The organism is Enterobacter sp. T2, assembly GCF_010692925.1.
Classification (GTDB): Bacteria; Pseudomonadota; Gammaproteobacteria; order Enterobacterales; family Enterobacteriaceae; genus Enterobacter; species Enterobacter kobei.
Window position 1 is genome coordinate 920,142 of the sequence record NZ_CP048736.1, and the last position, 230,686, is coordinate 1,150,827.

Below are 230,686 nucleotides of genomic sequence, written 5' to 3' on the forward strand. Positions count from 1 at the left end.
GATACCGAAACCACCGGTATGAACCAGATCGGCGCGCACTACGAAGGGCACAAGATCATTGAGATCGGTGCCGTTGAAGTGGTGAACCGTCGTCTTACGGGGAACAACTTCCACGTCTACCTCAAACCCGATCGGCTGGTGGATCCAGAAGCGTTTGGCGTTCACGGTATTGCCGATGAGTTCTTGCTGGATAAACCGACCTTCGCCGAGGTGGCAGACGAGTTTCTCGACTACATAAAAGGGGCTGAGTTAATCATCCATAACGCGTCGTTCGATATCGGCTTTATGGACTATGAGTTTAGTAAGCTCCATCGCGATATTCCGAAAACCAATACCTTCTGCAAAGTGACCGATAGCCTGGCGCTGGCGAGGAAGATGTTTCCCGGCAAGCGTAACAGCCTCGATGCACTCTGTTCACGTTATGAAATAGACAACACCAAGCGAACGCTGCACGGGGCACTTCTCGATGCCCAGATTCTGGCTGATGTCTATCTGGCGATGACCGGCGGTCAGACGTCGATGAAATTCAGCATGGAAAATGAGTCGCAGCAGGCGCAGGGCGAAGCGGGCATCCAGCGCGTGGTTCGTCAGGCAAGTCGTTTACGGGTTGTTTTAGCCAGTGATGAAGAGTTACTTAACCATGAATCCCGTCTCGATCTGGTACAGAAGAAGGGCGGCAGCTGTATGTGGCGCGCCTGAAAAAACGCCATAATGTCTGTAAAATCATCGGTTGGGCGATTTTTGCAGCAAACGATTCAAAACGTGAGAAAAAGCGTTGACGAGATCGGAGGCACACCGTAATATGCGCCTCGTTCCCCAAACGGGAACAGTGGAGCGGTAGTTCAGTCGGTTAGAATACCTGCCTGTCACGCAGGGGGTCGCGGGTTCGAGTCCCGTCCGTTCCGCCACTATTCAGAAGGCCTGAATCAGAAATGATTCAGGCCTTCGTCGTTTCAACAGCCTGTGTCTTTTATCCCCCCTTTCTTTTCATTAACAAAATGTTAATTTATGTGGTGCAATTAATTAACATTTGCACAACATTAGTGCGTGATTTGCACTGTGTTTGTGCATTCTTTCGCCCTGCCACTTTCCTGGCCTTCATCAGACTGTGTCGCTTTGTAAAAATAATTTTCATGAAATCATTCGCTTACAGTGGATATCGTGAAAGTTTTTGAACCAATAAATAATTGGTTCGGTTATTGCTTAATCATTAGCACGATAAGGTTCATTCCATATCAATAACTTATCGTTAATAAAAAGAAAATAATGATGATAGCGAGCGAACCAATATGGAAAAACCGTCACGGTTTCTGGCCAATTCCAGTACCGCGCTTGAGCAATTGCGCGGGCTTATCAACCAGCATGAGTCAACACCAGGCACTCCGCTGCCCACGGAACGTGAGCTGTCGGAAACTCTCGGCGTAGGACGACGCGAAGTGCGTCGCGCGCTGGATGTGCTGGAAGAGGAAGGACGGATCTGGCGTAAACAGGGTAAAGGCACCTTTATTGGTCCCGCAGCCCCTGTTGAACCGCTGGCGCTTCAGGGATTGGTTCAGCAAACCAACCTGCTGGAAGTCATGGAAGCTCGTCTACAGCTCGAACCCGGCTTAGCCCGGCTTGCGGCACTGCGTGCCACCAGGGAAAACCTCGCGCTCATGCAGCGCATGCTGGAACGCATCGACAAGGTCAGCCCGGATGACCGCGATCTCAACGAACTGTGGGATAGCGCCTTTCACCGCGCTATTGCCGAGGCTGCGGGCAACCGCCTGATGCTCGGCCTGTTTGACGCGATTGATGCCGTGCGGCGCGAACCGGGCTGGCAGCATCTGCGCGAATTAGCCCGCACGCCCGAACGTGTCGATAGTTATAACGACCACCATCACAAGATCATGTCTGCGATTATCCATCGCCAGCCTAATGAAGCAGCTGCCGCCATGCGCGAACACCTGCTTAGCCTGCAAACCGCCCTGATTCAGGCGATCCACCTTGAGGACGACTTCACGCTATGACGACGATCCCGTTTAAGGACACCACGCCTGTACTTCGGCTGAATAATCTCAACGTTAAATTTTCCGGCTCGCCGGTTAGCGTACTGGACGGCATTTCCCTGACGGTCAAAGCAGGCGAGACGCTGGCGCTGGTGGGAGAGTCCGGCTGCGGGAAAAGTATCACCTCACTGGCGCTGATGGGATTACTGCCCGCCAGCGCGCAGATTGTCAGCGGAGAAATGCAGTTTCGCCGTCACGATCTGCGAAAGCTCTCGCCGCGGGACTATGCCGATTTGCGCGGCAGCGAGCTGGCGATGATTTTCCAGGAGCCAATGACCTCGCTCAATCCCGCTTTCACATTAGGCGATCAGCTCAGTGAAGCGGTCATGCGTCACCAGAGCGTTTCCCGCACAGAGGCGATGAAGGTCGCGCTGCAGATCCTGGAGAAGGTGCAGATCCCCGCGGCGGAGATGCGCCTCAAGGCTTACCCGCATCAGCTTTCCGGCGGTATGCGCCAGCGTGTGATGATTGCCATGGCGCTGATCAACCATCCTAAATTACTGATTGCCGATGAACCGACTACCGCGCTCGACGTCACCATCCAGGCGCAAATCCTCACCTTGCTCAACACCCTCAAAGAAGAAACCGGCACGGCGGTCCTGATGATCACCCACGATTTAGGCGTGGTGGCCGAAGTCGCCCAGCAGGTGGCGGTAATGTATGCCGGGCAGGTGGTGGAGCAGGGGAGCGTCGAGGCCATCTTTGCCGACCCGCAGCACCCGTACACCATCGGCCTGATGGGCTCAATCCCTTCGCTGGGTGCACGTAAAGGCCAGCTCTCCACCATTCCCGGGTCGGTCCCGCTCCCGGAATCCATGCCTAAAGGCTGTCGTTTTGCGACGCGCTGCCCGTTTGCGCAGTCTCGCTGCCATGATGAAAAACCGCCGCTCAACACGCTCGGCGCGGGTCATCAGGTCGCCTGCTTCCGCGTGCCGCTCGAACACCACATTGCCCTGGGAGAGACCGCATGACTACGCCAATTCTTGAAGCCCGCGACCTCAGCAAGCGCTTCCCTGGTCCGAAAAAACTCTTTTCACCGGCCCGGTTTGTCACGGCGGTCGATCGCGTTTCGCTTGCAGTGATGCCGGGTGAAACGCTGGCAATTGTCGGCGAGTCTGGCTCCGGCAAATCTACCCTTGGGCGTCTGCTGCTGCGCCTGCTCGCCGCCAGTGAAGGGCGCGTGTTTTACCAGGGTGAGGAGATTACCGACGCCTCGGGCGCCCGTCTGAACCAGCTCCGGCGTGAGCTGCAAATTATTTTCCAGGATCCGTTTGCCTCGCTGAACCCGCGCATGACGGTGGAGCAGATCGTCGGTGAGCCGCTGTGGCTGCACCAGAATATGAAGAAAGCCGACCGACAGTATCGCGTCGCCGAACTCCTCAAAACCGTTGGCCTGCCTGCCGCCTGGTCCGGGCGCTATCCGCACGAATTTTCCGGCGGCCAGCGCCAGCGTATCGGCATTGCGCGCGCGCTGGCCTCGGGACCAAAGCTGTTGCTTGGCGATGAACCCGTCTCTGCGCTGGATGTTTCCGTCCAGGCCCAGGTCGTCAATTTGCTGGAAAGCCTGAAGCACCAGCTGGGGCTGACGATGGTGATCGTTGCCCACGGCCTGGCGGTGATTCGCCATATGAGCGACCGCGTGGCGGTCATGTATCTCGGGCAAATCGTTGAACTTGCGACCGTCGACGAGATCTTTGACGCCCCGCTGCACCCTTATACCCAGGCACTGATCGCCTCGGCACCACAGATGCAGCCGGGCATTGAACGCGACGCACCGCTGCTGCAGGGGGATCTGCCGAACCCGGCGAGCCCTCCATCCGGCTGCCGTTTCCATACCCGCTGCCCGTATGTTACCGATGAATGCCGTCAGGTTGAGCCAATTAATCAGGTGCTGGACGGTGGACGTCAGGTTGCCTGTCACCGCTGGCAGGACATCAATCGCGATCGCAGTGTTATTCAGATAGCACCGCCATCCGCAGCTTTTCTGCGCCGCCGCGCGCTGTTTGAACACGCGGCCACTCACTCCTCCCTTCCTTCAAGGAACTCATGATAATGACAATGCGTAATTCTCTTTTGACCGTACTGGGAAGTGTTATGTTGCTTGGCGCGGCGCTGCCCGCCCATTCTGAAAGCGTGCTGCGAATTGGTCTGGGAGCTGACCCGGACATGCTCGACCCGCATCTGGCGCGCACCTACTATGGCCGCTTTGTCTTTGCTTCCCTGTGCGACAGGCTGGTGGATGTCGACGAACATCTGAAAGTGGTGCCAGGTCTGGCGAAGTCGTGGGCCTGGAGCGATGACGGCAAAACGCTGACCATGGATCTCCGTGAGGGGGTGACCTTCCATGACGGCGAGAAATTCGACGCCGCTGCTGCGAAATACAACCTCGACCGTGCGTTGACCCTAAAAGGCTCCCTGCGCAAAAGCGAGATCTCCTCGGTGGAATCGGTAGAGGTCACCGGTCCGATGCAGATTGCGCTGCACCTGAAAACCCCTGACGCCGCGCTGCTGACGCAGCTGACTGACCGCGCGGGCGCGATGATGGCACCCGACGCGGCGAAAAAGCCTGACTTTGCCGCCCATCCGGTCTGTTCCGGTCCTTATAAGTTTGACAGCCGCGTGTCCCAGGACCGCATTGTTCTGACTCGCTTCGACAATTACTGGAATAAAGACGCCTACCACTTCGACAAAATTATTTATCTGCCGATCCCGGACGCCTCCGTGCGCCTCGCGAACCTGCGGGCAGGCGATCTCGACCTGACCGAAGGCATTGCGGCCAGCGACGTTAAAACCGTTGAAGCCGACAGCAAGCTGGCGCTGGCGAAGGTAACGGGTCTGGGTTACCAGGGTATTACCTTCAACATCAATAACGGCAAGGTCCCGGCGAACGATCCGTTCAGAGATGCCCGCGTACGCGAGGCATTTTCGCAGGCCATCGACCGTGATGCGCTAAATCAGGTGGTCTTTGAAGGGCTATACACGCCGGCAAACCAGGCGTTTTCCACGGTGAGCCCATATCACGTCAATTTGCCGGTTCCGCCCCGTGACGTCGATAAAGCCAAAGCGCTGCTCAAAGCGGCAGGCGTCACCACGCCGCTGACCGTCAACCTGCTGGTGCCGAACAACCCGACCTCGCAGCAGGTGGGTCAGGTTCTGCAGGCAATGGTTGCCGAGGCCGGCTTCACGCTCAACCTGCAGATGACCGAATTCGCGACGCTGCTGGATCGTCAGCAGAGTGGTGATTATCAGCTCAGTTTCTCCGGCTGGTCGGGCCGCCCGGACCCGGACGGCAGCATCTACGGCTTTGTCCATAGCAAAGGCACTCTGAATGACGGACGCTACAGCAACGCGCAGGTCGACGAATGGCTGACTCAGGCGCGCCAGAGCACCGACCAGGCCGCACGCCAGCCGCTGTATGACAAGGTGGTGAAACAGCTGCAAACCGACATGCCGATTGCCTACCTCTACTTCGAGCCGCGCATTTTTGGTCTGAACAAGCGCGTGCAGGGCTTTAAGCCTTACCCGGACGGCATCGTGCGTCTGGCGGGTTTGACGCTGGCGAAATAAACGTCCTGAGGAGAACCCATGCTGGAACTGATTTGCAAACGTCTGCTGCTGGCCATCCCGACCCTGCTGCTGGTGAGCATGATGGTGTTTGGCCTGCAAAAACTGCTGCCCGGCGACCCGCTGATCGCCATGGCCGGGGAGGAGCGCGATCCGGCGGTTATCGCCCAGTTGCGTGCTGAGCTCAATCTGGATGCGCCCATTCCTGTGCAGTATTTCAACTGGTTATCGCGCGCATTGCAGGGCGACCTGGGGGTCTCCTTACGCACGCACGAACCGGTGACGCAGCTGATTGCCAGTAAGCTGCCGGTGACGCTGGAGCTGTCGCTGCTGGCGATGATTATCGCGCTGGTATTTGGCATTAGCATGGGGATCCTCGCGGCAGTGAACAAAAACAGCTGGGTCGATCACGGGGCGAACTTTGTGGCGATCTCGGGGATCTCGATCCCCCATTTCTGGCTGGGGATCCTGCTGATTCTGGTCTTCTCGGTGAACCTGCAGTGGCTTCCCGCGTCCGGTTATGTACCGTTCAGTGAGGATCCGGTGCAAAACCTGCGCACGCTGCTGCTGCCCGCAGCCGTTCTCGGAACAGGGCTGGCGGCGACGCTGATGCGCCATACCCGAGCATCGATGATTGCGGTCCTGAAAGCGGATTACATCCGCACCGCGCGCGCGAAAGGATTACTGCCGAAAGCGGTGATCTTAAAGCACGCGTTTCGCAATGCGCTGGTGCCGGTGATCACCCTTACGACGCTGCTGTTTGGTGAGCTGCTGGGCGGTGCGGTGCTGACCGAGCAGGTCTTCACCATTCCCGGCTTCGGCAAGATGATCGTCGATTCGGTATTTAACCGAGACTACGCGGTGGTGCAGGGCGTGGTGCTGATCGTGGCGATCGGCTTCCTGCTGCTCAACCTGCTGGCTGACGTGCTCTACGTTCTTATCAACCCGAAAATGCGAGGTTAACCATGGCGGAACTGACGACGCAAACCGCTGTGCCCGCGCTGCCGCGCGCGCAAAACCGGGTGCTAAAGAAATTCCTCGCCAATAAAAGTGCGGTGATTGGCGCGGTGGTGGTGGGCTTCTTTGTGCTGGTGGCGCTTCTGGCGCCGTGGATTGCACCGTTCGACCCGGTCAAAGCCAACTTCCTCGCGGTGCGTAAAGCGCCGTCGGCAATGTACTGGTTCGGCACCGACGAGCTTGGGCGCGACATTTTATCCCGCATTATCTGGGGGGCGCGAACTTCGCTGATGGCGGGCTGTATGTCGGTCGTTATCGCGGTAGCGATCGGCGTGCCGCTGGGGCTGGTAGCGGGGTATTTCCAGAAGATGTGGGATGGGGTGATCTCGCGCTTCATTGAAGCGCTGCTGGCCTGCCCGTTTCTGATCATGGCGATCGCGCTGGGGGCATTTTTAGGCCCAAGCCTGACCAACGCGATGATCGCCATTGGCCTTTCCGCGATGCCGATCTTCGCCCGTCTGACGCGTGGGCAGGTGATCGCCATCCGCAACGAAGAGTACATCGACGGCGCGCGGGCGATTGGCCTGCCGGATCGCTGGATCATCATCAAATACGTGCTGCCCAACGTGATGTCACCGATCCTGGTACAGTCCACGCTGGCGATTGCCTCGGCGATTATCGCCGAAGCCAGCCTGTCGTTTTTAGGGTTGGGGCAGCAGCCGCCCAATCCGTCCTGGGGGTCAATGCTCAACACCGCGAAAGGTTTTCTTGAGCAGGCGCCGTGGATGTCCGTTTTCCCCGGCGTGGCAATTTTCCTTGCCGTGCAGGGCTTTAATTTACTTGGCGACGGGCTGCGCGATGCGCTCGATCCGCGCCACGACTAAGGAGTCATGATGACTAAAGCGCTTGATTTTACGTCCGGTTACGAATCACGACGCCCTCCGATGATGGGCCATAACGCCGTTGCCACTTCGCAACCGCTGGCGGCGCAGGCAGGAATGAAAATGCTGCAGCTGGGCGGTAATGCTGTTGATGCGGCGATTGCCACCGCGATGGCGCTGACGGTAGTCGAGCCGACCGGTAACGGGATCGGCAGTGATGCCTTTGCCATCGTCTGGGACGGTGAAAAACTTCACGGTCTGAACGCGTCGGGGCGCTCACCGGCCAGCTGGCATGCGGATCTCTTTGCCGGAAAAACGGCGGTACCCGAAATCGGCTGGGACGCCGTGACCGTGCCCGGTGCGGTATCCGGCTGGGTTGCACTGGCAGAGCGTTTCGGCACGCTGCCGCTGACCACGCTGGCGCAGCCAGCCATTGACTATGCGCGAAACGGTTTCCCGGTTTCGCCGCTGATTGGCCATCTCTGGCAGCGCGGCTACAACAAGCTGAAAGACCAGCCTGGCTTCAGCGCCTGCTTCGCGCCGGAAGGTCGCGCGCCGCGAGTGGGGGAGATCTTCCGTAACCCGGCGCAGGCGAATTCGCTGGAACTGATAGCGAAAACCAACGGCGATGCGTTTTACCGCGGCGAGCTGGCGCAGAAAATTGCCGCCTTCGCCAAAGAACACGGCGCGCATTTGACGGCTGAAGATCTCGCCAGCCACCGCGTGGACTGGGTAGACCTGCTGTCACGCGACTTCGCGGGTGGTTCGGTGCAGGAGCTGCCGCCAAACGGCCAGGGGATCGCCACGCTGATTGCGCTGGGTATTCTGGAGCAGTGCGGCATCGAGCAGCATCATCCGGACTCCGTGCAGTCTCTGCATTTGTCCATTGAAGCGATGAAGCTGGCGCTGGCGGATCTCGACCGCTACGTGGCGGATGAAGATCATATGGCGTTCGCGGCCAAAGAGCTGCTGAGCGATCATTACCTGAAATCGCGTGCGGCGCTTATCAACCACGAAAGCGCCTCTGATTTTGTCTACGGTTCACCCACCCAGAGCGGTACGGTCTACATCAGCACTGCGGATGCCAGCGGGATGATGGTCTCCTTTATTCAGTCCAACTATATGGGGTTTGGTTCAGGGATCGTGGTGCCAGACACCGGGATTAGCCTGCAAAACCGGGGCTGTGGTTTTTCGCTGGATCCTAATCATCCAAACGCGCTGGCGGGCAGCAAGCGTCCGTTCCACACCATCATTCCGGGCTTTGCAATGGACGGCAGCGGCAAGCCGTTGATGTCCTTCGGCGTGATGGGCGGCCCGATGCAGGCGCAAGGACACATGCAGATGGCGCTGCGCATTATGCTGCACGGGCAAAACCCGCAGGCGGCGATTGACGCTCCGCGCTGGCGCGTGGTGCAGGGCAGGGAAGTGATCGTCGAATCAACGTTCGATCGCAATACTATCGCCGCGCTGCGCGAACGCGGACACCAGATCGTGGTGGAAGATCCGCTGCAGGATTATAACTTCGGCGGTGCGCAGGTGATTTATCGCCTTCCGGAAGGGCATTACGTGGCGGCAACGGAGAGCCGTAAAGACGGACAGGCGTTGGTGAGTTAAACGCTCGAGCAGCATTTGTAGGCCGGGTAAAGCGTAGCCGCCACCCGGCTTTTTTTACCCGATGCTAAACGGATCCGCATCCTGCCAGGCCGGAAACTTCTCCCGATACTCCTTCAGCGCGGTCAACGATAGCTCCGCATCAATTCGCGTTGCCTGATGCGGCTCGGCAGTCGCAATAATCTCGCCCTGCGGATTTACCACCCGGCTGTCGCCGCGGTAGTGATGCCCGTTGCCATCCGTCCCCACACGGTTACAGCCCACCACATACGCCTGGTTCTCAATGGCGCGCGCCACCAGCAGCGACTGCCAGTGCAGCGAGCGCGGTGCTGGCCAGTTGGCGACATACAGCGCCAGGTCATAATCGTTGCGGTTGCGCGACCACACCGGGAAGCGCAGGTCGTAGCAGACCAGCGGCAGAATGCGCCAGCCGCGCCACTCGAATACCACGCGCTCATTACCCGCTTCATAGTGATGATGCTCATCCGCCATGCGGAACAGGTGGCGTTTATCGTAAAAATGCACTTTCCCTTCCGGCTCAACCAGCAGAAAACGGTTCACTGGCCCGCGCTCGGTTTGCAGGGCGGCACTACCCGCGATCAGCGCGTTTGTTTGCTGCGCTTTGGTATGCATCCAGGCGACCACGTCATCCTGAGGCATTGATTGCTTAGCTGCTTCCATGGCGAAGCCGGTGGTGAACATCTCCGGCAGGACAATCACATCTCGTCCGGTAATCTCTTCCAGTTGACGATCAAAGTGGCGCAGGTTGGCAGGGCCATCCATCCACACTAAAGGTTGCTGCAAAATCGAAATCTTCAAACCCGGCACGATACAGACTCCTCAAACGACCCCTTTTTGACACTGTAGCACGTCATTACGAGAAAATGTGGCAATAAAAAACCCCGCGCGCGGCGGGGTTTGTCAGAACGAAACGGGTTATGCCGCTTCAGGTTTACGGTGCTTCTCTGGCAGCTTTACCGGCTGTGTTGCCAGCTCGTCCGGTTCGAAATCATCGACGTTAATACTGCGCAGACGGCTCTCTTCGGCTTTTACCAGAATTGCTGCTTCAGCATTATCGATAATGCCACCTGACAGCGCCTGTTTCGCCAGTTCATCCAGACGGGTGAACGGCAGGTTTTTGCCCAGTTGTTTGCAGATCTTCTGATGAATTGGGTCGGCGGCCATTACATCAAGCAGCGCCTCTTCCAGCAGACCCACCGGGTTATGTGGCGTAGGGGCCAGGTACTGACCACGGCCGATACGGGAGCGTGTCGCGCTCGGTACCTGCAGGATTTTCGCCACTTTGTGGTCCAGCTTGTCGGACGGTGCCAGGTGGTGACGACCGGTCGGGAAGATCACCACGCGCAGGGCGCCCGCAACAAAGCGGTTCGGGAAGTTCGCCAGCAGATCGTCAATCGCCTGTTCTGCCTGATACATCGCATCCTGAACGCCCCAGTGTACCAGCGGCAGATCCGCTTCCTGACGCCCTTCGTCGTCGTAACGCTTCAGGACCGCAGACGCCAGGAAGATCTGGCTCAGCACATCCCCCAGACGGGCAGATATACGCTCGCGACGCTTCAGGCTACCGCCGAGAACGGCCATGGAAACATCCGACAGCAGAGCCAGGTTGGCGCTCAGACGGTTCAGATGCTGGTAATAGCGTTTGGTCGCATCACCGGTTGGCGTCGCGCTGGTAAGACCGCGCGTCAGGCCGAGCCAGAAACTACGCACCTTGTTGCTACCCACATGACCGATATGTTTGAACAGCAGCTTATCGAAGGCATCCACGTCATTATTCTGCGCAGCGGCCATCTCTTCCAGCACGTACGGATGGCAGCGAATCGCCCCCTGACCGAAGATCATCATGCTGCGGGTCAGGATGTTGGCACCTTCAACGGTGATGGCAATCGGTGCGCCCTGATAGCCGCGCGCCAGGAAGTTGCCTTCGCCGAGCATAATGCCTTTACCGCCTGCGATATCCATCGCGTCAATGATCGACTGCTGCGCGCGGTGGGTACAGTGGTATTTCACAATCGCGGACAGCACGGCCGGTTTTTCGCCCAGCATAATGCCGTAGGTAATCAAAGATGCGGCGGCATCCATCACGTAGGCATTACCTGCGATACGCGCCAGCGGCTCTTCGATACCTTCCATCTTGCCGATGGAGATTTTGAACTGACGGCGGATGTGGGCGTATGCACCAATCCCCATCGCCACAGATTTCAGGCCACCAGTAGAGTTCGACGGCAGGGTAATGCCGCGGCCAACCGACAGACATTCCACCAGCATACGCCAGCCCTGACCGGCCATTTTCGGACCACCGATAATGTAATCAATCGGCACAAAGATGTCCTGACCGCGGGTCGGACCGTTCTGGAACGGCACGTTCAGCGGGAAGTGACGGCGACCAATTTCAACGCCCGGGGTAGAGGTTGGGATCAGCGCACAGGTAATGCCCAGATCTTCTTCGCCGCCCAGCAGTTTTTCCGGGTCAGAGAGCTTAAAGGCCAGACCCAGCACGGTGGCGATTGGCGCCAGGGTGATATAACGCTTGTTCCAGGTCAGGCGCATGCCCAGCACCTGCTCGCCCTGCCACTCGCCCATGCAGACCACGCCGGTATCCGGGATCGCGCCTGCATCGGAACCCGCTTCCGGGCTGGTCAGCGCGAAGCAAGGGATTTCCTGACCACGCGCAAGACGCGGCAGGTAGTGATCTTTCTGCTCTTCCGTACCGTAATGCTGCAGCAGTTCACCCGGGCCTAAGGAGTTAGGCACGCCAACGGTAATCGCCAGGATCCCGGAGACGCCCGCCAGCTTTTGCAGGACGCGAGCCTGAGCGTAAGCGGAGAATTCCAGACCGCCATACTCTTTCTTGATGATCATCGCGAAGAAGCGATGTTCTTTCAGATACGCCCACAGTTCTGGCGGCAGGTCCGCCATTTCATGGGTAATCGCGAAGTCATTTGCCATGCGGCACGCTTCTTCCACCGGGCCGTCAATAAAAGCCTGTTCTTCAGCGGTCAGACGCGGCTGCGGATAGTTATGCAGCTTTTTCCAGTCCGGGTTGCCCTGGAACAGGTCGCCTTCCCACCAGGTGGTACCGGCATCAATCGCTTCTTTCTCAGTCCGCGACATTGGCGGCATCACTTTGCGGAAGCCTTTGAACACCGGCGCGGAGATCATCGACTTACGCATCGGGGTAAAGTTAAACGGCAGAAGAATGATGGCCAGCGGAACTAAAAGCCAGATATTCCACAGACCAGCGACGCCAAGTGCAGCCGTCCAGGCCAGCAGAATCACACTACTCAGGAATAAACTGACGCGGTGATAGAACAACACACCGAGCAGTACAACAGTTGCGAGAATGCTCAAAATCATCATAAAGAAAAGCTCCCTTGCTTGTAGGAGGTCTGACCACTTGTGATGATATGGTTGTAGTTGATGTTATTTCCTTTAGCAATGTGTTTACAAAATAATTACAACCGGGCTCACATTGTTCGTGTTTTCGCCGGCACGAAAAAGCAAAACGCCGGAGGATTCGCATGGCTTTAGCTTCTCGCTTTTCCCGCTATCCGGTACACTCCACTGTGTTATTTCATCAATACTGAAGGATTATCCTCATGTACCAGGATCTTATTCGTAACGAACTGAACGAAGCGGCGGAAACGCTGGCTAACTTTCTGAAAGATGATGCCAACATTCACGCTATTCAGCGCGCGGCGGTCCTGCTGGCCGACAGCTTTAAAGCGGGCGGCAAAGTGCTCTCCTGCGGTAACGGTGGTTCCCACTGTGATGCCATGCACTTTGCAGAAGAGCTGACCGGACGCTATCGCGAAAACCGTCCGGGCTACCCGGCGATTGCGATTTCCGACGTCAGCCACATCTCCTGCGTAGGCAACGACTTCGGTTACGACCACATCTTCTCCCGCTACGTTGAAGCGGTAGGCCGTGAAGGCGACGTGCTGCTGGGGATCTCTACCTCTGGCAACTCCGGCAACGTGATCAAAGCGATCGCCGCCGCGCGTGAAAAAGGGATGAAAGTCATCACCCTGACCGGTAAAGATGGCGGTAAGATGGACGGTACGGCGGATGTCGAAATTCGCGTTCCGCACTTCGGTTATGCTGACCGTATTCAGGAAATTCACATCAAAGTGATCCACATCCTGATTCAACTGATCGAAAAAGAGATGGTTAAGTAAGACTTCGCTGGGGGCACTCTTGCCCCCGCTGTTGTGGAGGTGATGTATGTGCGAACTGCTCGGGATGAGCGCCAATGTGCCAACCGATATCTGCTTTAGTTTCACCGGGCTGGTGCAGCGCGGTGGAGGAACCGGGCCGCATAAAGACGGCTGGGGCATTACCTTCTACGAAGGCAAAGGGTGTCGCACGTTCAAAGATCCACAGCCCAGCTATAACTCACCGATTGCCAAACTGGTGCAGGACTATCCCATCAAGTCCCGCTCGGTGATCGCGCACATCCGTCAGGCAAACCGCGGCGAAGTGGCGCTGGAAAATACCCATCCGTTTACCCGTGAACTGTGGGGGCGAAACTGGACCTATGCGCACAACGGGCAACTGACGGGCTATAAGTCGCTGGAGACGGGGAATTTCCGCCCGGTCGGCGAAACGGATAGCGAAAAAGCCTTCTGCTGGCTACTGCACAAGCTGACGGAACGTTATCCTCGTACGCCCGGCAACATGACCGCCGTGTTTAAATACATCGCGACGCTGGCATCCGAGCTACGTGAAAAAGGCGTGTTTAACATGCTGCTGTCAGACGGACGCTATGTCATGGCGTTCTGTTCGACGAACCTGTTCTGGATCACGCGCCGTGCGCCGTTTGGCGTTGCAAAGCTGCTCGATCAGGATGTGGAGATAGACTTTCAGAAAGAGACCACACCGAACGATGTGGTCACAGTCATTGCGACGCAGCCGCTGACGGGCAACGAAGCCTGGCAAAAGATCATGCCAGGCGAGTGGGTGCTATTTTGTCTCGGGGACCGTGTAATTTGACGCCAGCTGTGGATGGACGACTTCGTGGCTCAGCGGTTTGCTGACCACGTAACGGCCATCTACGATTGAAACCACAGGCGGCTTGTGGGTCTGGTCAAAGTAGTCGTAACCCGGCTTCAGCTGTTTCCAGAAATCGGCGTAATAGGAGTACTTATGGCGGGCCATGTTGGCATCTGTCATACGGAACGGATAAATGCTGACCTGAACGTTAGGCTGCCCGAACACCAGCGCGCCTGTTACGAACTGGAAAATTTCATCAATGCCGGCATCGGTCATCGCATAACAGCCGATAGACACGCAGGCACCGTGGATCATCAGGTATTTCCCTTCATAACCGTGAGCACGGTCATAGGCATTGGGGAAACCGATGTTAATGGCTTTATAGAAGCGGCTGTCCGGTTTGAGCTGGCTACGCTGAACGTTATAAAACCCTTCCGGACTTTTAAAATCACCCTGGCGCTGTTTTGGCCCCAGCCCGCCGGAGTAATTACAAATTTTGTAGCTATCAAGCAGCTGATATGTCTCGCCCATTTTCACAAATAGATCGAGCGTGCGTTCTTCCTTGAAGATTTGAATATAAACCGGCGATCCCATTAACTGCTGTTTATATTCTTTGCTGATCGGCGTCGTGGAGCTGTTGCTGCTGAGCAGCCCGGCAAACGACATGCACGGAATCAGAAGCATCGCAATGAACAATGCGATTTTACGCATACTACAAGTTCCTTGATAAAACGTAGACCAACTTGCCAGGGCGGCAAAAGAGACCCGAAATCAGATTATTCTGTTAGGAGCGCTCACATTAGCACCGCTATAGATTTTCGCAAGAGTCGGGCGATGAGTTTACAAATTAGTTTTACTTTATAAACCATCAAAATCACGCTGGCTCCAGGAACTTTGCGTATTAGCTCGCAATTTGGCGCACCCGCAGGCGGATCCCCTGCCCGTGAGAAGGGGAAAATGGTACACTTCGCGCCCACTGGATTGTTGTTTATGGAAACCTGCTAACCACATGTTTAAAATAAAAAAAGGACTTAATCTGCCGATTGCAGGCGTGCCCGAGCAGCACGTTTCGCCCGGTGCAAGTGTCCGTCATGTCGCCATCGTAGGCGACGATTATCTGGGAATGCGTCCCTCGATGCTGGTTCAGGAGGGCGATCGCGTTATCAAAGGGCAGGCGCTCTTTGAGGATAAAAAAAATCCCGGCGTGCTGTTCACTGCTCCCGCCAGCGGCACCGTTGTGGCGATCAATCGTGGCGAGCGCCGTGTCCTTCAGTCGGTGGTGATCCGCATTGAAGGCGATGAACAGCGTGAGTTTGCCCATTACGACGCCGCAGAACTCGCGTCGCTTAGTCGGGAAACTGTGCAGGCTCAACTGCTGGCATCCGGTTTGTGGACGGCACTTCGCACGCGTCCTTTCAGCAAATCCCCCGCTCCTGATACGGCCCCGGCTGCCATATTCGTGACGGCCATCGACACCAACCCGCTCAGCGCAGACCCGCAGCCCGTTATTCTGGCGCAGCGTAAAGCCTTCGATGCCGGGTTGACGGTTTTAACGCGCCTGACGCCCGGAAAAGTTCACGTCTGCCAGGCCGGCGGTGGCAAGCTTGGCGGCCATCCGCAGGGGCAGGTCACGTTTAATGAATTTTCGGGTCCACATCCGGCTGGGCTGGTCGGCACCCATATTCACTTCCTTGAGCCGGTGAGTCTGAAAAAACAGGTCTGGCATCTTAATTATCAGGACGTCATTGCCATTGGTAAGCTCTTTACCACTGGCGTTCTCTGCGCTGAACGGGTCATCGCTATCGGCGGTCCGCAGGCTGCAAACCCGCGCCTGGTAAAAACGCTTCTGGGAGCCGATCTTAATGACCTGCTTTCCGGGGAAACGAAAGAGGGTGAAAACCGCCTGATTTCCGGTTCAGTACTCAGTGGGCGCCGTGCAGTTGATGCGCATGCGTACCTGGGCCGTTTCCATCTTCAGGTGAGCGTTGTGCAGGAAGGGCGTGAGAAAGAGCTGTTCGGCTGGGTGCTGCCGGGTGCAGAGAAATACTCCGTGACCCGCACTACGCTGGGTCACTTCCTGCGTCATAAGCTCTTTAATTTCTCCACCAGCACGAACGGCGGGGAGCGCGCAATGGTCCCGATTGGCAACTACGAACGCGTGATGCCGCTGGACATTCTGCCCACCGTGCTGCTGCGCGATCTCCTTGCCGGTGATACCGACGGCGCGCAGGCGCTGGGCTGTCTCGAGCTGGATGAAGAAGATTTGGCGCTGTGTACCTATGTGTGTCCAGGTAAATACGAATATGGACCCGTATTGCGCGAGGTGTTAACCCGCATTGAGCAGGAAGGATAACGATGGGCTTAAAACACCTCTTTGAAAAAATAGAGCCGCATTTTACCGAGGGTAAACTGAAGAAGTACTACCCGCTGTACGAAGCGACGACGACCATTTTCTACACGCCGGGTCTGGTGACGAAAGGGGCGGCGCACGTTCGCGATGCCATCGACCTGAAACGCATGATGATCCTGGTGTGGTTTGCGGTCTTCCCGGCCATGTTCTGGGGTATGTACAACGTGGGTCTGCAAACCATTCCGGCGCTGCATCATCTCTATGATGCGCAGCAGCTGGCGCAGGTCATTCAGTCTGACTGGCACTACCGCCTGGCACAGTCGTTAGGCGTGAGCTTCGCGGCGGACGCGGGCTGGCTCAGCATGATGACGCTGGGGGCGGTATTCTTCCTGCCGATTTATATGACTGTCTTTATCGTGGGCGGTTTCTGGGAAGTGCTGTTCGCCATCATCCGCAAACACGAGATTAACGAGGGCTTCTTTGTTACCTCTATCCTGTTTGCGCTGATTGTGCCACCAACGCTGCCACTCTGGCAGGCGGCGTTGGGGATAAGCTTTGGCGTCGTGATTGCCAAAGAGATCTTCGGCGGGACCGGGCGTAACTTCCTGAACCCGGCGCTGGCGGGGCGTGCGTTACTGTTCTTTGCCTACCCGGCGCAGATCTCAGGTGACCTGGTGTGGACGGCTGCTGACGGTTTCTCCGGTGCGACACCCCTTTCCCAGTGGGCGGCAGGCGGCGGTGAAACGCTGGTCAATAATGCGACCGGCCAGCCGGTGACCTGGTTTGATGCGTTTATTGGCAACATCCCGGGCTCCATCGGGGAAGTGTCTACCCTGATGATTTTGCTCGGTGGGGCGATCATTCTCTTTGGTCGCGTGGCCTCCTGGCGCATCGTCGCAGGCGTGATGCTCGGGATGGTGCTTACTGCCACCCTGTTCAATCTCATTGGTTCAAACACGAACCCGATGTTCTCTATGCCGTGGTACTGGCACCTTGTGCTGGGCGGTTTTGCGTTTGGCATGATGTTCATGGCCACCGATCCCGTCTCGGCCTCGTTTACCGACAGAGGTAAATGGTGTTACGGCGCGCTCATTGGGGTGATGTGTGTATTGATTCGCGTGGTCAACCCGGCCTATCCGGAAGGGATGATGTTGGCCATTCTGTTTGCCAATCTGTTTGCGCCGCTGTTCGACTATCTGGTCGTGCGCGCCAACATTAAGCGGAGGAAGGCGCGTGGCTGAAGTCAAAAATAACGACAGCATCAGCAAAACATTGCTGGTGGTTCTGGTGCTTTGCCTGGTCTGTTCCATTGTCGTCGCCGGTTCTGCCGTCGGGTTAAAACCGCTGCAGCAGGAGCAACGGGCGCTGGATAAACAGCGTAACATCCTGGCCGTGGCCGGGCTGATGCAGGAAGGCATGACGAAGGACGACGTCTCAGCCGTGTTTGCTGAACGCATTACCGCACGGCTGGTGAATTTAAAAACCGGTGAACTGATGGATAAAGACCCGGCGAAATATAACCAGGCGCTGGCGCTGAAAGATCCGCAGATGAGCACTTCGCTTGATGCCTCTCAGGATCCGGCAGGGATTAAGCGCCGCAGCAATATTGCGGAGATTTATCTCGTTCGTGACGAGCAAAAACGCGTGCAGGAAGTGGTTTTGCCCATCTATGGTAACGGCTTGTGGTCAATGATGTACGCCTTTGTGGCGCTGGACACCGATGGCCGCACGGTCAAAGGCATTACTTATTATGATCAGGGCGAAACGCCGGGGCTGGGTGGCGAAGTTGAGAACCCTAACTGGCGTGCGCAGTTTGTCGGTAAAAAAGTACTCGACGATAACGGTCAGCCTGCGCTTAAGGTGGTGAAAGGGGGCGCGCGTCCCGGTGATGACTTCGCCGTTGACGGCCTTTCCGGGGCCACGCTCACCTCTAACGGGGTGCAGCACAGTTTTGATTTCTGGATGGGTGAACTGGGCTTTGGTCCCTTCCTGAAAAACGTACGTGAAGGAGCGCTAAACAATGGCTGATACGGGTGAACTGAAAGAAGTTAAAAAGGTGCTGATTGGCCCACTTTTAGCCAATAACCCGATAACGCTGCAGGTGCTGGGCGTCTGCTCTGCCCTGGCGGTGACGACCAAACTGGAAACGGCGGTAGTGATGACGCTGGCAGTTACGCTGGTGACAGCGTTCTCCAGCATGTTTATCTCAATGATCCGCCACCACATACCCAACAGCGTAAGGATCATCGTCCAGATGGCGATCATCGCTTCGCTGGTGATCGTCGTTGATCAGCTGCTGCGCGCGTTTGCTTATGAAACCTCGAAGCAGCTTTCGGTGTTTGTCGGCCTGATTATCACCAACTGTATCGTGATGGGACGCGCTGAAGCCTACGCCATGAAAATGCCGCCGCTGGCGAGCTTTATGGATGGGATCGGCAACGGTCTGGGCTACGGCGTGATCCTGCTGACGGTCGGTTTCCTGCGCGAGCTTATTGGCAGCGGCAAGCTGTTTGGCATCACGGTGCTGGACACGGTACAGAACGGCGGCTGGTATCTGCCAAACGGACTGTTCCTGCTGGCCCCAAGCGCATTTTTCATTATCGGTTTGCTGATCTGGCTGATTCGTACGTTGAAGCCCGAACAGCAGGAAAAGGAGTAACCGACAATGGCTCATTACCTGAGTTTATTTGTGCGCGCGGTGTTTGTTGAAAACATGGCGCTCGCCTTCTTCCTGGGCATGTGTACGTTCCTTGCCGTTTCCAAAAAGGTCTCGACGGCATTTGGTCTGGGCGTGGCGGTCACCGTGGTGTTGGGGCTTTCCGTTCCGATTAACAACCTGGTGTTCAACTTTGTGCTGCGGGACAGTGCGCTGGTGGAGGGGATTGATCTCAGCTTCCTGAACTTCATCACCTTTATCGGGGTAATTGCGGCGCTGGTGCAAATCCTGGAGATGATCCTCGATAAGTATTTCCCGTCGCTGTACAACGCGCTGGGGATCTTCCTGCCGCTCATCGCCGTAAACTGTGCCATCTTTGGTGGCGTCTCATTCATGGTTCAGCGTGATTACAACTTCAGTGAATCCGTGGTGTATGGCTTTGGATCCGGTATCGGCTGGATGCTGGCGATTGTTACCATGGCGGGGATCCGCGAAAAAATGAAATATGCCAACGTCCCTGCCGGACTGCGTGGCTTAGGGATCACCTTTATCACCACCGGCCTGATGGCGTTGGGCTTTATGTCCTTCTCCGGTGTGCAGCTATAAGGGCTAAAAGATGGAAATTATTCTTGGCGTGGTGATGTTCACGCTGATAGTACTGGTGCTCTCAGGGCTGATTCTGGCGGCGCGCGCGAAGCTGGTCAATTCCGGTGATGTGGTCATTGATATCAATGACGATCCCCAGAATCAGATCCGTACCCCGGCAGGGGATAAACTGCTTAATACGCTCTCCGGCAACGGGATCTTTGTCTCGTCAGCCTGCGGTGGCGGCGGCTCATGCGGGCAATGCCGTGTGACGGTGAAAGAGGGTGGCGGTGATATTCTGCCCACAGAACTGTCGCATATTACGAAACGTGAAGCGAAAGAGGGTTGTCGTCTGGCATGCCAGGTCGCGGTGCGTCAGAACATGAAGATTGAGCTGCCGGAAGAGATCTTCGGCGTGAAAAAATGGGAGTGCGAGGTTATCTCTAACGATAACAAAGCCACCTTCATTAAAGAGCTTAAGCTGCGTGTGCCTGAAGGGGAGAGCGTCCCGTTCCGTGCGGGGGGCTATATCCAGATTGATTGTCCGGCACACACCGTGGCGTATGCCGACTTCGACGTGCCTGAAGAGTACCGTGCCGACTGGGATAAATTTAATCTCTTCCGCTTTGTTTCCGAGGTCAAAGAGTCCGCGCTTCGCGCCTATTCCATGGCTAACTACCCGGAAGAGAAGGGCATCATTATGCTCAACGTGCGTATCGCCACCCCGCCGCCAAACGTGCCACATGCCCCGCCGGGCGTGATGTCGTCGTACATCTGGTCCCTCAAGCCTGGCGACAAAGTCACCATCTCCGGTCCGTTCGGGGAGTTCTTTGCCAAAGATACCGACGCAGAAATGGTCTTTATCGGCGGGGGCGCGGGTATGGCGCCGATGCGCTCACACATCTTTGACCAGCTCAAGCGTCTTGGGAGCACGCGTAAGATCAGCTTCTGGTATGGGGCGCGTTCCCTGCGCGAAATGTTCTATGACGATGAGTTCGAACAGCTGGCGCGTGAGAACCCTAACTTTACCTTCCACGTGGCGCTTTCCGACCCGCAGCCGGAAGATAACTGGACAGGCTATACGGGCTTCATCCACAACGTGCTCTATGAAAATTACCTCAAACAGCACCCGGCACCAGAAGACTGCGAGTTCTACATGTGTGGTCCGCCAATGATGAACGCCGCTGTGATCAAGATGCTGAAAGATCTCGGCGTGGAAGATGAGAACATCCTCCTTGATGATTTCGGAGGCTGATCATGTTGACCTTTCTGGCGACCTTTGCGGTGTTTGTGCTGGTGGTATTCGGCATGTCATTAGGCTGGATCATCAAGCGTAAAAGCATTCAGGGCAGCTGCGGCGGGATCTCTTCTCTCGGAATGGAAAAGGTCTGCGACTGCCCGGAACCGTGCGATGCGCGGAAAAAAAGAATGGCCCGCGAACAGCAGCGCATTATTTAGTCTTGTTAGTCGGGTAAGGCGAAGCTGCCACCCGACAATTCCCACGTACACTTCTCAACCCTCATTTGTTTACTGTATACTTATCCAGTGATGAGTGAGGGCTTACTATGCGCAAAATAATCCATGTCGATATGGACTGCTTTTTTGCCGCAGTGGAGATGCGTGACAACCCGGCGCTGCGGGATATCCCCATCGCCATTGGCGGCAGCCGCGTACAGCGTGGGGTGATCAGCACCGCCAACTACCCTGCGCGCAAATTTGGCGTGCGCAGCGCCATGCCGACGGCGATGGCGTTAAAACTCTGCCCGCACCTCACCCTTTTGCCTGGGCGCTTTGAAGCCTATAAAGAAGCGTCGAACCATATACGGGAAATCTTCTCACGCTATACCTCACTGATTGAGCCGCTATCCCTGGACGAAGCCTATCTTGACGTCACCGACAGCCTTCACTGTCACGGCTCCGCCACCCTGATGGCGCAGGAGATCCGCCAGACTATTTCCAGCGAGCTGAATCTCACCGCATCGGCAGGGGTCGCGCCGGTAAAATTTCTCGCTAAAATCGCCTCCGATTTAAATAAACCCAACGGTCAGTACGTCATTACCCCCGAAGAGGTGCCTGCGTTTTTGAAAACGCTTCCGCTTGGCAAAATCCCCGGCGTAGGCAAAGTCTCCGCCGCGAAGCTGGAAAGTATGGGATTACGCACCTGCGAAGATGTGCAGCGAAGCGATCTGGCTATGCTACTCAAGCGTTTCGGAAAGTTTGGTCGCGTGCTGTGGGAACGCAGTCAGGGCATTGATGAACGCAGCGTAAGCAGCGAGCGGTTGCGTAAATCGGTTGGTGTTGAACGCACGCTGATGGAAGATATTCACGACTGGTCCGAATGTGAATTCATCATCACTGAACAGCTTTATCCTGAGCTGGAAAGGCGCTTAGCGAAGGTTAAGCCCGATCTGCTCATCGCCCGGCAGGGCGTGAAGCTCAAGTTTAACGACTTCCAGCAGACTACGCAGGAGCACGTCTGGCCGCGTCTGAACAGAGACGATCTTATCGCGACGGCAAAAAAAGTATGGGAAGAACGGCGGGCAGGGCGCGGAGTACGACTGGTGGGGCTGCACGTCACACTGTTGGATCCACAGTTAGAGCGTCAGTTGGTTTTGGGATTGTAGATTACGCCAATCGTAGGCCCGGTAAGCGTAGCGCCACCGGGCAACAGACGACGAATTACTTAGCAGGAATCGCCTTTAGCAACTCGGTCAGCAGGGTCCAGTAATGGCCCACGCTTTCGATATGAACTTGCTCATCCGGCGAGTGCGGCCCGGTAATGGTTGGCCCGATAGAGACCATGTCCATGTTCGGATACGGTTTCTTGAACAGACCACACTCCAGACCCGCGTGGATCACCTGAATGTTCGGCGTGCTGTTGAACAGACGCTGATAGGTTTCGCGCACCAGCGCCATCACCGGAGAACTGGCATCCGGCTGCCAGCCCGGGTAGCTGCCTTTAGCGGAGGTTTTGGCACCCGCCAGCGTCCCCAAAGATTCCAGCATGCTCACCACGTACTCTTTACCGCTGTCGATCAGGGAACGGATCAGGCAGATAATTTCTGCACTGTCGTCGCTCATGGTGACCACGCCCACGTTCAGTGAGGTTTCTACCACGCCTTTCGCCACGTCAGAGTTGCGGATCACGCCGTTTGGCGTCGCGTTCAGCAACTGGACAAAGGTGTCACGAGACTGCACGGTCAGCGCGGCTTTGTCGGTAGTAACAGACTCCAGCACCACGGTCAGGTTTTTCTCTTTCGCTGACAGTTCGTTTTTCAGGATATCCAGGTAGACGCTGGAGAGTTTTTTCAGCTCGTCCGCTTTTGCTGCTGGTACTGCAACGGTGGCGAAGGCTTCGCGTGGGATCGCGTTGCGCAGGGTACCGCCGTTGAAGTCTACCAGGCGCAGATCCAGCTCAGCCGCGTGGCCCGCCAGGAAGCGTGCCAGCAGTTTGTTGGCGTTGCCCAGGCCCAGGTGAATATCGCCGCCGGAGTGGCCGCCTTTCAGCCCTTTCAGCGTCAGCTTGAAGGTCTGGTAACCCGCAGGCACCGCTTCGCGTGACAGTGGCAGGGTAGAGATGAAATCAATCCCGCCCGCGCAGCCCATGTAGATCTCACCTTCTTCTTCGGAGTCGGTGTTGATCAGGATATCAGCCTGCAGCCAGTTCGCCTGCAGACCGAATGCGCCGTCCATGCCCGCTTCTTCGGTCATGGTCAGCAGCACTTCCAGCGGACCGTGCTCAACGCTGTCATCCGCCAGCACGGCCAGCGCAGAGGCCATGCCGATGCCGTTATCTGCACCCAGGGTGGTGCCGCGCGCTTTCACCCAGTCGCCGTCGATGTAGGGCTGGATCGGGTCTTTAGTGAAATCGTGAACGGTGTCGTTGTTTTTCTGTGGCACCATGTCCAGGTGCGCCTGCAGGACAACCGGTTTGCGGTTTTCCATGCCGGCGGTGGCCGGTTTACGGATAAGAATGTTACCAACCTGGTCGCGCTCAGCGTGCAGACCTTTTTCCTTCGCCCAACCCATAATATGTTCGGCAAGCTGTTCTTCATGGTAGGAAGGGTGTGGAATGGAACAGATTTTGGCAAAAATATCCCACAGCGGCTGCGGAGATAATTGAGACAGTTCAGACACGATAAGTCTCCTTGTCGATGCTCTGCAAACAAGGTTGCAGGTCACAGGGTTAGCAGGTTAATAGTTACCACAAGACAGGCTTGCGAGATGCAACTGAGAATACCACTTTCTCTGCGGGCTGGTAGCATAAAGCATGTAAAAACTCAGGCAGAGGGCGCTAAACACTGGTTTTTAGTGCGTCAGATCTCTATAATCTCGCGCAACCTATTTCCCCCTCGAACACTTTTTAAGCCGTATAAAAACAGGCTGGGACACTTCACATGAGCGAAAAATACGTCGTCACCTGGGACATGTTGCAGATTCACGCCCGCAAACTGGCTGCGCGTCTGATGCCTTCCGAACAGTGGAAAGGCATTATTGCCGTCAGCCGTGGCGGTCTGGTACCGGGGGCGCTGCTGGCACGTGAGCTGGGTATTCGTCATGTCGATACCGTTTGCATCTCCAGCTATGACCACGACAACCAGCGTGAGCTGAAAGTGCTGAAACGCGCTGAAGGCGACGGTGAAGGCTTTATCGTCATCGACGATCTGGTGGACACCGGTGGTACCGCGGTGGCTATCCGCGAAATGTATCCAAAAGCGCATTTCGTCACTATCTTCGCGAAACCGGCGGGTCGCCCACTGGTTGACGATTACGTGATTGATATCCCTCAGGATACCTGGATTGAACAGCCATGGGATATGGGCGTGGTCTTTGTACCGCCTATTTCAGGCCGTTAATTTCCGCACGTAACTTTACACGCCCGGCTATGTCGGGCGTTGTTCTTTTTATCCTGCCACGCGTTACAATGGACGTTATATGACGTATCCATGGAGGCAACGCAATGACGCAGGCGAATCTCACCGAGACACTCTTCAAACCCCGTTTCAAACACCCTGAAACGTCGACGCTGGTCCGTCGGTTCAATCCGGGTATCCAGCCTGCCGTCCAGTCTGCCTTAGACGGCAAAAACGTCCCCCACTGGTATCGCATGATTAACCGCCTGATGTGGATCTGGCGCGGTATTGATCCGCGTGAAATCCTGGATGTGCAGGCGCGTATCGTCATGAGCGAGTCGGAGCGCACAGACAGCGAACTCTACGACACGGTGGTCGGCTATCGCGGCGGCAACTGGATCTATGAATGGTCTAAACAGGCGATGCTCTGGCAGCAAAAAGCCAGCCAGGAGGAAGATGCTACGCGGAGCGGCAAGCACTGGCTCCATGCGGCCAATCTCTACGCCATTGCCGCCTACCCGCATTTAAAAGGTGATGAGCTGGCTGAGCAGGCTCAGGCGCTGGCGAACCGAGCCTATGAAGAAGCGGCTCAGCGCCTTCCGGGCCAGATGCGCGAACTGGAGTTCACCATTCCCGGCGGTGCGCCCGTCACCGGCTTCCTTCATATGCCTGAAGGAGACGGCCCGTTCCCGACCGTCCTGATGTGCGGCGGGCTGGATTCGCTGCAAATCGACTATTACAGCCTGTATGAGCGTTACTTCGCACCAAAAGGGATCGCGATGTTGACGCTTGATATGCCCTCAATTGGTTTCTCATCCAAATGGAAGCTGACTCAGGATTCCAGTCTGCTGCACCAGCATGCGCTAAAAGCGCTGGAAAACATTCCTTGGGTTGACCACACCCGCGTGGCGGCATTCGGCTTCCGCTTTGGGGCGAACGTCGCAGTGCGTCTGGCTTATCTTGAATCATCGCGCCTGAAGGCCGTCGCGTGCCTGGGCCCGGTAGTCCACGCCCTGCTTAGCGATCCTGCCCGTCAGGGCAGCGTGCCGGAAATGTACCTTGACGTGCTGGCCAGCCGCCTTGGCATGCATGATGCATCAGATGAAGCGCTGCGCGTTGAGCTCAATCGTTACTCGTTAAAAACGCAAGGTTTGCTGGGACGCCGTTGCCCGACGCCGATGTTGTCCGGCTTCTGGAAAAACGATCCGTTCAGCCCGGAGGAAGAGTCACGCTTAATCACTTCGTCATCTGCGGATGGCAAATTGCTTGAGGTGCCGTTCAGCCCGGTATATCAGAATTTCGACAAAGCACTGAAAGAGATTACGCGCTGGATCGCTCAGAGATTGTGTTAATAGATTGCTAAATTTTGCTGGTTTGGTAAAACAGTGGCTTCACAAAAGGAGATCGCAATGACGTTACCGAGTGGACACCCGAAAAGTAGGCTGATTAAGAAATTTATGGCTCTCGGCCCGTATATTCGAGAAGAGCAGTGTGAAGAGAATCGCTTTTTTTTCGACTGCCTGGCTGTTTGCGTCAACGTGAAGCCTGCACCCGAAAAACGTGAATTCTGGGGCTGGTGGATGGAAATGGAAGCTGAGGAGAAACGTTTTACCTATAGCTACCAGTTTGGCCTGTTTAATAAAGACGGCAACTGGCAGGCCACCACCATCAACGATCAGGAAGTGATTGATCGCCTGGAATATACCCTCAAAGAGTTCCATGACAAAGCGAGCGCACTGCTGGCCTCTCTGGAGCTGAAGTTCGAACCCGCGGATAACTTTTCCAGCGAAGCGGTGAAGCTGACCGCGTAATGCTTTTCTCCCTCTCCCTGTGGGAGAGGGCCGGGGTGAGGGCATCAGACCGCATTCATTTCGGGCAAAAAAAATCCCGGCACATCTGCCGGGATTTTCTTATTCGGATAATCTTAGAACTGGTACGTCATACCCAGCGCAACAATATCATCGCTGCTTACGCCCAGTTTATTATCGTCGTCAATCTGGTTGATTTTATAATCAACAAATGCGGACATATTTTTGTTGAAGTAATAGGTCGCGCCGACATCGATATATTTCACCAGGTCTTCGTCACCAATCCCTTCGATATCCTTGCCTTTAGACTGGACATAGCCCAGAGACGGGCGCAGGCCGAAATCGAACTGATATTGTGCAACAACTTCAAAGTTCTGCGCTTTATTAGCAAAGCCGCCGGAAATTGGCGTCATATTGCGGGTTTCGGAATACATGGCTGCCAGATAAATATCGTTCGCGTCGTATTTCAGACCGGTAGCCCAGGCTTCCGCTTTCTGGCCCTGACCACGCGCCAGCAGGTTTTGCTCGTTGGTGCGGTCAGAGTTGGTGTACGCGCCGCTGACGGCGAAATCGCTACCGCCGAAGTCATAGGTCAGAGAGGTACCGAAACCGTCACCGTTCTGTTTTTTGGCGTCACGGTTTTCGTTTTTGCCCTGGTACTGCAGCGTCATGTCCAGGCCATCAATCGCACCGAAGAAATCGGTGTTACGGTAGGTTGCAAGACCGCTGGCACGCTTGGTCATAAAGTTGTCGGTCTGTGCGGAAGAGTCGCCGCCGAACTCAGGGAACATATCGGTCCACGCTTCGACGTCGTACAGGGCACCCAGGTTACGACCATAATCCAGGGAACCAAAGTCTTTCAGTTTCAGACCCGCAAACGCCAGGCGTGTTTTCTGAGAAGAGTCGCTTTCGGCTTTGTTACCGGCAAATTCGGCTTCCCAACGGCCATAGCCCGTCAGTTGATCGTTAATCTGGGTTTCACCTTTAAAACCGAAGCGAACGTACGTCTGGTCACCATCTTTGGTGTCATCATCGCTGATATAGTGCATCGCTTTAACTTTGCCGTACACGTCCAGTTTATTACCGTTTTTATTATAAACTTCAGCTGCGTGAACGGATGCAGAAGCCACCACGCCCATAACCACTAATGCCAGAGTGCTCTTTTTCATTTTCGATCCTGTCTTATAAACGCGCTAAAAAAATTCGCTGGACGATAAGCTCATGCTTAAGTCCCGTGAAAAAACAGGAAGGGTTTTATCGTTCTGGAATGAAACTTTTATGACAAACTAAGAATAATTTTAAAAAACTGTGATTTATTATTTCGGTAATAAATCCGTCAAATTTTGCCGCTACGCTTCCTGATCCCGCGCAACAAAGTGCTTTGTGATGTACTAAGGCAGTTGGCAACCGGGCTGACTCCTGTTAAAACGTTCGTTCGACATTACTTTCCCTTATCGTTGAACGGCAGAGAATCATGAGTGACAGCCAGACACTGGTGGTAAAACTCGGTACCAGTGTGTTAACAGGCGGATCGCGCCGCCTAAATCGCGCCCACATTGTTGAGCTTGTACGTCAGTGCGCTCAACTGCATGCCGCAGGGCATCGTATTGTGATTGTGACTTCCGGGGCGATTGCCGCCGGGCGTGAACATCTGGGTTACCCCGAACTCCCCGCGACGATCGCCTCTAAACAGCTGCTGGCCGCCGTGGGACAAAGCCGACTCATTCAACTCTGGGAACAGCTGTTCTCTATCTATGGTATTCACGTCGGGCAGATGCTGCTGACGCGCGCGGATATGGAAGACAGAGAGCGCTTCCTGAACGCGCGCGATACCCTGCGCGCGCTGCTGGACAACAACATTGTTCCCGTCATCAACGAAAACGATGCCGTTGCCACCGCTGAAATCAAAGTGGGGGATAACGATAATCTCTCTGCGCTGGCCGCCATTCTGGCCGGTGCTGATAAACTCCTGCTTCTGACCGATCAGCAAGGGCTGTTTACCGCCGATCCGCGCTCCAACCCGGAAGCCGAACTGATCACCGACGTTCATGGCATCGACGATGCGCTGCGTGCCATCGCCGGTGACAGCGTTTCAGGGTTAGGAACCGGTGGCATGGGAACCAAGCTGCAGGCTGCTGACGTGGCGTGCCGTGCCGGTATCGACACCATTATTGCGGCGGGCAGCCGCCCGGGCGTGATTGGTGACGTGATGGAAGGCATCTCTGTCGGCACCCGCTTCCACGCGCAGGAATCCCCGCTGGAAAACCGCAAGCGCTGGATATTTGGCGCGCCTCCTGCCGGTGAGCTCACCGTTGATGAAGGCGCGACGGCGGCGATTCTGGAACGAGGGAGTTCATTGCTTCCTAAAGGAATTAAAAGCGTGACAGGCAACTTCTCCCGTGGTGAAGTGATCCGCATCCGTAACCTTGAAGGTCGCGATATCGCCCATGGCGTAAGCCGCTATAACAGCGACGCGCTGCGCCGCATTGCGGGCCACCATTCGCAGCAGATCGACGCCATTCTGGGCTATGAATATGGCCCGGTTGCCGTTCACCGCGATGACATGATTATTCGTTAAGGAGCCAGAACATGCTGGAACAAATGGGCGCAGCCGCGAAGGCCGCCTCTTACAAACTGGCGCTCCTTTCCAGCCGTGAGAAAAACCGCGTGCTGGAAAAAATCGCTGATTATCTGGAATCGCAATCCGCTGAGATCCTGCGAGCCAACGAACAAGATTTAGCTGAGGCGCGTGAAAACGGCCTGAGCGAAGCGATGCTCGACCGCCTGGCGCTGACGCCGGCGCGCCTGAAAGGCATCGCTGATGATGTCCGTCAGGTTTGTAATCTGGCTGACCCGGTAGGGCAGGTGATTGACGGTGGGCTGCTTGACAGCGGTTTGCGTCTGGAGCGTCGCCGCGTGCCGCTCGGCGTCATTGGTGTGATTTATGAAGCCCGTCCAAACGTGACGGTTGACGTCGCCTCTCTGTGCCTGAAAACCGGTAACGCTGCCATTCTGCGCGGCGGAAAAGAGACCTGGCGCACCAACGCCGCAACGGTAAACGTCATTCAGAAGGCGCTGGAAGAGTGTGGCTTACCGGCGGGAGCCGTGCAGGCAATCGAGAGCCCAGACCGTGCGCTGGTCAACGAAATGCTGCGCATGGATAAATACATCGACATGCTAATCCCACGCGGTGGCGCAGGTCTGCACAAGCTGTGCCGTGAACAGTCCACTATTCCGGTCATTACAGGCGGTATCGGCGTATGCCATATCGTTGTCGATGACAGCGCAGAGATTGCCCCGGCGCTGAAGATTATCGTTAACGCCAAAACTCAGCGTCCAAGTACCTGTAACACCGTGGAAACGCTGCTGGTGCATCAGGGTATTGCAAATACCTTCCTCCCGGCGCTGAGCAAACAGATGGCGGAGAGCGGCGTAACGCTGCACGCGGATGCCAATGCGCTCACACTGCTCCAGGATGGCCCGGCTAAGGTAGTGCCAGTCAAAGCTGAGCAGTACGATGACGAGTTCCTGTCGCTGGATCTGAACGTGAAGATTGTTAGCGATCTCGATGACGCGATTGCCCACATCCGTGAGCATGGTACCCAGCATTCTGACGCGATCCTGACGCGTACGCTGCGCAATGCCGATCGCTTCGTGAACGAAGTGGACTCCTCTGCGGTGTATGTCAACGCCTCAACGCGCTTCACCGACGGCGGCCAGTTTGGACTTGGCGCAGAAGTGGCGGTCAGCACGCAGAAACTGCACGCGCGCGGCCCTATGGGCCTCGAAGCACTGACCACCTACAAGTGGATCGGCTTCGGTGACGATACAATTCGTGCGTAAATAATCACGGGTGATGCAAAAATAGCCGTTTGATTCAAAAGGGCATTGACGCATCACCCGGTTAGATCTAACCTTTTGCCCCGTGGTTACACTCGTAACCGGACTCTCAGGGCCGATATAGCTCAGTTGGTAGAGCAGCGCATTCGTAATGCGAAGGTCGTAGGTTCGACTCCTATTATCGGCACCATCCATATCAAGTAGTTACGCTTCATTTGTACCTTCTTTATTTTCACTGTGGGACAAATCTGGGACAGCTCACCCGAAAATTAAATCAATTTGTCGCGTATTTTCGGTCAGGTGAGTATCGACGCTAAGGCGCCGATGTACCAATTCCTCGCTATGAAGCCAGTGCGATAACGCCACCTCTTATGGAGGTGGTCAGCAACAACTTTTGGAAGTGATATGGATGGAAACATCTTTTTGTTGTTTGAAAAATGAGTGCTTAAGACCCTTTTAAAATGTTCTCAAAATCAGCACTGCTTAAATCTGGTGCAGAGCACAACATATCCCTCGCCAATGCCCGGCGACGCTGAAGGAGTTCATCTAGCGTTTCTTCAAACGTCGTGATTTCAGAGTCCGTTACCGTGGGATAATACACATACACATCCTTTGTCTGGCCGATACGGTAAGCGCGGTCAGTTGCTTGATCTTCTTTTGCCGGATTCCAACAGCGGGTGAAATGAATAACGTGGTTTGCTTTCTGTACGTTAACCCCAAAACCAACCGCGACGGTGGAGAGAATGATCACGCCAAAGCCGGGTTGGGCCTGGAAATCATCAATCAGTCGCTGGCGGTTATTCTGACTATGACTTTTAGTGCTGGTGTCGCCGTTGATGATCACTGGACGGAAACCAAATCGCTGTTGAATAGCGTGTTGTATCTCGCGCTGAAGATCGCGCAGCTCAGTAAAGATGATTACTTTGTCTTTGCTGGTGTGCTTAATTTCATCCAATGTTTTCAACATCCAATTAAGCTTGGGTGAGGCTTCCCGATAGCGAGGTTCTGGGTTAACGACTGCCGGGTGTGCACAAATGAGTTTAAGACGATGCAATAACCCTAACATACCCGCGCCTGCTTGCTGCATTCCTTCACTAAGCGCCTGCTGTTGTTGCCAGTTCGCTATCGAAGAAAGATACAGTTGCCTTTGAGGGGCAGAAAGCGGCAGTTGCTTACAGCTGACGACTTCGATTTTTTGTGGCAAGTCACGCGCAACCTCTTCTTTAGTTCGGCGTAATGTTTGTGGTTCAATCAACGCTCGTAAACTTTCAAGCTGTCCTGTATCACGACCCGCTTCGTTCTCGATAGGGCGAACGTAGGATTTGCCAAATTCATTGAGCGCTCCTAAGAGACCCGGCTGAGCGAAATCAAAAAGGCTCCAGAGATCTACAAGCGTGTTTTCAACTGGCGTGCCGGTGCATGCCACTTTAAATCGTGCTTGTATCGCATTGGCTGCATGAGTAATTAATGCTGCCGGGTTCTTTATTTTTTGTGCCTCGTCACACACCATAATGGACCAGGGCTGGCGCCCCAGTGAAAATTCCTGATCGCGAAGTGTTTCGTAGGTTGTCAGAATAATTTTCGCGTCACCCTGCCAGCCGGGTTTAAGCAGATTTTTGATCCCCTGAGACTGCAGATGAGCAGGAATAGCCTGTTTCGGGTACTTCACCGCTTTGATGGTGTCGCCATACAATTTCATTACTGGAATGCCAGATGTATAGAAGAAATTGTCCAGTTCACGCTCCCAGTTATCCAGAAGAGAGACAGGGGCAACGATGAGGCTGGGTGGCTCGTCAGGGAATTTTTCAATGAACCAAACCAAAAAGCTCAGGATCTGCAGCGTTTTCCCCAGCCCCATATCATCCGCGAGCAGGCAACCTGTAGTTTCCTGAGGCGAACGAAGGAAAAGCTGTTGGAGCCAGGCCACGCCTTCACGCTGATGGTCTTTGAGCCGGATGTGTTCTTTAAGGCTCAGTGGAATTTCAGGCTCGGCATGACGCGCATTGAGGAGTGAATCTCGGCGCAGTTTAATGTAAACAGCTTCTTCAATATTCTGTTCAATTTTGAGCACTGCCCGGGCTGCTTTTTCAACAACGTTACTCTTTAAATCATGTGCTATATTTTGCTGCTTTTCCCAGTTCTTACTGAAGGTTTTCGCCGCATCCAATGGCAGTTCAGTCTCATTCCAGGGGAAGATGATATGCGTTTCGCCAGTCGCTTCTGCCTGAGTGATTCTTTCCTGCAGTTCATCGAAATGTTGCAGGTTATCTGGTTGCCAGCCATCCAGGGCTTCAACCGAAAATGCGGAGAAGTCGACCCCATCAGGGAGCCAGTTTTCACTTTGCGCCTTGGTCAGCCATGGCGAGGATATTTTTTCAAATTCACCAATGCCGATAACGCGATCGCCATATTTACCGAGATCAAGGACATCGTTAAATTCTTTACCTTCAACTTCCTGTTGCCAGCGCGACAACAGCGATTGGCAATCATGCCATTGCTGTTCAGTGAATTGACTTAGTTCCAGTTCGTAACCCTGCCAGGAACCTGCTGGCATTTGCGCAGCAACACTGATACCTAAGCTCTGAACAAATTTATCCAGTTCCCATGGTGCGGAGAAAAGAAATGTCACTTCCGGTTGTGGTATGGGAGAGATAGGCTCAAGTACCAGTTTAATATCGTCTATCTTGTTCTCATCATTTACACGGGGCTGAAGTCTGAAATGATGGAAGAAAATGTGGGCATCAAAAAGTGCTTGCTCATGTTCTTCAGGGGAAATAACACTGGCGGCATCTTCACCCAGGAAAGTATAGGGGTTGCGAACAAAGGAAAGCGCTTCACTACCGGCCACTCTACGCCCTGGGATTGCATGTATTGAATTCAGAACTTCTTTCACTTCAGGTGGGATGATGACATGGCTGAGTTCGCCATTCTCTCCGGGTATGCGATAGCTATCGTGAACCTGTGAGTTCTTGTCAAAACTGTCGAGCCAGTTAGCGGGCTGGTCTTGAAAGTGAGGTTCAATCTCGATAACCGCGGTATCAGCAACCGTAGCCTTACGAAGGCGTAATGACAACGACGTTGGTTTGATAACGTGCGTTTTTTCTAAATAGTCATCAAATTTTGCAGAGGCCTGTTTCGCACATTTGCGAATTGCGGCCCACCCCAACTGGTTAGTGGTTTCGCCTGGGGTCTGAATTTGCTGGGTACTAAGCTGCTCTATTGTCTGCAAAAGAGCCCAGTTTTCCCGTGATAACAAATGCTGTTGATTTTCATAATTAAAAATTGCGCCGGTACGATTGAAACGAATCGACTTACGGGTTGGAACCAAAGTCCATTCCGCAATCCAGACACGAAAATCACTATCGTTTAATGCCCCACGCGAACTCAGTCTTGCACGTAATGGTAATATCTCTGGAACGCCAATTAGAGGCAGACTGCTGGAGTGTTCCTCGTCCTCCAGTAGGCGATACAAATTATCCCAGCTCAATAACCAGCGGTCTGTTAGTGAAATCAGATAGTCTTCTTCGGCCAGTTGCTCAAGCCAGGATGCCAGAGCCCAAAGATCTGGGTCATCAACTAAAGATTGCGGAAAACTGAGTCCGTTTTCCTCAACCTGATACTGATTTCTCAGATGGTGTTCTATCTGCTGACGGTTTCCCGTCAGTTTACTTAGCAGACGTTTCAGCATTATTTGATCCAGTAGCGATGCGGCTCTTTGAGCACAGGGGCGAAACCCAGTCGAAGTAACTCTCTTTCCGTCGTGTCGTCGGGTGCTTTGAGCTGTACAGAGAGCACGCCACCTTTTTGTCGGTTATCGCTGACGATGCATGAGGTGTTTTCAACCAGGCGCTGTATTGCTGTATCCCGCAATGGATTGATGATTTTGATGTCAGATACCGAGGCGGGAGAGGGCGCTTTTTTATCTACAAATTTGACGGGCTCTTCAGCCATCCAGCGGATACCTAACTTACGCAATTCATCTTCGTATTTAAGCATCCAGCCGGTGATGCGGGTCTTGTTGTACCCTTCTGCTCTTGGGGTATGTGGAAGACGAAGAACATTACGATATTTATCTTTCAACTGGATATTAATATCTAATGAATGTGACTCAGGGTTAAAGGGAGCCTGACCCACTCGGTAGGCATACATCGCGTTCCCCGTCCCGGAAAACTCAACGAAAATGTAATCGTTTATCTGCATAATCATAGCATTATCGAAACTACGCCCACCACGCAGATGGCTCAGCCTTCCACGATTCTCCTCGCGGAATTTCACAAAGTCACTGCTACCATCGTGCCAGGCATCGGGTCCCATCACGATACGGGTAAATCCCATCTGGTTTGCGAAGCGCAGCCAGTAGTGGAGTCGTGCCTGATCGACATCGCCGTTGCCGCGTAGTAGCTCAAAGAAATGCATCAGGTCTTGTTTTGCTAACCAGCCCCGCACCATTGCAGCGACAGGTTCAGAAACATACTGATGCCACTTATTCTGCTGACTCTTGAGCTGCGGGTTATCCCAGTATTCAAGAGCTGCCTGTTTCAGGGCGGAATGAGCTTGATCGCGATAGGTTGAATGGTAATAGCGAGTCAGCGTTGCCGTAATAATGTCATCACGAAAACGTACCCACTGCGCGGCCAGGCTCAATAGCCAGCTGATTTTGTCCAGGTATTGAGGATCATCCAGAGTATCAAGCTGCGCCAGCAGCACCGTGAAAATACGTTTCCACAACCAGCTACTGTCGGGAATTTGCGCTATTTTCTCTAAAGATGATAGGGAGTTGCTCTCACCGGAAAGTAGTTGTTGTGATATCACACCGCCAGCCTGAGGCGTAAAAATGTCGTGATAAAACTCAATGGTTTTCATCCACGGTTTTTCTCTGCGGATAGCGGCTTTTACTACTGAGTATCCATGGGCGATATGACCACGCAGTACACACCAGTGTGGATTGATTTCTGGCGATTCGTGTTTGTAGGCAAAATAACTTGAACAAAGTGCCGCCCAGTCCTTCCGTTTCAGTGTCCTGGATTGAATCTGTTTTTGAATAGCGCTGTCGACGCGGGGGAAGAGTGTATCATCCTCCAGTAATACTGGCCTGTCAGGGTAGAGCGGATCGGTATCGGCGAGGCCATAAAACACCATTCGCCACTCACGTTCGGTCAGTTCTTCTGCAAGACGAAAACGACGCAGTGCCGCCAGCCGCATTTCATGTGGCGGGGGGGGGATTTTCTCTGCTTTATCAAATCGCTTTTCCATCTCGCGGCCAGCAGAGGCCAGCGCGTGGAAATCATTGCGCAGAAAATGCTCCTCCTGCTGGCTGGAAGAGAGCTTAGCTGCAATGCGCTGCGCTAGAGAACTCAATGCGGGCGTCATTGCGGCATTACCAGCTGGCAAACTTCTTTATTCACAACAGGCGGGAAATCCACCTCGTCTGCAGCATGCTTATCTTTCAGCCCGAAGAACTGCATACGCAACTCGACGCGACGGCTGGCTTCTTTGCTCTCTTTCGCGTTGTTAAACGAAACGCCCCCCGCCAGGAAAAGCTTACGAATTTGGATCTGCTGTTCTGCAGAAATGTTTTTTTGTAGAGGACTGCGGCTATCGAGCAAACTACACATGACCCATTCAGAACGCTGTAGGGAAAGATGCAGGTTATAAAGGTACGAACCGTCGGTGTCGGTAAATCCTTCAATGACGATTTGCTTAAACCACTTTTTGCCTTCTTCACTGTCGGAGGCTTCAAGTACAAGAGGAACCACATCCTGTAGAGCTTTTTGTCCTTCTACGTTCAGGAAAAATCGATTGTGATCGAAACGACCAGCTTCACCAAAGCTGATGCGGTTATCGTGGCAATCCACCACGATGGTTTTGTATACACTGCGGGCATGCAGCTCCAGGCGCTCACATAATCTGGCGATGTCCTGTCCCCTGACTTTTTCTCCTTGCTCCGCGCGTTGAATGCGTTGTGTAACGGAGCTTAGCGACGCGACCATCACCACCAGAAATAGCACCATCATGGCGGTCATCAGATCGGCGTAAGAAATCCAGAAGGGCTTCTCAGCTTCATCACTGCGGCGCTTTTTAACGCCAAATGCATTCCCAAACATCAGCTGTCACCTCCTCAGGCACGCACGCGAGACAGAACATCATCAAGCTCGCTGACGCTTTCACCGATCTGTTCGACAGAGCCTGCAAGCAGATTAGAGGCTTTCGCCATTTCGACGTCCAGTTTGCCCAGCGTTTTATCCAGGCTGCGCGAAACGCCCTCTGAGAAGTCTTCAAAGCCTTTCCCGAGCACATCGCTGACATTTTCCATAAAGGTCTGTGCTTCACGGTTATAGCTCTGCAAGCGTTCACCGTGCTGTTTGAGATCGGTGATAAATTGGCTGCGGGTAGTCTGTTCAGACTGAGTGTTGGCTGCAAGCAGCTCCAGCATGGCAATGGATTTGCTGACGGCTTCACGATTGTTCCGATAATCGGCCACTACTGAACTGAGTTCGCTGGTTGCAAGGGAGAGCGAGGATCCCGCCGACTGCACTTTATTCAATACGTCAGCCGTGAGGTGATTCGCCTCCGACACCTTATCGCCTGCGTGTTCAAAACGCTCGGCGGCAACACGCATTTTATCCGCGCCGTTTTGCATATCCTGAATCTGTCGGTTGGTCTGTTCTGCAAGTTTGTTCAGCGTTTCGGTGGTTCCCTGATGCTGACTAGCAACGGTTTCAATCAACTGTTTGATCTGATCGTCTACTTCACTCATCACACGCTGCGTCTGTTCGTGCAGAGACTGCTGGTTAGCCTGCTGGTTCGCTGATATCTGTTGCTGACCCTTATCTATCTGGCCAAACAGACTGCCCAACTGTTCCCCGAGTGCTTCGACTGAGGCCGCTATTTTTTCCATGGTTGCGCTTTGTCCCTGCTGCACTGAATTCTGAATGGCTTCAATAAAGGCGGACATATGTTCTGCCTGCGCTTTTTCTCGCGCTTCGCTGTCGGCAAACATTTTCTCAAGCTGCCGTGCCATCCGTTCACCGGCGCCTTCACCCTCAGCGCCAATTTTCGCGACAGAGGCTTGTAAGCTGGTCAGCATGTCATTCATACCAGCCTGCATCGCCTGTTGTCCGGATTTCATTTCAGAGAGAAGCTGTTCAATCAGCTGTGCACTTCCCTGACGGGAATCGTCGCTAACCTGACGCATATCCTGTAGCAGGGCGGAGAATCCACTTTGCATCGTCTGGATAGCCCCGACGGTTTGCCCCATCATTTCGTTGAGATTCGTAAACTGCTGGCCAAAGGTGGTATCGAGCTTCGCCATAAATGCGGTCAGCACATCCTGCAGCATGTTCTGTACCATGCCGCTTTGATCGCCGCTGGCGGTCTGTACCGCACCCGCAATTTTATCCAGCGGAGACTTCAGGCTATTTTCGATTGCTCCGCTCACCTGGTCGGCAAACTGCGCGCCTGATTCGCGATAGGTATTACTCAATGTATTCGCGAGGCGTTCATTTTCAACTTTCTGGCTTTCGGCGAGATGCAGCAGCATATCGCGAAGATCGGTGACCAGGCTCTCTTTCAGATGGCGTGCCTGGGTAGCGCTTTCGTTACTGGATTTCACCAGCGAGGCGAGGTATTCCTCGCCCACACCGCTAACGTAGAGCTTGTCGATAGCGGCGGTAAATTTTTCGAGATACTTATAGCACTTGGCTATGGACAGTTTTTCCAGCCATGTGACGAAAATTGAGGCGGCAATAGCCACGGCAGAGCCAAGGAATGCGTACAATACATCGTGCAGCAAATTATTGACGCTGCTGGTAACCTGCTCTGGAGTGCTGGGGTCGAAGTGGTTGAGGCCAATCATCAGACCGTAAAACGTACCGATAATCCCAACACCGGTCAGAATACCGGGCAGGTGTTTGAAGAATTCGGTATTAAGTGGAATATCGACTAACTGTTGCTCAGAGAAGTAGCTCGAACTTGGCGCAGTGGCACGTATGCGGACGATTTTTTCCTCCCCATCTTCCAACTCACTCTGCGGGTGTAACGACTCTTCAAACTCATTCCATGCATGTTTGAGTTCTGGACGTTTAAAGAGATTTTGCAGATGTGCAAGCTGTTCCCTTGGGGAGTTGCTTTCAATGCTATTAATTGATTGGGTGTATTTTTTCAGACTGTTAACAATTTTAATGGCCCGAAGTAAATAAAAGAAAATAAAGCAGGCAACGGCCAGGCATACGATGCTGATTACAGTGAAGGGCACATTATGCGGCTCCACAGATGTAAGCGTCACTAAAAAGGAATTAAGCCAGGACATATTTTTTACCCGTTGAATATATTAATCAGCATTCAAATTATCATCGACAACATTTTGATTACCTTTAATCAAAATTTATACGTTGTGATAGTCATCGCCGCGCCATGATCCGCAAACAATCCCGACCGTTCAGGGGATGAACGGTGCAAGCAAGGAGCGCTAATGGAATGGCGGTTTAGTTTCCTATTATTTAGCGATCAAAAGCAAATTTCTTTACGTTGTTTCGTTTGTAATCATTAACGTTCTGGGTATCTTTTTGCGAACTGTATTCCAAAAATGAATTTGCGATAAGACATTTTTGCGCTTTCGCTGCGATCGACTTCGCAGATTTTCATGAACAACGCCGAGCAATAGTTCCTGAATGAGCTGGAAGTGGAAGATTACTACACTAAAAAGAACATCTTCTGGGTGCCAAAAGCCGCATGCTGGTACACCCTGAAAAACAAAGCCATGCTGCCGACCTGCATCGTGCTGTGGGTAGATGAAACCACGGGGAATTATGTCAAGCTGGGCTCTGTTACCTGGCTGGTAGACAATCCGCTGGATGGAATTGAAAAAAACACCCCGAAGATGAACCTCATCAGCCAGTTTTTGCCAGGCACGAGGTTTTAACCACTCTGATTAATACCTTCGCGGATGCTAACTTCAGTTACCGTGCGATTAAAATCGCACAGGTGGTTGAAGTGTTGATCCTGATGGCGAAAGCGTTCCTGGAGGCGATGACGCGCGATGATACGTTGGGCTTAAACCCATATGAAATTACCTTCTACGATGCATTGGCAGAAAACGAAAGTGCGGTGCATGAATTCGGCGATGAAACGCTCAGAAGAGCGGCTGTCGAGGTCACTCGACAGCTGAGAAAGTCAACCATCGTCGACTGGCTGGTGCGTGAAAGCATACGTGCACGGCTCCGTATTGGTGTTCGTCAGACTCTGCGTAATTACAAATTTCCGCCAGATTAAACTACGGGGCGGTAGAGCTGATTCTGAAACATGCCGAAGTGGGGTCGAACAGCTGGACGGTGAAGAGCTTTGCCAAACTAAAGACCAGCTACACTTGGTCTTTTTACTTCTGTTGCGATCAACTAATCTCAACCCTGTTTTTCCCCACCCGTATAAATATCAGGCCGCGTAATCGTCCAGGCATAGTTTTCCCTGTTAACGGGCTCGTAGCCAAATTTCTCATAAAGCCAGGGCGCGGTGGTAGTAAATAACATGATCCTGCGAAGCGGCTCAAACACGGGGTGACTGTGAATGCATTCCATAACCCATCTTCCAAGCCCCTCACCCTGATAGTCTTCAAGTATATAAACATCGCAAAGGTAGGCGAAGGTTGCATAATCCGTTATCAGACGAGCGAAACCAATCTGGTTTCCATTATGGTAAACGCCAAAGTTAAGACTGTTTTCTATTGAGGAAGAGACTATGTCCAGGCGAATACCTTTTGCCCAGGTTGATCTCGTCAGATATTGATGGATGGCCTGCACGTCCAGCTTTTCTCTGTCTGTACTCACCAGGTAGTCATTCTTATACCATTCATAGTTGTCTGAAATACTCACGTTGGCTTCATCCCGGTAGAGAGAGGGAAATCTACCTTATCATTCGACTACCAACTTGTAATGCCTCATTCGTTCAGAACTGGGAACCAGGGGTTGACCAGTCAGGGCGTTTCACAAGGCAAAAAAGCCTTACCGCCCCGGAGGGGGCGGTAAGGGCAGGCGAAAGTGAGGCAATATCCTGGACAACGAAAATTGGTCATCCACTGTTTCTTCAGGCTTCTGCATAAGCACGCCATCAGACTATTACCCCACGGGTTTCGACAACGATTTATACTCAGTGTGATCCGGTTTCCCCTTTAGGCGGCACCGCAAACGTCCTCCTGTCGTGCCATTAACGCAAACACGCCCCAGCCGAGGTATTCCCGCGTGTAGGTCACATGGCGTTCAGGCGCGCTTTTCAGCTCCGCTCGCACCTCCTGCGCAAAGTTATCGTCAGGGTGTTGCTCCAGCCAGCGACGCAGCGTCATCCATTTCGCGGCTTCGTATCGGTCCCAGCCTTCCTGGTCGGCCAGCACCATTTCCACCAGGTCATAGCCTTGCTGATCGAAAGAGGCGACGAGGTCGGGCAGGGTGAGAAAGTCTGCGATGGACGAGGCGCCACAGGCCAGAGCGACCTCATTCGTTGCGGGAAGCCGCCGCCAGTAAGGTTCGCCGATGAGCATGATTCCCCCGCGCTTAAGGCTTTGTGCCAGCAGGCTCATCGTTCCGGCGACGCCACCTGCAATCCATGTGGCGCCAATACACGCCGCCACGTCACATTTTTCATCCGCAACGTAACCTGCCGCGTCGTTATGAATAAATTGAACGCGTTCGGCAACGCCCAGTTCCTCTGCGCGCAGTTTGGCCTGCGTAGTAAAGAGCGGGCTCATGTCGATGCCGGTGCCGGTAATCCTGTGGTCACGTGCCCAGGTGCAAAGCATCTCTCCCGAGCCGCTGCCGAGATCGAGAATGCGCGTGTCTGGCTTCATGCGTAACACGCGGCCCAGCGTGGCGTACTTTTCTGGCGTAAAGGGGTTATGAATGCGGTGCTCGCTTTCGCTGACGGTAAAAATACGTGGGATATCCATATTCCTCTCCTTAACGATTGTCAGGCTGAGCACGAACGTTGTTCAGCCCGGTGGTATTGATGCGGTAGGGCTGACCCTTAACGGATTTGATCAGCTTTTTAGTTTTGAGTTTTTTAAAGACGGCGAGCGTGCAATCAGACAGCAGCAGCCCTTCGCGGCTGTAGCATTCCACGGCGGTGACGCGGCCGGACGTATCGCGGACGTGCACAATACGGCCACCTTTGGCGAGAACGTGTAAGGTACGTTGTTCCTGACGGGATAAATTCATACTGGAAAACCTGTTTAATCATCATGTGCAAAACGTGCAAACACACAGCGGTGCCCGCATTCGATTTCGGCGCATTGATAATCAGTCCGGCCTGAAAGGTCGGGGAGCTGATTATCGGATGATTACATTCTCCAGCATCAAAGCCTCGGGTTGAGTTGAAAGGTATTTACGGGGTGAATGGTAACAGCTGGTGAGGGGATGTGAATACCCACGGCTGAAAAGTGTGATCCCGGTGGGATCACGCTGCACCGCTTTTTATTTTTTTGTCGACTTCAGCCTGCGGTTTTCCGAACAGATAGCCCTGCACGAGGTCGCAGCCAAGCGCCTGAAGACGTTCAAGCTGAGCTTCGGTTTCGACACCTTCTGCAATGACCCTCATATTAAGACTCTTCGCCATACCGGCGATCAGCTTAACGATATTCAGCGCATCATCTTGCGTGGAGATGGGATTCACAAAGGATTTATCTATTTTGATTTTATCAAAGTTGAGTTCACTGAGCCGTGAGAGCGATGAATACCCGGTACCGAAATCATCGATCGAAATTCTTACCCCCAGCGATCTGAGCTTTTTGAGAATAGTGACTGGCGTGTTGCTGTCACTGAAGAGTGAAGACTCGGTGACTTCTAACTCAAGGCGATTGGCCGGTAGCCCAGTCTCTTTCAGAATAGACTGCACCATCGCCGTAAAGGATTTCGTGCCTAACTGAACAGGCGAGACGTTCACCGAGATCCGTGCCGGAACCGTCCAGGAAACGGCCTCCCGGCAGGCAAGCTCAAGCACATTTTTACCGATCTCATTGATCATCCCTGTTTTTTCAGCGACAGAGATAAAGTAATCCGGCGACAGTATTCCCTTCTGCGGGTGTATCCAGCGAATAAGCGCTTCATAGCCGTAAATATCATTGCTGAATGCATCGACAATAGGCTGGTAATACACAACAAATTCATGGTGATCGAGCGCCAGCGCCATATCATGTTCAAGGGTTCTGCTTTCCTGCAGTTTTTGCAGCATCCACTGACGGAAGACTTTTATCTGCTGCGAGCCCTCTTTTTTGGCTTCGTAGAGGGCGAGATCGGCAAACTTGTAAAGATAATCAGAGCGTCGTTCGTTATCCGATAAAACAATACCCACGCAGGTGGCAATTTTTATCAGCTGGTTATTAATCGTATAGGGCTGGCTGATATGATCGCTGATCTCTTTGGCGCGCGAAACCGCAGCGCTTTCCGTCAGGCCGCTGGAGAGAAGGGCAAACTCGTCGCCACCCAAACGGTAAAACGTATCCGTCGCACTGCTCATTGAGGTAAGGCGGCGGGAGACCTGGTTCAGCAGTAAATCTCCGGCATCATGACCATAGGTATCGTTGACCTCTTTAAACCGGTCTAAATCAAATAACATCACCGTGACGGGGATATGGTTTTTATCCGCCTGAAGATTAATTTTGTTGAGATCGTCCCAGAAGAAAAGGCGGTTTTTCATACCGGTCAGGGAATCATGATAAACATCATACTCCAGCTTCGCGTTCTGAATCTGCAGCGTTTCTTTTGATATCTGTAGTTCGTCAGCCAGGCTTTTAACCTGCATGTGGGCTTTGAGAATGTTTTTATTCTGGTAGATCATTAAAAAGCCCAGAATAAAGCTCAAAATCACCAGAAGTAATGAAAGTGCGGAGTAAATATAATAGAGGATTTGGATTTTTCTGTTTGATTCATTAACTGTATTAATATCTTTTGTTAATGCCGTGGCCGAAAGTTGGCTGAGCGGCGCATCAAGCATATGCATATTTTTCAGGTATGCCTGTAACTCCGAATGGCTCATTTTTTCGAGATTGCCATCCAGATACGCCAGTATTTTCTCTAAACGCGAAGCGAGTTCCTGGTGCATTTTATCGCTGTCAATATAGCGACCTAAATCCCCGCCGTTCATTAAATCGCTCTGGCTTAGCATAATTTCAAGACGCATGCGGACCTGGTCTATCGTAACGTCATCGGTATCGGTTGCGTATAGACCAAGCCATGATTCAAATCGGTAATACTCTGATACCAGTTGAGCCACGGACCAGGACTCGGTGTATTGAGTCAGTTTTTGCAACTCCTGCTGTCGATCGTAAACAAGGAATGCAATATATCCTGTCGTGATAAAAAGAGAAAAAATGATACCAACCAGTATCCTGTTCATTATGTTCTCCTGAACTGCTACTCAATCTTCATTTTGCTAACCTGCCATGCTGAACGCGAATAATAAATTTGATTATTCAACTCAGGAAGACTGTCATAAGGGTAAACAATGAACGACGGGCCTTTGTCGCGGATGCGCATATATTCGCCATTGACCTTTAAGGCAAGTATGGCGTTGTATTTTTTGAAGTCGCTAAGAGGGATGACGGTAGAGTAATCATTGAGCGCAATGACGTTAACGTTAGTACCCTTTGCCCCCACATAATCCATGAGTTTTCTCATAGGGACACCCTCAAACTTTGTACGTCCGTTATACCAGGGCGATGTCGTCTCGAAACTCACCATCCCTAGTTTTTCAAGGCTGGCGAGATCAAACACTGCTTTTCCCTCTTCGTTGGTATTTTCTATATTACCGTAAATCGTCAAAATAGGTTTTCCAACAGGTTTTGGCAGTTCACCTGCCCAGGCTAAAGTTGGCACCAGACAGCACAACAGCATTAAGGTTAATCTCATTTTGACCCCCACTTTTTTAACGAAGTATATGAATTATAATTTAGTTATCACAGTAGTTTACATATTTTGTTGAGTAGCGGTTGTTACTGCACGTTTAGTTTAGTAAAAACCATTAAAAACAATGGGTTGGGTGGTTTTGGGGTAGGGTGTTTGATTTGTGGATGGTGCTACTGAAATTTTGAGACAAACTAACGTTACTTGAATAAGCTCTTTTGCGTTTAAAAAATAATCGTTTTAAATGAGCATTATTTTCTCACGACACAGATTTTACCTGCCCATCACAGCTAAAAAAGCGCCACCCATGGGGTGGCGCAGCCATATTAGCGAGTGTTCATCGGCGGGTTCGTGTCCTGTCGCAAGCGCCACAGATCGTACCGTTCATGGCCTGGTTTGACCATTCCAGCGAAGTGGTCATTAAGGCTACTTGATGTGAAGATCAGGTCACCGTCCGGGTGAATAGCCGGTGTGTCTGGCCACTTTATGGCTTCATTTGCAGCAATAAGTAACATTTTACGGGTCTTCGGATCATATCTGACAATGCCGTTATGGGTGACATCTGTAATATAGAGGTAGCCTTTTGCATCGGTCACCAAACCGTCAGTATTACCTCCCACCGTGCCCAGATTCTGAATTTGAGCGGCAATCTGCGCATCAGTTGAATCATGTTGCTTCAGCACGGCAGTGGGCACCGCGTATGCATGTGTTCCCGTCGTCACCGTCCAGTACAATGTTTCTGCATCGGGAGACAGCGCAATGCCGTTGATACCAATCAATAGCGGTTTACCTGGCCATACCTCCGCGCCATGGGAAATGACGTTTACCCCCGGTTCAATCTGCAGGGCAGGGTGACTATTCAGCACGCGTCGGGCTGTGCCGGTGGCGAAATCCACGACGATCAGGCCGACACGGTTTTCAGGCGCACTGCGCGACCCGCTGTCGGAAATGTATGCGATACGATGATTCTCATCGACAACGACATCATTAAGGAAACTTGCCTTACGGTCGGCCACGCCGTCCAGGGGGATACGTTTAACCGTTCGGCCCGAGTCGAGATCCAGTACGACCAATTTCTGCGAGCCTGAAGGGGATTCCGTTTCTCCCGCGATGAACCCCATATCCAGCGCCCATAACCAGCCGTTTTTACGATCAACATAAAAGCCGAGCACGTTGCGCAGGTTCTGATCGGGAGCGGAATCAACCGCATTACGCTCGCGGGACGGAAATGCTGTCAGGCGCGCGGGTCCGGACTGAGGATCGGTGTCGAGAATATTCAACGTGGCGGGGGCGCTGGCTGAAATCAGTCGGGGCGTACTGACAAAGGCCCGGCCCTTTGCATCAAAGTGAATGCCTGCTAAGGGGGCATTCACCGACCCGGAAAACACGGCTGGCATTTGCACGTTTTCAGGTTTATCCCAGCTTACGCCTGAGTAGCTGCGCCAGCGCTCAAGAGGCATCTGATCCGCCGCGCTGGCGCAGCTTGCGAAAGAGAACAATGCCGCCATTGCAATGGCGGGGAAAGTACCGATACGGTAGGACATACATGCTCCGGTGATGTGAGTAAGACGCGGTTTCTTAATGCGGTATCAAAGAATGGAGCGGAACGTTCCGCCTTCGACGCGTACCGCAGCCCCGTTTGATGCCGCGCCGAGTGGGCTTGCCAGTAGCGCGACCATAGCGGCTATCTCGTCAGCCTCGATCATTCGCGCGATCAGGGAACTGGGGCGGTAGGTCTGGAAGAAATGCGCTTCAATCTGCTGGTCTGTCATGCCAGGTTCAGGCGCTGTCTGGCGCAGGTAATCAATGATTCCGTCAGAGCGGGTTGCCGATGGCAGTACGCTGTTGACCGTTACGCCGGTACCCTTCGTCAGCTCTGCCATTCCTCGCGATACGGCGAGTTGAGCTGATTTGCTGACGCCGTAATGCACCATGTCTGGCGGAGTGAAAGCGCCAACTTCGCTGGACATAAAAATCACCCGGCCCCAGTTGCGTGCTAGCATGCGTGGGAAGTAATGCCGTGAAAGACGAACGCCTGACATCACGTTAATGTTGAACATGCGTAGCCATTCCTCGTCGGTGATATCAGCGAAAGGGGTGGCTTCATAAAAACCCAGGTTATTGATAAGAATATCGGTATCCGTACAGGCCTTAATCAGCGCTTCTGCACCTTCAGCGTTCGCCAGATCGGCGACAATGGCTGATACCCGGGCCTGGGGAGCTGCCTGAGCAATTTTCGCTACCGCATTGTGCAGTTTTTCCCGATCGCGTCCGGTAATCGTGACGGCAACACCTTCGCGCGCAAGAGTACTGGCGATAGCCAGCCCAATGCCTGCGGTGGCCCCTGTAACAAGTGCTGTCTTACCGTTGAGTTGAAGATCCATCGTTTTTGCCTTTTGGTAACATGTGCGGCTACTTTACTCATCGCTCAAACGGAGATAAATTAGCTAAAATGAAAAACATTTTTTCCTGAAAGAGCAAAATGAGCAGAAAATTCGATTATCTCGGCGATGTTGAGGTCTTCATTACTGTTGTTGAACATGGCTCCTTTACCGCTGCAGCGGTCGCCCTTTCAACCACGCCCTCAGTGTTGAGTCGTGCGGTCTCCCGTCTTGAAGTGCGTCTTGGACGACAGCTATTGCAACGCACCACACGTCGTGTGGGGCTAACGGAAGCCGGACGGATTTATCTTGAGCAGGCGCGTTCTGCTTTTTCCCTGCTTGATGACGCCGAACGCGATGGCCGGGGGCAGGAGGGGGATCTGACTGGCCGGGTACGGATCAGCGTCCCGACCACCTATGGGCATTATTGTCTGCCGCCCTTGCTGGCCCGCTTTTCCCAACAGTTTCCGCGCGTTCAGGTGGAGCTGAACATTACCAATCGCAATGTCGACCTGATCGCTGAGGGATTCGACCTGGCTATTCGCCTGGGTCAAATGCCTGACAGTGGATTCGTCGCGCGTAAATTGCAGGATGCGGCACTGCTGTTGGTTGCTTCACCCGCTTACCTTCATCGCATGGGAATGCCGCAGACGCTCGATGAACTGCGGCAGCATATGTGCCTGCCTTTTATTATGCCGCGTACCGGCCGTATTGCGCCCTGGGTATTTCGCGTGGATGAGCGGGATGTTGACTGGCAGCCAGATTCAACCATCGAGATTTCAGATGATGTCCTTGGCGTGGTTTCGCTGGCTGAACATGGAATAGGGGTCTGTCAGAGCTACGAATTCATTGTCCGCGAGAAGATACAGCGCGGCCAGTTAGTTGAGATACTTCCGCAACTTCGTGGACGATCGCGACCTTTCTCGCTCATCTACGCGCCCCATCGACGCCAGTCAGCAGCCACACGGGCCATGATTGATCTTCTGGCGTCAGAACAATGACATGAACATCATGCGTCATGAATAAGAGTCTAACCTTAACCCGCTTCCAGCATCCCAAAACTCACAATCCGCGCCCGGCCCAGCTCTTTCGCCCGGTATAAGGCGACATCCGCGGCGCGCAGCAGGTTGTCGCTCTGGGCATGCTCTGGATAGCTGGCAATACCAATCGAGACATCCACCGGCCCAATCTCTGAGAGGCCATAACGAAGCGACAGCTCACGCACACCGTCATAAATCTTCTGCGCACAGGCATGCGCTTCTGCTTCTCCGGCGCCGGGAAGCAGTACCAGAAACTCTTCCCCCCCGAAGCGAAAGGCCAGCCCGCTGTCATGCCCGGCCCGCTGAACAATCAGCGCCACGCTTTTAATGACCAGGTCTCCGGCCTCATGGCCGAAACGGTCATTAATGCTCTTGAAGTGATCGATGTCGATCATCAGGCAGCTAACCGGTTCATCGTTACGCATGGCTTGTGCCATCTGGGTGTGCAGGGTGTCTTCCAGATGATGGCGATTACGCAGGCCGGTGAGCGGGTCAAACAGGGCTTTTTCCAGTAACGCGTCGCGCAGACGTTGGTTCGCCAGCGCCAGTCCGAGCGCCTCAGCCATCAGTTCAAGATACGGGCGGGAAGGGGCATTGTCCGCGTTGATGTTCTGGAAAGAGAGCAAGCCAATGGCCTCCCCCTGGGCGATAAGCGGCACGCACAGCGCGCTGTTCGCCGTCTCTTCCTGCAGGTGATAGCAGGCGATATCCGGCTCACCGTTGACCGGCGGATGGCTCTGACCACGACGCACGGCCCAGCACTCGTCAGGGTGGAACGTTGTCTCGTCACCCACCGGCGCAAGCCATTGCGCGACGCAGCGCATCTGCCACGGATCCCGGTCGAGAACGTAGAGTCGGCCAGGGATCCCCGGTGCAATATTGGGCGCAAACAACTCCGCCACGTTAATCACATCGTTAACGTTCTCACATCCCTGCAGCCTCTGGGTCATGCGCGCCAGCAGCTCGCGGATGGCCCAGTCGGCATCGCGCTCTTTTTCCAGACGCTGGCGCGCAAGGCCGTTTTCACGGAAGATGCGGATGGCCTGCGCCATATCGCCGATCTCATCAATCTGGTTGAAGTTGGGCGTTTCCACCGCGTAGTCCTGTGATGCCAGGCGGTGCACCACGTCGCTCAGGCGCACGACCGGACGCAGCACGCGGCGTTTTAATATAAAGCCAAGCACAAACAGGAACAGCAGGGCGGTGAGGCCAACCATCAACTCAGAGGCCGTTCGCAGCGCTTTCGATTTTTTTGTCGCCTCCCGTACGGACGTGATTACACGTTTGTCGAGTATCTGGCGAAAGTGATCGATCTGGTTCTGGGCGCGCTCAAGCTCTTGCTCATAAGAGGCACCATAGAGCAGGGCGATGGCCTGAGCGTCTTCACCCCGCGCCGTGTTCGCCAGGGCCATTTGCTGTTCGTCCTGCAGCTCATCAACGATCTTTAAGCCTTCATGCAGCAGGGCAAGCTCGTCATCCGATGCGCCAGCGTCCTGCAGTTTTTCCAGCTTCAGCTCGATGTGCTTCAGGCTATTCTCTGACTGGTTATACTCTTTGAGAATTTGAGGATCTTTTTTGACGACGTACAGGCGCGCTAAATCGGACTGTACCCAGGCATCAGTTTCAATATTTTCCGTCAGCTCATCAAAACGTTGACGCTGTTCAATGGCCTGACGCTCGGCGGTGTCGGCGCCGGAAGCCAGCAGCATGATAATGCCGGACGCAATGGTCAGGCAGACCGTGGCACCATAGGCCCAGTTAGTAATTGTCGCGATTCGCACCTGGTGATCCTTTTACAACTTGAAGAGGATGGCGTTCTTCAGATTATAGAAAACGGCTGATTTAAGGCGAAAAAAAGGCGGCACAGTGCCGCCTGGTGGGGTCTATATCGTCACATCCTTACAAATCTGGAGGGTTTTTTCCCTCTTCAATGAAATCAGCATCCAGCTCTTCAGCATTTCCTTCGTGGTCGCGGCCGGAGAAGAGGTTCCAGCAGGCGATAAACAGCGCGGCAATCAGCGGCCCAATGACAAAGCCATTAATGCCGTACAGCTCCATGCCGCCGAGGGTGGAGATCAGTATCAGATAGTCCGGCATTTTGGTGTCTTTACCCACCAGCAGCGGTCGCAGGATGTTGTCCACCAGTCCGACGACAATCACAAAGAAGCCGACAATGAACAGCCCCTGCCAGATCTGGTGCGTGGCGAACAGGAAGATGGCGGCAGGGACCCAGACAATCGCCGAACCGATGGCAGGTACCAGCGAGAGGAAAGCCATCAGCGCGCCCCAGAGGACGCTGCCGTCGAGGCCCACAATGGCAAACGCAATTCCGCCGAGTACGCCCTGGACCACCGCCACCGCCGCCGTGCCTTTTACCGTGGCACGCGATACGCCGACAAATTTAGCGAACAGGTGTTGTTTGGCGAAATCAGACAGGGGCAGGGAGTCGAGGATCTGGCGCACCAGATACGGTCCGTCTTTCAGCAGGAAGAACAGCAGATAAAGCATGATGCCGAAGCTAATCGCAAAGCCAAACGTACCTTTGCCGATCAGAAACGCGCTACCCGCCAGATACTGCCCGCCCTGCAGCGCAACATCGGAGAGTTTTTTCTGGATCTGCGCCGCGTTGTTCAGGTTGTGATCCGCGAGGAAGCCGCTGGCCCAGTCCGGCAGGTGGTTAAAGATGCTCGCCACCACTTCCGGAAACTGCGTGTTGTTCTCCTGAAGCTTCGTGTACACCACGTTCAGCTCAATGGCGAGTGAGGAGAGGATCACCATCAGCGGAATAAAGACGATCAGGCAGATAATGCCGATGGTCAGCAGCGAGGCCAGCCCGTTGCGATCCCCCAGCGCGGTGCGCAGCTTGTTTTTTACCGGGTTAAAAATCACGGTCAGAATAGCGGCCCACAGTATTGCGGAGAAGTAGGGCGACAGCACGTCGAAGAAGGCCCAGGTCACAAGGGCGAGGATGAAAATAAAGAAACCTTTGGTCAGTCCGTTAAAGCGCATCAGTCATTCCTGGTTACTAAGAAACTGTTCGACTATAGAACTGATTGTGAGAATTACCAACCTTTGCGCCTTACCTGTTCTGTGGACAGTGTTGCGGTATGAATCCACTCTTCACGGATCCCACTTTCGACTGACCGAAGATCGTCTCTTCCCGCACCATGATATACATATCAGCTTGCGGAGGTGCTTATGGCCTGGCGTCCTTTTCTCTATGTCATCCTGACATCCCACCCCAGACTCAGTGCGCGGCGCGCTCGTTTGCGTCTGGTCATCTAGCTTTTTATTAACAATCGCGGTATAACACCTTCTTTGGATGTTTAGATGTCCATACGTATAGAAGGTAATATGCAAACACAACAAGAAAATGGGCAGCTGAAGCGCACCATGAAAACACGCCACCTGATTATGCTCTCGCTGGGCGGCGTGATTGGGACTGGGTTATTTTTTAATACGGGCTATATCATTTCCACGACCGGGGCGGCGGGCACGCTGCTGGCATACCTGATTGGCGCGCTGGTGGTCTGGCTGGTGATGCAGTGTCTTGGTGAGCTTTCCGTGGCGATGCCGGAAACCGGCGCGTTCCACGTCTATGCCGCCCGTTATCTTGGCCCGGCGACGGGCTACACCGTGGCGTGGCTCTACTGGCTCACCTGGACGGTGGCGCTCGGGTCGAGCTTTACCGCCGCCGGGTTCTGCATGCAGTACTGGTTCCCGCAGGTGCCCGTCTGGACGTGGTGCGTGGTCTTCTGCGTGGTGATTTTTGCCCTTAACGTCATCTCCACGCGCTTCTTTGCTGAAGGCGAATTCTGGTTCTCGCTGGTGAAAGTTATCACCATCATCGCCTTTATTATCCTCGGCGGGGCGGCGGTCTTTGGCTTTATCCCGATGCAGGACGGTTCTCCTGCGCCGGGGTTAAGCAACATTACCGCTGAGGGCTGGTTCCCGCACGGCGGCCTGCCGATCCTGATGACCATGGTGGCGGTGAACTTTGCCTTCTCCGGCACCGAACTTATTGGTATCGCGGCGGGCGAAACCCAAAACCCGCACAAGGTCATTCCGGTCGCAATCCGCACCACCATCGCGCGGCTGATTATCTTCTTTATCGGCACCGTGTTTGTACTGGCGGCGCTGATCCCGATGCAGCAGGCGGGCGTGGAAAAGAGTCCGTTCGTGCTGGTGTTTGAGAAGGTCGGTATTCCTTACGCGGCAGATATCTTTAACTTCGTGATCCTGACGGCGATCCTCTCGGCGGCCAACTCCGGGCTGTACGCCTCCGGGCGCATGCTGTGGTCGCTCTCCAACGAGAAAACGCTGCCGCGCTGCTTTGCCCGGGTGAACAAAAATGGCGTGCCGTTGACGGCGCTTTCGGTTTCCATGCTCGGTGGCGTGCTGGCGCTGTTCTCAAGCGTTATCGCCCCGGACACGGTGTTTGTCGCGCTCTCGGCCATTTCCGGCTTTGCGGTGGTGGCGGTCTGGATCAGCATCTGCGCGTCGCACTTCGTTTTCCGTCGCCGACATCTGCAGTCCGGCCAGCCGCTCTCTGCGTTGCAGTATCGCGCACCGTGGTATCCGCTGGTGCCGGTACTCGGTTTTATTCTCTGCGTGGTTGCCTGTGTCGGCCTGTGGTTTGACCCGAGCCAGCGTATTGCCCTTTATTGCGGGCTTCCGTTTGTCGCCCTGTGTTATGGTGCGTACTACCTGACCCGAAATATGACATCGCAGGAGCCTGAACATGTCGCAGAATAATCCGCTTACCGCCCTTCTCGAAAAACAGCCGTTTGTGGTGCTGGATGGGGCGATGGCAACGGAGCTGGAAGCGCGCGGGTGTAACCTTGCAGACAGCCTCTGGTCTGCCAAAGTGCTGGTAGAAAACCCGGAACTTATCCGCGAAGTGCATCTTGATTATTACCGAGCAGGGGCGCAGGTGGCGATCACTGCCAGCTACCAGGCCACGCCCGCGGGCTTCGCGGCACGCGGGCTGGACGAGGCACAGTCCCGGGCGTTGATTGGCAAAAGCGTGGAACTGGCGCGTAAGGCGCGCGAAGCGTATCTGGCTGAAAACCCGCACGCAGGTACGCTGCTGGTGGCAGGCTCCGTGGGGCCGTACGGCGCGTATCTGGCGGATGGTTCGGAATATCGCGGCGACTACGTGCGCAGCGCCGAGGCGTTTACCGCCTTCCACCGCCCGCGCGTGGAAGCGCTGCTGGATGCGGGGGCAGACCTGCTGGCCTGCGAAACGCTGCCTTCGTTTGGGGAAATTAAGGCGCTGGCGGCGCTTCTGGCGGAGTATCCTCGCGCCCGGGCGTGGTTCTCGTTTACCCTGCGTGATAGCGAGCACCTGAGCGACGGCACGCCGCTGCGTGAGGTGGTCGACGTGCTGGCAAACTCCCCGCACATTGTCGCGCTGGGTATCAACTGCATCGCCCTGGAAAACACCACCGCGGCGTTGAAACATCTGCAAAGCCTGACGGCGCTGCCGCTGGTGGTCTACCCGAACTCGGGCGAGCACTATGATGCGGTGACCAAAACCTGGCACCACCACGGCGAAGCGTGCGAGACGCTGGCGGGCTATTTGCCACAGTGGCTGGCGGCTGGAGCGAAATTAATCGGTGGATGCTGTCGCACCACACCGAAGGATATTGCTGAGCTAAACGCAAAGCGCTGACTTCTCTGCCGGGTGGCGGCTACGCCTTACCCGACCTACGGATCGCACAATTTGTAGGCCGGGTAAGCGTAGCGCCACCCGGCACAAACCAACCGCACAATACTGACTATCCTTTCCCACTTTTTATCTAAAAACGAATCGTTATGAGCGATGCGTTTTAATTCCTTTATCAAAATTCCCGCGCCGGAAATACTGCCCTCATAACAACAAGGGGAGCAGATACTATGGCAATTTCATCGCGAATCACACTTCTCGGCGCGCTGGCGCTGTGGGCCTTTCAGGCGCAGGCGGTAGACGTCACCGTCGCGTATCAAACCTCTGCGGAACCGGCGAAAGTTGCGCAGGCGGATAACACCTTCGCCAAAGCGAGCGGCGCGAACGTCGACTGGCGCAAGTTCGACAGTGGGGCGTCCGTCGTGCGTGCGTTAGCCTCCGGCGACGTGCAGATCGGCAATATCGGATCCAGCCCGCTGGCGGTCGCGGCCAGCCAGCAGGTGCCGATTGAGGTGTTCCTGCTCGCCTCGCAGCTCGGTAACTCTGAAGCGCTGGTGGTGAAGAAAAACATCACCAAACCGGAAGACCTGATCGGCAAGCGCATCGCCGTGCCGTTTATCTCTACCACCCACTACAGCCTGCTGGCGGCGCTCAAACACTGGGGCATCAAGCCGGGGCAGGTTCAGATTCTTAATCTCCAGCCACCCGCGATAATTGCGGCCTGGCAGCGTGGGGATATTGACGGAGCCTATGTCTGGGCCCCAGCCGTGAACGAGCTGGAAAAAGATGGCTCCGTGCTGACCGACTCCGAAAAGGTGGGCCAGTGGGGCGCGCCGACGCTCGACGTGTGGGTCGTGCGCAAAGACTTTGCTGAGAAACATCCCGAGGTGGTGAAAGCCTTTGCCAAAAGCGCCCTCGACGCCCAACAGCCTTATATCAGTAATCCCGATGAATGGCTGAAGCAGACCGCCAATCTGGAAAAACTCGCCCGACTGAGCGGCGTGCCGGAAGCGGACGTGCCGGGGCTGGTGAAAGGCAATACCTACCTGACCCCTGCGCAGCAGGTGCAGCAGCTGACCGGGCCGGTGAACAAAGCGATTGTCGATACCGCCACCTTCCTGAAAGCGCAGGGCAAAGTGCCCGCGGTAGCGGCGGATTACAGCCAGTACGTCACCGACCGCTTTGTGAAATAAGGAGTCCGCCATGCTGAGCATAACGAACCTGTATGCCGATTACGGCGGCAAACCTGCGCTGGAGGAGATCAACCTGACGCTGGCCAGCGGTGAACTGCTGGTGGTGCTGGGCCCCTCCGGGTGTGGGAAAACTACGCTACTGAATCTGATTGCCGGTTTTGTCCCTTATCAGCGTGGCACCATCCAACTGGAAGGCAAAAAGGTGGAAGGCCCCGGCGCCGAGCGCGGCGTGGTTTTCCAGAATGAAGGTTTGCTCCCCTGGCGCAACGTGCAGGAAAACGTGGCATTTGGGCTACAGCTTGCGGGGGTGAACCGCGAACAGCGGCTGGAAACGGCACGGCAGATGCTGAAAAAAGTGGGTCTCGAAGGGGCGGAAAAACGCTTTATCTGGCAGCTTTCCGGCGGTCAGCGCCAGCGTGTCGGCATTGCCCGTGCGCTGGCGGCAAACCCGCAGCTGTTGCTGCTGGACGAGCCGTTCGGCGCGCTGGACGCCTTCACCCGCGAGCAGATGCAAACCCTGCTGTTGCGTCTCTGGCATGAGACGGGCAAGCAGGTCCTGTTGATCACCCACGACATCGAAGAAGCGGTGTTTATGGCGACCGAGCTGGTGCTGTTATCGCCGGGGCCGGGGCGCGTGGTGGAACGCTTGCCGCTCGAGTTCGCGCGCCGTTATGTCGCCGGAGAACCCGTGCGCAGCATCAAATCCGATCCGCAGTTTATCGACCAGCGTGAGTACATCCTAAGCCGCGTGTTTGACCAACGGGAGGCTTTCTCATGAGCATCGTCTTCAGTGAAAAAACGCGCCGCACGCGTCAGGCGCTGCGCTGGCCGTTCTCCCGCCAGCTCACGTTGAGCGTCGGGACGCTGCTGGTGTTACTGGCGGTGTGGTGGCTGGTGGCGGCACTGCAGTGGATCAGCCCGCTGTTTCTGCCGCCGCCGGGACAGGTGCTGGCCAAACTTATTGCCATCGCCGGGCCGCAGGGGTTTATGGATGCCACGCTCTGGCAGCATCTGGGCGCAAGCCTGACGCGCATTCTGGTGGCGCTGCTGGCTGCGGTGATGATCGGCATTCCGGTTGGCATCGCGATGGGCTTAAGCCCGACGGTGCGCGGCATCCTCGATCCGCTGATTGAGCTTTACCGCCCGGTGCCGCCGCTGGCCTATCTGCCGCTGATGGTAATTTGGTTTGGCATCGGTGAAACGTCAAAAATCCTGCTGATCTATCTGGCGATTTTCGCCCCGGTTGCGATGTCGGCGCTGGCGGGCGTCAAAAGTGCCCAGCAGGTGCGGATCCGCGCGGCGCAGTCGCTGGGCGCCAGCCGGACACAGGTGCTGCTGTTCGTGATTTTACCGGGCGCGCTGCCGGAGATCTTAACCGGGCTGCGCATCGGCCTCGGCGTGGGGTGGTCCACGCTGGTGGCGGCAGAGCTGATCGCCGCCACGCGGGGATTAGGGTTTATGGTGCAGTCGGCGGGAGAGTTCCTGGCGACTGACGTGGTGCTGGCTGGGATCGCGGTCATTGCCGCGATCGCCTTCGGATTAGAGCTGGGGCTGCGCGCTCTACAGCGTCGTCTGACGCCCTGGCATGGAGAAATACAATGAGTGAACGTCTGACCATTATCCCGCTGGGGCCGTATATTGGCGCGCAGGTGTCGGGCCTGGATGTAACCCGTCCGCTGAGCGATAACCAGTTCGAGCAGCTGTATCACGCGGTGCTGCGCCATCAGGTGGTGTTCTTGCGCGAGCAGGCGATCACCCCGCAGCAGCAGCGCGCGCTGGCGCTACGCTTTGGCGATCTGCATATCCATCCGGTCTATCCGCATGCGGAAGGGGTGGAGGAGATTATCGTCCTGGATACCCATAACGATAATCCGCCGGATAATGACAACTGGCACACCGATGTGACCTTTATCGAGACGCCGCCCGCAGGGGCGATCCTCGCGGCAAAATTGCTGCCGGAGACCGGAGGCGATACGCTGTGGGCGAGCGGCATTGCGGCTTTCGAGGCGCTGTCCGCACCGTTCCGGACGCTGCTGAGTGGTCTGCGGGCGGAGCACGATTTCAAAAAATCGTTCCAGGAATACAAGTACCGTAAAAGCGAAGAGGAGCATCAGCGCTGGCTGGATGCGGTTGCAAAACATCCTCCGCTGCTGCACCCGGTGGTGCGTACCCATCCGGTCACGGGCAAGCAGGCGTTATTCGTGAACGAAGGGTTTACCACGCGCATTGTGGACGTGACGGAAAAAGAGAGCGAGGCGCTGCTACGCTTCCTGTTTGCGCATATCACCAAACCGGAGTTTCAGGTGCGCTGGCGCTGGCAGGAGAACGATCTCGCGATCTGGGATAACCGCGTGACGCAGCACTATGCCAATGCGGATTATCTGCCGCAGCGTCGGATTATGCAGCGGGCGACGATTTTGGGGGATAAGCCGTTTTATCGCCCTTGATCCTGTAGTACCTGTAGGTCGGGTAAGGCGTAGCCGCCACCCGGCAATTTTGCACCGTTTTTGCCGGGTGGCGCTGCGCTTACCCGGCCTACAAAGAGTGTACCCCTATATACCGCTGATAGCGGTTCGTCTTCAGGTAGCACAAATCCACCAGCACCAGCCCGTCGACGCAGTTGTTGAACGCCGGGTCGCTGCCAAAATCAATAAACTGCACGCCGCCCGGTTCGCACAGCTCGGAATACTGCTTGTAGAGTGGCGGAATGCCGCAGCCCAGATTGCCGAGCAGGGATTTCAGCTTCGTCAGATCGTCCACGTAATCCACGCCGCCAAACTGTGCCAGCACGTCCGGTAACGATGCAGGATAAGGCTGGCGCGACGCGGCCAGCGGATGGCTTGCCGGGAACCACAGACGGTAAAATGCCACCAGCAGATCCCGCGCCGCTGGCGGTAAGCCTCCGGAGATCGAGACCGGGCCAAACAGATAACGGTAGTGCGGATAACGTGCCAGATAAGCCCCAATCCCGGACCAGAGATAATCCAGGCCGCGGCGTCCCCAGTAGCGCGGCTGAATAAAGCTGCGACCCAGTTCAATGCCGTGCTCCAGCACGTCCTGCATTTTATCGTCGTAGTGGAACAGGCTGTAGCTGTACAACCCTTCCAGACCCCGATGCGCAACCTGCTTTGCGGTGGGCATAAAGCGATACGCCCCCACGATCTCCAGATCCTCATCATCCCACAGGATCAGGTGCAGATAATCGTCATCGTAACGGTCGGTGTCCCGGCGCTTGCCGCTCCCTTCCTCCACCGCACGAAACGCAATTTCGCGCAGGCGGCCCAGCTCGCGCAGCAGCGGAGCCTCTTCCTGGCCGTTGCGCTGCCACAGATAGATGAGCTTACCGTCGCCGGTTTTGCCCAGACACTCGGCCTGCGCCAGCTCGCGTTTCAGAGTCGCCCGGTCCTCTGGACGAGCAATGGCGCACTGGGTTTTAAAGACGCCAGGCATTCCCTTGCCAAGACGCATCACGTGCTGACGGCACTGCTCGGCCATCTCACGCGACGAAAGGGTGGCGCTGTGCCAGTGATGCCAGGCGATCTGCTGGCCGATTTTAATCGGCAGCTGGCTATGGCGGCGGCGGAACATCTGCTGCATTAACAGCAGCATCGACAATGTCGGCGACACCAGCGTGCTGGCATAAAAGAGGAGACTATTGTGCGCCTGAATATGCACCGGCAGCAGCGGCGCGCGCAGCTTGCTGGCGAGCTTGATAAAGCCCGGGTGCCATTTTTTATCGTGAATGCCTTTGCGCGTCGGACGTGAAACTTCTCCCGCCGGGAAGAAGATCAGTACGCCCGCATTTTGCAGATGTTGTTCCATCTGCACCAGGGAGGATTTCGCCGTCCTGCCCCCCATATTGTCCACCGGAATAAAGAGTGAACTGAGAGGCTCAAGGTGGGTCAGCATCCGGTTGGTCACGACTTTTACGTCACGGCGTACGCGGGAGACGGCGTACAACAGCGCCAGCCCGTCCAGTGTACCCGTCGGGTGGTTGGCAATAATGACCAGCGGGCCATGTTCGGGGATTTGTTCGAGATCGCGGGCGGAAACGGTGCAGAGAATATCAAGGTGCTCCAGAACTTGCTCCACCATGTCCAGTCCTTTGAGGTGGCGGTGCGTGGCGGCAAACTGCTGGAATTCATCTTCGTAAAACAGTCTTTTTAACAGACTTTTTTGCCAGGGTGCAGGCCTCGCCTGAGGCCAAAGATCGTCGAGAACGCTATCGAGGCTAAACATGGTTACTCCTCCTGCCGTCTTGCGAAGACAGTAGAAGGAGCAGATGTCGGTTGTATTGCAGTTTGGTGAAGATTAGCGGAGGATTTTTTTCTCAGCCAGATCCAGCGCGAAGTAGCTGAAGATCAGGTCCGCGCCCGCACGTTTGATCGCACCCAGGCTTTCGAGGATCACTTTCTCTTCGTCAATCGCTCCCGCCTGCGCGGCGAATTTGATCATCGCGTACTCGCCGCTCACCTGGTAAGCGCCCAGCGGCAGTTCAGTGCGTTCGCGGATGTCGCGCAGAATATCAAGATACGCGCCAGCCGGTTTGACCATCAGGCAGTCTGCGCCCTGAGCTTCATCCAGCAGGGATTCGCGAATCGCTTCCCGGCGGTTCAGCGGGTTCATCTGATAGGTTTTACGGTCGCCCTTCAGCGCCGTGCCAGCCGCTTCACGGAACGGGCCGTAGAAGGAGGAGGCAAATTTGGTGGAGTAGGACATGATGGCGGTGTCGGTGAAGCCTGCCGCATCCAGCGCCTGACGAATCGCCTGAACCTGTCCATCCATCGCGGCAGAGGGGGCGATGAAATCTGCACCCGCAGCGGCCGCGACCACGGCCTGCTTGCCGAGATTCAGCAGGGTGGCATCGTTATCCACGCCATGATCGCACAGCACGCCGCAGTGGCCGTGAGAGGTGTATTCGCAGAAGCAGGTGTCTGACATGACGACCATTTCCGGCACGGTCTCTTTGCAGATGCGGGACATACGGGCGACAAGGCCATCTTCTTTCCACGCATCGCTGCCGGTGGCGTCGGTATGATGGGAGATGCCAAAGGTCATCACCGAGCGGATCCCCGCGTTGGCGATGCGTTCGATCTCGCGCGCCAGATATTTTTCCGGAATGCGCATTACGCCCGGCATGGCTTCGATGGCTTTGTAGTCATCGATCTCTTCTTCAACAAAAATCGGCAACACCAGATCGTTTAAGGTCAGGGTTGTCTCTTCAAACATAGCGCGCAGTGCAGGTGACTTGCGCAGACGGCGGGGACGTGCAATTAAATCGGTCATGGGATGCCTGATGTTTGTGGAACAAAGAGGCCTAGTGTACCTCAAAGTGAAGGCCGTTGTTTTACGAAAGTAGGCTTTTTTCTTTTCTCAAATTGACGGCTGAAGAACCTTTTTTCACTCTACACTCGCGCGGTCTGTTTTTTCAGGAAAAGGGGAATGATTAGTATGATTTCTATATCAGATGGAATATATAAAAAATAATGATCTATTTATTTTAATAATATTAATGTGAGTTATGAAATTAATTTTCAACTTTCTGTTTTTATAATATTTATAATGATTGTCTGCTGTGTGGTTGACCTTTTTTCTGTTTTTTTGTCTGTATGCGGACTTAATGGAATCATTCATTGAACCTTTTCTAAATGCAACTGCATAATTCTCTCCGCAATTGAATATTGCACAATGATTTGACGGACAAACTTGCTTACGTCCCTGAGGAGGGATGACCCAATGCAAACATGGAAAAAGAAACTGGTTGTATCTCAACTTGCATTAGCCTGTACCCTGGCTATCGCTTCTCAGGCCAATGCGAAAGATATTTCCGGTACGACGTATAATACATTTGGATATGATAACGCCGCCTCAACCCCGTGGTATTATGGTTATGCTGACTGGGATTACACTGATGCCAGCCATGACGGTGATATTTATCCGGTGATCAATAAATCAACGGTGAATGGCGTTATTTCGACGTATTATCTGGATGACGGCATCAATGGTCATTCTAATGCGCTCAGCATTTCTAACAGCACCATCAACGGTATGATTACCTCTGAGTGTATGACCGCAAACTGTGCCGACGGCGTAGACGCCGACGGTACCGCGCATAGTCAGTTCGATCGTTTTAGCCTGACTGTCGATAACAGCACGATCAACGACGCTTACGAGCATTACGCTAACGCAGGGCTATCAGGAGCTCGATAATACTCCGTATGACGGCGTTGAAGGCGTGGCGAACAGCGCAAACGTGTTCACCGATACGCTGGTGGTTAAAGACTCCGTGCTGACGTCAGGCGCCTACAGCGATCTGGGTACCAGCGGATTCTACGGTCAAACGGCTAAGCCGAGCGACTACGGTGAAACCCACGCCACGGGTGCGGATGACGCGGCGCTGATCGTTGCGGCCAGCGCATCTGACAACGCCATGCAGACCACCGCCACGTTCGACCATTCTACCGTCACCGGCGACATCCTGTTCGCCAGCACCTTCGATAACAACTTCTACGAAAATGGCGATCCGGCAACCGATACCACCGATGATGGCGTCTATAACCCAACCACTAATGCCTGGGATGGCACCGACAGGCTGGACGTGACGCTGACCAACGGCAGCAAGTGGGTCGGTGCGGCGCAGTCCAGCGTTGAAGCCATTGGCACTTCGCAGATGTACGGTCTGGGTTACAGCAACGTTGACTGGCATGCGCTGGCGCCTAATAGCATCTGGCCTGACTCCACCTTTGACAGCAACGGCCACGTAGCGGGCGAAGCGGTTTACCAGAGCGGCCTGTTCAACGTAACGCTGGACAACGGTTCCGAGTGGGATACCCGTAAGATCTCTAACATCGACGCGCTGGCGGTGAATAACCGCTCTCAGGTCAACGTTGAAAACGCTGGCCTGCTGGCGGACTCCATTACCCTAACCAATGCTTCATCGCTGAATATTGGCGACAGCGGCGGCGTAGCGACCGACAGCCTCTATCTGGACAGCGATAGCCGTGCAGCTCTGACCGAAGAGACGGCCGCGCTGTATGCGAATACGATCACCGTCGATAACGGTGCCGAGCTGGCGCTGGGTCTGGGTCAGGTCGACACGCACAATATGGTGCTGACCGACGGTGGCGTACTGAACGTAGCCAGCCGTGATTATGTGCTGAACAGCGATCTGAATAACGCGCGTTATATCACTAACGATCGTTACAGCGCGGACTACGACTATGGTGTCGTCGCACTGAACTCAGACGGCCATCTGGCGGTGAACGGTGACGTTGCCGGTAACTATAAAGTGCGCATTGATGATGCGACCGGCGCAGGCTCCGTCGCTGATTACAAAAACAAAGAGATCGTCCGTGTTTATGATAACAATCCGGATACCGCAGCCCACTTAACTGCCGCAAACAAAGCGGATTTAGGGGCTTACACCTATCAGGCACAGCAGCAGGGTGATACCGTTGTCCTTGAGCAGAAAGCGCTGAGCGACTACGCCAACATGGCGCTGAGCATTCCTTCTGCCAATACCAATATCTGGAATCTGCAGCAGGATACCGTCGGTTCGCGTCTGACCAACAGCCGTCATGGCCTGGCGGACAATGGCGGAGCCTGGGTGAGCTACTTCGGTGGCAACTACGACGGTGACAATGGCGTTATCAGCTACGATCAGGACGTGAGCGGCATTATGGTCGGTCTGGACACCCAGATTGACGGTAACAATGCGAAGTGGATCGTCGGCGGTGCAGCAGGCTTCGCGAAGGGGGATATCAGCGATCGTACCGGTCAGGTCGATCAGGACAGCCAGACGGCAATGATCTATGCCTCTGCGAAGTTTGCGAACGATATGTTCCTCGACAGCTCCCTGAGCTACACCCGCTTTAACAACGACCTTTCAGCTACCATGAGCAACGGTCAATACGTTGACGGTGACACGACCACCGATGCGGTTGGCTTTGGCATGAAGCTGGGCTATGACTGGAAACCAAACCTGTCTGGCTACGTAACCCCTTACGCGGCGGTATCCGGTCTGTTCCAGTCCGGGGATGATTATCGCCTGAGTAATGACATGCGCGTTGATGGGCAATCTTACGATAGCCTGCGCTATGAACTCGGCCTGGATGCGGGTTATACCTTCAACTACGGTGGCGAGCAGGCGCTGACGCCTTACTTCAAGCTGGCCTATGTCTATGATGATGCTGATAACACTGCGGATATCAACGACGACAGTATCGACAACGGCGTTAAAGGCTCTGCGGTGCGTGTAGGGCTGGGTACGCAGTTCAGCTTCACGAAGAACTTCAGCGCGTACACGGATGCCACGTATCTTGGCGGCGGTGACGTTGACCAGAACTGGGGCGCCAATTTGGGTGTGAAATATACCTGGTAATACCTGAAAGCGGGGGAGAATATCCCCCGCTTTTTTACGATAAAAACAAAAAACAATATTGAACCGACCAATACGGATGTCTTGAGGTCTGCATGAACGTTAATGCGAAACCGCTTTCTGAATTAAGCCGGCTCGAACAGTGTCTGATAGCAGCCAGTAGTACGTTTCAATGTGCTCCACAACAAATCATTACTTCTCACGAGTGCAATGAGTCACGCACGGTCGTATTACAGACCGGTATAATCGAAATCTATCGTTATCCAGATGAATTGCTGTTGGGGATCGCGAAAGCGCCATTTATTTTTGGGCTATCCACCGTGATGATTAAACACTGTCACGAATACAAAGTTATCGCCAAAACACCCTGTACGGGTTTTTATTTGTCCACGGAAACCACCCGTCAGCTCATACAACAGAATGCGCTCTGGAAAGAGGCCTTCACCTGGTTATCATGGATAAATTACATTCTTGCGAAACGCGATATGCAGCTGGTGGGAAATAATTCTTATCACCAGATCCGCGCCATGTTGCTGAATATGGCGGAGTGGGATGAAACGTTGCGCTCGAAAATTGGTGTGATGAATCATATTCAACAAAGCACCCGTATTTCGCGCTCGGTTGTTGCAGAGGTTCTCGCTGCGCTGCGGCAGGGAAACTACATTAATATGAGCCGGGGCAAGCTGGTCAGCATCAACCGCTTGCCCACGGAATATTAAGATCAGTTAGACGCGGTCAGCACCTGGGCTTTATTGGCGCTCAGTTCAGCCACCAGGTTATTAATGCCATCACTCATATTAACGAAACGCGTATGCGGGGAGCGGGTGACCACCACAAATGCGCCCACGTTGGACTGCGGGATCATCGCCATATAGGTAATGAACCCGCCGCCGCCGCCGGTTTTCTGAATAATACCCGGACGGCCATTTTTTGGTGCCATATAGACCCAGCCCAGGCCGAGCGCATCGGCTTTACCCGGTACGTCCATTCCGACCACACGGTGCAGCTGAGTTCGCTGATAAATCAGGGTCTGCATACGGTCGGCCTGGCTGCTGCGCGAGTAGAAATCCGATGAGAGGAACTGCTGCATCCAGCGCATCATGTCGCCTGGGGTGGAATAGACCCCGCCGCTCCCCACTGCCGCCAGCGTGTTGTTACACGGGCTTGCACCTTTCTCTGCCACCATCAGGCGACGGCACTGGTCCGGAGAAGGGGTAAAGGTGGTGTCTTTCATCCCCAGCGGACGGGTTATCTGCTCTTCAAACAGCTGCGTGTAGGGTTTGCCCGCAGCCGCTGAGAGGGCATCCGCCAGCAGGTCGAACGCCAGATTGGAGTAAGAGGCCTGCGAACCCGGGGCCGCCTTCAGCGTGGCGGTGCTCAGGTAGTTCCAGCGCTGCTCGCGGGTGGGCCAGACAAACACGTCGCGGTGCGCCGCCCCGCCAGGCTGCTCACGCGGTAGCGCGCTGGTGTGCGTCGCGAGGTTCACAAGGCGAATGGGCGTTCCCTGATACGTCGGCACTCGTGCACCCGGTGGGGCGTATTTGCTGAGCGGATCGTCGAGCTTCACCACGCCCTGGTCGAGCAGTTTCACCAGCATTTCGCTGGTCATTAGCTTGGTTAAGGACGCGATGCGAACGACGGAATCCAGCTGCGGGTGAATGTTATTGCCTGGGCGCGTTTCACCGAAGCTGCGGAATACGCGCTGGTTGCCATCAATAACCACCATTGCCATCCCGGTTGCGCCGCTGCCGTAATAGATCAGGTTCGCGTAGCGATCGGCAATGTCTGAAGCCAAAACGGGCGCCGTCAGCGGTTGGGCCGCCTGGACGGTGGAGAAGCTCACCGCACACAGCGCGGCAAAAGAGAGCAGACAACGTTTCAACGAAAAGCATCCATGAAGTGAATGAAGAAAGTAATGGGTATTTATACTACTAATCTCTACCGTGCAATGCCCGGAATAGCATAACGATAGCCAGAAAAACGTAACCATGGGTAAATATGAATAATTTACTTGCGAGCGCTCTCCCATTTTCTGGCATCGGGCTTATGATAGGCACCAGTATTACTCAATCTTACGGAGAACGGTATGTCTGAAAAGCGTGTGGTCATGGTGGTTGATATGCAAAACGGGGTATTTGAAACCCCTCGTCATCAGCGCGAAAAGTGTGTCTCTCTGATCAACCAGCTTACGCAGGCGGCCGACACCGTCATTTTTATTCAGCATACCGAGGCCGGGGGGCTGGAAGAAGGAAGTGAAGGGTTTGCGCTGCTGCCTGAACTCCATCAACCGGCTGATGCGCTTTACGTTACCAAGACCGCCTGTGATTCTTTTTACAACACATCGCTTGAAGCGCTGTTACGTGAACACGGAATTCGTGAGTTTGTCATCTGCGGCTGCGCCACGGATTACTGCGTGGACGCGACAATTAAAAACGGCGTCAGTCGGGGCTACCACATTACCGTGGCTGAGGATGCCCATACCACCGCGAATCGCCCGGCGGCTGAAGCACAGATTCTGATTAACCACCATAATGACGTCTGGCGTAACTTCATTGCACCGATGAACCCTCCCGCGGTGAAACGCACCGAAACAATTCTCGAAAACTGGAAAGCGAACTAATAATCAACCCTCGGGTCTGACCTTTTTGCCCGAGCCGGTCTTCCGGCCCGGGCAGGGTATTCGTTTGGTCATGTGTTGAGCACAGCAACAACCATAACAACAAGAAGGAAGCATCATGTTTAAGTCTTTTTTCCCAAAGCCGGGGCCATTTTTCCTGTCGGCATTTATTTGGGCTCTTATCGCGGTCGTTTTCTGGCAGGCGGGCGGCGGTGCATGGCTGGCACGCATAGCCGGGGCGACAGGCGACGTGCCGATTAGCGCAGCGCGCTTCTGGTCACTGAGCTATCTGCTGTTTTACGCCTACTACATGCTGTGCGTAGGGCTGTTTGCGCTGTTCTGGTTTGTCTATTCTCCGCACCGCTGGCAGTACTGGTCGATTCTCGGTACCTCGCTGATCATCTTTGTGACGTGGTTCCTGGTGGAAGTGGGGGTGGCGGTAAACGCCTGGTATGCACCGTTCTACGATCTGATTCAGACCGCACTGAGTTCGCCGCACAAGGTCACCATTAACCAGTTCTACCATGAAGTCGGCGTCTTCCTCGGTATCGCGCTTATTGCGGTGATCATTGGTGTTATGAACAATTTCTTCGTCAGCCACTATGTTTTCCGCTGGCGTACCGCGATGAACGAACATTACATGGCGCACTGGCAGCATCTGCGTCATATCGAAGGTGCCGCGCAGCGTGTGCAGGAAGACACCATGCGTTTTGCCTCCACCCTTGAAGATATGGGCGTCAGTTTCATCAACGCCATCATGACGCTGATTGCTTTCCTGCCGGTACTGGTGACGCTCTCTGCGCATGTGCCGGATCTGCCGATTGTCGGCCATCTGCCGTATGGTCTGGTGATTGCCGCGATTGTCTGGTCGCTGATGGGCACGGGCCTGCTGGCGGTGGTGGGGATCAAGCTGCCGGGTCTGGAGTTTAAAAATCAGCGCGTCGAAGCGGCGTATCGTAAAGAGCTGGTTTACGGGGAAGATGATGCCAGCCGCGCGTCGCCGCCGACCGTCCGTGAGCTGTTTGGTGCCGTGCGTCGTAACTACTTCCGCCTTTACTTCCACTATATGTATTTCAACATTGCGCGCATTTTGTATCTGCAGGTGGATAACGTTTTCGGCTTGTTCCTGCTGTTTCCGTCGATTGTTGCGGGTACGATTACGCTCGGTCTGATGACGCAGATCACCAATGTTTTCGGTCAGGTGCGCGGGTCGTTCCAGTATCTGATCAGCTCCTGGACCACGCTGGTGGAGTTGATGTCCATCTACAAACGTCTCCGCAGCTTTGAGCGTGAGCTGGACGATCGTGACCTGCAGGAAGTGACCAATACCTTTAGCTAATACAGGGAGTTGCTATGTCTTTTGCCGTACCGCGCGCGTTATCGCTGTCCTTACTGGCCGCTCTGGTGCTGGCGGGCTGTGCCGAAAAAGGGGCAGCCCCGCTCAAAAAGGGTGAAAAGCCCGTGGATGTGGCAAGCGTTGTGCGGCAAAAAATGCCCGCCAGCGTGAAGGATCGCAATGCGTGGGCAGATGCGCTGGCTAAAACCTTTGAAAGCCAGAAGATTGCCCCGACCGAGGAAAATATCTGCTCGGTGCTGGCGGTGGCGCAGCAGGAGTCCATGTACCAGTCAGACCCGGTGGTGCCGGGTCTGAATAAAATTGCCTGGAAAGAGATCGACCGCCGCGCGGAATCGATGCATATCCCGGTGTTCCTCGTGCATACCGCACTGAAAATCACCTCGCCGAACGGTAAAAGCTACAGCGACCGGCTGGACACGGTGAAAACCGAAAAACAGCTCAGCGCCATTTTTGATGATTTCATCAACATGGTGCCAATGGGGCAGAAACTGTTTGGCTCGCTCAACCCGGTTCACACCGGCGGACCAATGCAGGTGAGCATCGCGTTTGCCGAGAAGCATACCGACGGCTATCCATGGAAAATTGACGGTACGGTGCGCCAGGAGGTCTTCTCACTGCGCGGCGGACTGTGGTTCGGCACGTATCATCTGCTGAACTATCCGGCGAATTACAACGCGCCGCTGTACCGCTTCGCAGACTTTAATGCCGGCTGGTATGCCAGCCGTAACGCGGCGTTTCAAAGTGCGCTTAGCCGCGCAAGCGGCGTCAAGCTGGCGCTGGACGGCGATCTCATCGCCTACGGCAGCAGCGAGGCGGGAGGCACCGAAAGCGCGGTACGGACATTATCGACAGCGCTTGATATGAGCAACAGCGATATCCGCCGTCAGCTTGAAAAAGGCGATAGCCTGGCATTCGAGAAAACGGATCTCTACAAGAAGGTGTTTGCCCTTGCGGAGCAGAAGAGTGGGAAAACGTTACCGAGGGCTATCCTGCCGGGTATTCAGTTGGAAAGCCCGAAGATCACACGTAACCTGACCACCGCCTGGTTTGCGAAGCGCGTGGACGATCGCCGGGCTCGCTGTATGGGGCTTTAATGGCGACGACGAAAGCGCAGGACTAACGCGACTACGCCTAAAATCATACACCCCGCGAGGAAAGGAACGAGACCGAACAGCGTGCTCACGCCAAATCCAATCTCCACTCGCGGACGTCCGTTATCCTGCACCTGCATCAGGTGTTCATAAACACCTGGCGCATGGACCAGCATATTGAGCAACTGGGAGCCTGCCCAGAAGCAGAAAAGGACAAACAAGGCATACGCGATATTACCCGCCGTAGAGGTTTTTGGTTTGCCGCCAAAAATCGGTTTCGACAATGTAAAGTCAGCCATGTTGACCTCCCGAGGTATAACTCTGTTTTAATACGCGTCTTACGGGGTGAGTTTGACAGGTGATTGCATTTGTCAATATCAGAATCGTGGTAATTTACGCTCAGGAATTCTCCTGGATTATTGATTTCTGCAGCGCGTCACAATTTTTAAACTTAAGTGAAATTGCGTCGCGTTTCAGAATTTCCGCATCTGCCACAGACCTCGTGCTTAAACTGTGAGAGGATGTCTTTTTTCCTGCCGGAGTTGTTATGAAGCTCACGTCCAAACTTCGCCGTGACTGGCACTACTATGCCTTTGCTATTGGGCTGATTTTTATTCTTAACGGCGTCGTGGGGCTGTTAGGATTTGAAGCAAAAGGGTGGCAAACCTATGCCGTCGGGCTGGTGACCTGGGTGATCAGTTTCTGGCTGGCGGGGTTGATTATCCGCCGTCGCCCGGAAGAGACGACGACGGAAGAGACGGCGAAGGGTGCCGATTAACCGTTAACAGAACTTTTCAGCGCGCTGTCGGCGGCGTGACGCTCCAGCGCCAGTTCGATCAGGCGGGTGATCAGCTCAGAGTAGCCAAGCCCGCTGGCCTGCCACAGTTTTGGATACATGCTGATGTTGGTGAAGCCCGGCAGCGTGTTGATCTCATTGATGACCACGTCGTTCTCCGGCGTCAGGAAGACATCCACGCGCGCCATGCCGCTGCAGCCGAGAGTCTGGTAGGCGCTGATGGCGATCGCCCGGATCTTGTCGTTGATCGCCGGATCGATATCCGCAGGAACAACGACCTGTGCGCCTTTATCATCAATGTATTTGGTGTCGTAGGAGTAGAAGTCGCTGTTTAAGACCACTTCACCGCAGGTGCTCGCCTGTGGAAAATCGTTGCCCAGCACGGCGCACTCAATTTCGCGGCCTTTGATCCCTTGCTCAATAACCACTTTATGGTCAAATTCAAACGCCAGACGAACGGCTTGCGTAAACTCTGCTTCGCTGGCGACTTTGCTAACGCCAACGGATGACCCCTGGTTGGCAGGCTTCACAAACAGCGGCAGCCCCAGTTGACCGCTAACCTGCGCGAAGCTGTACTTGTCTCGGTTGGCGCGGGTGAGCGTGACGAATGGCGCGATATTCAGTCCGGCATCGCGCAGCAGGCGTTTGGTGACGTCTTTGTCCATGCACGCGGCGGATCCCAGTACGTCTGATCCAACAAACGGCAGGTTGGCCATGCGCAACATCCCCTGCAGGGAACCATCTTCCCCGAGCGTGCCGTGTACGATAGGGAAGACCACGTCGATCTGAGTGAGAGCCTGCGCATTGCCGGCGTCGATGAGCTGTCCCTTCATGACGCCAGGAACGGTCGCGACGCTGATGTCCGAAGGATTGAGGGCGATGTGCGCCGGATCGTGGGCATTCAGCAAATACTGGCTGGCGTCGTTAACATGCCACTGGCCCTGTTTATCAATGCCCAGCAGGACCACGTCAAACCGGCTTTTATCGATCGCATCAACGATATTTTTGGCCGATTGCAATGACACCTCGTGTTCCGCTGATTTTCCCCCAAAGACAATACCTACGCGCTGCTTTGCCATCTCACTCTCTTCCAGTCTGACGAAAAGCCAATAACATACCACGATGCCCTGCGGGTTTCGCGGCCTTCTGCCATAATGTTTTGGGGAAGAGTGAGGGGGGAACGTGAAAGGAAAAACTCTGCTGACCGTTTTCATCCTGGGGGCAGTTGCAACGGTGGGTTATCGCTGGTTGCCGTCTTACTACAATCCATTTAAACCGCTGGCCCTGGACGATCCCCCTGGCCGTATTACCCAGTATAAACTGCGACGTTTAACCCCCGAAGCCTGCGCGAGCCTGTTAACGCAGGCCAATCAACGAAACCTTATCCGCACCCAACCGGTCGCTGACGGCGGCGGGACATGTCCGCTGCGCAACGTCGTGCGCGTGCGTGACTTCGGCCCGGTGAGTCTGAACGGCAGTTTTCTTGCCAGCTGTCCGCTGGCGCTCAGCTCTGCACTGTTTGTCAGCCAGCAGGCCCGGCCATTGACGCAGCGCTTCACGGGACATGAGCTGACGCGCATTGATCACCTCGGCAGCTTTGCCTGTCGCAATATCTACCACCGGCCCGATGCGCGGCGCAGCGAGCATGCCACCGCAGACGCGCTGGATATCGCCGCTTTTCGGCTGGCGAACGGGGAGCGTGTCACGGTGCTGAACGGCTGGAAATCGGCAAAAACGCAGCCATGGCTGAAGGCCCTGCTGGCGGCCAGCTGCGGCTACTACGGTAACGGTCTGGGGCCGGAGTATAACGCGGCGCATGCCAACCATTTTCATCTGGGGATGCGCGGTTTCGGACTCTGTCGCTGAAGCATAATCTTCCGCCAGAAAGTGGATGATTTGTGACTTATTTCACAAATATGATGACTGGGAAGATAAAACACCAAAGTCAGCAAGGCCGCATCTCTGGTGCGACGCCGGCGTGCGTAACTTGCTAATCTGACGGCGAATTCGCCTAAAAATGAAGACTATTTCTTTATGGAATCCTGGAAAGTTAATCTCATCTCGGTCTGGTTCGGCTGCTTCTTTACCGGGCTGGCCATTAGCCAGATCCTGCCGTTCCTGCCGCTGTACGTGTCGCAGTTGGGGGTTACCTCCCACGAAGCGCTCTCCATGTGGTCCGGTCTGACGTTCAGCGTCACGTTTCTGGTCTCCGCCATTGTGTCTCCGATGTGGGGCAGCCTGGCGGATCGGAAAGGCCGTAAGCTGATGCTGCTGCGCGCCTCGCTCGGGATGGCGATTGCGATTCTGCTCCAGGCCTTCGCCACGAACGTCTGGCAGCTGTTTTTCCTGCGGGCGGTGATGGGGCTGACGTCCGGGTACATTCCGAATGCCATGGCGCTGGTGGCCTCTCAGGTGCCACGCGAACGAAGCGGCTGGGCGCTGAGCACCCTCTCAACGGCGCAGATAAGCGGCGTCATCGGTGGCCCGCTGCTGGGCGGCTTTCTGGCAGACCACGTTGGGCTGCGCGCGGTATTTATCATCACTGCGATCCTGCTGGTGGTTAGCTTTCTGGTCACGCTCTTTCTGATCAAAGAGGGAGGGCGCCCCGTTGTCAGCAAGTCTGAACGCCTGAGCGGTAAGGCCGTCTTCGCCTCGCTGCCTTACCCAGGGCTGATGATCAGCCTGTTTGTCACCACCATGGTGATCCAGCTCTGTAACGGCTCGGTGGGGCCCATTCTGGCGCTGTTTATTAAATCAATGGAGCCAGACAGCAATAATATTGCTTTTCTCAGCGGGATGATTGCCGCCGTGCCGGGCGTTTCCGCGCTGATCTCTGCGCCACGTCTGGGGAAGCTGGGGGACAGGATCGGCACGGCGCGTATCCTGATGGCGACGCTGATTTTTGCGGTGGTGCTCTTTTTCGCGATGTCGTTTGTTACCTCTCCGCTTCAGCTGGGCGTGCTGCGATTTTTACTCGGTTTCGCCGATGGGGCTATGTTGCCTGCCGTACAGACCTTGCTGGTCAAATATTCCAGCGACCAGGTCACCGGACGTATTTTTGGTTATAACCAGTCGTTTATGTATTTAGGCAACGTTGCCGGTCCGCTTATTGGCGCATCCGTTTCTGCGATGGCAGGTTTTCGTTGGGTATTTGCTGCTACGGCAATTGTCGTTTTAATCAATATTATCCAGCTGGCGATTGCCCTGCGCCGTCGAACACGAATGGCGGAGGCGAAATCAGCGAAATAGTCCTTTCGCGGGTGTATTATATATTCTTATGGTAGCCGTATTTTTATATAACTAAATGCGGCGTTTTTTTATAGAAAAACGTTTCGCTATTAAGGGTGGCACCCTAATTTGGCGGTAATGTCACTTTTACATAAGATAATACTTTTCTCCGCTTTGCATATTTCATTCCTGGTGTTAATTTCAGAGGAAACCCCATAAGGAAATAGCACGATGAAGAATCTCATTGCTGAGTTGCTGGTTAAGCTTGCACAAAAGGAAGAAGAGTCTAAAGAACTGGTTGCCCAGGTCGAAGCGCTGGAAATTGTCGTCACCGCGCTATTGCGGCGGATGGATACATCCGATCAGCAGGCGTTAATCAATAGCATCGAAGGGGCGCTGGATAAGGCGCGACCCGACACTCAGGTTCCACCAGAGGATGCCGAATTGCTGCAGCAATACGTAAAGAAGCTGTTGAGGCATCCGCGCAGTTAAGCCGTCACGAACGGTTCTGACGTTTCACAAAATTGTCTTGCAGGATGCCTGGCGCTGCTCTGTATTTATTTTTTATCTGTTTGTACCGGGAGATAATAAAAGTGAAACAGAGCACGCGTGTTATCGCGTTACTTCCCCTATCCTTTATGTCGATACCGCCAATACCGGTACGTTGGGTCTGAAATGAGAAATTCCCGGCAAAATCACCGCTGCCGGGTGGTTTTTTTCCTGTTACGAACCAGACTTACAGGGAATATTCACAAAAGGATGGTGCAATGAAAACAACATTACTGGTTACTCTGCTCTCCGGCCTGTTCCTGATCTCATCGGCGAATGCGGAAGAGAAAACGCTAACGCCTCAGCAGCAACGGATGACGACCTGTAATCAACAGGCGACGTCCCAGAGTCTGAAAGGCGATGCCCGTAAGACCTATATGAGCGACTGCCTTAAAAACGGTGCCGCGAAGCCTGGCGAAAAAAGTCTGACGCCGCAGCAGCAAAAAATGCGCGAGTGTAATGCGAAAGCGACCGAACAGTCCCTGAAGGGAGACGATCGCAGCAAGTTCATGAGTGCCTGTCTGAAGAAACAAGTGTAGTTCTAACGGGTGAGTGGCGTCGGCTGCTCACCCGAAATTTCATACTTTCCCCGCAGTCCCCCTCTCTATAATTTGGGAAAATGTTTCAGAATATTCCCAAAAATGATGAATGATGAAACGTATTACAACAAAAAGCGCATTCGGGAAGAGTGGAGTTTAACCCTTTCTCAGGATGACCCTTACCGCGCCGGCATCCAGTTTGCCCGGCGGGTTCGGCTGGCGCGCGCTGTTGGTCTGGCAGCCATGTTTTTCCCCGTGGCGGGAATGCTGGTCATCCATTTTTTACCCGGCGGCTGGTGGTTGATCCTGGTAGGGTGGGCGTTCGTCTGGCCCCATTTTGCCTGGCAGTTATCCTGCCGCGCCGCGTCACCTCACCAGCAGGAGATTTTCAACCTTAAGATGGATGCCATTATCGCCGGGCTCTGGATTGGCGTGATGGGGCTGTATGCATTACCCACGGCAGCGCTGGTAATGATGGTGGGAATGAACATGATGGGCTCCGGTGGCTGCCGCCTGTTTCTTGTGGGGATAACGTTAACCCTCCTGACCGCGCTGGTGACGCTGCCCCTCGTCGGGAAAGTAACTGTCTTCAACCCCGATCCCGTGGAGTGGGGCTTAACGCTTCCGGTGCTCATGCTTTATCCCATGCTGTTTGCCTGGCTCAGCCACCGGACGGCCATCAGGCTTGCGGAACATAAGCGGCGGCTGGAAATGATGAGTACCCGCGACGGCATGACCGGGGTCTTTAACCGACGACACTGGGAAATGCTGCTGCGTAATGAGTTTGAGCACTGCCGCCGGAGCCACTGCAACGCCACCATTTTGCTGATTGATATCGACCATTTTAAAAACATCAATGATACCTGGGGGCATGACGTGGGCGATAAGGCGATTGTTGCTCTTACCCGTCAGCTTCAGATGTCAGTCAGGTCAGGCGATGCGATAGGCCGTTTTGGCGGAGATGAGTTTGCCGTGATTATGTCGCAGACAGCGGCTGAAAGCGCCATCGCCGTCATGTCTCGGGTTCACGAGCGTCTGGAAACGTTGTCCTTACCGTGCGCACCGAAAGAGCCTCTGCGCATCAGCGTAGGCATTGCCCCCTGGGGGCCACAGTTTGGACATTATCGGGAATGGCTGAAGGCGGCAGATGTGGCGCTGTATAAGGCGAAAAATGCCGGGCGCGGCCGCACCGAAGTGGCCGCCTGACGCCCGGTCAGAAATCAGGATTTACTCAGCTTCTCTGATTTTTCCATGCATTTTGCCATCGCCTCGATGACGGCAGAGCGGAATCCACGTTCTTCCAACACTCGTACCGCTTCGATGGTCGTGCCGCCAGGCGAGCAGACCATGTCCTTCAGTTCGCCCGGATGTTTACCGGTCTCCAGCACCATTTTGGCGGAACCCATCACCGCCTGCGCGGCGAATTTATACGCCTGCGCACGCGGCATGCCGCCAAGCACGGCGGCGTCGGCCATGGCTTCTAAAAACATGAACACGTATGCAGGTGCAGAGCCGCTGACGCCGACAACAGGATGGATCATGGATTCCGCAATCACTTCCGCCTCACCGAAGCAGCGGAAAATGTTCAGCACATCAGCCACCTCTTCTGAGGTCACCAGCGCGTTAGGGGTGACGGAGGTCATACCGGCATTAACCAGTGAGGGAGTATTGGGCATCGCGCGGACGATTTTACGGTCATGACCGAGCGCGCGGGCCAGTTGATCGAGCGTCACGCCCGCGGCAATCGACACGACCAGCGTCTCTTTATTCAGACTGGAGGTGATGTCGCTCAACACTTTGATCATGATGTTCGGCTTAACGGCGCCAAAGACGATATCGGCGACCTGGGCGACTTCCTGCGCGCTTTCGGCGGCGTTGATCCCGTATTGATCGCGCAATGCGGCGACGTTGTCCGGTGACGGGGTATAGACCCAAATCTGACCGGGCAGAACCTGCCCGCTGGCGATCAGGCCGCCCAGGATGGCTTTGCCCATGTTACCGCAGCCGATAAACCCGATTTTCTTATCCATCACGATTCTCCGTCATTATGCGTTGTTTTCTCTGATTGATAGCTTAACAACGAAATGCAGGCGACAATAGTCGGCAGAGACATTATGGGGAGACAATATGGCGATTTGGGTTGATGCGGACGCGTGTCCGAATGTGATTAAAGAGATTTTATTCCGCGCCGCCGAGCGCGTTCAGATGCCACTGACGCTGGTGGCGAACCAGAATATCCGCGTTCCGCCTTCGCGCTTTATCCGTTCCTTGCGCGTCCCGGCCGGGTTCGACGTGGCGGATAATGAAATTGTTCGTCTGTGCAGCCCGGAGGATCTGGTCATTACCGCTGATATTCCACTGGCGGCGGAAGTGCTGGAGAAAGGCGCAGCGGCGCTCAACCCGCGCGGTGAACGTTATTCGCCTTCAACCATCCGGGAAAAACTCACTATGCGTGATTTTATGGATACCATGCGGGCCAGCGGCGTGCAGACCGGAGGGCCGGACAGCCTGTCCCAGCGCGATCGCCAGCAGTTTGCTGCCGAACTGGATAAATGGCTGCTGGAAGTGAAGCGTCGCACAGCGTAATGATAATTATTGTCACTTTGTGGTACAGTGTGGCTTCCGCAGGGTTGTCATCCCGTACCGCTTTGCAGTAAAGTATTCTACACATCTTCTGCAATGATTTCTTTACACTCTTCAGCCATCCGGCATCAAGGGGAACACCTGGCTATGACCCAACCCATCTTTTTAGTTGGCCCCCGCGGCTGTGGGAAAACCACCGTTGGCCTGGAACTGGCACGCGCATGTCATCGTCAGTTTGTTGATACCGACCACTGGCTGCAAACCGAGGCCGGCAGAACCATCGCGGACATTGTTGAGCAAGAGGGATGGGAGAGCTTTCGCGCACGCGAAACGGCCGCGCTGAAAGCGGTCACCACGCCGTCAGCCGTGATTGCGACAGGAGGGGGGATTGTTCTCGCCGAGTGTAACCGGCATTTTATGCGTGAAAAGGGCATTGTGATCTATCTCTGCGCGCCGGTTTCGGCTCTCGTGGGGCGCCTTGAGGCCTTTCCGGAGGAGGGACAACGTCCGGCGCTGACCTCCAGACCGCTCAGCGAAGAGGTGAGCGAAGTCCTGGCCGAGCGTGATGCCCTGTACCGTGAAGCGGCGCACCACGTTGTGGATGCTTCTGCGGCACCGGAAGAGGTGGTGATTCAGATTATTACCGCCCTGCGTTTGGCTTGTGCCAGCTAACCGCCGTCTATACTGATAGCTCAGACATAAAAAAAGGATGAGCTATGCCAACCAGACCTCCCTATCCGCGCGAAGCACGTATCGTTACCGTTGAAAAAGGCACAGGCGATCAAACCGTGACCTGGTATCAGCTGCGTGCCGATCACCCCAAACCGGACTCGCTGATCAGTGAACATGAGACTGAACAGGAAGCCCTGGATGCCAAACGGCGCTACGAAGATCCCGAAAAGTCATAGATGTTTTCCTAAACGCTCCAATACCGTGCCTGAATCACACTTTTTACTCATCGCCAATGTTAAGCAGGAGTTAATATTTAGTTATTACAGGTGACTCCGTTACCCGCAGGTGATCTTTACATTTCGCGATGCAGATCACCTGCTACGCTTGGTGCTGTTTTGTTGAAAAAACGAACTGTGCAGCGTAGTGAGCCTGTACCTGTGTAATAAGATTTTGTAGTAATGGAAGGCGAAGACGATGAAGGCAACGTTGGCGATCCTCACTATTGGTGTGGTCCCTGTAAGCGAAGTGTTACCGCTTTTAACCGAGCATGTCTCTGAACAGCAGATCACGCATCTCAGCCTGCTTGGTAAGATGAGCCGGGAAGAGGTCATGGAGGACTACGCTGTTGAGGCGGGGGAGGAGCCCCTGGCGACGTTATTAAGCGACGGTAAACTGGCGCATGTTTCACGACAGAAAATTGAGCGTTCGCTGCAGGCAGTGATAGAAGTGCTCGATAATCAAGATTATGACGTTATTTTGCTGATGAGTACCGCCCCCATTAAGGGACTGGTGGCGCGCAATGCGATTTTGCTTGAGCCAATGCGCATCATTCCGCCGTTGGTGGCCTCTATTGTTGACGGGCATCAGGTGGGGGTGATTGTGCCGATGGAAGAGCTCATGAACAACCAGGAAGCAAAATGGCACGTGCTTGAAAAAACGCCTCTGTATGCCCTGGCAAATCCCTTCTGGGACAGCGAGGCCAAACTGATCGCTGCCGGGAAGGCGCTACTGGAGAAAGGGGCGGATGTGTTGATACTGGACTGCCTCGGTTTCCATCAGCATCACCGTGATTTATTGCAAAAGGCGCTGGACGTGCCGGTGCTGTTATCAAATGTTCTGATGGCGCGCCTGGCTTCCGAACTCCTGATGTAATGATTTTGCGTGACAGGCAATGAGCATGGCCCCTATAGTGAATTTTTATCTCTGAATATAAGGGCCAGTTCATGCTTCAAAGTAACGAATACTTTTCCGGTAAAGTGAAATCCATTGGTTTTACCAGCAGCAGCACGGGCCGCGCCAGTGTGGGCGTCATGGCTGAAGGGGAATACACCTTTGGCACGGCCGAAGCGGAAGAGATGACGGTAGTCAGCGGCGCGCTGAACGTCTTACTGCCGGGTGAAACGGAATGGAAAGTTTACGCTGCCGGGGAAGCCTTCAACGTTCCTGGCCACAGCGAATTTCATTTGCAGGTTGCTGAACCGACCTCTTATCTGTGCCGCTATTTGAAATAAAAAAAAAGCCGGGTGACGCTAACGCTTACCCGGCCTGTGTTTTGCCTGTTATCTCTGCGCTTCGCCGCCGAGGCCTTCCACCAGATTCTGAATTAACGCCGCCAGCTCACCGGTCATCAGGATAAAGTCCGCATCAAAACGCTGGGCGTAATCTTCCCGGTCAATATCTTCGTTTTGATCGCGCAGCTCATCACAGAACTTCAGACGCTTCACGGAGCCGTCATCACACATCACGAACTGAATGCGCTGCTGCCAGTCGAGCGCCAGTTTGGTAACGACTTTCCCGGCTTCGATGTGTACCGCGATTTCGTCACTCACCAGATCCTGCTTTTTGGCGCGGATCACGCCGCCATCTTCCAGCAGGGCTTTCAGCTCGGCTTCATCCAGAATCTGGAAACCTTGCGCCGCAGTACCACTGCGAACCCATTCTGTCAGGGTCAGCTCAATCGGCGTTTCCAGTGCCAGCGGAACGACCGGTAAAGAACCGATACTTTTACGCAGCAGGGCCAGGGTATCTTCTGCTTTTTTGGCGCTGGCGCAGTCGACCATGATCAGCCCGTTAACGGTATCGATCCACATCATCGTCTGGCTAAAGCGGCTAAAAGCGCGCGGCAGCAGAGAGTGCAGGACTTCATCTTTCAGCGAATCTTTTTCGGTTTTTTTCAGCTTGCGGCCCTGCTCGGCTTCCAGCTTGAAGATTTTTGCTTCAAGCGCTTGCTTCACCACCGGCGTGGGCAGAATTTTCTCTTCTTTGCGAGCGCAAACGATGATTTGTCCCGTGCTGCTGGCGTGGGTCAGGGCATCGCTTTGTGAACCCATTGGCGGAACCCAACCGGTTTTTGCCATATCCTGGCTACCGCAAGGGGAAAAGCTATAAGCGGCTAACTGTTTTTCCATCTCTTCTGCACGCAGCGAAACGTCGCGGCTGAGACGGTAAACCATCAAATTTTTGAACCACAGCATGATAATTTCCACGGCCTTGTCGTTAAATCAGCGGGCATGATAACGAATTGTCGCATCGCTTGCATTGCTAATCGGGAAGCGTGCTTCTACTCTGTTGATAATCAAAAGAATGAGGAGAGTCTTGTGCGTATTGGGATTGATTTGGGCGGCACCAAAACAGAAGTCATTGCACTGAGCGAGCAGGGGGAACAGCTGTTCCGCCACCGTCTGCCTACGCCGCGCGATGATTACCACCAGACCATCGAGACGATTGCCCGGCTGGTCGATATGGCCGAGCAGGCGACAGGGCAAAGCGGTACCGTCGGGATGGGTATCCCGGGGTCAATCTCCCCTTATACCGGCGTGGTTAAAAATGCTAACTCCACCTGGCTGAACGGTCAGCCGTTTGATAAAGATTTAAGCGCGCGTCTGAACCGGGAAGTGCGTCTGGCCAATGACGCCAACTGCCTGGCGGTCTCCGAAGCCGTTGATGGCGCCGCCGCAGGGGCGCAGACCGTTTTTGCGGTGATTATCGGGACCGGCTGCGGCGCGGGCGTGGCGTTTGGGGGGCGTTCGCACATCGGTGGCAACGGCACGGCGGGCGAGTGGGGGCACAATCCGCTGCCGTGGATGGATGAAGATGAACTCAAATACCGCGCCGACGTGCCGTGTTACTGCGGCAAGCAGGGCTGTATTGAGACGTTTATCTCCGGCACCGGTTTTGCGACCGATTACCACCGCCTGAGCGGTCGACCGCTCAAAGGTAATGAAATCATGCGTCTGGTTGAAGAACAGGATCCGGTGGCTGAACTGGCCCTGAGCCGTTACGAAATGCGTCTGGCAAAATCGCTGGCGCACGTCGTGAATATTCTCGATCCGGACGTGATTGTGCTGGGGGGCGGGATGAGCAACGTTGACCGCTTGTACGCCACGGTGCCAAATCTTGTGAAGCAGTGGGTTTTCGGCGGCGAGTGTGAAACCCCGATCCGCAAAGCCGTCCACGGCGACTCCAGCGGCGTGCGCGGCGCGGCGTGGCTGTGGCCGGAATAAAAGCAAAACAGCAACACAAGTTGCTGTTTTTGATGTTTGTACCCTCTCCCTGTGGGAGAGGGCAAGGGTGAGGGCACCAGACCGCAGCGACCCTTTATTCACCCCACCGCAAACTCCCTGTCCAGCCTGCTATACCCCAGCCCATTAATCTTCTTCACCTTAATCTGCACCGGTATGCGCTCTTTCATCGCCTCGACGTGGCTAATGACGCCGATGGTTTTCCCGGTAGCGTTCAGCGCGTCGAGCGCATCCAGTGCGGTATCCAGCGTTTCACTGTCGAGGGTGCCGAATCCTTCATCCAGGAACAGCGAATCGATTCGCGTTTTGTGGCTCACCAGATCGGAAAGCGCCAGCGCCAGCGCCAGGCTGACCAGGAAGCTCTCGCCGCCAGAGAGCGTGCGTGTATCGCGTACGGCATCCGCCTGCCAGGTGTCGACTACTTCCAGCTCCAGCGCATCGCTGGCTTTGCGCTGGAGCAGATAACGCCCGTGCAGGCGATTTAGCTGCTGGTTAGCAAGCCAGACGAGATTATCCAGCGTCAGCCCCTGAGCGAACTTACGGAACTTATCGCCGGTACTGGAGCCGATCAGCGCGTTCAGATAGCCCCAGTCGTCGGCCTGACGCGCGGCCTCTTCAATTTGCTGCATCAACGTCAGCTGATGCTGACGGTTGTCGCTGTCCTGCTTGAGCTGCTGGCGGATCTCGCCCTGATGCGTGGTGTTCTCGCGAAGCTGTTGCGCCAGCTGCTGCAGCTGGATTTGCAAAGTGGATGCATCGGCCTCGAGACCTTCCGGGCGCAGCGCAACATGCGCCTGTAGCTGCTGGTTCGCCTGGCCAGATAGCGCCGTGGCCTGCTGTATCTGGTTTTCCAGCGACTGCTTCAGCTGTTCGAGGCCACGGAGGGTGTCATCATCCAGCAGGGCGGCAATGAACGCCTCCCTGTCGGCAAAACAGCTGGCAGAGAGCGCCGCGGAGAATTGGGTCTGCGACTGTTGCAGGCGCTCTTGCTCCAGCGCCTCCTGTTGCTGCTGGGCGGTAAGCTGGCTTTGCAGCGATACGCATTCATCGTGAATGGCGCGCCAGCCATCAGGAATGGCCGGTTCGGTCTCTTCGGTGTGGGTTGCCGGAAGTGTGTCGAGCAACGGCTTCAGAGCGTTGCTGCGTTCCACAAGCACGCCGTGCTGCGTTTGTTTTTCCTGCCACTGCGCGAACTCTCCTTCGCGGGCGTGCAGCCAGGCGGCTTCGTTCCCCTCTTCGGGAACGCTAAGCGACAGCGTGAGCAGGGTGTGTTCCAGCGTCTGGCGTGTCGCCGTCAGCTGCTGCTGATACTGGCGCGCCTGCGCTTCCTGTTCGTTCAGCTGGTTTTGCAGGGTAAGACGCTGGCTGAGCTGATAAAGCTGGCGCTCATAGTGTTCCTGCTCGTTTATCCATGGCGCGATATCTTCCTGAATATTCAATGTGATATTCAGGGACGCGCAGATCTCAAGCCACTCTTTAGTGAGTGCTTGCTCTTCCTCAGACAGGGTCTGCACGTCGCCCGTCTCGCGCTGAATCTGCTGAGCCAGGGCATTAACCTGCCCCAGCACCAGCAGGCCTTCTTCTTTTAGCGCGGCCACCTCTTTTTCCAGCGCATCACGGCGGCGCTGGTTATCCGTCAGCTCAAGCGATTGATATTGCTCAATGGCGGGATGCTCGCAGGAACCGCACAGGGGACAAGGTTTGCCTGCCTCAAGCTGTGAACGATAGCTTTCCAGATCTTTAATTGTCGCTTCACGCTCGCACAGGGCCTTCAGATCCAGATAGTGCTGGTGTTTCTCTTTGTACTGCTGGCGGCGCAGCGTCAACGTTTCATTAAGTTTGCTCTGCTCCGCCTGGGCTTTCTGTACGTTTTCATTGCTCTGGCGCAGGCGCTTTTGCAGCGGCTGATAGCGAGCGTGTAGCGACGTCAGCCGCTGGCGCTGTGTGCGTGACCGGGACTGCTGCTCCATTGCCACGTTGACCTCATCCGCCGTCAGCGTGAGCGTATTTTCCGGCATGTCAGTCAGCTTGTTACGTAACTCAGTCATCCGCGCAGCATGCGTGGCCAACTGGTTTTTATCGCGGTTAAGCTGTGAGAAGAGCGCGCGCCATCCGGCAATTTCCTGACCCAGCAGGCGATAACGCTCGTGCTCCGCCAGCCACTGCGCCAGCGCCGTCAGTTCAGTATGAAGCTCGGCGTGGGTACGCAGGGCAGTATTACGGATCCGCGCGCGCAGCGCGGTTTTGGCTTGTAAGCGAGTATTTACTTCAATAATTCGCTGCTGGGTTTGCGTCAGACGCGAGGTTTGCTCCTGCTGGTGTGCCCAGAGCGGACGAAGCTGGGCGGCGGGCTGCGCAAGCTGGAGCTTTGCCAGCTCAGGCGCAGCGTCCGTCAGAGCCTGTTGTGCCTGCTGCTGCAATGCGGTGATGCGTTGTTGCTCGCGCACAAGCTCATCATGACGAGTAAGCCACTGAAAATGTTTCTGCTGGTTTTGCTGCTGCGCCAGTAACGTTTTCTCTTCGTCAGTAAGTGCCTGCAAACTTTGCTGTAATTGCTGCTGCTGTTCTTCACTCAGCAGCACGACGCCCGCTGCCTGCGCCTCGCACTTTTCCAGCAGGCTGCGGGCGGCTTTGTGTTTTTCAAACACCATGGCGGAAATCTGGCCGTAGATTTCGGTGCCGGTCAGCTCTTCCAGCAGCTCTGCGCGATCGCTCGGTTTGGCATTCAGGAAGGCGGCAAATTGCCCCTGTGAGAGCAACATTGAACGGGTAAAGCGGCCATAGTCCAGACCGGTGAGCGCGGCGGTTTGCTCCAGCTTGTCCGTGACTTTATCGGCGAGGATTTTGCCATCTTCGCAGCGGGCCAGCTCCACGCGCGGCGCCTGCAGGTTGCCGTCCGGCTGGTTGCGTGCCCGGTTCTGGCTCCAGAAGGCACGGTAGGCGATGCCTTTTACCTCAAACTCCACTTCCGCCAGACACTCGGCGGTATCTCGCGTCATCAGGTCGTTTTGTGCCTGGGAAACCTTACTCAGGCGCGGCGTTTCGTGATAAAGCGCCAGACAGATGGCGTCGAGCAGGGTGGTTTTACCTGCGCCTGTGGCGCCGGTAATGGCAAACAGCCCGTTGCTGGCAAAGGGTTCAGCGGTAAAGTCAATTTTCCACTCGCCCTTGAGGGAGTTGAGATTTTTCAGACGCAGGCTCAAAATTTTCATGCGTTTTCTTCCTCGTCATTGAGGGCATGCAGGGTATGGGTGAACAGTTCGCTGAGTCTTGCGCGCTTCGCGTCGTCAATATCCTCCTGCAAGAGCCTGCGCTCAAACACCTCTTCTACCCGCAACTCGCTGAGCGTTTCCCGCTGGGCGCTTAACAGAATTTTCTCGCGCTGCTCGCGGCTGCGGCGCACCAGTAAGACCTCTACCGGCAAGTCTTCCGTCAGCGCCTGGATTTTTCGCTGCATATCATGCAGGTAGTCATCCGTAGTGATTTCGATATCCAGCCAGACGGGGGGGGCAAGCGCGGTGCCGCGCCACTGTTCAAGCTGAGCGGTGATGGCCTTCAGATCGCCTTTCAGCACCGCCAGCGGCTGGGTGACCGGCACCTCCAGCGTCTCGACGGCACTGAGTTTGCCCTCGCTGAAGCTCACCAGATGCACGGATTTGGCTTTGCCGGTTTCATCGAAACTGAGCGAAATAGGGGATCCGCAGTAGCGGATATGCTCGCAGCCGCCGATAACCTGGGCGCGGTGAATATGCCCGAGCGCAATGTAGTCCGCAGGCGGGAAGTTCTGCGCCGGAAAGGCGTCCAGCGTGCCGATATAGATGTCACGCACGGCGTCACTTTTACTGGCCCCAACGGTGGTGAGATGCCCGGTCGCAATCACCGGTATCGGCTGTTCGCCACGCAGGTTGCAGGCATCCGCGTGCTGCTGGTGATAATAGTCGGTGATGGCCTGTAATAAATGTTGCTGCTTTTCCGTGCCCGACAGTCCCGCCTGACTTTGTACTATATCGCGCGGGCGTAAAAAGGGGATCGGGCACAGCACTGCCCCCGGCGTACCGTCGCGTTTTTTCAGGATCTGCGGGGCATGCCCGGCGCTGGCGACGACGGTAGTATTGAGAAACGCCAGAATGTCGCGGGATTCATTGAGCGTTGCCACGGAGTCATGGTTACCGGCGACTATCACCAGATGACAGCCGGTCTGCTGCAAGTTCACCACGAAGCGGTTATACAGCTCGCGCGCATAGCTGGGGGGCGACCCCGTATCAAAGATGTCACCCGCGACAATAATCGCATCGACCTCGTGGGCCTGCGCCGTCTCCAGCAGCCAGTTCAGGAACGCTTCATGTTCAGCCGCACGGCTTTTGCTGTAAAAATTTTGACCGAGATGCCAGTCCGAGGTGTGAAGTATGCGCATAGCGGTTCCGTGGCAAAAATGAGAAAGCAGGATTATAAACGTTCAGAGAAGGGAAAATAACCGCTGTAATAAAACAACGGTTTGCCCGCTTCCGTGGTAATGTTTTTCATAAATCTGTCATAAATCTGACGCATAATGGCGCCGAATTACAAACGTGTAACTTAATAAGATAAGACAGGGCAAAGTATGGCGAGACGTATTCTGGTCGTAGAAGATGAAGCTCCAATTCGTGAAATGGTGTGCTTCGTGCTCGAGCAAAATGGCTTCCAGCCGGTTGAAGCGGAAGATTATGACAGCGCAGTGAACCAGCTGAATGAACCCTGGCCCGATCTGATTCTGCTGGACTGGATGTTGCCTGGCGGCTCCGGACTGCAGTTTATCAAACATCTGAAGCGTGAAGCGCTGACCCGCGACATCCCGGTTGTCATGCTCACGGCGCGCGGAGAGGAAGAGGATCGCGTGCGCGGACTAGAAACCGGCGCGGACGATTACATCACTAAACCGTTCTCCCCAAAAGAGCTGGTCGCCCGCATTAAAGCCGTGATGCGCCGTATTTCACCGATGGCGGTGGAAGAGGTGATAGAGATGCAGGGACTCAGCCTTGACCCGACCTCGCACCGCGTGATGACCGGCGAAAACCCCCTCGATATGGGCCCTACCGAATTTAAACTCCTGCACTTCTTTATGACTCACCCGGAACGCGTATACAGCCGCGAGCAGTTGCTGAATAACGTCTGGGGAACTAACGTGTATGTCGAAGACCGGACGGTTGACGTACATATTCGCCGCCTGCGAAAAGCGCTGGAACTGAGCGGCCACGATCGCATGGTACAGACGGTCCGCGGCACGGGTTATCGTTTTTCGACCCGTTTCTGAACAATGACAGGAGTGTGACGCGTGCTGGAACGTCTGTCATGGAAAAGGCTCGTCTTTGAACTGATCTTATGCTGTATTCCGGCCTTCCTTCTTGGGGCCTTTCTCGGACATCTGCCGTGGTTTCTGCTGGCGTCGGTCACCGGGCTGCTGATCTGGCATTTCTGGAACCTGCTGCGCCTCTCCTGGTGGCTGTGGGTTGACCGCAGTATGACCCCACCGCCGGGCAGCGGCAGCTGGGAGCCCCTGCTGTACGGCCTGCACCAGATGCAGATGCGTAATAAAAAGCGCCGTCGCGAGCTGGGAAGCCTGATTAAGCGCTTTCGCAGCGGGGCGGAGTCGTTGCCGGATGCGGTCATCCTGACCACTGAAGAAGGCACCATCTTCTGGTGTAACGGCCTGGCGCAACAGCTGCTGGGCCTTCGCTGGCCGGACGATAACGGTCAGAACATCCTTAACCTTTTACGCTATCCCGAATTCACGCTGTATCTGAAAAAGCGTGATTTTACCCGCCCGCACAATCTGAAACTCAATAATGGTCGCCATCTGGAAATCCGCGTGATGCCTTACAGCGATAAGCAGTGGCTGATGGTGGCGCGCGATGTCACCCAAATGCACCAGCTTGAGGGCGCGCGCCGTAATTTCTTTGCGAACGTCAGCCACGAACTGCGTACTCCGTTGACCGTGCTTCAGGGCTATCTGGAGATGATGCAGGAGCAAACGCTGGAAGGTGCGCCGCGTGAAAAAGCGCTGCATACCATGCGCGAGCAAACGCATCGCATGGAAGGGCTGGTGAAGCAGCTGCTGACGCTCTCGAAGATTGAAGCGGCGCCTACGCTTGCGCTGAATGACACGATAGATGTGCCGATGATGCTGCGGGTTGTGGAGCGTGAAGCGCAGACGTTAAGCCACAAAAAGCATCACCTGACCTTCGAGGTCGACAGCACGCTAAAGGTGCTGGGCAGTGAGGATGAGCTTCGTAGCGCCATATCCAACCTGGTGTACAACGCGGTGAACCATACGCCGGAAGGGACGGATATTATGGTGCGCTGGAACCGTACCCCTACGGGCGCCGAGTTTAGCGTGGAAGATAACGGGCCGGGGATCGCACCGGAGCATATCCCGCGTCTGACCGAACGCTTCTACCGCGTGGATAAAGCGCGGTCGCGGCAAACAGGGGGGAGCGGCCTGGGGCTGGCGATTGTGAAGCACGCGGTAAATCACCACGAAAGCCGACTTGATATTCAGAGTACGCTGGGGAAAGGAACCCGCTTCAGTTTCGTTATTCCGGAACGATTAATTGCCAAAAAGACCGCCTGAGGGCAGGTGTGTCATTTTCCCTTTCCACGGGTCAGCGTCTGCTGGCCCGTTTGCTTTGCAGTCAAGCGAAACGCGGATGAATAATATACGGCTGGGTGTTTTTTGTTCGCATGATTAGCCATGAGTTTTTCCTGTAAATAGCGTATTGTGCTGGCGTGTATTTTCATGCTGGCATATTGTTCTGGTTTTGAGATCCCACCTTGCCTTTAAACGTTATAAGCGTTTAAATTGCCCCCCAGATACTGTCAGACCGACTGTATTTGCGTGGTAAATCGAAAAACTATTCTTCTCCACGCCAGGACGGGAGCATTTCCCGCTGAAATTGAGCAATTTTTGGCTGTATCGTCCCGTCAGGGAAAACGAAAATCTCAATGTTTTCAACACCACATCCACAGGCAGTAAGGTTTTATGACCCATCACTTAAAATCGCGTGACATCATCGCGCTGGGCTTTATGACATTTGCGCTGTTCGTTGGCGCAGGCAACATTATTTTCCCTCCAATGGTTGGCTTACAGGCGGGTGAACACGTCTGGACCGCTGCGTTTGGTTTCCTGATTACTGCCGTGGGTCTACCGGTACTGACCGTCGTCGCGCTGGCGAAAGTCGGTGGCGGCGTGGACAGCCTCAGCACGCCGATTGGCAAAGTCGCAGGTGTTCTGCTGGCCACCGTCTGCTATCTGGCCGTGGGCCCGCTGTTTGCCACCCCGCGCACGGCGACCGTTTCCTTTGAAGTGGGGATTGCTCCGCTGACCGGCGACGGCCCGATGCCGCTGTTTATCTACAGCCTTGTCTACTTCGCGATTGTCATTCTGGTCTCCCTCTATCCGGGCAAACTGCTGGATACCGTGGGTAACTTCCTGGCGCCGCTGAAAATCATCGCCCTGATCGTTCTCGCTGTGGCCGCTATCATCTGGCCAGCAGGCCCGATCAGCGACGCAATGGACGCCTATAAAAACGCCGCGTTCTCTAACGGTTTTGTGAACGGCTACCTGACGATGGATACGCTGGGCGCAATGGTGTTTGGTATTGTTATCGTTAACGCCGCGCGTTCCCGCGGTGTGACCGAAGCGCGTCTGCTGACCCGCTATACCATCTGGGCTGGCCTGATGGCTGGTGTGGGTCTGACGCTGCTGTATCTGGCGCTGTTCCGCCTGGGCTCTGATAGCGCCATGCTGGTTGATCAGAATGCGAACGGTGCGGCTATTCTGCACGCTTACGTCCAGCACACCTTCGGTGGTGCGGGCAGTATGCTGCTGGCGGCGCTGATTTTCCTGGCGTGTCTGGTGACCGCAGTGGGCCTGACCTGCGCCTGTGCTGAGTTCTTTGCGCAGTATCTGCCGCTCTCTTACCGCACCCTGGTGTTTATCCTCGGTATCTTCTCCATGGCGGTGTCCAACCTCGGTCTGAGCCACCTGATTCAGGTCTCTATTCCGGTGCTGACGGCCATCTATCCGCCGTGCATCGTGCTGGTGGTGCTGAGCTTCACCCGTCCGTGGTGGAATAACTCCTCACGAATTATTGCGCCAGCCATGTTTATCAGCCTGATTTTTGGTATCCTTGACGGGATTAAAGCATCAGCGTTCGCCGCGATTCTGCCCGCCTGGACACAGCGTCTGCCGCTGTCCGAGCAGGGCCTGGCCTGGCTGATGCCTACCGTTGTTGCACTGGTTCTGGCGATTATCTGGGACCGTGCTGCAGGGCGCCAGGTTGCATCTAACGCCCATTAATCAACGGCAACAAACTGTTTAACCACGGGGCTTAAGGCCCCGTGGTTTTTTGTTTTTTCGTGTTGAATGGCAAGATTTTAATGGAAAGCACTAACAAACTTAAACGTGGTCTCAGCACACGCCACATCCGCTTTATGGCGCTGGGCTCTGCGATTGGTACCGGTCTTTTTTATGGCTCGGCAGATGCCATCAAAATGGCCGGTCCAAGCGTTCTGCTGGCCTACATCATCGGCGGCGTGGCGGCGTATATCATCATGCGCGCCCTCGGAGAGATGTCGGTTCACAATCCTTCTGCCAGTTCGTTTTCGCGCTATGCGCAGGAAAACCTCGGACCGCTGGCCGGGTTTATCACTGGCTGGACCTACTGCTTTGAAATTTTGATTGTGGCCATTGCCGATGTGACGGCGTTTGGTATCTATATGGGCGTCTGGTTCCCGACGGTGCCGCACTGGATCTGGGTGCTGAGCGTGGTGCTGCTCATCTGCGCCGTCAACCTGATGAGCGTGAAGGTGTTCGGCGAACTTGAGTTCTGGTTCTCCTTCTTCAAGGTCGCCACCATTATCATCATGATTGTGGCCGGTTTTGGCATCATCCTCTGGGGGATTGGCAACGGCGGTCAGCCGACCGGGATCCATAACCTCTGGAGCAACGGGGGCTTCTTCAGCAACGGCTGGCTCGGGATGGTGATGTCGCTGCAGATGGTGATGTTCGCCTACGGCGGTATTGAAATTATTGGTATCACCGCCGGGGAAGCGAAAGACCCTGAGAAATCCATTCCACGTGCCATCAACTCCGTGCCGATGCGTATTCTGGTGTTCTATGTGGGCACGCTGTTCGTGATTATGTCCATCTACCCGTGGAACCAGGTCGGTACCAACGGTAGCCCGTTTGTGCTGACCTTCCAGCATATGGGCATTGCGTTTGCTGCCAGCATTCTGAACTTCGTGGTGCTGACCGCGTCGCTTTCCGCGATCAACAGTGACGTCTTTGGCGTGGGCCGTATGCTACACGGCATGGCGGAGCAGGGCAGTGCGCCGAAGGTGTTCGCTAAAACCTCCCGCCGCGGCACGCCGTGGGTGACGGTGGTGGTCATGACCGTTGCGCTGCTGTTCTCGGTTTACCTGAACTACATCATGCCGGAGAACGTCTTCCTGGTGATTGCGTCGCTGGCGACCTTCGCGACCGTGTGGGTGTGGATCATGATCCTGCTGTCGCAGATTGCGTTCCGCCGTCGCCTGTCGCCGGAAGAGGCGAAAGCGCTGAAGTTTAAAGTCCCGGGTGGCGTTGCTACAACCGTCGTCGGGCTGATCTTCCTGGTGTTTATCATTGGCCTGATTGGCTACCATCCGGATACCCGAATTTCCCTCTACGTGGGCTGTGCGTGGATCGTCCTGCTGCTGGTTGGCTGGGTGTTTAAATGCCGCCGCGATCGCCAACTGGCAGAAGCGCAGTAATTTTTTTATTCCCTCTCCCTGTGGGAGAGGGTTAGGGTGAGGGCATCAGGCAGCACTGATCCCTCCTCCCCCGTCCTCCTCCCCCAATAAATCACGTCATGGTGAGCTATCCTTAACCACCCTGTGGCAAGGTGACGTCAATTTCATCAAAGGGGATTCGTGATGTTAAATGCCTGGCACCTTCCGGTTGCCCCATTTGTTAAGCAAAACAAAGACAACCTTGTGATTACGCTCTGGCTGGCGGGGGAAAATCAGCCTGAACGCGTGACGCTCCGCGCCGAAATTGATAATGAAGAGACCGGGCTGAAAATGCACAAGCTGCGCAGCCAGCCGCAGCCGGGGATCACCGCCTGGCGGGCGAATATCGATTTGCGTAGCGGGCAGCCGCGCCGCCGTTATAGCTTCAAGCTGCTGTGGAGCCATCGTCAGCTGTGGTTTACCCCGCAGGGGTTTAGCCGGTTCCCGCCCGCACGGCTGGAACAGTTTGCCGTTGATTATCCGGATAGTGGACCGCAGTGGGTTAACGATCAGGTCTTTTACCAGATTTTCCCGGACCGCTTTGCGCGTAGCGAAAAACGCACTGCCGACCAGGATAAGGTCTATCACCACCACGCGGCGGGCCACGACATTATCCTGAAAAAATGGGATGAGCCGGTGACGGCGCAGGCGGGCGGCTCGACGTTTTACGGCGGCGATCTCGACGGCATCAGCGAAAAGCTGCCGTACCTGAAAAAACTGGGCGTGACGGCGCTGTACCTCAACCCGGTGTTTAAAGCCCCGAGCGTACATAAATACGATACACAGGATTATCGCCACGTTGACGCGCAGTTTGGCGGGGACGAGGCACTGCTGCGCCTGCGAGAGAACACCCTTAAGGAAGGCATGCGCCTGATTCTGGACGGCGTGTTTAACCACAGCGGAGATTCGCACGCCTGGTTTGACCGTCATAACCAGTCGATGGGCGGAGCATGTCATAACCCGGACTCGCCGCAGCGTGACTGGTACAGCTTTAATGAGGAGGGGCGTGCCCTGGACTGGCTGGGCTACCCCAGTCTGCCGAAGCTGGATTTCCAGTCATCAACGCTGGTTAATGAGATTTACGGCGGCGAAGACAGCATCGTCCGCCACTGGCTGAACGCCCCGTGGAATATGGACGGCTGGCGTCTGGACGTCGTACATATGCTGGGTGAAGCGGGAGGGGCGCGAAATAACCTGCAGCACGTCGGTGGGATCACGCGCTCGGCAAAAGCGGCCCGGCCTGAAGCGTTCGTATTTGGCGAACACTTTGGCGACGCGCGGCAGTGGCTGCAAAACGATGTCGAAGATGCGGCGATGAACTATCGCGGTTTTACCTTCCCGCTATGGGGTTTCCTGGCGAATACTGATATCTCCTACGATCCGAACCACATTGACGCCGAAACCTGCGCAGCGTGGATGGATAACTACCGCGCCGGGCTGTCTCATCAGCAGCAGCTGAGGATGTTTAACCAGCTTGATAGTCACGATACCGCACGCTTTAAATCCCTGCTCGGCAAGGATGTGGCGCGTCTGCCGCTGGCGGTCACCTGGCTCTTCACCTGGCCGGGCGTACCGTGTATCTACTACGGAGATGAAGTGGGACTGGACGGCAACAACGATCCGTTCTGTCGCAAAACCTTCCCGTGGGCGCCGGAAAAACAGGACAAGGTGCTGTTCAGCCTCTATCAGCGGCTGGCGAAGCTGCGTAAACAGAGCCTCGCCCTGCGCTACGGCGGCTGCCAGGTGGTGTACGCCCATGATAACGTGGTGGTCTTTGTCCGCGTCTATAACCAGCAGCGCGTGCTGGTGGCTATCAACCGGGGCGAGGCTTGTGAAGTGGTGCTGGATGATTCCCCGCTGTTGAAGGTGGCTACGTGGAAGAATAAAGAGGGCAAGGCGACGATTCAGGACGGCGTGCTGGCGCTGCCGGCGATATCCGCGACGATCTGGGTCGGTAGCTAACGCGACGGTAAATGTTTCCACCTTTAAGATGGCGCAAATGCAACGATTTGTGTCAATCTTAACGAATAGTTTACGGTGAAGGTGGAAACATGGACGAGCTCTACATCCTTGGCTGTTTGTTACTGGTTTTTGCGCTGGTGGTTGCGCCCGTGCTTGCGGTTATTGGCTTTAATCGGAGCACGGCGGCGCGGCAGGAGATCGCCAGGCTTCGCCAGCGTATTGAAGCGCTTGAGCAGCGTGGTGCCGCTGAGATAGCGCCGGAGACGGCGAAGACCGCCGCGCCGGTGGTTGTGACCGCGCCAGTGGTGGAGCACACTCCCGCACGTGTCGACCCCTGGCGTCCGGACGCCCGCGTGCCCAGGGCTGAACCCGCTCCCGTTTCCGCTCCTGCCCCTGCGGCAAAACAGCCATCCGTCTTTGGCGGCATACTGACGTCGCTGGTGCGCTGGTTTATGCAGGGAAATCCGCTGGCGAAGCTGGGGATCCTGCTGCTTTTCCTCGGTCTCTCTTTCCTGCTGCGCTATACCGTCGAACATTCCCTGTTCCCGCTTGAGTTGCGCCTGGTGGCGACGGCGCTGTTTGCCATCGTTCTGCTGGCGATTGGCTGGCGACTGCGGCATAAGCAGCCGGTTTATGCGCTTATCTTACAGGGTGGGGCGACGGGCATTCTTTACCTGACGGTCTTTGGTGCCTTCCGGCTCTGGCAAATGTTGCCGATGATGCTGGCTTTTGCGCTGCTGGTAGCGATTTGCGCCGCGAGCGTCGGGCTGGCCGTGCTGCAAAAGGCCTTGAGCCTGGCCATGCTGGCGAGCCTCGGCGGGTATCTGGCACCGCTGCTCCTGTCTACCGGAGGCGGCAACTTTGTGGCGCTGTTCTCTTTCTATCTCCTGCTTTCCATCGGTATTCTCGCCATCAGCATCTGGCAGCACTGGCGCGAGCTCAATCTGCTCGGTCTGCTTTTTACGTTTGGCGTGGGTGGCCTCTGGGGGCTGAGCGACTATCAGCCTGAACACTATTGGGTGTGCCAGCTGTTCCTGATTGCCAATACGCTGATATTCGGCGTGCTGTGCGTGGCGCTGTCGCTGCGGGCGCAAGAAAAAGGGAAACAGATTATTGACGGCGTACTGCTGTTTGCTCCGCCGCTGATTGGCTTCGGGATGCAGTACGGCATGACCCGGCACTGGGAATATGGCCCGGCGCTGAGCGCGCTCGGATATGGGGCATTTTATCTTACCCTTGCGTTCCTCGCGCTGCGGCGCTATCCGTCCATCGGACGACCACTGGTCATGGCGGCGCTGGCCATCGGCGGCGGGTTCGCTACGCTCGCCATTCCGCTGGCACTCTCGGCGCGCTGGACGGCGATGGCCTGGGCGCTGGAGGGGCTGGGTATCCTCTGGCTGGGCATGCAGCAGAACCAGCGTCGTATGAGCTATAGCGGGACGGCGCTGCTGGTGCTGGCACTCGGCAGCGCGCTGTGGGCGCAAATGGACGGCGTGACGTCGCTGAGCCTTCTCCTTATCTTCGCCATCCTCAGCCTTTGCTGGCTGGCTGCGGCGTGGCTATGGCGCAAAAGTGTTCTGCCGGTCAGTTGGGCGTTGTTGGCAGGCGGCCTGTTGTTCTGGATCGTGGCGCTATTGGGTGCCTCGCAACGGGTGCTGAAACAAGAATTACCTGTTCTGGCAGGCGTGCTGGCGCTCTCGGCCGTCTCGGTCTGGGGCTGGCGCCAGGCTGCCGCTCGTCTGGCGTGGCGGGAGCTGGATGCCAGCAAATGGCTGCTGTGGCCACTGATGCTGGTGATGGTGGTTTACCAGCTTTCGCATCAGCAGATCGTTGCCGCTGGCTGGTCAAATCTGGCCTGGTGCATTGCACTTCCTGCCGCATTGATGCTGCTGCGACGTGACGGTGAACGATTGCTGCCGCGCATCGCGATGGGGCTGCACCTGACGCTTTGCTGGATGATTTTACTGGCGCTGGCGGCTGAGCTTTACTGGTTTGCTCGCGCGCTACCGTGGGGCATGGCGGCGTGGGGCAGTGGACTGGCGATGGCGGCTGGGGGCGGCGTGATTCTGGCGCTTTCCGCGGCGGTGCGTCGCCGCGCGTGGCCGTTCGGGGAGTGGCCTGCGCTCTATACCTGCCTGGCGCCGATCCCTGTCGTCGTGGCGCTGCTGGTGCTGCTGGTCGTGACCAATTTCCAGGACGGCGTCGTTTACCGGCAAACCTGGCTGCCGCTGGTGAACCCGCTTGAGGAAGGCGCGGCATTCGCGCTGCTGGGGCTGGTGGTCTTTTATCGGGCAGTGGATCGCTACTATCCCGCGTTGCTTGCTCAGGCCCGCCCGTGGCCTGCCGTTGCTATCATGGCGTTTGGCTTCTGGTGGCTTAACGGGGCGCTGATGCGCGCTCTGGCCTGGTATGGGGATGTGGCCTGGAATATGGCGTCGCTGTGGGATTCGCGGCTTATCCAGACCACGTTTGCCCTGTTCTGGATGCTGATCGCGCTGGTGGCCATGGTCCATGCTACCCGCCGGGCCTCCCGCCAGGAGTGGCTCTGCGGGGCCGCCTTGCTGGGGGTCGTGATGGTTAAACTGATGCTGGTGGACAGCGCAGGCGGAGGCGGCCTGTCCCGTGCCGTGGCGTTTATCGGCGTGGCGATACTGGTCCTGATCGTGGGGTATTTCTCGCCACTACCGCCTAAAACTGGAGATGAAAAATGAAATGGATGAAAGCGGTAGTCTGTACCACGCTGCTGGCGCTATCGGGCATGGCGTTCTGCGACGAGATACAAACGGAATCGCCGCGGGATTATGCCTTTGGTCGTTCACTGGAAACGTCGGTTCCTTCCCAGTGGTATCGGGTGTTGCTGCCGCTCGCCGTCTATGAACAGAGCACCTCCCCGAATCTGGACGATGTCCGCGTCTTTAATCAGTCGGGTGAGCCGGTTCCCTTCAGCCTGGTCACCGCGACGCGCCCGCAGGTGGTGGCGCAATCCACGGTGCTGCGTCTTTTTCCTCTGGACGCCTCACCGCTTGCCGCGGCGCCAGATGCCGGTGATAGCAATAAGATCCTGCTCCGTTCCGGAAATGGCGTTGAGATTGTGCTCGAAGGGCAGAAAGCTGCCGTGGCCGGGCAACATTATCTGCTGACCTTGCCAGAGCAGGCGACGGGTGAGATGGCTATATCCCAGCTGCAGCTGCTCTGGAATCCCCCTCAGACGTCGTGGCAGGGAACGGCGTCGGTCTATTACAGCGAGGATTTGAAGCGCTGGTATACCCTACGCGAGGATATGCCCTTGCTGGACGTCGTCAGTGGCCAGGATCGCCTTAAGCTCGATCGGATCGATACCGATACGGTTTTATCTCCTGATGCGAATCGCTATCTCATGGTGGTGCTGAATACGCAGAGCCAGGGCATGACCTTGACCGGCGTAAACGCGATTAGCGCCCCTGCGCAGATGGCTCCGGAAGCGATCGACCTGGAGGGGGAAGGGGAACAGCTATCGACAAGCGAAGCGCAGTGGCACTGGGCGCACCCGCAGCCATTGAGCGCGGTCAGCTTCTTGCTGAATGGCGACGGCGTTCTGCCCGTGGAGATCGCGTGGCGAAGTACGGAAAAAGACACATGGCACCCCCTGAAAAAAGAGGTTCTTTACCGCCTGGAGGGCAAAACGTCTGCGCCGGTTTCGCTTAACGGAGAGCGGGTCCAGGCGGTAAAAATCACGACGCTGAATGCGCGTCTGCCTGAATACCTTCCGAACGTCATAGGGCATCGCGACCGCGTTGATCTGGTGTTTAACGCGCAGGGGAAAGCACCGTACGTGCTCGCCTGGGGAAACGGGGCGGCAAAACCAGCAAACCTGGAGCCAGACATGCTGATCCCCGCCGACCTGCGCAAAACCTATGATATGGCGAATCTGCCGCAGGCCGATATTGTGGATGATGTCGCGTTGGGCGGTGAGGCGCGTTTAACCGCCACTTCTGCGGGCGAGCGGGAGAGTCGGATGAACGCGCTGCTGGTGTGGAGCGTGCTGATTGTGGGCGTGATCCTGCTGGCGCTCATGGCCTGGCGTATCTGGCGAGAGACGCAGCGTAAAGCATAAAAAAAGGCCCGCATGTGCGGGCCTTCTTCGTAAACCGTGCCGATTACAGGCTGGATACGTTCTCAGACAGGTATTTTGCTACGCCGTCTGGGGAAGCAGCCATACCTTCTTTACCTTTTTCCCACTGAGCCGGGCACACTTCGCCGTGCTCTTCGTGGAACTGCAGCGCGTCAACCATGCGCAGCATTTCGTCGATGTTACGACCCAGCGGCAGATCGTTCACTACCTGGTGACGAACGATGCCGTTTGCGTCGATCAGGAAAGAACCGCGCAGTGCAACGCCAGCGTCCGGATGTTCGATACCGTAAGCCTGCTGGATTTCGCGTTTGATGTCCGCAACCATTGCGTATTTCACCGCACCGATGCCGCCTTTGTCGACAGGGGTGTTACGCCATGCGTTGTGTACAAATTCAGAGTCGAAGGAGACGCCAACCACTTCCACGCCACGCTTCTGGAATTCTTCATAACGTTTGTCGAAGGCGATCAGCTCAGACGGGCAAACGAAGGTGAAGTCCATTGGCCAGAAGAACAGAACGGTCGCTTTACCGTTGGTGTGCTGTTTGAAGTTGAAGTTTTCAACGATTTCACCGTTGCCCAGAACTGCTGCAGCTGTAAAATCCGGAGCCGGACGAGTTACCAGAACCATATGATTCTCCTGTAGATACTAAGGTTATTTGGAACGCAACGCGAGCCAGTATAGAGAGTGTTCATGGATAAGACAAAGAGGTGGTGACAATCGTTCCGCCAGCTTTTACCTATCAATGTAAATCTGTCACAGCTGTTTGTTTTTCGCTTGCGCCATCATGCGCGGATAGAACTGCCAGAATTGCGTCTCCAGCGCGTCATAGTGTGCATCCAGGTCATACCAGGAGTCACGCAGCGCATCCAGACGCGGCCGGCGGCTGGCCATGCCATTCAGGACGTTCTGGATAAAAGCCATCTCACCATAGCGCTCCAGCCAGCGTTCTGACCACAAATAGTTGTTCAGATTGACAAAGCGCGGCGGTGAGTCGGGCAAAATGACCGACACCTGTGCATGGGCGTAGCGCACAAACTCTGGCAACGGTAGCGACGGGGAGAGCTGTTCCCAGTGGCGAGACAGGAAATGGTCCCACATCACATCCAGCGTGATCGGCGCAACGCGGCGCGTCTCAGGGCGGAACCACGCTTTGGCTTCCGTGACCTCGGGCAGGTTATCGGTGATGACATCAATGCGGCGGTGCATAAAGATGCCGTCGACAACCTCAGGGGAATAGTCTTCTGCAGGGTTGCCGCGCACGAAATCGGCCAGCAAATTGCCGGAAAGGGAGCTGTCAGCGAGGTGAGCGAGATGCAGGTGAGCGAGAAAATTCATGCGTTTTATTTGTCCGGGGGCGGCTAATTGTTGCAGCAAAAGGGTGTGAGCACTAGACTATGCCGCCTGTTTTTAAGTCACGAGTATACGTCATGCGCGTCGCCGATTTCTCCTTTGAACTACCTGAATCCCTGATTGCTCACTATCCCATGCCTGAGCGCAGCAGCTGTCGCTTACTGTCGCTGGATGGGCCAACGGGCGAGCTGACGCACGGTACTTTCACCGATTTGCTCGACAAGCTCAACCCTGGCGATCTGCTGGTCTTTAACAACACCCGCGTGATCCCGGCGCGTCTGTTTGGCCGTAAGGCCAGCGGCGGCAAGATTGAAGTGCTGGTCGAACGTATGCTCGATGATAAACGTATTCTGGCACATATTCGCGCCTCTAAAGCGCCGAAGCCGGGCGCAGAACTGCTGCTGGGCGATGACGAGAGCATTAAAGCGACCATGACCGCGCGTCACGACGCGCTGTTTGAGGTGGAATTCCAGGACGAGCGCACGGTCCTCGATATCCTTAACGCCATCGGCCATATGCCGCTGCCGCCGTATATTGAACGCCCGGACGAAGAGGCCGATCGCGAGCTGTACCAGACCGTCTACAGCCAGAAACCTGGCGCGGTCGCGGCGCCGACGGCGGGCCTGCACTTTGATGAACCGCTGCTGGAAAAACTGCGCGCGAAGGGCGTTGAGATGGCGTTCGTGACGCTGCACGTCGGCGCGGGTACGTTCCAGCCGGTGCGCGTAGACAGCATTGAAGACCACATCATGCACTCTGAGTATGCCGAAGTGCCTCAGGAGGTGGTGGACGCGGTGCTGGCGGCGAAAGCGCGCGGAAACCGCGTGGTTGCGGTAGGCACGACTTCAGTCCGTTCGCTGGAGAGCGCTGCACAGGCCGCGAAAACGGGTCTCATCGAGCCGTTCTTTGGCGATACGCAGATCTTTATCTACCCGGGCTACCAGTACAAAGTCATTGATGCGCTGGTGACCAACTTCCATCTGCCTGAATCGACGCTGATTATGCTGGTTTCCGCGTTTGCGGGTTATCAGCATACGATGAATGCTTACAAGTCTGCGGTAGAACAAAAATATCGCTTTTTTAGCTACGGGGACGCGATGTTTATCACGTACAATCCGCAGGCTTTGAATGAGCGTGTCGGGGAATAAGTCCGCGGCACCGTATGACAACGTTGGACTGTTTTTCTGACGTCGGAGAAAAAATGAAATTTGAACTCGATACCACCGATGGCCGCGCGCGTCGCGGTCGTCTGGTGTTTGATCGCGGCGTGGTGGAAACTCCCGCATTTATGCCTGTGGGTACGTACGGCACCGTAAAAGGGATGACGCCGGAAGAAGTTGAAGCCACTGGCGCACAGATTATCCTCGGTAACACCTTCCACCTGTGGCTGCGCCCGGGTCAGGAGATCATGAAGCTGCACGGTGACCTGCACGACTTCATGCAGTGGAAAGGCCCAATCCTGACCGATTCCGGCGGTTTCCAGGTCTTCAGCCTGGGGGATATCCGCAAGATCACCGAGCAGGGCGTTCACTTCCGTAACCCGATCAACGGCGATCCGATTTTCCTCGATCCAGAAAAGTCGATGGAGATTCAGTACGATCTCGGTTCTGACATCGTGATGATCTTCGACGAATGTACGCCATACCCGGCTGACTGGGACTACGCGAAACGCTCTATGGAGATGTCTCTGCGTTGGGCGAAGCGTAGCCGCGACCGTTTTGACTCCCTGCAGAACAAAAATGCGCTGTTCGGCATTATCCAGGGCAGCGTTTACGAAGATTTACGCGATATCTCCGTTAAAGGTCTGGTAGAGATAGGTTTTGATGGCTACGCTGTCGGCGGTTTGGCTGTGGGTGAGCCGAAGGAAGATATGCACCGCATTCTGGAGCATGTCTGCCCGCAAATCCCGGCGGATAAACCACGATACCTGATGGGTGTGGGTAAACCAGAAGATCTGGTGGAAGGCGTACGTCGCGGCATCGATATGTTCGACTGCGTCATGCCAACCCGTAACGCACGTAACGGTCATCTGTTCGTGACTGACGGCGTGGTGAAAATCCGTAACGCGAAGCATAAGAGTGACACCAGCCCGCTCGATTCCGAGTGCGATTGCTATACCTGTCGCAATTATTCCCGCGCGTATCTGCATCATCTCGATCGTTGCAACGAGATTTTGGGCGCGCGTCTCAATACCATTCATAATCTTCGTTATTATCAGCGCTTAATGGCTGGTTTACGTAAGGCTATCGAAGAGGGTAAATTAGAGAGCTTCGTGACCGATTTCTACCAACGTCAGGGGCGGGATGTTCCACCGTTGAACGTTGATTAATTTTAATAATGAGGGAATTTGAATGAGCTTTTTTATTTCTGATGCGGTAGCGGCAACAGGTGCTCCGGCGCAGGGCAGCCCGATGTCTCTGATCCTGATGCTGGTTGTGTTCGGTCTGATCTTCTACTTCATGATCCTCCGCCCACAGCAGAAGCGTACCAAAGAGCACAAAAAGCTGATGGACTCCATCGCGAAAGGCGATGAAGTGCTGACCAACGGTGGTCTGGTCGGTCGCGTAACCAAAGTGGCTGAAAGTGGCTACATTGCAATCGCCCTGAACGACACCACTGAAGTGGTTATCAAACGTGACTTCGTAGCTGCCGTTCTGCCGAAAGGCACCATGAAGGCGCTGTAATCCCAACTTTTCCCAAAGGGAACTGCCGTGTTAAACCGTTATCCTTTGTGGAAGTACATCATGCTGGTCGTCGTGATTCTCGTCGGCCTGCTGTACGCGCTTCCCAACCTGTATGGTGAGGATCCGGCCGTTCAAATCACTGGCGCGCGCGGTGTCGCCGCCAGTGAGCAAACGCTGATCCAGGTCCAGAAAACGTTACAAGAAGAAAAAATTACCGCTAAGTCTGTGGCTCTGGAAGAGGGTGCAATTCTTGCTCGCTTCGACACCACCGACACGCAGCTCCGCGCTCGCGAAGCGCTGATGGGCGTGCTGGGTGACAAATATGTCGTGGCGCTTAACCTTGCTCCTGCAACCCCGCGTTGGCTGGCTGCGCTGAACGCAGAGCCGATGAAACTGGGTCTTGACCTGCGTGGTGGTGTTCACTTCCTGATGGAAGTGGATATGGATACCGCGCTCGGCAAGCTGCAGGAACAGAATATCGACAGCCTGCGCAGCGATCTGCGCGACAAAGGCATCCCTTACACTACCGTGCGTAAAGAAGATAACTACGGCATGAGCATCACGTTCCGCGACAGTGCGGCGCGCGATCAGGCTGTAGATTACCTGACCCAACGTCACCGTGACCTGGTCATCACCTCTCAGGGCAGCAACCAGCTGCGCGCGGTGATGACCGATGCGCGTCTGAAAGAAGCGCGTGAATATGCCGTTCAGCAGAACATCAACATTCTGCGTAACCGTGTAAACCAACTGGGCGTGGCTGAGCCGCTGGTACAGCGTCAGGGTGCGGACCGTATCGTGGTTGAACTGCCGGGTATTCAGGACACTGCGCGTGCGAAAGAGATTCTGGGTGCGACCGCAACGCTGGAATTCCGTCTGGTTAACGCTAACGTCGATCAGTCCGCTGCCGCAGCAGGCCGTATTCCGGGTGACTCCGAAGTGAAACAGACCCGCGAAGGTCAGCCCGTTGTGCTGTACAAACGCGTCATTCTGACCGGTGACCATATTACCGACTCCACTTCCAGCCAGGACGAATACAACCAGCCGCAGGTTAACATCTCGCTGGATAGCGCGGGTGGTAACATCATGTCTAACTTCACCAAGGACAACATCGGTAAACCGATGGCCACCTTGTTCGTGGAGTACAAAGACAGCGGTAAGAAAGATGCCAACGGTCGTGCAGTGCTGGTGAAAGAGGAAGAGGTGATTAACATCGCCAATATCCAGTCTCGTCTGGGTAACAGCTTCCGTATTACCGGTATTAGCAACCCGAACGAAGCGCGTCAGCTCTCTCTGCTGCTGCGTGCCGGTGCGCTGATTGCGCCAATTCAGATTGTTGAAGAACGTACCATTGGTCCAACGCTGGGGATGCAGAACATCCAACAGGGTCTGGAAGCGTGTCTGGCCGGTCTGGTGGTCTCTATCCTCTTCATGATCTTCTTCTATAAGAAGTTTGGTCTGATTGCGACCAGTGCGCTGGTCGCCAACCTGGTGCTGATCATCGGCATTATGTCCCTGCTGCCAGGGGCGACGCTGACCATGCCGGGGATTGCGGGTATCGTTCTGACCCTTGCGGTGGCGGTCGACGCCAACGTACTGATTAACGAACGTATCAAAGAAGAGTTGAGCAACGGTCGCTCTGTTCAGCAGGCGATTGACGAAGGTTATAAAGGCGCGTTCAGCTCTATTTTCGATGCGAACGTAACAACACTGATTAAGGTTCTTATCCTGTATGCAGTGGGTACTGGCGCGATCAAAGGCTTTGCGATTACTACCGGTATCGGTGTCGCAACGTCAATGTTTACCGCTATTGTCGGCACCCGTGCCATCGTGAACCTGCTGTACGGCGGCAAGCGCGTCAAAAAGCTGTCTATCTGAGGAGTGCGTTGTGGCACAGGAATATACTGTTGAACAATTGAACCATGGCCGTAAAGTCTGGGACTTTATGCGCTGGGACTACTGGGCCTTCGGCATTTCAGGTTTACTGCTGATTCTGTCCATCGTCGTTATGGGCGTGAAAGGCTTTAACTGGGGTCTGGATTTCACCGGTGGTACGGTTATCGAGATCTCCCTGGAAAAACCGGTCGATATGGACCAGATGCGTCTGTCTCTGCAGAAAGCGGGCTTTGAAGAGCCGCTGCTCCAGAACTTCGGCAGCAGCCGTGACATCATGGTGCGTATGCCGCCGGTACACGATGCTAACGGCAGCCAGGAGCTGGGCAGCAAGGTTGTTAACGTGATTAACGAAACAACCAGCCAGAACGCGGCGGTCAAGCGTATTGAGTTTGTCGGCCCGAGCGTGGGTGCGGACCTGGCGCAGACCGGTGCAATGGCGCTGCTGGTGGCGCTGATCTCCATCCTGGTGTACGTCGGTTTCCGCTTCGAGTGGCGACTGGCGGCCGGGGTGGTTATCGCCCTGGCGCACGACGTGGTGATCACCATGGGGGTTCTGTCGCTGTTCCACATTGAGGTTGACCTGACCATCGTGGCATCCCTGATGTCCGTTATCGGTTACTCACTGAACGACAGTATCGTGGTATCTGACCGTATCCGTGAAAACTTCCGTAAGATCCGTCGCGGTACGCCGTACGAAATCTTTAACGTGTCGTTGACCCAGACGCTGCACCGTACCCTGATCACCTCCGGTACCACTTTGATGGTGATCCTGATGCTGTTCCTGTTCGGTGGCCCGGTACTGGAAGGCTTCTCGCTGACCATGCTGATTGGTGTCTCCATCGGTACGGCGTCGTCTATCTACGTCGCATCCGCACTGGCACTGAAACTCGGCATGAAGCGCGAGCACCTGCTCCAGCAGAAGGTTGAGAAAGAAGGGGCGGATCAGCCGTCCATTCTGCCGTAAGGCGTCGAATAGCGTGTTATCGAAATCCCGGTCGGTTGACCGGGATTTTTTTTATCTGCTCCTGACAAACACTCCTGACAGTATGCTGTCAGGAGCCCTGTCGTAGACTCTTTTCGACCCCAAACAACAGTCAGGAGGATGTATGAAAAGTGTGATTAACTGGTTTGAAATTCCCGTGGTAGATATGGATCGCGCCATCAAATTTTATGAACCAGTCATGCAGGTCCAGCTGAGACGTGAGAAAATGGACATGGCAGAGCTCGCGGTATTCCCGCATGACGATCCGGCCACCGGCGGCGCGCTGGCAAAATTTGACGGCGTTTCGCCGTCGCAGCAGGGCGCTATTATCTATCTGCATACGGATAACCTGACGGCTACGCTCGATCGCATTGCCTCCGCGGGGGGCGAGTGCGTGTTTGGCCCGCTGGAACTGCCGGATGGTATTGGCACCATTGCTTTGTTTATCGACAGCGAAGGTAACCGCGTCGGCCTCCATCAACCTGCCTGAGAGCGTAATACGATATGACCCGACGCGCTGACCGTTTGTTTCAGATTGTGCAGATCCTGCGGGGCAGGCGTCTGACGACGGCAGCGCATCTGGCGGACAGGCTTGGCGTCTCCGAGCGCACGGTCTACCGTGATATCCGCGATCTGTCGCTCTCCGGCGTGCCGGTGGAAGGCGAAGCGGGAAGCGGATACCGGCTGATGTCGGGTTTTGATCTGCCGCCTCTGATGCTGACAAATAAGGAGTCTGAGGCGCTGATCGTCGCAATTCGCCTGCTCAAGACCTGGGGAGGAGAATCGCTGTCGCGCGAGCTGGAGTCGGCCCAGGAGAAAGTGCTGGCGATCCTGCCTGAGGAGAGTCGTCGAAAGGCGGAGCAGACGCGGATTTATGCCCCGGATTTCTGCATGCAAAGCCACTCCCGCAGCGATTTTGACATGATTCATCAGGCAATTTCCGCCCAGTACGTGCTGGCGTTGCATTACCGTGATGAAGCCGGGCAGCTTTCAAAGCGTGAGGTTCAGCCGCTGGGCTTGTTCTTCTGGGGGGAGCGCTGGCTGCTGGCGGCGTGGTGTGAACGGCGCGATGACTATCGCTGTTTCCGGCTCGACAGATGTCTCAATATCGTGCAGACGGAGAGACGGTTTAGCGAAAGTGCGGACAGGTCTCTGGCCGATTTTTTGCGCAAGGTTAAGCAATAAAAAGCCAGCTCTTGAGCTGGCTTTTTTGCCCGGCGGCGAGGTAAAAGCAAAACGGCAACGTATGTTGCCGTTTTTAGTATTTGTTCCCTCTCCCTGTGGGAGAGGGGCAGGGTGAGGGCATCAGCCCGCACAGTCCCGCACGGGTTAGAAGTTGTAACCCACGACCAGGTAACCACCCCAACCGGTAGAACGAACGCTGAAATCGCCGTTGCCGAAGTTCAGGCTGGCGTCGTCGTTCCACTGACCACCGTTGTGCCAGTAACGCGCAACCACGGAATAGTGCCAGTGATCGTAGTTCAGCGCCAGGATGTGGCTGGAGGCGATGGAGTTGCTGGTGCGGGCATGCTTCCCGTTGTTGTCATAGAAGTTGTCGTCGCCCAGATCTGAACCCCAGTCAAAGTTGGTGAAACCGATGTAGCTCAGGTTACCGCCCCACAGCTGGGTGATTGGCACAAAGTATTTCACTTTGAAACGGTAACCATCCCACTCGTTTTCATTCGATGCGCCATAGTTCTGCCACTGATATTTCGCATATACGTTCAGGGACAGGCTCATTGGCAGGCCAGTATCGATGTCCGTACCCAGACCCATGTACCAGGTGCTCTGACGACCGGACTTGTTGCGGCCCATATCGTAGATGTAGTTGTTTGCGAAGTACCACTCTTTGAACGGACCAAAGCTCAGATCGGTACCGGTCAGCTTGTCGATGGAGAAGCGTGGTTCGATTTCCATAAACAGCGGAGAACCGTGGTTCCAGATACCTTTTGCATCGGTGTTACCGCCGAAGAAGACCGGAGCATCCATGTAGCCGTAGAAATCAAACCAGTCTTTCTTGGCGAATGCTTCGTATTCCAGGTAGGTATCGTTGCGGATCTGTGGTCCAAAACGGGTGTGATAGCTACCAACCACGTTAACGCTCTGGTGCCACCAGTCGGAGAGATATTGTGGTTTGTCGTTTTCCGCTGCGTTAACAGTGAAAGAGGAGGACAGTGCCAGCACGGCGCCAGCTGCGAGTAATGTTTTTTTCATAATCATGCCACTGATTGAAATTCCCTTCCGGGAGTGAAAAATGCGCGAATTGCGTTTCTAAATATTTCGTGTTTCTGCGGAGCCTATTATAGGAATCCTTGCTCACAAAAATATGTGTTGTTTCACATATCTCTCACACACGTAATCGATTGCGTTCACGTTTGCGTACTTTAAACGGCCGGGATTGTAGCGGCAATCATTTATGTTGCCAATCCATACGAAATGTAAATGTTAGCGGAGTGACATTTCACTCCGCTCAGAAGGAAGGATTTACTGCGCGGCGGGTTGGATGTCGTGAATGCGGATAAAGCCTAACTGTTCCGGCGTAAGGCCGCTTAACTGCAGCGGAATATCCACATCACTCGGCGCTAAAACGCTGGCCGGGGCGGTGAAGAGCTGGTTCTTCACGTTCACTTCCTGATAATTCTCCGTTGTGCCCTGGATCTGTCCCCACTCAACGGTGCCGCTAAAAGCGGGCAGCGGATCGTTGGATTCTCCCTGAATGCGCAATGTTGCGCGCGTACCATCTGCATTCGCTGCCACATTGACCAGAGACATTTTCAGCGTGCCAATCTGGCTATTCAGCCGCGCAGGTGTGTTCGCGCCAGGCAGCAGGTATACCCCGCTGCTGGATTTGGCGTTCAGCGCGTTTTGCTGGGTGATCTTCACCGTTTCTTTGTTCAGTTTGTCCATCGCCGTATTAAGTGTATTCACACTCTGTTTCATCTGACGGACTTCGGTTTGCTGTGCACAGGCACTGAGGGTGAAGAGGCTCCCCACCAGTAAAATTCTCAGGTAACGTCTTGTCATAGCGTTTATTTCCTTGAAATAACGGATCTCCCTAATGGTAGCCAGCAACGTGCCGCCAGACATAGATCCTTTGTCTCAAAAAGCTCTTCCTTTGTTGTCAGGCCAGATCAGGGTAAAATGAAAATCAGTTAACCGGATAACAGGGATACCGTATGCATTGCCCATTCTGCTCCGCTGTGGATACCAAAGTCATCGACTCGCGTCTTGTAGGCGAAGGGTCATCCGTACGCCGTCGTCGGCAGTGTCTGGTGTGCAACGAGCGTTTTACGACCTTTGAGGTTGCTGAGCTGGTAATGCCGCGCGTGGTAAAAAGTAACGATGTGCGCGAGCCGTTTAACGAAGAGAAGCTGCGTAGCGGGATGCTGAAGGCCCTGGAAAAACGTCCCGTCAGCGCGGATGACGTCGAAATGGCGTTAAACCACATAAAATCTTATCTTCGTGGCCTGGGCGAGCGCGAGGTGCCAAGCAAGATGATCGGCAACCTGGTGATGGAGCAGTTGAAAAAGCTCGATAAGGTCGCCTATATCCGCTTCGCCTCTGTCTACCGCAGTTTCGAAGATATCAAAGAGTTTGGCGAAGAGATCGCCCGCTTACAGGATTAAGCTCATGCAGGATGAGATTTACATGGCGCGAGCCATGAAGCTGGCGCAGCGCGGGCGTTTTACTACCCATCCCAATCCGAACGTCGGGTGCGTGATCGTTAAAGATGGCGAGATCGTAGGGGAGGGGTTCCACTATCGTGCCGGCGAGCCGCACGCCGAGGTCCATGCGTTGCGGATGGCAGGCGAGAAGGCACGCGGTGCCACCGCCTACGTGACGCTGGAGCCCTGCAGCCACCACGGGCGTACCCCACCGTGCTGCGACGCGCTGATTGCTGCGGGGGTTTCCCGCGTAGTGGCATCGATGCAGGATCCGAATCCGCAGGTGGCCGGACGCGGTCTGTATCGCCTGCAGCAGGAAGGCATTGACGTCAGTCATGGGCTGATGATGCAGGACGCCGAAGCGATCAACAAAGGCTTTCTGAAGCGCATGCGCACCGGGTTCCCGTATATCCAGCTTAAGCTGGGCGCCTCGCTGGACGGTCGTACGGCGATGGCAAACGGTGAAAGCCAGTGGATCACCTCGCCCCAGGCAAGGCGCGATGTGCAACATCTTCGCGCGCAAAGCCATGCTATCCTCACCAGCAGTGAAACCGTTCTGGCTGACGATCCGGCTATGACCGTGCGCTGGGACGAACTGAATGCTGATACTCAGGCGCTTTACCCGCAGGAGAACCTGCGTCAGCCGCTGCGTATTGTCATTGATAGCCAGAACCGCATAACGCCGGAACATCGCATCGTGCAGCAGCCGGGTGAAACCTGGATTGCCCGTACCAAAGAAGATACGCGCGAATGGCCAGAGGGCGTGCGTAGCATTATGGTACCTGAGCACAACGGTCGCCTCGATTTAGTGGTGCTGATGATGCTGCTCGGCAAGCAGCAGGTGAACAGCATCTGGGTAGAGGCGGGACCCACGCTCGCGGGTGCGCTGTTGCAGGCCGGGCTGGTGGATGAACTGATTGTATACGTTGCGCCTAAACTGTTAGGCCACGACGCGCGCGGCCTGTTTGTGCTGCCCGGCCTTGAAAAACTGGCCGACGCACCGCAACTCACATTCAGCGAGATTCGTCCTGTAGGCCCGGATGTCTGCCTCCATTTAACGACAGCGTAATTGCTCCTGAAATAGGGAAGCAGTGCGCAAAGTATTATGATAAAATCCGCCCCCCTGCGGGGCCAAATGAACCCGTAAAGGAAGAGTATGAACATTATTGAAGCTGCTGTAGCTACCCCGGACGCTCGCGTCGCCATCACCATTGCGCGTTTCAACAACTTCATCAACGACAGCCTGCTGGAAGGTGCGATTGACGCCCTGAAACGTATCGGTCAGGTGAAAGATGAGAACATTACCGTTGTTTGGGTTCCAGGCGCTTACGAGCTGCCACTGGCAGCGGGCGCGCTGGCGAAAACCGGTAAATACGACGCGGTGATCGCGCTGGGTACTGTTATTCGTGGCGGCACTGCGCACTTCGAATACGTTGCGGGCGGTGCAAGCAATGGTCTGGCACACGTTGCGCAGGATGCTGAAATTCCTGTCGCGTTCGGCGTGCTGACCACCGAAAGTATTGAACAAGCCATCGAACGTGCTGGCACCAAAGCCGGTAACAAAGGTGCAGAAGCTGCACTGACCGCGCTTGAAATGATCAATGTATTGAAAGCCATCAAGGCCTGATTTTTTTGTAAGGGGAATTCCGTGAAACCTGCTGCTCGTCGCCGCGCCCGTGAATGTGCCGTTCAGGCACTTTACTCCTGGCAGTTGTCCCACAACGACATCGCCGATGTTGAGTACCAGTTCCTGTCAGAACAGGACGTGAAAGACGTCGATGTTCTGTACTTCCGTGAACTGCTGTCGGGAGTGGCGACTAATAGCGCGTATCTCGATGGTCTGATGAAGCCATACCTGTCCCGTCTGCTCGAAGAGCTGGGTCAGGTGGAAAAAGCAGTGTTGCGTATTGCGCTGTTTGAGCTGTCTAAACGTGATGATGTGCCGTACAAAGTGGCCATCAACGAAGCGATCGAACTGGCAAAAACCTTCGGCGCTGAAGACAGCCACAAATTTGTTAACGGCGTTCTTGATAAAGCTGCACCTGCGATCCGTCCCCACAAAAAGTGATCCGCAAACCGGAGTCCTGCATTGCCTGACGGGCAGTGCGGCTCCGGTTTTTTCTTTTATTTGCTGAGGCATAACGTATGGCATGCGGCGAATTCTCCCTGATTGCCCGTTATTTCGACCGTGTCAGAACCTCTCGTCTTGATGTTGAAACCGGCATTGGCGATGACTGTGCACTTCTCAATATTCCCGAAAAACAGACGCTGGCAATCAGCACCGACACCTTAGTGTGCGGACGTCATTTTTTACCCGATATCGATCCTGCCGATCTGGCGTATAAAGCGCTGGCGGTCAACGTCAGCGATCTGGCCGCGATGGGTGCCGATCCGGCATGGCTAACGCTGGCCCTGACGCTGCCCGAGGTCGATGAAACCTGGCTTGAAGCCTTTAGCGATGCGCTGTTTGAACAGCTGAACTACTACGATATGCAGCTGATTGGCGGTGATACTACTGCCGGGCCGCTGTCGATGACGCTGGCGATCCATGGCTATGTGCCCCTCGGTCGGGCGCTCAAACGCTCGGGCGCAAAACCAGGTGACTGGATCTACGTGACCGGTACACCGGGAGACAGCGCTGCGGGGCTGGCTATTCTTCAGGATCGCTTGACCGTTAAGGATGCTGACGACGCGGCGTATCTGGTGAAACGCCATCTGCGACCCACCCCGCGTATTCTGCATGGGCAGGCGCTACGGGAACGGGCAAGCTCGGCTATCGATCTCTCCGACGGGCTGATCTCCGATCTTGGCCATATTCTGAAGGCCAGCGGCGTGGGCGCGCGCATCGACCTGGATCTGTTCCCGCTATCAGAGCAACTGCTTCGCCACGTGGAGCCTGAGCAGGCCCTGCGCTGGGCGCTTTCCGGTGGTGAGGATTACGAACTGTGCTTCACGGTACCTGAGCTGAACCGTGGCACGCTGGATGTGGCGTTAGCGCATCTCGGCGCGAAATTTACCTGCATCGGGCAGATCATGCCGGAGAGCGAAGGGCTGAAGTTTGTGCAGGACGGCGCCCCGGTCACGCTCGACTGGAAAGGGTACGATCACTTCAGTTAATTTTGTGCGCTCTGTATTGCCGGGTGGCGGCTCCGCCTTACCCGGCCTACAAAAGAGGGTGCTTATTTAAACCCCACCACCGGATGCTGCTGATACGGCGTTTCGAGCTCGGCAATCTGCTCCGGCGTCAGGGATAAATCCACTGCACTCAGCAGTTCATCCAGCTGTTCTTCCCTGGACGTCCCGATAATCGGTGCCGCGACCCCGCGCTTACTCAGCAGCCACGCCAGCGCCACCTGTGCGCGGGTGGCACCCGTATCGTCGGCAATCCCGGCTAAGCGTTCGGCAATTAACGCATCGCTGGCTTCTGTACCGTCATAGAGATTTTTTCCGACTTCATCTGAGACCAGACGAGCCGTGGTTTCTCCCCATGGACGGGTTAAACGTCCGCGCGCCAGCGGGCTCCACGGGATCACCGCCACGCCCTCCTGATAGCACAGTGGCAGCATTTCGCGCTCTTCTTCACGGTAGATCAGGTTGTAGTGATCCTGCATGGTGACAAAACGTGCCCAGCCGTGCTGTGCCTGGAGATCCAGCGCCTGTGCAAACTGCGACGCATGCATAGACGACGCGCCGATATAGCGCGCTTTACCGGCTTTCACCACCTCGTTGAGCGCTTCAAGCGTCTCCTCGATCGGCGTGTTGTAATCCCAGCGGTGAATTTGCAGCAGGTCGACGTAATCGATGTTCAGGCGTCTAAGGCTGTCATCAATAGAGCGCAGGATCTGCGCGCGAGAAAGGCCCTGAGTCAGGTCACCTGACGGGTAGTACACCTTGGTGGCGACCACAATGTCATCCCGACGCGCAAAGTCACGCAGGGCACGACCGACAATCTCCTCGCTGCTGCCGTCGGAGTAGCTGTTGGCGGTGTCAAAGAAGTTAATGCCGCCCTCGATAGCGCGTTTAATAATCGGACGGCTACTCTCTTCCGGCAACGTCCAGGCGTGGTTCCCTCGTTCGGGCTCGCCAAAAGTCATACAGCCCAGGCAAAGCCGGGAAACCTTAAGGTCGGTTTTTCCTAATGTGGTGTATTGCATGGTTCCGCTCCTGCTGTTTAAACAATACGTTTAAGCATAGCAGGAGCGAAAAAGGGGAGGGATTAGTCCAGCCAGGCGCGGATTTTGGCTTCAATACCGGCGGCGTCCAGGCCAATAGCCGCACGGGCTTCATCCTGGGTACCCTGAGGAATGAAATGATCCGGCAGGCCGAGGTTCAACACCGGCACGACGTTGCGGTTTGCCATCAGCACCTCGTTCACGCCGCTTCCCGCACCGCCCATGATGGCGTTTTCTTCCAGAGTGACCAGCACGTCATGCGTCTCGGCCAAATTCAAAATCAGAGATTCGTCGAGCGGCTTCACGAAGCGCATATCCACCAGGGTAGCGTTTAGCGTTTCAGCGACCTTCGCAGCTTCTGGCATCAGCGTACCGAAGTTCAGGATCGCCACTTTCTCACCGCGACGTTTCACCAGACCTTTACCGATCGCCAGTTTTTCCAGGGGTTGCAGCTCAACGCCCACCGCATTGCCGCGTGGGTAGCGCACCGCACTAGGGCCATCCTGATAGTGATAGCCGGTAAACAGCATCTGACGACATTCGTTTTCGTCGCTTGGCGTCATGATGACCATATCCGGAATACAGCGCAGGAACGACAGATCGAATGCGCCCTGGTGCGTCTGACCGTCAGCGCCGACGATGCCCGCACGGTCTATCGCAAACAGTACCGGCAGCTTCTGGATGGCCACGTCATGGATCACCTGATCGTAGGCGCGCTGCAGGAAGGTAGAATAGATAGCGACCACCGGCTTGTAGCCGCCAATGGCCAGGCCCGCTGCGAACGTCACCGCATGCTGCTCGGCAATCGCCACGTCAAAATACTGGTCAGGGTATTTTCTGGAGAACTCCACCATGCCGGAGCCTTCACGCATGGCCGGGGTGATCGCCATCAGCTTGTTGTCTTTCGCGGCGGTTTCACACAGCCAGTCGCCGAAGATTTTGGAATAGCTAGGCATACCGCCGCTGCTTTTTGGCAGACAGCCGCTGGACGGGTCGAATTTTGGTACCGCGTGGAAGGTGATCGGATCTTTTTCCGCCGGTTCGTAGCCACGCCCTTTTTTGGTCATGATGTGCAGGAACTGCGGGCCTTTCAGGTCACGCATGTTCTTGAGGGTGGTGACCAGGCCCAGCACGTCATGGCCGTCAACCGGGCCAATATAGTTAAAGCCCAGCTCTTCAAACAGCGTACCCGGCACGACCATGCCTTTGATGTGTTCTTCGGTGCGCTTGAGCAGCTCTTTAATCGGCGGTACGCCGGAAAAGACTTTTTTACCGCCTTCACGCAGCGAGGAGTAAAGCTTGCCGGAAAGCAGCTGCGCCAGATGGTTGTTCAGCGCACCGACGTTCTCGGAAATCGACATTTCGTTATCGTTGAGGATAACCAGCATGTCCGGTTTGATATCACCCGCATGGTTCATGGCCTCAAAGGCCATCCCGGCGGTGATAGCACCGTCACCAATCACGCAGACGGTGCGGCGCTGTTTATTCTCTTTTTCGGCGGCAACGGCAATACCGATGCCCGCAGAAATTGAGGTGGAGGAGTGGCCGACGCTCAGCACGTCATACTCGCTCTCACCGCGCCACGGGAACGGATGCAGGCCACCTTTCTGACGAATGGTGCCAATTTTATCGCGACGTCCGGTCAGAATTTTGTGCGGATAGGCCTGGTGGCCCACGTCCCAGATAAGCTGATCGAACGGCGTGTTATAGACATAGTGCAGCGCCACGGTCAGTTCTACCGTGCCAAGCCCGGAGGCGAAATGGCCGCTTGAGCGGCTTACGCTGTCGAGCAGGTAGCGACGCAGCTCGTCGCACAGCTTCGGCAGGCTCTCTTTCGGCAACAGACGCAACTCCTGGGTGGAGTCAACTAACGCCAGTGTCGGGTATTTGGCAATATCAAAACTCATCAAAGGCTCATCGAGATATATAGTTTATTTATCACGCTGGATTATATAGTCCGCTAGCGCTTCCAGTGCCGAGGTATCCAGCGATTGTGCGGCCAGTACATTTAGCGACTGGCGGGCATCGTCAATCAGATCCCGGGCTTTACGTTGGGCTTGCTCAAGACCCAGCAGGGCGGGGTAGGTACTTTTGCCAAGCTGCTGGTCCGCACCCTGACGTTTACCCAATGTTGCAGTATCGCCCACCACATCCAGAATGTCATCCTGAACCTGGAATGCCAGACCGATACTTTCTGCGTATCTGTCCAGCGTCGGCAAGGCTTTGCGCCCTTGTTCACCCGCGCTCAGCGCGCCCAGGCGAACGGCAGAACGAATCAATGCCCCGGTTTTGTGGCGATGAATACGCTCCAGCTGTTCCAGATTAACCTGACGTCCTTCCGCTTCAAGATCCAGCGCTTGTCCGCCGCACATGCCGGCCACGCCGCTGGCCATCGCCAGTTCGGAAATCATTGCCAGGCGGTCACGGTCAGCCACTTCCGCCATCGGCGCATCGCTCAAAATAGAGAACGCCAGCGTTTGCAGGGCATCGCCCGCCAGAATGGCATTCGCTTCGCCAAACTTGATATGGCAGGTAGGTTGACCGCGACGCAGGTCGTCGTCGTCCATCGCCGGTAAATCATCGTGGATCAGCGAATAGGCATGGATGCACTCAACGGCGGCAGCCGGGGCGTCCAGCGTGTTATCGCTGATACCAAACATATTGCCTGTGGCGTACACCAGGAACGGGCGCAGGCGCTTTCCACCCAAGAGTGCGCCATAGTGCATGGCCTCAACCAGAGGAGTGTTCTGAAAAGGCTGTGGTGCAATAAAACGGCGCAGGGCGTCGTTGGCGCGAACTACACGCGCCTGAAGCTCGTTGGCAAAATCCATTTACTCGGCGTCCGGTGTGAAAGGCGTAGTTTTCGCGTCTTCGCTGTCGGAAAGCAGGATCTGCACGCGCTGCTCGGCCTGCTGCAGTTTGACCTGCCCCTGTCGCGCCAGCTGCACGCCACGTTCGAATTCGTTGAGCGCCTCTTCCAGCGGGAGATCGCCGCTCTCAAGACGGGTAACGATTTGCTCCAGTTCACTCAGCGCAGTTTCGAAACTGGCCGGTGCGTCGTTCTTCTTCGGCATAGTGAATTGACTCTTATATTCTTCGCCCCGACATGGTAACGGACTCGGGCGGATAAGCAAATAACGCGCAATGTGCACAGGAGCGGCGCGATGGTGGTATACTTGCGCGCCTGGATGCAGCCACGGGTGTGGGCTGCTGTACTCTTTTCCATTACAAGCCTTAATACGCTTGCCTAAGAAACATTGCCGCCATGAAGTTTATCATTAAATTGTTCCCTGAAATCACCATCAAAAGCCAATCTGTGCGTTTGCGCTTTATTAAAATTCTCACCGGGAACATTCGTAACGTATTAAAGCACTACGACGAAACGCTCGCCGTGGTGCGCCACTGGGACCACGTTGAAGTCCGTGCGAAAGACGAAAACAAACGTCAGGATATTCGCGACGCGCTGACCCGTATTCCGGGGATCCACCATATTCTGGAGGTGGAAGACGTCCCGTTCAGCGATATGCACGATATCTTCGAGAAAGCGCTGGTTCAGTACCGCGATCAGATCGAAGGCAAAACCTTCTGCGTACGCGTGAAACGTCGCGGCAAGCACGAATTCAGCTCCATTGAAGTGGAACGTTACGTTGGCGGCGGTTTGAACCAGCACGTCGAGTCTGCGCGCGTGCGTCTGACGCACCCGGACGTGACGGTTAACCTGGAGATCGAAAACGATCGCCTGCTGCTGGTGAAAGGTCGTTATGAAGGTATCGGCGGTTTCCCGATCGGCACCCAGGAAGATGTCTTGTCTCTGATCTCCGGCGGCTTCGACTCCGGCGTTTCCAGCTATATGCTGATGCGCCGCGGCTGTCGCGTCCATTACTGCTTCTTTAACCTGGGCGGTGCGGCGCATGAAATCGGCGTTCGCCAGGTCGCGCATTACCTGTGGAACCGCTTCGGCAGCTCCCACCGCGTGCGTTTTGTGGCGATCAACTTCGAGCCGGTAGTGGGCGAAATTCTTGAGAAAGTGGACGACGGCCAGATGGGCGTTATCCTGAAGCGCATGATGGTACGTGCGGCATCCAAAGTGGCTGAGCGCTACGGCGTGCAGGCGCTGGTTACCGGCGAAGCGCTGGGGCAGGTCTCCAGCCAGACGCTGACCAACCTGCGTCTGATCGACAACGTCTCTGATACGCTGATCCTGCGTCCGCTGATCTCCCACGATAAAGAGCACATCATCGATCTGGCACGTGAAATCGGCACCGAAGATTTTGCCCGTACCATGCCGGAATACTGCGGTGTGATCTCAAAAAGCCCGACCGTCAAAGCGGTGAAGGCGAAGATCGAAGCCGAAGAAGAGCACTTCGATTTCAGCATCCTGGATAAAGTGGTGGCGGAAGCGTCCAATATTGATATCCGCGAAATCGCCCAGCAGACCGAGCAGGACGTCGTCGAAGTGGAAACCGTAAGCGGTTTCGGCGCTAACGATGCGATTCTGGATATCCGCTCTATTGATGAGCAGGACGACAAGCCGCTGCAGGTGGAAGGCGTTGAAGTGGTGTCGCTGCCGTTCTACAAGCTGAGCACCAAATTTGGCGATCTCGACCAGAGCAAAACGTATCTGCTGTGGTGTGAGCGTGGGGTGATGAGCCGCCTGCAGGCACTGTATCTGCGCGAGCAGGGTTTTGCGAATGTGAAGGTGTATCGCCCGTAGTTTTTTGCGCGGGAATGCGGCCTGATGCCCTCACCCCGGCCCTCTCCCACGGGGAGAGGGAGAAAACATAAAAAACGGCAACCTTTGGTTGCCGTTTTGCTTTAACCTGGCGCCACCCGGCTTTTTTACGCACTACTCTTCATAGTAGTTATAAATTCCCGCCGGCATCACCAGCGATGACGCCACCTCGTACGCTTTTTCGCGCCCGACCAGCAGGTCAATAATCTTCAAACCAAAATCAATCGCGGTGCCGGGGCCCTGGCTGGTCAGCAGGTTGACGCGTGGATCCCACACGACGCGTTTGTCCACCCACTGGTCTTCCGGGATGGTCTGCTTCAGACCGGGGTAGCCGGTCATATTGCCGATAGGGAAAATATCGTGCGGAACCAGCACTGTTCCGGCGGCGGCACAGATGGCGGCGACGATACGACCCGATAAGTGGAACTGACGCACGGTCTCGACCAGCAGCGGGCTGTCGCGAAAATATTCCGCACCCTTCAGGCCACCGGGCAGGACGATGATGTCGTAATCCCCGTCGGCCACCTGCACAAGCGGCGCATCCGCAAGCAGTTTCACGCCGCGCGAGCAGGTCACCGCCAGACTGCCATCGCTGGCAACGCTGGCGACCGTCACCTCAATACCGCCGCGCACCATCAAATCAATGGTGGTGACCGCTTCTGTCTCTTCGCTACCAGGGGCGAGGCAGATCAGTGCCGACGCGCTCATATTCACTCTCCTTACGTTTAACCAGGTCATACAAACGGGCGTTTTCCGGCACGGCGATGCCATGTGCTCGGGCACGTTTTAGCAGATAGCCGGTAATGTAGTCGATTTCTGTGTGTCGTAATGCCCGGACATCCTGCAACATTGAGGAGATATTTTCTGCCGTACTCTCAATAACCTGCTCGACATAACCGCGCAAATCCTCTGCCGAGGTATGCAAGCCTTCCCGCTCAATGACCGACGCGACTTCAGCACACAGTGATGCAACCTCCTGCGGATGGTTTTTCAGCTCCCCATTCGGGCAGTTCCACAGTGCCGTCAGCGGATTGATCACGCAGTTCACGGCCAGCTTGCGCCAGAGTTGAGGGCGAATAGTGTTATGCCAGGCGACGTCCGGCAACACCTTCTGCAGCACATCGGCAAGATAACTGTAGTCGCCATCCTGTGTTCTGGCCGGTCCCATATGGGTCACGCCGCTGGCGACGTGCACGATGATGTTGCCGTCGCGACGGGCTGCGTGCGTGGTTGTCGCCATCAGCAGGGGCTGCGGGACGCTTTTCAGCTCATCAATGGTCCCCATGCCGTTATGCAGCAGCAGTATAGGGGAAGTGGAGGGGAGTTGCGCAGCCAGCGTCTTCACCGCGTCTGAGACCTGCCACGCTTTAAGCGTCACCAGTAACAGGTCACTTTGCGCCAGGAAATCGGGATCGTTCGCGGTGAGGGATTCGTTAAAGATGCTTCCGTCTTCACAAATCAGGTTTACACTGCAATAGGGCTGGGGCACGCGCAGCCAGCCCTGAACCTCATGTCCGTGCTTGCACAGCGCGGTCAGCCATAGCTGACCAAGCGCTCCGCATCCGAGCACTGTAATTTTCATTGTTCCTCCTCACCTGCAACTGCGCCAGGTGTTACAGCTTAATTATACAGCTAAGCTTCTGTTGAGTTATGCCTCGTAGCGGGTATTATGCAACGCAACAAAAGTGAAGGGAGAAGAAAAGATGCCATCTTTCGATATTGTTTCCGAAGTTGATATCCAGGAAGTTCGCAACGGCGTTGAGAACGCAACCCGCGAAGTTGAGTCACGTTTCGATTTTCGTGGCGTTGAGGCGTCGTTTGAGCTGAACGACGCAAATAAGACCATTAAGGTGCTGAGCGAGTCTGATTTCCAGGTGAATCAGCTGCTCGACATTTTGCGCGCCAAGCTGTTAAAACGCGGCATTGAAGGGACCTCTCTGGATGTGCCGGAAGAGTTTGTGCACAGCGGTAAAACCTGGTTCGTTGAAGCTAAACTGAAGCAGGGCATTGAGAGCGCGGTGCAGAAGAAGATCGTGAAGCTCATTAAAGACAGCAAGCTGAAGGTGCAGGCGCAGATCCAGGGTGAAGAGATTCGCGTCACCGGCAAGTCCCGCGATGACCTGCAGTCCGTGATGGCGCTGGTGCGTGGCGGCGATCTGGGACAACCGTTCCAGTTTAAAAACTTCCGCGATTAATACCCAAAAGCCCGGTTCAACCGGGCTTTTTTCACGCTTTCAGGGCCTGCTCCACTTCGAAGCGGTTGGTCATTTTGCTGTCTATCTTGACGTAAGCGCTGCGCTCTTCCGGGACAATCAGGACCTCCGTCACACCCTCTTTTGCTTCCAGACGCTGTTTCAGCGCGTCGCTAATCTGAACATCATCCGGGATTTCTACCCGCAGGCTGCTCACGTAGCGCGGCTCTTTCATGGTACTGGCGACCAGCAGCCAGACTGTCGCCAGCAGTGCGCCCGCGAGAAACACGGTTTGAGAGTCAAACAGACCGTCCACCCAGCCGCCAAGCGAGCCGCCAATGGCCACGCCGAGGAACTGGCTGGTGGAGTAGATGCCCATCGCCGTGCCTTTGTAACCGGCAGGGGACTCTTTGCTGATCAGCGACGGCAGCAGGGCTTCCATCAGGTTAAACGCCAGGAAGAACAGCTGCACGCCGGCAATCAGCTCCCAAAAGTGCGGGCCGGCACCCCAGAGCACAATCTCAGCTATCAGCAACAGTGCTACGCAGCCAATGAAGACGCGCTTCATCTTGCGCTTCACTTCAGCGTAGATGATGAATGGCACGACGGAAACAAAGGAAATCAGCATAGTGACCAGATAGATTTTCCAGTGCTCGGCTGCCGGGAAGCCCGCAGCGGCCAGCTGGCCGGGAAGGGCGACAAAGGTCGACATCAGCAGGATGTGCAGACACATAATGCCGAAGTTAAGCTTCAGCAGGCGTGGCTCAACCAGCACTTTGCTGAAGCAGCCCTTTACCATTCCCGATTCACGATTGAGGACGTGGTTTTTGCTGTCCGGGACGACCCACAGGGTTAAGGCAATACCGAGGGTTGCCAGCACGGCAATCATCCAGAACAGCGCGTGCAGGCCAAGCGCATGGGTGATTATCGGGCCCAGTACCATCGCAATGGCGAAGGTGACGCCAAAGCTAACGCCGATGAACGCCATCGCTTTAGTCCGGTTCTGTTCGCGGGTGAGATCGGACAACAGCGCCATCACGGCGGCAGCAATCGCGCCGGAGCCCTGAAGGGCGCGGCCAAGAATAATTCCCCAGATGGAGTGGGAGAGGGCGGCAATCACACTGCCCAGAACAAAAATAAGCAGGCCACCGACAATCAGCGGCTTGCGGCCAACCCGGTCAGAGAGCAGGCCAAACGGGATCTGGAAGACCGCCTGGGCCAGACCGTAAATGCCAATGGCCAGGCCAATCAATGCCTCGCTCGCCCCCTGCAGCGCCATGCCGTAGGTGGTCAGAACAGGCAGGACCATAAACATGCCGAGCATCCGTAGCGAGAAGACAGTCCCTAAGCCCCAGGTCGCGCGTAGCTCGCCTGGCGTCATTTTATAATCGTTCATTACCACCTCAGTTCAAAAGCAGGCCATAGTGTAGTGCGGGGAAGGGGCGGGGTAAATAAGGGCTTATTTAACAAATATTACATGCGTTATTAATTGATTTTGTGAATAAAAAAGGGTGCCGAAGCACCCTTTTATTGACCTGTTGTCGCTTACCAGACGTAAGTCAGCAGGTTGTGCGAATCTGGCACCATGAAATCCACGGACATCATCACGGACAGAGAAGTGATGGCGACAATGGAGAACACAAACAGCTTACGTGCCCAGACTTTGTCATCTTCCACTTTGTATCCGCGCAGCGCCATGCCAAGCCACCAGACGCTCACCGCAGCCGCTACCGCCAGATATTTATACCCGGCGTAACCACCCAGAGAGAGCATCAGCGTTGCCACGGCAAAGGCGATGATGTAAAGCGTAATGTGGTTCTTGGCAACCGAAATGCCCTTCACGACCGGCAGAACCGGGATGTTCGCTGCCTGATAATCCTTAAAGCGGAAAATCGCGATGGCATAGGAGTGCGGCATCTGCCACAGGCTAAAGATAGCCAGCAGGATCAGCGCACCGCTGTCGAACTCGTTCGTGACGGCGCAGTAGCCAATCACCGGCGGCGCAGCGCCGGAGAGAGAACCAATCAGCGTGCCGTAGACGGAGTGACGTTTCATATACAGGCTGTAGACGCCCACATAGACCACGAACCCCATCACCCCCAGCCAGCAGGCAAGTGGGTTAGCACCAAACCACAGCAGCATAAAGCCAGCAATACCCAGCAAGGTGGCGTACACCAGCGAGACGGAAGGGGCGATCAGGCCTTTCACCAGCACCCGATTTTTGGTCCTTTCCATCTTCTTGTCGATATCCATGTCGATGTAGTTGTTAAATACACAACCGGACGCAACAACCAGTGACACACCGACCAGCGTGTAAATAAAGAGGGCGTAATCAATGCTGCCTTTAGAGGCCAGCAGGAACCCTCCGATCACGGAGATCAGGTTGCCAAAGATGATGCCTGGTTTCGTTACTTGCAGGTATTGCTTAAACATACTCGCCGCTCTTAGTGAACCATCATGTTGTAGTTGAGGTTCCACATAATCCAGATGGAACCGACTACCAGGATAGCGATGATAATCACGGTAAAGATAAAGGCCGTCATGTTCCAGCCTTCATCGGACTTGGTGTTCATGTGCAGGAAGCAAACCAGATGCACCAGAATCTGAATCACCGCGGTCACCAGGATTGCTCCCAGGATAACCGGTTTAGACGCAGAACCGCTCATCACCATCCAGAACGGGATCACCGTCAGGATGATCGACAGGATGAAACCTGTCATGTAGGTTTTTACGCTGCCATGGGAAGCGCCATGATCGTTAGAATGACTCATTACATCGCCCCCATCAGATAGACAACAGAGAACACACAGATCCACACCACGTCCAGGAAGTGCCAGAACAGGCTCAGGCACAGGATACGGGTACGGTTAGTGCTGGTCAGGCCGCGGCGGGAGATCTGGAACATCAGTACTGCCATCCAGATCAGACCCGAGGTCACGTGCAGGCCGTGGGTACCGACCAGCGCGAAGAACGCGGACAGGAAGCCACTGCGATCCGGACCAAAGCCTTCCATAATCAGGTGATGGAATTCATAGATTTCCATCCCGATAAATCCAGCACCAAACAGCCAGGTCAACGCCAGCCAGGAGACAACCTGGCTCTTGTTGTTTTTGTACATGGCGATAGCCGCCATGCCGTAGGTGATAGAGCTGAATAACAGCAGTGCGGTTTCAACCAGAACGAACGGCAGTTCAAAGATGTCCTTGCCGGTCGGGCCGCCCGCTGTGCCGTTCACCAGAACGGCATAGGTCGCGAACAGACAGCAGAACAGAATGCAGTCGCTCATCAGGTAGATCCAGAAACCGAAGACTTTGGTCGGTCCTGTATCGTGGTGCGCATGTTCATGCGCGTGGGCAGTTGAGTGCGCCAGAGTATCAGTTGCCATTTTTCAGCCCCGCTTTAGAAATCTCGTCGAAATGCTGATTTTCCAGCTTTTCAACTTCACGGACTGGTACGTAGTAGTCCACGTCCTCGTCAAAGCTCTTCACAATCCAGCTGATTACGATGCCAGCGAAGCCAACAATCGCCATCCACCAGATGTGCCAGATCATTGCGAAACCAAATACCGTAGCGAAGGCGGCAATGACAATGCCCGCACCGCTGTTTTTCGGCATATGGATCTCTTCGTAATGAGCAGGTTGCTTGTACGCTTCACCTTTTTCTTTCATTTCCCAGAATGCGTCACGTTCATGAACCTGCGGCACGATGGCAAAGTTATAGAAAGGCGGTGGAGAAGAGGTCGCCCACTCCAGCGTACGGCCACCCCATGGGTCACCGGTCAGGTCACGGTTCTGATCGCGGTCGCGAATAGACACGTAGAACTGAATCAGCTGAGACGCGATACCGCAGGCAATCAGCACCGCACCGCCCGCAGCAACCATCAGCATTGGGTGGAACTGCGGATCGATCTGCTGGCTCAGACGACGGGTCATACCCATGAAGCCCAGCACGTACAGCGGCATAAATGCCACGAAGAAGCCGATGATCCAGAACCAGAACGCGCGTTTACCCCATTTCTCGTTCAGCGTGAAGCCGAACGCTTTTGGCCACCAGTAGGTTACGCCCGCGAAGCAGCCGAAGACCACGCCACCGATGATAACGTTATGGAAGTGCGCAATCAGGAACAGACTGTTGTGCAGAACGAAGTCAGCACCTGGTACCGCCAGCAGTACACCGGTCATCCCACCTACGGAGAAGGTCACGATGAAGCCGATGGTCCACAGCATCGCTGAGTGGAACACGATACGGCCCTGGTACATGGTGAACAGCCAGTTGAAGATCTTCACCCCGGTCGGGATGGCGATAATCATGGTGGTGATACCGAAGAAGGCGTTTACGTTCGCGCCCGCACCCATGGTGAAGAAGTGGTGCAGCCAAACGATGAACGACAGAACGGTAATACACACGGTTGCCCACACCAGAGAGGTGTAACCAAACAGACGTTTACGCGAGAAGGTTGCCGCGATTTCGGAGAACACACCGAAGACAGGCAGAACCAGGATGTACACTTCCGGGTGACCCCAGGCCCAAATCAGGTTGATGTACATCATCATGTTGCCACCCATATCATTCGTGAAGAAATGGGTGCCCAGGTAGCGGTCCAGGGTCAGCAGCGCGATGGTGACGGTCAGAATTGGGAAAGAGGCAATAATCAGGATGTTGGCGCACAGAGATGCCCAGGTAAATACCGGCATCTTGAACATGGTCATGCCAGGGGCACGCATCTTGATAATGGTCACGAAGAAGTTGATACCGGTCAGGGTGGTACCGACACCGGAGAGCTGAAGCGCCCAGATCCAGTAGTCAACGCCAACGCCCGGACTGTACTCAATTCCTGATAGCGGCGGGTATGCCAGCCAGCCGGTCTGTGCGAATTCGCCCACACCCAGTGACAGGTTAACCAGGATAACGCCGACAACCGTGAACCAGAAGCTCAGGTTGTTCAGGAACGGGAACGCCACGTCGCGCGCGCCGATTTGCAGCGGAACGACCACGTTCATCAGACCGATAACCAGCGGCATCGCTACGAAGAAGATCATGATAACGCCGTGAGCGGTAAAGATCTGATCGTAGTGGTGCGGCGGCAGGAAGCCGGCTTCACCCGCAGAAGCGAGTGCCTGCTGGCTACGCATCATGATCGCATCCGCAAAGCCACGAATTAACATGACGATACCGACGATGCAGTACATGATACCGAGTTTTTTGTGGTCAACCGAAGTCAGCCACTCGTTCCACAGGTAGCTCCACTTACCGAAGTAAGTGATCAAGGCCAGTAAGGCCGCGCCACCAATGATAATTGCAGCCACCGTAACCACGATAATCGGTTCATGGTAGGGCACTGCATCCAGTGTCAATTTTCCGAACATTTTCTTCCTCGGCCCCTTAGTGAGCGGTTTCCGCGTGGCTCATGTCCATGCCTTCCATACCTTCATGCGCGCTGTGCTCGCCTTCAGGCTGGGTCATGTCCATGCTCTTGCCGTGATCCATAAATTTGCCAATGACATCTTTGAACAAATCAGGTTTCACATTAGAGAAGTACTCCACCTTGTTGTATTCGCTAGGTGCAGCCACTTTTTCGAACGCCGCCATGTCAGACATGGTGTTTGGAGACTGCTTCGCTTTTTCAACCCACTGGTCGAAAGCGGCACGGTCTGGCGTTGCAATAGCTTTGAACTTCATACCTGAGAAGCCCGGGCCGCTATAGCTGGCGGAGATACCATCATAGGTGCCTGCTTCATTCGCGATCAGATGCAGGTTAGTCTGCATGCCGGCCATCGCGTAGATCTGGCTACCCAGACGTGGGATGAAGAAGGAGTTCATTACGGAGTTGGAGGTCACTTTGAACTGAACCGGAGTGTTCGCCGGGAAGGCGATTTCATTCACGGTAGCAATACCCTGCTCTGGATAGATGAAGAACCATTTCCAGTCCATGGAGACCACTTCAATGGTAATAGGTTTCTCATCGTGAACCAGTGGTTTGCTTGGCTCAAGTGCGTGAGTGGTTTTCCAGGTCAGTACGGCAAGAAACAGGATGATCAGGATAGGTACCGTCCAGACCACAGCTTCCACTTTATTGGAGTGTGACCAGTTAGGGCTATACTTCGCATCTTTATTGCTCGCACGATACTTCCAGGCGAAACCAACAGCCATCAAAATGGCAGGAATAACCACAATCAACATCAGGCCAAAAGCCGTCAGTATCAGTGAACGTTGTTCCAGTCCAATCTGTCCTTTGGGGTCTAGTAGTGCAGAATCGCAGCCACTGAGTAATACAGTGCCCGCGAATAATGACAACCATCCCAAACTTTTATTGTATTTCCCGAGTCTCATTTAACGACCTCAATTCCACGGAGTCTGGTGGCGTTTAAAGTGTGCGGGCATTTTACGGGAAGGTTACATTACTGTAAACATCATTAGGCCTGTGTCAGGAAGGTGTTACCGGGTTCTGCCGCACGTGTCACAAGTGTTGCAAATTATGTCGGTTTTTATGACAGAAGCCGCATGGCGTGGGCTTTATAACGAAAGGACCCCCAAGCATACCCTAAAAGGGGCAATTGGTATAACCATTGTTAAAAATAAACAAAAAATTAACAATTAATTATCAATAAAAAGACATCTAAAAAACGAAAAATCAAACTATCGGATGCTGAATCGTTTAATGAAAAATAGCGTTTTGGAACTGGAGCCAATAATTTCCAAATCCTATCCCGCACAAAACAACAAATATTTTTTTTGGGGGGCCGCTGGCTATTTCGCCGTTATAATTTCGGTTAGTGATTACAACGGGAAATAACCTTTCGCATTTTTCTTCAGGTCATCTGCGTTTTACGCAACGCCATGAAATCGAGCAGACCCCCGGTCAGGATCCCGGCAATAGCCAGCAGGGCGCCAGCGTCCAGCAGAAGCGCTTCGAACGGGATTGCCAGTGACGTGCTGGCGTTAATAATCAGCACCACAAGCCAGAGTGCCAGAGCAACGCAGCCCACCATTAACAGACGTAACGCAAAACGGTAGGCGGTATGATATTCGGTGCGCGGCATAAAGTGTTCGGTCCGCTGCGTATATTCCAGCGTCTGACGGCAGACCAGCAGCAATAAAATTCCCGGCACGGCAGCCACGACAGAGAAGAGATAAAACGTTGGCCAGCCGTGGGCTTCCACGAACCAGCCCGCAATCGGTCCAACGTACACGCGACCCACGGCAGAGAGCGCCGAGAGCAGCGCAAACTGCGTAGCGGAAAATGATTTATTGCAAAGCGTCATCAACAGGGCAACAAATGCCGCGGTGCCCATGCCGCCGCAGAGGTTCTCGAAGAACACCGCCGCGGCCATGCTGATCATATGTTTGTCGGTAATCGACAGCAGCCAGTAGCCAGCGTTAGAGGCTCCCTGAAGGATGCCGAAAATCAGCAGCGCGCGAAACAGGGTCAGGCGCTGCATCAGCACGCCGCCATACAGCGCGCCCACAATCGTCGCAAACAGTCCCAGCGTTTTGTTTACCACACCCACTTCACCGGCATCAAAACCGACACCGCGTATCAGGAAGGTGGTGGTCAGGCTCATGGCAAACGCATCCCCCAGCTTATAAAGGACGATGAGCAGCAGGATCAGCCAGGCATTGTTGCGACCAAAAAAGTCGCGCAGCGGTTCGGCCACGGCCTGCTCCAGCGAGCGGGGGACCGGAATGACATCACTTGGTTCGGGAGCAAAGATCGTCGCGATAATGCACGGGATAAGCAGGGCGGCCATCAGCCAGTACATACCCTGCCAGCCGAGGTAACGGTCAGCCAGCCACAGTGCCAGTCCCCCGGAGACCAGCATCCCGAGGCGATAGCCCAGCACGCTGATTGCGGCACCGGCGCCGCGCTCTTCCGCAGGCAAAACGTCCGTCTTCCAGGCGTCAAAGACAATATCCTGGGAGGCGGAACAGAAGGCAATCACGACCGCAAGCGCGGCCATCCAGCGAAGCTGTGTGGTGGGCTCAAGAAAACCCATCGCCGCAATGGCCAGCAGCAGCAAGACTTGCGTCATCACTAACCAGCCGCGACGACGTCCCAGGAAAGGTGGCGTGTAGCGATCCATGACCGGAGACCACAGGAACTTAAAGACATAGGCCTGACCGACAAGCGAGAAGAAACCGATGGTTTTAAGGTCGATATTCTCGACCGTCATCCACGCCTGAAGCGTGCCGGAGGTGAGCGCGAGAGGTAAACCCGAGGCAAAGCCGAGGATCAGCAGAATCGCTGATTTCGGTTGCTGGAAAATGCGTAAGTAATGGCTGGACATGTTCTTATGAACTGACCCGGTGAAGCACCGGGTCAGTCGGCAGGATTAACGTGCGTTCTGCTTGATGAAGTCGTGGATGCTGGTGTCCTGCGCCATGTCGGAAATGGTATCCGTCAGCACGCTGTTAACCGCATCAGCAATATTTTTATTCGATGCCTGGAACGCGCCTTCGACAGAGTAGCTCGCACGGTAGTTTTTGGTCATCTTATTACCGTTTTTCGCGGTAGCAATGATGGCGATATCCGCTTTGGTCGCGATGTTGTAACGCACGTTGCCCTGAGACACGTCTGCGTAGAGGTTGTTAACGATGATCTGCAGATCAACCGCACCGCTTGGGCCAATCATATAGCCGCGAGCGGTCATTTGCTTCTCAAGCACTTCCTGCAGCAGGAAACGCAGGTCGCGGGACGCGGTCAGGGTTACCTGCTGGTTATCGCGGGTCACTTTTGCCAGAGCCTGGTCCTGACGCTGATCGGCACCGTTAATGCTCACGGTGACGCCCATCAGGCTTGGATCCTGCTGAGGCAGCGTAATTTTTGGTGAGACATCAATGGTGGTAGGCGGGGTTGCACAGCCTGCCAGCATAAAAAGGGCTACCAACGGAAAGAGGAGTTTTTTTAACATTTTCGGGTTCTCAACGAATCGTAAGCATATAAAGAGAAAAATTGCCGTCATCATAACATCGCCAACGGCGAGGGGAAGTGGTCAACGCATGTAAATTCATCGCCTTGTCCGAAAACTGACCAGCTTACCCAATTTCCCCTCTCGCGAATGATGAAAGGTATGAGTCTCGCAGTGAACTTCATTCGTTTGAATGAGAAAATCAGACGAAAGCTAAATATTTGTTGTCAAGGTGTAATGGAAACGGTAAAAGCGGCTAACATTTAAAGGGATGGGTGACATCCTGGCGTTGTCGGAGGAGTAATTTCATGATGATACGTGAGCAGATAGAAGATAAATTAAGGGCAGCGTTCAACCCTGTGTTCCTCGAAGTCGTCGACGAGAGCTATCGTCATAACGTGCCGGCAGGTTCTGAAAGCCACTTTAAAGTGGTTCTGGTTAGCGATCGCTTCACGGGAGAACGTTTCCTGAACCGACACCGCTTGATCTACAGCACCTTGACGGAAGAACTCTCCACCACCGTGCATGCGCTGGCACTGCATACCTATACCATTAAGGAATGGGAAGGCTTGCAGGATACGGTTTTCGCATCACCGCCGTGTCGCGGTGCAGGCACCATCGCCTGATAAATCGGATTTGCAACGGCTGGAGCTTTTCCAGTATGTTGCTTACAGATTTCCTCAAAACGGCCTCCGGGCCGTTTTGTTTTGTCTGAGTTTTGAGCGGATGGAGCGATTTTAAGGCTAAAAATAGCCTTAAAGTGTGAAAAAAGCCGCAGCAACATGCCCCAACCGTTCTCGACTCACCTAAGTGATGCCGCTATAATGCCGCGTCTTATTGAATGTCTTCGGGATGATTCTGGCGACAGGGAATGTGAATCTGCACTAAGAGAGCATCCCGGTATAACAGACAGATTCAGAGTTGACCGAGCACTGTGATTTTTTTGAGGTAACAAGATGCAAGTTTCAGTTGAAACCACTCAAGGCCTTGGCCGCCGTGTAACGATTACTATCGCTGCTGACAGCATCGAAACTGCTGTGAAAAGCGAGCTGGTCAACGTAGCAAAAAAAGTACGTATTGACGGCTTCCGTAAGGGCAAAGTTCCAATGAATGTTGTTGCTCAGCGTTATGGCGCCTCTGTGCGTCAGGATGTGCTGGGTGAACTGATGAGCCGCAACTTTATTGATGCGATCATCAAAGAAAAAATCAATCCGGCCGGCGCGCCAAACTACGTTCCAGGCGAATACAAACTGGGCGAAGACTTCACTTACTCCGTAGAGTTCGAAGTGTACCCGGAAGTTGAGCTGAAAGGTCTGGAATCTATCGAAGTTGAAAAACCGATTGTCTCTGTGACTGACGAAGATGTTGACGGCATGCTGGACACCCTGCGCAAGCAGCAGGCGAACTGGAAAGAGAAAGAAGGCGCTGTTGACGCGGAAGACCGTGTGACCATCGACTTCACCGGTTCTGTAGACGGCGAAGAGTTCGAAGGCGGCAAAGCGTCTGACTTCGTACTGGCAATGGGCCAGGGTCGTATGATCCCAGGCTTCGAAGACGGTATCAAAGGCCACAAGGCTGGCGAAGAGTTCACTATCGACGTGACCTTCCCTGAAGAATACCACGCTGAAAACCTGAAAGGTAAAGCAGCGAAGTTCGTGATCAACCTGAAGAAAGTGGAAGAGCGCGAACTGCCAGAACTGACTGAAGAATTCATCAAGCGTTTCGGCGTGGAAGATGGTTCAGTTGCTGGCCTGCGTACCGAAGTGCGTAAAAACATGGAGCGCGAGCTGAACGGTGCTGTTCGTAACCGTGTGAAATCTCAGGCGATTGAAGGTCTGGTGAAAGCGAACGACATCGACGTTCCTGCAGCCCTGATCGACAGCGAAATCGACGTGCTGCGCCGTCAGGCTGCACAGCGTTTCGGTGGCAACCAGCAGCAAGCGATGGAACTGCCACGCGAGCTGTTTGAAGAGCAAGCGAAACGTCGCGTTGTTGTTGGCCTGCTGCTGGGCGAAGTGATTCGTACCCACGAGCTGAAAGCTGACGAAGAGCGCGTGAAAGGCCTGATCGAAGAGATGGCTTCCGCATACGAAGATCCATCAGAAGTGATCGAGTTCTACGGTAAGAACAAAGAGCTGATGGACAACATGCGCAACGTCGCACTGGAAGAGCAGGCTGTTGAAGCGGTTCTGGCGAAAGCGAAAGTGACCGAAAAAGCGACCTCTTTCAACGAACTGATGAACCAGCAGGCGTAATAACGCCCTAACGGTTTAAAGTTTGACCAAAAAACCCGTTGCCCTCCGGCGACGGGTTTTTTTTATCGCAGCTTTAGTCCTGGAAGGGTGCTAAAACGCCCTTTCAGTGTTAGCGTTACAACAAAAGGTTGTTATGCTTGAAATAGGGCGTGGCGAACCCCATAAGTATGTAATCACGATGATTGAGACTGGCTGATAATCCGTCCATAAGGTTACAATCAGTACAGCAGGTGTTTTCAATTTTGAACCAGGAGACGGAAATGTCATACAGTGGCGAACGAGATAACTTTGCACCCCATATGGCGCTGGTGCCAATGGTTATTGAACAGACCTCACGTGGTGAGCGTTCTTTCGATATCTATTCCCGTCTGCTCAAGGAACGCGTTATCTTTCTGACCGGCCAGGTAGAAGACCATATGGCTAACCTGATCGTAGCGCAGATGCTGTTCCTGGAAGCGGAAAACCCGGAAAAAGACATTTACCTGTACATCAACTCGCCAGGCGGTGTGATTACGGCGGGTATGTCCATTTATGACACCATGCAATTCATCAAGCCAGATGTCAGCACGATCTGTATGGGTCAGGCTGCATCCATGGGTGCCTTCCTGTTAACCGCAGGGGCGAAAGGTAAGCGTTTCTGCCTGCCTAACTCCCGTGTGATGATTCACCAGCCGCTGGGTGGTTACCAGGGGCAGGCTACGGATATCGAAATCCACGCCCGCGAAATTCTGAAAGTAAAAGCGCGCATGAATGAACTTATGGCGCAGCATACAGGTCAATCTCTCGAGCAGATCGAGCGCGATACCGAGCGCGATCGCTTCCTCTCTGCTCCAGAGGCAGTTGAGTACGGCTTAGTCGACTCCGTATTGACCCATCGTAATTGATGCCCGCGACGCGAGTGTGCCGCTATACTAAGGTAGGGCGGCACGCTGCTTTAAGCAGTACGCGTCTTAGAATGGCATTTGCGTCGTCATGTGCGGCACAAAGAACTTAAAAAGAGGTTTGGACTCATGACAGATAAACGCAAAGATGGTTCGGGCAAACTGCTGTACTGCTCTTTTTGCGGCAAAAGCCAGCATGAAGTGCGTAAACTGATTGCCGGGCCGTCCGTGTATATCTGCGACGAATGTGTTGATTTATGTAACGACATCATTCGCGAAGAGATTAAAGAAGTTGCGCCGCACCGTGAGCGTAGCGCATTGCCAACGCCGCATGAAATTCGTCATCACCTTGACGACTATGTCATCGGACAAGAGCAGGCGAAGAAAGTGCTGGCGGTAGCGGTATATAACCACTACAAACGTCTGCGTAACGGCGACACCAGTAATGGCGTAGAACTGGGTAAAAGTAACATCCTGCTGATCGGACCGACGGGTTCCGGTAAAACGTTGCTGGCGGAAACCCTGGCGCGCCTGCTGGATGTTCCGTTTACCATGGCCGATGCCACCACCCTGACCGAAGCCGGTTATGTGGGTGAAGACGTTGAGAACATCATTCAGAAACTGCTGCAGAAGTGCGATTACGACGTACAGAAAGCACAGCGCGGCATTGTTTATATTGATGAGATCGACAAGATCTCCCGTAAATCAGACAACCCGTCCATCACCCGTGACGTGTCGGGTGAAGGCGTGCAGCAGGCGCTGCTGAAGCTGATCGAAGGTACGGTTGCCGCCGTTCCACCGCAGGGGGGGCGTAAGCATCCTCAGCAGGAGTTCCTGCAGGTTGATACCTCCAAGATCCTGTTCATCTGTGGCGGTGCGTTTGCCGGTCTGGATAAAGTCATTTCCCACCGTGTTGAAACCGGCTCCGGCATTGGTTTCGGCGCGACGGTAAAAGCCTCGTCCGAAAAACCGAACGAAGGTGAACTGCTTTCGCAGGTTGAACCTGAAGATCTGATCAAATTCGGTCTGATTCCTGAGTTCATTGGCCGTCTGCCCGTTGTGGCAACGCTGAATGAGCTGAGTGAAGAGGCGCTGATTCAGATCCTGAAAGAGCCGAAAAATGCGCTGACCAAGCAGTACCAGGCGCTGTTCAATCTGGAAGGGGTTGACCTGGAATTCCGTGACGAAGCGCTTGATGCGATTGCTAAGAAAGCGATGATCCGTAAAACCGGTGCGCGTGGTCTGCGTTCAATCGTTGAAGCGGCGCTGCTCGACACCATGTACGATCTGCCGTCGATGGAAGATGTTGAGAAAGTGGTTATCGACGAGTCCGTAATCAGCGGCCAAACCAAGCCGCTGCTGATTTACGGTAAACCGGAAGCCCAGCAGGCATCTGGCGAATAATTCACCAAATCATACAAGCAGTTAATTAAAAAGGGGGGATTTTATCTCCCCTTTACTTTTTCCGTATTCATAGCGTTGAATGTGTGGGAAACATCCCCATATACTGGATACATGTTAATGGTTATGTGAAGTACAGTGACATGACCAGCTTACCTGGCGGACACTAAACTAAGAGAGAGCTCTATGAATCCTGAGCGTTCTGAACGCATTGAAATCCCCGTATTGCCGTTGCGCGATGTGGTGGTTTATCCGCACATGGTCATACCCTTGTTTGTAGGGCGGGAAAAATCTATCCGTTGCCTCGAAGCCGCCATGGATCATGATAAAAAAATCATGCTGGTGGCGCAGAAAGAAGCATCGACGGATGAGCCGGGTGTAAACGATCTTTTCACCGTCGGGACCGTGGCCTCTATTTTGCAGATGCTGAAGCTGCCTGACGGCACCGTGAAGGTGCTGGTCGAAGGGCTGCAGCGTGCGCGTATTACCACTCTGTCAGATGACGGCGAACACTTCTCTGCCAAGGCAGAGTACCTTGATTCGCCTGAGCTTGATGAGCGCGAGCAGGAAGTGCTGGTGCGCACCGCAATTAGCCAGTTTGAAGGCTATATCAAGCTGAATAAAAAAATCCCACCAGAAGTGCTGACGTCGCTGAACAGCATCGACGATCCTGCGCGTCTGGCGGACACCATCGCAGCACACATGCCGCTGAAGCTGGCTGACAAACAGTCCGTGCTGGAAATGTCCGACGTTAACGAACGTCTGGAATACCTGATGGCGATGATGGAGTCTGAAATCGATCTGCTGCAGGTTGAGAAACGTATTCGCAACCGCGTCAAAAAGCAGATGGAGAAATCTCAGCGTGAGTACTATCTGAATGAGCAAATGAAAGCGATTCAGAAAGAGCTCGGCGAGATGGACGACGCGCCGGACGAAAACGAAGCGCTGAAGCGTAAAATCGACGCGGCGAAGATGCCGAAAGAGGCGAAAGAGAAAGCCGAAGCAGAACTGCAGAAGCTGAAAATGATGTCTCCAATGTCGGCTGAAGCAACCGTCGTACGCGGCTACATTGAGTGGATGGTGCAGGTTCCGTGGAACGCCCGCAGCAAGGTCAAAAAAGACCTGCGTCAGGCGCAGGAGATCCTGGATACCGACCACTACGGCCTGGAACGCGTGAAAGACCGCATTCTTGAGTACCTCGCGGTACAAAGCCGTGTAAACAAAATCAAAGGCCCAATTCTGTGTCTGGTAGGACCGCCGGGGGTGGGTAAAACCTCTCTGGGACAGTCCATCGCCAAAGCGACCGGACGTAAGTATATCCGTATGGCGCTGGGTGGCGTACGCGATGAAGCGGAAATCCGCGGTCACCGTCGTACCTACATCGGTTCTATGCCGGGTAAACTGATCCAGAAGATGGCGAAAGTGGGCGTTAAAAACCCGCTGTTCCTGCTTGATGAGATCGACAAAATGTCTTCGGACATGCGTGGCGATCCGGCCTCTGCACTGCTGGAAGTGCTTGATCCAGAACAGAACGTGGCGTTCAGCGATCACTACCTGGAAGTGGACTACGACCTGAGCGATGTGATGTTCGTGGCAACCTCCAACTCCATGAACATTCCGGCCCCGCTGCTGGACCGTATGGAAGTGATCCGCCTCTCCGGTTACACCGAAGACGAGAAGCTGAATATCGCGAAACAGCACCTGCTGCCGAAACAGATTGAGCGTAACGCACTGAAAGCCAACGAACTGACCGTCGAGGACAGCGCGATTATCGGCATCATTCGCTATTACACCCGTGAAGCGGGCGTGCGTAGCCTTGAGCGTGAAATCTCTAAACTGTGCCGCAAGGCGGTGAAACAGCTGCTGCTGGATAAGAGCCTGAAACACATTGTGATCAACGGCGACAATCTGCATGCCTACCTGGGCGTTCAGCGCTTTGACTATGGCCGTGCGGATAACGAAAACCGCGTAGGCCAGGTGACCGGTCTGGCATGGACGGAAGTGGGCGGCGATCTGCTGACCATCGAAACCGCCTGTGTGCCGGGTAAAGGCAAGCTGACCTACACCGGCTCGCTGGGTGAAGTGATGCAGGAGTCCATTCAGGCGGCGCTGACCGTGGTGCGCGCGCGCGCGGAAAAACTGGGTATTAACCCGGATTTCTACGAAAAACGCGACATCCACGTTCACGTCCCGGAAGGGGCGACGCCGAAAGATGGTCCAAGCGCGGGTATTGCCATGTGTACGGCGCTGGTCTCCTGTCTGACAGGCAACCCGGTACGCGCTGATGTTGCAATGACCGGTGAAATCACTCTGCGTGGTCAGGTTCTGCCTATCGGCGGGTTAAAAGAAAAACTGCTGGCGGCACACCGTGGTGGGATCAAAACCGTATTGATTCCTTACGAGAATAAACGCGATTTGGAAGAGATTCCGGACAACGTAATTGCCGATCTGCAGATTCATCCTGTTAAGCGAATTGAGGAAGTTCTTACTCTCGCATTGCAGAATGAACCGTCCGGAATGCAGGTTGTAACCGCAAAATAGTGACCTCGCGCAAAGAGCGTCAATAAAAACAAGGCTGGTAAGGCATTTCGCACTTGCCAGCCTTTTTTTGTATAGCTAATTTAGATTGCTGATTAGGTCAGCCATCAACAACGGGTGTTGTAAGGTCATGGCAGGCCTGATATAACTGCTGCGCGGTCGCGTTGTGAAGGACTCAGACGCGATATAAATTATAAAGAGAGGAAGAGAACAGTGAATAAATCTCAACTGATTGACAAAATTGCTGCTGGTGCTGATATTTCTAAAGCTGCAGCTGGACGTGCGTTAGATGCATTAATTGCTTCTGTTACTGAATCTCTGCAGGCTGGAGACGACGTTGCACTGGTAGGCTTCGGTACTTTTGCTGTTAAAGAGCGTGCTGCCCGTACTGGCCGCAACCCTCAGACCGGTAAAGAGATCACCATTGCTGCTGCTAAAGTGCCGGGTTTCCGTGCAGGTAAAGCGCTGAAAGACGCAGTAAATTGATTGCTTTCCCGTTTCAGGGAAGCCGGAAAGTACAAGGGCGCATCATTTGATGTGCCTTTTTTGTTTGTCCAGACCTGATTTGTGCGAGTTTATGCGAGTTGTGGGCTGACAATCGCCCCGTTTTCTTGTCACAATACGCCTTTACGCGCGACGGGCAGGATTTTCCGTCAGCGTCAGGTAACCAGTCACCTACAGCGGAGTGTTGTTACACCATGATGGACAGCTTACGCACGGCTGCTAACAGTCTCGTGCTCAAGATTATTTTCGGTATCATTATCGTGTCGTTCATATTGACCGGCGTGAGCAGTTACCTTATTGGCGGTGGCGCGAACTATGCCGCAAAAGTGAATGGCCAGGAGATCAGCCGTGGTCAGTTCGAGAATGCTTTTGCCGGTGAACGTAACCGTATGCAGCAACAGCTGGGCGACAAATTCTCTGAACTGGCGGCGAATGAAGGGTATATGAAGACCCTGCGCCAACAGACGCTCAACCGTCTTATCGACGAAGCGTTACTGGATCAGTATGCCAAAAAGCTGGGTCTTGGCATCAGCGATGAGCAGGTGAAAAAAGCGATCTTCGCCACTCAGGCATTCCAGTCAAACGGTAAATTCGACAACGCCCGTTACAATAGCATCGTCAACCAGATGGGCATGACGGCAGACCAATACGCTCAGGCGCTGCGTAACCAACTGACCACTCAGCAGCTTATCAATGCCGTTGTGGGCACCGATTTCATGCTCAAAGGTGAGACGGAAGAGCTTGCCGCGCTGGTGGCGCAGCAGCGCGTTGTCCGTGAAGCGACCATTGATGTTAACGCCCTGGCGGCTAAACAGCAGGTCAGCGACGCGGAACTGAACGCCTGGTACGAGCAGAACAAAAATACCTTCGTTTCTCCAGAGCAGTTCCGCGTGAGCTACATCAAGCTGGATGCTGCCGGGCTGCAGGAAACGGCGTCTGATACAGAAATTCAGTCCTACTACGATCAGCATCAGGATCAGTTCACTCAGCCGCAGCGTAACCGCTACAGCGTGATTCAGACTAAAACCGAGGCTGACGCCAAAGCGGTACTGGATGAGCTGAATAAAGGGGCTGATTTCGCCACCCTCGCGAAAGCAAAATCCACCGATATTATCTCTGCCAAAAACGGCGGTGATATGGGCTGGCTGGAAGACGCAACCACGCCGGACGAACTGAAAAATGCGGGTCTGAAAGAGAAAGGCCAGCTTTCTGGTGTCATTAAGTCTTCCGTTGGTTTCCTGGTCGCGCGTCTGGACGACATCACCGCGGCGAAAACCAAGCCGCTGGCTGACGTTCGTGATGATATCGCGGCGAAAGTGAAACAGGAAAAAGCGCTGGATGCCTACTACGCACTTCAACAGAAGGTGAGCGATGCCGCCAGCAACGACAACGAATCGCTGGCGGGTGCTGAGCATGCTGCTGGGGTGAAAGCGGTTGAGACGGGCTGGTTTGGTCGTGACAACCTGCCGGAAGAGCTGAACTTTAAACCGGTTTCAGACGCCATCTTTAACGGTGGTCTGGTGGGCGAGAACGGCACGCCAGGCAGCAACTCTGACATCATTACCGTCGACGGTGACCGTGCGTTCGTGCTGCGCGTCAGCGAGCACAAGCCGGAAGCGGTCAAACCGCTGGCAGAAGTGAAGGATCAGGTTGCCGCTCAGGTTAAGCACAACAAAGCGGAACAGCAGGCGAAACTGGATGCTGAGAAGATTCTGGCTGATCTGAAAGCGGGCAAAGACGATGCGCTGAAAGCGGCAGGCCTGAGCTTCGGTGAAGCGAAAACGCTGAGCCGTACCGGTCAGGACCCCATCAGCCAGGCTGCGTTTGGCCTGACTCTGCCAGCGAAGGACAAACCAAGCTTCGGCACCACCACCGATATGCAGGGTAACGTTGTTCTGCTGGCGCTGGACGAAGTAAAAGCCGGTACCCTGCCAGAAGCGCAGAAGAAGGCGATGGTTCAGGGCATTACCCAGAACAATGCTCAGATTGCTTTCGAAGCCATGATGAGCAACCTGCGTAAAGATGCCAAAATCAAGCTGGGCGATGTGATGACTCAGCAGCAATAATTACGTCTCTGCTCGCAGATTTTCGTAACGCTCTGCAAAAACTAAAGGCCGCTTTCGCGGCCTTTTCCATTTCTGCAATTTGCTGTTTGTAGCTGTTTGTCCGGGCGGCTATCGTGACGTGGCTGTCAACAAACAAGGAGAAAACAGCATGAAATGTGGAATCAAATCACTGTTAATTGCGCTGGCTATTGCCACCACCGGGATGACCACGAGCGCGCTGGCCGCGACGCCCGCAGCCAAAGCACAGACGGTGCAGAGCAAGTCTGACGCCTCAGCGTCAGTGCAAGGGCAATCCAAAGCGGCTGATGCCGGTAAAACGGCGGATGATGACGGTACGCGGGTCAGTATCAATTCGGCCTCTGCGGAAGATCTCGCCCGCGCAATGAACGGTGTCGGCCTGAAAAAAGCACAGGCCATCGTCAGCTACCGCGAAGAGTATGGTCCTTTCAAAACTGTCGACGACCTCAAACAGGTGCCGGGCATGGGCAGCGCGCTGGTGGAGCGTAACCTCTCACACCTGACGTTGTAATCTCACAATTACTTGCACTGCGGCGATAATTTGCCAGGATAAAGAGGTCATACCAGTTATGACCTCTGATCCTATAACAACAGTAAAGGCTATTGCGCTATGCAGACAAAAATCAAAGTACGCGGTTACCACCTTGATGTTTACCAGCACGTTAACAACGCCCGCTATCTTGAGTTCCTTGAAGAAGCGCGCTGGGACGGGCTGGAAAACAGCGAAAGCTTTCAGTGGTTGACCGCGCATAACATCGCGTTCGTGGTCGTCAATATCAACATCAACTACCGCCGCCCGGCCGTGCTGGGCGATGTGCTCACGGTGACCAGTCAGGTGCAACAGCTCAACGGCAAGAGTGGTGTATTAAGCCAGGTGGTGACGCTCGATCCTGAAGGGCAGGTGGTGGCTGATGCACTGATCACCTTTGTCTGTATCGATCTGAAAACCCAGAAGGCGCTGCCGCTGGAAGGGGCGTTGCGGGAGAAGCTGGAGTTGATGATCGTTTAGAAATTTTGTCTTTTATAAAAGACAAAACGTTTTTCCAGGGATAGAATCATGGACAGGGACTACGTTGTTGAACGCTACCGTACCCGTGACGGAAAAGTGCCATTTGAGGAGTGGGTAGCGAAGATGAAGCGAAAGGATCCGGAATTAGTGTTTCGGATTCTTTTGCGAATTGACCGTGCAGAGAAAGGGAACTTCGGCGATTACCGGTATCTCTGAGATGGTATCTGGGAATTGAAAATTGATTGTGGTCCCGGATATCGAATCTATTTTGCAGTACAACATCGGGAGATCCTATTGTTGCTGATTGGGGGTGACAAAAAGAGTCAAAGGACCGATGTGAAACTGGCAATTGATTACTGGAATGACCATCAAAAGGAGAAATCCGATGAGCAAAAGCGAACGAAAATTCTCTAGCTCCGTCAGTCACGATGAAGCCGTCGTAAAAATGCTTCGCGAAAACCCTTCCTACGCTCAGCTATATCTGCAGGTTGCGTTGGATGAGATTTATGAAGACCAGGGAATCCCTGCATACCTAATCGCGCTAAGACGTGTTATCGAATCCCGCGGTGGCATAGGTGAAATTGCTGCCAAATCCGGTCTGTCCCGCCAACAGTTATACCGAACCTTATCTGACAACGGCAACCCAACGCTGACGACGCTAATGAAAGTGACTCGTGCTGCCGGCGTAAAACTGTTCGACAGCACGGTTAAGTAGCGTTATTTAAGCCCGGTCTTTTGCTTCATTGCGGCCATCACGCCGACTTTATCGGCCAGATAGTGGTTCAGCCCGTTAGCGCGAAGATTACAGGCCGCGCACTGGCCGCAACCGTCGCCTTTGATGCCGTTATAGCAGGTGAGGGTTTCACTGCGAACCAGATCCAGCTTGCCCCAGTAGTCCGCCAGGGCCCAGGTTTCGGCTTTATCCAGCCACATCAACGGCGTCTCAAAGCGCGTCTCTTTCGCCATGCCCAGATTGACGGCATGGTTTAATGCTTTCACGAATTCGTCACGGCAGTCCGGGTAGCCGGAGAAGTCTGTTTCGCATACGCCGGTGATTACCGCTTCGGCTTTCACCTGGTAGGCGTAGATCGCCGTCAGGGTCAGAAACAGAATATTGCGGCCCGGTACGAAGGTATTCGGAATGCCGCTGGCATCGGGTTCATAATCCGGTACAGGAATGCTGTCGCGGGTGAGGCTACTGACAGCCAGTTCATTTAACAGCGTAACGTCCAGCACCTTGTGCGCGCGTGCCCCCAGTTTGAGGGCCAGTTCACGGGCAACGTCGATTTCAGCGCGGTGGCGCTGACCATAATCGAAGGTCACACAGTGAACTTCATCATACTGATGAAGGGCCTGAACCAGGCAAGTAGTAGAGTCTTGTCCTCCGCTGAACACGACGACGGCACGTTTCATAAATCATCTCAACAGTTACGGTAAAAACGTTATGTTACCGCCTGGCTACGGCGGCGACCAGCTTCTTCACGATTTGGGGGCAGGCAGCCAGGCTTCGGTAAAATCAAACCAGCCGCGGGTGTTAAGGCGTATCCCGTTTACGCCTGGCGGCGCGCTGATTTGATACTGATAATTAAAGAGCGGCGTCAACACGGCGTTCTCCATTAAGCGGCTGAAAATGGCTTGCAGCCCCGCGTGTCGGTCCCGGGACTCGGCTTGGGCCTGCACCGCATCCAGCGTGGCTTGCAAATGGGCGTAAGCCGGTGCGCTTAACACATGCGGCCAAAGTGCATCACAGCGGAGCCACTGCTCAAGCGTATACGCTGGCGCTTCGCCAATCAGCTTATCTCCCATCATGATGTCTGCATCGGCAAGCTGCTGGCATCCATCCCACGTCTTCGCGTCGTGAAAGATGACGGTCAATTCACAACCCTGCAGGGCGAGGTACTCCTTCAGCTGGCTGGCCATGGTGTGAAGCTCAACGGGCAGATGATAAACCAGCGTCAACGCCTCAGGGAGGGCAATGTCCGTCAAATCAGGCCATTCCGGGATTGTCCAGCCGGGAAGCAGTTCATGAGTTGGCGTGATGAGCCCTTCGTTGAGCGGAAGCGTGTGCAGAAGCCTGGAGAGATGAATGATATTAATCAGCCGCTTTGCCTGGATCTCACTCAGCCGCGCGCTCTGTTTCAGCGTGAGATAACAGAAGCCCAGGCTGGTGCTGCTGCTCACCAGCCGCAGGCTTTCGAGCTCATCGGCCTCGCCAATGGCGATTTGCACCGGGTGGCGACAGCTGGTACCCAGCCTGTAATCAAAAAGCTGGGGAGTGATCCAGTACTCGATGGCCTTAAGCAGCGGATGACTCAGGTGGTACTGCTCATGGCTTTCCAGGCGTACCAGGTCTGGCTCAAAGAGAGTCAGCCGGAAGGGACCACTGCCGACGACCGGGCGATCGGGATGCGCCAGACGGCTACAGTAGGTTGCCAGCCTGTGCGCCAGCCAGTAGTCCGGTTGATGTAAAACAAACGTCAGACATTGCGGATGTGTGGTTTCGACAGACAAGACGCTCTGAAAAAGCGTGCGCATGATGGGCTGCGCTAACAACGCCGTCAGGCTTCGCTGGAGTTGCGCCGTTTCTATTTTATCGCCGTCATGCCAGTGCAGCGTGGAGCGAATATAGAAATGCCAGCGCAGCCCGTCAGCAGAGACCTCCCAATGATGCGCCAGATCGCCGGTGGGTTCACTGCTGTTACCGTTAAATCGCGTCAAGCCTGAGAACACCTGTCCTGCCAGATGTTGTTCGGCCCGGCCCGGTAAAAATCCCGGCTGAAGCGGCTCCAGCGAGCGATAGTAGGGGATGCGCAGCGTCGGCGTGTCGTTTTGCCATTGCCCACCCAAAAACGGATGCAATAACGAACGCAGCTCGTCAGGCGCAAGCTGGGCCAGCTCCAGCGCGTTATGCTGCTGTCCGCTCTTCAGCGCTTCTTCCATCATCATATTGCGCAGCGACTCCGGGGTGGCATGGAACGTCAGTTCGCCGCGCTTGCCGCGACCAGACTGCGCGCGCCAGCTCAGCCAGCCCGCCTCCTGAGCCTGACGCAACAGCGTTCGGACATGCCGCTCGCTACAAAAACAGCGGGCTGCCAGTTCGCTGATAGTGACCTGCTGCGTCGCACCTTCGGATGGCTGCCATAAACGGTGATACTGGTTAAGACGGTTAAGCTGACGCATAGAAACCCGGAACAATAATTATCATCTATTCACTATTACTTCCGTATATCTCACCTGATACTGATGCACAAGCTAATCGCATCACATTTCAGGAGTCATCATGGCCCGCCTCGCTGCATTTGATATGGACGGCACGCTGTTAATGCCGGATCACCGTCTGGGAGAGAAAACGCTGAGTGCCCTGAAGCGCCTGCGCGAGCGAGATGTCACTCTGACATTTGCCACCGGCCGACATGTTCTGGAGATGCGCCATTTACTGGGCGCGTTTTCTCTTGATGCTTTTCTGATCACCGGAAACGGAACGCGCATTCACACCGTCGAAGGGGAGGTACTGCACCGTCAGGATCTTAACCCGGAAGTGGCGGATATCGTCCTGCACAGCACCTGGGACACACAGGCCAGTGTCCACGTTTTTAACGATCAAGGCTGGTTTACCGGAAGCGAAATCCCCGAGTTACTGCATGCGCATGTCTATAGCGGTTTTAAATATCAGCTTATCGATCTGCGCCGGATCCCCGCCCACGCGGTGACCAAGATCTGCTTCTGTGGCGATCACGACGATCTGCGACGCCTGCGCATCCAGTTAAATGAGGCGCTCGGCAACCGGGCGCATCTGACCTTCTCGGCGGTAGATTGTCTGGAAGTATTACCCGTGGGCTGTAACAAAGGTTCCGCCCTGGCGGTACTGAGCGACCATCTGGGCTTAACGCTGCAGGATTGTATGGCATTTGGCGACGCCATGAATGACCGAGAGATGCTGGGCAGCGTGGGGCGCGGCTTGATTATGGGGAATGCGATGCCGCAGCTGATTGCCGAGCTTCCTCATCTGCCCGTTATCGGACACTGCGGTAACGAAGCGGTGTCCCATTTTTTGACTCATTGGCTGGACAACAACAACCTCCCTTATTCCCCCGAATAGCGAGCGCCTTCCAGCAAGCCAGACGTCGGTCTGGCTTTTTTTTATTTCAGCAGCTGTGCAATCTGCACTTTCCACGGCGTGATGTCGCCGATGTTAGCCTGTACCCATTCTGCATTGTAGTAGGTCTCAAGGTAGCGCTCGCCGCTGTCGCACAGCAGCGTGACGATGGAGCCGGTACGCCCTTCCTCACGCATGCGTGCCGCCAGATGCAGTGCGCCCCACATATTGGTGCCTGTCGATGCCCCGACTTTGCGGCCAAGCTGGGTTTCCAGCCAGTGTGCGGTTGCCACGCTGGCGGCATCCGGCACGCGCAGCATTTCATCCACTACATCCGGAATGAATGACGGTTCTACGCGCGGGCGGCCAATTCCTTCAATTTTACTGCCTGACGGGCTGCGAAGATCGGCATCGCGGCTCTGCCAGTAGTCGAGGAACACCGAGTTTTGCGGGTCAACCACCATCAGTTGGGTATCGTAGCCCTGACAGCGAATGTAGCGTCCTATGGTGGCTGAGGTACCACCGGTACCGGCGCTCATCACAATGTACGACGGCACGGGGTGCGGCTCGTGGGTCATCTGGCGGAAAATACTGTCAGCGATGTTGTTATTGCCGCGCCAGTCCGTTGCGCGTTCGGCGAAGGTAAACTGGTCCATATAGTGGCCGTTGAGCTCATGGGCCAGCATTTCAGAGGCGGCGTAGATTTCGCAGGCACTCTCAACGAAGTGGCAGCGACCACCGTAAAATTCGATCTGCTCGATTTTGCGTTTTGCAGTGCAGGAGGGCATCACCGCGATAAACGGCAGGCCCAGCAGGCGGGCAAAATAGGCTTCGGACACGGCGGTTGAACCGGACGAGGATTCAATAATGGGAGTGCCTTCTTTGATCCAGCCGTTACATAAACCGTATAAAAACAGTGAGCGCGCCAGGCGATGCTTCAGGCTGCCGGTCGGATGGGTGCTTTCATCCTTCAGATAGAGCTGAATACCGTCAAATCCCGGCAGGCAAAGGCGGATCAGGTGGGTATCCGCCGAACGCTGGTAGTCGGCATTGATTTCGCTGATGGCATGTTTAACCCAGGTGCTATTCATCGTAATTATCCGTTTGTCATTTTGTGCCCAGCATAGCGAAAAGCACAGAAAAAATTGTTGCTATCTGGCCTTTAAAATAGAATGAAGGGAGAAAAATTTTCTCTGTGAGGTGGGTATGCTAGATAAAATTGACCGTAAGCTCCTTTCCTTGCTGCAAAGTGACTGTACCCTCTCTTTGCAGGCGCTGGCAGATGCCGTTAATCTGACCACCACACCGTGCTGGAAGCGCCTTAAGAAGCTCGAAGATGATGGCATTTTGCTGGGGCGCGTCGCGCTGCTCGATCCCGAAAAACTGGGGCTTGGGTTAACGGCATTTGTGCTGATTAAAACCCAGCACCACAGCAGCGAGTGGTATTGCCGCTTTGTTACTCAGGTCTCTGAGATGCCCGAGGTGCTCGGTTTCTGGCGAATGGCCGGCGAGTACGATTACCTGATGCGCGTCCAGGTGGCAGATATGAAGCGCTATGATGACTTCTACAAGCGGCTGGTGAACAGCGTCCCGGGCTTATCAGACGTCACCTCAAGCTTCGCCATGGAACAGATTAAGTACACCACAGCTTTACCCATTGAATAACTTCGTAAAAAACCTTCAGGAACAAACCGCGTGCGATTATTTGCCCAATTAAGCTGGTACTTTCGTCGGGAGTGGCAACGCTACCTCGGTGCAGTGGCCCTGCTTATTATCATTGCCATTCTGCAGCTGATCCCGCCGAAAGTGGTGGGGTACGTCGTGGATGGCGTCACCGAACAGCATTACACCACCGCACGGGTGTTGATGTGGGTCGGCACGCTGGTGCTGACGGCCGTCATTGTTTATCTCCTGCGCTACGTCTGGCGCGTGCTGCTGTTTGGTGCGTCCTATCAGTTGGCCGTTGAGCTGCGTGAAGATTTTTACCGCCAGCTGAGCCGACAGCATCCCGAATTTTATCTGCGCCATCGCACCGGGGACCTCATCGCCCGTGCCACGAACGATGTCGATCGCGTGGTCTTCGCCGCCGGAGAAGGGGTATTAACGCTGGTGGACTCGCTGGTGATGGGCTGTGCGGTATTGATTGTCATGTCCACGCAGATCAGCTGGCAGTTGACCCTTCTGGCGCTGCTGCCGATGCCGCTGATGGCATTGGCGATCAATCGCTACGGCGAACAGCTGCACGAGCGCTTCAAACTGGCGCAGGCGGCATTTTCGTCTCTGAACGATCGCACCCAGGAGAGCATGACCAGCATTCGCATGATCAAAGCCTTTGGTCTGGAGGACCGGCAGTCCGCGCTGTTTGCCGCCGATGCGGCAGACACGGGGGCGAAGAACATGCGCGTCGCGCGCATTGACGCCCGTTTTGACCCGACAATCTATGTTGCGATTGGCATGGCCAACCTGCTGGCTATCGGAGGCGGTAGCTGGATGGTGGTACAGGGGACGTTAACCCTGGGACAATTGACCAGTTTTGCGATGTATCTCGGGCTGATGATCTGGCCGATGCTGGCTTTAGCCTGGATGTTCAACATTGTGGAGCGGGGCAGCGCCGCCTACAGCCGCATTCGCGCCATGCTGGCCGAAGCGCCGGTGGTGACTGACGGCAGCGAAGCGGTCCCGGAAGGGCGTGGCGTAATGAAGGTCGACGTCCGTCAATTTGTCTATCCGCAGACGGCGCATCCGGTACTGGAGAACGTCAGCTTTACGCTTCAGCCCGGCCAGATGTTGGGTATTTGTGGTCCGACGGGGGCCGGAAAAAGTACCGTTCTCTCTCTACTCCAGCGCCACTTTGACGTCACCGAAGGGGATATTCGTTTCCATGATATTCCCCTGAAGAACCTGCTGCTGGATGAGTGGCGTGGCCGCCTGGCGGTGGTCAGCCAGACGCCGTTTTTATTTTCGGACACCGTGGCGAATAACATTGCCCTCGGATGCCCTGCGGCGACGCAGGAGGAGATCGAGCATGTGGCGCGTTTAGCCAGCGTGCATGATGATATTTTGCGTCTGCCGCAGGGGTACGAAACGGAAGTCGGGGAGCGTGGCGTTATGCTGTCCGGCGGGCAGAAACAGCGTATTTCGATTGCCCGTGCGCTGCTGCTGAATGCCGAAATCCTGATCCTGGATGATGCGCTCTCCGCTGTGGATGGCCGTACCGAGCACCAGATCCTGCATAACCTGCGTCAGTGGGGCGACGGTCGCACGGTGATTATCAGCGCTCACCGTTTGTCGGCGCTGACCGAAGCCAGCGAAATTCTGGTATTGCAGCACGGGCACATTGCCCAGCGCGGGCAGCATGAAAATCTTGTTGAGCAACCGGGCTGGTATCGCGATATGTATCGCTATCAACAGCTTGAAGCGGCGCTGGACGATGCCCCCGAACAGAATGAGGAGGCCGCTAATGCGTAAGCTCGGAACGATGTGGCCGACGCTCAAACGTCTGCTGGCCTACGGCTCGCCGTGGCGTAAACCGCTGTCCGTGGCCGTGCTTTTACTCTGGATAGCGGCGATTGCAGAAGTGAGCGGGCCGCTGCTCATCAGTTACTTTATCGACAATATGGTCGCCAAAAGCTACCTGCCCCTGGGGCTGGTGGCGGGTTTAGGCGTCGCTTACGTTGGGTTACAGCTGACGGCGGCAGGACTGCACTATGCGCAGTCGCTGCTGTTTAACCGCGCAGCCGTTGGTGTCGTTCAGCAGCTGCGCACGGATGTAATGGACGCCGCGCTTCGCCAGCCGCTCAGCGAGTTTGATATTCAGCCGGTCGGGCAGGTTATCTCCCGGGTAACCAACGATACCGAGGTGATCCGCGATCTGTACGTCACCGTGGTGGCGACGGTGCTCCGCAGCGCGGCGCTGATTGGTGCGATGCTGGTGGCAATGTTCAGTCTCGACTGGCGCATGGCGCTGGTGGCGATCACGATCTTCCCGGCGGTGCTGATCGTCATGGTCATCTACCAGCGCTACAGCACGCCAATCGTGCGTCGGGTACGAGCCTATCTGGCCGACATCAACGATGGCTTCAACGAAGTCATCAACGGCATGAGCGTTATCCAGCAGTTCCGCCAGCAGGCGCGCTTTGGTGAACGGATGGGCGAAGCCAGCCGCTCGCACTATATGGCACGCATGCAGACGCTGCGGCTTGACGGTTTTCTGCTGCGTCCGCTGCTGAGCCTTTTCTCTGCGCTGGTGCTTTGCGGTCTCCTGATGCTGTTTGGGCTGAGCGCTAACGGTACGATTGAAGTGGGGGTGCTGTACGCCTTTATTAGCTATCTGGGGCGCCTTAACGAACCGCTGATCGAGCTCACCACCCAGCAGTCTATGCTGCAACAGGCTGTGGTCGCCGGTGAGCGTGTGTTCGAGCTGATGGACCGGCCGCGACAGGCCTACGGCAACGATGAGCGGCCTTTGCAAAGCGGTGCCATTGATTTTGATAATGTCTCGTTTGCCTATCGCGAAGACCGGCTGGTGTTGCAGGATATCTCACTTGATGTTCCGTCGCGTGGTTTCGTGGCGCTGGTGGGCCATACGGGAAGCGGTAAGAGCACCCTCGCCAGCCTGTTAATGGGTTACTACCCGGTTACGCACGGTGAAATCCGGATCGACGGACGTCCGCTCGCGTCTCTTAGCCACAACGTGTTGCGTAAAGGCGTCGCGATGGTGCAGCAGGATCCGGTCGTCCTGGCCGATACCTTCTATGCGAACGTGACCCTGGGGCGGGACTACACGCAGGAGCAGGTCTGGGAGGTACTGGAAAAAGTGCAGCTGGCGGATCTGGCGCGCGGGTTTAGTGAGGGGATCAATACTAAGCTGGGCGAGCAGGGGAACAATCTCTCCGTCGGGCAAAAACAGCTCCTCGCCCTGGCGCGGGTGCTGATTGAAACGCCGCAGGTTCTGATTCTGGATGAAGCGACAGCCAGTATTGACTCCGGTACCGAGCAGGCCATCCAGCAGGCGTTGTCCGCCGTGCGTGACCATACGACGCTGGTGGTGATTGCCCACCGTCTTTCCACCATCGTTGATGCCGATACCATTCTGGTGCTACATCGCGGCCAGGCCGTTGAACGGGGTACGCACCGTGAACTGCTGGAAGCCAAGGGACGTTACTGGCAGATGTATCAGCTTCAGCTGGCAGGCGAAGAGCTGGCGGCAAGCGTGCGTGAGGAAGAATCGCTGAGCGCCTGATGCACCAAAATGAGGCGACGCGCTAACAGTCATTCCTGTTGGTGCAAAACGGAAACGCACCCTGCACCGGCATGGTGCGTTTTTTTTCACCGGTTCGTTTATCAAGGCCGTGTAGCGCTCTTTGCACCGCAGTTCCTTCTGGTTTTCATTTCTGGCACACCCCTTGCAATACCTTCTGCGTAAGCTGCGGCCATTACCGAATTCTGACTGGAGGGGATCTATGAAGCTGGTTACGGTTGTAATCAAACCATTCAAACTCGAAGACGTGCGTGAAGCGTTGTCTTCCATGGGTATTCAGGGACTGACTGTCACCGAAGTGAAAGGCTTTGGTCGTCAGAAGGGTCATGCCGAGCTTTACCGCGGGGCGGAATACAGCGTTAACTTTCTGCCAAAAGTAAAAATTGATGTCGCGATTGCTGACGATCAGCTTGATGAAGTCATTGATGTCATTAGCAAAGCGGCCTACACAGGCAAAATTGGCGACGGCAAAATTTTCGTTGCCGAACTGCAGCGCGTCATTCGCATTCGTACCGGCGAATCTGACGAAGCGGCACTGTAAGTAACTCCTGGCACACAGTGATAGGGATCGAGAAAATGAAGATAGCAACACTTAAAACGGGTCTGGGTTCGCTGGCACTGCTGCCGGGCCTCGCGCTGGCTGCCCCTGCGGTGGCAGATAAAGCCGATAACGCCTTTATGATGATCAGCACCGCGCTGGTGCTGTTCATGTCAATTCCGGGGATTGCCCTGTTCTATGGCGGTCTGATCCGTGGCAAAAACGTTCTCTCCATGCTGACCCAGGTAGCCGTGACCTTCGCACTGGTCTGCGTGCTGTGGGTGGTTTACGGTTACTCGCTGGCCTTTGGCACTGGCAACGCCTTCTTCGGTAACTTTGACTGGGTGATGCTGAAAAATATTGAGCTGACCGCGCTGATGGGCAGTTTCTACCAGTATATTCACGTTGCGTTCCAGGGCTCGTTCGCCTGCATCACCGTCGGGCTGATTGTAGGCGCGCTGGCCGAGCGTATTCGTTTCTCTGCCGTTCTGATCTTTGTGGTGGTCTGGCTGACGCTCTCCTATGTGCCGATTGCGCACATGGTCTGGGGTGGCGGTCTGCTGGCAACGCACGGCGCGCTGGACTTCGCGGGCGGTACCGTCGTACATATCAACGCCGCGGTAGCGGGTCTGGTTGGCGCATACCTGATTGGCAAACGCGTGGGCTTCGGTAAAGAAGCGTTCAAACCGCACAACCTGCCGATGGTCTTTACCGGTACCGCGATCCTCTACTTTGGCTGGTTTGGCTTCAACGCCGGTTCTGCAAGCGCAGCAAACGAAATCGCCGCGCTGGCCTTCGTAAACACCGTCGTGGCCACAGCCGGTGCGATCCTCTCCTGGGTCTTCGGTGAGTGGGCGGTGCGCGGTAAACCTTCCCTGCTGGGTGCCTGTTCTGGCGCAATCGCGGGCCTGGTCGGTATCACGCCTGCCTGTGGTTATGTGGGTGTCGGTGGTGCGCTGCTGGTAGGTTTGGTTGCAGGTCTTGCAGGTCTGTGGGGCGTTACGGCACTGAAACGCGTGCTGCGCGTTGATGACCCTTGCGATGTATTTGGTGTGCACGGTGTGTGCGGCATCGTCGGCTGTATCATGACCGGTATCTTCGCCGCGAAATCGCTGGGTGGCGTGGGCTATGCAGAAGGTGTCACTATGGTTCATCAGGTACTGGTGCAGCTGGAAAGTATTGCTATCACTGTGGTGTGGTCTGCCGTTGTCGCTTTTATTGGCTACAAGCTGGCGGACATGACTGTGGGTCTGCGCGTACCGGAAGAGCAGGAGCGCGAAGGTCTGGATGTGAACAGCCACGGTGAGAATGCGTATAACGCATAACCAACAGCAAAACGGCAATCTCGATTGCCGTTTTTAATGTTTATTCCCTCTCCCTGTGGGAGAGGGCCAGGGTGAGGGCATCAGGCCGCACGTTATTAACCGCGATTACGCATTACCCCTTCCTGCACCGTTGAAGCGACCAGCACGCCGTCCTGCGTATAAAACTCTCCACGCACAAACCCGCGAGCGCTCGATGCCGATGTACTCTCCACGCTGTAAAGCAGCCACTCATTCATGTTGAAGGGACGGTGGAACCACATGGAGTGGTCGATGGTCGCGACCTGCATCCCTTTTTCGAGGAACCCGACGCCGTGCGGCTGCAGCGCCACCGTCAGAAAGTTAAAATCTGACGCATACCCGAGCAGATACTGATGCACGCGGAAATCTTCCGGCACGGTACCGTTGGCGCGGATCCAGACCTGACGTTTCGGCTCGGCGGTGTGACCCTTCATCGGGTTATGGAACTCGACGGGGCGGATCTCCAGCGGTTTATCGCACAGAAATTTCTCTTTGACCTGTGGCGGAAGCAGATGCGCCAGCGCACGGGCGATATCGGTCTCTGATTTGAGCGTGTCTGGCGACGGTGCCGGCGGCATCGTTTTCTGATGCTCGTATCCCGGTTCCGGTGCCTGGAACGAGGCGGTCATATAGAAGATGGGCTTACCGTTCTGAATGGCCGCCACGCGGCGGGCACTGAAACTATTACCGTCACGCAGAACTTCAACATCATACACAATCGGTTTTGCGCTATCGCCAGGGCGTAAGAAATAGCTGTGGAACGAATGCACCAGACGGTCTGCCGGGACGGTCTCCTTTGCCGCGTACAGCGCTTGTCCAACGACTTGCCCACCGAAGACCTGGCGCAAGCCTAAATCTTCACTCTGTCCGCGAAAGAGTCCTTCCTCAATTTTTTCCAGATTCAGTAATGTCAGCAGATTGTTCAGTGCCTGACTCATAGTTGTCCTCAATAAACGCCGTAGCGAAAGATAGGCAGAGTATAACGCAGAAATGTAAGTGGTCCGATGGGTAGAATAATCTTAATATCGGCACGTTTTCAGGCATTAATCGGTGATCTGTGCCACACTTGAATACGTTATGTGATTGAAACGACATCGGATGGGATCGATCCCGCTGGTGCATTGATGATAAGGAGACTTCAATGAAACTCGTGCCCATGCTAAGTGGTGTAGCTATTGCGGTGGCGTTGTCCGCCTGTGCCGGTAAGAGCGCCCAGGTGCCGGTACCTGCAGCCGATCCGAACGGGATTAATACCCTTTCACAGCAATCCATTCAGCAGCCTAATGTTTCCGGTACCATCTGGATCAAACAGAGAGTCGCTTTGCCGCCGGATGCGGTATTAACGGTTACGCTGTCTGATGCTTCTCTGGCCGACGCGCCGTCGAAAGTCCTGGCTCAGCGTGCGGTTCGTACTGAAGGTAAGCAGGCGCCATTTAGCTTCGTGCTGCCATATAACCCGTCAGACGTGCAGCCGAATGCCCGTATCCTGCTGAGTGCCGCGGTAACGATCAACGATAAGCTGGTCTTTATTACCGATACGGTTCAGGAAGCCATTAACCACGGTGGGACTAAAGTCGACCTGAATCTGGTTCCCGTACAGCAAACCGAAGTGCCGGTTGCTCCACAGACCAATCAGCCGTCCCTGCCAACCCCACCGACCCAGATGTAATTGTTGCTATCACCCTCTCCTTCGGGGGAGGGGTTAGTACACCCAGCGGTACTTTTGCAAATCAATCTGTCCCGATCCCGATACCTGCACACCCTCTGACAGTAATGCCTGGCGCTGACGCTGGAGATCCGGTCCGGTCAGCGAGATGGCACCATGACGATTCACCACGCGATGCCAGGGCAGCGTGCTTCCTTCCGGCAGCCGTTTAAGAACGCCACCTACCTGTCGCGCCGCGCGCGGTGAACCGGCCAGCTGTGCGACATCACCATAGGTTGTGACGTAGCCTTCCGGGATTGAGGCCACAATTTGCCATACGCGCTGGGGAAAGGAGTCGTGTTCGTCCATACCTGCACCTGCGGGGATCATCTGGACAGCCATGGTAAACGAAGATTGCCCTGATTGCTGCGTCTGTTTGCGCAATAAACCAGCATCCGGTTCCGGGTCGCTTGCAATTGGGTCTTCGCACAGGGATAATGCGCCAGCGCGTTGGTTATCAACGCTCTCAATGGGGGCTCTGTTGGTTCTCCCGCAACGCTACTCTGTTCACCAGGTCAGGTCCGGAAGGAAGCAGCCAGGGCAGACGACGTGGGTGCCGGGATGTAGCTGGCAGGGCCCCCACCCATTTACGGCCTCGTACAAACCTTCCTGCGTTACCTCTCTCTGTAGTCATTATTCCACAATACTATAACGCCTATACGCTGTAATATATATTTCATCGCGATGAAATATTATTGTCATAAACCTGTAATAATAGACTGGCATTTTATATTTGGACGTCTATTTAACACCAAAATTCAAAAAAATATAAATCTGGATAACAGTGTTAACTTCGTGTATTACATAAAGTACTTATTCCGAAGGGAAGTGACAAACATGGCTACTGCGGTTTTAAATGTTAAAATTGACGACGCGCTAAAAGAAAGGCTTCGCCACTATGCGGAAGTGAATAACGAAAATTTAAGCGTGACCACAGAGAAACTGCTGCTGCTGGCGTTTGAAGCAGTAGAAGAGGCGGGAGTATCGGAAGAAGATATTGATAATCAGCATACGGAAGAAGAGAGTGTTTCTCCTTTTACTCCTAAAGAAATCAAAGCACTACGTAAACTTCTGAAGAAGAGAAAATGAAACAACAACTGTCAACTGCCAGTGACTACAACGAGGCCTGCGATCTCTTGCGCTCAGGCTATGTGAAGCATGTACGTCTTGGCTGGAATGTTGGAAGCGATGAGTTCTTTCGTATTGCGTCTGACTGGTGTGATACCGGTGCAAAAATAAAGAAAGACGGTGATAACTTCGTTATTTCGCTGAAAGGTTTCCCTATTCCTCCGCAACATTAATTGTTGTCCAGTGAAAACTGCTGACTGCATATATTACAGTCAGCAGTTTTTATTTTATGATCCCCTTCAAACTTTTTATTCTTAAACCAGACTGCGTTTGATGGCCGGCTCATTTGAATGTAATGCACGCCATAAGGGTTTAATCCGCAGTAACGCCGCTTCCATTTCCGCTGGCTCCAGCGAGAAGGGCATGCGCAAAAAGCGGTCAAACGCCCCCGATAAGCCAAACCGTGTACCCGTTCCCAGGTTAATCCCGATGATTTCTGCCCGCGCGGCAAGCTGTGTCGCCAGCATGCCGGGAAGTTCGATCCAGTAAGACAGTCCGCCTTCCGCCTCATGGAATCGCCACTCGGGAAAATGTTCACGCAGCAGTTCACTGCATCGATCGCGCCGTTCCGCAAGCATCTTGCGGCGAGCGGGCAGAAAACGTTCGCTATTGTTGATAAGCCACAGCGTCGCCAGTTGCTCCAGCAGCGGCGAGCCCAGATCAAGCGTATCCCGCGTCTGGGCGAGGGTGGCGATGGTACGTGAAGAGGCGCGGATCCAGCCGAGACGCAGTCCGCCCCAGAAGCTTTTTCCGGCGGAGCCTAATGTCATGACGGTTGCCTCCCGGTTAAACGATGCCAGCGGTGGCGGTGGGGGCGAGTCAAACCAGAGATCGACCATCGTTTCATCTACAACCAGCGTCGTGCGGGTTTGCGCGGCAATATCGGCGATCGCCTGACGGGTGGCGATATCCATACAACGCCCGGTTGGGTTGTGAAAATCAGGCATCAGGTAAGCCAGGCGCGGTGCAGTCTGGGCAAGCGTGGCGGCAAAACCATCCGTGTCCCAGCCTGTATCCGGCAGCGACACCCCAACGGGCCGGCACTGCGCCCCCTGAATGGCGGCAATCGCCAGCGGATAGGTAGGGTGATCGACCACGACGCGATCTCCCGGCCCGGTTAACATCCGCAATATCAGCGCAAAACCGCTGACGGCACCGTTGACCACCATGACTTCGTCTGCGCGGGTGGGAAGACCCCGTTCGGTATAGCGTGCCGCTATAGCTTCCCGAAGCGCAGGCAGCCCAAGCTGGTCGTAGCCCGTCAGCGAGAGGTGCTGGGTAATAGCCGTCAGCGCGTGGGTATAAGCCTGGTGGATCTCTGGCCCGGCATTGAGGGCGGCAGTGGAGAGATCCAGTGCGGCACTCGCCGCTGAAAGGGTAGGAACGGCGCGCGTATCCGGGAGGATCACGCGCGACCCGCTGCCGTGGCGGCTTTCAAGATATCCCTCCTCGCGCAGATGGGCGAGGGCACTGCTGACGGTGGTCCGGCTCACGTCCAGCGCCGTAGCCAGCTCACGCTCACCCGGCAGTCGCGTATTTAATGCCAGTCGGCCATCAAGGATTAACAGACGCAACGCGTCAGCCAGCTGGCGCCAGAGCGGGGTGCGGGATGAAGCTTGCTGCCAGTGGCCTAAAAGGCGTACCAGAGACTGACTTCCAAAGCGGCGTGATGACATATGCAGTCCACTATTTGAAAACTGGACATTAATCATAGTGCCATTTTAGGTCAGGATGAAAGCCTGGTTATCGGGAGAAGATAAAAAATGGTACGTCGTCTGCTACAACTTTATGTCGGTTTGGGTCTGTATGGCCTCTCTACCACGATGTTTATTCGCTCGGATCTGGGGGTTGATCCGTGGGATGTATTTCACCTTGGCGTCGGGCTACAGCTGGGGATGAGTATCGGGACGGTGATCATTTTGACCGGCGCTGCGGTGCTGCTGCTGTGGATCCCCCTGCGCCAGATGCCCGGACTCGGCACGATCAGTAACGTGATTTGTATCGGTCTGGCGGCAGACGCCAGCATGGCGCTCATCCCCGAGCTGAGTTCGTTACCTGTGCGAATCGCTTTCCTGGTATCGGGCATTGTGATGAACGCGATTGCCACCAGTATGTACATTGGTGCCGGTTTCGGGCCCGGCCCGCGCGATGGTCTGATGACAGGCATTCACGCCCGGCTGGGCTGGTCCATTCGCAGCGTGCGAACCACAATCGAAGTGTCCGTCCTGCTGATTGGGTGCGTGCTTGGCGGTACGTTTGGCGTAGGAACCGTACTGTATGCCCTGACCATTGGTCCGCTTATTCAGCTCTGTATGCCCTGGTTCCGCCAGAAGTCGCGCAATGAGAACGTTCCTCAGCCGGAACGGGTTGTTTAATTTGCGAAGCGCTCACATGTTTTAACGGCATCGCTGTGGCAGAATAGTCGCTTCGACTATCGCGATGCCAGAAAGCATGAAAGCAATCACTCTCTATGATGTCGCCTCCCTTGCGGGGGTTTCTTATCAGACCGTTTCCCGCGTGATTAACGACGCGGAGCATGTCTCTGCCCGCACGCGGGAAAAGGTGCAGCAGGCAATGGCGGAACTGCACTATGTGCCTAACCTGCGGGCACAACAGCTGGCGGGTAAACGCACCCGTACGCTGGGTCTTATTACGACCGATCTGGCGTTGCACGCGCCTTCACAAATCGTCTCGGCGGTAAAATCCCGGGCAGCGGAACAGGGGGCGAGTGTCCTCATTTCCATGGTAGAGCAACCGCACCAGTGTCAGGCCGCGCTTCAGGCGTTGCTGGCGCAGCGGGTGGAAGCACTGCTGGTCAATGTGCCGCTTGACGATCCTCACGCCGAACAGCTCAGGGCGCTGGCATCGCCCGTTCCGGTGCTGTTTCTGGATGTATCGCCCTCAGCGCAGGTAAACAGCCTCGTGTTTAACGCAGAGGAGGGGGCGCGTCTGGGCGTTGAGCATCTGCTTTCGCTGGGGCATCAGCATATTGCTTTGTTGAGCGGACCGGAAAGCTCGGTCTCTGCGCGTGCGCGTCTGGCCGGATGGCAAGCGACGCTGGCACAGGCCGGCCTTGACGCGGTTGCCGTGGAATACGGTGACTGGAGCGCGGCCAGCGGTTATGAAAAAGGGCATATGCTGCTGTCGGGTACGGTATTACCGGAGGCGATTCTGGTGGCGAACGATCAAATGGCGCTTGGGGTGATGCGCGCCTGCGCGGAAAAAGGGGTAGCGATCCCTGGCCAGCTATCGGTAGTCGGGTTTGACGATACGGCCGACAGTGCCTGGTTTTCGCCGCCGCTGACGACCGTTCGCCAGGCGTTTCGCCAGGCGGGCGAACGCAGCGTGACGTGGCTGCTGGACCCCCTCCAGGGCGATGCGTGCTGGCAGGTTCAGCTGCCGGTTACGCTGGTGATCCGTTACTCCACCGCGCGCCGCCATCCGCAGCAGGCCGAACAAGAGGATCTGGCGGAGCAGCTCAGACGCCTGGCTCTCCTGGCAGAGCAGCTTGCGCGTAAATAAAACTTTGTGATCTGACTCGCTGCTCCGCGATGGAATGCTTTACCCTCGCCCAGTGCCAGGGCATGTTAACTAAAATTGTGAGCGCTTCGCAAAGAGGTTAGTATGCCCAACACTTTATCACCGACGCTCGGTGCCATTCTGGCCCGACGGGACTGGGAAAACCCCGGCGTTACCCAGTGGAACCGGCTGGCGGCTCATGCGCCGTTACACAGCTGGCGCCATGAATCCTCGGCCCTGAACGACGAGGAGTCAGTCAGCAGACGTTATCTTAACGGGGCGTGGCGGTTTAATTATTTTCCTGCACCCGAGCAAGTCCCGGAGGCATGGGTAACGGAAGATTGCGCGGACGCCGTTGCGATGCCCGTGCCGTCTAACTGGCAGATGCAGGGGTTTGACACGCCCATCTACACCAACGTCACCTATCCCATTCCCGTCACGCCGCCTTTTGTTCCGCAAGAGAACCCAACCGGATGTTACTCGCTCACATTTGAGGTGGATGACGCCTGGCTCCATGGCGGGCAAACCCGCATTATCTTTGACGGCGTGAACTCGGCGTTTCATCTTTGGTGCAACGGACAGTGGATAGGCTATTCCCAGGACAGCCGCTTGCCCGCCGAATTCGATCTCTCGGCGGCGCTGCGCGCCGGGGAGAACCGCCTGGCGGTCATGGTACTGCGCTGGTGCGACGGCAGTTATCTTGAAGACCAGGACATGTGGCGGATGAGCGGCATTTTCCGCGACGTCACTTTGCTGCATAAATCCGAAACGCAGATCGCCGATTACCATGTGGTGACGGACCTGAACGCTGAGCTTGACCGCGCGGTGCTGAAAGTGGCGGTCGCGCTGACAGGCACTCGCTACGCGGAGTGCGATGTTACGATAACGCTGTGGCGCAACGGTGAACGCTGTGCCAGCGCGACCCAACGGCCAGGCTCTGCCATTGTGGACGAGCGCGGCGGCTGGGCTGAGCGGTTAACGGTGGCGATCCCCGTCGAGCACCCTGCGCTATGGAGTGCTGAAACGCCGGAACTGTATCGCCTGACGATTGCGCTTCTCAATCCAAAGGGTGAGGTGGTGGAGGTCGAGGCATGCGACGTTGGCTTCCGCCGCGTTGACGTCAGCAATGGCCTGCTGAAGCTCAACGGTAGACCGCTGCTGATCCGCGGCGTTAACCGACATGAGCACCACCCTGAAAACGGCCAGGTGATGGATGAAGCAACCATGCGTCGTGATATCGAAATCATGAAGCAGCACAACTTCAACGCCGTGCGCTGCTCGCACTATCCTAATCATCCGCTGTGGTACCGGCTTTGCGATCGTTATGGGCTGTACGTCGTTGACGAAGCGAATATCGAAACGCACGGTATGGTGCCGATGAGCCGCCTCGCTGACGATCCGCGCTGGCTACCTGCCATGAGCGAGCGCGTGACCCGCATGGTGCAGCGCGACCGAAATCATCCTTCGATTATTATCTGGTCGCTGGGCAATGAATCCGGCCACGGCGCGAACCACGATGCGCTGTACCGCTGGCTGAAAACCACCGACCCGACGCGCCCGGTGCAGTATGAAGGCGGCGGGGCGAATACGGCAGCGACCGATATTGTCTGCCCGATGTACGCCCGGGTCGATCAGGATCAGCCTTTCCCGGCAGTACCTAAATGGTCAATCAAGAAATGGATCGGCATGCCGGATGAAACGCGTCCGCTGATCCTCTGCGAATACGCCCACGCGATGGGCAACAGCTTTGGTGGGTTTGCGAAATACTGGCAGGCGTTTCGCAATCATCCTCGCCTGCAGGGCGGGTTTGTCTGGGACTGGGTCGATCAGGCCCTGACGAAGCAAGACGAAAAGGGTAACGCGTTCTGGGCGTACGGCGGAGACTTTGGCGATAAGCCGAACGATCGGCAGTTCTGCCTCAATGGTCTGGTATTCCCCGACCGAACCCCGCATCCGGCGCTGTACGAAGCGCAGCGCGCCCAGCAGTTTTTTACCTTTACGCTGGTGAGCACTGCTCCGCTGGTGATTGAGGTGCAAAGCGGCTACCTGTTCCGCCACACCGATAACGAGGTGCTGAGCTGGACGATTGCACGTGATGGAGAGGTGCTGGCCGCGGGCGAGGTCACGCTCGCGATGGCTCCCGAGGGCACCCAGCGTCTGGAGCTCGATTTGCCTGCGCCGAAGGCCGGGCCGGGAGAGGTTTGGCTGAATGTTGAGGTTCGCCAGCCGCGGGCAACGCCGTGGTCACCGGCTGGCCATCGCTGCGCGTGGGAGCAGTGGCCGCTCCCGGTTCCTCTCTTTATTGCGCCGACAGTGTCTGCGGGCGAACCTCCCGTGTTGACGCAACATGACCTCATGCTGGAGATAACGCATCAGCAGCAGCGCTGGCAGTTCGATTGCACTTCCGGAAACCTGACCCAATGGTGGCGAGATGGCGTGGCACTGTTGATTTCACCCGTGACGGATAGCTTCAGCCGCGCGCCGTTGGATAATGACATTGGCGTGAGCGAAGCGACGAAAATCGATCCGAACGCGTGGGTTGAACGCTGGAAAGCAGCGGGTATGTACGATCTCACCTCCCGCGTACTGTCCTGTGATGCAGAGCAGCATGCTCGCGAGGTGGTGGTCAATACCCTGCATGTCTGGGAGTACCAGGGCAAAGCGCTGTTCCTGAGCCGTAAAACCTGGCGGGTGGACGAGCAGGGCGTTCTGCATGGTGATATTCAGGTCGATATGGCGTCTGATATCCCGGAACCCGCGCGGATTGGCCTGAGCGTTCATCTCGCCGAAGCGCCGGAAAACGTTCACTGGCTGGGGCTGGGGCCGCACGAAAATTACCCGGACAGAAAGCTGGCGGCACAGCAGGGGCGCTGGACATTGCCCCTGGAGGCGATGCACACGCCGTATATCTTCCCGACGGAAAATGGTTTGCGCTGCGATACCCGCGAACTTGTGGCAGGAACGCATCTGCTGAATGGTCAGTTCCACTTCTCAATAAGCCGCTACAGCCAGCAGCAGTTGCGCGAGACAACCCATCACCACCTGTTACGTGAAGAGCCGGGGTGTTGGCTCAACCTCGACGCGTTCCACATGGGCGTGGGCGGCGATGACTCCTGGAGCCCCAGCGTCTCGCCGGAATTTCTCCTGCAGACGCGCCAGCTTCGTTATCGCTTCAGCTGGCGTCAGAAGGCGGTCTGACGGGCAGTCCCGCGGCCATATTTTGTGTCCGCGGGGCTTAGTCAGAATACTTCCCGAGGTTATTTTCTGCCCACAGAATAAATTCCGTCTTTGGTAGCGCCTTACTGTAAAACCATCCCTGTCCATACTGCACCCCATGACGGTGCAGCCACGCGAGCTGCCCTTCAGTCTCGACACCCTCCGCCACCATCGCCAGCTTCAGCGATTTCGCCATTTCAATAATGTGCGGCGTGACGTTTTTGTACTCCAGCGCATCCACGAACGATTTATCAATTTTGAGCGTATCCACGTCCAGATCCTGCAAATAGCTCAGGCTGGAGTAGCCCGTGCCAAAGTCATCAATATAGACAGGGTGACCGGAATGGCGTAGCGCGGCGATAGCCGGGATGCTGATTTTGGGATCGGCAAAACCGCGTTCGGTGAGCTCAAGGGCGATTTGTCGGGGGTGAATTTGCCATTTATTCATTAACTGACTCAGCAATGGCGGCAGTTTGCCGGAGGTCAAATCGGCGGGGGCGAGATTAATGGAGATATGCTGTTCGGGGTGGTGTTGCAACCAGTGGCCCATATCTTCAAACACTTTTTCAATGACTAACTGCGTGAGCTGCGAGATGAGCCCGGTTTGTTCAGCAAGGGGAACAAAAATATCCGGCGAGAGGCTGCTGCCATCTGGCTGAGGCCAGCGCGCCAGCGCCTCTGCCCCTACCACTTTCCCGCTACAGAGCGCCACGATGGGCTGATAGTGAACCACAAAATCCCGGCTGTTAATGGCGTCAAGCAGGCGATTGCGGGGCGACTGGATGCGACGCAGTATCCGCAAGACAAACAGTGCGGCGAGCAAGCTTATCAACATGCCAAACGGTAACCAGAAAAGGAGTTGCCTGTGCCAGGTATCAGCCAAAGGTTTGAGCGGAGCCCAGGTCACGACGGTAAAGCCCAACTCAGGGACAGGCTTCATCACGTACATTGAACCGTTGTACTGGACGCGGTCTCCCTCTCGTTCCTGAATCATCTCGCGGATATGCGGCGCGAGTGGATTAGTGCTGGCAAAAATGCGGTGTGTTGCAGTTCCAACCAGGGCGGCATCGATGGCTATCTCCCCAAAAGGGATCACATCCACCAGCGAGTCAGGATCGATCATGACAAGGTAGTGGCCTTTGCCCAGCACAACCATGTAGCGGTGAAATCCCAGATCGTTTTGCGCGGTCAGCCATGCGCTGTAACCATCCCGGGTAATGCGCGTTGGTGGGGGGAAGGGGGAGGCATGGCTGGATTGCTCCAGCGAGGAGCAGCGTGGTTTCAGGTTGTCGGTATAGATCGCTTCCTGAACATAACGCCACGAAAAAGCGGCCCGGCGCATCTCTCTTAAATGCGAAGGGCTGCACGGCACGCCGTCAAACGTCTGCAGGTGATTAAGCGCTTCTTTTGCCTGAGCCACCACCCTGTCGGTGCGTATCAGCACACGAGAAGCATAATTATCCAGCGCATCGACAAATTTCTCTTCCGCCTGGCGATGCGCCAGCCAGATGCTCAGGCAAATGGGAACCAGCACAGAAAAGATAAGTATGCCAGTCACCAGACTGACCAGATGTCGGGTGTTCATGCTGTCGTTTCCTTTCTCATATGTCGAAATCCGGACGCTGAGTTCCCTGCCTGAAGAGAAAGATTTTACCGCGAAATGATACAGTTATAGCACGTGGGCGGCCTGGTTTTTATTTTATCTCAGGTAAACCTGTAAAATATCAGTGGCAAAAGGGGGGTTGTTTTTTCAACAAGGGCTGGATATTATTTTGTTATGTTATAACAAAACATGAGAGATTGATGATGAAACCCGATATCCATCCAGCGTATCGCACTGTGGTATTCCACGACACCAGTGCCAATGAATACTTTAAAGTCGGCTCAACCATTAAAACTGACCGCGAAATTGAACTCGACGGTGAAACGTATCCATACATCACCATCGAGGTTTCTTCGAAATCGCACCCGTTTTATACCGGTAAGCAAAAAACGTTCTCCACGGATGGCAGCGCGGCGCGCTTCCGTAAGCGTTTTGGCGGTTTTCTTAATGCGAAGCGGGGGTAATGATGCAGGTGCTTAACTCATTGCGCAGTGCGAAACAGCGTCACCCGGATTGCCAGATAGTCAAACGCAAGGGACGCTTATACGTGATTTGCAAATCCAATCCGCGCTTTAAGGCGGTTCAGGGGCGTAATAAAAGACGCTAGGCGCGTATTTCTCGCCAGCTTTCCAGGGATCTTTTCTGTTTGCCATCGGCGGTAAAATTGTCGGTGGCAAGCCAGCCTTCAAAGGCGCTCTCCAGCGCCGGCCACTCTTTGTCGAGAATCGAAAACCAGTCGGTATCCCGGTTACGGCCTTTTATGACCAGCGCCTGGCGAAACCGCCCTTCAAACTGAAAACCCAGGCGCAGTGCGGCTTTGCGTGAAGGCGCGTTAAGGCTGTTGCACTTCCATTCGTATCGCCGATAGCCCAGGGTATCAAACACGTACCGCATCAGCAGGTATTGCGCTTCTGTCGACATTGGCGTGCGGCTCAACAGGGGCGAGAAATGAACGTGACCCACCTCCACGACGCCGTTTTTCGGATCGATCCGCATCAGGGCCAGCGTTCCGACCGGAGACTGGGTCTGATTATCAATGACGGCAAAGTGCATCGGGTCAGATAAGTCACTCACGCTCGCCACCCATTTGGCATATTCAGCGGCCGTGGCATCAGGTTCGCGCAGCAGCCACGTCCAGCTACGGGTGTCTTCGGCCAGGGAATAGGCGGAGAAGAGCGCCTCGGCATGCGCCACGCGCAGCGGTTCAAGCCGACAAAAACGCCCCTGCAGCACCATCCGGGACGGATGTGGTCGAGGCTGCCAGTCGATAAGGGCGTCGCCCACGGGTTGTCCAAACTCATTGAATGTCTTCATCTTCATTTCCGTGACGTTGAAAAGAGCTTCAGACTAGTGAATTGCTGGTTCCTTAAAAAGCACCACTCGACTATGTTTTGTTGGTACCACAAGGAGATGAGATGAATATACCGGGTGATGAATTTTATACCTTGCTCCATGCTGCACTGAAAAAGCGTGGGGATGAGACGCTCCAGCGGGCGCTCTATCTGGCTTTGCGAGAGGCCATCCTCAGCGGGAAACTTCAGTCTGGTAGCCAGCTATCCGGCTCGCGCACGCTGGCGCAGCAGCTTGCGGTTTCCCGGAACACCGTTAACGCGGCGCTGGATCAGCTCACCCTCGAAGGCTATTTGCTGCGTAACCGGCAGGGGACAAAGGTTGCTCAATTTGCGCATCGCGCACGCATCCGGGCATTGCCGGCGCCTGAGGTTGTGCTGGCAAAACGGGTCACTCATCTGCCTGCGCCGGTGCAGCGTGATACTCCGGTCATGGCATTTACGCCGGGAACGCCCGCCATCAACTATTTCCCGTTGCCGCTGTGGCGGCGATTGTACGATCGCGTCTTGCGCGAGGAGGGGAACGCTCTGCTTGGGTATGGCGATCCGGCCGGAGAGCCGTCGCTTCGTGCGGCGATTGCTCGCCACCTCGCGCTCTCCCGGGGCATTGACTGCGACGCCAGCCAGATAGTGATAACCGAAGGGGCGCTTGAAGGGGTTAATCTGTGCACGATACTGTTGAGCGAACCTGGCGATGTTGCCTGGGTGGAAAACCCCGGCTACGCCGGGGCCAAAAGTGCCTTTGTCAAAACCGGCCTGACAATGACGGGAATGCCGGTGGATGATGAGGGAATGTGCTGGGAAGGGCGGAATGCGCCTTCCCCCACGCTGATTTTCACTTCGCCCTCGCATCAGTTCCCTTACGGAAGCGTGCTCAGCGCTCGGCGGCGGCTGGCGTTGCTGGAGCTGGCCCGACAGCACAACGCATGGATCATTGAAGATGATTACGACAGCGAGTTCCGTTATGCCGGTGAGCCCGTACCGGCCATGCTGGTAATGGTGAATAACGCCCCAGTTGTGTATCTCGGAACCTTCAGCAAAACGTTGTTTCCGTCACTCAGAATGGGGTTTATGGTGCTGCCGCCCGCACTTGCGAAGGCGTCGCACCCTGCCATTGGCTCGCTGCTGCGCGGCGGGCATCGTGCGGAGCAGCGCACCCTCGCGCTGTTCATTGAAGAAGGTCACTATGCCCGTCATCTTGCTGCCATGCGTCGGCTTTATCGTAAACGTTACCGCCAGCTGCGCGAGGCGCTGAGCACAGCGCTTCACACCCCACACCGTATTCTTGCCGGAGAGGGCGGGATGCACCTGACGGTGACGATTGACGGTATTGATGACCAGAGGCTTGCGGAGAAGGCGAGGGCATTTCAGCTGGCACCCGCTGCGCTGAGCGGGTACTACCTGGAGGCGAAGCAGGGGCAAACCGGTCTGGTTTTAGGCTATGGCAATACCTCTGCTTCGCAGTTTGTGCCGGGTATCCGACGCCTGCAGGCGTTAATTACGCAGCAGCAGGGCGGGAAAGAGTAAAGATATCATAGAAAGAGAGCTGACCTTTGGTGGAAACCATTTTTTGCAGCTTCTCTTTTTGCACGGTTTCAACGGCCGGAGAGTGCATGATGCTCTCGATAAGCTCCGCAGGCACGAAACGCGTGTTGTACCATTCACCGTTGTAGCAGACCCGGAAATCGAGCACGTCGATATCTTCGTAACGGTAGCGGGGATTCACGTCGAAAAAGAAAAAAGCGTTAAAGACGACAAATAACACAACCAGTAGCCAGACGGAGTCCACCAGCGTCTCGGACTTCAGCATCACAATAAGCGTTGCCAGCCAGGCGGCATACATTGCGACAAACAGTCCGGGATGTTTGCGGATAAAGCTGATGCTAAAGCGCGGGCGATTATCGCGCTTTTCGCGGAGGTTAAGATCGTCGATGGTGGCGGTAAGCAGGCGCTGTATCTCGGTCATTTTTTGCCTTTATGCGTGTAGACAATACAGGGTGTCTGCCAATTTTAGGGGAGCCATCCCGCTGAAAAAAGTAACAGTCAGGCGCTAAAAGACCATAACAGTTGACTCCCCCGGGATCTTACAGCGTTTTGATGATCTTCGCCGGGTTACCCCCAACGACGACATTAGACGGGACGTCTTTCGTCACGACGGCACCGGAAGCGACGACCACGTTGTCACCCAGGGTAACGCCTGGGTTAATGACCGCCCGTCCGCCAATCCAGACATTATTGCCAATAGTGACGGGCTTACCAAACTCGACGCCGCTATTACGTTCCTCCGCATCCAGGGGATGGGTTGCTGTATAAATATGAACACCCGGCGCGAGCATACAGTTATCGCCGATATGAACAGGACACACATCCAGCATCACGCAATCGAAGTTCGCGTAAAAGTTTTTGCCCAGATAAATGTTATATCCATAGTCACAGCGGAAACTCGGCTCAATATAAGCCCCTTCACTTTGCCCCAGCAGTTCCGCCAGAATGGTCTGGCGTTCTGTTTTTTCATCAGGCGCAGTGTGGTTATAGCGATGGATGAGATGGCGTGCCCGCAGTCTGTCGGCGCGTAGTGTCTCATCACCCGGGCGGTAATGTTCACCTGAAATCATCTTCTGTTTTTCAATGCTCATCGTAAACCTCTCTGGATGTGATTCCTGAAGGGTAATCGCAACTGGCCAGAAGGGGAACGTTCCCGAAAAGCCGATGTGAGCAGAGTCACAACATTGTTGCTGATGAGCGCGTTTAACACGGAGACCTGGCTTTCGCACAGGGAGCATAACGGGACAGGTAAATACAGCTTAGAACGTGGCGTAGAAACTCTACAGACACACTTCAAAGATCAACGAACAAATTTCCACACGGATGTGGGGATTTTGTCATATAACTTATTCATCGTTAGCTCAGCGAGGCGATGGTCAGCAGCTGAATAAAATACCGCCAGTTCATTATCAGAAAGCTCGTATTTATTCTTTTCAATGACACGTTCGAGGGTGTCAATTGACTGACAACGACGTAAGCGCATCAAATAATCGACTTTTGTGAGTGGTTTTTCAGACATAAATTCACCTTAGTAATTGTAATAATTTTAACAGGAAAGGCTAACGGGGTTAGCTCTGCTCACGTTGACGAAACAGCGGAATAGTCGGTTTCCCGATTTGCGCCATTTTTGCAAATCCTGAGCGTTAATGCCGTAACTACTGAACAACATAAAGGTGTCGTCCAGGTATTCATCGATTTGCTCAATGAGCTTATTATCTTCATTGTACTTAATTTTATAATTAAGTGCGAAGGTAGCGATATGCTCGATAAGCTCGTTCAACTGTAAATTGATGGCAGACGTTGGATCGTTTACCCAGCCATGGTTACTTTCATCAAGATTGGCAAGGCAGTCATGGTACAAGGATTCGCAGAGAAATTTCAACTGCGCGATATCATGCCGTTTTGGCGAGTACTCGTCCATAGCGCATCCCCTTCTGAGTGATTTATTACTCACCGAACATCATTGTCGGGATGGATACAACTGACTTAGCTACATGAGTGCTGTGTTCCTGATAACCTAACTATAAGCCACTCCTGTCTGGATTTCACCGCGCTATTACGAAAAATTACAAATAAAACCGCAGGCTGCGAGACTCTACGCAAATGTTCATCCGGAACGGAACATTTTTATCCAGATTAACGCTTGTTTTGTTAGCTTCCTTACGTTTCATTAGCTTAGGTTTGCGCCTGAAGAAAAAGTTCAAATCCGGAGTTCTGTTTTTCCGAACTTTTAATTAGGAATATTCCTAACCCTCTGACCGAAGAAATGAATTTAAAAAAATCCTGTATTCTCGGATTACGTTATCCGTTATTTATGATATGTCCTGTTACGCTGGCAGAAAATAAATAAAACCACAATAAGCGTATTTTATGATTTTTTCTTAAAATGAAAAAGGCCGCTAATGCGGCCTTTTTATGATGTGAAACCGGTATCAGTGCGGTTCTACCGAATGACTGTGCTCAACATCTTCATTTTTGCGGCTGAAGCGGCGGCGAACCACCACGAAGAACACCGGAACGAAGAAGATAGCCAGCACGGTCGCGGTGATCATACCGCCCATCACGCCAGTACCGACCGCGTTCTGCGCACCGGAGCCCGCGCCAGAGCTGATAACCAGCGGCAGTACGCCGAGGATAAACGCCAGTGACGTCATCAGAATAGGACGCAGACGCATACGTACCGCTTCAAGCGTCGCCTCGATAAGCCCTTTACCTTCTTTCTCCATCAGGTCTTTGGCGAATTCAACGATAAGTATCGCGTTCTTCGCCGACAAGCCAATGGTTGTCAGCAGGCCTACCTGGAAGTACACGTCGTTGGTCAATCCACGGAACGTCGCCGCCAGCAGTGCACCGATAACCCCGAGTGGAACCACCAGCATAACGGAGAACGGAATCGACCAGCTCTCATACAGTGCCGCCAGACACAGGAATACCACAATCAAAGAAATGGCATACAGGGCAGGGGCCTGGTTACCGGACAGACGTTCCTGATAGGACATACCGGTCCAGTCATAGCCGATGCCCGAAGGCAATTTGCTCGCCAGCTCTTCCATCAGGTTCATGGCTTCACCGGTGCTTCGGCCTGGTGCGGCCTGACCCAGGATCTCCATTGATGGCAGACCGTTGTAACGTTCCAGACGTGGTGAACCATATTCCCAGCGTGACGTTGAGAACGCCGCGAACGGAACCATCTGACCATTGCTGCCGCGAACGTACCAGTTATTAATATCGTTCGGCAACATACGGTACTGCGCCTCTGACATCACGTACACTTTCTTCACACGACCACGGTCGATGAAGTCGTTCACGTAACTACCGCCCCAGGCCGCGCCCAGTGTGGTATTGATGTCGCTGATGGACACGCCCAGCGCCTGTGCTTTCTCCTGGTCGATATCGATCTTGTACTGCGGCGTATCTTCCAGACCGTTTGGACGCACGCCAACCAGTAGGTCAGGGTGTTTCGCCACCTCGCCGAACAGTTGGTTACGTGCCTGCGTCAGTTTTTCGTGACCCAGACCGCCCTGGTCGATCAGCTGGAAGTCGAAACCGGTCGCGGTACCCAGTTCAACAATCGCTGGCAGGTTAAAGGCGAAGACCATCGCATCCTTAATCTGCGAGAAGGTCCCCATTGCACGGCCAGTGATGGCCTCAACTTTGTTCTCTTCGCCCGGACGATCCGCCCAGTCTTTCAGAGAGACGAAGGCGATACCGGTGTTCTGACCACGACCCGCAAAGCCAAAGCCGTTAACCGCAAACACGGACTCAACGTTCGCTTTCTCTTTGGTGAGGTAGTAGTCCGTCACTTCATCCAGCACTTTCTGGGTACGCTCCTGCGATGCACCCGCCGGAAGCTGCGCCATCGTCAGGAACACGCCCTGGTCTTCATCAGGCAGGAACGAGCTTGGCAGACGAACGAACAGATAGGCCATGCCGACGACAATGATGATATAGAGCAGCAGATAACGACCGGTGCTACGCAGGATGTTGCCCACGCTGTCGGTGTAGTGGTGCGTGCTCTTGTCAAACATGCGGTTAAACCAGCCGAAGAACCCTTTATGCTCGCCATGACCGCCTTTCTGAATGGGCTTCAGCATGGTGGCACACAGCGCAGGCGTCAGGATCAATGCGACCAGCACCGACAGCGCCATCGCGGAAACGATGGTAATCGAGAACTGGCGGTAAATCGCACCGGTAGAGCCGCCGAAGAAGGCCATCGGGATAAATACCGCCGACAGTACCATCGCGATACCGACCAGCGCGCCCTGGATCTGGCCCATGGATTTACGGGTTGCTTCCTTCGGCGGTAAACCCTCTTCCGCCATGACACGCTCGACGTTCTCTACCACTACGATAGCGTCATCCACCAACAGGCCGATGGCAAGCACCATCCCGAACATCGTCAGGGTATTTATCGAGAATCCAAAGGCCGCAAGGATGGCAAAGGTCCCCAGCAGAACGACCGGCACGGCGATGGTTGGGATCAGCGTCGCGCGGAAGTTTTGCAGGAACAGATACATCACCAGGAAGACCAGGATAATCGCTTCTACCAGCGTTTTAACCACTTCATGAATCGAAATTTTTACGAACGGCGTCGTGTCGTACGGGTAGACGATTTTCAGACCTGACGGGAAGAACGGTTCCATCTTCTTCAGCTCTGCGCGGATCGCCGTGGCGGTGTCCAGGGCGTTAGCGCCGGTCGCCAGTTTAATACCCAGACCGGAAGCCGGTTTACCGTTAAACTTCGCAATGATGTCGTAGTTTTCGCCACCCAGCTCCACTTTCGCTACGTCGCGCAGGCGAACCTGCGAACCGTCCTGATTCACTTTCAGCAGGATTTTGCTGAACTCATCGGCGGAGGTCAGACGGGTTTGCGCGATAATGGACGCGTTAAGCTGCTGGCCTTTCACAGGTGGTGTACCGCCTAACTGACCGGCTGCCACCTGGGCGTTCTGCGCTTTAATCGCGTTAATCACGTCAACCGGCGTCAGCTGGAAGTTGTTCAGTTTGTTCGGATCCATCCAGATACGCATCGCGTACTGAGAACCGAACAGCTGAACGTCACCCACACCGGAAGTACGGCTGATGGCATCCTTCATGTTGGCGCCCACGTAGTCGGAAATATCCTCCTGCGTCATGGTGCCGTTGGTGTTGATAACGCCAACAACCATCAGGAAGCTACTGGACGATTTCTCGACGCTCACGCCCTGCTGTTGTACTTCCTGCGGCAGCAGCGGCATTGCCAGCTGCAGTTTGTTCTGCACCTGAACCTGTGCGATGTCAGCATCGGTACCTGACTCGAAGGTCAGGGTGATCTGTACTGTACCGGTTGAGTCACTGTTTGAGGACATGTACATCAGGTTATCGATACCGTTCATGTTCTGTTCGATAACCTGGGTGACGGTGTCCTGCACCGTTTTCGCATCAGCGCCCGGGTAGGTTGCGGAAATTGTCACCGCCGGTGGCGCAATCGTTGGATATTGCGCGACAGGCAGCTTCAGGATCGCAAGTCCCCCGGCCAACATGATGATAATGGCGATCACCCACGCAAATATGGGGCGATCGATAAAGAAATTAGGCATGTCTTAACGGCTCCTGTTTAAGTTAAGACTTGGTTTGTTCTGACTGGTCAGCGGCCGAAGCAGATTGTTTATCGTCAGATTTCACTTCCTGTGCTTTGACCTGCGCACCAGGACGAACTTTTTGCAAACCAGTAACAATCACGCGATCGCCATCTTTCAGACCTTCCGTCACCAGCCATTTATCGCCAATCGCCTGAGTGGCGGTAATGTTGCGCATTTCGACTTTGTCATCCGCCCCGACAACCAGCGCGCTCGCATCGCCACGTGGCGTACGGGTCACACCCTGCTGTGGAACCAGAAGTGCGGTTGGATTGGTGCCTTCTTCCAGACGCGCGCGAACGAACATACCTGGCAGCAGATTTTTGTCAGGGTTCGGGAAAATCGCCCGTAAGGTGATGGAACCGGTAGTCTGGTCGACCGTCACATCGGAGAACTCCAGAGTCCCTTCCTGCGGGAACTTGATACCGTCGTTGGTCACTAGCTCCACTTTGGCTTTGCCGTTTTCCTGTTTCAGGGTGCCGTTAGCCAGTTCCTGTTTCAGGCGCAGGAAATCATTGCTGGACTGGGTTACGTCAACGTAGATCGGATCAAGCTGCTGCACGGTAGCCAGCGCAGTGGTTTGTCCGTTCTGTACCAGCGCCCCTTCCGTGACGGAAGATTTACCAATACGACCGCTGATAGGGGAGGTCACTTTGGTATAGGCCAGATTAATACGTGCGGTTTCGACGGCCGCTTTGGCGGCCACCACGGCGGCGTTAGCCTGCTGGGCATCGGCCAGAGCGGTATCATAATCCTGTTGACTGATGTACTTCGTACCGAGCAGTTTTTGATAACGGTTCAGCGTCAGCTGGGCGATTTTGGCGGCGGCTTGCGCTTTTGCCAGGTCGCCTTTGGCGCTTTCATAAGAGGCCTGATAGGTCGCGGGATCAATCTGATACAGAGACTCACCGGCTTTCACATCACCGCCTTCGGTAAAGTTACGTTTCAGGATAATGCCACTCACCTGAGGGCGAACTTCCGCAATGCGATAGGCATTGGTACGGCCAGGTAATTCGGTGGTGATCTGCAGAGGTTCAGATTTGAGTGTCACTACGCCGACTTCTGGCGCCTGCTGAGCTCCTTGTTGAGCTGGTTTGTCGTCACATCCTGTTAGCGCTAAGCTGCCTGAGAGCATCAGAACGACCGCCAGAGGCGTTAACCCTCTGTTTTTGTTCATATGTAAACCTCGAGTGTCCGATTTCAAATTGATCAATGGTCCTGAGTCCAAAAACCCATTGCTGCGTTTATATTATCGTCATGCTATGGTACATACATTCACAAATGTATGTAAATCTGACTCCTGTAAATTCACTCACCTATGGCACGAAAAACTAAACAACAAGCGCTGGAAACCCGACAACATATCCTTGATGTGGCAATACGTTTGTTCTCTCAGCAGGGTGTTTCATCAACCTCGTTGGCACAAATTGCTCAGGCTGCTGGCGTGACTCGGGGTGCGATTTACTGGCATTTTAAAGATAAGTCAGATCTGTTCAGTGAAATCTGGGAGCTTTCAGAGTCCAGCATTAGCGATCTTGAGAGTGAGTATCGGGCAAAATTCCCTGACGATCCACTCTCAGTATTAAGAGAGATATTAGTATATATCCTTGAAGCTACGGTAGTTGAAGAACGTCGCAGATTAATGATGGAAATAATTTTTCATAAATGCGAGTTCGTGGGCGAGATGGCGGTGGTGCAGCAGGCGCAGCGTAGTTTGTGCCTGGAGAGTTATGACCGCATTGAACAAACGCTCACCCAGTGTATGCAGGCGAAGCTGTTACCGGCTAATTTACTGACTCGTCGGGCGGCTATCCTGATGCGCAGCTATATTTCGGGCCTGATGGAAAACTGGCTTTTTGCGCCGGACTCCTTTGACCTCAAGCAGGAAGCACGCAGCTACGTCGCGATTTTACTGGAAATGTGTCAGTTCTGCCCGACGCTGCGCAGCGATGCCCCTTCGTTACCCGCCTGAGCCATTCCAGGATTTATCTTAGAGGATAACGTTCACGCTATTCTGCTTCAGACGAGCGTGATATTCTTCACGCCGGACTATTATCGGTCATCTGCTGACATCATTCACAACTATGCTGCCCATCAATCGCTCGCAACATCCTGTTTTTGCATTGCTCTTTGCTATGCTGTTTTTCTTCTCCACCGGACCGCTTTCGTGGGCCCGCGCAGATAACAGTACGGATATCCCCTCACGCAGTGATGTTCAGTCGCAACTCGACACCCTGAACAAACAAAAAGAGCTCTCTCCGCAGGAGAAACTCACCCAGCAGGATCTGACAGAGACGCTGGAAAACATTGATAAAATTGAGCGCGTTAAAGCAGAAACCACCCAGCTTCGTCAGAAGGTGGCGCAGGCGCCTGAGAACATGCGCAAGGCCACGGAAGCGCTGAATGCGCTGAGTGACGTCGATAACGACGACGAAACGCGTAAGACGCTCGCCACGCTTTCTTTACGTCAGCTGGAGTCGCGCGTTGCCCAACTGCTCGACGATCTGCAAACCGCGCAGTCCGACCTCGCGACCTACAACAGTCAGCTCGTCTCTCTGCAAACCCAGCCCGAGCGCGTGCAAAATGCGATGTATACCGCGTCTCAGCAGCTGCAGCAGATCCGCAACCGCCTGAACGGTACGACGGTGGGGGAAGGGACGCTTCGCCCAACGCAGCAAACTCTGCTGCTGGTTCAGCAGTCATTACTCAATGCGCAAATTGAACAGCAGCGTAAAAGCCTGGAGGGGAATACGGTGCTGCAGGACACGCTCCAGAAACAGCGTGATTACGTCACGGCGAATATTAATCGTCTGGAACACCAGCTTCAGCTGCTGCAGGAAGCGGTAAACAGTAAGCGTCTGACCCTGACGGAAAAAACGGCCCAGGAGGCGGTATCGCCGGACGAAACAGCCCGTATCCAGGCCAACCCGCTGGTGAAACAGGAGCTTGAGGCTAACCATCAGCTGAGTCAGCGTCTGATTCTGGCGACGGAAAACGGCAACTCGCTGGTTCAGCAAAACATTAAAGTGAAAAACTGGCTGGATCGGGCGCTGCAGGCGGAACGCAACATCAAAGAACAGATCGCGGTCCTAAAAGGTAGCCTCCTGCTGTCGCGTATTCTCTACCAGCAGCAGCAGACGCTGCCGTCCGCCGACGAGCTGGAAGACATGACTAACCGCATTGCGGATTTGCGTCTGGAACAATTTGACGTGAATCAGCAGCGTGATGCCCTTTTCCAGAGCGATAACTTCGTCGCCAAAATTGAAGAGGGTCATTCCAGCGACGTGAACCCGGAAGTGCATGACGCGCTGCTCCAGGTCGTCGATATGCGCCGTGAGCTATTGGATCAGCTCAACAAACAGCTGGGCAACCAGCTGATGATGGCCATCAACCTGCAGATCAACCAGCAGCAGCTGGTCAGCGTTTCCAAAAGCCTGCAGGAGATTTTGACGCAGCAAATTTTCTGGGTGAACAGCAACAAGCCGATGGACTGGGACTGGGTGAAGTCCTTCCCTGAACAGCTGAAAACGCAGATCAAGAGCATGAAAATCACCGTGAACTGGGAGAAAGCCTGGCCTGCGGTAATGATTGCTTTCCTGGCGGGATTACCCCTGCTGCTGATTGCCGGTCTGATTCGCTGGCGTTTGAAATGGCTTAAACAGTACCAGGCGAAGCTGGCCTCGGAAGTGGGGCAACTGCGCAACGACAGCCAGCTCCATACGCCAAAAGCGATTCTGATCGACCTTATTCGCGCCCTGCCGGTGTGCCTGATTATTCTGGCGGTAGGCCTGATTCTGCTCACCATGCAGCTTAACGTCAGCGATCTGCTGTGGGCATTCAGCAAAAAACTGGCGCTGTTCTGGCTGGTGTTTGGCCTGTGCTGGAAGGTCCTGGAAAAAGACGGCGTTGCGGTCCGTCATTTCAACATGCCTGCCCAACTGACCAGCCACTGGCGTCGACAGATTGTACGTGTCAGCCTGGCGCTTCTGCCGCTTCACTTCTGGTCAGTTGTTTCTGAACTGTCTCCGCTGCATCTGATGGATGATGTGCTGGGTCAGTTGGTCATTATGCTGAACCTGCTGCTGATTGCCATCCTCATGTGGCCGATGTGCCGCGATAGCTGGCGTGATAAAGAGTCCCACAATATTCGTCTGGCCACCGTGACAGTACTGGCGATCATTCCGCTGGCGCTGATGGTGCTCACGGCGACGGGCTACTTCTATACTACGCTGCGTCTGTCCGGGCGCTGGATCGAAACGGTCTATCTGGTGATCGTCTGGAATCTGCTCTATCAAACCGTACTGCGCGGGTTAAGCGTCGCGGCTCGCCGTATTGCTTACCGTCGTGCCATCGCGCGTCGTCAGCATCAGGTGAAAGAGGGCGCCGAAGGTGCGGAGCCACAGGAAGAACCGACCATCGCGCTGGAGCAGGTCAACCAGCAGACGCTGCGTATCACTATGCTGGTGATGATCGCGCTGTTTGCGGTGATGTTCTGGGCTATCTGGTCTGATTTAATTACCGTTTTCGCCTACCTCGACAGCATCACCCTCTGGCAGTACAACGGCACCGAAGCTGGCGCTGCGGTGATGAAAAGCGTCACCATGGGCAGCCTGCTGTTTGCGCTGGTGTCGTCGGTGGTAGCCTGGGCGCTGATTCGCAACCTGCCGGGTCTGCTGGAAGTGCTGGTCCTCTCGCGGCTGAACCTGCGTCAGGGGGCGTCGTACGCTATCACTACGATCCTGAACTACGTCATTATTATTGTCGGGGCGATGACGGTATTCGGCTCGCTGGGCGTCTCGTGGGATAAACTCCAGTGGCTGGCGGCCGCCCTCTCGGTAGGTCTGGGTTTTGGCCTGCAGGAGATCTTCGGTAACTTTGTCTCCGGTCTGATCATCCTGTTCGAACGTCCGGTGCGAATTGGCGATACCGTCACCATCGGGACGTTCTCCGGTACGGTCAGCAAGATCCGCATTCGTGCCACCACGATTACCGATTTCGATCGCAAAGAGGTGATCATCCCGAACAAGGCGTTCGTGACCGAGCGTCTGATCAACTGGTCGCTCTCTGATACGGTGACGCGCGTGGTGATCCGCCTGGGCGTAGCCTATGGATCGGATCTGGAGAAGGTGAAAGAGGTGCTGCTGAAGGCAGCCTCAGAACATCCGAAAGTGATGCACGATCCGGCTCCGGCGGTGTTCTTCACCACCTTCGGGCCAAGCACGCTGGATCATGAACTGCGTTTATACGTGCGTGAACTGCGTGACCGTAGCTACACGGTAGATGAGCTTAACCGGTCTATCGATCGCCTGTGCCGTGAAAACGATATTAATATCGCCTTCAACCAGCTTGAAGTTCACCTGCGTAACGAAAAAGGTGATGAGCATACGGAAGTGAAGCGCGACATTAAAGGTGACGATCCCACTCCGGCTTAATCTATTTTCCCTCTCCCTGTGGGAGAGGGTTAGGGTGAGGGCTACTGGCCTTCACCTTTCCTTCGAAATCCCGCTGCACAATCTCCAGCGCTTTCAGCACCGTTTCGGCGGGAATATCATGATTCTCCAGCAGCATAATTAAATCGACGGCCAGCTTGACCTCATCGGGTGCATTTTCCAGTGACATGGGTGTGGCTCCTGTTAGCGGGTCAAACGTTCAATGACGCGTTCAATCTCATCCAGCGCCTGACGGCAGCGCACAATGCGGCCTTCCAGGGCGCTAATCTCGCGCATCAATAATTGTTGTTCTTCCAGCGTTTCGCTGTTATTCAGCCGCACTTCGCGCTCACGTTTCATCTCAAACAGTCGGCGTTCAAACTCCTGATTCTCCAGCCGCTTGCGCTGCCATTTGCCGAGTCCGGGCGAGCCGCTGTCCCAGGCGCGTAGCGGCCAGGCGGCAATTTCGCGATGCAGGGCGGTGATTTGCTCAGTGAGATGCTCTGCAAGCCACGCCATCTGTTCCTGCTGTTCACTTTCAACCGCATGGCAAAGCTCGTCAAGGCGGGTCTGCGCCTCAGCCAGGTAATCCTGAATGACCGTACTGCGGGTACGAAAAAGCTGCCGATCAAAGCGCGGCTTCAGCGTGGCGTGCCCCAGCAGAGGGGTGGCCTCTGCTCGCAGGGTGGTCAACTGTTTTTGCAGCGTCTCCAGAAGCAAGGCTGTTTTCAAAACGCTCTCCAGTGGTAAAGTAGCCGTTCAGTTTGATAACGATTCGCATTATGCAGCGTACTATTTTAATCATCATTGGCTGGCTCGCGGTAGTGCTGGGTACACTGGGTGTGGTTTTACCCTTACTGCCCACCACGCCGTTTATCCTGCTGGCAGCCTGGTGCTTCGCCCGCTCGTCGCCGCGTTTTCACCACTGGCTGCTTTATCGCTCATGGTTTGGTGGCTACCTGCGCCACTGGCAAAAACACCGTGCCATGCCGCCCGGCGCGAAGCCGCGCGCGATCGCGGTGATCCTCATTACCTTTGCTATTTCATTATGGCTGGTGAAAATGATGTGGGTGCGGATCCTGCTGCTGATCATTCTGACCTGCCTGCTTATCTTCATGTGGCGGATCCCCGTGGTTGATGAAAAGCAACAAAAGCACTGAAGCCTCATAATGGCTGTTGCAATTATTGCGTACAGCCAGTAAATTCGACCGTTTTCGAGCACAGGCGCGCCTGGTTAAAGGTTAAACGATTGTTACCTTTACCCACTCCGTTGCGCGTCGTGAGTAACACTGTTTCATTTAGGCACAAACCGATGACCGCAACTGCACAGCAGCTTGAATATCTGAAAAACAGCATCAAAAGCATCCAGGACTATCCAAAACCTGGCATTCTTTTCCGTGATGTCACCAGCTTGCTGGAAGACCCGAAAGCGTACGCGCTCAGCATTGAACTGCTGGTCGAGCGTTATAAAAACGCCGGGATCACCAAAGTAGTAGGTACCGAAGCCCGTGGCTTCCTGTTTGGCGCACCGGTTGCGCTGGCAATGGGCGTGGGTTTTGTGCCGGTGCGTAAACCGCGCAAACTGCCGCGTGAAACCATCGCAGAGAGCTACGAGCTGGAGTACGGCACCGATCAGCTGGAAATCCACGTTGATGCGATCAAGCCTGGCGACAAAGTGCTGGTGGTGGACGATCTGCTGGCGACCGGCGGCACCATCGAAGCGACCGTGAAGCTGATCCGTCGTCTGGGTGGTGAAGTGACCGACGCGGCGTTTATCATTAACCTGTTCGATCTCGGCGGCGAACAGCGCCTGGAAAAACAGGGCATTACCAGCTACAGCCTGGTGCCATTCCCGGGTCATTAATCCCGGTTTTCACAACCTCGCTCAATGGGTGAGGTTGTGATAGCATTCCCCTCCATAAATTCACCTTCCAGCGTTGCAGAGCCTGCCCATGAGTTATCAGGTGTTAGCCCGTAAATGGCGACCACAAACCTTTGCTGACGTTGTCGGTCAGGAGCATGTGCTGACGGCCCTGGCGAACGGCTTGTCGCTAGGTCGCATCCATCACGCCTATCTTTTCTCCGGCACCCGCGGCGTCGGTAAGACCTCAATTGCCCGTTTGCTGGCGAAAGGTCTCAACTGCGAAACCGGGATCACTGCCACGCCGTGCGGCGTGTGTGATAACTGCCGGGAGATCGAGCAGGGGCGTTTTGTCGATCTGATCGAGATCGACGCCGCCTCGCGCACGAAAGTGGAAGATACCCGCGATCTGCTGGACAACGTGCAGTACGCCCCGGCGCGCGGTCGCTTCAAGGTCTACCTGATCGATGAAGTGCACATGCTGTCGCGCCACAGCTTTAACGCCCTGCTGAAAACGCTGGAAGAGCCGCCTGCGCACGTGAAATTCCTGCTGGCGACGACCGATCCGCAAAAGCTGCCGGTCACCATTCTGTCCCGCTGCCTGCAGTTCCACCTGAAGGCCCTGGACGTAGAACAGATCCGCGCCCAGCTCGAACACATTCTCGACGAAGAGAAGATCGTCCACGAGCCGCGCGCCCTGCAACTGCTGGCGCGTGCAGCGGACGGCAGCCTGCGTGATGCGTTAAGCCTGACCGACCAGGCGATTGCCAGCGGTGACGGTAAGCTCTCTACCGAAGCAGTCAGTACCATGCTCGGTACGCTGGATGACGATCAGGCGCTTTCACTCATCGAAGCGATGATTGCCGCCAACGGTGAGCGCGTCATGACGCTGGTCAATGCTGCTGCTGGCCGGGGGATTGAATGGGAAGCGCTGCTGGTTGAGATGCTCAGCCTGCTGCACCGCGTGGCGATGCTGCAGCTTTCTCCGTCGGCAATTGGCGCAGATATGGCCGCCATTGAACAGCGGATGCGTGAACTTGCCCGCACCGTGCCGCCTGCCGATGTACAGCTTTATTACCAAACCCTGCTGATTGGCCGTAAAGAGCTGCCGTACGCGCCGGATCCCCGGATGGGCGTAGAAATGACGCTGCTGCGCGCGCTGGCGTTCCACCCGCGCATGCCGCTGCCGGAGCCGGAAGCGCCGCGGCAGTCTTTTGCCCCGGTCGCCCCAACGGCGGTGATGTCACCTCAGCAGGTGCCACCGCAGCCGACACCGCCGCCGCAAAACGTGCCGCTGTCGGATGCCACCAGTTCGGTGCTTGCCGCTCGCAGTCAGCTGCAGCGTGCGCAGGGAGTAACCAAACCAAAAAAGAGTGAACCGGCAGCGCCAGGAAGAGCGCGGCCGGTGAACAACGCCGCGCTTGAACGACTGGCCTCGGTAACGGAGCGCGTACAGTCGCGTCCGGCACCGTCCGCGCTCGAACAGAAAGCCCCGGCGAAAGAAGAGGCATACCGCTGGAAGGCGACCACCGTTGTCGAAACGGTAAAGGAAGAGGTCGCTACGCCGAAAGCGCTGAAAAAGGCGCTGGAGCATGAGAAAACGCCGGAGCTTTCCGCGAAGCTCGCAGAAGAATCTATTGCCCGCGATGCCTGGGCCGCTGAGGTCAGCAAACTCCAGCTGCCGAAGCTGGTCGAGCAGGTTGCGCTGAACGCCTGGAAAGAGCAGGACGGTAATCAGGTGCGTTTACACCTGCGTCCTGGTCAGCGACACCTGAATTCGCCAGGCGCGCAGAAGGCGCTGGCCGAGGCGCTCGCCACATTACAGGGTGCGCCGGTTGAATTGACTATCATTGAAGATGATAATCCGGCAGTGAAAACGCCGCTTGAGTGGCGCCAGGCCATTTATGAAGAGAAACTCGCGCAGGCGCGCGAGGCGATTATTGCGGATAACAACATTCAGACCCTGCGCCGGTTCTTCGACGCCGATCTGGATGAAGAGAGTATTCGCCCCATTTGATCGTGAGTCTGACTTACGGTTGTAATCCTTAAACGTGAAAGAAGAGAGAAGCCTATGTTTGGTGGAAAAGGCGGTCTGGGTGGCCTGATGAAGCAGGCTCAGCAGATGCAGGAAAAAATGCAGAAGATGCAGGAAGAGATCGCTCAGATGGAAGTCACGGGTGAATCCGGTGCCGGTCTGGTCAAGGTGACCATCAACGGTGCGCATAACTGCCGTCGCGTTGAAATCGACCCAAGCCTGCTCGAAGACGACAAAGAGATGCTGGAAGATCTGGTTGCTGCCGCGTTTAACGATGCTGCGCGCCGTATCGACGAAACCCAGAAAGAGAAAATGGCCTCTGTTTCCAGCGGTATGCAGCTGCCGCCGGGCTTTAAGATGCCATTCTGATGCAAACCAGTCCGCTGCTCACGCAGTTAATGGAAGCTCTGCGCTGCCTGCCGGGCGTTGGCCCGAAGTCGGCGCAGCGCATGGCGTTCACGCTTTTGCAGCGCGATCGCAGCGGCGGGATGCGCCTGGCGCAGGCTCTGACCCGCGCGATGTCAGAAATTGGTCACTGTGCGGATTGCCGCACCTTTACCGAGCAGGATGTGTGTAACATCTGCTCGAATCCGCGTCGTCAGGAGAACGGTCAGATTTGCGTGGTGGAGAGTCCGGCGGACATCTATGCCATCGAACAAACCGGGCAGTTTTCCGGCCGCTATTTCGTGTTGATGGGGCATCTCTCCCCGCTGGACGGTATCGGCCCGGACGATATCGGTCTTGACCGCCTTGAACAGCGTCTTGAGTCCGAAACGATTAAAGAGGTGATCCTCGCCACCAACCCAACGGTGGAAGGGGAAGCAACCGCCAACTACATCGCCGAGCTGTGCTCACAGTACGGCGTTGACGCCAGCCGCATCGCCCACGGCGTGCCGGTGGGTGGTGAGCTGGAGATGGTGGACGGCACCACGCTGTCGCACTCTCTGGCCGGGCGTCACAAGATTATTTTCTGACCAAACGGAGGCTGCGTTCGCGGCCTCCGCTTGAAATTTCTCTCCCTTATCCCCATCTCTCACTCAACGTTTTACAACCCCATTAAATGGCATTGTTGAGGTCGACTTAGATGAAAGGACAAGAAACCCGTGGTTTCCAGTCAGAAGTAAAACAGCTTCTGCACCTGATGATCCATTCCCTGTATTCCAACAAAGAAATCTTCCTGCGTGAGCTGATTTCCAACGCCTCCGATGCGGCGGACAAGCTGCGCTTCCGCGCGCTGTCTAACCCGGATCTGTACGAAGGCGACGGCGAGCTGCGCGTGCGCGTCTCTTTCAATAAAGAGAACCGTACCCTGACCATCGCTGATAACGGCATTGGGATGAACCGCGACGAGGTGATCGACCACCTCGGCACCATCGCCAAATCCGGCACTAAAGCGTTCCTTGAGTCAATGGGCTCTGACCAGGCGAAAGACAGCCAGCTGATCGGTCAGTTCGGCGTGGGCTTCTACTCAGCGTTCATCGTGGCGGACAAAGTCACCGTGCGTACCCGTGCGGCGGGCGACAGCGCGGAGAACGGCGTGCTCTGGGAATCCAAAGGCGAAGGTGAGTACACCGTTGACGACATCACCAAAGCAGACCGCGGGACTGAAATCACCCTGCACCTGCGTGAAGGGGAAGATGATTTCCTGAACGACTGGCGCGTACGCTCCATCATCAGCAAATATTCCGATCACATCGCTCTGCCGGTTGAGATTGAAAAACAGGAAGAGAAAGACGGCGAAACCGTGGTTTCCTGGGAGAAAATCAACAAGGCGCAGGCGCTGTGGACGCGCAACAAGTCTGAAATTAAAGACGACGAATATAACGAGTTCTACAAGCACATCGCCCACGACTTTACCGACCCGCTGACCTGGAGCCACAACCGCGTGGAAGGGAAGCAGGAGTACACCAGCCTGCTGTACATCCCGGCGCAGGCCCCATGGGATATGTGGAACCGCGATCACAAGCACGGCCTGAAGCTGTACGTGCAGCGCGTCTTCATCATGGACGACGCCGAGCAGTTCATGCCGAACTACCTGCGCTTCGTGCGCGGTCTGATCGATTCCAACGATCTGCCGCTCAACGTCTCCCGCGAGATCCTGCAGGACAGCACCGTCACCCGTAACTTGCGCAACGCCCTGACCAAACGTGCGCTACAGATGCTGGAAAAACTGGCGAAAGACGATGCGGAAAAATACCAGACCTTCTGGAAACAGTTTGGCCTGGTGCTGAAGGAAGGCCCGGCAGAAGACACCGCAAACGTTGAAACCATTGCTAAGCTGCTGCGCTTCGCCTCCACGCACACCGACTCCTCCGCGCAGACCGTGTCGCTGGAAGAGTATGTCTCCCGCATGAAAGAAGGGCAGGAGAAGATCTACTACATCACCGCCGACAGCTACGCGGCGGCGAAGAGCAGCCCGCACCTGGAGCTGTTGCGCAAGAAAGGCATCGAAGTGCTGCTGCTGTCTGACCGCATCGACGAGTGGATGATGAACTACCTGACCGAGTTCGACGGTAAAGCGTTCCAGTCGGTTGCAAAAGCCGATGAGTCCATCGACAAGCTGGCGGATGAGGTAGATGAAAGCGCGAAAGAAGCCGAGAAGGCGCTGGAGCCGTTCGTTGAGCGCGTGAAAACCCTGCTGGGTGACCGTGTGAAAGAGGTACGTTTCACTCACCGTCTGACCGATACCCCGGCCATTGTCACGACCGATGCCGACGAAATGAGCACTCAGATGGCGAAGCTGTTCGCTGCGGCGGGCCAGGCGGTGCCGGAAGTGAAATATATCTTTGAGCTTAATCCGGATCATCCGCTGGTGAAACGCGCGGCGGATACCCAGGACGAAGCACGCTTTGCCGAGTGGGTTGAGCTGCTGCTGGATCAGTCCCTGCTGGCCGAGCGCGGCACGCTGGAAGACCCTAACCTGTTCATTAAACGTGTGAATGCGCTGCTTCTGGCGTAACTGACCACGCCTCCCCTGGTCTTCTCCCTCTCCCCGTGGGAGAGGGCCGGGGTGAGGGCTCCAGACCGCACTCACCCAAATTATCTCCCCCCGTTAACCGTTTCAGCCTTCCCGCCTTCCTTGAGCGATGTCCGTTCTGGTGGTATTGTTTAGCGCTTTTGAAAAATTGAAACGACATTTGAGGGGATTTTCGCAATGCGTATTATTCTGCTTGGCGCTCCGGGCGCGGGTAAAGGAACTCAGGCTCAGTTCATCATGGAGAAATACGGTATTCCGCAAATCTCCACCGGTGACATGCTGCGCGCCGCTGTAAAATCTGGCTCCGAGCTGGGTAAACAAGCGAAAGACATCATGGACGCAGGCAAGCTGGTAACCGACGAGCTGGTTATTGCGCTGGTCAAAGAGCGCATTGCTCAGGAAGATTGCCGTAACGGTTTCCTGCTGGACGGCTTCCCACGCACCATTCCTCAGGCTGACGCCATGAAAGAAGCGGGCATCAACGTGGACTACGTTCTCGAGTTCGACGTACCGGACGAGCTGATCGTTGACCGTATCGTTGGCCGTCGCGTACACGCTGCTTCTGGCCGCGTTTACCACATCAAATTCAACCCGCCTAAGGTTGAAGGTAAAGACGACGTGACCGGCGAAGAGCTGACCACCCGTAAAGACGATCAGGAAGAGACCGTGCGTAAACGCCTGGTGGAATACCATCAGATGACCGCGCCGCTGATCGGCTACTACACCAAAGAAGCGCAGGCGGGTAACACCAAATACGCCAAAGTCGACGGCACCAAAGCCGTGGCTGACGTACGTGCAGAGCTGGAAAAAATCCTCGGCTAATCGCGCGCCTCTCACCCGGGTCCCCGGGTGAGAAATATTCTCACCTTACCTATTACAGCAATGGGTTTCGTTTAAACGCATTTCCGCTACAATTGACAACCTATCAAATGGTTAAGAGGCGTGAATGAGTCAGGCGAAAACCGGCATCCTGCTTGCCAATCTGGGCACTCCAGAAGCACCTACATCAGACGCGGTAAAACGCTACCTGCGACAATTTTTAAGCGACACGCGCGTTGTGGATTTCCCGAGACTGCTGTGGTGGCCGCTGCTGCGTGGCGTGATTCTGCCGATTCGTTCTCCGCGCGTCGCCAAACTCTATCAGTCCGTCTGGATGGAGGAGGGCTCGCCGCTGATGGTTTACAGCCGTCGTCAGGAAAAAGCGCTGGCTGCCCGCTTGCCGGATATGCCCGTCGCGCTCGGCATGAGCTACGGAAAACCGTCCCTGGAAAGCGCAGTGGAATCACTGCTGGCGCAGGGTGTAGACCATATCGTGGTGCTGGCGCTCTACCCGCAATACTCCTGCTCGACGGTGGCCGCCGTCTGGGACGAGCTGGCGCGCATTCTGGCGACCCGTCGCCGCATTCCTGGCGTGACCTTTATTCGCGATTACGCCGATAACGATCTCTACATCAAGGCGCTTGCCAACAGCGCGCGCGCGTCGTTTGAAAAGCACGGCGAGCCGGATCTGCTGCTGCTCTCCTATCATGGGATCCCACAGCGTTTCGCCAACGAAGGGGATGATTATCCGCAGCGCTGCCGCGATACCACCCGTGAGCTGGTTTCCGCCCTCGGCCTGCCGCCGGAAAAAGTGATGATGACCTTCCAGTCGCGCTTCGGTCGCGAGCCGTGGCTGACACCGTACACCGATGAAACCCTCAAAATGCTTGGCGAGAAGGGGGTTAAGCACATTCAGGTGATGTCGCCAGGCTTCTCGGCGGACTGCCTGGAAACCCTGGAGGAGATCGCGGTGCAAAACCGGGAATTTTTCCTTGAGGCTGGCGGCGAAAAGTACGAGTACATTCCGGCGCTTAACGACTCGCCTGAACATATCGACATGATGGTCTCGCTGGTGACGAACAGCCGCTGATCGCACTCCAGGCCGGGTTTGTGCTACCATTCCCGGCCCATATTCTTCATACAGTTCAGACCATGAAATTTCCCGGTAAACGTAAATCCAAACACTACTTTCCCGTTGATGCGCGCGATCCGCTCCTGCAGCAAATCCAGCCTGAAAATGAAACCAGCGCCGCCTGGGTCGTTGGTATCGACCAGACGCTGGTGGACATTGAAGCGAAAGTGGATGATGAGTTTGTCGCCCGTTATGGTCTGAGCGCCGGTCACTCACTGGTGATCGAAGACGACGTTGCCGAAGCGCTGTACCAGGAGCTGGTGCGTGAAAATCTCATTACCCATCAGTTTGCCGGGGGGACCATCGGTAACACTATGCACAACTACTCCGTGTTGGCCGATGACCGCTCGGTACTGCTCGGCGTGATGTGCAGTAACATTGAAATCGGTGGTTATGCCTACCGCTATTTGTGCAACACCTCCAGCCGTACCGATCTGAACTATCTTCAGGGCGTTAACGGGCCCATTGGCCGCTGCTTCACGCTGATCGGCGAGTCCGGGGAGCGTACGTTTGCCATCAGCCCTGGCCATATGAATAAGCTGCGCGCCGAGAGTATTCCTGAAGAGGTGATTGCGGGTGCCTCAGCGCTGGTATTGACCTCCTATCTGGTACGCTGCAAGCCGGGCGAGCCGATGCCGGAAGCGACCATGAAAGCGATCGAGTACGCGAAAAAGTACGACGTGCCGGTGGTTCTCACGCTGGGCACCAAATTCGTGATTGCCGATAACCCCGAGTGGTGGCAGGCGTTCCTGAAAGAGCACGTCTCAATTCTGGCGATGAACGAAGAAGAGGCCGAAGCGCTCACCGGTGAAAGCGATCCGCTGCTGGCCTCTGACAAAGCGCTGGACTGGGTGGATCTGGTGCTTTGCACTGCCGGCCCCGTCGGGCTCTATATGGCGGGCTTTACGGAAGAAGAGAGCAAACGCAAAACCCAGCACCCGTTGCTCCCTGGCGCGATTGCCGAGTTCAACCAGTACGAGTTCAGCCGCGGTATGCGCCATAAAGATTGCCTCAACCCGCTGCGTATCTACTCCCACATTGCGCCTTATATGGGCGGACCGGAGAAGATCATGAACACCAACGGGGCGGGTGACGGCGCGCTGGCAGCACTGCTGCACGACATTACCGCCAATGCCTACCACAAAACCAACGTACCCAACTCCAGCAAACACAAGTTCAACTGGCTGACCTATTCGTCGCTGGCGCAGGTGTGTAAGTACGCGAACCGCGTGAGCTATCAGGTGCTGAACCAGCATTCACCGCGCTTAACGCGTGGCCTGCCGGAACGGGAAGACAGCCTCGAAGAGGCTTATTGGGAAAGGTAAAAGCAAAACGGCAACGCCCGTTGCCGTTTTTAGTGTTTGTTCCCTCTCCCCGTGGGAGAGGGTCAGGGTGAGGGCATCAGACCGCAAAAATCTTACCCCGTAACAGCCTCTTCAATCGGCGGCTTCGCCAGCAGCGTCAGCATCGTGTTCGCAATCTCACGTTCGCCCATCACTACCTTATCCGCACCGCGCTCGGTGATGTACTCCACCTCATCGTCATAATGCGCCCGGGCGATAATCTCAATATTGGGGCATTTCTCACGCGCGGTGGCTACAATCTCGCCCGCTTCATAGCCATTCGGAATAGTCAGCAGCAGCCAGCGCGCGCAGTCCAGATGCGCCAGCGCCATAATCTCCTCGTTGGCCGCATTGCCCAGTACCGCACGAATACCACGCTCGCGCAGTTCATCAACGCGGGTGCGTGAGGTTTCAATCACCACCAGCGGAATGCCCTGCGCCATCAGCTTCTCACCGAGCAGGCTGCCCACGCGACCAAAGCCGACCAGCAGCGCATGGTTGCAGATATCCACCGGGATCTGCTTCTCCTCTTCGATGGCTTCTTCCAGCGTCTGCTCTTCCAGCGTTTCGGTTTTATCGAGGTATTTTTCCAGCAGAGCAAACAGGACCGGGTTTAGCATAATCGACAGAATCGCCCCCGCCAGCACCAGATTCTGCCCGGCCTGGGGCAGCAGGTTCAGAGCCATACCCAGACCCGCGAGGATAAAGGCGAACTCACCAATCTGCGCCAGGCTGGCGGCAATCGTCAGCGCCGTACGCGGGGAGTGGCCGAACATCCGCACCAGGAAGAAGGCGGCGAGCGACTTACCGAAGATAATGATCGCCAGCGTGCCCAGCACGGCCAGCGGCTGCTGAACCAGAATCATCGGATCAAACAGCATGCCGACGGAGACAAAGAACAGCACGGCGAAGGCATCACGCAGGGGCAGGGTGTCATGCGCGGCGCGGTGGCTCAGCTCAGACTCGTTCAGCACCATTCCGGCGAAGAACGCGCCCAGGGCAAAGGAGACGTCGAACAGTTCAACAGCGCCAAACGCGATCCCCAGCGCCAGCGCCAGCACGGAAAGCGTAAACAGCTCGCGGGAGCCGGTCGCCGCGCTGCGGGACAGGATCCACGGCACCAGACGACGGCCCACCAGCATCATGATGGCGATAAACGCCACCACTTTACCGATGGTGATACTCATATCCAGCGCCAGCGAGGCGAAGCCGATGTTGTCTTTTTCCATCATTCCGGCGACGGCAGGCAACAGCACCAGCGTCAGCACCATCACCAGATCTTCCACAATCAGCCAGCCTATCGCGATTTGCCCGCGCTGGCTGTCTATCAGCTGTCTTTCTTCAAGCGCGCGCAGCAGCACCACGGTACTGGCGGTTGAGAGACACAGCCCAAATACGATACCGGTCATCAACGACCAGCCCAGCACGGCCGAAAGCGCCATCCCCAGCAGCGTCGCCACCCCTATCTGGGCGATCGCGCCAGGTATGGCGATCGACTTTACCGCCATCAGGTCCTTCAGGGAAAAGTGCAGGCCAACACCAAACATCAGCAGAATCACGCCTAATTCCGCCAGCTCAGGCGCCAGCTTGGTATCCGCGACAAAACCTGGCGTAAACGGTCCCGCCAGAACCCCCGCTAATAAATAGCCGACAAGAGGAGAAATACGCAGTTTATTGGCAATCATGCCAAGGATAAAAGCGAGCACAAGTCCACCAACAATGGTGGTGATAAGCGGTGTGGCGTGGTGCATTCCGTCTCCTTTCGCGGTGAGTGTTCCATTTTTGGCGTGAATACCAAAAGACCAGGTAATAGTTTATGACAATTTTTGCCCTTATGTTTATGAATAATTGTTGAAGTTTGAATAAAACGGCAATATGCGCGTAAAAAAGCGCATATTGATAAATTCAGGTCAGGGATGGAGAGGAAACCCTTATGGCATAAGGGTGGCAGGTAGCCAAAGTTTTACTTTGGCTACCTGTAATTCACGCTTTGTGACGATTATCAGGCAGGAATATGGTCAACATCCCCAGAAGTGGCAGGAAAGCGCAGATTTTATAAACCAGGAAGATGCTGGTGTGATCCGCGACCATCCCCAACACCGCTGCACCAAGCCCACCCATACCGAAGGCGAAACCGAAAAAGAGTCCGGAAACCATACCGATACGGCCCGGTAACAGCTCCTGGGCATAGACCAGAATGGCGGAAAATGCCGAGGCGAGGATAAAACCAATGATCATGGTTAAAATGCCCGTCCACTCGAGGCTGGCATACGGCAAAATAAGGGTAAACGGCGCGACACCGAGGATAGAGCCCCAAATAACATATTTCCGGCCAATCTTATCACCCACCGGCCCGCCAATAACCGTTCCGGCAGCAACCGCGAACAGGAAGGCAAACAGGTGGATTTGCGCATTTTGTACCGATAATCCGAATTTTTGCATCAGATAAAAGGTGTAATAGCTGCTGATGCTTGCCATGTAGAAGTATTTCGAGAAAATCAGCACCAGCAGTACGGAAACCGCCAGAATGACCTTATTTCGGGGCAGGGGATTGATAACCTTCGCTTTAGGTTTCCCCTTATTTACGCGATGCTGAGCGGCATACCAGCGGCTGATCTGCGCCAGCACGATAATCGCCAGCAGTGCGGCCAGCACAAACCACGCCACGTTCCCTTTGCCATACGGGGCGATAATCACCGCCGCCAGCAAGGGGCCGAGGGAGCTGCCAAAGTTACCGCCGACCTGGAAAAGTGACTGCGCCAGCCCGTGACGGCCGCCGGAGGCCATACGCGCCACGCGTGAGGACTCAGGGTGGAAGACGGACGACCCGGTACCCACCAGCGCGGCAGCAATCAACACCGCCTCAAAGCTGCCAGCCATCGCCAGCAATACCAGACCGCTCAGGGTAAAGCACATGCCAATCGGCAGCGACCACGGCATCGGGTATTTGTCCGTCCAGTAGCCCACCACCGGTTGCAGCAGCGAGGAAGCCAGCTGGAAGGTGAGGGTGATCATCCCGATCTGCACGAAAGTTAACGAAAACTCGGACTGCAGTAGCGGATAAATTGCCAGAATCAACGACTGGATCATGTCGTTGAGCAGGTGCGAAAGACTGATTGCGCCTAATACCTTAAAAGAGGTGCGCGATTTTGGCGGCGACGCCGGGGTTGATTCGCTGATTGCCATAAATACCACGTTGTTTTGTTATTAGAGATGCAGGGTGTAATTATTATCCGACTAACATACCCGCCCGGGACATTTGAAGAAAGTCGCAATTCTGAAAACTTATTTGTCTATTATTGTGAGTCACTGTAATTTTTGCCTTTGTCTATTGGTCAGGGAGAGAGAAGATGAAGTTAATGAAGCGGGGCGTCGCGCTGGCGCTCATCGCCGCATGGGGTCTGGTTAGCCTGCCCGCGCAGGCGTATGAAAAAGATAAAACCTATAAAATCACCATTCTGCATACCAACGATCATCATGGTCATTTCTGGCGCAGTGAATATGGCGAATATGGTCTGTCGGCGCAAAAAACGCTGGTGGACGGCATTCGCAAAGAGGTGGCAGCCCAGGGCGGCAGCGTGCTGTTGCTCTCAGGCGGTGATATTAATACCGGCGTGCCGGAATCTGATTTACAGGATGCCGAGCCGGATTTCCGTGGCATGAATCTGATTGGCTACGACGCGATGGCCGTCGGTAACCATGAGTTTGATAACCCGCTGACGGTGCTGCGTCAGCAGGAAAAATGGGCCAAATTCCCCTTCCTCTCCGCCAACATTTACCAGAAAAGCACCGGCGAACGGCTGTTCAAACCCTGGGCGCTGTTTAAGCGTCAGGATTTGAAGATCGCAGTCATTGGCTTAACCACCGACGATACGGCAAAAATCGGCAATCCCGAGTTCTTTACGGATATTGAATTCCGCAAACCGGCAGACGAAGCGAAGCTGGTGATTCAGGAACTGCAGCAGAACGAAAAGCCGGACGTGATTATCGCCACCACGCACATGGGGCACTACGACAACGGTGAGCACGGCTCCAATGCACCCGGCGACGTGGAGATGGCGCGCAGCCTGCCTGCAGGGTCACTGGCCATGATTGTGGGGGGGCACTCACAGGATCCGGTGTGCATGGCATCGGAGAATAAAAAACAGGTGGATTACGTGCCGGGCACGCCGTGTGCGCCGGACCGTCAGAACGGTATCTGGATTGTGCAGGCCCACGAATGGGGTAAATACGTGGGCCGGGCGGACTTTGAGTTCCGTAACGGCGAGATGAAACTGGTGCACTACCAGCTTATTCCGGTCAACCTGAAGAAGAAAGTGACCTACCCGGACGGGAAAAGTGAGCGCGTACTTTACACGCCAGAGATCGCTGAGAACCCGCAGATGCTCTCCCTGCTGACACCGTTCCAGAATAAAGGCAAAGCGCAGCTGGATGTGAAAATCGGCACGCTGAATGGTCGTCTGGAGGGGGACCGCAGTAAAGTCCGCTTCGTGCAGACCAACATGGGACACCTGGTGCTGGCGGCGCAAATGGCGCGCACCGGTGCTGATTTTGGCGTGATGAGCGGGGGCGGCATTCGTGACTCTATTGAAGGCGGAAATATCACCTATAAGGATGTCCTGAAGGTGCAGCCGTTTGGTAACGTGGTGGTCTATGCCGACATGACTGGCAAAGAGGCGATTGACTACCTGACCGCCGTCGCGCAGATGAAGCCGGATTCCGGGGCCTATCCGCAGTTTGCCAACGTCAGCTTTGTGGCAAAAGACGGCAAGCTGAATGATCTGAAGATCAAAGGCGAACCGGTCGACCCGGCAAAAACCTACCGTCTGGCGACGTTGAGCTTTAACGCCACCGGCGGCGACGGTTATCCGCATATTGATAATAAACCGGGCTATGTGAATACCGGCTTTATTGATGCGGAAGTGCTGAAGCAGTACATCGAGCAGAATTCACCGATTGACGTGAACGCGTATGAGCCGAAGGGTGAGGTGAGCTGGCAGTAGTCTGGTATTTTGCCGGATGGCGGCTTCGCCTTACCCGGCCTACATTCGAATCGTAGGCCCGGTAAGCGCAGCGCCACCGGGCAATTTTCTCACTCCCGGCGCGCAATATCCGCAAACTTCGCGTCCAGCATTTTCGCCAGATCGCCCGCTGCCAGCTCGATATCCAGCCCGCGTTTGCCGCCTGAAATATAGATCGTGTCAAATTCCTGCGAAGGGGCATCAATCAGCGTCGGCAGGCGTTTTTTCTGCCCCAGCGGGCTAATCCCGCCCACCAGGTAGCCGGTGGTGCGTTGCGCAACCATCGGATCTGCCATATCCACCTTTTTCGCCCCCAGCGCCTTCGCCACTTTCTTGAGATCGAGCTGTCCGGCGACGGGCGTGACCGCCACGGCGAGATGTTTCATATCGCCGTTCACCGCAACCAGCAGCGTTTTATAGACCTGGTCAGCGTTCAGCCCCAATTTGCGCACCACTTCGTCGCCGAAGTTGGTTTCATTCGGATCGTGATCGTAAGTGTGGATCCGGAAAGAAATGTTGTTTTTTTCGAGTAATTTAACGGCGGGAGTCATAGCTATCCTTCTTACGACAGACAAATCATGCCAACAGCATACGCCTGACGTTTGTCTAAAAAATAGCACCATCTTGCGCAATAGTATTGGCAGTGATGGTCACTTTGAGCGACAATCGGCTCAACCGAAGGTCTCCTTCGGCATAATAAAAACGATGAAATTCCTCTTTGACGGGCCAATAGAGATATTGGCCATTTTTTTTATTTCAGCAGCGACGGCAAATTCCCTTCTCCGTACAAATGTAACGCCCCGACCGCAACCACGTATTCCCCGGCAGGTAATGCATGCAGCGTCTCTCGCCAGGCGTTGTTGCGCGCATTCATCAGCACATCATACAGCGATTCGCTGAACGTTGACGGCAGCGCCAGCTTTCCGTCTGCTGGCGGCGCATCCAGCCACCAGCCGATCATGGTTTGCAGCAGACGTGCGTTGGTGTGCCAGTGGGTCAGCGTATCATCCAGCAGCATGCGGCCGTCGTCCGGAAGCTGACGCAGGAGCGCAATCTGGCTGTCCGTTCCTTCCAGTTCAATGATGGGCAGATTGCGCGCTCTTGCCAGATTGAGCAGCTGGTAATCAATACCGTAGTCACCGCGCAGACCCAGTCGCTGCGCCTGCGTGGCCTGTAGCACCATCGCAATTTGCCACAGCGGCAGGGCGTCAATCATAGAGAGCGACACGCCGGTTTCATCGGCGACGCGCGTCAGTTCCGCCAGTTGGGCTTCGTCCAGACGTTCCGCCAGGGTCAGATCGCTTTCAAGCCCGGCAAACGGTGACTCCTGGCCCGAAATATCCGCCTCGACGACCAGCGCGTCGGCGCGCTTCAGCCGTTTTATCAGACCGGGGGGCAGAGGTGACATATCCTGAGTACCCATATGGATGCTGCCGACCAGATGCAGGTGCTGACCGCCGGGCAGGGAGATATCCAGGCCGGGCCACGCATAACGGCGGGGAAAGAGAGCGCGAAACGAGGTTTTTATACGATTAAACAGGCTCATACGCGCTCCATAAACGGAAAGGTTCATGCTAGCGCGTACGAGAACAAGGTTCAATCTTTCGGTTTAAAGCGCAACAGGCGGTTGGCATTACTCACCACGGTGATGGAGGAGAGCGCCATTGCCGCACCTGCAACCACCGGGTTAAGCAGCGTGCCGGTCAGCGGCCACAAAATGCCGGCGGCAATTGGAATACCGAGCGAGTTATAGATAAATGCCCCCAGCAGGTTCTGCTTCATGTTGCGCAACGTGGCTTTCGAAATGGCCAGCGCATCGGCAACGCCCATCAGGCTGTGGCGCATCAACGTGATGGCGGCGGTTTCAATGGCAACATCGCTCCCGCCCCCCATGGCGATACCGACGTCTGCCTGGGCCAGCGCCGGGGCATCGTTGATGCCGTCGCCCACCATCGCCACCTGACGTCCCTGGCGTTGCAGGTTCTTAATCGCATCCGCTTTGCCATCCGGCAGAACGCCTGCAATGACTTCATCAATACCGGCTTCTTTCGCAATAGCGTTGGCTGTCGTCGGGTTGTCCCCGGTCAGCATCACCAGGCGATAGCCCGCGCGGTGCAGACGCGCCAGGGCATCCACGCTGTCCTGACGAAGTGGATCGCGCACGGCCAGCAGGGCAGCGGCTTTGCCATCCACCGCCAGCAGAACCGGGGTTGCCCCCTGAGATGCCTGCGCTTTCAGTTCGCTTTCCAGCGCCGCGGTATCAATACCATTATCATTGAGTAATGCCTGGTTACCCAGCAGCAGCGTATGCCCCTCGGCTTCACCGCTGACACCGAGCCCGCGCAGCGTACGGAAGTTACTGACCTGCGGCAGGGCCGCAGCATTCGCTTTCTCGAGAATGGCGCGCGCCAGCGGGTGGCTGGAGCCTTGCTCCAGCGCGGCGGCGAGACGCAGCGCGTCCTCCTGCGCGATGCCTGCGGTGTTCACGGCCACAACCTGCGGTTTCCCCTCGGTCAGCGTGCCGGTTTTATCAAACACCAGCGTATCCAGCGTACTGGCCCGCTGCAGTGCGTCCGCATCCCTGACCAGCACGCCAAACTCGGCGGCACGGCCTACGCCGGAGATAATGGACATCGGCGTGGCCAGGCCAAGCGCGCATGGGCAGGCAATAATCAGCACCGTGGTGGCAATCACCAGGGTGTAGACAATCTGTGGCGCAGGGCCGAAGAAATACCAGATCGCCGCGCTCAGCAGGGCAATACCGACCACCACCGGCACAAAAATGGCCGAGATTCGGTCAGCAAGCTGGCCAATCTCCGGCTTGCTGCTCTGGGCCTGGCGCACCATTCGGATAATACGCGACAGCGTAGTATGGCTACCAACCGCACTGGCGGTGAACAGCACGCTGCCGTCCTGAACGACCGTGCCGGCATGGACGGCATCGCCGTCGGATTTCTGCTGAGGGATGGGTTCCCCGGTCAGCATCGCTTCATCCAGCCAGGCTTCACCCTGGGTTATCGTGCCGTCAACGGGCACGCGATCGCCGGTGGTCAAACGCAGCGTCATGCCGGGCTGCACTTCCGCCAGCGGGACGCTTTTTTCCCCCTCATCCGTGACCACGCGGGCCGTCGGTGGGGTTAAATCGAGTAATCGTTCCAGCGCTTTGGAGGAGCGCTGACGGGCGCGGGCTTCCAGCATATGGCCTAAGTTAATCAGGCCGATAATCATCGCGCTCGCTTCATAATAGAGATGACGCGCTTCCATCGGGAACCACTGCGGCCAGACGTTAACGCTCATTGAATAGAGCCACGCCGCGCCGGTACCGAGTGCGACCAGCGTATCCATCGTCGCGGTGCGGTTTTTCAGGCTCTTCCAGGCGCTGGTATAGAAATGGCCGCCTGCAAACACCATGACCGCAAGGGTAATCAGACCAATCACCAGCCACAGCGTGCGGTTGTCGGCGGTGACCATCATGTTGTCACCCATCATGCCCCACACCATCACCGGGATCCCCACCAGCAGGGCGACAATCGCCTGCCAGCGGAAGCGCTTCATGGTGGCGATAGCCGTTTCCTGCTGGCGCTCGCGGCGTTCGACATCATCTTCGATGGCCTCTGCGCCGTAGCCCGCTTTCTCCACGGCCTGCACTAACTCTGAGGCGGAGGCACTGCCCATCACCAGCGCAGTACGCTCCGCAAGGTTTACCCGTGCCTGTGCGACGCCCGGTACCGCCTGTAAGGCATTCTGTACCCGGGAGACGCAGCTGGCGCAGCTCATACCGTTGATCAGCAGCTGTTGGCTGTCATCAATATCATCCGCTGCCGGAAGCTCAGGAGTGGCCGCTGTCAGTGCTTCCGACGGGGATGATGACTCTGCCAGCGGTTTAGCCTTTGGGTGGCTCAGCTCCGCCCCATAACCCGCTTGTTTAATGGTATCGATCAGCGCATCCGCGCTGGCGCTGCCGGTCACGGCGGCATGGTCGATAGTCACCTCAGCGCTTTCAACATCAGGACGCTGTTCCAGGCTTTCTTTAACGCGTTTGACACAGTGGCCGCAGGAGAGGCCGTCCAGCGTCAGGTCAATAGTGTGAGACATAACAAAACTCCCGTATAATGAACTGGTCAGTTGTTGACCGGAGTAACGCTTTTCGCTAACTGTTATGAAGGTTAAACCTTCCATCAAGGGGAAGGTCAAGGGGGAAATGTGAATATCAGTGACGTGGCAAAAAAAACCGGCTTAACCAGCAAAGCCATTCGCTTTTATGAAGAGAAAGGGCTGGTAACGCCGCCGTTGCGCAGTGAAAACGGCTACCGCAGCTACACGCAACGACATCTTGATGAACTGACGTTACTGCGCCAGGCAAGGCAGGTGGGGTTTAACCTGGAAGAGTGCGGCGAGCTGGTAAACCTGTTTAACGATCCGAAGCGCCACAGTGCCGACGTGAAAAAACGCACGCTGGAAAAAGTGGCGGAGATCGAACGCCATATCATCGAATTACAGTCGATGCGTGAACAGCTGTTACAGCTGGCGGATTCCTGTCCGGGTGATGACAGCGCCGACTGCCCGATTATCGACAATCTTGCCGGCTGCTGCCACCGCAAAACCCACGCTTAACAGGCTTTTACCCGCAGGGTAATGCCTTCTACCGCAATGACCTCAACCCGTGTTCCGGCGCTGAGGTCGTCGTCGGCCACCACCGGCCACGAGCTGTCACCTACGCGCATATGCCCGCGCCCGTTCACCAGCGGGGTGTCGAGCGTAAAACGCTTGCCGACGATCTGCTGTCCGCGCTGGTTAAGGTGGGCATCCAGCGGTTTCTGTTCGTTTACCTGTCGGTTCAGCCAGCGCCACCACAGCCAGGCGGCCACCAGCGTCAGCACGGCAAACAGCGCCCCCTGCCACGCCCAGTCAAGCGGCAGAATCCAGACGACCAGGCCGGTAATGACCGCGGCAACACCGCTCCACAGCAGGTAACCGTTGCCGCCCAGCATCTCGGCGGCCAGCAGTAAGCCACCGAGGCTTAGCCAGAACGCATGAGGATGTGCGACGATCAGTTCAATCATTTTTTACGCTCGTTTCCGCTGTCTTTAATCAGTTCGGCAATCCCTGCGATAGAGCCCATCAGGCTGCTGGCATCCAGCGGCATCATCACCACTTTGCTGTTGTTCGCGGAGCCGATCTCTTTCAGTGCATCGGTGTATTTTTGCGCGACGAAGTAGTTCACGGCCTGGATATCACCGGCGGCAATCGCCTCGGATACCATCTGGGTCGCGCGGGCTTCCGCCTCTGCAGAACGTTCACGCGCTTCTGCCTGTAAGAATGCGGACTGACGATCGCCTTCCGCTTTCAGGATCTGCGACTGTTTTTCCCCTTCCGCTTTGAGGATTTCGGCCTGACGCACCCCCTCGGCTTCCAGAATATAGGCACGCTTGGTTCGCTCAGCCTTCATCTGGGCGTTCATGGAGGCGATCAGTTCTGCCGGCGGGCGCACGTCGCGGATCTCGATACGGGTGACTTTGATCCCCCACGGGTTCGTGGCCTCATCGACAATGTGCAGCAGGCGGGTATTGATGCTGTCGCGCTGGGAGAGCATCTCGTCCAGCTCCATCGAGCCAAGCACGGTACGGATGTTGGTCATCGTCAGGTTAACGATCGCCAGCTCCAGGTTGCTCACCTCATAGGCCGCTTTCGGCGCATCAATCACCTGAATAAAGCAGACGGCATCAATGGTAACGTTGGCGTTATCTTTGGAGATCACTTCCTGAGAAGGGATATCCAGCACCTGTTCCATCATGTTGATCTTGCGACCGATGCGGTCCATGAATGGGACAATCAGGCTCAAGCCAGGCTGTAGCGTGTTGGTATAGCGGCCGAAGCGCTCGACGGTCCACTGATAACCCTGAGGGACAATTTTGACGCCTGCGCCGACGATAACCAGCGCAACGAAGATAAGGACAGGAACAACGATGAGCATAAAAACCTCCTGTTTTGCATGCTATGGCAGAAATGAAATCACTTTTTGTTGATCCTAAGTATACGAGGAAAGTCGCTTTATTATCACTCATCGCCGTAAACTACTGCTCATTATTGGGATAAAGGCAGAAGATCACATGAAGGATAACAGCGCGGTATTAACCATCGAGGACGTGGGCTACCGCACAGGCGGTACCACCATTCTGAATAATGTCAGTTTTAGCCTCTTGCCGGGCGAGTTTCGACTGATTACCGGCCCCTCAGGCTGCGGGAAAAGTACGCTGCTTAAAATCATTGCGTCGCTGCTCACGCCAACGTCGGGAAAGATCTTCTTTGAGGGGAAGGATATTTCAACGCTTTCACCCGAGGCTTACCGCCAGCAGGTCTCTTATTCGGTGCAAACCCCGAGCCTGTTCGACAGCACGGTGTACGATAACCTGCTTTTCCCCTGGCAGATCCGACATAAGACGCCCGATCCTGAACGGTTTTCCGCCGACCTGGCACGCTTCAATCTGCCGCCGGACACGCTGACAAAGTCCGTTTCCGAACTGTCGGGCGGCGAAAAGCAGCGCGTCTCGCTGATCCGTAATCTGCAGTTCTTACCGAAGGTGTTACTGCTCGATGAGATCACCAGCGCGCTCGATGATGCCAACAAGCGCAACGTCAATGAAATCATTCATCGTTACGTCCGCGAGCAGAATATTGCCGTGCTGTGGGTGACGCATGACGCTAACGAAATTACCCATGCGGATGACGTACTGACGCTCCAGCCGCATGGCGGAAAAATGCAGGAGGCAAACCGTGGGTGAGCACAATATTACGAACGAATCCCTGGCGTTTTCGATGGTGCTGGTGCTGATCGCGATTGTCGTCAGCTACCGTGAAAAGCTGGGGCTGGAAAAGGACATTGTGTGGAGTATCTGCCGCGCGGTGATTCAGCTCATTATTGTCGGCTATGTGCTGAAGTATATTTTCAACGTCAACCACGCGGTGCTGACGCTGCTGATGGTGTTGTTTATCTGCTTCAATGCGGCGTGGAACGCGCAAAAGCGCAGTAAATACATCGATAAGGCGTTTGTCTCGTCGTTTATCGCCATTACCACCGGAACCGCATTAACGCTGGCGGTACTGGTGCTTTCCGGCTCAATTGAGTTTACGCCGATGCAGGTTATCCCTATCTCAGGGATGATTGCCGGGAACGCCATGGTGGCCGTTGGGCTGTGTTATAACAATCTCGGCCAGCGCTTCAGCAGTGAACAGCAGCAGCTACAGGAGAAATTAAGCCTGGGAGCGACGCCTAAAGTGGCCTCCGCGCGGCTGATTCGTGAGAGCATTCGCTCATCGCTGATCCCCACGGTAGATTCAGCCAAAACGGTCGGGCTGGTGAGCCTGCCGGGCATGATGTCGGGGCTGATTTTTGCCGGTATCGATCCGGTAAAAGCGATTAAGTATCAGATTATGGTGACGTTTATGCTGCTCTCAACGGCAAGCCTGTCCACCATCATTGCCTGTTACCTGACCTATCGGAAGTTTTACAACGCGCGCCATCAGCTGGTGGTAACGCAGTTGAAAAACGTGCGGTGATTATGCCGGGCGGCACTGCCTTTGCCCGGCCTACGATCCGCACTTTTGTAAGCCTGGTAAGCGAAGCGCCACCGGGCATTTTTTTGTTAGTAGAGCAACGCGTACAGCTGACGACGATACTTCGACGCCAGCGCATCGCCGGTGCCCAGCGCGGCCAGGATCTCCTGGAACATTTTGCGCGCCTGACCGTCTGCGGCAGCGAGGTCTTTTTGCAGATGGCTAAACAGCAGCTCAAGCGCTTCTTCGTTACGCCCCACCTGATGCAGCTGCAGCGCCAGCTGGCTTGCCAGAGCCGCATCGGCCGGGTTGTCAGCGACCTGCTGCTGCAGTTGCTGAATTTCCGGCGTATCTGCCGCCTGTTTCAGCAGTTCAATCTGCGCGACCAGCCCCTGATAGCGGGTGTCCTGATCCTGCAGGGGAACCGTTTTGAGCACGGCTTCGGCGTCTTCTGAACGGTGCAGAGCAATCTGCGTTTCCGCCAGCAGCAGGCCAATCTGACTGTTCTGATTCGAGAGCTGCCACGCGTCTTTAAGCAGCGGCAGCGCCTCGTCGTATTTGCCTTCCTGCATCAGCGCCATGGCTTCCTGCGCTTTCAGCTCTTCTTCGCGCGGGAGGACTTTATCCAGCAGGGCGCGAATGGCCTCTTCCGGCTGTGGCCCCTGGAAGCCATCAACAGGCTGACCGTTCTGGAACAGGTAGACGGTAGGGATGGCGCGCAAACCAAACTGAGACGCCACCATCGGCTCTGCGTCACAGTCCAGTTTGGCAAGAATGAACTGACCGTTGTACTGCGCGGCAAGGCTTTCCAGCACCGGCGTCAGCTGTAAACAGTGCTGGCTGCGTTCAGACCAGAAGTAGAACAGCACGGGTTTTGCCATCGACTGTTCGAGGATCTGTTGCAGGTTTGCTTCAGTAATATTGACGATATTCTGTACGGACATGCGGCCTTCTCTTTTATCGGTTTGTTATTTACATGGGGGTGAGCGCTGTCGCTTCAACTCAACCGTGTAAAATTTTGTCCATCATCCGGCCCGGTAGCAGACGTTTTAACCAGCCAACGGCATGGGTGACCAGCGTTACCGGGTAGCGCATTTTGGGATGTTCACTCTCAAAAGCATGGCGCACTTTGGCAACCACCGCTTCGGGCCCGAGCGTAAATCGTGCGGCAATGCCGGGGTTTTCGACCGGTTTATCCGCCTGCGTCTGGTTAACGTTTTCGGTAAAGCGGGTGCGGATCGGGCCGGGTTCAATCAGGCTGACCTTAATGCCGCTGTGACGTAACTCCATGCGCAGGGCGTCGGACCAGGCCTCCAGCGCATATTTGCTGGCGGCGTAGGCGCCGCGGCCGGGCGTTGATATCAGACCCATAACTGACGATGTCATCACGATACGCCCCTCGCCGTGCGGCAGCATGGCGGGGAGCAGACGCATGGTGAGCTGGTGGACACCAAAGAAGTTGGTTGAAAACTGCTTTTCCAGCGTTTCGCGCGAGAGCGTATCCAGCGGGCCATACACGCCGTAACCGGCATTATTAAAAAGCCCGTACAGACGATTGTCGGTCAGGGCTATCACCTCATCGGCGGCGCGTTCGACGCTTTCCGGGGAGTCCATATCCAGCAGCACGCCGGTAAAGCCCAGCCCGTTCATGCGTTCGACATCGTCGGGTTTGCGGCAGGCCGCCAGCACCCGAAATCCCTGACGCTTTAATTCGAGCGCGCTTTCAAGACCGATTCCGCTGGAACATCCTGTAATTAAGACCGATTTTTGCATAACTTTACCTGTCAGGATCTCCGCTTAATCAGGAGTCATGTTTAACTAAAGGAGACAGCCGCGTTGCCATCCAGTCGGCAATAAACGGCTGCGCATCGCGATTGGGGTGGATCCCGTCGTCTTGCATCCACTGGGGTTTGAGATAGACCTCTTCCATGAAAAATGGCAGCAGCGGAATATCAAACTCTTTGGCAAGCTTAGGGTAGATCGCGCTAAAGGCTTCATTATACCGACGACCGTAGTTAGCGGGCAGGCGAATTTGCATCAGCAGCGGCTGGGCGTTTGCCGCTTTGATGTCCTGCAAAATGGTGCGCAGCGTCTGTTCCGTCTGCTGAGGCTGGAAACCGCGCAATCCATCGTTGCCGCCAAGCTCAACCAGCACCCAGCGCGGCTGATGCTGTTTGAGTAGCGCTGGCAGGCGCGACAGGCCCTGCTGCGAGGTATCGCCGCTGATGCTGCCGTTGATAACCGTCGTCTTGCTCTGCCATTTATCGTTGAGCAGAGCGGGCCAGGCTGCGCTGGCCGCCATGCGATAGCCCGCGCTCAGGCTGTCGCCGAGAATCAGTAACGTGTCCGCTGCCGCCGCGCGGAAGGTCATCAGAATCAAGAACAGGAAGGGCAAATGCCAGCGGAAAACAGTGTTGAAGTTCATCGTCTTAAGAAGTCCGTCGGTCAGGGGGAACACGAGCTTTCCATCCTTACTGGAGTTGAACTCGTTGTCAAACGCGCTGAAACCATCGCGCTGATTGGCGAATCCGGTTCCGGCAAGTCCACGCTGCTGGCGATTCTGGCCGGTCTGGACGACGGGAGCAGCGGCGAGGTTCATCTTGTCGGGCAGCCGCTGCACCAGCTTGATGAAGAGGCGCGTGCTGCGCTGCGTGCGCGCCACATCGGGTTTGTCTTTCAGTCTTTTATGCTGATCCCCACGCTGAACGCGCTGGAGAACGTCGAACTCCCGGCGCTGTTGCGCGGTGAAAAGAGTCGCGAAAGCCGCGCCCATGCGAAGGCGTTGCTGGAACAGCTCGGTCTGGGCAAGCGCCTCAGCCATCTTCCCGCACAGCTTTCCGGCGGGGAGCAACAGCGTGTGGCGCTGGCGCGCGCCTTTAATGGCCGTCCGGAAGTGCTGTTTGCTGATGAACCCACCGGCAACCTTGACCGTAAAACCGGCGACAAAATCGCGGATCTGTTGTTCTCGCTTAACCGTGAACACGGAACCACGCTGATCCTCGTGACCCACGATCCGCAGCTGGCCGCCCGCTGCGACCGGCGTCTGCGGCTGGTCAACGGTACGCTTCAGGAGGAAGCATGATTGCCCGCTGGTTCTGGCGCGAGTGGCGCTCGCCCTCGCTGCTGATTGTCTGGCTGGCGTTAAGCCTGGCGGTGGCCTGCGTGCTGGCGCTCGGCAGCGTCAGCGACCGTATGGAAAAAGGGCTCAGCCAGCAGAGCCGGGAATTTATGGCCGGGGACCGGGCGCTGCAAAGCTCGCGTCCTGTTCCGCCGGGCTGGATTGAGGAAGCGCACAAAGCAGGGTTGAAGGTGGGAGAGCAAATCACCTTCCAGACCATGACCTTTGCGGGGGACACGCCGCAGCTCGCCAGCGTGAAAGCCGTGGATGATGTCTACCCGATGTACGGTGACTTACAAACCAGTCCGCCGGGGTTAAAACCAACGCCCGGCACGGTGCTGCTGGCATCGCGTTTAATGGCGCTTCTGAACCTGAAAGCCGGTGACAGTATTGACGTGGGCGATGCCACGCTGAAAATTGCCGGGGAGGTGGTGCAGGAGCCCGACTCCGGCTTTAACCCCTTCCAGCTTGCGCCACGCCTGCTGATGAACACGGCGGATGTTCCGGCAACCCATGCTGTCCAGCCGGGCAGCCGCGTCACCTGGCGCTACAAGTTTGGCGGCACGCCAGCCCAGCTTGATGCGTATGAAAAATGGCTGCTCCCGCAGCTTAAACCGGAGCACCGCTGGTACGGGCTGGAGCAGGACGAGGGGGCGCTCGGTAAATCTCTGGAGCGCTCTCAGCAGTTCCTGCTGCTTTCGGCGCTCTTAACTCTGCTGCTGGCGGTAGCGGCAGTGGCGGTGGCGATGGGGCATTACTGCCGCAGCCGCTACGATCGGGTGGCGATCCTTAAAACCCTCGGCGCGGGACGGGCGCAGCTGCGCAAGCTGATCGTCGGCCAGTGGCTAATGCTGCTGGTTTTGTCAGTGTTCACTGGCGGAATGATAGGGCTGCTGTTTGAAAAACTGCTGATGGTGATGTTAAAACCGGTGCTTCCGTCCGCATTGCCACCCGCCAGCTTCTGGCCGTGGCTGTGGGCGATTGGCGCGATGGTCGTGATCTCGCTGCTGGTGGGGCTGCGGCCCTACCGGCTGCTGCTCGCGACGCAGCCGCTGCGCGTGCTGCGTAATGATGTGGTGGCGAACGTCTGGCCGCTGAAGTTCTACCTTCCGGGGATTATTGCGGTCGCGGTGGGGCTGCTGGCCTGGCTGATGGGCGGCAGCACGCTGCTGTGGGCGGTGCTGGCCGGTGCGGTTGTGCTGGCGCTGCTGTGCGGCGTACTGGGCTGGATACTGCTCAACGTTCTGAAGAGGCTGACGGTGAAATCGCTGCCCGTGCGCCTGGCCGTTAATCGTCTGCTGCATCAGCCCTGGTCTACGCTCAGCCAGCTGTCGGCGTTTTCACTGTCGTTTATGCTGCTGGCCCTGTTGCTGGTGCTGCGGGGCGATCTGCTGGATCGCTGGCAGCAGCAGCTTCCCCCGGAAAGTCCGAATTATTTTCTGATCAATATCGCGCCTGAGCAGGTTACGCCGCTGAAGGGTTTCCTCTCTGAGCATCATATTGTCCCGGAGTCGTTTTATCCGATTGTTCGCGCCCGTCTGACGCAAATCAACGGGCGGTCGACGGAGGGGAACAAGGACGAGTCGCTGAACCGCGAGCTTAACCTGACCTGGCAGGAGAAACGGCCCGACCATAACCCGATCACGGCAGGCACCTGGCCGCCGAAAGTGGGGGAGGTATCAATGGAGGAAGGGCTGGCGGCGCGCCTGAACGTGAAGCTCGGGGACAGCGTGACCTTCACCGGCGATACCCAGGACTTTACCGCCAAAGTCACCAGCCTGCGAAAGGTGGACTGGGAAAGCCTGCGGCCCAACTTCTTCTTTATCTTCCCGCCGGGGGCGCTGGACGGACAGCCGCAAAGCTGGCTGACCAGCTTCCGCTGGGAAAATGGCAACGGCATGCTGACGCAGCTTAACCGGGAATTCCCGACGGTCAGCCTGCTGGATATTGGGGCGATCCTGAAGCAGGTGGGACAGGTGCTGGAGCAGGTGAGCCGCGCGCTGGAGGTCATGGTGGTGCTGGTGACCATCTGCGGCGTGCTGTTGCTGCTGGCCCAGGTGCAGGTGGGCATGCGTCAGCGCCATCAGGAGCTGGTGGTCTACCGCACGCTGGGGGCCGGGAAGCGGTTGCTGCGGATGACGCTCTGGAGCGAGTTTGCACTGCTGGGGCTGGTGGCCGGTCTGGTGGCCGCGATTGGCGCCGAGACGGCGCTGGCGGTGTTGCAGACACGTGTCTTTGACTTCCCGTGGGAGCCTGACTGGCGTCTCTGGCTGATCCTGCCTCTCTGCGGCGCGGTGCTGCTCTCCCTCTGCGGGGGCTGGCTCGGAACGCGCCTGTTAAGGGGCAAAGCACTGTTCCGGCAGTTTATGGGGTAATCCAGCTCCGTGATAATCGCACACCGGTTTTTATGCCGGTGTGCAATATTTTAAAAGCACAAAGTGATAATACCCACGTATTTAGTAGCACAAAACATTAAAAACCCGTCCACACAGCCCGATTATTTCCAGTTAATATTCACCCGCTAAATATTTAGCAGCGTGTCTATTAAGGAAAAATAATGACTATAAAAAAATCAGCGCTGGCGGTAACGATTGGCGCGGCAGTGGCATTAACGACCTTCGCTTCTCAGGCGGAAATCACCGTTCTTAAACAGGATCCGCAGGCGGGTAACCCGCTGAGCCGTCTGAACTTTACCGTTGGCGGCAGCATTCGTCCTCAGTTCCAGAACATGACCGGCGACGACGGTAAAAACAGCTACAAACGTAACGGCTTTGACGGTGGTACCCGTTTCCGTTTCGCGGCTGATTACTACCTGTTTGATGATATTAGCTGGATAAGCTACTACGAACTGGGTGTGAACATCCCTGCCCAGTTTAACTGGGATCATCACTACGCAGACGGCGCACACGATACCACTCGCCGTATGCTCTACACCGGCCTGAAGAGCGATACCTGGGGTACGCTGACCTTCGGTCAACAGAACAGCGTTTACTATGATGTGGTGGGCGCGAAAACCGATATCTGGGACTACGACATGATTGCTCAGGCACCAGGTAACGGGATCAATGGCGACTACGACGGTTCTTACCGTTCACGCCAGATGTTGAAATACAAGAAAACCGTGGGTGATGCCGACATCTATGCATCTTACCTGTTTGAAGACAGCGAATACCTGCCGGGTAACGGCCTGCGCTATAAGCGTAAAGGCGGCGGTTCACTGGGCCTGGATTACCATCTGACCACCGACCTGACCTGGGGCGCAGCGTGGAACTACACCCGTGCGGACATGCGTAACCCGGACAACGGCGACAGCAAAACCTACGACCAGAACATCCTCGGTACCGCGCTGAGCTGGACGCCGGACAACTGGACCTTCTCCGCAGGCGGCGGCTGGTACCAGAACTTCCTGACCACCAAAAAAGTGTCTGTTAACGACTACTTTGCGGGCGACGCGTGGGGTATTGAATACTTCGCAGGGTATAAATTCCCGATCGGCCAGTATGCGGTGAAATCCATCCAGCCTTACTTCATGGGCGACCGCATTGAATATGTGAATGGCCGTAACTACCAGCGCATCGACAATGGCGTGGGTATCAGCTTCCAGCTGGATTACGGTTTCCGCGTGGATTACGAACACGTGTTCACCTCCAGCACCGACAACCTGGGCGACATGAACCTGGTGCGTCTGCGTTACGACTTCTAAGTCGTCTGTTCCCCGGTGGCGCTGCGCTTACCGGGGCTACAAAAGCACGCGTAGGCCGGGTAAGGCGTAGCCGCCACCCGGTTTTTTTCAGCTATTAAGCCAGTCAGCGACCTCGTTATACGTCCCTCGGAAAACAATCTTCTCCGCTTTTTTCTCAAGCTGATAGCCGTACATCGGGTCGTAATACTCCTTCAGCAGCGGCACAAGCCAGCTAAAGTGCGCGTCGGTATTGCCAGAGCGTTGTTGCTCAATAAGTGCAGAATCCAGCAGCGCCGTAAATTCCGCAAAACGCTGTAGCCCCAGGCGGCGGCGAATGGCGAACAGTCCGTGGTGCAGATACGCGCTGTACTCTTTCCAGCCGGCCTCTTCACCATAAGCGGCAGAAAAATCCGCCCACATGTGGTCGAAGTACTCTTCGCGCAGACGCTCAAGACGAATATCAAACGGATCCTCGACAACCGCGATGGGCACTTCATTCATGCGGTCGCGCAGGCACTCCGGCAGGTGGTTGGAGCCAATCATTCGACCTTCATCTTCCAGCACCCAGCGTGCGGCATCTTTTTTTAACAGCTCGACGGCAAGATGATTTTCAAAGCTGGCCTGGGACAGTTGCGGAGTAAGCGTGCGGCCAAAGGACGAACCGCGGTGGTGCGCCAGCCCTTCCAGATCGATACCCTGCGCATGCTGCTTCACCAGCAGGGTTTTCCCGTTTCCGGTACAGCCGCCGATAAGCACCATCGGCTTTTGCGACTGCTCAATCGTCACCTGAATCGCCGTCTGGCGCAGGGCTTTATAGCCGCCGCGGATCAGCGGGTAATCGACACCGGCCTCTTTCAGCCAGGCCTGTGAGATATGTGAACGCTGGCCCCCGCGCGCGCAGCAGAGATAACCTTCAGGGTGAGCAAGGCTGGCTTCACGCCAGGCGTTAATGCGCGCCTCACGCGTCTCGCCGTTGACCAGACTGTGGCCGAGCGCCAGTGCGGCCTCGGGGCCCTGACGTTTATAGCAGGTGCCCACGGCGGCGCGTTCGTCGTCGTTTATCAGCGGCAGGTTAAGGGCGGCGGGCATCGCGCCCTGGGCAAATTCTATCGGCGCGCGAACGTCGATTAAAGGGGTATCAGACGCGAGGATCGCGCGATAGTCCGTTCCATCGTTCATGGGTATTCCAGAAATAAAACCAGCAATGGCGGGGATTTTACGCGCGAGAGGAGAGGCCGGGGAAGGGGAAGATCAACTCCCCGGCACTTATCGCTTATTTAAGCTTTGACTGAGCCCAGACAATGCCGCTCGCGTATTCCGGCGGCAGGAGAGGGATCATGGCTTCCAGGGTGGCGCTCAGACGACCCGTGTCGCTATCGTTCAGGTTCAGGTGACCCACTTTACGACCCTGGCGGACCTCTTTGTCATACCAGTGCAGATGCACCAGCGGCAGCTTGAGCCAGTCGTAGTTCAGATCGGTCCCGATCAGGTTGATCATTACCGACGGGCTGTTCACGACCGGCTGCGGCAGTGGCAAATCGGTGATGGCACGCAGGTGGAGCTCGAACTGGCTGATGGAGGCACCGTTTTGCGTCCAGTGGCCGCTGTTATGCACGCGCGGCGCCAGCTCGTTGATCAGCAGGCCGGATGGGGTAACAAAACACTCCATCGCCATCACGCCCACGTAACCCAGCTCGTGCATTATGGCTGAGAGCATGTCTTCCGCCTGCGCCTGCTGGTCGGCGTTTGCCTGAGGGAAGGCGACGCTGGTGCGCAGAATGCCGTCCTGATGCAGGTTATGCGTCAGCGGATAAAAGACGGTGTGTCCGTCATGCCCGCGTGCGCCAACCAGGGACACTTCGCCGCTAAAGTTGATGCCCTGCTCAACGATACACTCGCCGTAGCAGTCGTCCGGCAGCTCCGCGGTTTCGTGCGCACGCAGACGCCACTGGCCGCGGCCGTCGTAGCCGCCGACGCGGCGCTTCACGATCGCCAGCTCGCCCAGCATCGCGAACACGTCATTCCACTCGCCTTTATCGGACAACAGCTGCCACGGCGCGGTCGCCAGACCGAGCTTGTCGAACAGCTGCTTTTGCGTCAGACGGTCGGCAATGATCGGAAACACGTCGCGGTTAACGAAGGCGTTATGGCGGGCCAGCTCGCGGGTCAGCGCGGTTTCCGGCCAGCGTTCGATCTCGGCGGTGATCACGCTCTGGTGGAACGGTACCGCTTCCGGTTCGGCATCCAGCCCGACAGGCCAGACGGCAATACCCAGCGGTTCACCGGCCTGGCGCAGCATGCGGCCTAACTGGCCGTTACCGAGGACGCAAACCTGCTTCATGCCGCACCCCGCGGGTCTGGATTATCCAGCACCTCATCGGTCTGGGCTTTACGCCACTCCGCCAGACGCAGGTGTAATGCTTTATCGTGCGTCGCAAGAATTTGCGCCGCCAGCAGGGCTGCATTAGCCGCACCCGCTTTACCAATCGCCAGCGTGCCGACAGGGATTCCGCGCGGCATCTGGACGATGGAGTAGAGGCTATCCACACCGCTTAACGCGGCGCTTTGGACCGGGACACCGAGAACCGGTACCAGGGTTTTAGCGGCAATCATGCCGGGCAGATGTGCTGCGCCGCCCGCACCGGCAATGATCACCTCATAGCCATTCTCTTCGGCGCTTTCGGCGAAGCTGAATAGTTTGTCCGGTGTACGGTGCGCGGAGACCACTTCAACGTGGTGCGGAACATTCAGGATTTCAAAGATTTCGGCGGCGAACTGCATGGTAGCCCAGTCGCTTTTGGACCCCATCACGATGGCGACACGCGCCGGATTATTGCGGGAAGACATGCGTCTTAAAACTCCTGTGGTGCGAAACACACTGCTTTCGAGGGCACAGAGAATAGCATGTTATACGGGCAAGGAAAACGGTTGCGCGGTTAAATCTTGAGCCGTTGTAGGCCGTAAGGCATAACAAAACAGACCGCATCTGGCGGTCTGTTTTCGTCGATGGGCAATCATTATTTAGTCAGTTCTGCCGTCATGTGTACGCGGTTGTTGAACTGGGCGCTCGTGATTTTGTAAGACGCGCCTTGTTCAGCAGCCTGCGCGGCAATTTTCGCTTCTGCACGGTCAAGGGTTGAGGCGGTTGCGCTCACGCTTTGAGCGAAAGAACCGAAAGATACCAGGGAAAGAGCGGCAACTGCAACGAAAGTTTTGATGGATTTCATGGTCGTATTCCTAAAGTATTTTATCTGTGATAGGGCGTGTTGCCCTGATGTGATAAATAATAGGCCGACCACGGGCTGATTAAAATCGAAACAATTTGCCGATATTGTTCAAAAAAATAGAATGATGGTGTGAGGGGTTAAAACGGAAACGCAATCAGCTCAACACCCTCAGGCGTCACTTTGACCATGGAACCTTCGCTGTGCCAGGCACCCAGTACAACGCGATGGGCCGATTCGCCGTTGGCAAGAAGGGAATGAACGTCAGGGCGGTGGGTATGACCGTGGATTAACCACTGAACCCCATGTTTTTCCATTACGCTCACTACGGCCTGCGGATTGACGTCCATGATGGTCATGGATTTACTGCTGTTAGCGGCTTTACTGCCCGCACGCATTCTGGCTGCGATGCGTTTACGGATAAAGAGCGGCAGGGCAAGAAACAGCGTCTGGATCCAGGGGGTGTGAACTTTGGCGCGAAACGCCTGATAGCCGGTATCGTCCGTGCAGAGCGTATCGCCGTGCATAATCAGCAGCCTGCGGCCATAGAGGTCGAGCACCTGTTCTTCCGGCAGCAGCGTCATGCCGCTTTCGCGGGCGTAGCGCTTGCCGAGCAGAAAATCACGGTTGCCGTGAATGAAATAGCAGGGGACACCGGAATCAACCAGCGCCTTAATGGCGGAGGCGATTTCACGATGCAGCGGGTCAGGATCATCGTCGCCAATCCAGGCTTCAAACAGGTCGCCCAGGATGTACAGCGCATCGGCGCTTTTCGCTTCACCGCGTAAAAAACGCAGAAAACCGGCGGTGATCGCCGGTTCTTCTGTTTGCAGATGCAGATCCGCAATAAAGAGTGTCGCCACGAATTACTCGCTGACGGTCACGCTTGTAATCACAACGTCTTCTTTAGGAACGTCCTGGTGCATGCCGCTGCGGCCAGTAGAGACGGCTTTGATCTTATCGACCACGTCCATACCTTCAACCACTTCTGCGAACACGCAGTAGCCCCAACCCTGCAGGCTTTCGCCGGAGAAGTTCAGGAAGTCGTTATCAGCCACGTTGATGAAGAACTGCGCGGTCGCGGAGTGAGGCGCCTGGGTACGGGCCATTGCCAGCGTGCCACGGGTGTTTTTCAGGCCGTTGTTGGCTTCGTTTTTGATCGCTTCTTTCGTCGCTTTCTGCTTCATACCCGGTTCAAAACCGCCACCCTGGATCATAAAGCCGTTGATCACGCGGTGGAAAATGGTGTTGTCGTAGAAACCTTCGCGGCAGTAGTCCAGGAAGTTTTTAACTGTTTCAGGCGCTTTGTCATCAAAGGTTTTGATTACGATATCGCCATGATTAGTGTGGAAAGTAACCATTTTTGCATCCTGTTCCGTTATTGTGGTACGTCGACCCGCGTTCGGGTCACATATAGGGGCTTGTTATAGCATAACCACAGGACGCGATCACCTTGCATTGTGTGCTGATCCTATTCCGAATTATAGGTATTATAGGGAACAAACAACCCACACACGTGTTTACATGGAATCTTCGATGTTAAAAATCTTTAATACAATGACGCGCCAAAAAGAGGAATTTAAACCTATTCATGCCGGGGAAGTCGGCATGTACGTGTGTGGTATTACCGTTTACGATCTCTGTCACATCGGCCATGGGCGCACCTTCGTTGCCTTCGACGTGGTGTCACGTTACCTGCGTTTTTTAGGCTACAACCTGAAGTACGTCCGCAATATCACCGACATCGACGACAAAATCATCAAACGCGCGAATGAAAACGGCGAGAGTTTTGTTGCGCTGGTGGATCGCATGATTGTCGAGATGCACAAAGATTTCGACGCTTTAAACATTCAGCGTCCGGACAGCGAGCCGCGTGCAACTCACCATATTCACGAAATCATTGAGATCACCGAGAAGCTGATCGCACGCGGTCACGCCTATGTGGCGGATAACGGCGACGTGATGTTCTCCGTGCCAACGGACCCGACCTACGGTGCGCTTTCCCGTCAGGATCTGGATCAGCTGCAGGCTGGGGCCCGCGTGGACGTGGTCGACGTGAAGCGTAATCCGATGGACTTCGTGCTGTGGAAGATGTCCAAAGAGGGTGAGCCAAGCTGGCCATCTCCGTGGGGTGAAGGGCGTCCGGGCTGGCACATTGAATGTTCCGCGATGAACTGCAAACAGCTGGGCAAACACTTCGACATTCACGGCGGCGGTTCGGATCTGATGTTCCCGCACCACGAAAACGAAATTGCGCAGTCCACCTGTGCCCACGGCGGCGAGTACGTGAACTACTGGATGCACTCCGGAATGGTGATGGTTGACCGCGAGAAGATGTCAAAATCGCTGGGCAACTTCTTTACCGTGCGCGACGTGCTCAAGTATTACGATGCGGAAACCGTGCGTTACTTCCTGATGTCCGGCCACTATCGCAGCCAGCTGAACTACAGTGAAGAGAACCTGAAGCAGGCGCGTTCGGCGCTGGAACGTCTGTATACCGCGCTGCGCGGTACCGACAAGTCTGTTCCTGCCGCAGGCGGCGACGCCTTCGAAGCCCGCTTTGTTGAGGTGATGAACGACGACTTCAATACTCCGGAAGCCTACTCTGTGCTGTTCGATATGGCGCGCGAAGTGAACCGTCTGAAGTCAGAAGATATGGCGGCGGCGAATGCGCTGGCCTCTCATCTGCGTAAGCTCTCTTCCGTGCTCGGCCTGCTGGAGCAGGAGCCAGACGCCTTCCTGCAGAGCGGTGCGCAGGCGGACGACGGCGAAGTGGCGGAAATTGAAGCCTTGATCAAGGCACGTCTGGAAGCGCGTCAGGCGAAAGACTGGGCGGCGGCAGATGCGGCGCGTAACCGTCTGACCGAGATGGGGATTATTCTGGAAGACGGCCCGCAGGGCACCACCTGGCGTCGTAAGTAATTTTCCCCTTACCCTAACCCTCTCCCACAGGGAGAGGGAATTGTTAGGTTTTCTCCCTCTCCCTGTGGGAGAGGGCCGGGGTGAGGGCATCAGCGCGCACGTTTTCTCCACCACAGCAACCCCATCAGCACCACTCCCGGCAGCCAGACCCACAGCAACTCTGAAATGATCACCTGATGTCCGTACGGCGTGGTATAGCGCGACAGGGCAAACGGCGCGACTTTTATCACCTGCCACGGGGCAAAGAAGCGTTCATCTGACCACGGCCACAGCCAGCCGACCCCTTTTCCGCCGGTCGTCACGGAATCCAGCAGGCTGTGAGACAGCAGTGACACGGTCAGAAAAAGCCAGCAGCGCGTCAGAGGGGTTTTGAACCATCGTCGGCCAATCAGCACGCAAAGTATCGGCACCACAAAGGCAAACAGCAGGGAATGGGTAAAGCCGCGATGGCCGAAAACATTGCCGTAAGCGACGCCGAACTTAAACGCCAGCACGTCGGCGTCCGGCAGCATGGCGAGGACAATTCCGGCAAATAACAGGCGGGGAGCGATGACTTTACTTCCCAGGCCTAAGCCCAGGCAAAGGGGAACAGCTGCGTGAGTGATAACGGTAGGCATTGCATTTATCCATGGCAAATCATGGAAATATAGCAGGGTAATGGCGGAAAATACGCTGAGCTATATTCTGATTTTACGCCGACTCGCGTGCGATAAGCTGCCCGGAGAGGGTGATGCGTTGCGTTTGCAGATCTGGCTCTTTCAGCTTACGGATAATCAGCCCTGCCGCCTGACGCCCGGTTTCATCGCTCGCTGAGGAGACATAGGTCAACGACGGTGAGGTAAGGTTAACGTGAAGCATATCTTCAAAACTGACCAGTGCGACCTGCTGCGTCAGGAACACATCTTTACCCACCGTACGCCCCACCTGGTGAATGCCTGAGATGGAGCCGAGCATGGCATCCGGGGAGTGGCAGAGCAGGGCGGTGATGGTGTTGTTCTTCTCAAGCAACTGGCGCGTTACCATCGCCGCCGCCTGGGTATCATCGGGGCAGGCGGGAGAATATTCGTCACGCCAGACCAGCCCGCTTTGCGTCATGGCACTGCGAAAACCGAGCAGACGTTGCTCGCGGAGAAGACAGCCGTCGCGCCCGCCAATGTAGGCAATATTGCGATGTCCGCGCTCGATAAGATAGCGCGCGGCCAGGTTCGCGGCCTGGCGGTTATCGCGCATGACCAGGTTACATTTTTCATCCAGCAACGACTGGGAAACGACCACCAACGGCAGCGGGCAGTGGCGAATGTGTTCCGGCAGCGTTGCGGTGCGGGTGTCGGACGCCAGATAGATGACACCCGCCACGCCCTGCTGCTTAAACGAGAGCAGGGTGCGTTCAAGATGCTCACGGTCATTCAGTGGCTGACCGAGAAACACCATATAGCCTTGCTTCTCCAGCTCCTGAACAATGCTCGCCATCACCTTGATGGAAAAGCTGTCGCTGAAGTCCCGCAGGATCAGGCCAATTAAATTAGAGGTGTTGGCGCGAAGGTTGGCAGCGGCGACGTTATGAACATAGCCCAGCGTCGTGATGGCGGCGTTGACCTTCCCGATCGTTGCCTCTGAGATTTTCCCTTTCTGGCGCAGCACCAGTGAAACGGTCGAGACCGAGACGCCCGCGTGCTTTGCGACATCAATAATGCTGACTTTCTTCAAAACCGCTCCCTGAAATTAACCGATTATCAGCCAGATAAAGTAATGCGTCCCCCAGCGTACAGGAGACGCATCACGCCGGCATCTTATTATTTGCCAATCATGGTGGACATGGTCTGGGCGATAAACTGTGCTCTGGCACCGAAAATCACCTGAATACCGTTGTCGCCAACGAAGACCACGCCGCGGGCGCCGAGTCCGTTCAGGCCGTCTTTATCCACTGCCTCGCTTTTCGCCACTTCCAGACGCAGGCGGGTAATGCAGGAGCCAACGGAATCAATATTCTGCGCGCCGCCCAGCAGGCTGATAATCTCTGTGGCAAGTTCGGAATCGGACTTGTCATTTGCATTGGCAGTGACATCGGTACGACCCGGGGTTTTGACGTCGAAGCGACGGATCACGAAGCGGAACGTAAAGTAGTAAATCAGCCCCATTGGAATGCCGATGATAATGGCATTCAGGAAGTTGGTCTTGTAACCGTTAAAGGACGGCAGGATCCCGAACGACAGGTAGTCGATAAAGCCCGCCGAGAACGATTTGGCGATATGCGCATGCAACAGGTACATGGTCATGTAGGCCAGGCCCGCCATGATGGCATTAAAGACGTAGAGAATCGGCGCCACGAAGATAAAGGTAAACTCTACCGGTTCGGTGATCCCCGTCAGGAAGCAGGTGAGCGCCGCCGAGAACAGAATACCGGCCGCAATCTTTTTGTTTTTCGTGTGGGCTTCGTGATACATCGCCAGGCACGCCGCAGGCAGCGCGAACAGCATCAGCGGGAATTCACCCTGCATGAATTTACCGGCGTTCTGGTAGGTGTCGCTGCTGAAGGATTTCACCCCTTCTTCCAGCATCTTGAACCAGATGGTCTGGTCGCCATGTATCACCTGGCCTGCCTGAGTTGTGTAATCCCCAAACGAATACCAGAACGACGGATACCAGATATGGTGCAGACCGAGGGGGATTAGCGCACGCTCCACCAGGCCGAAGATAAAGGTCGAGGCCGCCTGGTTATCGCCGTTAACAATCACCGAGAGTGCGTCGATACCGGCCTGAATATGCTGCCAGACGTACGGCAGCAACAGCCCCATCAGGAACGAGAGGAACGCGGTGGCAATCGCCACGAAGCGCTTACCGGAGAAGAAGCCAAGGAACTCCGGCAGCTGCATGGTGTGGAAGCGGTTAAAACACCAGGCCGCAAGGATACCGCAGATCAGGCCGCCGAAGACGCCCATCTGCAGCGTGGGTATGCCGACCACCATGGCGTATTTCCCGCCCTGCGAGGCCATTTCCGGCGTGATGCTCAGCACGGTGCTGATGGTGATGTTGGTGACAAACACCGAGACCGCCGCAGAGAGCGCCGCAATACCGGACTCTGACGCCAGGCCCACGGCGGAGCCAATGGCGAACAGCATCGGCAGGTTGTCAAAAATCACCCCGCCCGCGTTCATCATCAGCGGCAGATGGAACTTGTCGCCGAAGGCCAGCAGCAGGCCCGCAGCGGGAAGCAGTGAAATTGGCAGCATTAAGGCGCGACCAATCATCGATAACTTAGACAGCGATTTAACAAACCCTGATATCAGACCCATGCTGATTTCCCCCGAGTAGCGCTTTTTTTGGCGCTGTTATTGTAAGTAGAACGTTTTAGTAGAACGTTCTACTTATCGTGGAGAAAGCCTGAAATACGCGCAACTGAATTCTCACCTTTCAACAGATGAAATAGTGATTATTTGAAGTTGATCGATAATTAACCGTGATGATTGTGGGGGGATGGTGAGAGAAATCGCCGGGTGCGGCTTCGCCTTACCCGGCCTACAAATGGAGACAGTACGTAGGCCCGGTAAGCGCAGCGCCACCGGGCATCAGACGGCTCAGGCCGTAACCGTCACGCTCTGTCCTTCAAAACTCACGGTCTGGCCCGCGACAATTTTGCAGCGCTTACGGGTTTCCACCGCGCCGTCGACTTTTACCAGTCCATCGGCAATGGCGATTTTGGCCTGCGCGCCGCTTTCGCTCCAGCCTTCCAGCTTCAGCAGATCGCACAGCTCTACGTGCGGGTGTTTACCTAATGAAAATGTCGCCATCTTACGCGTCCTCTACGTCGTGATACTCTTCGCATGCCTGCAACGTATTCTGAATCAGTGTTGCTACGGTCATTGGGCCTACGCCGCCCGGTACTGGCGTGATGTAAGAGGCGCGTGCCGCCGCATCTTCATATACCACGTCGCCGACCACTTTGCCGTTTTCCAGACGGTTAATACCGACGTCCACGACAATTGCGCCTTCTTTGATCCACTCTCCAGGAATAAAGCCCGGCTTGCCAACCGCCACGATCAGCAGATCGGCGTTCTCGACGTGGTGACGCAGGTTTTTGGTGAAGCGGTGGGTCACGGTGGTCGTGCAGCCAGCCAGCAGCAGCTCCATGCTCATCGGGCGGCCCACGATGTTGGACGCACCGATGACAACGGCGTTAAGACCGTAAGTGTCGATGTTATAGCGCTCCAGCAGCGTCACGATACCTCGCGGGGTACATGGGCGCAGACGCGGCGCGCGCTGGCACAGACGACCCACGTTGTACGGATGGAAACCGTCAACGTCTTTATCCGGAGCGATACGCTCCAGCACCTTCACGTTGTCGATGCCTGCTGGCAGCGGCAATTGAACCAGAATACCGTCGATCTCTTTATCGGCGTTCAGGGTGTCAATCAGTTCCAGCAGTTCCGCTTCGCTGGTGGTTTCAGGCAAATCGTAAGAGCGGGAGACGAACCCCACCTCTTCACACGCTTTGCGCTTGCTACCGACATAAATCTGCGATGCCGGGTTGCTACCAACCAGCACAACGGCGAGCCCGGGAGCGCGTTTTCCGGCAACTTTACGTGCCTTCACTTTTTCCGCGACCTCAGAGCGCACCTGCTGCGCAATCGTTTTACCGTCAATTATCTTTGCTGCCATCAGAGAGATGATTCCGTCTGTAACGTTTGAAAGGGGGGATTGCCTGTATTTTGTCAGAAGCGAGCGCCGCTGTCAGTCACCCTTTACGCGTTTTTATCAGCGAGACGCAAAAACCCTTCTTAGTGGGTGGTCAATTTCTTAGGCAGTATTAGGATGTGACCTGGCGAAATGGCAGCGTTTTGACATATTTAAAAACCTATTCCTGCGCTACTTTGTCTCCTCCGAAATAAGCTTTCAATTAATCAATTGAACGTATTTCTTATTCCCGATTTTCGCGGGAAGGGTTATTTACATTTTAAAGGAATAGACATGAAACTCAGCAACATTGCTTCTACTGTTATTGCTACACTGGCCCTGGTCGCGGGTGCCGCTCATGCTGAAGATCCAGCCACGCCGGTAACCGTAAATGGCGGTACCGTGCATTTTAAAGGTGAACTGGTTAATGCTGCTTGTTCAGTAAATACTGATTCTTCCGAGCAGACCGTTAATCTCGGTCAGTATCGTACCGCGAAATTCACCAAAGTGGGCGACACCACCTCTAATATTCCATTCAACATTGAGCTGAATGACTGCGATCCGCTGGTCGCTAAAACCGCTGCGGTTGCCTTCACCGGTCAGATCGACCCAACCGACAAAACCCTGCTGGCCGTGACGTCCGGTAACAACGACAACACCGCAAAAGGCGTGGGTATCGAGATCCTCGACAGCAAATCCAGCGTGCTGACCCCAGACGGTGCGACCTTCTCGGCCGCTCAGACGCTGATTGAAGGGACTAACACCCTGAAATTCACCGCGCGTTATAAATCAACGGCTGCGACCACTGAGCCTGGCCAGGCGAACGCTGACGCCACCTTCGTAATGAAATACGAATAATTCCCTCGCACAAGGATGTTCAGGCCTCAGGGATGAGGCCGTCATACGCAAATGCCAGGAATGAAGGATGACAAGGACTGGAACACTACTGCTGTTAACCCTTGCGATGGCTGGCCCGGCATCGGCACATACCGTGGTGATCGACGGTGGCAAAGTGCATCTTCGCGGGGAGCTGGTAAACGGCGGCTGCGCCGTGGCACCCGACAGCCAGAATATGCGCATCGACATGGGGCAGTACCGAACCAATTCATTTTCCGGTGTGGGCAGTTTCTCAACGGTTAACGTGCCCTTCACCGTGCGACTGCTGGATTGCAGCGTGGATGTCTCGCGCACCGTAGGGATCCAGTTTCAGGGTGTTACACCAGAGGAAGATCCGCAGGTTTTTCTGGCGACATCGCGGCCAGGCGAAACACCTGTCAGCAGCGGCGTGGGACTGGCGCTTTTTGATGAACAGCAACGTCAGATTATCCCAAATGCAACGGCCGTCAGCTGGTTGCCGGTGAATACCAGCGAGCTCGCATTTCATTTTAGCGCCCGCTATCGCGCTATTTCCGAACACCTCGTGCCAGGCAATATTCAGTCGGATATCTGGTTTACGTTGATTTATCCATAACACCTGCGAACACATTATTAAAGGTACGGTTTTGATGAATATGCTAATTAAACCAGGACTGATGTTATCGTTTATTTTAATGATGGTTTCTACTTGCGCGAATGCTTCCGGCGGTATTGCGCTGGGGGCCACACGCGTTATTTACCCGGCGGATGCAAAGCAAACGTCGCTGGCGATCACCAACAGCAATAAACAAGAACGCTATTTAATTAACGCGTGGATCGAAAATGCAAACGGGCAGAAGGAGAAAACCTTTGCCGTCACGCCGCCGCTGTTTGTTAGCGAGCCGGACAGTGAAAACACGCTGCGTATTATTTACGCCGGACCAGCGCTGCCCGCCGATCGCGAGTCGCTCTTTTACATGAACGTGAAGGCGATCCCGTCAGTGAACAAAGCAAAAACAGAAAACAATAACGTGCTGCAGCTGGCAATCCTTTCGCGTATCAAACTGTTTGTACGCCCGAATAATCTGGCGATGCAGCCAGAAGAGGCACTCTCTCAACTGCGTTTTGAGCGCGTTGGTAACCATCTCAAGGTCAGCAATGCGTCTCCTTACTACATCACCCTGGTCAACCTGAAGCTGGGCGGTCAGACGCTGGAGAACCTGATGGTGGCACCGAAAAACTCGGCTCAGCAGGTGCTGCCAGCCGGTGCCAGCGGTACGCTCTCATGGCAGAGCGTGAACGACTACGGTGCCATTACACCGGCGCGTAGCGTCAACCTGTGAGCAGAGACAGGGCGATGAAAAACCATCAGGGACGTTACTGCCCGGTTGCGCTGGCGCTGATGGCCGCGCTCTGGCCCCAGGCTGGCTGGAGCGAAAGCTACTTCAACCCGGCCTTCTTGTCTGACGATACTGCCAGCGTGGCGGATTTGTCGCGTTTTGAACAAGGACACCAGCAGGCACCCGGCGTTTATCGCGTGGATATCTGGCGTAACGATGAGTTTATCGGCACTCAGGACGTGCGTTTTGAGCAGGCTGAGAACACGCCACCGGTGGCGGGCGGTCTGACCCCGTGCATTACGCGCGCGATGCTCGATCGCTTTGGCGTCAACGTTGCGGCGTTTCCCGAACTGGCTAACGTGCAGGGCGAAACCTGCGTTCCGTTGACCACGGCCATTCCCGGCAGCGAAACGGTATTTAACTTTGCCTCACAGCGTCTGAACGTCAGCCTGCCGCAGGTGGCGATGCAAAACAGTGCGCGCGGCTACATCCCGCCCGAACAGTGGGATGAAGGTATTCCCGCCGCCCTGGTGAACTACAGCTTCACGGGCAACCGGGGAAGCGAAGACGACAGCTACTATCTCAACCTGCAGAGCGGGCTGAACTATGGTGCCTGGCGTTTACGTAACAACGGCGCATGGCGTTACACCCAGAATAACGGGCAGCGGCACAGTGAGTGGGAGAATATTGGCACCTGGGCGCAGCGCACCGTTATCCCGCTCAAAAGCGAACTGGTGCTGGGCGACAGCAATACCGGGAATGATGTTTTCGACAGCGTCGGTTTTCGCGGCGGACGACTTTACTCGTCCGACAGCATGTACCCGGATAGCCTGCAGGGCTACGCCCCAACCGTGCGCGGTATTGCCAGGACGCCAGCCAAAGTCGTGGTGCGTCAAAACGGCTACGTTATCTATCAAAGCTACGTTCAGCCTGGTGCCTTTGCCATCACCGATCTTAACCCGACCTCCTCAAGCGGTGACCTGGAGGTGACGGTGGAAGAGAAAGACGGCAGCCAGCAGCGCTACATTGTGCCGTATTCCACCGTCCCGCTGCTGCAGCGAGAAGGGCGCTGGAAATACGATCTCGTGGCGGGGGACTATCGCAGCGGTAACAGCGACCAGGATACGCCGTTCTTCACCCAGGGCACCCTGGTGACCGGTCTTGCCAACGGCTTTACCCTGTATGGCGGTACGCAGCTGGCGTCACGCTATACCGCGCTGGCCGTCGGGGCCGGGAAAAACCTCGGTGACTGGGGCGCGGTATCGGTCGATATCACTCATGCCCGCAGCCAGCTCGCGGACGACAGTAAGCACGAAGGGCAGTCGCTGCGTTTTCTTTATGCCAAATCGCTCAACGGCTTCGGCACCAACTTCCAGCTGCTGGGCTACCGCTACTCCACCAAAGGGTTTTACACCCTGGATGATGTCGCCTGGCGCTCAATGGAAGGCTATCAGTATGCCGATAATCAGGACGGTAACGATGTGCCTGACGTACAGAGTTATCACAACCTGACGTGGAACAAAAAAGGCCGCTTTCAGCTCAACGTCTCTCAGTCACTGGGGGATTACGGCTCGGTCTATATTTCCGGGAGTGAGCAAACCTACTGGGGGACGGACGAAACGAACCTCTGGTATCAGCTGGGTTACGCGGGGGGCGTGAAGGGGATCAACTATTCCGTCTCGTGGTCGTGGAACAAATCCGTCGGGATCGACGGGACTGACCGGATCGCGTCGTTCAACGTCTCCGTGCCGTTTAGCTTGTTTACCCGTCAGGGCTATCGCCGGGACAGCGCGATTGACCGCGCCTACGCCACGGCATCCGCCAGCCGAAACAGTGAGGGTGATACCAGCTGGCAAACCGGCGTCAGCGGCACGCTGCTGGAGGACCGCAACCTGAACTACAGCGTGACCCAGGGACACGCCAGCACCAACGGCTCAAGCGGAAGCGCCAGCGCCAACTGGCAGGCAACCTACGGCACGCTGGGGGTGGGCTACAACTATTCCCGCGATCAGCACGATTTCAACTGGCAGCTCTCCGGCGGGGTGGTCGGCCATGCTGATGGCGTGACCTTTAGCCAGCCGCTGGGCGACACCAACGTGCTGATCAAAGCCCCGGGGGCATCAGGCGTCAGCGTGGAAAACCAGACCGGCGTGAAGACCGACTGGCGCGGCTATGCGGTGATGCCGTATGCCACCGTCTATCGCTATAACCGCGTGGCGCTGGATACCAATACCATGAGCAACAACACCGATATCGAAAATAACGTGAGCAGCGTGGTGCCGACCAAAGGCGCACTGGTGCGCGCCAGCTTTGACACCCGTATTGGCGTGCGTGCCCTGCTGACCGTCACACGTGGTAACCAGCCCGTGCCGTTCGGCGCCGTGGTGCGTGAAACCCAGAGTGGCGTGACCAGCATGGTGGGGGATGACGGGCAAATTTACCTGAGTGGGCTGCCGCTCGAAGGCGAACTGCTGATCCAGTGGGGGAACGGGGCACAGTCCCAGTGCCGTGCGCCTTACAGCTTGCCTGAAAAGAGCCTGCAACAGGCAATCACACTTAAGGGGATCCGCTGTGATTAAAATCCACATTTTTGCTTTATCACTTCTGGCTTTACTGCCCGCGTCAGACGCACTGGCGACCGTGTGCGTCAACGAAAATGGCGTTCCGACAGAGGTGTACTACGACCTGACGGATAAATTCAACAGCTCGAATAACCAGGTGGGTCAGATTGTGACCCTCAGCGAAAAATCGCAATGGGTGGGGGTGAATGCCGTCTGCCCGAAGGGCACGACCGGCAATACCACCAGACGCAGCTACGTCACGGATTACCCGATCACCGGGACCAGCGATCGCTACCAGTATCTGAAGCTTAACGACTATCTGGATGGGGCCATGAAAATCACGGACAGCTATGCTGGCGAGTTTTACCCCCCGCAAAACTATATCCAGATGGGGAGCCATCCGAACGTCTCAAAAAACAAACCGTTTGGCGTTAAGGATTCCAACCTGGTTTTCCGTCTTAAGGTGACCCGGCGTTTTATCAACATGGTGGTGATCCCGCGTGCCACGATGTTCCGTGTTTACGTGACTACGACCGCCTCTGACCCGTTAACCACACCGGTCTATACCATCAGCTACAGCGGAACCATTCAGGTACCGCAAAGCTGCGCAATCAATGCCGGTAATGTGGTTGAGTTTGATTTCGGGGACATTGGCGCCTCCTTGTTCAGCAAAGCGGGCGCGGGTAACAAGCCGGAAGGGGTTTCATCGCAGAGTAAAACCATCGCGATTAAATGCACTAACGTAGAGGCGAATGCCATGCTGACGATGCGCGTTGAGGCTGAAAAGGTCTCCAGTAATGCACTGGTATCGGATAACCCGGATGTGGGGTTCATCATTGCCAACGAGAGTGGTACGCCGTTAACGCCTAACAACCTGACGAGCAAAATTCCGTTCCGTCTGGACGACAGCGCGCAGGCGCAGGTGGGGATCCGGGTCTGGCCAGTGAGCGTGACGGGCAATAAGCCCGCAGAAGGGCGCTTTACCTCGCGCGGGTATTTGCGTGTGGATTACGACTAAGGAGCCGATATGCTAAACGGGATCCGTTTTATCACCGTAGCGATCTTTGCGCTTTGCACACAGGCTCAGGCGGAAACCGCGTTGGGCGAAATTAACATTCAGCTCTACGGCAATATCGTTGATTTTACCTGCGTGGCCGAGGGGAACGACAGTGACAAAACCGTCACGCTGGGCACCTGGCCCACGAAGCAGCTCAGCACTACCGGGAGCCGCACGCAGCCCATGCCTTTTACGCTGAAACTGACCGGCTGTCCGCCAGGGGCCGCGTCCATTACGTTTTCCGGTAAAGCTGACGGGAGCAACAACGGGTTGCTGGCACTGAACGACGCCAGCACGGCAAGCCGCGTCGCCGTCGAGATCAGGGATGCGGATAAATCGCGTCTGGATCTCCAGCAGGCCAGCCAGCCGGTCACGGTCGATGCGCAGGGGAATGCGACACTGTCATTTTATGCCAATTATATTGCTACTGCCGATAACCCTCAGCCCGGAAAGGCTGATGCTGATGCGACCTTCATGATTAATTATAATTAGCACTGACCGCACTCCCTGCAGCTCAGATAAACTGCAGGGAGTGAATTCAGGTTATAGCAGTTCGTGTGCTTTAGCGTAATCAATTAATTCCACGATGCTTTGCACCCCCAGCTTGGAATAAATATTGGATTTGTGCGCACTAATGGTCTTGTTGCTTAATAGCAATTGCTCCGCAATTTCCTTATTGGACAGCCCATTCGCCAGATAACGTAATACCGTAACCTCGCGATTCGATAACGGCATATCTGCCAGCTCTCCCTTTCCCGACCCCATATGGTTTATAAAATTCAGCGTCTCCGACGGGAAAAAAGAATAGCCCATCAGGATCATCTCTACGGCGTTGTAGATCTCACCCAAATCTTTTCGTTTACTGACAAAGCCGTTGGCCCCGGCGCGTATGGCACGTCCGGCGTAAAACAGTTCTGATTTAGATGATAAGAAAAGAACCTTAATGTCTTTATTTAAGTTTTTGATTCTCTTAAGTAAAGCAAAGGCATCTGTGCCCGTAAGTTCAATGTCAAGGATCACCAAATCGATAGGGTGATTGCGGATGCAGTCAAGAACTTCATGGCTATCGCCAGACTTAAGCTTGACGATGATATTCTTATTTTTCTGTAGCAGGACTTCTATCGACATTCTGACGATAGGATGTTCGTCCATAATGATAACGGATGCCGGTTTCATTTTTAATGCCTCAGATTGTTAAAAGCGTTATGTAGAGTTTTGTAAAACTCTCGAAATGCCGGAAGGATATAATGAGCAGATCCCTATACCGTAGTATTTCCCTGGAAAGAGCGAAAGCATCCCTGTTTACGTAATGAAAAGAACTCTGCCTCAGCGCGGTCGTCTCATTTGGCTGGTGTTGGCAAAAAGGTTTTTCTTATTCAATTTTGATACGCATCTTATTATACAGGGTAAGTTTTTTCCGAAAACCCTGTAAATTACGTTCCGCTTATTGGTTTGTATTATCTTCTGGATCTGAATGGCCTCCTTTTTAAATTTAGCGGAATTATCCTGGTATCCCATTTACCGCATCTTTTCATCTTTATGTAATAACAAAAAATAACAGATGTCTCTTTATGTTGCAAAAATGTTAATGAAATGGCGTCTCGATTTCAGGCAGGATCTTGAGAAGAGGAGGCGAAAAAGTGCCCTCTCAGGGCCTCAGACCTTCATCTGAAAGTCCTTAAGCGATATCAACGTCGCTCCAGGATCGTACAGGAGAACGTGCTGCCAGCTTCGCTTCCCGCTCCTGGTGCGTAAAGGGAAGCTGCTTGTTTTTACATCATTATCATCTCGTTAACGCCTTCTGCATTCACTTAACGGATGGAGGAAAGTGCTGCAGTTGATTCAATCTGTGACATTTCACATGGTTCAAGGCCATAAATTAGGAATAGTTATAAAATCGACTTTATTGTTAATATTTAACATTAAATTAACATAATGGGTAAGTAAATTCTTAAAGCGCTTTAGGAAATAAGGGGTTAGGACGTAAGTTAAAACGAGCAGTCTGAGAGGTTATTAAGAAGGTGTAACAATTCCTGGCGATGGCTCAGCCCGAGCTTCATCAGGATGCAGCTGAGGCGATAGATAATGCGGCTATAGGGACGATTCTGCAGAAGGGCAATCTGTCGTAACGTCTTGCCACGGGCAAGCTCCTGCAAAATGGGCCATTCGTTGCGCGAGAACCAGTCTCTATCGGAGCCCTGAAGGGGGCGGGGTTCCATCAGGCTGTGCTGAAGCCCTGCTGCGTTCATCTGACGTTCGAGCACATGAAAAGGACCTGCCGCTTTGCAGAAGAGACGTGCGTCATAATTATCAGCCCGGATCAGCAGCCACGGCGTCAGGAAGGGGGGATACAGGCTATGTCTTCTTAACTGATCCAGCTGATCAATCAGCCCCGTGGAACGGCTTTCAATATCCACTACCAGACGGGCCGAGGGCCATTGGCTCTGCGCACCCAGCGCATCGTCCAGCGAAGTGAAGTCGCAACAGCTGCTTAGCGGAAACTGCCCATTGAGAAAACCGGAGCGCAAAAAATTGTCCTCCGTTACCAGGATGATAAACGGGGCATCGGTTTTTCGGGGCTGGTTGATGGACTGGCTCAAAAACTCGAGTCGGTCGAAAAAGGGGGGGGCAAAAGGTGAGTGCGTAAATCCCAGTGCATCACTTCCTGTACGCCGCCGCCGGTAACGGCGCACTGTCATTCGCATGGCCTCCCTCCTGGAAATGGCGTGTTAATCCTCCGGCCATGTCCAGGACGGCCAGTAATATCCCTGGCCGAGATCGGCACCTGCCTGCAGTGCCCAGATACGATCGCGTTCAGTCTCAATACCTTCGATGAGTACGCTTCCGGCCAGCTGAAAGCAAAGTGAAACCAGTTTCCTCAGTGCAGGTGTGGCGCGTAAACGCCAGAATGCGTTCTTATCGATTTTGATGCCGTTCAACGGTAATCGACAAAATAAAAACGGCTGAATGATAGTTTCGTCGATATCATCCAGCCAGATAGTGTGTCCCCGTTCCTGAAGTTGCCGCAGGTTGTTAACGACGCTCTGCTTCTGTGCGGCGGAGAACGCCAGAAAGAGAGGGAGGTCGACAATCTCAATATTCAGCGGCGCGGTTTTCATATTGATGAGCCGCGCAAAAGGCGCAGGTGCTGTCAACACGGTTATCGGCAGATTAATAAAAAGATTATTGCCATGCGGGGTATTTTTTAATGCGGCCAGCTGCGCTTCAAGCAGCGTCAAAGAGGCGTCTGCCGACTGATGGCGGAAGAAGTCCTCGCTATGCTCGGTGTCGGACAAGACGCTCAGGACCTCCACGCCGACCCGGCGCCGGGCGTTGAGGGCGACGATAGGCTCCAGTTTGATGCCGACGATGTCCTGAGAAATAGACTGTAATCGGGGGGGCGTATCGAACGGGTTTTGCGCTGTCACTCCATTGTCCTGTTGTCTGTCAGCCTCCAGGCGGCCGGGATACCTCGCTCTAGTGTGACGAGCTGACGTTCAGGAAAACAGCAGGCGTTACTTAAATGCAACTAAGCCTTTTCGCAGCGCTAAATTTTAAGGTGAAACAGCGAGAAATGTTGAGAAAATAGCCGTATTTACAATCGGCTAGCGGTAATTGCCTCTGAAAGCGGAAAAGGCATTGACTCACCTGCCATTGACCGTATAATTCTTCGCGTTTCACCGCCGCGAAGTTCACTCTTCTCAGTGCGCCCTTAGCTCAGTTGGATAGAGCAACGGCCTTCTAAGCCGTAGGTCGTAGGTTCGAATCCTACAGGGCGTGCCATTCGATATTAGTAAGCTAAGCCAGTTTCGAGCCAGCCTGATTTTCTCCTTGTGTCGTATTTGTGTCATGGTCGCTAAAATTGGCAGCTATTTTCCGTGCATGTTCGCATAAATGGTTAGGTGCAAGGTGGGCATTTCGAGGGACCATTTCGATCGACCCCCAGCCCCCCATTTCCTGAAAAAGGACAGCGGCACGCTGGGCTGAATTAACCCGCTCGCCCAGGTATGCCGCAGATCGTGAAATCGCAAGTCCTCAATGCCCGCTTTATCCAGCCAATGCGCTAGGCGCTATTGTCGTCCACTGGCATTTTGCGTATTACCGGAGTCAAATTTTTAGTGCCGCGTTGATAGCTTGGGGTGAACTAATACCTACCTTGAGCTTTTTACTATCACCATTGTAGATAAAGCATTAATATCCCCCTCATAGGAGGGGGAGTTATCAGATCGGCATACCATATTTAGCGTTCATTTCTCTGTCAGGTTGGATTTTTATCTCGATATTACGAGGTATTAATCCATTTGACTTCAGCGTCTCAGAGATTGCTTTTCCTCTGGTCACGGGGAAAGGCCAGTTATCATTATTGTCACCCTTAGGGACATGCAATGTCATCGTCCTCTGATTGCTTTCAACAGCTCTCTGAATCTGATCAATCATATCTTGTCCAATTGCATTTGCCACGGAGAAAGGAATGTTTCCATTGTGAGACTCGCGCAAAGAATGTGATTGATCTGTAGCCTTATTAACCAAGCACAGTAAAATTATTGGGACAATATATTGAACAGCCTCAAAGCGATCGATGATGTATCCAAGTCCTATGCTAGCTGCCACTATTAAGTACATAAATGTACCCCACATTGCTACTGGTCGAGTCGCGTAGTTTGCGCTAGCTTTTGCGCACACCAAAATAAGGGCTAATGTGGTAATAGCTCCAGTAATTACTGATACACAGAAAGCATATCGTTTCCCTTCACATGATTTTTTTCTCAGCAAGAACACTACGCCGCAAACCAATCCAACAGCCAGAACAACGAAAAATGTTCGGTCTATTAGTTTAAGTAGTGAGTAAAACGAGTTGACCGTACCTGAAATATCTAGGTGATCTTTTGACATGCGATCTGCTCTTCCTCCGTTCATTTCAAACACAGCAGAAATGACCCACATTATCAAAGTGATACAGTGGAAAGGGTAAGCCTTAACTGTCTCAACAATTTTGAATCTGTTGTTAATAAGTTTCAGCAGAAGTATAACTCCGCACATGACAGCAAGCACAATACTAGCGAATATATTCGAAAACACACACAGATAAATGGCAAATATCAATATCCCAGAAAATATAGCTTTTTCGTAAAAGAAAGACTTTAATGAGGGCGACATTCGCAAAACGTAAAGTGCTAGAGTTCCGTTTATAAGCGCTGGGATAATGTAGTGATAATAACAAGTAAGGTTTTGCTCCCATAACAGGTATGGGCTGTTATTATTGTTAAGAGTTCTGAATAGGCCAAACATGCACAGTAAATAGAATATCACCATCGCTGAGCTTGTATATGTTGACAGGCCTACAGCCTCTCTCATCATAAGGTAGAATTGATAAAGGAACGCCACAACAAGAATTGCAACTAACATCGCTGTAAAATAGGCAATAGCTTCAAGGAAAGTAAATCCAAGTGGCATTAGGAGCGATGAGGCTATGTTACCAAAGAGAGGGAAAGCTACTTCAGGCACAACCTTAATCGGATTAAAACCTCCCCATTGCGGATATGCCTGCCTACCGGAAGAAAGGTTAATCCACTCATCACCTGAGATGATTGTCACCGGATGGATAACCGTAAAAAACACAGCCACTACAGCGAAAACAAATGTGAATAGCATCCATTCAAAATGAGTTTTTTTTTCCAAAGCATGACTAATCATTTATCGTCCTTCCGATTATCCTTAAGTTCGTTTTTGATGATGTAACGAGGTCTTCCCTTAACTTCAACATATATCCTGCCGATATACTCGCCAAGTACGCCTATACCTATCAACTGAATTCCGCCCAGGAAAAGTATTGAAACCAGCATTGATGGATAGCCGCGAACCGGATTGCCGAATGCTAACGTGTCGACGATCATACATGCGCCATAGATGAAGGCCATACCAGCAACGAATAAACCAATGTAAGTCCACATGCGCAGAGGGAAAGTTGAGAAACTGGTTATACCCTCCAATGCAAGATTCCACAGCTTCCAACCATTGAACTTAGAATCCCCAGCAACACGTTCAGCACGAGCATATTCAACAACATCAGTGCGGCCGCCAACCCAGCTCAAAATGCCTTTCATGAAAAGATTGCGTTCTTGCATTTGCTTAATGTTTTCAACTACATCTCGAGACATCAGACGGTAGTCGCCAACGTTTTCCTCGATCTGCGGATTGCTTATTTTGTTGTGCAGTTTATAGAACCATTCAGCAGTCTTGCGCTTGAGTCGTCCATCCGCAGAGCGGTCTGTTCTCTTAGCCAAAACCATATCTGCCCCTGCTTGCCATTTCTCTATCAGGTATGGAATAACCTCAATCGGGTCTTGCAAGTCCACGTCAATCGGGATAATCGCGTCACCGGTCGCATGGTCAAGACCCGCAAATAACGCAGGCTCTTTTCCAAAGTTGCGGGTGAAGGAAAGTGGTATTACAAGCGGGTCAGCTACAGCAAGCGCGTTTATGATTGATTCTGTGGCGTCTTTACTGCCGTCATTGATAAAGACTATCTCGACTTCGTGTTGTTGCAGATCTTCAAATTCGCGCACTGTTTTATAGAAGATCGGAATTGCTTCCTCTTCATTAAATACAGGAACGACCAGAGAAATTTTCATTTCGCATCCCTAAAGACAATGAACCGTGAGTATAAAAAACCGGCTACAAGACTGAATCCGGAAAAGGCGACAAGGGTAACGACAGGTGGAGCGCCGATTAAATCCGCGATATATCCTGTCACGCCAGCCATAACGCCCATGAAAACGATGAACGCGATGTAACGCGCAGAAGTGGCCTGAGCCTTGAACGTCCATTTTGCATTCGCAAAAAAACTGAAAGTTACCGCAATACAGAAAGCAACGACGTTCGCAACGGTCTGGTTAGCATCGAGGAAATGCATAAGCGCACCGAAACACAACCAGTGAAGAGCAGTGTTGACCACGCCCACTGAAACATAGCGAGTAAACAGTTTTACCATTTTAGAAATCAGTTAATTCTGAAAGGCGAGGATTTTAACACCACTGCGAAGCATGATCGACCCTATTATTTAGTGAGGCTGTGTATGGATACAGTTGTTTGTATGATATTCATGCCACGCACAGCAGAGGTGAGCACCTCTTTCGTTGCGCGCATTCATCTCACCCATAGTTACTTGAGTTCAGACCGCGTCATTGAACAGTTACGGGAGTTCAACTGGCATTTTACCTGCAGCGGAGCTAAGTCTTGGATAGAGCGTTACCCCCTCTCCCGACTTGGCCGATAAGACAACAGACTAAAGCGATAACAGTTACTGGATCATGCATAACATGGTGAGGTTTTTCTGAAGGGGCTTTTCCTCACCAGTCATGGAGTATCAGGAACAGGGGGTTAACTATCGATCTTCTATGCGGGATTGATGGCAACTACCGGTTATTTGGAACGTCAAAGGTTGGGCTGTCAATATGGCAATGTCTGCAGATAGAGCGAGTTTGGCATTACGAGAGAATAAAAAAGGCGACCGCATCAGGTCGCCATAAATTATGAAGCAGTATTAGTTTTGTATAATGATGCTTTTTTCGATTTGATGAATGGCCTCTCCACAAAATGGTAGGTCAAAGAGGATAGCAGGCAAATTGATATGTATGCTGAAACAAATAATGTGATGACCTTGTAGTCAGTATGCGAAACATCATCCTTACTAATTACTTGACTTAAAGGGAAAAGTATCAATCCCTGGGTTAAGTACAGGCTATAGCTAACAGCACCAAGTCTCTTTGCAGCCTTAGTTGCCAGTAACCCGAATATGTCGGCACCGGAGATTACAGAGAAAAATATTACGCATAAAAAAAACTTTTCCGGAGACCTGAACAGGTCTGGCTGTGCAAAGCCAGTAATCAGAACTGTAGCCACTAAAAGTATGTTTGCATGCAGTCTGGAGATAATTATTTTGTCCTTAAGTTCCCTGCAAAGCATCCCGGCGAAAAAATATGACCATAGATATGCATCTCTTGTAAAGCCAGGCAATAAATATACAGAAAACGCAAAAAGGACTATGGTTAACTCCATAGACCACTTTTTAAGAATAAAAAGTAAAGGCAGTGAAAAGTAGAACATCCATTCCCACCTCAACGTCCACGTTACACCAGCCAGTGCCATCCATGATTTATTAAAGTCAGTCACATTAGGCTTGCTATTCCAGAGGCCACCATCGAACCATGACATTGTTTTTGAAACTGTATCCAATGTAATAGGGTCATGATCTGTTAATGAAAACAACAAAACCAATCCAGCAAAAGAGCATGCAGTTGCTAGCGGAACGATTCTTAAAAATCTCTTCTTATAAAGGTCTACCCAGTCTACGGTTTCCTTATTTCTCACCTTTCCCCAAAAGAGATATGCCGTAGTCATGAAAAAAAGCGCAACGCCGTATTTACCCATGTATGTGAGCCATAAAGAACTTGGTGACCACATGCCCTTTGTAATATAAGAATGCAAACAATCAAGATGATGGAGAATAACAAATGATGCCAATAAAAACCGCATGCCATCAAGACTATTGGAACGAACCGCTTCGGTTTCTTCATCAATAAACCTGAAAACAGGGAGACTGAAAATTAAAAGCGCAATAATAAGGCTAAAAAGCGCCATGCTAATTGTGTAAGTGACGTCCATTATTTATATACCTTTATAATATCAACTATTAATCTATTATTCGCCATGTCACTTCAAAGTCATTTGAACTTTAGAATGGCGAAGAGTCTAGCATTGAGAGAGTCTGAAATCGACGGTCATGGCGTTTTCTTGCTGTCTAGTTGGTGACATCGATTAAGGTGGAGCTTAAAAACTAAATTTTTTTGAATCTAGCATGACTTGGGGATTCCTCTCATCTCAACGCTTGCTCAACTGCATCAATCATTCATTCTGTTCATGCATCCAGTAATTATTGGAGGCGTATCATGGGGCTTCCACCGCCAGCGCAAGACTATGCAGAGAAGCGCATGTCGTTCGACAAGCGCATCATAACCAGATCGTCATCGGCATATCTGATGAGAGCTGGTGCAACGCATCACTGCGAAGGAGGCTTGAGCGGAGTTGTTCTGGAAGTGGATATCTCATTGAGTGTGCGACGGATCATTGTTGGTACAAAGCATGGCAGGTGAGTTGAGGATAAAGCGATACCGCAAATCGCCAAAACCGCACCTGGAGGATTTGCAGGCGGGTAGACGTGATGAGATTCCGGTTCACGATGACGGAACGAGTCTGGATGGGGTATTCGGAGTGATAACGTATCTCACCAACGATACACGAACAGGTGAGTTTGAAGGTTACCCGGTGATGCAGGAATCAAATTACACAGCTATGCCATGAGGCATACTGTGTACCCTCTGTTTAATAAATGTGTCATGCATTGATGAACCATAACGCAACGCAGAAACATGTAACGACACTTAATGACAAAAAAACGGCGCGAATGCAGCAAAGATAATTATATAACATTGAGTTAAATCGAACCGTGCGTTCTTCTAAACCATATGTAGTAGGCTAGAATCCTACAGGGCGTGCCAATGATCCCCCCTTTTTTCTATATTTGAACTGCAACATATCCCTGCTTTACTGAAAGGTGATTAATCCTGCGATGAGGGCTCACCCGTGGCATATGTTGAAAAAGCACTTCGGTTTAATCCTGCCTCACCTGTCTTTCAGGAAAATCTTCATAACGTCTACCACCACATGCGAAACCACCAGCCTGTAGCGCGAATCGGCAAAACGTGGGTGCTTACCCGCTATCAGGATGTTTATCAGACGCTTAAAGAGCGAGCATTCGTCTCCTCGGGTATACCTGAAGATGTGCATAGCGAAATGGAAAAAGAGTGCTTCAGCCTCTAGCCCCCCATACGCGATCTTCTCTACGGCATTGTGCTGTTTGAAGACGGGAATGTGCATCGCGCGCACCGTCAGGCGCTGCAGGCTCTGTTTACCGGCGAATCCTGGGCTGCGTTAACCCAGCTGATTTCTGACGAGTCACATACGTTGGTGGCAGAGTTAACCACCATCGGCACGTTTGACGGCATTCGCCAGATTGCTGCCCCGCTCTGGGGGAAGCTGTTCACCGCCTGGCTCAACCTGCCGGAAGCGCAGCAGGAGGTAGTTGAACAAGAGAAAAACGCCATCAGGCTATTGCTGGACCCCAGCGCAATTGATCGAGAGGGCTTACAGCGGCTGATCGTGGCGCTTTCCCGTCTGGATGACAGTTTTCGCCAACTCGCGCAGGCACACAGCCAGGGTTACGACTCGCTTTTTTATCGCAGCCTCCTGAAAGGATATGGCGGCGATCGGGATGCGCTTGCAACTCGGTTTAGCACAGACTGCGTCACTATGCTTATCGGCGGGAGTGAAACCAGCGAAGCGTTAACCGGAAACCTGGTGTATATGCTGGCACAACATCCAGAATTACAGGCGTGCGTCAGAAATAACACGCTGCGGATGAAAGATGTCGTCAGTGAAACCATGCGCTTTGAGTCTCCGTTGCAGATGGGCAGGCGAAAGGTAGTGGCTCCCGTGCAATTTCTGGGACGCGAACTTAAAGCAGGGGATAACATCTTAGTATGCCTTGGTTCTGCAAATCGCGATGAAAGCGTATTTGAAGAGGCGTGGCGTTTTATTCCTGGCCGCAAGAATGCCCAACGTCAGCTGGGATTTGGCGCAGGTGTGCACCAGTGTATTGGACAACTGCTGGCGCAGTGTCAGGCTGAAACCCTTGCCATGGCTTTATGCGAGCGCGGGACACTCTCTCTCGACGGTGAGGCTAAATGGTCGACGCGAAGCCTGATTCTGAGAACGCTGGAGACGCTGCCGGTAAAAATTACCTGAGGTAATAATAAGGACAACGCTATGAAGGGAATCATATTTTCACGGCGGAAGTGGTGAACGTTTTTTATTCTTAAATTGTCAGATAAATAACGACGTAATAAATAGAAGGCTAATGATATTTTGTAGTGTGTTGTCTTAAGGTTTTCTTAATCTTTAATTAATCCGTTTTTTAAATCTGGATTTTTATCACTTCACTCCCCGCAATAAAGAAATTTTACACTTTTACGCTTAAACTGGATTGATACTAATTATCATTAGCGTTTTTGTATGCTTTAATCCTGTCCCACAACGCTATGCGTCATTATTCCCGTTGCTCTATTAAGGATATGTTCATGAATTCTCGCCTGCTGTCCTGCTTCTCGCTTGCCTTGTTGTCATCATCGCTTTTCCTTTCCACACAATCCGTTGCCGCCGATAACAGCGAAGGCATTGTGGTATACAACGCGCAGCATGAAAACCTGGTGAAGTCGTGGGTTGACGGCTTTACCAAAGAGACCGGCATTAAGGTCACG

The 230,686-nt window shown here is 54.9% G+C and carries 213 protein-coding genes, 3 tRNA genes, 1 other RNA gene, 4 pseudogenes and 1 other annotated feature (2 of these 222 only partly in view); of the genes and pseudogenes, 131 read left to right on the forward strand and 90 right to left on the reverse strand.

Annotated features, from left to right (window positions below):
• The 9 genes from dnaQ to G0034_RS04375 form a co-directional block, all read left to right on the forward strand.
• On the forward strand, window positions 1–699 hold the 3' portion of the coding sequence (gene dnaQ, locus G0034_RS04335) for a DNA polymerase III subunit epsilon (RefSeq protein ID WP_032629739.1). The gene continues 33 nt to the left of window position 1, outside the view; 699 of the gene's 732 nt are visible here — the last part of the coding sequence; its start codon lies beyond the left edge, outside the window; its stop codon occupies window positions 697–699.
• Between the two features lie 132 nt (window positions 700–831).
• Window positions 832–908 (forward strand) — tRNA-Asp (locus tag G0034_RS04340).
• Between the two features lie 381 nt (window positions 909–1,289).
• A complete protein-coding gene (locus G0034_RS04345) occupies window positions 1,290–2,009 on the forward strand; it encodes a FadR/GntR family transcriptional regulator (protein ID WP_014882662.1) in 720 nt (239 codons plus the stop codon).
• Complete coding sequence (locus G0034_RS04350) at window positions 2,006–3,019, forward strand: ABC transporter ATP-binding protein (RefSeq protein WP_014882663.1); 1,014 nt, start codon at window positions 2,006–2,008, stop codon at window positions 3,017–3,019. The genes G0034_RS04345 and G0034_RS04350 overlap by 4 nt, the downstream gene beginning before the upstream one ends.
• A complete protein-coding gene (locus G0034_RS04355) occupies window positions 3,016–4,098 on the forward strand; it encodes an ABC transporter ATP-binding protein (RefSeq protein WP_023332156.1) in 1,083 nt (360 codons plus the stop codon). Before G0034_RS04350 ends, G0034_RS04355 begins: the two co-directional genes overlap by 4 nt.
• A 2-nt stretch (window positions 4,099–4,100) precedes the next feature.
• Window positions 4,101–5,615, forward strand: a complete 1,515-nt coding sequence (locus G0034_RS04360; RefSeq protein ID WP_232952367.1) for an ABC transporter substrate-binding protein — start codon at window positions 4,101–4,103, stop codon at window positions 5,613–5,615.
• A gap of 18 nt (window positions 5,616–5,633) precedes the next feature.
• Complete coding sequence (locus G0034_RS04365) at window positions 5,634–6,575, forward strand: ABC transporter permease (RefSeq protein ID WP_047027768.1); 942 nt, start codon at window positions 5,634–5,636, stop codon at window positions 6,573–6,575.
• 2 nt (window positions 6,576–6,577) lie between these two features.
• Window positions 6,578–7,453 (forward strand): ABC transporter permease, encoded by an 876-nt coding sequence (locus G0034_RS04370; RefSeq protein ID WP_179120543.1) that lies wholly within the window; start codon window positions 6,578–6,580, stop codon window positions 7,451–7,453.
• Window positions 7,454–7,462: 9 nt separating this feature from the next.
• Window positions 7,463–9,064 carry a gamma-glutamyltransferase family protein gene (locus tag G0034_RS04375; protein WP_032637421.1) on the forward strand — a complete coding sequence of 534 codons (1,602 nt, stop codon included), beginning with the start codon at window positions 7,463–7,465 and terminating at the stop codon, window positions 9,062–9,064.
• A 54-nt stretch (window positions 9,065–9,118) separates the two neighbouring features.
• On the opposite strand, the gene G0034_RS04380 is transcribed toward G0034_RS04375, so the two are convergent.
• Window positions 9,119–9,889, reverse strand: coding sequence for an amidohydrolase (locus tag G0034_RS04380; protein ID WP_014882669.1), 771 nt, complete (start codon window positions 9,887–9,889; stop codon window positions 9,119–9,121).
• Between the two features lie 108 nt (window positions 9,890–9,997).
• Window positions 9,998–12,442 (reverse strand): acyl-CoA dehydrogenase FadE, encoded by a 2,445-nt coding sequence (gene fadE, locus G0034_RS04385; RefSeq protein ID WP_014882670.1) that lies wholly within the window; start codon window positions 12,440–12,442, stop codon window positions 9,998–10,000.
• 239 nt (window positions 12,443–12,681) lie between these two features.
• Between fadE and lpcA the strand changes: the two genes are divergently transcribed.
• Window positions 12,682–13,260, forward strand: a complete 579-nt coding sequence (gene lpcA, locus G0034_RS04390) for a D-sedoheptulose 7-phosphate isomerase (protein WP_010427884.1) — start codon at window positions 12,682–12,684, stop codon at window positions 13,258–13,260.
• Window positions 13,261–13,306: 46 nt separating this feature from the next.
• The gene (locus tag G0034_RS04395) at window positions 13,307–14,074 is read left to right on the forward strand and encodes a class II glutamine amidotransferase (protein ID WP_014882671.1); all 768 of its coding nucleotides are present in this window, start codon (window positions 13,307–13,309) and stop codon (window positions 14,072–14,074) included.
• On the opposite strand, the gene dpaA is transcribed toward G0034_RS04395, so the two are convergent.
• The gene (dpaA, locus tag G0034_RS04400) at window positions 14,045–14,785 is read right to left on the reverse strand and encodes a peptidoglycan meso-diaminopimelic acid protein amidase (RefSeq protein WP_179120544.1); all 741 of its coding nucleotides are present in this window, start codon (window positions 14,783–14,785) and stop codon (window positions 14,045–14,047) included. The genes G0034_RS04395 and dpaA overlap by 30 nt on opposite strands.
• Window positions 14,786–15,083: 298 nt before the next feature.
• Between dpaA and G0034_RS04405 the strand changes: the two genes are divergently transcribed.
• From G0034_RS04405 to dinB, 8 genes are all read left to right on the forward strand, one after another.
• A complete protein-coding gene (locus G0034_RS04405) occupies window positions 15,084–16,427 on the forward strand; it encodes a Na(+)-translocating NADH-quinone reductase subunit A (protein WP_023332159.1) in 1,344 nt (447 codons plus the stop codon).
• A 2-nt stretch (window positions 16,428–16,429) separates the two neighbouring features.
• Window positions 16,430–17,665 (forward strand): NADH:ubiquinone reductase (Na(+)-transporting) subunit B, encoded by a 1,236-nt coding sequence (locus tag G0034_RS04410; protein ID WP_179120545.1) that lies wholly within the window; start codon window positions 16,430–16,432, stop codon window positions 17,663–17,665.
• Window positions 17,658–18,452 carry a Na(+)-translocating NADH-quinone reductase subunit C gene (locus G0034_RS04415; protein ID WP_014882675.1) on the forward strand — a complete coding sequence of 265 codons (795 nt, stop codon included), beginning with the start codon at window positions 17,658–17,660 and terminating at the stop codon, window positions 18,450–18,452. The genes G0034_RS04410 and G0034_RS04415 overlap by 8 nt, the downstream gene beginning before the upstream one ends.
• Complete coding sequence (locus tag G0034_RS04420) at window positions 18,445–19,083, forward strand: NADH:ubiquinone reductase (Na(+)-transporting) subunit D (protein ID WP_014882676.1); 639 nt, start codon at window positions 18,445–18,447, stop codon at window positions 19,081–19,083. Before G0034_RS04415 ends, G0034_RS04420 begins: the two co-directional genes overlap by 8 nt.
• Before the next feature lie 6 nt (window positions 19,084–19,089).
• A complete protein-coding gene (gene nqrE / locus G0034_RS04425; protein ID WP_006810004.1) occupies window positions 19,090–19,686 on the forward strand; it encodes an NADH:ubiquinone reductase (Na(+)-transporting) subunit E in 597 nt (198 codons plus the stop codon).
• Between the two features lie 10 nt (window positions 19,687–19,696).
• Entirely contained in the window at window positions 19,697–20,920 is a 1,224-nt protein-coding gene (gene nqrF / locus G0034_RS04430; protein WP_179120546.1) for an NADH:ubiquinone reductase (Na(+)-transporting) subunit F, read from the forward strand.
• A gap of 2 nt (window positions 20,921–20,922) precedes the next feature.
• Window positions 20,923–21,123 carry a (Na+)-NQR maturation NqrM gene (gene nqrM / locus G0034_RS04435; protein WP_014882678.1) on the forward strand — a complete coding sequence of 67 codons (201 nt, stop codon included), beginning with the start codon at window positions 20,923–20,925 and terminating at the stop codon, window positions 21,121–21,123.
• 107 nt (window positions 21,124–21,230) lie between these two features.
• The gene (gene dinB, locus G0034_RS04440; protein WP_179120547.1) at window positions 21,231–22,289 is read left to right on the forward strand and encodes a DNA polymerase IV; all 1,059 of its coding nucleotides are present in this window, start codon (window positions 21,231–21,233) and stop codon (window positions 22,287–22,289) included.
• Window positions 22,290–22,344: 55 nt separating this feature from the next.
• Here dinB and pepD read toward each other — a convergent pair whose 3' ends face one another.
• Window positions 22,345–23,802 carry a cytosol nonspecific dipeptidase gene (pepD, locus tag G0034_RS04445; RefSeq protein WP_014882680.1) on the reverse strand — a complete coding sequence of 486 codons (1,458 nt, stop codon included), beginning with the start codon at window positions 23,800–23,802 and terminating at the stop codon, window positions 22,345–22,347.
• Window positions 23,803–24,062: 260 nt separating this feature from the next.
• Between pepD and gpt the strand changes: the two genes are divergently transcribed.
• The 3 genes from gpt (at window position 24,063) to crl (ending at window position 26,329) form a co-directional block, all read left to right on the forward strand.
• The gene (gpt, locus tag G0034_RS04450; protein ID WP_003863205.1) at window positions 24,063–24,521 is read left to right on the forward strand and encodes a xanthine phosphoribosyltransferase; all 459 of its coding nucleotides are present in this window, start codon (window positions 24,063–24,065) and stop codon (window positions 24,519–24,521) included.
• Window positions 24,522–24,625: 104 nt separating this feature from the next.
• Window positions 24,626–25,870 carry an esterase FrsA gene (frsA, locus tag G0034_RS04455; protein WP_014882681.1) on the forward strand — a complete coding sequence of 415 codons (1,245 nt, stop codon included), beginning with the start codon at window positions 24,626–24,628 and terminating at the stop codon, window positions 25,868–25,870.
• 57 nt (window positions 25,871–25,927) lie between these two features.
• Window positions 25,928–26,329, forward strand: coding sequence for a sigma factor-binding protein Crl (gene crl / locus G0034_RS04460; protein WP_014882682.1), 402 nt, complete (start codon window positions 25,928–25,930; stop codon window positions 26,327–26,329).
• A 113-nt stretch (window positions 26,330–26,442) separates the two neighbouring features.
• On the opposite strand, the gene phoE is transcribed toward crl, so the two are convergent.
• Window positions 26,443–27,495, reverse strand: a complete 1,053-nt coding sequence (gene phoE, locus G0034_RS04465) for a phosphoporin PhoE (RefSeq protein WP_063944063.1) — start codon at window positions 27,493–27,495, stop codon at window positions 26,443–26,445.
• Window positions 27,496–27,800: 305 nt separating this feature from the next.
• Here phoE and proB point away from each other — a divergent pair, with 305 nt between their 5' ends.
• From proB to G0034_RS04480, 3 genes are all read left to right on the forward strand, one after another.
• The gene (gene proB, locus G0034_RS04470) at window positions 27,801–28,904 is read left to right on the forward strand and encodes a glutamate 5-kinase (protein ID WP_014882684.1); all 1,104 of its coding nucleotides are present in this window, start codon (window positions 27,801–27,803) and stop codon (window positions 28,902–28,904) included.
• Between the two features lie 11 nt (window positions 28,905–28,915).
• On the forward strand, window positions 28,916–30,169 hold the full coding sequence (proA, locus tag G0034_RS04475; RefSeq protein ID WP_014882685.1) for a glutamate-5-semialdehyde dehydrogenase: 1,254 nt from the start codon (window positions 28,916–28,918) through the stop codon (window positions 30,167–30,169).
• Window positions 30,170–30,280: 111 nt separating this feature from the next.
• Window positions 30,281–30,356 (forward strand) — tRNA-Thr (locus tag G0034_RS04480).
• A 255-nt stretch (window positions 30,357–30,611) separates the two neighbouring features.
• Here the strand turns inward: G0034_RS04480 and zorD are convergent.
• Genes zorD through zorA1 form a run of 4 tightly spaced genes read right to left on the reverse strand, consistent with a single transcriptional unit; the run spans window position 30,612 to window position 38,474 of the window.
• Window positions 30,612–33,854 (reverse strand): type I Zorya anti-phage system protein ZorD, encoded by a 3,243-nt coding sequence (gene zorD, locus G0034_RS04485; RefSeq protein ID WP_014882697.1) that lies wholly within the window; start codon window positions 33,852–33,854, stop codon window positions 30,612–30,614.
• Entirely contained in the window at window positions 33,854–35,536 is a 1,683-nt protein-coding gene (zorC, locus tag G0034_RS04490; protein WP_023338110.1) for a type I Zorya anti-phage system protein ZorC, read from the reverse strand. The genes zorD and zorC overlap by 1 nt, the downstream gene beginning before the upstream one ends.
• Window positions 35,533–36,270 carry a type I Zorya anti-phage system protein ZorB1 gene (zorB1, locus tag G0034_RS04495; RefSeq protein ID WP_179120548.1) on the reverse strand — a complete coding sequence of 246 codons (738 nt, stop codon included), beginning with the start codon at window positions 36,268–36,270 and terminating at the stop codon, window positions 35,533–35,535. The genes zorC and zorB1 overlap by 4 nt, the downstream gene beginning before the upstream one ends.
• 14 nt (window positions 36,271–36,284) lie before the next feature.
• A complete protein-coding gene (gene zorA1, locus G0034_RS04500; protein ID WP_014882701.1) occupies window positions 36,285–38,474 on the reverse strand; it encodes a type I Zorya anti-phage system protein ZorA1 in 2,190 nt (729 codons plus the stop codon).
• A 360-nt stretch (window positions 38,475–38,834) separates the two neighbouring features.
• Here zorA1 and G0034_RS04505 point away from each other — a divergent pair.
• Both G0034_RS04505 and G0034_RS23265 read left to right on the forward strand, forming a co-directional pair.
• A pseudogene (locus tag G0034_RS04505) lies at window positions 38,835–39,124 on the forward strand (SAM-dependent DNA methyltransferase); the annotation flags it as partial.
• A gap of 33 nt (window positions 39,125–39,157) precedes the next feature.
• The gene (locus G0034_RS23265; RefSeq protein WP_014882703.1) at window positions 39,158–39,436 is read left to right on the forward strand and encodes a type I restriction enzyme endonuclease domain-containing protein; all 279 of its coding nucleotides are present in this window, start codon (window positions 39,158–39,160) and stop codon (window positions 39,434–39,436) included.
• Between the two features lie 128 nt (window positions 39,437–39,564).
• Here the strand turns inward: G0034_RS23265 and G0034_RS04515 are convergent, their stop codons facing one another.
• The 7 genes from G0034_RS04515 to G0034_RS04545 form a co-directional block, all read right to left on the reverse strand.
• Complete coding sequence (locus G0034_RS04515; protein ID WP_014882704.1) at window positions 39,565–40,032, reverse strand: GNAT family N-acetyltransferase; 468 nt, start codon at window positions 40,030–40,032, stop codon at window positions 39,565–39,567.
• Window positions 40,033–40,328: 296 nt separating this feature from the next.
• Entirely contained in the window at window positions 40,329–41,099 is a 771-nt protein-coding gene (locus tag G0034_RS04520; RefSeq protein ID WP_179120549.1) for an SAM-dependent methyltransferase, read from the reverse strand.
• A 10-nt stretch (window positions 41,100–41,109) separates the two neighbouring features.
• A complete protein-coding gene (locus tag G0034_RS04525) occupies window positions 41,110–41,367 on the reverse strand; it encodes a YjhX family toxin (RefSeq protein WP_014882706.1) in 258 nt (85 codons plus the stop codon).
• 238 nt (window positions 41,368–41,605) lie between these two features.
• Window positions 41,606–43,543: a putative bifunctional diguanylate cyclase/phosphodiesterase gene (locus G0034_RS04530; protein ID WP_179120550.1), complete on the reverse strand. Its 1,938-nt coding sequence runs from the start codon at window positions 43,541–43,543 to the stop codon at window positions 41,606–41,608.
• Between the two features lie 17 nt (window positions 43,544–43,560).
• Window positions 43,561–44,055 carry a putative pterin-binding protein gene (locus G0034_RS04535; RefSeq protein ID WP_032628721.1) on the reverse strand — a complete coding sequence of 165 codons (495 nt, stop codon included), beginning with the start codon at window positions 44,053–44,055 and terminating at the stop codon, window positions 43,561–43,563.
• Between the two features lie 320 nt (window positions 44,056–44,375).
• Window positions 44,376–45,593, reverse strand: coding sequence for an L-dopachrome tautomerase-related protein (locus tag G0034_RS04540; RefSeq protein ID WP_179120551.1), 1,218 nt, complete (start codon window positions 45,591–45,593; stop codon window positions 44,376–44,378).
• A 45-nt stretch (window positions 45,594–45,638) separates the two neighbouring features.
• Window positions 45,639–46,433, reverse strand: coding sequence for an SDR family NAD(P)-dependent oxidoreductase (locus G0034_RS04545; RefSeq protein WP_023332201.1), 795 nt, complete (start codon window positions 46,431–46,433; stop codon window positions 45,639–45,641).
• Window positions 46,434–46,531: 98 nt separating this feature from the next.
• Between G0034_RS04545 and G0034_RS04550 the strand changes: the two genes are divergently transcribed.
• On the forward strand, window positions 46,532–47,431 hold the full coding sequence (locus G0034_RS04550) for a LysR family transcriptional regulator (protein ID WP_032637378.1): 900 nt from the start codon (window positions 46,532–46,534) through the stop codon (window positions 47,429–47,431).
• A 35-nt stretch (window positions 47,432–47,466) separates the two neighbouring features.
• Here G0034_RS04550 and G0034_RS04555 read toward each other — a convergent pair whose 3' ends face one another.
• Window positions 47,467–49,251: a diguanylate cyclase gene (locus tag G0034_RS04555; protein WP_047343963.1), complete on the reverse strand. Its 1,785-nt coding sequence runs from the start codon at window positions 49,249–49,251 to the stop codon at window positions 47,467–47,469.
• 118 nt (window positions 49,252–49,369) lie between these two features.
• Window positions 49,370–50,479, reverse strand: coding sequence for an AI-2E family transporter (locus G0034_RS04560; protein ID WP_179120552.1), 1,110 nt, complete (start codon window positions 50,477–50,479; stop codon window positions 49,370–49,372).
• Between the two features lie 345 nt (window positions 50,480–50,824).
• Between G0034_RS04560 and mmuP the strand changes: the two genes are divergently transcribed.
• The 6 genes from mmuP to tauD all read left to right on the forward strand — a co-directional run bounded on the left by mmuP (window position 50,825) and on the right by tauD (window position 56,778).
• Entirely contained in the window at window positions 50,825–52,225 is a 1,401-nt protein-coding gene (mmuP, locus tag G0034_RS04565; RefSeq protein WP_179120553.1) for an S-methylmethionine permease, read from the forward strand.
• Complete coding sequence (gene mmuM, locus G0034_RS04570) at window positions 52,212–53,144, forward strand: homocysteine S-methyltransferase (protein WP_032637374.1); 933 nt, start codon at window positions 52,212–52,214, stop codon at window positions 53,142–53,144. The genes mmuP and mmuM overlap by 14 nt, the downstream gene beginning before the upstream one ends.
• Window positions 53,145–53,368: 224 nt before the next feature.
• A complete protein-coding gene (tauA, locus tag G0034_RS04575; protein ID WP_179120554.1) occupies window positions 53,369–54,331 on the forward strand; it encodes a taurine ABC transporter substrate-binding protein in 963 nt (320 codons plus the stop codon).
• Window positions 54,332–54,341: 10 nt separating this feature from the next.
• Window positions 54,342–55,109: a taurine ABC transporter ATP-binding subunit gene (gene tauB / locus G0034_RS04580; protein WP_014882717.1), complete on the forward strand. Its 768-nt coding sequence runs from the start codon at window positions 54,342–54,344 to the stop codon at window positions 55,107–55,109.
• Window positions 55,106–55,933: a taurine ABC transporter permease TauC gene (gene tauC / locus G0034_RS04585; protein ID WP_014882718.1), complete on the forward strand. Its 828-nt coding sequence runs from the start codon at window positions 55,106–55,108 to the stop codon at window positions 55,931–55,933. Before tauB ends, tauC begins: the two co-directional genes overlap by 4 nt.
• Window positions 55,930–56,778: a taurine dioxygenase gene (tauD, locus tag G0034_RS04590; protein WP_045134705.1), complete on the forward strand. Its 849-nt coding sequence runs from the start codon at window positions 55,930–55,932 to the stop codon at window positions 56,776–56,778. Before tauC ends, tauD begins: the two co-directional genes overlap by 4 nt.
• Window positions 56,779–56,866: 88 nt before the next feature.
• Here the strand turns inward: tauD and olsF are convergent, their stop codons facing one another.
• Window positions 56,867–58,570, reverse strand: a complete 1,704-nt coding sequence (gene olsF / locus G0034_RS04595; RefSeq protein WP_088126504.1) for a bifunctional ornithine lipid synthase OlsF — start codon at window positions 58,568–58,570, stop codon at window positions 56,867–56,869.
• A 72-nt stretch (window positions 58,571–58,642) separates the two neighbouring features.
• Window positions 58,643–59,617 carry a porphobilinogen synthase gene (gene hemB, locus G0034_RS04600; RefSeq protein WP_008503294.1) on the reverse strand — a complete coding sequence of 325 codons (975 nt, stop codon included), beginning with the start codon at window positions 59,615–59,617 and terminating at the stop codon, window positions 58,643–58,645.
• A 450-nt stretch (window positions 59,618–60,067) separates the two neighbouring features.
• On the opposite strand from hemB, the pseudogene G0034_RS23590 reads away from it, so the two are divergent.
• The 3 genes and pseudogenes from G0034_RS23590 to G0034_RS04610 form a co-directional block, all read left to right on the forward strand.
• A pseudogene (locus G0034_RS23590) lies at window positions 60,068–61,106 on the forward strand (autotransporter YaiT-related protein); the annotation flags it as partial.
• A gap of 330 nt (window positions 61,107–61,436) precedes the next feature.
• Entirely contained in the window at window positions 61,437–62,711 is a 1,275-nt protein-coding gene (locus G0034_RS23595) for an autotransporter outer membrane beta-barrel domain-containing protein (RefSeq protein WP_502706669.1), read from the forward strand.
• A gap of 92 nt (window positions 62,712–62,803) precedes the next feature.
• Complete coding sequence (locus G0034_RS04610; RefSeq protein WP_023332210.1) at window positions 62,804–63,427, forward strand: helix-turn-helix domain-containing protein; 624 nt, start codon at window positions 62,804–62,806, stop codon at window positions 63,425–63,427.
• A gap of 2 nt (window positions 63,428–63,429) precedes the next feature.
• On the opposite strand, the gene ampH is transcribed toward G0034_RS04610, so the two are convergent.
• Window positions 63,430–64,590: a D-alanyl-D-alanine-carboxypeptidase/endopeptidase AmpH gene (gene ampH / locus G0034_RS04615; RefSeq protein ID WP_045269296.1), complete on the reverse strand. Its 1,161-nt coding sequence runs from the start codon at window positions 64,588–64,590 to the stop codon at window positions 63,430–63,432.
• A 204-nt stretch (window positions 64,591–64,794) separates the two neighbouring features.
• On the opposite strand from ampH, the gene G0034_RS04620 reads away from it, so the two are divergent.
• The 3 genes from G0034_RS04620 to G0034_RS04630 all read left to right on the forward strand — a co-directional run bounded on the left by G0034_RS04620 (window position 64,795) and on the right by G0034_RS04630 (window position 67,776).
• Window positions 64,795–65,328, forward strand: coding sequence for an isochorismatase family protein (locus G0034_RS04620; protein ID WP_014882722.1), 534 nt, complete (start codon window positions 64,795–64,797; stop codon window positions 65,326–65,328).
• Between the two features lie 115 nt (window positions 65,329–65,443).
• Complete coding sequence (gene sbmA, locus G0034_RS04625) at window positions 65,444–66,664, forward strand: peptide antibiotic transporter SbmA (RefSeq protein WP_023332213.1); 1,221 nt, start codon at window positions 65,444–65,446, stop codon at window positions 66,662–66,664.
• A gap of 14 nt (window positions 66,665–66,678) precedes the next feature.
• Window positions 66,679–67,776 (forward strand): DUF1615 domain-containing protein, encoded by a 1,098-nt coding sequence (locus G0034_RS04630; RefSeq protein WP_023332214.1) that lies wholly within the window; start codon window positions 66,679–66,681, stop codon window positions 67,774–67,776.
• On the opposite strand, the gene G0034_RS04635 is transcribed toward G0034_RS04630, so the two are convergent.
• A complete protein-coding gene (locus G0034_RS04635) occupies window positions 67,773–68,072 on the reverse strand; it encodes a DUF2755 family protein (RefSeq protein WP_014882725.1) in 300 nt (99 codons plus the stop codon). The two genes, G0034_RS04630 and G0034_RS04635, sit on opposite strands and share 4 nt — an antisense overlap.
• A 248-nt stretch (window positions 68,073–68,320) precedes the next feature.
• Here G0034_RS04635 and G0034_RS04640 point away from each other — a divergent pair, with 248 nt between their 5' ends.
• On the forward strand, window positions 68,321–68,551 hold the full coding sequence (locus G0034_RS04640; protein WP_014882726.1) for a DUF2754 family protein: 231 nt from the start codon (window positions 68,321–68,323) through the stop codon (window positions 68,549–68,551).
• On the opposite strand, the gene ddlA is transcribed toward G0034_RS04640, so the two are convergent.
• On the reverse strand, window positions 68,548–69,648 hold the full coding sequence (gene ddlA / locus G0034_RS04645; protein ID WP_014882727.1) for a D-alanine--D-alanine ligase: 1,101 nt from the start codon (window positions 69,646–69,648) through the stop codon (window positions 68,548–68,550). The genes G0034_RS04640 and ddlA overlap by 4 nt on opposite strands.
• A 103-nt stretch (window positions 69,649–69,751) precedes the next feature.
• Between ddlA and G0034_RS04650 the strand changes: the two genes are divergently transcribed.
• The 5 genes from G0034_RS04650 (at window position 69,752) to adrA (ending at window position 74,091) form a co-directional block, all read left to right on the forward strand.
• Window positions 69,752–70,435 (forward strand): extensin-like domain-containing protein, encoded by a 684-nt coding sequence (locus G0034_RS04650; RefSeq protein WP_179120555.1) that lies wholly within the window; start codon window positions 69,752–69,754, stop codon window positions 70,433–70,435.
• A gap of 168 nt (window positions 70,436–70,603) precedes the next feature.
• Window positions 70,604–71,818 (forward strand): multidrug efflux MFS transporter, encoded by a 1,215-nt coding sequence (locus tag G0034_RS04655; protein WP_023332216.1) that lies wholly within the window; start codon window positions 70,604–70,606, stop codon window positions 71,816–71,818.
• 210 nt (window positions 71,819–72,028) lie between these two features.
• The gene (gene iraP, locus G0034_RS04660) at window positions 72,029–72,289 is read left to right on the forward strand and encodes an anti-adapter protein IraP (RefSeq protein WP_014882730.1); all 261 of its coding nucleotides are present in this window, start codon (window positions 72,029–72,031) and stop codon (window positions 72,287–72,289) included.
• 275 nt (window positions 72,290–72,564) lie between these two features.
• Window positions 72,565–72,885 (forward strand): phosphate starvation-inducible protein PsiF, encoded by a 321-nt coding sequence (gene psiF / locus G0034_RS04665; protein ID WP_014882731.1) that lies wholly within the window; start codon window positions 72,565–72,567, stop codon window positions 72,883–72,885.
• A 102-nt stretch (window positions 72,886–72,987) separates the two neighbouring features.
• The gene (gene adrA / locus G0034_RS04670; protein WP_023332217.1) at window positions 72,988–74,091 is read left to right on the forward strand and encodes a diguanylate cyclase AdrA; all 1,104 of its coding nucleotides are present in this window, start codon (window positions 72,988–72,990) and stop codon (window positions 74,089–74,091) included.
• Window positions 74,092–74,105: 14 nt separating this feature from the next.
• Here the strand turns inward: adrA and proC are convergent, their stop codons facing one another.
• Window positions 74,106–74,915: a pyrroline-5-carboxylate reductase gene (gene proC / locus G0034_RS04675; protein ID WP_014882733.1), complete on the reverse strand. Its 810-nt coding sequence runs from the start codon at window positions 74,913–74,915 to the stop codon at window positions 74,106–74,108.
• 97 nt (window positions 74,916–75,012) lie between these two features.
• Here proC and G0034_RS04680 point away from each other — a divergent pair, with 97 nt between their 5' ends.
• From G0034_RS04680 to ppnP, 5 genes are all read left to right on the forward strand, one after another.
• Complete coding sequence (locus G0034_RS04680; RefSeq protein ID WP_014882734.1) at window positions 75,013–75,471, forward strand: YaiI/YqxD family protein; 459 nt, start codon at window positions 75,013–75,015, stop codon at window positions 75,469–75,471.
• Between the two features lie 144 nt (window positions 75,472–75,615).
• Complete coding sequence (gene aroL, locus G0034_RS04685) at window positions 75,616–76,140, forward strand: shikimate kinase AroL (protein ID WP_014882735.1); 525 nt, start codon at window positions 75,616–75,618, stop codon at window positions 76,138–76,140.
• 44 nt (window positions 76,141–76,184) lie between these two features.
• Complete coding sequence (gene yaiA, locus G0034_RS04690; protein ID WP_014882736.1) at window positions 76,185–76,376, forward strand: protein YaiA; 192 nt, start codon at window positions 76,185–76,187, stop codon at window positions 76,374–76,376.
• 238 nt (window positions 76,377–76,614) lie between these two features.
• A complete protein-coding gene (locus tag G0034_RS04695) occupies window positions 76,615–77,292 on the forward strand; it encodes an AroM family protein (RefSeq protein ID WP_014882737.1) in 678 nt (225 codons plus the stop codon).
• 71 nt (window positions 77,293–77,363) lie between these two features.
• On the forward strand, window positions 77,364–77,651 hold the full coding sequence (gene ppnP, locus G0034_RS04700; RefSeq protein WP_014882738.1) for a pyrimidine/purine nucleoside phosphorylase: 288 nt from the start codon (window positions 77,364–77,366) through the stop codon (window positions 77,649–77,651).
• Window positions 77,652–77,699: 48 nt separating this feature from the next.
• Here ppnP and rdgC read toward each other — a convergent pair whose 3' ends face one another.
• A complete protein-coding gene (rdgC, locus tag G0034_RS04705) occupies window positions 77,700–78,614 on the reverse strand; it encodes a recombination-associated protein RdgC (protein ID WP_014882739.1) in 915 nt (304 codons plus the stop codon).
• Between the two features lie 123 nt (window positions 78,615–78,737).
• On the opposite strand from rdgC, the gene mak reads away from it, so the two are divergent.
• Complete coding sequence (gene mak / locus G0034_RS04710) at window positions 78,738–79,643, forward strand: fructokinase (protein WP_014882740.1); 906 nt, start codon at window positions 78,738–78,740, stop codon at window positions 79,641–79,643.
• A gap of 98 nt (window positions 79,644–79,741) precedes the next feature.
• On the opposite strand, the gene sbcC is transcribed toward mak, so the two are convergent.
• Complete coding sequence (gene sbcC, locus G0034_RS04715) at window positions 79,742–82,873, reverse strand: exonuclease subunit SbcC (protein WP_179120556.1); 3,132 nt, start codon at window positions 82,871–82,873, stop codon at window positions 79,742–79,744.
• Window positions 82,870–84,075, reverse strand: a complete 1,206-nt coding sequence (sbcD, locus tag G0034_RS04720) for an exonuclease subunit SbcD (protein WP_179120557.1) — start codon at window positions 84,073–84,075, stop codon at window positions 82,870–82,872. The genes sbcC and sbcD overlap by 4 nt, the downstream gene beginning before the upstream one ends.
• 186 nt (window positions 84,076–84,261) lie before the next feature.
• Between sbcD and phoB the strand changes: the two genes are divergently transcribed.
• The 7 genes from phoB (at window position 84,262) to G0034_RS04755 (ending at window position 95,523) form a co-directional block, all read left to right on the forward strand.
• Window positions 84,262–84,951, forward strand: coding sequence for a phosphate response regulator transcription factor PhoB (gene phoB, locus G0034_RS04725; protein WP_008503265.1), 690 nt, complete (start codon window positions 84,262–84,264; stop codon window positions 84,949–84,951).
• A 21-nt stretch (window positions 84,952–84,972) separates the two neighbouring features.
• Window positions 84,973–86,268 carry a phosphate regulon sensor histidine kinase PhoR gene (gene phoR, locus G0034_RS04730; RefSeq protein WP_014882743.1) on the forward strand — a complete coding sequence of 432 codons (1,296 nt, stop codon included), beginning with the start codon at window positions 84,973–84,975 and terminating at the stop codon, window positions 86,266–86,268.
• 408 nt (window positions 86,269–86,676) lie between these two features.
• Window positions 86,677–87,996: a branched-chain amino acid transporter carrier protein BrnQ gene (brnQ, locus tag G0034_RS04735; protein ID WP_014882744.1), complete on the forward strand. Its 1,320-nt coding sequence runs from the start codon at window positions 86,677–86,679 to the stop codon at window positions 87,994–87,996.
• Window positions 87,997–88,076: 80 nt separating this feature from the next.
• Window positions 88,077–89,450 (forward strand): proline-specific permease ProY, encoded by a 1,374-nt coding sequence (proY, locus tag G0034_RS04740; RefSeq protein WP_014882745.1) that lies wholly within the window; start codon window positions 88,077–88,079, stop codon window positions 89,448–89,450.
• 162 nt (window positions 89,451–89,612) lie between these two features.
• Window positions 89,613–91,430 (forward strand): maltodextrin glucosidase, encoded by a 1,818-nt coding sequence (gene malZ, locus G0034_RS04745; protein ID WP_179120558.1) that lies wholly within the window; start codon window positions 89,613–89,615, stop codon window positions 91,428–91,430.
• A gap of 89 nt (window positions 91,431–91,519) precedes the next feature.
• The gene (locus G0034_RS04750; protein ID WP_179120559.1) at window positions 91,520–94,141 is read left to right on the forward strand and encodes a DUF2339 domain-containing protein; all 2,622 of its coding nucleotides are present in this window, start codon (window positions 91,520–91,522) and stop codon (window positions 94,139–94,141) included.
• Window positions 94,138–95,523: a DUF3999 family protein gene (locus tag G0034_RS04755; RefSeq protein WP_014882748.1), complete on the forward strand. Its 1,386-nt coding sequence runs from the start codon at window positions 94,138–94,140 to the stop codon at window positions 95,521–95,523. The genes G0034_RS04750 and G0034_RS04755 overlap by 4 nt, the downstream gene beginning before the upstream one ends.
• A 43-nt stretch (window positions 95,524–95,566) precedes the next feature.
• On the opposite strand, the gene G0034_RS04760 is transcribed toward G0034_RS04755, so the two are convergent.
• Both G0034_RS04760 and acpH read right to left on the reverse strand, forming a co-directional pair.
• Entirely contained in the window at window positions 95,567–96,169 is a 603-nt protein-coding gene (locus G0034_RS04760; RefSeq protein WP_008503347.1) for a peroxiredoxin, read from the reverse strand.
• 126 nt (window positions 96,170–96,295) lie between these two features.
• Window positions 96,296–96,877 carry an ACP phosphodiesterase gene (gene acpH, locus G0034_RS04765; protein WP_014882749.1) on the reverse strand — a complete coding sequence of 194 codons (582 nt, stop codon included), beginning with the start codon at window positions 96,875–96,877 and terminating at the stop codon, window positions 96,296–96,298.
• A 92-nt stretch (window positions 96,878–96,969) separates the two neighbouring features.
• On the opposite strand from acpH, the gene queA reads away from it, so the two are divergent.
• The 7 genes from queA to G0034_RS04800 all read left to right on the forward strand — a co-directional run bounded on the left by queA (window position 96,970) and on the right by G0034_RS04800 (window position 103,636).
• Window positions 96,970–98,040 carry a tRNA preQ1(34) S-adenosylmethionine ribosyltransferase-isomerase QueA gene (gene queA, locus G0034_RS04770; protein WP_014882750.1) on the forward strand — a complete coding sequence of 357 codons (1,071 nt, stop codon included), beginning with the start codon at window positions 96,970–96,972 and terminating at the stop codon, window positions 98,038–98,040.
• Window positions 98,041–98,093: 53 nt separating this feature from the next.
• The gene (tgt, locus tag G0034_RS04775; protein ID WP_003859110.1) at window positions 98,094–99,221 is read left to right on the forward strand and encodes a tRNA guanosine(34) transglycosylase Tgt; all 1,128 of its coding nucleotides are present in this window, start codon (window positions 98,094–98,096) and stop codon (window positions 99,219–99,221) included.
• Between the two features lie 22 nt (window positions 99,222–99,243).
• Window positions 99,244–99,576 (forward strand): preprotein translocase subunit YajC, encoded by a 333-nt coding sequence (yajC, locus tag G0034_RS04780; protein ID WP_000007630.1) that lies wholly within the window; start codon window positions 99,244–99,246, stop codon window positions 99,574–99,576.
• 27 nt (window positions 99,577–99,603) lie between these two features.
• Window positions 99,604–101,451, forward strand: coding sequence for a protein translocase subunit SecD (gene secD, locus G0034_RS04785; protein WP_072001283.1), 1,848 nt, complete (start codon window positions 99,604–99,606; stop codon window positions 101,449–101,451).
• Between the two features lie 10 nt (window positions 101,452–101,461).
• Window positions 101,462–102,433, forward strand: a complete 972-nt coding sequence (secF, locus tag G0034_RS04790) for a protein translocase subunit SecF (RefSeq protein ID WP_014882752.1) — start codon at window positions 101,462–101,464, stop codon at window positions 102,431–102,433.
• 142 nt (window positions 102,434–102,575) lie between these two features.
• A complete protein-coding gene (locus G0034_RS04795) occupies window positions 102,576–102,941 on the forward strand; it encodes a VOC family protein (RefSeq protein ID WP_179120560.1) in 366 nt (121 codons plus the stop codon).
• 14 nt (window positions 102,942–102,955) lie between these two features.
• Entirely contained in the window at window positions 102,956–103,636 is a 681-nt protein-coding gene (locus G0034_RS04800; RefSeq protein ID WP_179120561.1) for a helix-turn-helix transcriptional regulator, read from the forward strand.
• 144 nt (window positions 103,637–103,780) lie between these two features.
• Here G0034_RS04800 and G0034_RS04805 read toward each other — a convergent pair whose 3' ends face one another.
• Window positions 103,781–104,665 (reverse strand): nucleoside-specific channel-forming protein Tsx, encoded by an 885-nt coding sequence (locus tag G0034_RS04805; RefSeq protein WP_179120562.1) that lies wholly within the window; start codon window positions 104,663–104,665, stop codon window positions 103,781–103,783.
• Window positions 104,666–104,935: 270 nt separating this feature from the next.
• Window positions 104,936–105,475, reverse strand: a complete 540-nt coding sequence (locus tag G0034_RS04810; protein WP_014882756.1) for a SadB/YajI family lipoprotein — start codon at window positions 105,473–105,475, stop codon at window positions 104,936–104,938.
• 152 nt (window positions 105,476–105,627) lie between these two features.
• Between G0034_RS04810 and nrdR the strand changes: the two genes are divergently transcribed.
• The 5 genes from nrdR (at window position 105,628) to thiL (ending at window position 109,233) form a co-directional block, all read left to right on the forward strand.
• Window positions 105,628–106,077 (forward strand): transcriptional regulator NrdR, encoded by a 450-nt coding sequence (gene nrdR / locus G0034_RS04815; RefSeq protein WP_008503337.1) that lies wholly within the window; start codon window positions 105,628–105,630, stop codon window positions 106,075–106,077.
• A gap of 4 nt (window positions 106,078–106,081) precedes the next feature.
• Window positions 106,082–107,185, forward strand: a complete 1,104-nt coding sequence (gene ribD, locus G0034_RS04820; RefSeq protein ID WP_179120563.1) for a bifunctional diaminohydroxyphosphoribosylaminopyrimidine deaminase/5-amino-6-(5-phosphoribosylamino)uracil reductase RibD — start codon at window positions 106,082–106,084, stop codon at window positions 107,183–107,185.
• 87 nt (window positions 107,186–107,272) lie between these two features.
• Window positions 107,273–107,743 (forward strand): 6,7-dimethyl-8-ribityllumazine synthase, encoded by a 471-nt coding sequence (gene ribH / locus G0034_RS04825; protein ID WP_014882758.1) that lies wholly within the window; start codon window positions 107,273–107,275, stop codon window positions 107,741–107,743.
• A 21-nt stretch (window positions 107,744–107,764) separates the two neighbouring features.
• Complete coding sequence (gene nusB, locus G0034_RS04830) at window positions 107,765–108,184, forward strand: transcription antitermination factor NusB (protein ID WP_014882759.1); 420 nt, start codon at window positions 107,765–107,767, stop codon at window positions 108,182–108,184.
• A gap of 77 nt (window positions 108,185–108,261) precedes the next feature.
• Window positions 108,262–109,233 carry a thiamine-phosphate kinase gene (gene thiL, locus G0034_RS04835; protein WP_045134716.1) on the forward strand — a complete coding sequence of 324 codons (972 nt, stop codon included), beginning with the start codon at window positions 108,262–108,264 and terminating at the stop codon, window positions 109,231–109,233.
• A gap of 62 nt (window positions 109,234–109,295) precedes the next feature.
• Here thiL and G0034_RS04840 read toward each other — a convergent pair whose 3' ends face one another.
• The 4 genes from G0034_RS04840 to xseB all read right to left on the reverse strand — a co-directional run bounded on the left by G0034_RS04840 (window position 109,296) and on the right by xseB (window position 113,362).
• Entirely contained in the window at window positions 109,296–110,270 is a 975-nt protein-coding gene (locus tag G0034_RS04840; protein WP_100124830.1) for an aldo/keto reductase, read from the reverse strand.
• A 62-nt stretch (window positions 110,271–110,332) separates the two neighbouring features.
• Window positions 110,333–112,195 (reverse strand): 1-deoxy-D-xylulose-5-phosphate synthase, encoded by a 1,863-nt coding sequence (gene dxs / locus G0034_RS04845; RefSeq protein WP_014882762.1) that lies wholly within the window; start codon window positions 112,193–112,195, stop codon window positions 110,333–110,335.
• Window positions 112,196–112,219: 24 nt separating this feature from the next.
• Entirely contained in the window at window positions 112,220–113,119 is a 900-nt protein-coding gene (ispA, locus tag G0034_RS04850; RefSeq protein WP_014882763.1) for a (2E,6E)-farnesyl diphosphate synthase, read from the reverse strand.
• Window positions 113,120–113,362, reverse strand: coding sequence for an exodeoxyribonuclease VII small subunit (xseB, locus tag G0034_RS04855; RefSeq protein ID WP_008503331.1), 243 nt, complete (start codon window positions 113,360–113,362; stop codon window positions 113,120–113,122).
• A 191-nt stretch (window positions 113,363–113,553) separates the two neighbouring features.
• Here xseB and thiI point away from each other — a divergent pair, with 191 nt between their 5' ends.
• On the forward strand, window positions 113,554–115,002 hold the full coding sequence (gene thiI, locus G0034_RS04860; protein ID WP_014882764.1) for a tRNA uracil 4-sulfurtransferase ThiI: 1,449 nt from the start codon (window positions 113,554–113,556) through the stop codon (window positions 115,000–115,002).
• 132 nt (window positions 115,003–115,134) lie between these two features.
• Here the strand turns inward: thiI and yajL are convergent, their stop codons facing one another.
• Together yajL and panE are read right to left on the reverse strand one after the other, a co-directional pair.
• Entirely contained in the window at window positions 115,135–115,728 is a 594-nt protein-coding gene (yajL, locus tag G0034_RS04865) for a protein deglycase YajL (protein ID WP_014882765.1), read from the reverse strand.
• The gene (gene panE, locus G0034_RS04870) at window positions 115,691–116,602 is read right to left on the reverse strand and encodes a 2-dehydropantoate 2-reductase (RefSeq protein WP_023338122.1); all 912 of its coding nucleotides are present in this window, start codon (window positions 116,600–116,602) and stop codon (window positions 115,691–115,693) included. Before panE ends, yajL begins: the two co-directional genes overlap by 38 nt.
• A 121-nt stretch (window positions 116,603–116,723) precedes the next feature.
• On the opposite strand from panE, the gene G0034_RS04875 reads away from it, so the two are divergent.
• A complete protein-coding gene (locus tag G0034_RS04875) occupies window positions 116,724–117,215 on the forward strand; it encodes a YajQ family cyclic di-GMP-binding protein (protein ID WP_008503327.1) in 492 nt (163 codons plus the stop codon).
• A gap of 31 nt (window positions 117,216–117,246) precedes the next feature.
• Here the strand turns inward: G0034_RS04875 and G0034_RS04880 are convergent, their stop codons facing one another.
• The 8 genes from G0034_RS04880 to G0034_RS04915 form a co-directional block, all read right to left on the reverse strand.
• Window positions 117,247–118,608: an MFS transporter gene (locus G0034_RS04880; protein WP_023332232.1), complete on the reverse strand. Its 1,362-nt coding sequence runs from the start codon at window positions 118,606–118,608 to the stop codon at window positions 117,247–117,249.
• A gap of 149 nt (window positions 118,609–118,757) precedes the next feature.
• Window positions 118,758–119,645 carry a heme o synthase gene (gene cyoE, locus G0034_RS04885; RefSeq protein ID WP_014882769.1) on the reverse strand — a complete coding sequence of 296 codons (888 nt, stop codon included), beginning with the start codon at window positions 119,643–119,645 and terminating at the stop codon, window positions 118,758–118,760.
• 11 nt (window positions 119,646–119,656) lie between these two features.
• The gene (locus tag G0034_RS04890; RefSeq protein WP_006176899.1) at window positions 119,657–119,983 is read right to left on the reverse strand and encodes a cytochrome o ubiquinol oxidase subunit IV; all 327 of its coding nucleotides are present in this window, start codon (window positions 119,981–119,983) and stop codon (window positions 119,657–119,659) included.
• Complete coding sequence (locus G0034_RS04895; protein ID WP_008503324.1) at window positions 119,983–120,597, reverse strand: cytochrome o ubiquinol oxidase subunit III; 615 nt, start codon at window positions 120,595–120,597, stop codon at window positions 119,983–119,985. The genes G0034_RS04890 and G0034_RS04895 overlap by 1 nt, the downstream gene beginning before the upstream one ends.
• A complete protein-coding gene (cyoB, locus tag G0034_RS04900; protein ID WP_014168864.1) occupies window positions 120,587–122,578 on the reverse strand; it encodes a cytochrome o ubiquinol oxidase subunit I in 1,992 nt (663 codons plus the stop codon). The genes G0034_RS04895 and cyoB overlap by 11 nt, the downstream gene beginning before the upstream one ends.
• Window positions 122,579–122,594: 16 nt before the next feature.
• Window positions 122,595–123,542 carry a cytochrome o ubiquinol oxidase subunit II gene (cyoA, locus tag G0034_RS04905; RefSeq protein WP_014882770.1) on the reverse strand — a complete coding sequence of 316 codons (948 nt, stop codon included), beginning with the start codon at window positions 123,540–123,542 and terminating at the stop codon, window positions 122,595–122,597.
• Between the two features lie 479 nt (window positions 123,543–124,021).
• Window positions 124,022–125,497 (reverse strand): muropeptide MFS transporter AmpG, encoded by a 1,476-nt coding sequence (gene ampG, locus G0034_RS04910; RefSeq protein WP_047344473.1) that lies wholly within the window; start codon window positions 125,495–125,497, stop codon window positions 124,022–124,024.
• Window positions 125,498–125,542: 45 nt separating this feature from the next.
• Window positions 125,543–126,121 carry a lipoprotein gene (locus G0034_RS04915; protein WP_179120564.1) on the reverse strand — a complete coding sequence of 193 codons (579 nt, stop codon included), beginning with the start codon at window positions 126,119–126,121 and terminating at the stop codon, window positions 125,543–125,545.
• Window positions 126,122–126,426: 305 nt separating this feature from the next.
• Here G0034_RS04915 and bolA point away from each other — a divergent pair, with 305 nt between their 5' ends.
• The 12 genes from bolA to G0034_RS04970 all read left to right on the forward strand — a co-directional run bounded on the left by bolA (window position 126,427) and on the right by G0034_RS04970 (window position 137,505).
• A complete protein-coding gene (gene bolA, locus G0034_RS04920; protein ID WP_013095855.1) occupies window positions 126,427–126,744 on the forward strand; it encodes a transcriptional regulator BolA in 318 nt (105 codons plus the stop codon).
• A gap of 330 nt (window positions 126,745–127,074) precedes the next feature.
• The gene (gene tig, locus G0034_RS04925; RefSeq protein ID WP_014882773.1) at window positions 127,075–128,373 is read left to right on the forward strand and encodes a trigger factor; all 1,299 of its coding nucleotides are present in this window, start codon (window positions 127,075–127,077) and stop codon (window positions 128,371–128,373) included.
• A 260-nt stretch (window positions 128,374–128,633) separates the two neighbouring features.
• On the forward strand, window positions 128,634–129,257 hold the full coding sequence (clpP, locus tag G0034_RS04930) for an ATP-dependent Clp endopeptidase proteolytic subunit ClpP (RefSeq protein ID WP_014069126.1): 624 nt from the start codon (window positions 128,634–128,636) through the stop codon (window positions 129,255–129,257).
• A 126-nt stretch (window positions 129,258–129,383) separates the two neighbouring features.
• Window positions 129,384–130,658 carry an ATP-dependent protease ATP-binding subunit ClpX gene (gene clpX, locus G0034_RS04935; RefSeq protein ID WP_014882774.1) on the forward strand — a complete coding sequence of 425 codons (1,275 nt, stop codon included), beginning with the start codon at window positions 129,384–129,386 and terminating at the stop codon, window positions 130,656–130,658.
• 183 nt (window positions 130,659–130,841) lie between these two features.
• Window positions 130,842–133,196, forward strand: a complete 2,355-nt coding sequence (gene lon / locus G0034_RS04940; RefSeq protein WP_014882775.1) for an endopeptidase La — start codon at window positions 130,842–130,844, stop codon at window positions 133,194–133,196.
• Between the two features lie 210 nt (window positions 133,197–133,406).
• Window positions 133,407–133,679, forward strand: coding sequence for a nucleoid-associated protein HU-beta (hupB, locus tag G0034_RS04945; protein ID WP_002444653.1), 273 nt, complete (start codon window positions 133,407–133,409; stop codon window positions 133,677–133,679).
• Window positions 133,680–133,891: 212 nt separating this feature from the next.
• Window positions 133,892–135,763, forward strand: coding sequence for a peptidylprolyl isomerase (gene ppiD, locus G0034_RS04950; RefSeq protein WP_179120565.1), 1,872 nt, complete (start codon window positions 133,892–133,894; stop codon window positions 135,761–135,763).
• Window positions 135,764–135,911: 148 nt separating this feature from the next.
• Complete coding sequence (locus G0034_RS04955; RefSeq protein WP_047344471.1) at window positions 135,912–136,292, forward strand: helix-hairpin-helix domain-containing protein; 381 nt, start codon at window positions 135,912–135,914, stop codon at window positions 136,290–136,292.
• Between the two features lie 99 nt (window positions 136,293–136,391).
• Window positions 136,392–136,790 (forward strand): YbgC/FadM family acyl-CoA thioesterase, encoded by a 399-nt coding sequence (locus tag G0034_RS04960; RefSeq protein WP_014882778.1) that lies wholly within the window; start codon window positions 136,392–136,394, stop codon window positions 136,788–136,790.
• 48 nt (window positions 136,791–136,838) lie between these two features.
• A complete protein-coding gene (locus G0034_RS23270; protein WP_286079233.1) occupies window positions 136,839–137,006 on the forward strand; it encodes a type II toxin-antitoxin system RelE/ParE family toxin in 168 nt (55 codons plus the stop codon).
• A 6-nt stretch (window positions 137,007–137,012) separates the two neighbouring features.
• On the forward strand, window positions 137,013–137,204 hold the full coding sequence (locus tag G0034_RS23275) for a type II toxin-antitoxin system RelE/ParE family toxin (RefSeq protein WP_286079248.1): 192 nt from the start codon (window positions 137,013–137,015) through the stop codon (window positions 137,202–137,204).
• Entirely contained in the window at window positions 137,176–137,505 is a 330-nt protein-coding gene (locus tag G0034_RS04970) for an addiction module antidote protein (protein WP_014882780.1), read from the forward strand. The genes G0034_RS23275 and G0034_RS04970 overlap by 29 nt, the downstream gene beginning before the upstream one ends.
• Window positions 137,506–137,507: 2 nt before the next feature.
• On the opposite strand, the gene queC is transcribed toward G0034_RS04970, so the two are convergent.
• Window positions 137,508–138,203, reverse strand: coding sequence for a 7-cyano-7-deazaguanine synthase QueC (gene queC / locus G0034_RS04975; RefSeq protein WP_023332238.1), 696 nt, complete (start codon window positions 138,201–138,203; stop codon window positions 137,508–137,510).
• Between the two features lie 66 nt (window positions 138,204–138,269).
• The gene (locus G0034_RS04980) at window positions 138,270–139,970 is read right to left on the reverse strand and encodes an SgrR family transcriptional regulator (protein WP_014882782.1); all 1,701 of its coding nucleotides are present in this window, start codon (window positions 139,968–139,970) and stop codon (window positions 138,270–138,272) included.
• A 100-nt stretch (window positions 139,971–140,070) separates the two neighbouring features.
• On the opposite strand from G0034_RS04980, the gene cof reads away from it, so the two are divergent.
• The gene (gene cof, locus G0034_RS04985; RefSeq protein WP_014882783.1) at window positions 140,071–140,889 is read left to right on the forward strand and encodes an HMP-PP phosphatase; all 819 of its coding nucleotides are present in this window, start codon (window positions 140,071–140,073) and stop codon (window positions 140,887–140,889) included.
• A 41-nt stretch (window positions 140,890–140,930) separates the two neighbouring features.
• Here the strand turns inward: cof and G0034_RS04990 are convergent, their stop codons facing one another.
• Window positions 140,931–141,977 (reverse strand): PLP-dependent cysteine synthase family protein, encoded by a 1,047-nt coding sequence (locus tag G0034_RS04990; RefSeq protein WP_179120566.1) that lies wholly within the window; start codon window positions 141,975–141,977, stop codon window positions 140,931–140,933.
• 115 nt (window positions 141,978–142,092) lie between these two features.
• Here G0034_RS04990 and G0034_RS04995 point away from each other — a divergent pair, with 115 nt between their 5' ends.
• The 5 genes from G0034_RS04995 to amtB all read left to right on the forward strand — a co-directional run bounded on the left by G0034_RS04995 (window position 142,093) and on the right by amtB (window position 148,009).
• Entirely contained in the window at window positions 142,093–142,551 is a 459-nt protein-coding gene (locus G0034_RS04995; RefSeq protein ID WP_008503307.1) for an Lrp/AsnC family transcriptional regulator, read from the forward strand.
• 30 nt (window positions 142,552–142,581) lie between these two features.
• A complete protein-coding gene (locus G0034_RS05000; RefSeq protein ID WP_045134720.1) occupies window positions 142,582–144,354 on the forward strand; it encodes a SmdA family multidrug ABC transporter permease/ATP-binding protein in 1,773 nt (590 codons plus the stop codon).
• Complete coding sequence (locus G0034_RS05005) at window positions 144,347–146,128, forward strand: SmdB family multidrug efflux ABC transporter permease/ATP-binding protein (RefSeq protein ID WP_014882786.1); 1,782 nt, start codon at window positions 144,347–144,349, stop codon at window positions 146,126–146,128. Before G0034_RS05000 ends, G0034_RS05005 begins: the two co-directional genes overlap by 8 nt.
• 220 nt (window positions 146,129–146,348) lie before the next feature.
• Window positions 146,349–146,687: a P-II family nitrogen regulator gene (gene glnK, locus G0034_RS05010; protein WP_008503304.1), complete on the forward strand. Its 339-nt coding sequence runs from the start codon at window positions 146,349–146,351 to the stop codon at window positions 146,685–146,687.
• Window positions 146,688–146,722: 35 nt separating this feature from the next.
• A complete protein-coding gene (gene amtB, locus G0034_RS05015) occupies window positions 146,723–148,009 on the forward strand; it encodes an ammonium transporter AmtB (protein WP_014882787.1) in 1,287 nt (428 codons plus the stop codon).
• Window positions 148,010–148,104: 95 nt separating this feature from the next.
• On the opposite strand, the gene tesB is transcribed toward amtB, so the two are convergent.
• Window positions 148,105–148,965, reverse strand: coding sequence for an acyl-CoA thioesterase II (gene tesB / locus G0034_RS05020; protein ID WP_179120567.1), 861 nt, complete (start codon window positions 148,963–148,965; stop codon window positions 148,105–148,107).
• 203 nt (window positions 148,966–149,168) lie between these two features.
• Between tesB and G0034_RS05025 the strand changes: the two genes are divergently transcribed.
• Complete coding sequence (locus G0034_RS05025) at window positions 149,169–149,696, forward strand: YbaY family lipoprotein (protein ID WP_014882789.1); 528 nt, start codon at window positions 149,169–149,171, stop codon at window positions 149,694–149,696.
• A 33-nt stretch (window positions 149,697–149,729) separates the two neighbouring features.
• On the opposite strand, the gene G0034_RS05030 is transcribed toward G0034_RS05025, so the two are convergent.
• Complete coding sequence (locus tag G0034_RS05030) at window positions 149,730–150,041, reverse strand: MGMT family protein (RefSeq protein WP_014882790.1); 312 nt, start codon at window positions 150,039–150,041, stop codon at window positions 149,730–149,732.
• A gap of 170 nt (window positions 150,042–150,211) precedes the next feature.
• Here G0034_RS05030 and ffs point away from each other — a divergent pair.
• The 3 genes from ffs to G0034_RS05045 all read left to right on the forward strand — a co-directional run bounded on the left by ffs (window position 150,212) and on the right by G0034_RS05045 (window position 151,033).
• Window positions 150,212–150,308, forward strand: an RNA gene (gene ffs / locus G0034_RS05035) — signal recognition particle sRNA small type.
• Window positions 150,309–150,569: 261 nt separating this feature from the next.
• Window positions 150,570–150,821 carry a hypothetical protein gene (locus tag G0034_RS05040; RefSeq protein ID WP_023310587.1) on the forward strand — a complete coding sequence of 84 codons (252 nt, stop codon included), beginning with the start codon at window positions 150,570–150,572 and terminating at the stop codon, window positions 150,819–150,821.
• A complete protein-coding gene (locus G0034_RS05045) occupies window positions 150,818–151,033 on the forward strand; it encodes a hypothetical protein (protein ID WP_023310588.1) in 216 nt (71 codons plus the stop codon). The genes G0034_RS05040 and G0034_RS05045 overlap by 4 nt, the downstream gene beginning before the upstream one ends.
• 81 nt (window positions 151,034–151,114) lie before the next feature.
• On the opposite strand, the gene yczR is transcribed toward G0034_RS05045, so the two are convergent.
• Entirely contained in the window at window positions 151,115–152,536 is a 1,422-nt protein-coding gene (gene yczR, locus G0034_RS05050; protein ID WP_014882792.1) for a MocR-like transcription factor YczR, read from the reverse strand.
• A gap of 87 nt (window positions 152,537–152,623) precedes the next feature.
• Here yczR and yczE point away from each other — a divergent pair, with 87 nt between their 5' ends.
• The 3 genes from yczE (at window position 152,624) to G0034_RS05065 (ending at window position 157,577) form a co-directional block, all read left to right on the forward strand.
• Window positions 152,624–153,235 carry a membrane protein YczE gene (gene yczE, locus G0034_RS05055; protein WP_014882793.1) on the forward strand — a complete coding sequence of 204 codons (612 nt, stop codon included), beginning with the start codon at window positions 152,624–152,626 and terminating at the stop codon, window positions 153,233–153,235.
• A gap of 76 nt (window positions 153,236–153,311) precedes the next feature.
• Window positions 153,312–154,382, forward strand: coding sequence for a LacI family DNA-binding transcriptional regulator (locus G0034_RS05060; RefSeq protein WP_179120568.1), 1,071 nt, complete (start codon window positions 153,312–153,314; stop codon window positions 154,380–154,382).
• 102 nt (window positions 154,383–154,484) lie between these two features.
• Window positions 154,485–157,577, forward strand: coding sequence for a beta-galactosidase (locus tag G0034_RS05065; protein ID WP_179120569.1), 3,093 nt, complete (start codon window positions 154,485–154,487; stop codon window positions 157,575–157,577).
• Between the two features lie 37 nt (window positions 157,578–157,614).
• Here G0034_RS05065 and pdeB read toward each other — a convergent pair whose 3' ends face one another.
• Window positions 157,615–159,180 carry a cyclic di-3',5'-guanosine monophosphate phosphodiesterase PdeB gene (pdeB, locus tag G0034_RS05070; RefSeq protein WP_179120570.1) on the reverse strand — a complete coding sequence of 522 codons (1,566 nt, stop codon included), beginning with the start codon at window positions 159,178–159,180 and terminating at the stop codon, window positions 157,615–157,617.
• A 221-nt stretch (window positions 159,181–159,401) separates the two neighbouring features.
• Here pdeB and G0034_RS05075 point away from each other — a divergent pair, with 221 nt between their 5' ends.
• Both G0034_RS05075 and ykgO read left to right on the forward strand, forming a co-directional pair.
• On the forward strand, window positions 159,402–159,662 hold the full coding sequence (locus G0034_RS05075) for a type B 50S ribosomal protein L31 (RefSeq protein ID WP_010428154.1): 261 nt from the start codon (window positions 159,402–159,404) through the stop codon (window positions 159,660–159,662).
• 2 nt (window positions 159,663–159,664) lie between these two features.
• Window positions 159,665–159,805, forward strand: a complete 141-nt coding sequence (ykgO, locus tag G0034_RS05080) for a type B 50S ribosomal protein L36 (protein WP_179121310.1) — start codon at window positions 159,665–159,667, stop codon at window positions 159,803–159,805.
• On the opposite strand, the gene G0034_RS05085 is transcribed toward ykgO, so the two are convergent.
• Window positions 159,802–160,512, reverse strand: coding sequence for a GNAT family N-acetyltransferase (locus tag G0034_RS05085; protein WP_179120571.1), 711 nt, complete (start codon window positions 160,510–160,512; stop codon window positions 159,802–159,804). The two genes, ykgO and G0034_RS05085, sit on opposite strands and share 4 nt — an antisense overlap.
• 101 nt (window positions 160,513–160,613) lie before the next feature.
• Between G0034_RS05085 and pdxR the strand changes: the two genes are divergently transcribed.
• A complete protein-coding gene (gene pdxR, locus G0034_RS05090; RefSeq protein ID WP_179120572.1) occupies window positions 160,614–162,074 on the forward strand; it encodes a MocR-like pyridoxine biosynthesis transcription factor PdxR in 1,461 nt (486 codons plus the stop codon).
• On the opposite strand, the gene G0034_RS05095 is transcribed toward pdxR, so the two are convergent.
• The 6 genes from G0034_RS05095 to acrA all read right to left on the reverse strand — a co-directional run bounded on the left by G0034_RS05095 (window position 162,046) and on the right by acrA (window position 168,887).
• Entirely contained in the window at window positions 162,046–162,513 is a 468-nt protein-coding gene (locus G0034_RS05095) for a YlaC family protein (RefSeq protein WP_179120573.1), read from the reverse strand. The genes pdxR and G0034_RS05095 overlap by 29 nt on opposite strands.
• A 118-nt stretch (window positions 162,514–162,631) precedes the next feature.
• Window positions 162,632–163,183, reverse strand: a complete 552-nt coding sequence (gene maa / locus G0034_RS05100) for a maltose O-acetyltransferase (protein WP_014882801.1) — start codon at window positions 163,181–163,183, stop codon at window positions 162,632–162,634.
• 209 nt (window positions 163,184–163,392) lie between these two features.
• A complete protein-coding gene (gene hha, locus G0034_RS05105) occupies window positions 163,393–163,611 on the reverse strand; it encodes a hemolysin expression-modulating protein Hha (RefSeq protein WP_014882802.1) in 219 nt (72 codons plus the stop codon).
• A gap of 27 nt (window positions 163,612–163,638) precedes the next feature.
• Complete coding sequence (gene tomB / locus G0034_RS05110; RefSeq protein ID WP_008499288.1) at window positions 163,639–164,013, reverse strand: Hha toxicity modulator TomB; 375 nt, start codon at window positions 164,011–164,013, stop codon at window positions 163,639–163,641.
• A gap of 511 nt (window positions 164,014–164,524) precedes the next feature.
• A complete protein-coding gene (acrB, locus tag G0034_RS05115; RefSeq protein ID WP_014882803.1) occupies window positions 164,525–167,671 on the reverse strand; it encodes a multidrug efflux RND transporter permease subunit AcrB in 3,147 nt (1,048 codons plus the stop codon).
• 22 nt (window positions 167,672–167,693) lie between these two features.
• A complete protein-coding gene (gene acrA, locus G0034_RS05120; protein WP_014882804.1) occupies window positions 167,694–168,887 on the reverse strand; it encodes a multidrug efflux RND transporter periplasmic adaptor subunit AcrA in 1,194 nt (397 codons plus the stop codon).
• 141 nt (window positions 168,888–169,028) lie between these two features.
• Here acrA and acrR point away from each other — a divergent pair, with 141 nt between their 5' ends.
• Window positions 169,029–169,682, forward strand: a complete 654-nt coding sequence (gene acrR, locus G0034_RS05125) for a multidrug efflux transporter transcriptional repressor AcrR (protein ID WP_014882805.1) — start codon at window positions 169,029–169,031, stop codon at window positions 169,680–169,682.
• 112 nt (window positions 169,683–169,794) lie between these two features.
• A complete protein-coding gene (mscK, locus tag G0034_RS05130) occupies window positions 169,795–173,142 on the forward strand; it encodes a mechanosensitive channel MscK (protein ID WP_032637303.1) in 3,348 nt (1,115 codons plus the stop codon).
• A gap of 1 nt (window position 173,143) precedes the next feature.
• Here mscK and rsmS read toward each other — a convergent pair whose 3' ends face one another.
• On the reverse strand, window positions 173,144–173,329 hold the full coding sequence (rsmS, locus tag G0034_RS05135; protein ID WP_023336826.1) for a pleiotropic regulatory protein RsmS: 186 nt from the start codon (window positions 173,327–173,329) through the stop codon (window positions 173,144–173,146).
• Window positions 173,330–173,343: 14 nt separating this feature from the next.
• A complete protein-coding gene (priC, locus tag G0034_RS05140) occupies window positions 173,344–173,871 on the reverse strand; it encodes a primosomal replication protein N'' (RefSeq protein WP_179120574.1) in 528 nt (175 codons plus the stop codon).
• Window positions 173,872–173,921: 50 nt separating this feature from the next.
• Here priC and G0034_RS05145 point away from each other — a divergent pair, with 50 nt between their 5' ends.
• From G0034_RS05145 to G0034_RS05185, 9 genes are all read left to right on the forward strand, one after another.
• Window positions 173,922–174,299, forward strand: a complete 378-nt coding sequence (locus tag G0034_RS05145) for a DUF454 family protein (protein ID WP_023332251.1) — start codon at window positions 173,922–173,924, stop codon at window positions 174,297–174,299.
• A gap of 152 nt (window positions 174,300–174,451) precedes the next feature.
• Window positions 174,452–175,003, forward strand: coding sequence for an adenine phosphoribosyltransferase (gene apt / locus G0034_RS05150; RefSeq protein WP_000127359.1), 552 nt, complete (start codon window positions 174,452–174,454; stop codon window positions 175,001–175,003).
• Between the two features lie 88 nt (window positions 175,004–175,091).
• Window positions 175,092–177,017: a DNA polymerase III subunit gamma/tau gene (gene dnaX, locus G0034_RS05155; protein ID WP_014882810.1), complete on the forward strand. Its 1,926-nt coding sequence runs from the start codon at window positions 175,092–175,094 to the stop codon at window positions 177,015–177,017.
• Window positions 176,347–176,411, forward strand: a sequence feature (DnaX frameshifting element). (Overlaps the previous gene by 65 nt.)
• Window positions 177,018–177,071: 54 nt before the next feature.
• Window positions 177,072–177,404, forward strand: coding sequence for a YbaB/EbfC family nucleoid-associated protein (locus G0034_RS05160; protein WP_014882811.1), 333 nt, complete (start codon window positions 177,072–177,074; stop codon window positions 177,402–177,404).
• Entirely contained in the window at window positions 177,404–178,009 is a 606-nt protein-coding gene (gene recR, locus G0034_RS05165) for a recombination mediator RecR (RefSeq protein WP_014882812.1), read from the forward strand. The genes G0034_RS05160 and recR overlap by 1 nt, the downstream gene beginning before the upstream one ends.
• 110 nt (window positions 178,010–178,119) lie before the next feature.
• Window positions 178,120–179,994 (forward strand): molecular chaperone HtpG, encoded by a 1,875-nt coding sequence (gene htpG, locus G0034_RS05170; RefSeq protein WP_023332254.1) that lies wholly within the window; start codon window positions 178,120–178,122, stop codon window positions 179,992–179,994.
• A gap of 195 nt (window positions 179,995–180,189) precedes the next feature.
• Window positions 180,190–180,834, forward strand: coding sequence for an adenylate kinase (gene adk / locus G0034_RS05175; RefSeq protein ID WP_006809841.1), 645 nt, complete (start codon window positions 180,190–180,192; stop codon window positions 180,832–180,834).
• A 124-nt stretch (window positions 180,835–180,958) separates the two neighbouring features.
• Window positions 180,959–181,921, forward strand: a complete 963-nt coding sequence (hemH, locus tag G0034_RS05180; protein ID WP_014882814.1) for a ferrochelatase — start codon at window positions 180,959–180,961, stop codon at window positions 181,919–181,921.
• A 62-nt stretch (window positions 181,922–181,983) separates the two neighbouring features.
• A complete protein-coding gene (locus G0034_RS05185) occupies window positions 181,984–183,288 on the forward strand; it encodes an inosine/guanosine kinase (RefSeq protein ID WP_023332255.1) in 1,305 nt (434 codons plus the stop codon).
• A 92-nt stretch (window positions 183,289–183,380) separates the two neighbouring features.
• Here G0034_RS05185 and ybaL read toward each other — a convergent pair whose 3' ends face one another.
• Window positions 183,381–185,057, reverse strand: coding sequence for a YbaL family putative K(+) efflux transporter (ybaL, locus tag G0034_RS05190; RefSeq protein ID WP_179120575.1), 1,677 nt, complete (start codon window positions 185,055–185,057; stop codon window positions 183,381–183,383).
• 232 nt (window positions 185,058–185,289) lie between these two features.
• The gene (locus tag G0034_RS05195) at window positions 185,290–186,492 is read right to left on the reverse strand and encodes an MFS transporter (protein ID WP_179120576.1); all 1,203 of its coding nucleotides are present in this window, start codon (window positions 186,490–186,492) and stop codon (window positions 185,290–185,292) included.
• A gap of 164 nt (window positions 186,493–186,656) precedes the next feature.
• Between G0034_RS05195 and ushA the strand changes: the two genes are divergently transcribed.
• Entirely contained in the window at window positions 186,657–188,309 is a 1,653-nt protein-coding gene (gene ushA / locus G0034_RS05200) for a bifunctional UDP-sugar hydrolase/5'-nucleotidase UshA (protein ID WP_014882818.1), read from the forward strand.
• Between the two features lie 89 nt (window positions 188,310–188,398).
• Here the strand turns inward: ushA and ybaK are convergent, their stop codons facing one another.
• The 3 genes from ybaK to copA form a co-directional block, all read right to left on the reverse strand.
• Entirely contained in the window at window positions 188,399–188,878 is a 480-nt protein-coding gene (gene ybaK, locus G0034_RS05205) for a Cys-tRNA(Pro)/Cys-tRNA(Cys) deacylase YbaK (protein ID WP_023332257.1), read from the reverse strand.
• Window positions 188,879–189,078: 200 nt separating this feature from the next.
• Window positions 189,079–189,873, reverse strand: a complete 795-nt coding sequence (locus G0034_RS05210; RefSeq protein ID WP_014882820.1) for a TraB/GumN family protein — start codon at window positions 189,871–189,873, stop codon at window positions 189,079–189,081.
• A 50-nt stretch (window positions 189,874–189,923) separates the two neighbouring features.
• The gene (gene copA / locus G0034_RS05215; protein WP_096217962.1) at window positions 189,924–192,422 is read right to left on the reverse strand and encodes a copper-exporting P-type ATPase CopA; all 2,499 of its coding nucleotides are present in this window, start codon (window positions 192,420–192,422) and stop codon (window positions 189,924–189,926) included.
• 108 nt (window positions 192,423–192,530) lie between these two features.
• On the opposite strand from copA, the gene cueR reads away from it, so the two are divergent.
• A complete protein-coding gene (gene cueR / locus G0034_RS05220) occupies window positions 192,531–192,941 on the forward strand; it encodes a Cu(I)-responsive transcriptional regulator (protein ID WP_014882822.1) in 411 nt (136 codons plus the stop codon).
• Here cueR and G0034_RS05225 read toward each other — a convergent pair.
• Window positions 192,938–193,390 carry an NfeD family protein gene (locus tag G0034_RS05225; protein WP_014882823.1) on the reverse strand — a complete coding sequence of 151 codons (453 nt, stop codon included), beginning with the start codon at window positions 193,388–193,390 and terminating at the stop codon, window positions 192,938–192,940. The two genes, cueR and G0034_RS05225, sit on opposite strands and share 4 nt — an antisense overlap.
• Window positions 193,387–194,301 carry an SPFH domain-containing protein gene (locus G0034_RS05230; protein ID WP_008499312.1) on the reverse strand — a complete coding sequence of 305 codons (915 nt, stop codon included), beginning with the start codon at window positions 194,299–194,301 and terminating at the stop codon, window positions 193,387–193,389. The genes G0034_RS05225 and G0034_RS05230 overlap by 4 nt, the downstream gene beginning before the upstream one ends.
• A 136-nt stretch (window positions 194,302–194,437) precedes the next feature.
• On the opposite strand from G0034_RS05230, the gene fetA reads away from it, so the two are divergent.
• Both fetA and fetB read left to right on the forward strand, forming a co-directional pair.
• Window positions 194,438–195,109: an iron efflux ABC transporter ATP-binding subunit FetA gene (fetA, locus tag G0034_RS05235; RefSeq protein ID WP_014882824.1), complete on the forward strand. Its 672-nt coding sequence runs from the start codon at window positions 194,438–194,440 to the stop codon at window positions 195,107–195,109.
• Window positions 195,102–195,884, forward strand: a complete 783-nt coding sequence (gene fetB / locus G0034_RS05240; RefSeq protein WP_023336832.1) for an iron efflux ABC transporter permease subunit FetB — start codon at window positions 195,102–195,104, stop codon at window positions 195,882–195,884. Before fetA ends, fetB begins: the two co-directional genes overlap by 8 nt.
• Window positions 195,885–195,970: 86 nt before the next feature.
• On the opposite strand, the gene G0034_RS05245 is transcribed toward fetB, so the two are convergent.
• Genes G0034_RS05245 through tesA form a run of 3 tightly spaced genes read right to left on the reverse strand, consistent with a single transcriptional unit; the run spans window position 195,971 to window position 198,306 of the window.
• The gene (locus G0034_RS05245) at window positions 195,971–196,825 is read right to left on the reverse strand and encodes a co-chaperone YbbN (protein WP_014882826.1); all 855 of its coding nucleotides are present in this window, start codon (window positions 196,823–196,825) and stop codon (window positions 195,971–195,973) included.
• Window positions 196,826–196,883: 58 nt separating this feature from the next.
• A complete protein-coding gene (locus G0034_RS05250) occupies window positions 196,884–197,654 on the reverse strand; it encodes an SDR family oxidoreductase (RefSeq protein ID WP_014882827.1) in 771 nt (256 codons plus the stop codon).
• A 28-nt stretch (window positions 197,655–197,682) separates the two neighbouring features.
• Window positions 197,683–198,306 (reverse strand): multifunctional acyl-CoA thioesterase I/protease I/lysophospholipase L1, encoded by a 624-nt coding sequence (tesA, locus tag G0034_RS05255; RefSeq protein ID WP_179120577.1) that lies wholly within the window; start codon window positions 198,304–198,306, stop codon window positions 197,683–197,685.
• On the opposite strand from tesA, the gene ybbA reads away from it, so the two are divergent.
• The 3 genes from ybbA (at window position 198,277) to G0034_RS05270 (ending at window position 202,702) form a co-directional block, all read left to right on the forward strand.
• Window positions 198,277–198,963 carry a putative ABC transporter ATP-binding protein YbbA gene (gene ybbA, locus G0034_RS05260; protein ID WP_014882829.1) on the forward strand — a complete coding sequence of 229 codons (687 nt, stop codon included), beginning with the start codon at window positions 198,277–198,279 and terminating at the stop codon, window positions 198,961–198,963. The two genes, tesA and ybbA, sit on opposite strands and share 30 nt — an antisense overlap.
• Entirely contained in the window at window positions 198,960–201,374 is a 2,415-nt protein-coding gene (gene ybbP, locus G0034_RS05265; protein WP_179120578.1) for a putative ABC transporter permease subunit YbbP, read from the forward strand. The genes ybbA and ybbP overlap by 4 nt, the downstream gene beginning before the upstream one ends.
• Before the next feature lie 182 nt (window positions 201,375–201,556).
• Window positions 201,557–202,702 carry a porin gene (locus G0034_RS05270; protein ID WP_014882831.1) on the forward strand — a complete coding sequence of 382 codons (1,146 nt, stop codon included), beginning with the start codon at window positions 201,557–201,559 and terminating at the stop codon, window positions 202,700–202,702.
• An 87-nt stretch (window positions 202,703–202,789) separates the two neighbouring features.
• Here the strand turns inward: G0034_RS05270 and mnmH are convergent, their stop codons facing one another.
• From mnmH to ppiB, 6 genes are all read right to left on the reverse strand, one after another.
• The gene (gene mnmH, locus G0034_RS05275) at window positions 202,790–203,860 is read right to left on the reverse strand and encodes a tRNA 2-selenouridine(34) synthase MnmH (protein WP_179120579.1); all 1,071 of its coding nucleotides are present in this window, start codon (window positions 203,858–203,860) and stop codon (window positions 202,790–202,792) included.
• 94 nt (window positions 203,861–203,954) lie between these two features.
• A complete protein-coding gene (gene purK, locus G0034_RS05280; RefSeq protein WP_014882833.1) occupies window positions 203,955–205,022 on the reverse strand; it encodes a 5-(carboxyamino)imidazole ribonucleotide synthase in 1,068 nt (355 codons plus the stop codon).
• Window positions 205,019–205,528 (reverse strand): 5-(carboxyamino)imidazole ribonucleotide mutase, encoded by a 510-nt coding sequence (purE, locus tag G0034_RS05285; RefSeq protein WP_179120580.1) that lies wholly within the window; start codon window positions 205,526–205,528, stop codon window positions 205,019–205,021. Before purE ends, purK begins: the two co-directional genes overlap by 4 nt.
• Window positions 205,529–205,698: 170 nt before the next feature.
• Window positions 205,699–205,908, reverse strand: a complete 210-nt coding sequence (locus G0034_RS05290; RefSeq protein WP_023336837.1) for a YdgH/BhsA/McbA-like domain containing protein — start codon at window positions 205,906–205,908, stop codon at window positions 205,699–205,701.
• A gap of 137 nt (window positions 205,909–206,045) precedes the next feature.
• The gene (lpxH, locus tag G0034_RS05295; protein WP_045281673.1) at window positions 206,046–206,768 is read right to left on the reverse strand and encodes a UDP-2,3-diacylglucosamine diphosphatase; all 723 of its coding nucleotides are present in this window, start codon (window positions 206,766–206,768) and stop codon (window positions 206,046–206,048) included.
• A gap of 3 nt (window positions 206,769–206,771) precedes the next feature.
• Window positions 206,772–207,266 (reverse strand): peptidylprolyl isomerase B, encoded by a 495-nt coding sequence (gene ppiB / locus G0034_RS05300; RefSeq protein WP_014882836.1) that lies wholly within the window; start codon window positions 207,264–207,266, stop codon window positions 206,772–206,774.
• 175 nt (window positions 207,267–207,441) lie between these two features.
• Between ppiB and cysS the strand changes: the two genes are divergently transcribed.
• Complete coding sequence (cysS, locus tag G0034_RS05305) at window positions 207,442–208,827, forward strand: cysteine--tRNA ligase (RefSeq protein ID WP_014882837.1); 1,386 nt, start codon at window positions 207,442–207,444, stop codon at window positions 208,825–208,827.
• 89 nt (window positions 208,828–208,916) lie between these two features.
• Here the strand turns inward: cysS and G0034_RS05310 are convergent, their stop codons facing one another.
• From G0034_RS05310 to folD, 5 genes are all read right to left on the reverse strand, one after another.
• Window positions 208,917–209,444 (reverse strand): metal-dependent hydrolase, encoded by a 528-nt coding sequence (locus tag G0034_RS05310; RefSeq protein ID WP_179120581.1) that lies wholly within the window; start codon window positions 209,442–209,444, stop codon window positions 208,917–208,919.
• A 73-nt stretch (window positions 209,445–209,517) separates the two neighbouring features.
• Window positions 209,518–210,534: a Mal regulon transcriptional regulator MalI gene (gene malI / locus G0034_RS05315; protein WP_047626950.1), complete on the reverse strand. Its 1,017-nt coding sequence runs from the start codon at window positions 210,532–210,534 to the stop codon at window positions 209,518–209,520.
• A gap of 86 nt (window positions 210,535–210,620) precedes the next feature.
• Window positions 210,621–212,120, reverse strand: a complete 1,500-nt coding sequence (locus tag G0034_RS05320; protein ID WP_014882840.1) for a PTS transporter subunit EIIC — start codon at window positions 212,118–212,120, stop codon at window positions 210,621–210,623.
• A gap of 282 nt (window positions 212,121–212,402) precedes the next feature.
• The gene (ybcJ, locus tag G0034_RS05325; protein ID WP_004143016.1) at window positions 212,403–212,615 is read right to left on the reverse strand and encodes a ribosome-associated protein YbcJ; all 213 of its coding nucleotides are present in this window, start codon (window positions 212,613–212,615) and stop codon (window positions 212,403–212,405) included.
• 1 nt (window position 212,616) lies between these two features.
• Window positions 212,617–213,483 (reverse strand): bifunctional methylenetetrahydrofolate dehydrogenase/methenyltetrahydrofolate cyclohydrolase FolD, encoded by an 867-nt coding sequence (gene folD / locus G0034_RS05330; RefSeq protein WP_014882841.1) that lies wholly within the window; start codon window positions 213,481–213,483, stop codon window positions 212,617–212,619.
• 309 nt (window positions 213,484–213,792) lie between these two features.
• Between folD and fimA the strand changes: the two genes are divergently transcribed.
• The 6 genes from fimA to sfmF all read left to right on the forward strand — a co-directional run bounded on the left by fimA (window position 213,793) and on the right by sfmF (window position 219,803).
• A complete protein-coding gene (gene fimA, locus G0034_RS05335) occupies window positions 213,793–214,356 on the forward strand; it encodes a type 1 fimbrial major subunit FimA (RefSeq protein WP_014882842.1) in 564 nt (187 codons plus the stop codon).
• A 67-nt stretch (window positions 214,357–214,423) separates the two neighbouring features.
• Complete coding sequence (gene fimI, locus G0034_RS05340) at window positions 214,424–214,969, forward strand: type 1 fimbrial protein subunit FimI (RefSeq protein ID WP_179120582.1); 546 nt, start codon at window positions 214,424–214,426, stop codon at window positions 214,967–214,969.
• A gap of 34 nt (window positions 214,970–215,003) precedes the next feature.
• The gene (fimC, locus tag G0034_RS05345) at window positions 215,004–215,696 is read left to right on the forward strand and encodes a type 1 fimbria chaperone FimC (protein WP_014882844.1); all 693 of its coding nucleotides are present in this window, start codon (window positions 215,004–215,006) and stop codon (window positions 215,694–215,696) included.
• Window positions 215,697–215,710: 14 nt separating this feature from the next.
• Window positions 215,711–218,272: a fimbrial biogenesis usher protein gene (locus tag G0034_RS05350; protein ID WP_179120583.1), complete on the forward strand. Its 2,562-nt coding sequence runs from the start codon at window positions 215,711–215,713 to the stop codon at window positions 218,270–218,272.
• Window positions 218,265–219,272 (forward strand): type 1 fimbria D-mannose specific adhesin FimH, encoded by a 1,008-nt coding sequence (gene fimH / locus G0034_RS05355; RefSeq protein WP_014882846.1) that lies wholly within the window; start codon window positions 218,265–218,267, stop codon window positions 219,270–219,272. The genes G0034_RS05350 and fimH overlap by 8 nt, the downstream gene beginning before the upstream one ends.
• A 9-nt stretch (window positions 219,273–219,281) precedes the next feature.
• On the forward strand, window positions 219,282–219,803 hold the full coding sequence (gene sfmF / locus G0034_RS05360) for a fimbria assembly protein (protein ID WP_179120584.1): 522 nt from the start codon (window positions 219,282–219,284) through the stop codon (window positions 219,801–219,803).
• A gap of 51 nt (window positions 219,804–219,854) precedes the next feature.
• Here sfmF and fimZ read toward each other — a convergent pair whose 3' ends face one another.
• The 3 genes from fimZ to G0034_RS05375 form a co-directional block, all read right to left on the reverse strand.
• Window positions 219,855–220,487, reverse strand: a complete 633-nt coding sequence (gene fimZ / locus G0034_RS05365; RefSeq protein ID WP_014882848.1) for a fimbria biosynthesis transcriptional regulator FimZ — start codon at window positions 220,485–220,487, stop codon at window positions 219,855–219,857.
• A gap of 812 nt (window positions 220,488–221,299) precedes the next feature.
• On the reverse strand, window positions 221,300–222,016 hold the full coding sequence (locus G0034_RS05370) for a helix-turn-helix transcriptional regulator (RefSeq protein WP_014882850.1): 717 nt from the start codon (window positions 222,014–222,016) through the stop codon (window positions 221,300–221,302).
• A gap of 24 nt (window positions 222,017–222,040) precedes the next feature.
• On the reverse strand, window positions 222,041–222,739 hold the full coding sequence (locus G0034_RS05375; RefSeq protein WP_014882851.1) for an EAL domain-containing protein: 699 nt from the start codon (window positions 222,737–222,739) through the stop codon (window positions 222,041–222,043).
• 278 nt (window positions 222,740–223,017) lie between these two features.
• Here G0034_RS05375 and G0034_RS05380 point away from each other — a divergent pair.
• Window positions 223,018–223,094, forward strand: a tRNA-Arg gene (locus tag G0034_RS05380).
• A gap of 15 nt (window positions 223,095–223,109) precedes the next feature.
• Here the strand turns inward: G0034_RS05380 and G0034_RS05385 are convergent.
• The 5 genes and pseudogenes from G0034_RS05385 to G0034_RS05405 all read right to left on the reverse strand — a co-directional run.
• A pseudogene (locus G0034_RS05385) lies at window positions 223,110–223,434 on the reverse strand (tyrosine-type recombinase/integrase); the annotation flags it as partial.
• 98 nt (window positions 223,435–223,532) lie between these two features.
• On the reverse strand, window positions 223,533–225,005 hold the full coding sequence (locus G0034_RS05390; RefSeq protein ID WP_014882852.1) for a hypothetical protein: 1,473 nt from the start codon (window positions 225,003–225,005) through the stop codon (window positions 223,533–223,535).
• The gene (locus tag G0034_RS05395) at window positions 225,002–225,943 is read right to left on the reverse strand and encodes a glycosyltransferase family 2 protein (protein WP_014882853.1); all 942 of its coding nucleotides are present in this window, start codon (window positions 225,941–225,943) and stop codon (window positions 225,002–225,004) included. The genes G0034_RS05390 and G0034_RS05395 overlap by 4 nt, the downstream gene beginning before the upstream one ends.
• On the reverse strand, window positions 225,940–226,302 hold the full coding sequence (locus G0034_RS05400; RefSeq protein WP_014882854.1) for a GtrA family protein: 363 nt from the start codon (window positions 226,300–226,302) through the stop codon (window positions 225,940–225,942). Before G0034_RS05400 ends, G0034_RS05395 begins: the two co-directional genes overlap by 4 nt.
• A gap of 539 nt (window positions 226,303–226,841) precedes the next feature.
• A complete protein-coding gene (locus G0034_RS05405; protein ID WP_023336847.1) occupies window positions 226,842–227,975 on the reverse strand; it encodes an acyltransferase family protein in 1,134 nt (377 codons plus the stop codon).
• Window positions 227,976–228,259: 284 nt separating this feature from the next.
• Between G0034_RS05405 and G0034_RS23280 the strand changes: the two are divergent.
• The 4 genes and pseudogenes from G0034_RS23280 to G0034_RS05415 all read left to right on the forward strand — a co-directional run.
• Window positions 228,260–228,671 (forward strand): annotated as a pseudogene (locus tag G0034_RS23280) (HumD family translesion DNA polymerase).
• Window positions 228,672–228,953: 282 nt separating this feature from the next.
• Window positions 228,954–229,190: a hypothetical protein gene (locus G0034_RS23285; RefSeq protein ID WP_286079234.1), complete on the forward strand. Its 237-nt coding sequence runs from the start codon at window positions 228,954–228,956 to the stop codon at window positions 229,188–229,190.
• Between the two features lie 51 nt (window positions 229,191–229,241).
• Window positions 229,242–230,174, forward strand: a complete 933-nt coding sequence (locus tag G0034_RS05410) for a cytochrome P450 (RefSeq protein ID WP_286079235.1) — start codon at window positions 229,242–229,244, stop codon at window positions 230,172–230,174.
• 332 nt (window positions 230,175–230,506) lie between these two features.
• Window positions 230,507–230,686, forward strand: partial view of an iron ABC transporter substrate-binding protein gene (locus G0034_RS05415; protein WP_179120585.1) — the start only. The gene runs 837 nt beyond the window's last position; 180 of the gene's 1,017 nt are visible here — the first part of the coding sequence; the start codon lies at window positions 230,507–230,509; its stop codon lies off the right edge, out of view.

Excerpts from the sequence above, each read along its gene's own strand:
- G0034_RS04345 (WP_014882662.1), top strand. The coding sequence starts at position 1,290 with ATGGAAAAACCGTCACGGTTTCTGGCCAATTCCAGTACCGCGCTTGAG.
- G0034_RS04350 (WP_014882663.1), top strand. The coding sequence starts at position 2,006 with ATGACGACGATCCCGTTTAAGGACACCACGCCTGTACTTCGGCTGAAT.
- G0034_RS04355 (WP_023332156.1), top strand. The coding sequence starts at position 3,016 with ATGACTACGCCAATTCTTGAAGCCCGCGACCTCAGCAAGCGCTTCCCT.
- G0034_RS04360 (WP_232952367.1), top strand. The coding sequence starts at position 4,101 with ATGACAATGCGTAATTCTCTTTTGACCGTACTGGGAAGTGTTATGTTG.
- G0034_RS04365 (WP_047027768.1), top strand. The coding sequence starts at position 5,634 with ATGCTGGAACTGATTTGCAAACGTCTGCTGCTGGCCATCCCGACCCTG.
- G0034_RS04370 (WP_179120543.1), top strand. The coding sequence starts at position 6,578 with ATGGCGGAACTGACGACGCAAACCGCTGTGCCCGCGCTGCCGCGCGCG.
- G0034_RS04375 (WP_032637421.1), top strand. The coding sequence starts at position 7,463 with ATGACTAAAGCGCTTGATTTTACGTCCGGTTACGAATCACGACGCCCT.
- fadE (WP_014882670.1), bottom strand. The coding sequence starts at position 12,442 with ATGATGATTTTGAGCATTCTCGCAACTGTTGTACTGCTCGGTGTGTTG.
- lpcA (WP_010427884.1), top strand. The coding sequence starts at position 12,682 with ATGTACCAGGATCTTATTCGTAACGAACTGAACGAAGCGGCGGAAACG.
- G0034_RS04395 (WP_014882671.1), top strand. The coding sequence starts at position 13,307 with ATGTGCGAACTGCTCGGGATGAGCGCCAATGTGCCAACCGATATCTGC.
- dpaA (WP_179120544.1), bottom strand. The coding sequence starts at position 14,785 with ATGCGTAAAATCGCATTGTTCATTGCGATGCTTCTGATTCCGTGCATG.
- G0034_RS04405 (WP_023332159.1), top strand. The coding sequence starts at position 15,084 with ATGTTTAAAATAAAAAAAGGACTTAATCTGCCGATTGCAGGCGTGCCC.
- G0034_RS04410 (WP_179120545.1), top strand. The coding sequence starts at position 16,430 with ATGGGCTTAAAACACCTCTTTGAAAAAATAGAGCCGCATTTTACCGAG.
- G0034_RS04420 (WP_014882676.1), top strand. The coding sequence starts at position 18,445 with ATGGCTGATACGGGTGAACTGAAAGAAGTTAAAAAGGTGCTGATTGGC.
- nqrE (WP_006810004.1), top strand. The coding sequence starts at position 19,090 with ATGGCTCATTACCTGAGTTTATTTGTGCGCGCGGTGTTTGTTGAAAAC.
- nqrF (WP_179120546.1), top strand. The coding sequence starts at position 19,697 with ATGGAAATTATTCTTGGCGTGGTGATGTTCACGCTGATAGTACTGGTG.
- nqrM (WP_014882678.1), top strand. The coding sequence starts at position 20,923 with ATGTTGACCTTTCTGGCGACCTTTGCGGTGTTTGTGCTGGTGGTATTC.
- dinB (WP_179120547.1), top strand. The coding sequence starts at position 21,231 with ATGCGCAAAATAATCCATGTCGATATGGACTGCTTTTTTGCCGCAGTG.
- gpt (WP_003863205.1), top strand. The coding sequence starts at position 24,063 with ATGAGCGAAAAATACGTCGTCACCTGGGACATGTTGCAGATTCACGCC.
- frsA (WP_014882681.1), top strand. The coding sequence starts at position 24,626 with ATGACGCAGGCGAATCTCACCGAGACACTCTTCAAACCCCGTTTCAAA.
- crl (WP_014882682.1), top strand. The coding sequence starts at position 25,928 with ATGACGTTACCGAGTGGACACCCGAAAAGTAGGCTGATTAAGAAATTT.
- phoE (WP_063944063.1), bottom strand. The coding sequence starts at position 27,495 with ATGAAAAAGAGCACTCTGGCATTAGTGGTTATGGGCGTGGTGGCTTCT.
- proB (WP_014882684.1), top strand. The coding sequence starts at position 27,801 with ATGAGTGACAGCCAGACACTGGTGGTAAAACTCGGTACCAGTGTGTTA.
- proA (WP_014882685.1), top strand. The coding sequence starts at position 28,916 with ATGCTGGAACAAATGGGCGCAGCCGCGAAGGCCGCCTCTTACAAACTG.
- zorD (WP_014882697.1), bottom strand. The coding sequence starts at position 33,854 with ATGCTGAAACGTCTGCTAAGTAAACTGACGGGAAACCGTCAGCAGATA.
- zorC (WP_023338110.1), bottom strand. The coding sequence starts at position 35,536 with ATGACGCCCGCATTGAGTTCTCTAGCGCAGCGCATTGCAGCTAAGCTC.
- zorB1 (WP_179120548.1), bottom strand. The coding sequence starts at position 36,270 with ATGTTTGGGAATGCATTTGGCGTTAAAAAGCGCCGCAGTGATGAAGCT.
- zorA1 (WP_014882701.1), bottom strand. The coding sequence starts at position 38,474 with ATGTCCTGGCTTAATTCCTTTTTAGTGACGCTTACATCTGTGGAGCCG.
- G0034_RS04520 (WP_179120549.1), bottom strand. The coding sequence starts at position 41,099 with ATGGATATCCCACGTATTTTTACCGTCAGCGAAAGCGAGCACCGCATT.
- G0034_RS04525 (WP_014882706.1), bottom strand. The coding sequence starts at position 41,367 with ATGAATTTATCCCGTCAGGAACAACGTACCTTACACGTTCTCGCCAAA.
- G0034_RS04530 (WP_179120550.1), bottom strand. The coding sequence starts at position 43,543 with ATGAACAGGATACTGGTTGGTATCATTTTTTCTCTTTTTATCACGACA.
- G0034_RS04535 (WP_032628721.1), bottom strand. The coding sequence starts at position 44,055 with ATGAGATTAACCTTAATGCTGTTGTGCTGTCTGGTGCCAACTTTAGCC.
- G0034_RS04540 (WP_179120551.1), bottom strand. The coding sequence starts at position 45,593 with ATGTCCTACCGTATCGGTACTTTCCCCGCCATTGCAATGGCGGCATTG.
- G0034_RS04545 (WP_023332201.1), bottom strand. The coding sequence starts at position 46,433 with ATGGATCTTCAACTCAACGGTAAGACAGCACTTGTTACAGGGGCCACC.
- G0034_RS04550 (WP_032637378.1), top strand. The coding sequence starts at position 46,532 with ATGAGCAGAAAATTCGATTATCTCGGCGATGTTGAGGTCTTCATTACT.
- G0034_RS04560 (WP_179120552.1), bottom strand. The coding sequence starts at position 50,479 with ATGCGCTTTAACGGACTGACCAAAGGTTTCTTTATTTTCATCCTCGCC.
- mmuP (WP_179120553.1), top strand. The coding sequence starts at position 50,825 with ATGCAAACACAACAAGAAAATGGGCAGCTGAAGCGCACCATGAAAACA.
- mmuM (WP_032637374.1), top strand. The coding sequence starts at position 52,212 with ATGTCGCAGAATAATCCGCTTACCGCCCTTCTCGAAAAACAGCCGTTT.
- tauA (WP_179120554.1), top strand. The coding sequence starts at position 53,369 with ATGGCAATTTCATCGCGAATCACACTTCTCGGCGCGCTGGCGCTGTGG.
- tauB (WP_014882717.1), top strand. The coding sequence starts at position 54,342 with ATGCTGAGCATAACGAACCTGTATGCCGATTACGGCGGCAAACCTGCG.
- tauC (WP_014882718.1), top strand. The coding sequence starts at position 55,106 with ATGAGCATCGTCTTCAGTGAAAAAACGCGCCGCACGCGTCAGGCGCTG.
- tauD (WP_045134705.1), top strand. The coding sequence starts at position 55,930 with ATGAGTGAACGTCTGACCATTATCCCGCTGGGGCCGTATATTGGCGCG.
- olsF (WP_088126504.1), bottom strand. The coding sequence starts at position 58,570 with ATGTTTAGCCTCGATAGCGTTCTCGACGATCTTTGGCCTCAGGCGAGG.
- hemB (WP_008503294.1), bottom strand. The coding sequence starts at position 59,617 with ATGACCGATTTAATTGCACGTCCCCGCCGTCTGCGCAAGTCACCTGCA.
- G0034_RS23595 (WP_502706669.1), top strand. The coding sequence starts at position 61,437 with ATGGTGCTGACCGACGGTGGCGTACTGAACGTAGCCAGCCGTGATTAT.
- G0034_RS04610 (WP_023332210.1), top strand. The coding sequence starts at position 62,804 with ATGAACGTTAATGCGAAACCGCTTTCTGAATTAAGCCGGCTCGAACAG.
- G0034_RS04620 (WP_014882722.1), top strand. The coding sequence starts at position 64,795 with ATGTCTGAAAAGCGTGTGGTCATGGTGGTTGATATGCAAAACGGGGTA.
- sbmA (WP_023332213.1), top strand. The coding sequence starts at position 65,444 with ATGTTTAAGTCTTTTTTCCCAAAGCCGGGGCCATTTTTCCTGTCGGCA.
- G0034_RS04630 (WP_023332214.1), top strand. The coding sequence starts at position 66,679 with ATGTCTTTTGCCGTACCGCGCGCGTTATCGCTGTCCTTACTGGCCGCT.
- G0034_RS04635 (WP_014882725.1), bottom strand. The coding sequence starts at position 68,072 with ATGGCTGACTTTACATTGTCGAAACCGATTTTTGGCGGCAAACCAAAA.
- G0034_RS04640 (WP_014882726.1), top strand. The coding sequence starts at position 68,321 with ATGAAGCTCACGTCCAAACTTCGCCGTGACTGGCACTACTATGCCTTT.
- ddlA (WP_014882727.1), bottom strand. The coding sequence starts at position 69,648 with ATGGCAAAGCAGCGCGTAGGTATTGTCTTTGGGGGAAAATCAGCGGAA.
- G0034_RS04655 (WP_023332216.1), top strand. The coding sequence starts at position 70,604 with ATGGAATCCTGGAAAGTTAATCTCATCTCGGTCTGGTTCGGCTGCTTC.
- iraP (WP_014882730.1), top strand. The coding sequence starts at position 72,029 with ATGAAGAATCTCATTGCTGAGTTGCTGGTTAAGCTTGCACAAAAGGAA.
- psiF (WP_014882731.1), top strand. The coding sequence starts at position 72,565 with ATGAAAACAACATTACTGGTTACTCTGCTCTCCGGCCTGTTCCTGATC.
- adrA (WP_023332217.1), top strand. The coding sequence starts at position 72,988 with ATGATGAATGATGAAACGTATTACAACAAAAAGCGCATTCGGGAAGAG.
- proC (WP_014882733.1), bottom strand. The coding sequence starts at position 74,915 with ATGGATAAGAAAATCGGGTTTATCGGCTGCGGTAACATGGGCAAAGCC.
- G0034_RS04680 (WP_014882734.1), top strand. The coding sequence starts at position 75,013 with ATGGCGATTTGGGTTGATGCGGACGCGTGTCCGAATGTGATTAAAGAG.
- aroL (WP_014882735.1), top strand. The coding sequence starts at position 75,616 with ATGACCCAACCCATCTTTTTAGTTGGCCCCCGCGGCTGTGGGAAAACC.
- yaiA (WP_014882736.1), top strand. The coding sequence starts at position 76,185 with ATGCCAACCAGACCTCCCTATCCGCGCGAAGCACGTATCGTTACCGTT.
- G0034_RS04695 (WP_014882737.1), top strand. The coding sequence starts at position 76,615 with ATGAAGGCAACGTTGGCGATCCTCACTATTGGTGTGGTCCCTGTAAGC.
- ppnP (WP_014882738.1), top strand. The coding sequence starts at position 77,364 with ATGCTTCAAAGTAACGAATACTTTTCCGGTAAAGTGAAATCCATTGGT.
- rdgC (WP_014882739.1), bottom strand. The coding sequence starts at position 78,614 with ATGCTGTGGTTCAAAAATTTGATGGTTTACCGTCTCAGCCGCGACGTT.
- sbcC (WP_179120556.1), bottom strand. The coding sequence starts at position 82,873 with ATGAAAATTTTGAGCCTGCGTCTGAAAAATCTCAACTCCCTCAAGGGC.
- sbcD (WP_179120557.1), bottom strand. The coding sequence starts at position 84,075 with ATGCGCATACTTCACACCTCGGACTGGCATCTCGGTCAAAATTTTTAC.
- phoB (WP_008503265.1), top strand. The coding sequence starts at position 84,262 with ATGGCGAGACGTATTCTGGTCGTAGAAGATGAAGCTCCAATTCGTGAA.
- brnQ (WP_014882744.1), top strand. The coding sequence starts at position 86,677 with ATGACCCATCACTTAAAATCGCGTGACATCATCGCGCTGGGCTTTATG.
- proY (WP_014882745.1), top strand. The coding sequence starts at position 88,077 with ATGGAAAGCACTAACAAACTTAAACGTGGTCTCAGCACACGCCACATC.
- malZ (WP_179120558.1), top strand. The coding sequence starts at position 89,613 with ATGTTAAATGCCTGGCACCTTCCGGTTGCCCCATTTGTTAAGCAAAAC.
- G0034_RS04750 (WP_179120559.1), top strand. The coding sequence starts at position 91,520 with ATGGACGAGCTCTACATCCTTGGCTGTTTGTTACTGGTTTTTGCGCTG.
- G0034_RS04755 (WP_014882748.1), top strand. The coding sequence starts at position 94,138 with ATGAAATGGATGAAAGCGGTAGTCTGTACCACGCTGCTGGCGCTATCG.
- G0034_RS04760 (WP_008503347.1), bottom strand. The coding sequence starts at position 96,169 with ATGGTTCTGGTAACTCGTCCGGCTCCGGATTTTACAGCTGCAGCAGTT.
- acpH (WP_014882749.1), bottom strand. The coding sequence starts at position 96,877 with ATGAATTTTCTCGCTCACCTGCATCTCGCTCACCTCGCTGACAGCTCC.
- queA (WP_014882750.1), top strand. The coding sequence starts at position 96,970 with ATGCGCGTCGCCGATTTCTCCTTTGAACTACCTGAATCCCTGATTGCT.
- tgt (WP_003859110.1), top strand. The coding sequence starts at position 98,094 with ATGAAATTTGAACTCGATACCACCGATGGCCGCGCGCGTCGCGGTCGT.
- yajC (WP_000007630.1), top strand. The coding sequence starts at position 99,244 with ATGAGCTTTTTTATTTCTGATGCGGTAGCGGCAACAGGTGCTCCGGCG.
- G0034_RS04795 (WP_179120560.1), top strand. The coding sequence starts at position 102,576 with ATGAAAAGTGTGATTAACTGGTTTGAAATTCCCGTGGTAGATATGGAT.
- G0034_RS04800 (WP_179120561.1), top strand. The coding sequence starts at position 102,956 with ATGACCCGACGCGCTGACCGTTTGTTTCAGATTGTGCAGATCCTGCGG.
- G0034_RS04805 (WP_179120562.1), bottom strand. The coding sequence starts at position 104,665 with ATGAAAAAAACATTACTCGCAGCTGGCGCCGTGCTGGCACTGTCCTCC.
- G0034_RS04810 (WP_014882756.1), bottom strand. The coding sequence starts at position 105,475 with ATGACAAGACGTTACCTGAGAATTTTACTGGTGGGGAGCCTCTTCACC.
- nrdR (WP_008503337.1), top strand. The coding sequence starts at position 105,628 with ATGCATTGCCCATTCTGCTCCGCTGTGGATACCAAAGTCATCGACTCG.
- ribD (WP_179120563.1), top strand. The coding sequence starts at position 106,082 with ATGCAGGATGAGATTTACATGGCGCGAGCCATGAAGCTGGCGCAGCGC.
- ribH (WP_014882758.1), top strand. The coding sequence starts at position 107,273 with ATGAACATTATTGAAGCTGCTGTAGCTACCCCGGACGCTCGCGTCGCC.
- thiL (WP_045134716.1), top strand. The coding sequence starts at position 108,262 with ATGGCATGCGGCGAATTCTCCCTGATTGCCCGTTATTTCGACCGTGTC.
- G0034_RS04840 (WP_100124830.1), bottom strand. The coding sequence starts at position 110,270 with ATGCAATACACCACATTAGGAAAAACCGACCTTAAGGTTTCCCGGCTT.
- dxs (WP_014882762.1), bottom strand. The coding sequence starts at position 112,195 with ATGAGTTTTGATATTGCCAAATACCCGACACTGGCGTTAGTTGACTCC.
- ispA (WP_014882763.1), bottom strand. The coding sequence starts at position 113,119 with ATGGATTTTGCCAACGAGCTTCAGGCGCGTGTAGTTCGCGCCAACGAC.
- xseB (WP_008503331.1), bottom strand. The coding sequence starts at position 113,362 with ATGCCGAAGAAGAACGACGCACCGGCCAGTTTCGAAACTGCGCTGAGT.
- thiI (WP_014882764.1), top strand. The coding sequence starts at position 113,554 with ATGAAGTTTATCATTAAATTGTTCCCTGAAATCACCATCAAAAGCCAA.
- yajL (WP_014882765.1), bottom strand. The coding sequence starts at position 115,728 with ATGAGCGCGTCGGCACTGATCTGCCTCGCCCCTGGTAGCGAAGAGACA.
- panE (WP_023338122.1), bottom strand. The coding sequence starts at position 116,602 with ATGAAAATTACAGTGCTCGGATGCGGAGCGCTTGGTCAGCTATGGCTG.
- G0034_RS04875 (WP_008503327.1), top strand. The coding sequence starts at position 116,724 with ATGCCATCTTTCGATATTGTTTCCGAAGTTGATATCCAGGAAGTTCGC.
- G0034_RS04880 (WP_023332232.1), bottom strand. The coding sequence starts at position 118,608 with ATGAACGATTATAAAATGACGCCAGGCGAGCTACGCGCGACCTGGGGC.
- cyoE (WP_014882769.1), bottom strand. The coding sequence starts at position 119,645 with ATGTTTAAGCAATACCTGCAAGTAACGAAACCAGGCATCATCTTTGGC.
- G0034_RS04890 (WP_006176899.1), bottom strand. The coding sequence starts at position 119,983 with ATGAGTCATTCTAACGATCATGGCGCTTCCCATGGCAGCGTAAAAACC.
- G0034_RS04895 (WP_008503324.1), bottom strand. The coding sequence starts at position 120,597 with ATGGCAACTGATACTCTGGCGCACTCAACTGCCCACGCGCATGAACAT.
- cyoB (WP_014168864.1), bottom strand. The coding sequence starts at position 122,578 with ATGTTCGGAAAATTGACACTGGATGCAGTGCCCTACCATGAACCGATT.
- cyoA (WP_014882770.1), bottom strand. The coding sequence starts at position 123,542 with ATGAGACTCGGGAAATACAATAAAAGTTTGGGATGGTTGTCATTATTC.
- ampG (WP_047344473.1), bottom strand. The coding sequence starts at position 125,497 with ATGTCCAGCCATTACTTACGCATTTTCCAGCAACCGAAATCAGCGATT.
- G0034_RS04915 (WP_179120564.1), bottom strand. The coding sequence starts at position 126,121 with ATGTTAAAAAAACTCCTCTTTCCGTTGGTAGCCCTTTTTATGCTGGCA.
- bolA (WP_013095855.1), top strand. The coding sequence starts at position 126,427 with ATGATGATACGTGAGCAGATAGAAGATAAATTAAGGGCAGCGTTCAAC.
- tig (WP_014882773.1), top strand. The coding sequence starts at position 127,075 with ATGCAAGTTTCAGTTGAAACCACTCAAGGCCTTGGCCGCCGTGTAACG.
- clpP (WP_014069126.1), top strand. The coding sequence starts at position 128,634 with ATGTCATACAGTGGCGAACGAGATAACTTTGCACCCCATATGGCGCTG.
- clpX (WP_014882774.1), top strand. The coding sequence starts at position 129,384 with ATGACAGATAAACGCAAAGATGGTTCGGGCAAACTGCTGTACTGCTCT.
- lon (WP_014882775.1), top strand. The coding sequence starts at position 130,842 with ATGAATCCTGAGCGTTCTGAACGCATTGAAATCCCCGTATTGCCGTTG.
- ppiD (WP_179120565.1), top strand. The coding sequence starts at position 133,892 with ATGATGGACAGCTTACGCACGGCTGCTAACAGTCTCGTGCTCAAGATT.
- G0034_RS04955 (WP_047344471.1), top strand. The coding sequence starts at position 135,912 with ATGAAATGTGGAATCAAATCACTGTTAATTGCGCTGGCTATTGCCACC.
- G0034_RS04960 (WP_014882778.1), top strand. The coding sequence starts at position 136,392 with ATGCAGACAAAAATCAAAGTACGCGGTTACCACCTTGATGTTTACCAG.
- G0034_RS23270 (WP_286079233.1), top strand. The coding sequence starts at position 136,839 with ATGGACAGGGACTACGTTGTTGAACGCTACCGTACCCGTGACGGAAAA.
- G0034_RS04970 (WP_014882780.1), top strand. The coding sequence starts at position 137,176 with ATGAGCAAAAGCGAACGAAAATTCTCTAGCTCCGTCAGTCACGATGAA.
- queC (WP_023332238.1), bottom strand. The coding sequence starts at position 138,203 with ATGAAACGTGCCGTCGTCGTGTTCAGCGGAGGACAAGACTCTACTACT.
- G0034_RS04980 (WP_014882782.1), bottom strand. The coding sequence starts at position 139,970 with ATGCGTCAGCTTAACCGTCTTAACCAGTATCACCGTTTATGGCAGCCA.
- cof (WP_014882783.1), top strand. The coding sequence starts at position 140,071 with ATGGCCCGCCTCGCTGCATTTGATATGGACGGCACGCTGTTAATGCCG.
- G0034_RS04990 (WP_179120566.1), bottom strand. The coding sequence starts at position 141,977 with ATGAATAGCACCTGGGTTAAACATGCCATCAGCGAAATCAATGCCGAC.
- G0034_RS04995 (WP_008503307.1), top strand. The coding sequence starts at position 142,093 with ATGCTAGATAAAATTGACCGTAAGCTCCTTTCCTTGCTGCAAAGTGAC.
- G0034_RS05005 (WP_014882786.1), top strand. The coding sequence starts at position 144,347 with ATGCGTAAGCTCGGAACGATGTGGCCGACGCTCAAACGTCTGCTGGCC.
- glnK (WP_008503304.1), top strand. The coding sequence starts at position 146,349 with ATGAAGCTGGTTACGGTTGTAATCAAACCATTCAAACTCGAAGACGTG.
- amtB (WP_014882787.1), top strand. The coding sequence starts at position 146,723 with ATGAAGATAGCAACACTTAAAACGGGTCTGGGTTCGCTGGCACTGCTG.
- tesB (WP_179120567.1), bottom strand. The coding sequence starts at position 148,965 with ATGAGTCAGGCACTGAACAATCTGCTGACATTACTGAATCTGGAAAAA.
- G0034_RS05025 (WP_014882789.1), top strand. The coding sequence starts at position 149,169 with ATGAAACTCGTGCCCATGCTAAGTGGTGTAGCTATTGCGGTGGCGTTG.
- G0034_RS05030 (WP_014882790.1), bottom strand. The coding sequence starts at position 150,041 with ATGGACGAACACGACTCCTTTCCCCAGCGCGTATGGCAAATTGTGGCC.
- G0034_RS05040 (WP_023310587.1), top strand. The coding sequence starts at position 150,570 with ATGGCTACTGCGGTTTTAAATGTTAAAATTGACGACGCGCTAAAAGAA.
- G0034_RS05045 (WP_023310588.1), top strand. The coding sequence starts at position 150,818 with ATGAAACAACAACTGTCAACTGCCAGTGACTACAACGAGGCCTGCGAT.
- yczR (WP_014882792.1), bottom strand. The coding sequence starts at position 152,536 with ATGTCATCACGCCGCTTTGGAAGTCAGTCTCTGGTACGCCTTTTAGGC.
- yczE (WP_014882793.1), top strand. The coding sequence starts at position 152,624 with ATGGTACGTCGTCTGCTACAACTTTATGTCGGTTTGGGTCTGTATGGC.
- G0034_RS05060 (WP_179120568.1), top strand. The coding sequence starts at position 153,312 with ATGAAAGCAATCACTCTCTATGATGTCGCCTCCCTTGCGGGGGTTTCT.
- G0034_RS05065 (WP_179120569.1), top strand. The coding sequence starts at position 154,485 with ATGCCCAACACTTTATCACCGACGCTCGGTGCCATTCTGGCCCGACGG.
- pdeB (WP_179120570.1), bottom strand. The coding sequence starts at position 159,180 with ATGAACACCCGACATCTGGTCAGTCTGGTGACTGGCATACTTATCTTT.
- G0034_RS05075 (WP_010428154.1), top strand. The coding sequence starts at position 159,402 with ATGAAACCCGATATCCATCCAGCGTATCGCACTGTGGTATTCCACGAC.
- ykgO (WP_179121310.1), top strand. The coding sequence starts at position 159,665 with ATGCAGGTGCTTAACTCATTGCGCAGTGCGAAACAGCGTCACCCGGAT.
- G0034_RS05085 (WP_179120571.1), bottom strand. The coding sequence starts at position 160,512 with ATGAAGACATTCAATGAGTTTGGACAACCCGTGGGCGACGCCCTTATC.
- pdxR (WP_179120572.1), top strand. The coding sequence starts at position 160,614 with ATGAATATACCGGGTGATGAATTTTATACCTTGCTCCATGCTGCACTG.
- G0034_RS05095 (WP_179120573.1), bottom strand. The coding sequence starts at position 162,513 with ATGACCGAGATACAGCGCCTGCTTACCGCCACCATCGACGATCTTAAC.
- maa (WP_014882801.1), bottom strand. The coding sequence starts at position 163,183 with ATGAGCATTGAAAAACAGAAGATGATTTCAGGTGAACATTACCGCCCG.
- hha (WP_014882802.1), bottom strand. The coding sequence starts at position 163,611 with ATGTCTGAAAAACCACTCACAAAAGTCGATTATTTGATGCGCTTACGT.
- tomB (WP_008499288.1), bottom strand. The coding sequence starts at position 164,013 with ATGGACGAGTACTCGCCAAAACGGCATGATATCGCGCAGTTGAAATTT.
- acrB (WP_014882803.1), bottom strand. The coding sequence starts at position 167,671 with ATGCCTAATTTCTTTATCGATCGCCCCATATTTGCGTGGGTGATCGCC.
- acrA (WP_014882804.1), bottom strand. The coding sequence starts at position 168,887 with ATGAACAAAAACAGAGGGTTAACGCCTCTGGCGGTCGTTCTGATGCTC.
- acrR (WP_014882805.1), top strand. The coding sequence starts at position 169,029 with ATGGCACGAAAAACTAAACAACAAGCGCTGGAAACCCGACAACATATC.
- mscK (WP_032637303.1), top strand. The coding sequence starts at position 169,795 with ATGCTGCCCATCAATCGCTCGCAACATCCTGTTTTTGCATTGCTCTTT.
- rsmS (WP_023336826.1), bottom strand. The coding sequence starts at position 173,329 with ATGTCACTGGAAAATGCACCCGATGAGGTCAAGCTGGCCGTCGATTTA.
- G0034_RS05145 (WP_023332251.1), top strand. The coding sequence starts at position 173,922 with ATGCAGCGTACTATTTTAATCATCATTGGCTGGCTCGCGGTAGTGCTG.
- apt (WP_000127359.1), top strand. The coding sequence starts at position 174,452 with ATGACCGCAACTGCACAGCAGCTTGAATATCTGAAAAACAGCATCAAA.
- dnaX (WP_014882810.1), top strand. The coding sequence starts at position 175,092 with ATGAGTTATCAGGTGTTAGCCCGTAAATGGCGACCACAAACCTTTGCT.
- G0034_RS05160 (WP_014882811.1), top strand. The coding sequence starts at position 177,072 with ATGTTTGGTGGAAAAGGCGGTCTGGGTGGCCTGATGAAGCAGGCTCAG.
- recR (WP_014882812.1), top strand. The coding sequence starts at position 177,404 with ATGCAAACCAGTCCGCTGCTCACGCAGTTAATGGAAGCTCTGCGCTGC.
- htpG (WP_023332254.1), top strand. The coding sequence starts at position 178,120 with ATGAAAGGACAAGAAACCCGTGGTTTCCAGTCAGAAGTAAAACAGCTT.
- adk (WP_006809841.1), top strand. The coding sequence starts at position 180,190 with ATGCGTATTATTCTGCTTGGCGCTCCGGGCGCGGGTAAAGGAACTCAG.
- hemH (WP_014882814.1), top strand. The coding sequence starts at position 180,959 with ATGAGTCAGGCGAAAACCGGCATCCTGCTTGCCAATCTGGGCACTCCA.
- G0034_RS05185 (WP_023332255.1), top strand. The coding sequence starts at position 181,984 with ATGAAATTTCCCGGTAAACGTAAATCCAAACACTACTTTCCCGTTGAT.
- ybaL (WP_179120575.1), bottom strand. The coding sequence starts at position 185,057 with ATGCACCACGCCACACCGCTTATCACCACCATTGTTGGTGGACTTGTG.
- G0034_RS05195 (WP_179120576.1), bottom strand. The coding sequence starts at position 186,492 with ATGGCAATCAGCGAATCAACCCCGGCGTCGCCGCCAAAATCGCGCACC.
- ushA (WP_014882818.1), top strand. The coding sequence starts at position 186,657 with ATGAAGTTAATGAAGCGGGGCGTCGCGCTGGCGCTCATCGCCGCATGG.
- ybaK (WP_023332257.1), bottom strand. The coding sequence starts at position 188,878 with ATGACTCCCGCCGTTAAATTACTCGAAAAAAACAACATTTCTTTCCGG.
- G0034_RS05210 (WP_014882820.1), bottom strand. The coding sequence starts at position 189,873 with ATGAGCCTGTTTAATCGTATAAAAACCTCGTTTCGCGCTCTCTTTCCC.
- copA (WP_096217962.1), bottom strand. The coding sequence starts at position 192,422 with ATGTCTCACACTATTGACCTGACGCTGGACGGCCTCTCCTGCGGCCAC.
- G0034_RS05225 (WP_014882823.1), bottom strand. The coding sequence starts at position 193,390 with ATGATTGAACTGATCGTCGCACATCCTCATGCGTTCTGGCTAAGCCTC.
- G0034_RS05230 (WP_008499312.1), bottom strand. The coding sequence starts at position 194,301 with ATGCTCATCGTTGTTCCTGTCCTTATCTTCGTTGCGCTGGTTATCGTC.
- fetA (WP_014882824.1), top strand. The coding sequence starts at position 194,438 with ATGAAGGATAACAGCGCGGTATTAACCATCGAGGACGTGGGCTACCGC.
- G0034_RS05245 (WP_014882826.1), bottom strand. The coding sequence starts at position 196,825 with ATGTCCGTACAGAATATCGTCAATATTACTGAAGCAAACCTGCAACAG.
- G0034_RS05250 (WP_014882827.1), bottom strand. The coding sequence starts at position 197,654 with ATGCAAAAATCGGTCTTAATTACAGGATGTTCCAGCGGAATCGGTCTT.
- ybbA (WP_014882829.1), top strand. The coding sequence starts at position 198,277 with ATGCCAGCGGAAAACAGTGTTGAAGTTCATCGTCTTAAGAAGTCCGTC.
- tesA (WP_179120577.1), bottom strand. The coding sequence starts at position 198,306 with ATGAACTTCAACACTGTTTTCCGCTGGCATTTGCCCTTCCTGTTCTTG.
- ybbP (WP_179120578.1), top strand. The coding sequence starts at position 198,960 with ATGATTGCCCGCTGGTTCTGGCGCGAGTGGCGCTCGCCCTCGCTGCTG.
- G0034_RS05270 (WP_014882831.1), top strand. The coding sequence starts at position 201,557 with ATGACTATAAAAAAATCAGCGCTGGCGGTAACGATTGGCGCGGCAGTG.
- mnmH (WP_179120579.1), bottom strand. The coding sequence starts at position 203,860 with ATGAACGATGGAACGGACTATCGCGCGATCCTCGCGTCTGATACCCCT.
- purK (WP_014882833.1), bottom strand. The coding sequence starts at position 205,022 with ATGAAGCAGGTTTGCGTCCTCGGTAACGGCCAGTTAGGCCGCATGCTG.
- purE (WP_179120580.1), bottom strand. The coding sequence starts at position 205,528 with ATGTCTTCCCGCAATAATCCGGCGCGTGTCGCCATCGTGATGGGGTCC.
- G0034_RS05290 (WP_023336837.1), bottom strand. The coding sequence starts at position 205,908 with ATGAAATCCATCAAAACTTTCGTTGCAGTTGCCGCTCTTTCCCTGGTA.
- ppiB (WP_014882836.1), bottom strand. The coding sequence starts at position 207,266 with ATGGTTACTTTCCACACTAATCATGGCGATATCGTAATCAAAACCTTT.
- cysS (WP_014882837.1), top strand. The coding sequence starts at position 207,442 with ATGTTAAAAATCTTTAATACAATGACGCGCCAAAAAGAGGAATTTAAA.
- G0034_RS05310 (WP_179120581.1), bottom strand. The coding sequence starts at position 209,444 with ATGCCTACCGTTATCACTCACGCAGCTGTTCCCCTTTGCCTGGGCTTA.
- G0034_RS05320 (WP_014882840.1), bottom strand. The coding sequence starts at position 212,120 with ATGGGTCTGATATCAGGGTTTGTTAAATCGCTGTCTAAGTTATCGATG.
- ybcJ (WP_004143016.1), bottom strand. The coding sequence starts at position 212,615 with ATGGCGACATTTTCATTAGGTAAACACCCGCACGTAGAGCTGTGCGAT.
- folD (WP_014882841.1), bottom strand. The coding sequence starts at position 213,483 with ATGGCAGCAAAGATAATTGACGGTAAAACGATTGCGCAGCAGGTGCGC.
- fimA (WP_014882842.1), top strand. The coding sequence starts at position 213,793 with ATGAAACTCAGCAACATTGCTTCTACTGTTATTGCTACACTGGCCCTG.
- fimI (WP_179120582.1), top strand. The coding sequence starts at position 214,424 with ATGACAAGGACTGGAACACTACTGCTGTTAACCCTTGCGATGGCTGGC.
- fimC (WP_014882844.1), top strand. The coding sequence starts at position 215,004 with ATGAATATGCTAATTAAACCAGGACTGATGTTATCGTTTATTTTAATG.
- G0034_RS05350 (WP_179120583.1), top strand. The coding sequence starts at position 215,711 with ATGAAAAACCATCAGGGACGTTACTGCCCGGTTGCGCTGGCGCTGATG.
- sfmF (WP_179120584.1), top strand. The coding sequence starts at position 219,282 with ATGCTAAACGGGATCCGTTTTATCACCGTAGCGATCTTTGCGCTTTGC.
- fimZ (WP_014882848.1), bottom strand. The coding sequence starts at position 220,487 with ATGAAACCGGCATCCGTTATCATTATGGACGAACATCCTATCGTCAGA.
- G0034_RS05370 (WP_014882850.1), bottom strand. The coding sequence starts at position 222,016 with ATGCGAATGACAGTGCGCCGTTACCGGCGGCGGCGTACAGGAAGTGAT.
- G0034_RS05390 (WP_014882852.1), bottom strand. The coding sequence starts at position 225,005 with ATGATTAGTCATGCTTTGGAAAAAAAAACTCATTTTGAATGGATGCTA.
- G0034_RS05395 (WP_014882853.1), bottom strand. The coding sequence starts at position 225,943 with ATGAAAATTTCTCTGGTCGTTCCTGTATTTAATGAAGAGGAAGCAATT.
- G0034_RS05400 (WP_014882854.1), bottom strand. The coding sequence starts at position 226,302 with ATGGTAAAACTGTTTACTCGCTATGTTTCAGTGGGCGTGGTCAACACT.
- G0034_RS05405 (WP_023336847.1), bottom strand. The coding sequence starts at position 227,975 with ATGGACGTCACTTACACAATTAGCATGGCGCTTTTTAGCCTTATTATT.